221 protein-coding genes, 6 tRNA genes and 1 pseudogene (2 of these 228 only partly in view) are annotated in these 222,756 nt (G+C 65.6%); 106 read left to right on the top strand and 122 right to left on the bottom strand.

What is annotated here, in order from left to right; genetic code table 11:
* From IEY28_RS05480 to IEY28_RS05470, 3 genes are all read right to left on the bottom strand, one after another.
* Positions 1-732, bottom strand: partial view of a GNAT family N-acetyltransferase gene (locus IEY28_RS05480; RefSeq protein ID WP_188995272.1) — the 5' portion only. The gene continues 363 nt to the left of window position 1, outside the view; only the first 732 of its 1,095 coding nucleotides appear in the window; it begins with the start codon at positions 730-732; its stop codon lies beyond the left edge, outside the window.
* A 101-nt stretch (positions 733-833) separates the two neighbouring features.
* Positions 834-1,784 (bottom strand): zinc-dependent metalloprotease, encoded by a 951-nt coding sequence (locus tag IEY28_RS05475; protein ID WP_188995270.1) that lies wholly within the window; start codon positions 1,782-1,784, stop codon positions 834-836.
* 61 nt (positions 1,785-1,845) lie between these two features.
* Complete coding sequence (locus IEY28_RS05470; RefSeq protein WP_188995269.1) at positions 1,846-2,097, bottom strand: hypothetical protein; 252 nt, start codon at positions 2,095-2,097, stop codon at positions 1,846-1,848.
* Positions 2,098-2,174: 77 nt separating this feature from the next.
* Between IEY28_RS05470 and IEY28_RS05465 the strand changes: the two genes are divergently transcribed.
* The 5 genes from IEY28_RS05465 to purF all read left to right on the top strand — a co-directional run bounded on the left by IEY28_RS05465 (position 2,175) and on the right by purF (position 6,520).
* Positions 2,175-3,233 (top strand): zinc-binding metallopeptidase family protein, encoded by a 1,059-nt coding sequence (locus IEY28_RS05465; protein WP_188995267.1) that lies wholly within the window; start codon positions 2,175-2,177, stop codon positions 3,231-3,233.
* A gap of 229 nt (positions 3,234-3,462) precedes the next feature.
* Positions 3,463-4,614, top strand: coding sequence for an AI-2E family transporter (locus IEY28_RS05460; protein ID WP_188995251.1), 1,152 nt, complete (start codon positions 3,463-3,465; stop codon positions 4,612-4,614).
* A gap of 98 nt (positions 4,615-4,712) precedes the next feature.
* A complete protein-coding gene (locus tag IEY28_RS05455) occupies positions 4,713-4,895 on the top strand; it encodes an LSM domain-containing protein (RefSeq protein WP_166970488.1) in 183 nt (60 codons plus the stop codon).
* Positions 4,892-5,065: a 50S ribosomal protein L37e gene (locus IEY28_RS05450; RefSeq protein WP_004517916.1), complete on the top strand. Its 174-nt coding sequence runs from the start codon at positions 4,892-4,894 to the stop codon at positions 5,063-5,065. Before IEY28_RS05455 ends, IEY28_RS05450 begins: the two co-directional genes overlap by 4 nt.
* Positions 5,066-5,077: 12 nt before the next feature.
* A complete protein-coding gene (purF, locus tag IEY28_RS05445; RefSeq protein ID WP_188995249.1) occupies positions 5,078-6,520 on the top strand; it encodes an amidophosphoribosyltransferase in 1,443 nt (480 codons plus the stop codon).
* A gap of 114 nt (positions 6,521-6,634) precedes the next feature.
* On the opposite strand, the gene IEY28_RS05440 is transcribed toward purF, so the two are convergent.
* On the bottom strand, positions 6,635-7,192 hold the full coding sequence (locus IEY28_RS05440; RefSeq protein ID WP_188995247.1) for a DUF420 domain-containing protein: 558 nt from the start codon (positions 7,190-7,192) through the stop codon (positions 6,635-6,637).
* Positions 7,193-7,414: 222 nt separating this feature from the next.
* Here IEY28_RS05440 and IEY28_RS05435 point away from each other — a divergent pair, with 222 nt between their 5' ends.
* A complete protein-coding gene (locus IEY28_RS05435; RefSeq protein ID WP_188995245.1) occupies positions 7,415-8,335 on the top strand; it encodes an alkaline phosphatase family protein in 921 nt (306 codons plus the stop codon).
* Between the two features lies 1 nt (position 8,336).
* Here IEY28_RS05435 and coxB read toward each other — a convergent pair whose 3' ends face one another.
* Positions 8,337-9,110 (bottom strand): cytochrome c oxidase subunit II, encoded by a 774-nt coding sequence (coxB, locus tag IEY28_RS05430; RefSeq protein ID WP_188995243.1) that lies wholly within the window; start codon positions 9,108-9,110, stop codon positions 8,337-8,339.
* Between the two features lie 168 nt (positions 9,111-9,278).
* On the opposite strand from coxB, the gene IEY28_RS05425 reads away from it, so the two are divergent.
* Together IEY28_RS05425 and IEY28_RS05420 are read left to right on the top strand one after the other, a co-directional pair.
* Entirely contained in the window at positions 9,279-11,552 is a 2,274-nt protein-coding gene (locus IEY28_RS05425) for a DUF6789 family protein (RefSeq protein ID WP_188995241.1), read from the top strand.
* 3 nt (positions 11,553-11,555) lie between these two features.
* Positions 11,556-12,068, top strand: a complete 513-nt coding sequence (locus IEY28_RS05420) for a DUF7979 domain-containing protein (RefSeq protein WP_188995239.1) — start codon at positions 11,556-11,558, stop codon at positions 12,066-12,068.
* On the opposite strand, the gene IEY28_RS05415 is transcribed toward IEY28_RS05420, so the two are convergent.
* From IEY28_RS05415 to IEY28_RS05405, 3 genes are all read right to left on the bottom strand, one after another.
* Positions 12,065-12,898 (bottom strand): cytochrome c oxidase subunit 3, encoded by an 834-nt coding sequence (locus tag IEY28_RS05415; RefSeq protein WP_188995237.1) that lies wholly within the window; start codon positions 12,896-12,898, stop codon positions 12,065-12,067. The genes IEY28_RS05420 and IEY28_RS05415 overlap by 4 nt on opposite strands.
* A gap of 96 nt (positions 12,899-12,994) precedes the next feature.
* Entirely contained in the window at positions 12,995-15,262 is a 2,268-nt protein-coding gene (locus IEY28_RS05410) for a CDC48 family AAA ATPase (RefSeq protein ID WP_188995235.1), read from the bottom strand.
* Entirely contained in the window at positions 15,262-15,510 is a 249-nt protein-coding gene (locus tag IEY28_RS05405; RefSeq protein ID WP_188995233.1) for a DUF7127 family protein, read from the bottom strand. The genes IEY28_RS05410 and IEY28_RS05405 overlap by 1 nt, the downstream gene beginning before the upstream one ends.
* A 149-nt stretch (positions 15,511-15,659) precedes the next feature.
* On the opposite strand from IEY28_RS05405, the gene IEY28_RS05400 reads away from it, so the two are divergent.
* A complete protein-coding gene (locus tag IEY28_RS05400) occupies positions 15,660-16,466 on the top strand; it encodes an alpha/beta fold hydrolase (RefSeq protein ID WP_188995231.1) in 807 nt (268 codons plus the stop codon).
* Here IEY28_RS05400 and IEY28_RS05395 read toward each other — a convergent pair.
* Positions 16,451-17,137, bottom strand: coding sequence for a protein sorting system archaetidylserine synthase (locus IEY28_RS05395; RefSeq protein WP_188995229.1), 687 nt, complete (start codon positions 17,135-17,137; stop codon positions 16,451-16,453). The genes IEY28_RS05400 and IEY28_RS05395 overlap by 16 nt on opposite strands.
* A gap of 46 nt (positions 17,138-17,183) precedes the next feature.
* On the bottom strand, positions 17,184-17,858 hold the full coding sequence (locus IEY28_RS05390) for a hypothetical protein (protein WP_188995227.1): 675 nt from the start codon (positions 17,856-17,858) through the stop codon (positions 17,184-17,186).
* A 155-nt stretch (positions 17,859-18,013) separates the two neighbouring features.
* On the opposite strand from IEY28_RS05390, the gene IEY28_RS05385 reads away from it, so the two are divergent.
* Complete coding sequence (locus IEY28_RS05385) at positions 18,014-18,553, top strand: DUF7504 family protein (protein WP_188995225.1); 540 nt, start codon at positions 18,014-18,016, stop codon at positions 18,551-18,553.
* Between the two features lie 362 nt (positions 18,554-18,915).
* On the opposite strand, the gene IEY28_RS05380 is transcribed toward IEY28_RS05385, so the two are convergent.
* Positions 18,916-19,263, bottom strand: coding sequence for a thioredoxin family protein (locus tag IEY28_RS05380; protein WP_188995223.1), 348 nt, complete (start codon positions 19,261-19,263; stop codon positions 18,916-18,918).
* A 67-nt stretch (positions 19,264-19,330) separates the two neighbouring features.
* Positions 19,331-19,762, bottom strand: coding sequence for an SRPBCC domain-containing protein (locus IEY28_RS05375; protein ID WP_188995221.1), 432 nt, complete (start codon positions 19,760-19,762; stop codon positions 19,331-19,333).
* A gap of 215 nt (positions 19,763-19,977) precedes the next feature.
* On the opposite strand from IEY28_RS05375, the gene IEY28_RS05370 reads away from it, so the two are divergent.
* Positions 19,978-20,289: a PRC-barrel domain-containing protein gene (locus IEY28_RS05370; RefSeq protein WP_166970453.1), complete on the top strand. Its 312-nt coding sequence runs from the start codon at positions 19,978-19,980 to the stop codon at positions 20,287-20,289.
* Here the strand turns inward: IEY28_RS05370 and IEY28_RS05365 are convergent.
* Positions 20,286-21,746 (bottom strand): DHH family phosphoesterase, encoded by a 1,461-nt coding sequence (locus tag IEY28_RS05365; protein WP_188995219.1) that lies wholly within the window; start codon positions 21,744-21,746, stop codon positions 20,286-20,288. The two genes, IEY28_RS05370 and IEY28_RS05365, sit on opposite strands and share 4 nt — an antisense overlap.
* Before the next feature lie 164 nt (positions 21,747-21,910).
* On the opposite strand from IEY28_RS05365, the gene IEY28_RS05360 reads away from it, so the two are divergent.
* Positions 21,911-21,984 (top strand) — tRNA-Lys (locus tag IEY28_RS05360).
* A gap of 201 nt (positions 21,985-22,185) precedes the next feature.
* On the opposite strand, the gene IEY28_RS05355 is transcribed toward IEY28_RS05360, so the two are convergent.
* The gene (locus IEY28_RS05355; RefSeq protein ID WP_188995217.1) at positions 22,186-22,623 is read right to left on the bottom strand and encodes a GNAT family N-acetyltransferase; all 438 of its coding nucleotides are present in this window, start codon (positions 22,621-22,623) and stop codon (positions 22,186-22,188) included.
* Between the two features lie 99 nt (positions 22,624-22,722).
* On the opposite strand from IEY28_RS05355, the gene IEY28_RS05350 reads away from it, so the two are divergent.
* Entirely contained in the window at positions 22,723-22,947 is a 225-nt protein-coding gene (locus tag IEY28_RS05350; RefSeq protein ID WP_166970445.1) for a hypothetical protein, read from the top strand.
* 164 nt (positions 22,948-23,111) lie between these two features.
* Here the strand turns inward: IEY28_RS05350 and guaB are convergent, their stop codons facing one another.
* Positions 23,112-24,596, bottom strand: a complete 1,485-nt coding sequence (gene guaB, locus IEY28_RS05345; RefSeq protein WP_188995215.1) for an IMP dehydrogenase — start codon at positions 24,594-24,596, stop codon at positions 23,112-23,114.
* Positions 24,597-24,793: 197 nt separating this feature from the next.
* Here guaB and IEY28_RS05340 point away from each other — a divergent pair, with 197 nt between their 5' ends.
* From IEY28_RS05340 to dinB, 7 genes are all read left to right on the top strand, one after another.
* Entirely contained in the window at positions 24,794-24,961 is a 168-nt protein-coding gene (locus IEY28_RS05340) for a hypothetical protein (RefSeq protein ID WP_188995214.1), read from the top strand.
* A 6-nt stretch (positions 24,962-24,967) separates the two neighbouring features.
* Complete coding sequence (locus IEY28_RS05335) at positions 24,968-25,855, top strand: DUF5794 domain-containing protein (protein ID WP_188995212.1); 888 nt, start codon at positions 24,968-24,970, stop codon at positions 25,853-25,855.
* A 38-nt stretch (positions 25,856-25,893) separates the two neighbouring features.
* Positions 25,894-26,121, top strand: coding sequence for a DUF5795 family protein (locus IEY28_RS05330; RefSeq protein ID WP_166970437.1), 228 nt, complete (start codon positions 25,894-25,896; stop codon positions 26,119-26,121).
* 54 nt (positions 26,122-26,175) lie between these two features.
* Positions 26,176-26,356 (top strand) — tRNA-Trp (locus tag IEY28_RS05325).
* A 281-nt stretch (positions 26,357-26,637) separates the two neighbouring features.
* The gene (locus tag IEY28_RS05320) at positions 26,638-26,961 is read left to right on the top strand and encodes a DUF7964 domain-containing protein (RefSeq protein ID WP_188995210.1); all 324 of its coding nucleotides are present in this window, start codon (positions 26,638-26,640) and stop codon (positions 26,959-26,961) included.
* A gap of 217 nt (positions 26,962-27,178) precedes the next feature.
* The gene (locus IEY28_RS05315; RefSeq protein WP_188995208.1) at positions 27,179-27,700 is read left to right on the top strand and encodes a hypothetical protein; all 522 of its coding nucleotides are present in this window, start codon (positions 27,179-27,181) and stop codon (positions 27,698-27,700) included.
* Positions 27,701-27,754: 54 nt separating this feature from the next.
* A complete protein-coding gene (dinB, locus tag IEY28_RS05310; RefSeq protein WP_188995206.1) occupies positions 27,755-29,071 on the top strand; it encodes a DNA polymerase IV in 1,317 nt (438 codons plus the stop codon).
* A gap of 7 nt (positions 29,072-29,078) precedes the next feature.
* Here the strand turns inward: dinB and IEY28_RS05305 are convergent, their stop codons facing one another.
* The gene (locus IEY28_RS05305) at positions 29,079-29,426 is read right to left on the bottom strand and encodes a hypothetical protein (protein WP_166970312.1); all 348 of its coding nucleotides are present in this window, start codon (positions 29,424-29,426) and stop codon (positions 29,079-29,081) included.
* 145 nt (positions 29,427-29,571) lie between these two features.
* Here IEY28_RS05305 and IEY28_RS05300 point away from each other — a divergent pair, with 145 nt between their 5' ends.
* Complete coding sequence (locus IEY28_RS05300) at positions 29,572-31,350, top strand: ATP-binding protein (protein ID WP_188995204.1); 1,779 nt, start codon at positions 29,572-29,574, stop codon at positions 31,348-31,350.
* A 13-nt stretch (positions 31,351-31,363) separates the two neighbouring features.
* Here the strand turns inward: IEY28_RS05300 and tpiA are convergent, their stop codons facing one another.
* Positions 31,364-32,011, bottom strand: a complete 648-nt coding sequence (gene tpiA, locus IEY28_RS05295) for a triose-phosphate isomerase (RefSeq protein WP_188995202.1) — start codon at positions 32,009-32,011, stop codon at positions 31,364-31,366.
* Between the two features lie 64 nt (positions 32,012-32,075).
* Between tpiA and IEY28_RS05290 the strand changes: the two genes are divergently transcribed.
* Complete coding sequence (locus IEY28_RS05290; protein WP_188995200.1) at positions 32,076-32,681, top strand: response regulator transcription factor; 606 nt, start codon at positions 32,076-32,078, stop codon at positions 32,679-32,681.
* Here IEY28_RS05290 and IEY28_RS05285 read toward each other — a convergent pair.
* Genes IEY28_RS05285 through hisC form a run of 4 tightly spaced genes read right to left on the bottom strand, consistent with a single transcriptional unit; the run spans position 32,678 to position 35,439 of the window.
* The gene (locus IEY28_RS05285; protein WP_188995198.1) at positions 32,678-33,205 is read right to left on the bottom strand and encodes a multiprotein bridging factor aMBF1; all 528 of its coding nucleotides are present in this window, start codon (positions 33,203-33,205) and stop codon (positions 32,678-32,680) included. The two genes, IEY28_RS05290 and IEY28_RS05285, sit on opposite strands and share 4 nt — an antisense overlap.
* A 43-nt stretch (positions 33,206-33,248) precedes the next feature.
* Entirely contained in the window at positions 33,249-33,857 is a 609-nt protein-coding gene (locus IEY28_RS05280; protein ID WP_188995196.1) for a CDP-alcohol phosphatidyltransferase family protein, read from the bottom strand.
* On the bottom strand, positions 33,854-34,360 hold the full coding sequence (locus IEY28_RS05275) for an adenylate kinase family protein (RefSeq protein ID WP_188995194.1): 507 nt from the start codon (positions 34,358-34,360) through the stop codon (positions 33,854-33,856). Before IEY28_RS05275 ends, IEY28_RS05280 begins: the two co-directional genes overlap by 4 nt.
* Positions 34,357-35,439, bottom strand: a complete 1,083-nt coding sequence (hisC, locus tag IEY28_RS05270) for a histidinol-phosphate transaminase (protein WP_188995192.1) — start codon at positions 35,437-35,439, stop codon at positions 34,357-34,359. The genes IEY28_RS05275 and hisC overlap by 4 nt, the downstream gene beginning before the upstream one ends.
* A gap of 145 nt (positions 35,440-35,584) precedes the next feature.
* On the opposite strand from hisC, the gene IEY28_RS05265 reads away from it, so the two are divergent.
* Entirely contained in the window at positions 35,585-36,283 is a 699-nt protein-coding gene (locus IEY28_RS05265; RefSeq protein ID WP_188995190.1) for a chemotaxis protein CheC, read from the top strand.
* 57 nt (positions 36,284-36,340) lie between these two features.
* The gene (locus IEY28_RS05260) at positions 36,341-36,796 is read left to right on the top strand and encodes a transporter (RefSeq protein ID WP_188995188.1); all 456 of its coding nucleotides are present in this window, start codon (positions 36,341-36,343) and stop codon (positions 36,794-36,796) included.
* Here the strand turns inward: IEY28_RS05260 and IEY28_RS05255 are convergent.
* Positions 36,793-38,430 carry a GMC family oxidoreductase gene (locus IEY28_RS05255; protein ID WP_188995186.1) on the bottom strand — a complete coding sequence of 546 codons (1,638 nt, stop codon included), beginning with the start codon at positions 38,428-38,430 and terminating at the stop codon, positions 36,793-36,795. The two genes, IEY28_RS05260 and IEY28_RS05255, sit on opposite strands and share 4 nt — an antisense overlap.
* 75 nt (positions 38,431-38,505) lie before the next feature.
* On the bottom strand, positions 38,506-39,279 hold the full coding sequence (locus IEY28_RS05250; RefSeq protein ID WP_188995185.1) for a fumarylacetoacetate hydrolase family protein: 774 nt from the start codon (positions 39,277-39,279) through the stop codon (positions 38,506-38,508).
* Between the two features lie 162 nt (positions 39,280-39,441).
* Here IEY28_RS05250 and IEY28_RS05245 point away from each other — a divergent pair, with 162 nt between their 5' ends.
* From IEY28_RS05245 to IEY28_RS05220, 6 genes are all read left to right on the top strand, one after another.
* Positions 39,442-40,176: a prephenate dehydrogenase/arogenate dehydrogenase family protein gene (locus IEY28_RS05245; RefSeq protein ID WP_188995183.1), complete on the top strand. Its 735-nt coding sequence runs from the start codon at positions 39,442-39,444 to the stop codon at positions 40,174-40,176.
* A complete protein-coding gene (locus IEY28_RS05240; RefSeq protein WP_188995181.1) occupies positions 40,173-41,597 on the top strand; it encodes a small ribosomal subunit Rsm22 family protein in 1,425 nt (474 codons plus the stop codon). Before IEY28_RS05245 ends, IEY28_RS05240 begins: the two co-directional genes overlap by 4 nt.
* Before the next feature lie 82 nt (positions 41,598-41,679).
* Positions 41,680-42,477 carry a 5'/3'-nucleotidase SurE gene (gene surE / locus IEY28_RS05235; protein ID WP_188995179.1) on the top strand — a complete coding sequence of 266 codons (798 nt, stop codon included), beginning with the start codon at positions 41,680-41,682 and terminating at the stop codon, positions 42,475-42,477.
* Positions 42,478-42,509: 32 nt separating this feature from the next.
* Positions 42,510-43,559 carry a lysylphosphatidylglycerol synthase transmembrane domain-containing protein gene (locus tag IEY28_RS05230; RefSeq protein ID WP_188995177.1) on the top strand — a complete coding sequence of 350 codons (1,050 nt, stop codon included), beginning with the start codon at positions 42,510-42,512 and terminating at the stop codon, positions 43,557-43,559.
* A 119-nt stretch (positions 43,560-43,678) separates the two neighbouring features.
* A complete protein-coding gene (locus tag IEY28_RS05225; RefSeq protein ID WP_188995176.1) occupies positions 43,679-44,617 on the top strand; it encodes a DMT family transporter in 939 nt (312 codons plus the stop codon).
* A 53-nt stretch (positions 44,618-44,670) separates the two neighbouring features.
* Positions 44,671-44,856 (top strand): hypothetical protein, encoded by a 186-nt coding sequence (locus tag IEY28_RS05220; RefSeq protein WP_188995174.1) that lies wholly within the window; start codon positions 44,671-44,673, stop codon positions 44,854-44,856.
* Here IEY28_RS05220 and IEY28_RS05215 read toward each other — a convergent pair whose 3' ends face one another.
* Entirely contained in the window at positions 44,857-45,711 is an 855-nt protein-coding gene (locus tag IEY28_RS05215; RefSeq protein ID WP_188995172.1) for a sulfite exporter TauE/SafE family protein, read from the bottom strand. It abuts the gene before it with no gap.
* A 131-nt stretch (positions 45,712-45,842) separates the two neighbouring features.
* Between IEY28_RS05215 and IEY28_RS05210 the strand changes: the two genes are divergently transcribed.
* The 3 genes from IEY28_RS05210 (at position 45,843) to IEY28_RS05200 (ending at position 47,604) form a co-directional block, all read left to right on the top strand.
* Positions 45,843-46,523, top strand: coding sequence for a carbonic anhydrase (locus IEY28_RS05210; RefSeq protein WP_188995170.1), 681 nt, complete (start codon positions 45,843-45,845; stop codon positions 46,521-46,523).
* A 168-nt stretch (positions 46,524-46,691) separates the two neighbouring features.
* On the top strand, positions 46,692-46,907 hold the full coding sequence (locus IEY28_RS05205; RefSeq protein WP_188995168.1) for a hypothetical protein: 216 nt from the start codon (positions 46,692-46,694) through the stop codon (positions 46,905-46,907).
* A gap of 382 nt (positions 46,908-47,289) precedes the next feature.
* Positions 47,290-47,604 (top strand): nucleoside triphosphate pyrophosphohydrolase, encoded by a 315-nt coding sequence (locus tag IEY28_RS05200; RefSeq protein ID WP_188995166.1) that lies wholly within the window; start codon positions 47,290-47,292, stop codon positions 47,602-47,604.
* Between the two features lie 81 nt (positions 47,605-47,685).
* Here IEY28_RS05200 and IEY28_RS05195 read toward each other — a convergent pair whose 3' ends face one another.
* A complete protein-coding gene (locus IEY28_RS05195; protein WP_188995164.1) occupies positions 47,686-47,985 on the bottom strand; it encodes a chorismate mutase in 300 nt (99 codons plus the stop codon).
* Positions 47,982-48,854, bottom strand: a complete 873-nt coding sequence (locus tag IEY28_RS05190; protein WP_188995162.1) for a shikimate kinase — start codon at positions 48,852-48,854, stop codon at positions 47,982-47,984. Before IEY28_RS05190 ends, IEY28_RS05195 begins: the two co-directional genes overlap by 4 nt.
* 93 nt (positions 48,855-48,947) lie before the next feature.
* On the opposite strand from IEY28_RS05190, the gene IEY28_RS05185 reads away from it, so the two are divergent.
* A complete protein-coding gene (locus IEY28_RS05185) occupies positions 48,948-49,379 on the top strand; it encodes a DUF5796 family protein (RefSeq protein ID WP_188995160.1) in 432 nt (143 codons plus the stop codon).
* A gap of 86 nt (positions 49,380-49,465) precedes the next feature.
* Here IEY28_RS05185 and IEY28_RS20745 read toward each other — a convergent pair whose 3' ends face one another.
* Positions 49,466-49,600 (bottom strand): DUF7128 family protein, encoded by a 135-nt coding sequence (locus tag IEY28_RS20745; protein ID WP_255491942.1) that lies wholly within the window; start codon positions 49,598-49,600, stop codon positions 49,466-49,468.
* An 85-nt stretch (positions 49,601-49,685) separates the two neighbouring features.
* On the opposite strand from IEY28_RS20745, the gene IEY28_RS05180 reads away from it, so the two are divergent.
* A complete protein-coding gene (locus IEY28_RS05180; RefSeq protein ID WP_188995158.1) occupies positions 49,686-51,860 on the top strand; it encodes a CDC48 family AAA ATPase in 2,175 nt (724 codons plus the stop codon).
* Positions 51,861-52,100: 240 nt separating this feature from the next.
* Here the strand turns inward: IEY28_RS05180 and IEY28_RS05175 are convergent, their stop codons facing one another.
* The 5 genes from IEY28_RS05175 to IEY28_RS05155 form a co-directional block, all read right to left on the bottom strand.
* On the bottom strand, positions 52,101-53,123 hold the full coding sequence (locus tag IEY28_RS05175) for a DUF4349 domain-containing protein (RefSeq protein ID WP_188995156.1): 1,023 nt from the start codon (positions 53,121-53,123) through the stop codon (positions 52,101-52,103).
* Between the two features lie 79 nt (positions 53,124-53,202).
* A complete protein-coding gene (locus IEY28_RS05170; RefSeq protein ID WP_188995154.1) occupies positions 53,203-54,021 on the bottom strand; it encodes a nitrilase-related carbon-nitrogen hydrolase in 819 nt (272 codons plus the stop codon).
* Entirely contained in the window at positions 54,018-54,449 is a 432-nt protein-coding gene (locus IEY28_RS05165; protein ID WP_188995152.1) for an SRPBCC family protein, read from the bottom strand. Before IEY28_RS05165 ends, IEY28_RS05170 begins: the two co-directional genes overlap by 4 nt.
* A 38-nt stretch (positions 54,450-54,487) precedes the next feature.
* Positions 54,488-54,712: a DUF7123 family protein gene (locus IEY28_RS05160; RefSeq protein WP_166970245.1), complete on the bottom strand. Its 225-nt coding sequence runs from the start codon at positions 54,710-54,712 to the stop codon at positions 54,488-54,490.
* 57 nt (positions 54,713-54,769) lie between these two features.
* Entirely contained in the window at positions 54,770-54,997 is a 228-nt protein-coding gene (locus IEY28_RS05155; RefSeq protein ID WP_227015542.1) for a DUF7525 family protein, read from the bottom strand.
* 89 nt (positions 54,998-55,086) lie between these two features.
* Between IEY28_RS05155 and IEY28_RS05150 the strand changes: the two genes are divergently transcribed.
* Positions 55,087-56,319, top strand: coding sequence for an LEA/WHy family protein (locus IEY28_RS05150; protein WP_188995150.1), 1,233 nt, complete (start codon positions 55,087-55,089; stop codon positions 56,317-56,319).
* 14 nt (positions 56,320-56,333) lie between these two features.
* Here the strand turns inward: IEY28_RS05150 and IEY28_RS05145 are convergent.
* The 9 genes and pseudogenes from IEY28_RS05145 to IEY28_RS05105 all read right to left on the bottom strand — a co-directional run.
* A pseudogene (locus tag IEY28_RS05145) lies at positions 56,334-56,501 on the bottom strand (aldehyde dehydrogenase family protein); the annotation flags it as partial.
* A gap of 92 nt (positions 56,502-56,593) precedes the next feature.
* Positions 56,594-57,628, bottom strand: a complete 1,035-nt coding sequence (locus IEY28_RS05140) for a phosphate signaling complex PhoU family protein (RefSeq protein ID WP_166970241.1) — start codon at positions 57,626-57,628, stop codon at positions 56,594-56,596.
* A 104-nt stretch (positions 57,629-57,732) separates the two neighbouring features.
* Positions 57,733-58,806, bottom strand: coding sequence for an ATP-NAD kinase family protein (locus tag IEY28_RS05135; protein WP_188995148.1), 1,074 nt, complete (start codon positions 58,804-58,806; stop codon positions 57,733-57,735).
* 205 nt (positions 58,807-59,011) lie between these two features.
* Positions 59,012-59,707: a competence/damage-inducible protein A gene (locus tag IEY28_RS05130; protein ID WP_188995147.1), complete on the bottom strand. Its 696-nt coding sequence runs from the start codon at positions 59,705-59,707 to the stop codon at positions 59,012-59,014.
* A gap of 44 nt (positions 59,708-59,751) precedes the next feature.
* Positions 59,752-60,543: a DUF5803 family protein gene (locus IEY28_RS05125; RefSeq protein ID WP_188995145.1), complete on the bottom strand. Its 792-nt coding sequence runs from the start codon at positions 60,541-60,543 to the stop codon at positions 59,752-59,754.
* A gap of 3 nt (positions 60,544-60,546) precedes the next feature.
* Complete coding sequence (locus IEY28_RS05120; RefSeq protein WP_188995143.1) at positions 60,547-61,218, bottom strand: DUF2110 family protein; 672 nt, start codon at positions 61,216-61,218, stop codon at positions 60,547-60,549.
* The gene (gene tfe, locus IEY28_RS05115) at positions 61,218-61,748 is read right to left on the bottom strand and encodes a transcription factor E (protein WP_166970231.1); all 531 of its coding nucleotides are present in this window, start codon (positions 61,746-61,748) and stop codon (positions 61,218-61,220) included. Before tfe ends, IEY28_RS05120 begins: the two co-directional genes overlap by 1 nt.
* A gap of 107 nt (positions 61,749-61,855) precedes the next feature.
* Positions 61,856-62,410 (bottom strand): tRNA (cytidine(56)-2'-O)-methyltransferase, encoded by a 555-nt coding sequence (locus tag IEY28_RS05110; protein ID WP_188995141.1) that lies wholly within the window; start codon positions 62,408-62,410, stop codon positions 61,856-61,858.
* Positions 62,407-63,072, bottom strand: coding sequence for a DsbA family protein (locus tag IEY28_RS05105; RefSeq protein WP_188995139.1), 666 nt, complete (start codon positions 63,070-63,072; stop codon positions 62,407-62,409). The genes IEY28_RS05110 and IEY28_RS05105 overlap by 4 nt, the downstream gene beginning before the upstream one ends.
* 83 nt (positions 63,073-63,155) lie before the next feature.
* On the opposite strand from IEY28_RS05105, the gene IEY28_RS05100 reads away from it, so the two are divergent.
* Positions 63,156-64,094 (top strand): NAD-dependent epimerase/dehydratase family protein, encoded by a 939-nt coding sequence (locus tag IEY28_RS05100; protein WP_188995137.1) that lies wholly within the window; start codon positions 63,156-63,158, stop codon positions 64,092-64,094.
* Between the two features lie 54 nt (positions 64,095-64,148).
* Here the strand turns inward: IEY28_RS05100 and IEY28_RS05095 are convergent, their stop codons facing one another.
* Entirely contained in the window at positions 64,149-64,619 is a 471-nt protein-coding gene (locus IEY28_RS05095) for a YbhB/YbcL family Raf kinase inhibitor-like protein (protein WP_188995135.1), read from the bottom strand.
* A 75-nt stretch (positions 64,620-64,694) separates the two neighbouring features.
* Here IEY28_RS05095 and IEY28_RS05090 point away from each other — a divergent pair, with 75 nt between their 5' ends.
* From IEY28_RS05090 to IEY28_RS05075, 4 genes are all read left to right on the top strand, one after another.
* The gene (locus tag IEY28_RS05090; RefSeq protein WP_420842322.1) at positions 64,695-65,450 is read left to right on the top strand and encodes a DUF2797 domain-containing protein; all 756 of its coding nucleotides are present in this window, start codon (positions 64,695-64,697) and stop codon (positions 65,448-65,450) included.
* Positions 65,451-65,513: 63 nt separating this feature from the next.
* Positions 65,514-66,530 carry a DUF7490 domain-containing protein gene (locus IEY28_RS05085; RefSeq protein ID WP_188995131.1) on the top strand — a complete coding sequence of 339 codons (1,017 nt, stop codon included), beginning with the start codon at positions 65,514-65,516 and terminating at the stop codon, positions 66,528-66,530.
* Complete coding sequence (locus tag IEY28_RS05080) at positions 66,527-66,850, top strand: DUF8060 family membrane protein (protein WP_188995129.1); 324 nt, start codon at positions 66,527-66,529, stop codon at positions 66,848-66,850. Before IEY28_RS05085 ends, IEY28_RS05080 begins: the two co-directional genes overlap by 4 nt.
* A gap of 40 nt (positions 66,851-66,890) precedes the next feature.
* Positions 66,891-67,310: a hypothetical protein gene (locus tag IEY28_RS05075; RefSeq protein WP_188995127.1), complete on the top strand. Its 420-nt coding sequence runs from the start codon at positions 66,891-66,893 to the stop codon at positions 67,308-67,310.
* Positions 67,311-67,397: 87 nt separating this feature from the next.
* Here IEY28_RS05075 and IEY28_RS05070 read toward each other — a convergent pair whose 3' ends face one another.
* The 6 genes from IEY28_RS05070 to IEY28_RS05045 form a co-directional block, all read right to left on the bottom strand.
* The gene (locus IEY28_RS05070) at positions 67,398-67,748 is read right to left on the bottom strand and encodes a helix-turn-helix transcriptional regulator (RefSeq protein ID WP_188995125.1); all 351 of its coding nucleotides are present in this window, start codon (positions 67,746-67,748) and stop codon (positions 67,398-67,400) included.
* Positions 67,749-67,776: 28 nt separating this feature from the next.
* A complete protein-coding gene (locus IEY28_RS05065) occupies positions 67,777-68,514 on the bottom strand; it encodes an NRDE family protein (protein ID WP_188995123.1) in 738 nt (245 codons plus the stop codon).
* Positions 68,515-68,874: 360 nt separating this feature from the next.
* Positions 68,875-69,132: a hypothetical protein gene (locus tag IEY28_RS05060; protein ID WP_188995121.1), complete on the bottom strand. Its 258-nt coding sequence runs from the start codon at positions 69,130-69,132 to the stop codon at positions 68,875-68,877.
* Between the two features lie 50 nt (positions 69,133-69,182).
* Positions 69,183-70,664, bottom strand: coding sequence for a class I adenylate-forming enzyme family protein (locus IEY28_RS05055; RefSeq protein WP_188995119.1), 1,482 nt, complete (start codon positions 70,662-70,664; stop codon positions 69,183-69,185).
* Positions 70,657-71,703 (bottom strand): mandelate racemase/muconate lactonizing enzyme family protein, encoded by a 1,047-nt coding sequence (locus IEY28_RS05050; protein ID WP_188995117.1) that lies wholly within the window; start codon positions 71,701-71,703, stop codon positions 70,657-70,659. Before IEY28_RS05050 ends, IEY28_RS05055 begins: the two co-directional genes overlap by 8 nt.
* Positions 71,700-72,659 carry a 1,4-dihydroxy-2-naphthoate polyprenyltransferase gene (locus IEY28_RS05045; RefSeq protein WP_188995116.1) on the bottom strand — a complete coding sequence of 320 codons (960 nt, stop codon included), beginning with the start codon at positions 72,657-72,659 and terminating at the stop codon, positions 71,700-71,702. The genes IEY28_RS05050 and IEY28_RS05045 overlap by 4 nt, the downstream gene beginning before the upstream one ends.
* Before the next feature lie 299 nt (positions 72,660-72,958).
* Between IEY28_RS05045 and IEY28_RS05040 the strand changes: the two genes are divergently transcribed.
* Positions 72,959-74,740 (top strand): PAS domain S-box protein, encoded by a 1,782-nt coding sequence (locus IEY28_RS05040; protein ID WP_188995114.1) that lies wholly within the window; start codon positions 72,959-72,961, stop codon positions 74,738-74,740.
* A gap of 70 nt (positions 74,741-74,810) precedes the next feature.
* Positions 74,811-75,638 (top strand): sugar phosphate isomerase/epimerase family protein, encoded by an 828-nt coding sequence (locus IEY28_RS05035; protein WP_188995112.1) that lies wholly within the window; start codon positions 74,811-74,813, stop codon positions 75,636-75,638.
* A gap of 63 nt (positions 75,639-75,701) precedes the next feature.
* On the opposite strand, the gene IEY28_RS05030 is transcribed toward IEY28_RS05035, so the two are convergent.
* Positions 75,702-76,661: a 1,4-dihydroxy-2-naphthoyl-CoA synthase gene (locus IEY28_RS05030; RefSeq protein WP_188995110.1), complete on the bottom strand. Its 960-nt coding sequence runs from the start codon at positions 76,659-76,661 to the stop codon at positions 75,702-75,704.
* A gap of 81 nt (positions 76,662-76,742) precedes the next feature.
* Here IEY28_RS05030 and IEY28_RS05025 point away from each other — a divergent pair, with 81 nt between their 5' ends.
* The 3 genes from IEY28_RS05025 to IEY28_RS05015 are packed head-to-tail and all read left to right on the top strand — an operon-like array spanning position 76,743 to position 78,878.
* Positions 76,743-77,018: a DUF8066 domain-containing protein gene (locus tag IEY28_RS05025; protein WP_188995108.1), complete on the top strand. Its 276-nt coding sequence runs from the start codon at positions 76,743-76,745 to the stop codon at positions 77,016-77,018.
* 60 nt (positions 77,019-77,078) lie between these two features.
* A complete protein-coding gene (locus IEY28_RS05020) occupies positions 77,079-78,020 on the top strand; it encodes a J domain-containing protein (RefSeq protein ID WP_188995106.1) in 942 nt (313 codons plus the stop codon).
* Positions 78,021-78,056: 36 nt separating this feature from the next.
* Positions 78,057-78,878, top strand: a complete 822-nt coding sequence (locus IEY28_RS05015) for a S1C family serine protease (protein ID WP_188995104.1) — start codon at positions 78,057-78,059, stop codon at positions 78,876-78,878.
* Here the strand turns inward: IEY28_RS05015 and menD are convergent.
* Positions 78,862-80,640 carry a 2-succinyl-5-enolpyruvyl-6-hydroxy-3-cyclohexene-1-carboxylic-acid synthase gene (gene menD / locus IEY28_RS05010; RefSeq protein ID WP_188995704.1) on the bottom strand — a complete coding sequence of 593 codons (1,779 nt, stop codon included), beginning with the start codon at positions 80,638-80,640 and terminating at the stop codon, positions 78,862-78,864. The genes IEY28_RS05015 and menD overlap by 17 nt on opposite strands.
* Before the next feature lie 5 nt (positions 80,641-80,645).
* Complete coding sequence (locus IEY28_RS05005) at positions 80,646-81,983, bottom strand: isochorismate synthase (RefSeq protein ID WP_188995102.1); 1,338 nt, start codon at positions 81,981-81,983, stop codon at positions 80,646-80,648.
* Between the two features lie 214 nt (positions 81,984-82,197).
* Between IEY28_RS05005 and IEY28_RS05000 the strand changes: the two genes are divergently transcribed.
* Together IEY28_RS05000 and IEY28_RS04995 are read left to right on the top strand one after the other, a co-directional pair.
* A complete protein-coding gene (locus IEY28_RS05000; protein WP_166970188.1) occupies positions 82,198-82,413 on the top strand; it encodes a ribbon-helix-helix domain-containing protein in 216 nt (71 codons plus the stop codon).
* 71 nt (positions 82,414-82,484) lie between these two features.
* Complete coding sequence (locus tag IEY28_RS04995) at positions 82,485-82,766, top strand: UPF0058 family protein (RefSeq protein WP_166970186.1); 282 nt, start codon at positions 82,485-82,487, stop codon at positions 82,764-82,766.
* 37 nt (positions 82,767-82,803) lie between these two features.
* Here IEY28_RS04995 and IEY28_RS04990 read toward each other — a convergent pair whose 3' ends face one another.
* Both IEY28_RS04990 and IEY28_RS04985 read right to left on the bottom strand, forming a co-directional pair.
* Positions 82,804-83,322, bottom strand: a complete 519-nt coding sequence (locus IEY28_RS04990; protein WP_166970184.1) for an Lrp/AsnC family transcriptional regulator — start codon at positions 83,320-83,322, stop codon at positions 82,804-82,806.
* A gap of 171 nt (positions 83,323-83,493) precedes the next feature.
* Positions 83,494-84,288 (bottom strand): enoyl-CoA hydratase/isomerase family protein, encoded by a 795-nt coding sequence (locus IEY28_RS04985; RefSeq protein WP_188995101.1) that lies wholly within the window; start codon positions 84,286-84,288, stop codon positions 83,494-83,496.
* Between the two features lie 97 nt (positions 84,289-84,385).
* Between IEY28_RS04985 and IEY28_RS04980 the strand changes: the two genes are divergently transcribed.
* The 4 genes from IEY28_RS04980 to IEY28_RS04965 all read left to right on the top strand — a co-directional run bounded on the left by IEY28_RS04980 (position 84,386) and on the right by IEY28_RS04965 (position 87,874).
* Positions 84,386-85,789: a cryptochrome/photolyase family protein gene (locus tag IEY28_RS04980; protein ID WP_188995099.1), complete on the top strand. Its 1,404-nt coding sequence runs from the start codon at positions 84,386-84,388 to the stop codon at positions 85,787-85,789.
* Between the two features lie 293 nt (positions 85,790-86,082).
* Complete coding sequence (gene sod / locus IEY28_RS04975) at positions 86,083-86,694, top strand: superoxide dismutase (protein WP_188995097.1); 612 nt, start codon at positions 86,083-86,085, stop codon at positions 86,692-86,694.
* Between the two features lie 95 nt (positions 86,695-86,789).
* Positions 86,790-87,059 carry a DUF5827 family protein gene (locus tag IEY28_RS04970; RefSeq protein ID WP_188995095.1) on the top strand — a complete coding sequence of 90 codons (270 nt, stop codon included), beginning with the start codon at positions 86,790-86,792 and terminating at the stop codon, positions 87,057-87,059.
* Positions 87,056-87,874 (top strand): ATPase, encoded by an 819-nt coding sequence (locus IEY28_RS04965; RefSeq protein WP_188995093.1) that lies wholly within the window; start codon positions 87,056-87,058, stop codon positions 87,872-87,874. Before IEY28_RS04970 ends, IEY28_RS04965 begins: the two co-directional genes overlap by 4 nt.
* A gap of 9 nt (positions 87,875-87,883) precedes the next feature.
* On the opposite strand, the gene IEY28_RS04960 is transcribed toward IEY28_RS04965, so the two are convergent.
* Together IEY28_RS04960 and IEY28_RS04955 are read right to left on the bottom strand one after the other, a co-directional pair.
* Positions 87,884-88,336 carry a DUF302 domain-containing protein gene (locus IEY28_RS04960; protein WP_188995091.1) on the bottom strand — a complete coding sequence of 151 codons (453 nt, stop codon included), beginning with the start codon at positions 88,334-88,336 and terminating at the stop codon, positions 87,884-87,886.
* Positions 88,337-88,461: 125 nt separating this feature from the next.
* On the bottom strand, positions 88,462-89,037 hold the full coding sequence (locus IEY28_RS04955) for an MBL fold metallo-hydrolase (RefSeq protein ID WP_188995089.1): 576 nt from the start codon (positions 89,035-89,037) through the stop codon (positions 88,462-88,464).
* Between the two features lie 143 nt (positions 89,038-89,180).
* Between IEY28_RS04955 and IEY28_RS04950 the strand changes: the two genes are divergently transcribed.
* From IEY28_RS04950 to IEY28_RS04935, 4 genes are all read left to right on the top strand, one after another.
* Positions 89,181-89,765, top strand: coding sequence for a response regulator transcription factor (locus IEY28_RS04950; protein ID WP_188995087.1), 585 nt, complete (start codon positions 89,181-89,183; stop codon positions 89,763-89,765).
* Positions 89,749-90,438 (top strand): RAD55 family ATPase, encoded by a 690-nt coding sequence (locus IEY28_RS04945; protein WP_420842321.1) that lies wholly within the window; start codon positions 89,749-89,751, stop codon positions 90,436-90,438. Before IEY28_RS04950 ends, IEY28_RS04945 begins: the two co-directional genes overlap by 17 nt.
* Positions 90,439-90,526: 88 nt before the next feature.
* On the top strand, positions 90,527-91,270 hold the full coding sequence (gene thyX, locus IEY28_RS04940) for an FAD-dependent thymidylate synthase (RefSeq protein ID WP_188995085.1): 744 nt from the start codon (positions 90,527-90,529) through the stop codon (positions 91,268-91,270).
* A 110-nt stretch (positions 91,271-91,380) separates the two neighbouring features.
* The gene (locus tag IEY28_RS04935; RefSeq protein ID WP_188995083.1) at positions 91,381-92,751 is read left to right on the top strand and encodes an ABC transporter substrate-binding protein; all 1,371 of its coding nucleotides are present in this window, start codon (positions 91,381-91,383) and stop codon (positions 92,749-92,751) included.
* 20 nt (positions 92,752-92,771) lie between these two features.
* On the opposite strand, the gene IEY28_RS04930 is transcribed toward IEY28_RS04935, so the two are convergent.
* Genes IEY28_RS04930 through IEY28_RS04915 form a run of 4 tightly spaced genes read right to left on the bottom strand, consistent with a single transcriptional unit; the run spans position 92,772 to position 96,754 of the window.
* A complete protein-coding gene (locus IEY28_RS04930; protein ID WP_188995081.1) occupies positions 92,772-93,527 on the bottom strand; it encodes an ABC transporter ATP-binding protein in 756 nt (251 codons plus the stop codon).
* Positions 93,524-94,366 (bottom strand): ABC transporter ATP-binding protein, encoded by an 843-nt coding sequence (locus IEY28_RS04925; RefSeq protein ID WP_188995079.1) that lies wholly within the window; start codon positions 94,364-94,366, stop codon positions 93,524-93,526. Before IEY28_RS04925 ends, IEY28_RS04930 begins: the two co-directional genes overlap by 4 nt.
* On the bottom strand, positions 94,359-95,642 hold the full coding sequence (locus tag IEY28_RS04920) for a branched-chain amino acid ABC transporter permease (RefSeq protein ID WP_188995077.1): 1,284 nt from the start codon (positions 95,640-95,642) through the stop codon (positions 94,359-94,361). Before IEY28_RS04920 ends, IEY28_RS04925 begins: the two co-directional genes overlap by 8 nt.
* Positions 95,639-96,754: a branched-chain amino acid ABC transporter permease gene (locus IEY28_RS04915; RefSeq protein ID WP_188995075.1), complete on the bottom strand. Its 1,116-nt coding sequence runs from the start codon at positions 96,752-96,754 to the stop codon at positions 95,639-95,641. The genes IEY28_RS04920 and IEY28_RS04915 overlap by 4 nt, the downstream gene beginning before the upstream one ends.
* Positions 96,755-96,880: 126 nt before the next feature.
* Between IEY28_RS04915 and IEY28_RS04910 the strand changes: the two genes are divergently transcribed.
* From IEY28_RS04910 to IEY28_RS04895, 4 genes are all read left to right on the top strand, one after another.
* Positions 96,881-99,988, top strand: coding sequence for an FAD-binding and (Fe-S)-binding domain-containing protein (locus tag IEY28_RS04910; protein ID WP_188995073.1), 3,108 nt, complete (start codon positions 96,881-96,883; stop codon positions 99,986-99,988).
* 49 nt (positions 99,989-100,037) lie between these two features.
* A complete protein-coding gene (locus IEY28_RS04905; RefSeq protein WP_188995071.1) occupies positions 100,038-101,186 on the top strand; it encodes a helix-turn-helix transcriptional regulator in 1,149 nt (382 codons plus the stop codon).
* 67 nt (positions 101,187-101,253) lie between these two features.
* Positions 101,254-101,328, top strand: a tRNA-Glu gene (locus IEY28_RS04900).
* Between the two features lie 65 nt (positions 101,329-101,393).
* On the top strand, positions 101,394-101,930 hold the full coding sequence (locus IEY28_RS04895) for a DUF21 domain-containing protein (RefSeq protein WP_188995069.1): 537 nt from the start codon (positions 101,394-101,396) through the stop codon (positions 101,928-101,930).
* Here IEY28_RS04895 and IEY28_RS04890 read toward each other — a convergent pair.
* The 5 genes from IEY28_RS04890 to IEY28_RS04870 form a co-directional block, all read right to left on the bottom strand.
* Positions 101,914-103,470 carry an aryl-sulfate sulfotransferase gene (locus IEY28_RS04890; RefSeq protein WP_229783075.1) on the bottom strand — a complete coding sequence of 519 codons (1,557 nt, stop codon included), beginning with the start codon at positions 103,468-103,470 and terminating at the stop codon, positions 101,914-101,916. The two genes, IEY28_RS04895 and IEY28_RS04890, sit on opposite strands and share 17 nt — an antisense overlap.
* A 90-nt stretch (positions 103,471-103,560) precedes the next feature.
* Entirely contained in the window at positions 103,561-103,746 is a 186-nt protein-coding gene (locus IEY28_RS04885) for a DUF7576 family protein (protein ID WP_166970145.1), read from the bottom strand.
* Between the two features lie 64 nt (positions 103,747-103,810).
* A complete protein-coding gene (glmU, locus tag IEY28_RS04880) occupies positions 103,811-104,992 on the bottom strand; it encodes a bifunctional sugar-1-phosphate nucleotidylyltransferase/acetyltransferase (protein WP_188995066.1) in 1,182 nt (393 codons plus the stop codon).
* A gap of 227 nt (positions 104,993-105,219) precedes the next feature.
* Positions 105,220-105,294, bottom strand: a tRNA-Glu gene (locus tag IEY28_RS04875).
* A gap of 150 nt (positions 105,295-105,444) precedes the next feature.
* Positions 105,445-107,397, bottom strand: coding sequence for a 3-hydroxyacyl-CoA dehydrogenase/enoyl-CoA hydratase family protein (locus IEY28_RS04870; protein ID WP_188995064.1), 1,953 nt, complete (start codon positions 107,395-107,397; stop codon positions 105,445-105,447).
* A gap of 114 nt (positions 107,398-107,511) precedes the next feature.
* Here IEY28_RS04870 and IEY28_RS04865 point away from each other — a divergent pair, with 114 nt between their 5' ends.
* The 3 genes from IEY28_RS04865 to IEY28_RS04855 all read left to right on the top strand — a co-directional run bounded on the left by IEY28_RS04865 (position 107,512) and on the right by IEY28_RS04855 (position 109,913).
* A complete protein-coding gene (locus tag IEY28_RS04865) occupies positions 107,512-108,669 on the top strand; it encodes an acyl-CoA dehydrogenase family protein (RefSeq protein ID WP_188995062.1) in 1,158 nt (385 codons plus the stop codon).
* Positions 108,670-108,786: 117 nt separating this feature from the next.
* Positions 108,787-109,227, top strand: a complete 441-nt coding sequence (locus IEY28_RS04860; protein ID WP_188995060.1) for an Hsp20/alpha crystallin family protein — start codon at positions 108,787-108,789, stop codon at positions 109,225-109,227.
* 74 nt (positions 109,228-109,301) lie between these two features.
* Positions 109,302-109,913 (top strand): DNA-3-methyladenine glycosylase family protein, encoded by a 612-nt coding sequence (locus IEY28_RS04855; protein WP_188995058.1) that lies wholly within the window; start codon positions 109,302-109,304, stop codon positions 109,911-109,913.
* Between the two features lie 16 nt (positions 109,914-109,929).
* On the opposite strand, the gene IEY28_RS04850 is transcribed toward IEY28_RS04855, so the two are convergent.
* On the bottom strand, positions 109,930-111,282 hold the full coding sequence (locus IEY28_RS04850; protein WP_188995056.1) for a RimK family alpha-L-glutamate ligase: 1,353 nt from the start codon (positions 111,280-111,282) through the stop codon (positions 109,930-109,932).
* A gap of 127 nt (positions 111,283-111,409) precedes the next feature.
* On the opposite strand from IEY28_RS04850, the gene IEY28_RS04845 reads away from it, so the two are divergent.
* The 5 genes from IEY28_RS04845 (at position 111,410) to IEY28_RS04825 (ending at position 116,135) form a co-directional block, all read left to right on the top strand.
* Positions 111,410-112,432 (top strand): succinylglutamate desuccinylase/aspartoacylase family protein, encoded by a 1,023-nt coding sequence (locus tag IEY28_RS04845; protein ID WP_188995054.1) that lies wholly within the window; start codon positions 111,410-111,412, stop codon positions 112,430-112,432.
* 184 nt (positions 112,433-112,616) lie between these two features.
* Positions 112,617-113,012, top strand: a complete 396-nt coding sequence (sdhC, locus tag IEY28_RS04840) for a succinate dehydrogenase, cytochrome b556 subunit (RefSeq protein ID WP_188995052.1) — start codon at positions 112,617-112,619, stop codon at positions 113,010-113,012.
* Complete coding sequence (locus tag IEY28_RS04835; RefSeq protein ID WP_188995050.1) at positions 113,012-113,377, top strand: succinate dehydrogenase hydrophobic membrane anchor subunit; 366 nt, start codon at positions 113,012-113,014, stop codon at positions 113,375-113,377. Before sdhC ends, IEY28_RS04835 begins: the two co-directional genes overlap by 1 nt.
* Before the next feature lie 2 nt (positions 113,378-113,379).
* Positions 113,380-114,270: a succinate dehydrogenase/fumarate reductase iron-sulfur subunit gene (locus IEY28_RS04830; RefSeq protein ID WP_188995047.1), complete on the top strand. Its 891-nt coding sequence runs from the start codon at positions 113,380-113,382 to the stop codon at positions 114,268-114,270.
* A gap of 38 nt (positions 114,271-114,308) precedes the next feature.
* Positions 114,309-116,135 carry an FAD-binding protein gene (locus tag IEY28_RS04825; protein WP_188995045.1) on the top strand — a complete coding sequence of 609 codons (1,827 nt, stop codon included), beginning with the start codon at positions 114,309-114,311 and terminating at the stop codon, positions 116,133-116,135.
* Here IEY28_RS04825 and IEY28_RS04820 read toward each other — a convergent pair.
* Entirely contained in the window at positions 116,132-116,452 is a 321-nt protein-coding gene (locus IEY28_RS04820; RefSeq protein ID WP_188995042.1) for a cupin domain-containing protein, read from the bottom strand. The two genes, IEY28_RS04825 and IEY28_RS04820, sit on opposite strands and share 4 nt — an antisense overlap.
* Before the next feature lie 197 nt (positions 116,453-116,649).
* Between IEY28_RS04820 and IEY28_RS04815 the strand changes: the two genes are divergently transcribed.
* A tRNA-OTHER gene (locus IEY28_RS04815) sits at positions 116,650-116,752 on the top strand.
* Between the two features lie 484 nt (positions 116,753-117,236).
* Here IEY28_RS04815 and IEY28_RS04810 read toward each other — a convergent pair.
* Positions 117,237-117,321, bottom strand: a tRNA-Leu gene (locus IEY28_RS04810).
* 132 nt (positions 117,322-117,453) lie between these two features.
* Between IEY28_RS04810 and IEY28_RS04805 the strand changes: the two genes are divergently transcribed.
* From IEY28_RS04805 to IEY28_RS04795, 3 genes are read left to right on the top strand one after another with little or no spacing between them, the layout of a single operon-like run.
* The gene (locus IEY28_RS04805) at positions 117,454-117,960 is read left to right on the top strand and encodes a helix-turn-helix domain-containing protein (protein WP_188995040.1); all 507 of its coding nucleotides are present in this window, start codon (positions 117,454-117,456) and stop codon (positions 117,958-117,960) included.
* Between the two features lie 58 nt (positions 117,961-118,018).
* Positions 118,019-119,152 carry an acyl-CoA dehydrogenase family protein gene (locus IEY28_RS04800; RefSeq protein WP_188995038.1) on the top strand — a complete coding sequence of 378 codons (1,134 nt, stop codon included), beginning with the start codon at positions 118,019-118,021 and terminating at the stop codon, positions 119,150-119,152.
* A gap of 41 nt (positions 119,153-119,193) precedes the next feature.
* Complete coding sequence (locus IEY28_RS04795) at positions 119,194-119,736, top strand: HAD family hydrolase (protein ID WP_188995036.1); 543 nt, start codon at positions 119,194-119,196, stop codon at positions 119,734-119,736.
* On the opposite strand, the gene IEY28_RS04790 is transcribed toward IEY28_RS04795, so the two are convergent.
* Positions 119,715-119,942, bottom strand: coding sequence for a DUF5822 domain-containing protein (locus IEY28_RS04790; RefSeq protein WP_188995034.1), 228 nt, complete (start codon positions 119,940-119,942; stop codon positions 119,715-119,717). The genes IEY28_RS04795 and IEY28_RS04790 overlap by 22 nt on opposite strands.
* 89 nt (positions 119,943-120,031) lie before the next feature.
* On the opposite strand from IEY28_RS04790, the gene IEY28_RS04785 reads away from it, so the two are divergent.
* From IEY28_RS04785 to bioU, 5 genes are all read left to right on the top strand, one after another.
* Positions 120,032-120,244, top strand: coding sequence for a DUF8149 family protein (locus tag IEY28_RS04785; protein WP_188995032.1), 213 nt, complete (start codon positions 120,032-120,034; stop codon positions 120,242-120,244).
* Between the two features lie 183 nt (positions 120,245-120,427).
* On the top strand, positions 120,428-121,237 hold the full coding sequence (gene panB, locus IEY28_RS04780) for a 3-methyl-2-oxobutanoate hydroxymethyltransferase (RefSeq protein WP_188995030.1): 810 nt from the start codon (positions 120,428-120,430) through the stop codon (positions 121,235-121,237).
* Positions 121,238-121,399: 162 nt separating this feature from the next.
* Positions 121,400-122,233: a formate/nitrite transporter family protein gene (locus IEY28_RS04775; RefSeq protein ID WP_188995028.1), complete on the top strand. Its 834-nt coding sequence runs from the start codon at positions 121,400-121,402 to the stop codon at positions 122,231-122,233.
* Positions 122,234-122,302: 69 nt separating this feature from the next.
* Positions 122,303-123,418 (top strand): biotin synthase BioB, encoded by a 1,116-nt coding sequence (gene bioB, locus IEY28_RS04770; protein ID WP_188995026.1) that lies wholly within the window; start codon positions 122,303-122,305, stop codon positions 123,416-123,418.
* Positions 123,419-123,420: 2 nt separating this feature from the next.
* On the top strand, positions 123,421-124,536 hold the full coding sequence (gene bioU, locus IEY28_RS04765; RefSeq protein ID WP_188995024.1) for a (S)-8-amino-7-oxononanoate synthase BioU: 1,116 nt from the start codon (positions 123,421-123,423) through the stop codon (positions 124,534-124,536).
* Positions 124,537-124,562: 26 nt separating this feature from the next.
* Here bioU and IEY28_RS04760 read toward each other — a convergent pair whose 3' ends face one another.
* A complete protein-coding gene (locus IEY28_RS04760; protein ID WP_188995022.1) occupies positions 124,563-125,879 on the bottom strand; it encodes a class-III pyridoxal-phosphate-dependent aminotransferase in 1,317 nt (438 codons plus the stop codon).
* 137 nt (positions 125,880-126,016) lie between these two features.
* Here IEY28_RS04760 and IEY28_RS04755 point away from each other — a divergent pair, with 137 nt between their 5' ends.
* Both IEY28_RS04755 and bioD read left to right on the top strand, forming a co-directional pair.
* The gene (locus IEY28_RS04755) at positions 126,017-127,216 is read left to right on the top strand and encodes an aminotransferase class I/II-fold pyridoxal phosphate-dependent enzyme (protein WP_188995020.1); all 1,200 of its coding nucleotides are present in this window, start codon (positions 126,017-126,019) and stop codon (positions 127,214-127,216) included.
* Complete coding sequence (gene bioD / locus IEY28_RS04750) at positions 127,213-127,902, top strand: dethiobiotin synthase (RefSeq protein WP_188995018.1); 690 nt, start codon at positions 127,213-127,215, stop codon at positions 127,900-127,902. The genes IEY28_RS04755 and bioD overlap by 4 nt, the downstream gene beginning before the upstream one ends.
* 195 nt (positions 127,903-128,097) lie before the next feature.
* On the opposite strand, the gene IEY28_RS04745 is transcribed toward bioD, so the two are convergent.
* Together IEY28_RS04745 and acs are read right to left on the bottom strand one after the other, a co-directional pair.
* Positions 128,098-129,174 carry a phosphotransacetylase family protein gene (locus IEY28_RS04745; protein WP_188995016.1) on the bottom strand — a complete coding sequence of 359 codons (1,077 nt, stop codon included), beginning with the start codon at positions 129,172-129,174 and terminating at the stop codon, positions 128,098-128,100.
* Complete coding sequence (acs, locus tag IEY28_RS04740; RefSeq protein ID WP_188995014.1) at positions 129,171-131,276, bottom strand: acetate--CoA ligase alpha subunit; 2,106 nt, start codon at positions 131,274-131,276, stop codon at positions 129,171-129,173. The genes IEY28_RS04745 and acs overlap by 4 nt, the downstream gene beginning before the upstream one ends.
* Before the next feature lie 171 nt (positions 131,277-131,447).
* Here acs and IEY28_RS04735 point away from each other — a divergent pair, with 171 nt between their 5' ends.
* From IEY28_RS04735 to dpsA, 3 genes are all read left to right on the top strand, one after another.
* Positions 131,448-131,825, top strand: a complete 378-nt coding sequence (locus IEY28_RS04735) for a DUF8048 family protein (RefSeq protein WP_188995012.1) — start codon at positions 131,448-131,450, stop codon at positions 131,823-131,825.
* Positions 131,826-132,049: 224 nt separating this feature from the next.
* Positions 132,050-132,814: a spondin domain-containing protein gene (locus IEY28_RS04730; protein WP_188995010.1), complete on the top strand. Its 765-nt coding sequence runs from the start codon at positions 132,050-132,052 to the stop codon at positions 132,812-132,814.
* Between the two features lie 161 nt (positions 132,815-132,975).
* Positions 132,976-133,521 (top strand): DNA starvation/stationary phase protection protein DpsA, encoded by a 546-nt coding sequence (gene dpsA / locus IEY28_RS04725; protein ID WP_188995008.1) that lies wholly within the window; start codon positions 132,976-132,978, stop codon positions 133,519-133,521.
* Positions 133,522-133,607: 86 nt separating this feature from the next.
* Here dpsA and IEY28_RS04720 read toward each other — a convergent pair whose 3' ends face one another.
* Positions 133,608-133,766 carry a hypothetical protein gene (locus IEY28_RS04720; RefSeq protein ID WP_166970084.1) on the bottom strand — a complete coding sequence of 53 codons (159 nt, stop codon included), beginning with the start codon at positions 133,764-133,766 and terminating at the stop codon, positions 133,608-133,610.
* Positions 133,767-133,858: 92 nt separating this feature from the next.
* Between IEY28_RS04720 and IEY28_RS04715 the strand changes: the two genes are divergently transcribed.
* From IEY28_RS04715 to IEY28_RS04705, 3 genes are all read left to right on the top strand, one after another.
* Complete coding sequence (locus IEY28_RS04715; RefSeq protein WP_188995006.1) at positions 133,859-134,440, top strand: DUF7547 family protein; 582 nt, start codon at positions 133,859-133,861, stop codon at positions 134,438-134,440.
* A 69-nt stretch (positions 134,441-134,509) separates the two neighbouring features.
* Positions 134,510-134,992: an HTH domain-containing protein gene (locus IEY28_RS04710; RefSeq protein WP_188995004.1), complete on the top strand. Its 483-nt coding sequence runs from the start codon at positions 134,510-134,512 to the stop codon at positions 134,990-134,992.
* A gap of 72 nt (positions 134,993-135,064) precedes the next feature.
* Positions 135,065-135,517, top strand: a complete 453-nt coding sequence (locus IEY28_RS04705) for an HTH domain-containing protein (protein ID WP_188995002.1) — start codon at positions 135,065-135,067, stop codon at positions 135,515-135,517.
* On the opposite strand, the gene IEY28_RS04700 is transcribed toward IEY28_RS04705, so the two are convergent.
* From IEY28_RS04700 to IEY28_RS04675, 6 genes are all read right to left on the bottom strand, one after another.
* On the bottom strand, positions 135,496-135,864 hold the full coding sequence (locus tag IEY28_RS04700) for a Zn-ribbon domain-containing OB-fold protein (protein WP_188995000.1): 369 nt from the start codon (positions 135,862-135,864) through the stop codon (positions 135,496-135,498). The two genes, IEY28_RS04705 and IEY28_RS04700, sit on opposite strands and share 22 nt — an antisense overlap.
* Positions 135,861-137,012, bottom strand: a complete 1,152-nt coding sequence (locus tag IEY28_RS04695; protein ID WP_188994998.1) for a thiolase family protein — start codon at positions 137,010-137,012, stop codon at positions 135,861-135,863. The genes IEY28_RS04700 and IEY28_RS04695 overlap by 4 nt, the downstream gene beginning before the upstream one ends.
* Before the next feature lie 62 nt (positions 137,013-137,074).
* The gene (locus IEY28_RS04690; RefSeq protein WP_188994996.1) at positions 137,075-137,893 is read right to left on the bottom strand and encodes a DUF7551 domain-containing protein; all 819 of its coding nucleotides are present in this window, start codon (positions 137,891-137,893) and stop codon (positions 137,075-137,077) included.
* 1 nt (position 137,894) lies between these two features.
* The gene (locus tag IEY28_RS04685) at positions 137,895-138,734 is read right to left on the bottom strand and encodes an ABC transporter ATP-binding protein (protein ID WP_188994994.1); all 840 of its coding nucleotides are present in this window, start codon (positions 138,732-138,734) and stop codon (positions 137,895-137,897) included.
* On the bottom strand, positions 138,734-139,861 hold the full coding sequence (locus tag IEY28_RS04680) for a FecCD family ABC transporter permease (RefSeq protein ID WP_188994992.1): 1,128 nt from the start codon (positions 139,859-139,861) through the stop codon (positions 138,734-138,736). Before IEY28_RS04680 ends, IEY28_RS04685 begins: the two co-directional genes overlap by 1 nt.
* Positions 139,862-139,880: 19 nt before the next feature.
* Entirely contained in the window at positions 139,881-141,041 is a 1,161-nt protein-coding gene (locus tag IEY28_RS04675; RefSeq protein WP_188994990.1) for an ABC transporter substrate-binding protein, read from the bottom strand.
* A gap of 131 nt (positions 141,042-141,172) precedes the next feature.
* Here IEY28_RS04675 and IEY28_RS04670 point away from each other — a divergent pair, with 131 nt between their 5' ends.
* Complete coding sequence (locus IEY28_RS04670) at positions 141,173-141,352, top strand: DUF7836 family putative zinc-binding protein (protein WP_188994988.1); 180 nt, start codon at positions 141,173-141,175, stop codon at positions 141,350-141,352.
* Here the strand turns inward: IEY28_RS04670 and IEY28_RS04665 are convergent, their stop codons facing one another.
* Genes IEY28_RS04665 through fabG form a run of 3 tightly spaced genes read right to left on the bottom strand, consistent with a single transcriptional unit; the run spans position 141,353 to position 144,013 of the window.
* A complete protein-coding gene (locus IEY28_RS04665; RefSeq protein ID WP_188994986.1) occupies positions 141,353-141,682 on the bottom strand; it encodes a DUF8022 family protein in 330 nt (109 codons plus the stop codon).
* Positions 141,682-143,268 (bottom strand): acyl-CoA carboxylase subunit beta, encoded by a 1,587-nt coding sequence (locus IEY28_RS04660; RefSeq protein ID WP_188994984.1) that lies wholly within the window; start codon positions 143,266-143,268, stop codon positions 141,682-141,684. The genes IEY28_RS04665 and IEY28_RS04660 overlap by 1 nt, the downstream gene beginning before the upstream one ends.
* A 1-nt stretch (position 143,269) precedes the next feature.
* The gene (fabG, locus tag IEY28_RS04655; protein WP_188994982.1) at positions 143,270-144,013 is read right to left on the bottom strand and encodes a 3-oxoacyl-[acyl-carrier-protein] reductase; all 744 of its coding nucleotides are present in this window, start codon (positions 144,011-144,013) and stop codon (positions 143,270-143,272) included.
* 249 nt (positions 144,014-144,262) lie between these two features.
* Here fabG and IEY28_RS04650 point away from each other — a divergent pair, with 249 nt between their 5' ends.
* From IEY28_RS04650 to IEY28_RS04625, 6 genes are read left to right on the top strand one after another with little or no spacing between them, the layout of a single operon-like run.
* On the top strand, positions 144,263-145,426 hold the full coding sequence (locus IEY28_RS04650; protein ID WP_188994980.1) for an alpha-1 4-glucan-protein synthase: 1,164 nt from the start codon (positions 144,263-144,265) through the stop codon (positions 145,424-145,426).
* A gap of 42 nt (positions 145,427-145,468) precedes the next feature.
* Entirely contained in the window at positions 145,469-146,647 is a 1,179-nt protein-coding gene (locus IEY28_RS04645; RefSeq protein WP_188994978.1) for an extracellular solute-binding protein, read from the top strand.
* A gap of 1 nt (position 146,648) precedes the next feature.
* Positions 146,649-148,271 carry an ABC transporter permease gene (locus tag IEY28_RS04640; protein WP_188994976.1) on the top strand — a complete coding sequence of 541 codons (1,623 nt, stop codon included), beginning with the start codon at positions 146,649-146,651 and terminating at the stop codon, positions 148,269-148,271.
* A 1-nt stretch (position 148,272) separates the two neighbouring features.
* Positions 148,273-149,409: an ABC transporter ATP-binding protein gene (locus IEY28_RS04635; protein WP_188994974.1), complete on the top strand. Its 1,137-nt coding sequence runs from the start codon at positions 148,273-148,275 to the stop codon at positions 149,407-149,409.
* Positions 149,406-151,409 (top strand): ArnT family glycosyltransferase, encoded by a 2,004-nt coding sequence (locus IEY28_RS04630; RefSeq protein ID WP_188994972.1) that lies wholly within the window; start codon positions 149,406-149,408, stop codon positions 151,407-151,409. Before IEY28_RS04635 ends, IEY28_RS04630 begins: the two co-directional genes overlap by 4 nt.
* Positions 151,406-151,948: a gluconate 2-dehydrogenase subunit 3 family protein gene (locus IEY28_RS04625; protein WP_188994970.1), complete on the top strand. Its 543-nt coding sequence runs from the start codon at positions 151,406-151,408 to the stop codon at positions 151,946-151,948. Before IEY28_RS04630 ends, IEY28_RS04625 begins: the two co-directional genes overlap by 4 nt.
* A gap of 2 nt (positions 151,949-151,950) precedes the next feature.
* On the opposite strand, the gene IEY28_RS04620 is transcribed toward IEY28_RS04625, so the two are convergent.
* The 14 genes from IEY28_RS04620 to IEY28_RS04555 all read right to left on the bottom strand — a co-directional run bounded on the left by IEY28_RS04620 (position 151,951) and on the right by IEY28_RS04555 (position 167,428).
* Entirely contained in the window at positions 151,951-152,664 is a 714-nt protein-coding gene (locus tag IEY28_RS04620) for a dolichyl-phosphate hexose transferase (RefSeq protein WP_188994968.1), read from the bottom strand.
* A 50-nt stretch (positions 152,665-152,714) separates the two neighbouring features.
* Positions 152,715-153,491 carry a helix-turn-helix transcriptional regulator gene (locus IEY28_RS04615; RefSeq protein ID WP_188994966.1) on the bottom strand — a complete coding sequence of 259 codons (777 nt, stop codon included), beginning with the start codon at positions 153,489-153,491 and terminating at the stop codon, positions 152,715-152,717.
* 312 nt (positions 153,492-153,803) lie between these two features.
* Complete coding sequence (gene trmB / locus IEY28_RS04610; RefSeq protein ID WP_188994964.1) at positions 153,804-154,856, bottom strand: HTH-type sugar sensing transcriptional regulator TrmB; 1,053 nt, start codon at positions 154,854-154,856, stop codon at positions 153,804-153,806.
* Positions 154,857-154,904: 48 nt separating this feature from the next.
* On the bottom strand, positions 154,905-156,050 hold the full coding sequence (locus tag IEY28_RS04605; protein ID WP_188994962.1) for an ABC transporter ATP-binding protein: 1,146 nt from the start codon (positions 156,048-156,050) through the stop codon (positions 154,905-154,907).
* 148 nt (positions 156,051-156,198) lie between these two features.
* Positions 156,199-157,554, bottom strand: coding sequence for an ABC transporter substrate-binding protein (locus IEY28_RS04600; protein WP_188994960.1), 1,356 nt, complete (start codon positions 157,552-157,554; stop codon positions 156,199-156,201).
* Between the two features lie 275 nt (positions 157,555-157,829).
* The gene (locus IEY28_RS04595) at positions 157,830-158,894 is read right to left on the bottom strand and encodes a glucose 1-dehydrogenase (protein ID WP_188994958.1); all 1,065 of its coding nucleotides are present in this window, start codon (positions 158,892-158,894) and stop codon (positions 157,830-157,832) included.
* Between the two features lie 58 nt (positions 158,895-158,952).
* The gene (locus IEY28_RS04590; RefSeq protein ID WP_188994956.1) at positions 158,953-160,023 is read right to left on the bottom strand and encodes a Gfo/Idh/MocA family protein; all 1,071 of its coding nucleotides are present in this window, start codon (positions 160,021-160,023) and stop codon (positions 158,953-158,955) included.
* Positions 160,024-160,077: 54 nt separating this feature from the next.
* Positions 160,078-160,284 carry a DUF8005 family protein gene (locus tag IEY28_RS04585; protein ID WP_166970030.1) on the bottom strand — a complete coding sequence of 69 codons (207 nt, stop codon included), beginning with the start codon at positions 160,282-160,284 and terminating at the stop codon, positions 160,078-160,080.
* Positions 160,285-160,291: 7 nt separating this feature from the next.
* On the bottom strand, positions 160,292-161,488 hold the full coding sequence (locus IEY28_RS04580; protein WP_188994953.1) for an ABC transporter ATP-binding protein: 1,197 nt from the start codon (positions 161,486-161,488) through the stop codon (positions 160,292-160,294).
* 4 nt (positions 161,489-161,492) lie between these two features.
* Complete coding sequence (locus IEY28_RS04575) at positions 161,493-162,491, bottom strand: carbohydrate ABC transporter permease (RefSeq protein WP_188994951.1); 999 nt, start codon at positions 162,489-162,491, stop codon at positions 161,493-161,495.
* 1 nt (position 162,492) lies between these two features.
* Entirely contained in the window at positions 162,493-163,473 is a 981-nt protein-coding gene (locus tag IEY28_RS04570) for a carbohydrate ABC transporter permease (RefSeq protein ID WP_188994949.1), read from the bottom strand.
* Positions 163,474-163,552: 79 nt separating this feature from the next.
* Positions 163,553-165,076 (bottom strand): extracellular solute-binding protein, encoded by a 1,524-nt coding sequence (locus tag IEY28_RS04565; protein ID WP_188994947.1) that lies wholly within the window; start codon positions 165,074-165,076, stop codon positions 163,553-163,555.
* Positions 165,077-165,313: 237 nt separating this feature from the next.
* Positions 165,314-166,390, bottom strand: a complete 1,077-nt coding sequence (locus IEY28_RS04560; protein WP_188994945.1) for a TrmB family transcriptional regulator — start codon at positions 166,388-166,390, stop codon at positions 165,314-165,316.
* A gap of 48 nt (positions 166,391-166,438) precedes the next feature.
* Positions 166,439-167,428 carry an aldo/keto reductase gene (locus tag IEY28_RS04555; protein WP_188994943.1) on the bottom strand — a complete coding sequence of 330 codons (990 nt, stop codon included), beginning with the start codon at positions 167,426-167,428 and terminating at the stop codon, positions 166,439-166,441.
* Positions 167,429-167,531: 103 nt separating this feature from the next.
* Between IEY28_RS04555 and IEY28_RS04550 the strand changes: the two genes are divergently transcribed.
* Together IEY28_RS04550 and gfcR are read left to right on the top strand one after the other, a co-directional pair.
* The gene (locus IEY28_RS04550; RefSeq protein WP_188994941.1) at positions 167,532-168,332 is read left to right on the top strand and encodes a DUF8054 domain-containing protein; all 801 of its coding nucleotides are present in this window, start codon (positions 167,532-167,534) and stop codon (positions 168,330-168,332) included.
* 302 nt (positions 168,333-168,634) lie between these two features.
* Positions 168,635-169,282: a transcriptional regulator GfcR gene (gene gfcR, locus IEY28_RS04545; RefSeq protein WP_188994939.1), complete on the top strand. Its 648-nt coding sequence runs from the start codon at positions 168,635-168,637 to the stop codon at positions 169,280-169,282.
* A 4-nt stretch (positions 169,283-169,286) separates the two neighbouring features.
* On the opposite strand, the gene IEY28_RS04540 is transcribed toward gfcR, so the two are convergent.
* From IEY28_RS04540 to IEY28_RS04510, 7 genes are all read right to left on the bottom strand, one after another.
* Positions 169,287-171,002: a glycoside hydrolase family 13 protein gene (locus IEY28_RS04540; protein WP_188994937.1), complete on the bottom strand. Its 1,716-nt coding sequence runs from the start codon at positions 171,000-171,002 to the stop codon at positions 169,287-169,289.
* 76 nt (positions 171,003-171,078) lie between these two features.
* The gene (locus IEY28_RS04535; RefSeq protein WP_188994935.1) at positions 171,079-172,794 is read right to left on the bottom strand and encodes a glycoside hydrolase family 13 protein; all 1,716 of its coding nucleotides are present in this window, start codon (positions 172,792-172,794) and stop codon (positions 171,079-171,081) included.
* A gap of 3 nt (positions 172,795-172,797) precedes the next feature.
* Complete coding sequence (locus tag IEY28_RS04530) at positions 172,798-174,453, bottom strand: glycoside hydrolase family 13 protein (protein WP_188994933.1); 1,656 nt, start codon at positions 174,451-174,453, stop codon at positions 172,798-172,800.
* A gap of 133 nt (positions 174,454-174,586) precedes the next feature.
* Positions 174,587-175,666 (bottom strand): M24 family metallopeptidase, encoded by a 1,080-nt coding sequence (locus tag IEY28_RS04525; RefSeq protein WP_188994931.1) that lies wholly within the window; start codon positions 175,664-175,666, stop codon positions 174,587-174,589.
* Positions 175,667-175,760: 94 nt separating this feature from the next.
* Positions 175,761-176,870: a Gfo/Idh/MocA family protein gene (locus IEY28_RS04520; protein WP_188994928.1), complete on the bottom strand. Its 1,110-nt coding sequence runs from the start codon at positions 176,868-176,870 to the stop codon at positions 175,761-175,763.
* 9 nt (positions 176,871-176,879) lie between these two features.
* Positions 176,880-177,848 carry a sugar phosphate isomerase/epimerase family protein gene (locus tag IEY28_RS04515; protein ID WP_188994926.1) on the bottom strand — a complete coding sequence of 323 codons (969 nt, stop codon included), beginning with the start codon at positions 177,846-177,848 and terminating at the stop codon, positions 176,880-176,882.
* A 41-nt stretch (positions 177,849-177,889) separates the two neighbouring features.
* On the bottom strand, positions 177,890-179,374 hold the full coding sequence (locus IEY28_RS04510; RefSeq protein ID WP_188994925.1) for a methyl-accepting chemotaxis protein: 1,485 nt from the start codon (positions 179,372-179,374) through the stop codon (positions 177,890-177,892).
* A gap of 102 nt (positions 179,375-179,476) precedes the next feature.
* Here IEY28_RS04510 and IEY28_RS04505 point away from each other — a divergent pair, with 102 nt between their 5' ends.
* The 3 genes from IEY28_RS04505 (at position 179,477) to IEY28_RS04495 (ending at position 184,969) form a co-directional block, all read left to right on the top strand.
* Positions 179,477-180,673, top strand: coding sequence for an ABC transporter substrate-binding protein (locus IEY28_RS04505; RefSeq protein ID WP_188994923.1), 1,197 nt, complete (start codon positions 179,477-179,479; stop codon positions 180,671-180,673).
* A 50-nt stretch (positions 180,674-180,723) separates the two neighbouring features.
* Entirely contained in the window at positions 180,724-181,974 is a 1,251-nt protein-coding gene (locus IEY28_RS04500; RefSeq protein ID WP_166970000.1) for a mandelate racemase/muconate lactonizing enzyme family protein, read from the top strand.
* A 148-nt stretch (positions 181,975-182,122) separates the two neighbouring features.
* Positions 182,123-184,969: a PAS domain S-box protein gene (locus IEY28_RS04495; RefSeq protein WP_188994921.1), complete on the top strand. Its 2,847-nt coding sequence runs from the start codon at positions 182,123-182,125 to the stop codon at positions 184,967-184,969.
* 29 nt (positions 184,970-184,998) lie between these two features.
* On the opposite strand, the gene IEY28_RS04490 is transcribed toward IEY28_RS04495, so the two are convergent.
* The 10 genes from IEY28_RS04490 to IEY28_RS04445 form a co-directional block, all read right to left on the bottom strand.
* Positions 184,999-185,907 (bottom strand): NmrA/HSCARG family protein, encoded by a 909-nt coding sequence (locus IEY28_RS04490; RefSeq protein ID WP_188994919.1) that lies wholly within the window; start codon positions 185,905-185,907, stop codon positions 184,999-185,001.
* A gap of 89 nt (positions 185,908-185,996) precedes the next feature.
* A complete protein-coding gene (locus IEY28_RS04485) occupies positions 185,997-187,565 on the bottom strand; it encodes an AMP-binding protein (RefSeq protein ID WP_188994917.1) in 1,569 nt (522 codons plus the stop codon).
* Positions 187,558-188,358 (bottom strand): alpha/beta fold hydrolase, encoded by an 801-nt coding sequence (locus IEY28_RS04480; RefSeq protein ID WP_188994915.1) that lies wholly within the window; start codon positions 188,356-188,358, stop codon positions 187,558-187,560. Before IEY28_RS04480 ends, IEY28_RS04485 begins: the two co-directional genes overlap by 8 nt.
* A 55-nt stretch (positions 188,359-188,413) precedes the next feature.
* Positions 188,414-189,427, bottom strand: a complete 1,014-nt coding sequence (locus tag IEY28_RS04475; protein ID WP_188994913.1) for a 3-oxoacyl-ACP synthase — start codon at positions 189,425-189,427, stop codon at positions 188,414-188,416.
* A complete protein-coding gene (locus IEY28_RS04470; RefSeq protein ID WP_396275515.1) occupies positions 189,424-190,626 on the bottom strand; it encodes a branched-chain amino acid ABC transporter permease in 1,203 nt (400 codons plus the stop codon). Before IEY28_RS04470 ends, IEY28_RS04475 begins: the two co-directional genes overlap by 4 nt.
* Before the next feature lie 115 nt (positions 190,627-190,741).
* Positions 190,742-191,731, bottom strand: a complete 990-nt coding sequence (locus IEY28_RS04465; RefSeq protein WP_166969986.1) for a branched-chain amino acid ABC transporter permease — start codon at positions 191,729-191,731, stop codon at positions 190,742-190,744.
* On the bottom strand, positions 191,728-192,426 hold the full coding sequence (locus IEY28_RS04460) for an ABC transporter ATP-binding protein (protein WP_188994911.1): 699 nt from the start codon (positions 192,424-192,426) through the stop codon (positions 191,728-191,730). The genes IEY28_RS04465 and IEY28_RS04460 overlap by 4 nt, the downstream gene beginning before the upstream one ends.
* A complete protein-coding gene (locus IEY28_RS04455) occupies positions 192,423-193,223 on the bottom strand; it encodes an ABC transporter ATP-binding protein (RefSeq protein WP_188994909.1) in 801 nt (266 codons plus the stop codon). Before IEY28_RS04455 ends, IEY28_RS04460 begins: the two co-directional genes overlap by 4 nt.
* Position 193,224: 1 nt before the next feature.
* A complete protein-coding gene (locus tag IEY28_RS04450; protein WP_188994907.1) occupies positions 193,225-194,649 on the bottom strand; it encodes an ABC transporter substrate-binding protein in 1,425 nt (474 codons plus the stop codon).
* A 68-nt stretch (positions 194,650-194,717) separates the two neighbouring features.
* Positions 194,718-195,422: a helix-turn-helix domain-containing protein gene (locus IEY28_RS04445; RefSeq protein WP_188994905.1), complete on the bottom strand. Its 705-nt coding sequence runs from the start codon at positions 195,420-195,422 to the stop codon at positions 194,718-194,720.
* A gap of 240 nt (positions 195,423-195,662) precedes the next feature.
* On the opposite strand from IEY28_RS04445, the gene ppc reads away from it, so the two are divergent.
* Both ppc and IEY28_RS04435 read left to right on the top strand, forming a co-directional pair.
* Complete coding sequence (gene ppc, locus IEY28_RS04440) at positions 195,663-198,359, top strand: phosphoenolpyruvate carboxylase (RefSeq protein WP_188994903.1); 2,697 nt, start codon at positions 195,663-195,665, stop codon at positions 198,357-198,359.
* A 94-nt stretch (positions 198,360-198,453) separates the two neighbouring features.
* Complete coding sequence (locus IEY28_RS04435) at positions 198,454-198,903, top strand: universal stress protein (RefSeq protein ID WP_188994901.1); 450 nt, start codon at positions 198,454-198,456, stop codon at positions 198,901-198,903.
* Between the two features lie 130 nt (positions 198,904-199,033).
* Here IEY28_RS04435 and IEY28_RS04430 read toward each other — a convergent pair whose 3' ends face one another.
* From IEY28_RS04430 to glpA, 3 genes are read right to left on the bottom strand one after another with little or no spacing between them, the layout of a single operon-like run.
* A complete protein-coding gene (locus IEY28_RS04430; protein ID WP_188994899.1) occupies positions 199,034-200,401 on the bottom strand; it encodes an anaerobic glycerol-3-phosphate dehydrogenase subunit C in 1,368 nt (455 codons plus the stop codon).
* A complete protein-coding gene (gene glpB, locus IEY28_RS04425; RefSeq protein WP_188994897.1) occupies positions 200,398-201,669 on the bottom strand; it encodes a glycerol-3-phosphate dehydrogenase subunit GlpB in 1,272 nt (423 codons plus the stop codon). The genes IEY28_RS04430 and glpB overlap by 4 nt, the downstream gene beginning before the upstream one ends.
* The gene (gene glpA / locus IEY28_RS04420; RefSeq protein WP_188994895.1) at positions 201,659-203,389 is read right to left on the bottom strand and encodes an anaerobic glycerol-3-phosphate dehydrogenase subunit GlpA; all 1,731 of its coding nucleotides are present in this window, start codon (positions 203,387-203,389) and stop codon (positions 201,659-201,661) included. The genes glpB and glpA overlap by 11 nt, the downstream gene beginning before the upstream one ends.
* A 333-nt stretch (positions 203,390-203,722) precedes the next feature.
* On the opposite strand from glpA, the gene IEY28_RS04415 reads away from it, so the two are divergent.
* The 4 genes from IEY28_RS04415 (at position 203,723) to IEY28_RS04400 (ending at position 210,242) form a co-directional block, all read left to right on the top strand.
* Positions 203,723-206,263, top strand: a complete 2,541-nt coding sequence (locus IEY28_RS04415; protein WP_188994893.1) for a methyl-accepting chemotaxis protein — start codon at positions 203,723-203,725, stop codon at positions 206,261-206,263.
* 131 nt (positions 206,264-206,394) lie between these two features.
* Complete coding sequence (gene glpK / locus IEY28_RS04410) at positions 206,395-207,927, top strand: glycerol kinase GlpK (RefSeq protein ID WP_188994890.1); 1,533 nt, start codon at positions 206,395-206,397, stop codon at positions 207,925-207,927.
* Positions 207,928-207,930: 3 nt separating this feature from the next.
* Positions 207,931-209,007 (top strand): DUF7973 family transport facilitator, encoded by a 1,077-nt coding sequence (locus IEY28_RS04405; RefSeq protein ID WP_188994888.1) that lies wholly within the window; start codon positions 207,931-207,933, stop codon positions 209,005-209,007.
* Positions 209,008-209,066: 59 nt separating this feature from the next.
* On the top strand, positions 209,067-210,242 hold the full coding sequence (locus IEY28_RS04400) for a Cdc6/Cdc18 family protein (RefSeq protein WP_188994886.1): 1,176 nt from the start codon (positions 209,067-209,069) through the stop codon (positions 210,240-210,242).
* Positions 210,243-210,369: 127 nt separating this feature from the next.
* On the opposite strand, the gene IEY28_RS04395 is transcribed toward IEY28_RS04400, so the two are convergent.
* From IEY28_RS04395 to kdgK1, 3 genes are all read right to left on the bottom strand, one after another.
* Positions 210,370-211,341, bottom strand: coding sequence for an ROK family protein (locus IEY28_RS04395; protein WP_188994884.1), 972 nt, complete (start codon positions 211,339-211,341; stop codon positions 210,370-210,372).
* 57 nt (positions 211,342-211,398) lie between these two features.
* A complete protein-coding gene (gene pyk, locus IEY28_RS04390; protein WP_188994882.1) occupies positions 211,399-213,162 on the bottom strand; it encodes a pyruvate kinase in 1,764 nt (587 codons plus the stop codon).
* A gap of 119 nt (positions 213,163-213,281) precedes the next feature.
* Positions 213,282-214,241: a bifunctional 2-dehydro-3-deoxygluconokinase/2-dehydro-3-deoxygalactonokinase gene (kdgK1, locus tag IEY28_RS04385; protein ID WP_188994880.1), complete on the bottom strand. Its 960-nt coding sequence runs from the start codon at positions 214,239-214,241 to the stop codon at positions 213,282-213,284.
* A 163-nt stretch (positions 214,242-214,404) separates the two neighbouring features.
* On the opposite strand from kdgK1, the gene IEY28_RS04380 reads away from it, so the two are divergent.
* Positions 214,405-215,760, top strand: a complete 1,356-nt coding sequence (locus IEY28_RS04380) for an ABC transporter substrate-binding protein (protein ID WP_229783074.1) — start codon at positions 214,405-214,407, stop codon at positions 215,758-215,760.
* Between the two features lie 2 nt (positions 215,761-215,762).
* Positions 215,763-217,667: a HAMP domain-containing protein gene (locus tag IEY28_RS04375; RefSeq protein ID WP_188994878.1), complete on the top strand. Its 1,905-nt coding sequence runs from the start codon at positions 215,763-215,765 to the stop codon at positions 217,665-217,667.
* Between the two features lie 71 nt (positions 217,668-217,738).
* Here IEY28_RS04375 and IEY28_RS04370 read toward each other — a convergent pair whose 3' ends face one another.
* The gene (locus tag IEY28_RS04370; protein ID WP_188994876.1) at positions 217,739-218,473 is read right to left on the bottom strand and encodes a DUF7260 family protein; all 735 of its coding nucleotides are present in this window, start codon (positions 218,471-218,473) and stop codon (positions 217,739-217,741) included.
* Between the two features lie 241 nt (positions 218,474-218,714).
* On the opposite strand from IEY28_RS04370, the gene IEY28_RS04365 reads away from it, so the two are divergent.
* Positions 218,715-219,356 (top strand): DUF4864 domain-containing protein, encoded by a 642-nt coding sequence (locus tag IEY28_RS04365; protein ID WP_188994874.1) that lies wholly within the window; start codon positions 218,715-218,717, stop codon positions 219,354-219,356.
* A gap of 20 nt (positions 219,357-219,376) precedes the next feature.
* Here the strand turns inward: IEY28_RS04365 and IEY28_RS04360 are convergent, their stop codons facing one another.
* The 3 genes from IEY28_RS04360 to IEY28_RS04350 form a co-directional block, all read right to left on the bottom strand.
* A complete protein-coding gene (locus IEY28_RS04360) occupies positions 219,377-221,038 on the bottom strand; it encodes an AMP-binding protein (RefSeq protein ID WP_188994872.1) in 1,662 nt (553 codons plus the stop codon).
* A complete protein-coding gene (locus IEY28_RS04355; RefSeq protein WP_188994870.1) occupies positions 221,035-222,192 on the bottom strand; it encodes a glycoside hydrolase family 88 protein in 1,158 nt (385 codons plus the stop codon). Before IEY28_RS04355 ends, IEY28_RS04360 begins: the two co-directional genes overlap by 4 nt.
* Before the next feature lie 69 nt (positions 222,193-222,261).
* Positions 222,262-222,756: the 3' portion of a CaiB/BaiF CoA transferase family protein gene (locus IEY28_RS04350; protein ID WP_188994868.1), read on the bottom strand. Its footprint extends 702 nt past the window's final position; the window shows 495 of its 1,197 coding nt (coding positions 703-1,197); the start codon falls outside the window, past its right edge; its stop codon occupies positions 222,262-222,264.

Raw genomic sequence — 222,756 nt, 5'->3', positions numbered from 1 at the left:
GTCCAGCAACTCCTCGAAGAACCGGAACGGGAACGGGTCAGTGCCGATACGAGCCATCACCTGCTCGTAGGTCCGGTAGTATCGCTCGAGCGTGTCCCACGTCACCGGTTCTTCGACGATCTCCAGTCGGTCTGTTTCGCGTCCCCGTTCGATGCCCCGGCGTCGTGACCGACTCATCCCAGCGAGGACGTCGTCGTACCCCCGTGTGAGGTGCACCAAGAACCGACAGCGTCGCCGGTTTGGGACGTAGTCGTGGGCCTGCAACGCCGTGTTGTACCGGACGTAACTTGGGTCCAGCGCCCGTATCTCGTGGACGATGGTGCGGGGCGACAGCATGTCGGGTACCGCGTCGAGCAGTTCCGAGAGTACGGCGTCCGTATCCGTGGTCATCACCGGCCCGCCGAACCCGGGGTCGACGGAGGTCAGCCGCCGGAACGGGGCCCGGTCCGCCCCGTCGAGGGGCGCGACGAAGTTCGGAAAGAGGCCGACGAGGTTGTCGTCTTTCCTGACGACGAGGTGTCGGGGCGTGCGGTCGAGGCCGGCCTCGACGGCGTCGAGCCACTCGTAGCGGTGGAAGACGCTGCCGCGACTCGCGTGTTCGACGACGTGGTTCCACTCGTCGCGACACACTTCGCGAACCGACTCGACGATGTCGACCTCCAGCCGAGACTGACCGCTCGCCACCGGGGCGTCCCCAGCGATTCCGGACGCGAGACGACTGACGAGGTGCATCCGGGCCTCGCTTACTCGAAGTGGTGACTATGTAATGGTGGGATTTCGGGCGGTAAGCCGTGGTATCGCGGTGGGACTCTCGCTCGTCGGCCTGTGGACGCTTACGGGTCGACGCGCTCTATCCACAGCGACGGGGTCGCTATCTCGTCGTCGGTCGGGAGCGTCTCCGGGGAGTCCCACACCCGGCCGGTGGCCGCGACGCCTCGGGCGTCGGCCACGGCCTCGAAGAACGCCTTCCCGCGTTCGTACTGCTGGCGTTTCATCCCGAGGCCCAGCACCCGCCGGACGAGTTCGGCGACCGGGCCACGACCCTGTCGTCGCTCGTCGACCTTCCGCCGCAGGTCGTCGTACTCGTCGTCGAAGGCCCGGTCCATCAGCAACTCCGCGTACCCCTCGACGGCGGTCATCGTCGTGTCGAGTTCGCCCAGCGAATCGCGGTCCAGATTGCCGTCCGTGAGGCGGTCGATGGCCTCCTCCATCGTCTCCTCCATGTGGTCGGAGAGCCACGGCGCGGCCCCGAACTCGGCGGCGTGTGTCACCTCGTGGAACGCTATCCAGCGGCGGAACCGGTCGTGGTCCACGTCGAGTTGGTCGGCGACCTTCCGGATGTTCGGCCGGACGAAGTACAGGGCGTGGTCGTCGCCGTCGGCGAGCAAGAGGGGGTCGTACTGCCCGAGGACGTTGTTTCCGAGAAAGGAGAGCGCGAACGCCATCGACCCGGTGTTGACCACGCGGGCGACGCCGGGGATGAACTCCGCCTGCTGTTCGATAGGCGCCATCACTCGTTCGAAGGTGGCGACGTTGGCGTCTATCCAGTGGTGTCGGTGCTGAATCTCGACTGTTTCGGGGAGGTCGAAGTCGAGCTGCCCGACTTCCCGGACGCGATCCCGGGCGTCCCGGACGTCCGTCGCGTACCCCTGTCGCTCCGTGGCGGATACGTCGAGGTCGCCGGGATCCGTCGCCGACTTCGCGGCCTCGGCGACGGCGGTCCAGTCTATCGGACCGTCGCCAGAAGCGCCGGCGACGGCGCGAACGCTATGATATAATCCCATACCCGAAGGAGGGGACGGGGCGGCATAGTCCTTCTCCCCACCTGCGGGGGTGTCCTCGACCCTATTCGTCGTCCATATCGACGGACGGCAGGTCCTCGTCGTCGCTCCCGCCGAGCAGTTTCTTGCCGGCCACGGCCACGCCGACGAGGGCGAGGAGGACGACCAGTGCGAGTACCCCGCCCCGACCACCGGAGTCGCTCGCCTCGCTTTCGTCGGCGGCCGTCTCGGCAGTCTCGCCGTTTCCGACGCCGGGTGCGTTCGCAGTGAACTCGGCGCCGTCCAGATGCAGTTCGAGGAGGGTGAATTTCGCCATGCTGATACTTCGCCGGCCCGGCTCTTATCGGTTGTGGCGGCCCCGTAATTCTTCACAGATGGCGGCATAGGCCGGGTATGGACGACCGACGACGGACCTTCCTCGAATCGCTACTGACCACACCGGCCCCATCCGGCTACGAAGCCGACAGTCAGCGGGTGTGGGTAGAGTACGTGCGCGAGTTCGCCGACGAGGTACGCACCGACGACTACGGGAACGCCGTCGCCACCCTCTACGGCAACGACACGTCGGTCGCGCTGGCGGGTCACGGCGACGAGATCGGGTTCATCGTCCGCGACGTGACCGACGACGGGTTCCTCCGCATCGAGCGCATCGGCGGCTCCGACAAGACGGTCTCTCGCGGGCAACACGTCACGGTCCACACCGCCGACGGGCCACTGTCCGGCGTCGTGGGGCAGACGGCTATCCACCTCCGAGACCCCGACGACGAGAGCGTCCCCGAGGTGGCAGAGCAGCACGTCGACGTGGGTGCCGAGGACGGCGACGAACTCGAAGAACTGGTCGACCGCGGGGATCCGGTGACGTTTCAGCAGACCCTCAGCGAACTCGAAAACGGTCGGCTGGCCGCCCGCGGGATGGACAACCGAATCGGAATCTGGGCCGCCGCGGAGGGCCTGCGCCGGGCCGCGGAGCGCGGCGTCGACGCCACCGTGCACGCCGTCTCGACGGTACAGGAGGAGGTCGGGCTACAGGGCGCGAAGATGGTCGGCTTCGACCTCGACCCGGACGCCGTCCTCGCCGTCGACGTTACCCACGCGACGGACGCCCCGGACTCGCCCGGGAAGCGCTCGAACGGCATCGAACTCGGCGGCGGGCCGGTCGTCGCTCGCGGGAGCGCCAACCACCCCGTCGTCGTCGAGGCGCTTCGCGAGGCCGGTGCCGACGAGGAGGTAGCCGTCCAGTTGCAGGCCGCGGGCATCAGGACGGGCACGGACGCCGACGCGTTCTTCACCGCCCGGGGCGGTATCCCGGCGGCCAACGTCGGCCTGCCGAACCGATACATGCACACGCCCGTCGAAGTCATCGACCCCGAGGACTTAGACGGCGTCGCGGACCTGCTCGCCGGATTCGCGGTCCGCGCCGACGACCACGCACCGTTCAGCGTCGAGGTCTGATACTGCCGGCTGTACCAGTTCGAACGGATTCGCCACTCCGGGTGACGACCATCGTCACGAACGTACAGCCGACAGTATAACCGACCCTTACCCCGGTGACAGACCGGTACCCGGGCTATAACGAACCGCTGGCATCGGCGATATCGACGTATGACCGGCGCCGCTTCCTGTCGCCCCGTCCGTTCGCCAGCGACGCGTCTCCCGACGGCGAGGAGGTCCGAACCATAGCATGGACGTGCCGCTCTCGCGGAGCCGGGCGGCGTGGTGGGTCGCCGGGTTCGTCGCGGCCGCCGTCGTGGCGTGGGTGCTCGCAAGTTACGTCGGCACGTTCGTCCTCGGCGTGTTCCTCTACTACGTGGCACGGCCGGCCTACCGACGCTTGCAGCCACGACTCCGTTCCACGGTCGCCGCGGCGACGGCCCTCTGTGTGCTCGCCGTGCCAGTGGTTCTCCTCGTGGGCTACACGCTCGCCGTCGCCGCACAGGAACTTGGCCGTCTCGCACAGACGGTCGATCTGGGACCGCTAGCTGACCGTATCGACCCCTATCTTGACGTTTCGGCGGTCGTACAGGACCCGGAGATGTTGCTCCGGAACCCGGACGTGATCGACGCCGGACAGTTGCTCGCCGAGGGCGTACTGGCGTACCTCCCGCTGGTCGGGACGGCGCTCGTCAACCTGTTTCTGGCGCTCGCCGTCGCGTTCTACCTCCTCCGTGATGGGCCGCGGCTCGGCCGGTGGCTTCGGGGTACGTTCGGGAACGGCACAGGCACCTTCGACGCGTACGTCCGCGCCGTCGACGAAGACCTCGGGAGCGTCTACTTCGGCAACATCCTCAACGCGTTCGTCGTCGCCATCGTCGCCGTCGTCGTCTACACGGTGCTGAACGCCTTCGCCCCGGCGACCAGCATCCCGTACCCGGCGCTCGTAGGCGTCCTCGCCGGCGCTGCGAGTCTGATTCCGGTCGTCGGCATGAAACTCGTGTACGCCCCCGTCGCCGTCGGTCTGTTCGCGCGCGCCGTCGTCGCGGACGAACCGCTCTGGTTCCCGACGGCGTTCGTCGTCCTGACCGTCGTGTTCGTCGATATCGTCCCGGACCTCCTCCTCCGACCGTACGTCTCGGGCCGGAACCTCCACGTCGGACTCGTGATGATCGCTTACATCCTCGGCCCACTGCTCTTTGGATGGTACGGTCTCTTCCTCGGTCCGCTGGTGCTCGTCTTGGTCTTTCACTTCGCCCGTCTGGTGCTGCCGACACTCGTCGCCGGCGAGCGGACGGCGACGACGTCGGCGGTCCCGGGCGACCGACCCGACCACGAACCCGTCGAGGCGGACACGGCCGGGGAACCCCCGAACGACTCGCCGGAAAGTGACCTCGCGTAGACAGGTCTGTCCGCTATCGCGCGCTTCTGTCTAGCACGTGTCCCGTTTGAGGCCGCGCAAGCGGTACGTTTAAGCGGCAGTCACTATCCCAACCGAACATGAGTGGACGACCGCTTGACGTTCTCGAAGCCTCGCTCGGCGAGGAGGTCACTGTACAACTCAAGGGCGGCGAGATATTCGAGGGGACGCTGACTGGGTACGACCAGCACATGAACCTCGTCATCGAAGACGAAGACACAACGATTATACGCGGGGATAACGTCGTCTCGATTAACCCATGACTGGTGCAGGAACCCCGAGCCAGGGTAAGAAGAACACCACGACACACACGAAGTGTCGTCGGTGTGGCGAGAAGTCGTATCACACCAAGAAGAAGGTCTGTTCGTCGTGCGGATTCGGTAAATCCGCCAAGCGACGAGACTACGAGTGGCAGTCGAAAGCCGGCGAATAACCCTCAACTACAATGCACGAGAAGTGCGGCGTCGTCGGCATCTCTCTCGAGGACCGTGACGCCGCCCGCCCCCTCTACTACTCCCTGTACGCCCTCCAGCACCGCGGCCAGGAGTCGGCCGGCATCGTCACCCACGACGGCTTCCAGCAACACAGCCACGTCGAGATGGGACTCGTCGGCGACGCCTTCGGCCCCGGAGACCTCGAATCGCTCAACGGGTCGAACGGTATCGGTCACGTTCGCTACCCGACGGCAGGCAGCGTCAACACCTGCTGTGCCCAACCGTTCTCCGTCTCGTTCAAGTCCGGGTCGCTGGGCCTCTCTCACAACGGGAACCTCGTCAACGCCGACGAGATAGGCGACGAACTGGCCGACCTCGGCCACGCCTTCACGAGCGACGGCGACACCGAGGTCATCGCCCACGACCTCGCGCGCAACCTCTTAGAGGAGGACCTCGTCCGCGCGGTCAAGCGGACGATGGAGCGCATTCACGGGTCGTACTCGCTGACCATCATGCACGACGAGACGGTACTCGGCGTCCGTGACCCGCAGGGCAACCGACCGCTCTGTATCGGTGAACTGGACGATGGGTACGTCCTCACCTCGGAGTCGGCAGCTATCGACACGCTGGACGGGGAACTCATCCGGGACGTCGAGCCGGGCGAACTGGTCGTCCTCCACCCCGACGGCACCGGCTACGACACCTACCAACTCGTCGAACAGGCGAACACGGCCCACTGCTTCTTCGAACACGTCTACTTCGCGCGCCCGGACTCGACCATCGACGGCAGTCTGGTGTACGAAGTCCGGCGTGAACTGGGCCGCAAACTCTGGAAAGAGTCCGGCGTCGAATCCGACGTCGTCCTCCCGGTACCCGACTCCGGGCGTGCGTTCGCCTCCGGGTACGCCGAGGCCGCACAGGACGCCGGTTCGGACATCGAGTTCGCCGAGGGCCTGATGAAGAACCGCTACGTCGGCCGCACGTTCATCATGCCGACACAGGACGAGCGAGAGCGGGCCGTCCGCCTGAAACTCAACCCCATCAAGTCGACCATCGAGGGCAAGAAGGTCACCATCATCGACGACTCCATCGTCCGTGGGACCACCTCGACCCAGCTCATCCAGTTGCTGAAAGACGCCGGTGCCGAGGAGGTCAACGTCCGCATCGGCGCGCCGGCCATCGTCGCGCCGTGTTACATGGGCATCGACATGGCCTCCCGCGAGGAACTCATCGCCGGCGATCAGTCCGTCGAGGAGATCTGCGACGAAATCGAAGCCGACTCGCTGTCGTATCTCTCTATCGACGCTATCGCCGAGACCCTGCAGACGAGCAAAGCCGACCTCTGTCTGGGCTGTGTGACCGGCGAGTACCCCTACGACATCGAGGGCGAAGAGACCGACCGAGAGGTCACTCGTCCCGAAATCGGCGAAGAACCGACGGTCGCGGACGACTGACGAAGAAAGCGGCCGGCGCCCCGGTCTCCGGTTTTGCGAACGGTGAGTGCGATACTGCTCGGGCGGCGTCCCGAGCGGTAACGCGTCGTTCGCTAGCTATCGACGAGTGTTCACTCACCACACGAGATACAGCATCGCGTAGACGACGATACCGAGCGAGAAGGAGACGAGCCACAGTCCCGCGGCCAGTTTGCCGGCCCGCGGGTGGTTCGTCCGGCCGAGTTCCGACACCGGATAGCTCGCGGCCAGCAGGAGGACGTAGTAGACGGCCGGGATAGCGACGATGGCGAGCAGGATGTGGATAGCCAGCACCGGGAAGTAGACGTACGACTCGACGACGGCCGGGCCAGTGAAGTCCGTCGGTCCCTCCAGCGTAATCCGGTACAGATAGAGGACGAGGAACGTGACGAACAGCCCGAACGTCGAGAGCATCAGCCGGCGGTGTCGACGGACCCGTCCGTTCCGAATCGCACTGATACCCGCGAGGATGGTGACGATGGCCGTCGCACTCACGGCCGCGTTGACGTGGGGGATGGCTGCGAGGACCGCGTCGGGCGCGCGCGGGAGGACCGTCTGCGGAATCGCGCCGAGGACCGCACCGAACACGAGGGTCAGCGAGACGACGGTCAACAGCCCGGTCAATGCAGGGACACGCTCACGAACAGCTATCATGTGACGACGTAGGTGACTCGCGATAATGTGGGTTGTGACACGTCTCGGGGCTGGGTACGCGGGTGCCTTGCTGGCGGTCTTATAGGTACCTTACGACGCGAGAGCCCGGGGATGCCGTTCACCACGGCACGGAACTGCCTTCGAGAGAATGTACGTCGATAAGTTCGGCTTAGGTGATGTTTTCTGTGATTTACAATGCTCCGCCTGTGCGGAGTTCGCCGTGTGCCATCACCACTCAAATGGGCCTACTACCAGTACGTCGGGGCCGCCATGTCGGTCCTGTCCCGATATCCCGTCGGGACGAACGTCTACGAACGGGACTGGGACGCGCTCGTCATCCTCGATACGTGCCGGGTAGACGCGCTCCGTGAGGTGGCCCCGGAGTACGACTTCGTCGAGGACGTCGACGCCATCTGGTCGGTGGGGTCGGCCTCTGCGGAGTGGATCGCCCAGACGTTCACCGAGCGCTACCGTTCGGACGTCGAGCAGACGGCGCTCGTCTCGGCGAACGCGTTCACCGAACGCGTCCTGCGGAACCGGGAGTTCCCCGAGACCGGCCGTGGCATCTCGTTTACGAACTGGCAGACGCTACGTCCGGAGGACTTCGACTACGTCGACCAGCCCTGGAAGTACGCCGACCCGCCGCCGGTCGGACTGACGCTCCCCCGACCGGTGACGGAACGCGCCATCAGTGTCGGACGAGAGCGAGACCCTGAGCGCCTCGTCGTCCACTACGAACAGCCACACCACCCGTTCACCGCACGGGCCATCGCGGAGGGTCGCGAGACGCTCGAACCGTGGGAGGGCGAACCATTCGAGTACCTCAAGAACGGCGGCGACTACGAGAGGGTCTGGGACGCGTACCTCGACAACCTCCGCTGGGTGCTCGACGAGGTCGAACTGCTGCTAGAGAACCTAGACGCCAACCGGGTGGTGCTGAGCGCCGACCACGGCAACGCCTACGGCGAGTGGGGGATGTACATGCACCGCTATGCCGTGCCCGTCCCGGAAGTCAGGCGCGTGCCGTGGGCGGAGACGACGGCCGTAGACGAGCGGACGTTCGAACCGACGCTTGTACCGCCGGAACGCGAAGCCGAGACGGACACCGACGAACACCTCCGACAACTGGGCTATCTGCAGTGACTCAGGGGCGGGCGGCGACGCGTGCGGTCTGGGTATCCGTGCCGCTCACCGACGCCGTGGCGTTGCCAGAGCGACGGTCGGCCACCCACTCGTCGTACTCGGACTGGTTCAACACGAGGACGGTGGCGTGCATCCGGCTGTGACCGGAACCGCACAGTTCGGCGCAGTAGAGTCGGTAGGCTCCGGTCCGTGTCGCGTTCGTCCGCGCGACCGTCGCCTGTCCGGGGAAGACGTCCTGTTTGATGCCGAGGTCCGGGACGTAAAACGAGTGGATGACGTCGGCCGACCTGAGCGTGAACCGCACGTCCGTGTCTTTCGGGATGACGAGACGGGACTGCGTGGTGACGTTCGAGTCGGGGTAGTGAAACTCCCACCCCCACTGGTAGGCGAGTACTTCTACTTCCATGTCGTTCTGGAGTTCGCCGCCCGGTTCGGTCGGACCGGCGGCCGCGGGCGTGATGTAGGGGTTCGACAGCACGAAGAACGCGGAGAGACCGACGAAGACGAGAATCGCACCCGTCGCCGCCGTCCACGTTATCTCCAGTGCGGGGTCGTCGATGGTCGGCTTCGGGGTGTCGTTGTTCCGGAACCGGTAGATAGCGTACACGAGCGTCAGTTCGACGAACAGCGTCAGCGGTAACGCGACGTACAGCAGTTGCTCGTTCAAGTCGTCGATAGCCGCCCGGTTTAGCGACTGTGCGGCCGCGGGGGCCGTAAACAGGAGGGCGCCGGCGACGAGGACACAGAGCCACGTCGCCACGCGACTGAGACGCATTAGCAAGTCCTTCCGGCGGGCGTCACAAATAGCTTGGCCAGCGGGGTATCGGGTCCGTCGGCTACCCCGTCGTCGGGTAGTTTTATCAGCGTGGGACTGGCAGTGTGTGTCAATGTCGCGCTGGACTGTTCGCCCCCCGACTGCCGGCGGCTTCTCGGACGGACGAGGATGAACCGGGCCGTCGTCGAGGGGTCCGCCCTCGCGGTTCTCGCACTGGGGATACTGACACTCTGGTTCAAGGCTCGCCACAGCGCACGCCCAGAGAGCGACGGCGGGTACACCACGCGCGAGGAGATACAGTTCGAGATCGGCCGTCTCCGGTCACAGATGTATCGCTGGCTGACCACGACGAACCACCGAGACATCGGCCTCCTCTACATCGCCTTTGGCACCGTCGCGGGCCTGTGGGGCGGGGTCGACGCGATGATGCTGCGGACCGAACTGCTCACCCCGCCCGCGGACATCTGGTCGCCCGAGACGTACAACGCGCTGTTTACGACGCACGGTCTGACGATGCTGATATTCTTCGTCCTGCCGGTGTTCTTCGGGATCGGGAACTACGTCCTCCCGCTGCTCATCGGCGCCGACGACATGGCGTTCCCGCGCGTAAACGCCATCGGGTTCTGGCTGTTACCGCCGGCTCTCTTGCTGGTGCGGATGGGGCTACTCGTGCAGGTCGGCGGGCAGTTTCTCAGTCTGTTCCTCCCCGATGACGCTATCGCCTTCTTCCTTACGGTCCGCGAGGTGAGCGTCGGGTGGACGCTGTATGCCCCGCTGTCGGTCCAGCAACCGAACCCGCAGATAGACCTGCTGTTGCTCGGCCTCCACCTCTCGGGTATCGCGACGACGGTGGGCGCCATCAACTTCATCTCTACTATCGTCTACGAACGGGCCGACGACGTGACGTGGGCGAATCTGGACATCTTCTCGTGGAATATGCTCGTGACCAGCGGCCTCGCCCTGTTTGCGTTCCCACTCCTCGGGAGCGCGCTGGTGATGCTCCTGCTGGACCGGAACCTCGGGACGGCGTTCTTCGCGACGGAAGGCGGCGGCCCCATCCTCTGGCAACACCTGTTCTGGTTCTGGGGCCATCCAGAGGTGTACATCCTCTTTCTCCCGGCCTCTGGGTTGATGAGTACGCTCCTCCCGAAGTTCGTCGGCCGGAAACTGTTCGGCTACAAGTTCGTCGTCTACTCGACGCTGGGACTCGGGGTCCTCTCCTTTGGCGTCTGGGCACACCACATGTTCGTCTCGGGCGTCGACCCGCGACTCAAGGCGTCGTTCATGGCCATCTCCATCGCTATCGCCGTTCCCAGCGCCATCAAGGTGTTCAACTGGATCACCACGATGTGGGACGGTGAGATAGCACTGACGGCCCCGTTCATCCTCTGTGCGGGCGGCATCTCGACGTTCATCGTCGGCGGGGTCACCGGCGTCTTCCTCGCAGTCGTCCCCATCGACGTCCTGTATCACGGCACCTACTACGTCGTCGGCCACTTCCACCTCATCGTCGTCGGCATCATCCCCTTCCTGATGATCGCGGCGAGTTACTACTGGTACCCCCTCATCACCGGCCGGTGGTACGATACGCGTCTCGCGAAGTTCCAGGCGACACTCCTCGTCTTTGGCGCGTTCGTGACGTTCATGACGCTGCTGGTCATCGGCGGACTGGGCCTGCCCCGTCGGCAGGCGATCTATCCGCCGGAGTACCAACTCGCCCAGCAGATAGCGACCGTCGGTGCCTACGTCGTCGGCCTCAGCGCGCTCATGTGGCTCTACAACATGCTGGTGTCCTATTGGCAGGGGGACGTGGTCCAGACGACGGACCCGTGGGAACTGAAAGCCACCAACCAGTTCACGCGCGAGTGGCAGTGGTTCGAGGAGCGCATGGTCGAGAAGTACGACCTCGAACCGGCCCAGCCGACGACCACGCGGCGCTCGTACGCGCCGGAGATGGAACCGCTCGGCCTCCTCGGCGGGGTCGGGACCGTCGCCGAGAACGTCTACCGGAACGCGTCGATGGCGGCCGCCGGTGGCTTCGTCGGCACCGTGCTGATGACCGGCGGTATCGGCACCGCCATCGTCGTCGACGTCCTCGACCCCGTCTCCTTCGGTGAGATCGCCGAACTCGTCGGCCTGCCGGCGGACCCGGCGCTGGGGGCGGCGCTGTTCCTCGTCGGCGGCACCGTGACGTGGCCGCTGCTGTTTCTCGCGTTCCAGGAGTACCTCCCCGGGCGACTGCTGTTCGAGACGGGGTTGGTGTTCGCGACGCTCATCTCGACCGGGTTCGCCATCGCCTTCTATACGGGCCAGCGGGGACTGGCGCTCGTCGGCTATCTGGGCTTCGTCCTCGTCGCACACTGGGCCTACGGGCTGGGACTGACCGTGACTTTCCAGTACCTCCGCTCGCGGCGACGTAAGTCGCGGGAGATGGAGGGCTGACCGATGAGCGACCAACCCGAGTCGGTGCTGTTTACCTACCTCGCGCCGTTCGTCGGCGTCCTGCTGGTCGCCGTCGGCATCGGCGCCGCCGTGCCGGGTGGCTACGCGCTCATCCAAGACGAGATCAGCACCTGCGGCGAACCCACGATAGCCGTCGAGGGGCCCGAGGCGACGGAGCGACGGTTCAACGAGACGACGCCGCAGGTGGCCCGGTTCGAGTTCGAGGAGCTCTCGACGGCCGAGCAGACGGCCTTTACCGAAGCCCTTTCGGACCCGCGGGGTGAGGCGCACGTCTCGGGTGACTTCCCGAACGCCGTCCAGTTCCGCAACGGGTCGATAGTCCGCTACGAGGGCCAGCGTCACTACGTCACCGTCGTCTCGGAGAACCCCTGTTTCGACGCCGCGCCGCTACAGTTCCCGCTCGGCGTGTTCGCCATCGCGTTCGGCGTCGTCGGGATACTGACGCCGCCGCTGTACCGAAAACTGGTCGCACTCGAAGCGTCCGCCGACAGTTAGACCGTCGATCCGACGTAGAGGACGAGAACGAGCACGATCCAGACGGCGTCGACGAAGTGCCAGTACAGCGAGGTCGTCCGGATGGCCGTGTCTCGGTCCGGTGTGTAGTGGCCGCGGAGCGACCGCCCGAACGCGATACCGATGAGGAGGACACCGAGTGCCACGTGGAGGCCGTGGAGGCCCGTCAGACCGTAGAAGGCGCTCCCCAGAATCCCGCTGGAGAAGGTGAAGCTATCCTCGACGACGAGTTCGTAGTACTCGACGGTTTGCCCGACGAGGAAGACGACACCCAACAGCAGCGTCACGCCCAGCAACCCGAGGTAGCGCTGTCGGTTCCCTGCCTCGAGCGCCTCGTGTCCGTAGTGGAGCGTGACGCTACTGGCGACCAGCAACGCGGTGTTGACGAGGACGAGCGACCCCAGCAGCGGCGGGAGATGGTCGGGCGGCCACGCACCGACGCGGACGAACGCGTAGTAGACGAAGCCGGCCGAGAACGTCGCGACGTCGGAGGCGAGAAACAGCACCATCGTGGTGCTGTAGAGGGCCGACTCGCCGCCGCGCGACTGCCGATAGTCCGCGACGAACGCCTCGTTGGCCCACCCGGCGAGGCCGACCACGAGCCCCACGGCACCCACGGGGGCGAGTACCGTCGGGAGAACCGACGGTACGAGGTCCCCGCCGACGAAGAAGAGACCGGCACCGAGATACAACGTCGCTGCGCCGACGGCCGCGACCAGCGGCCAGCGACTCCGGTGCTCGTGTTCGTGACCGTCCTCGTCCTCGTACCCGTCGGGAGCGTGCTCGGACGCGACGTCTGTCGACCCGGCCATTGCCGGAAGTGCGGCCGCGGTCGTTAAAAAACTGGTCCGGTGGCGCCACTCATCGTGGCAGCAGGTACACGGAACGTGCGAAACCCGGGGGTCGGACTACTGGAACGTCCGGCCGACCTTTTCCTCTTCGAGGTCGGGTTCGGCGGTGTCGAAGCGCTTCTCGATTTCGGCGTAGCGCTCGCGCGTCTCGTCGGTGACGCTCGGACCCACCTCGTCGAGCGCGTGCTCGAAGTGGTCCATCGTCACGCGGACGTTCCCGACCGAGTCACCGATGTCCTCGGGGTCGACGCTGTTGATGAACTCCCGGGTCGCGGCCATCGACGCCTCGCGGCAGAGGGCCTCGATGTCGGCGCCCACGTAGCCCTCGGTCCGTCGGGCGAGACTGTCGAGGTCGACGCCGTCTGCGAGAGGTTTGTCGCGGGTGTGGACCGTGAAGATGGCCCGTCGGGCCTCTTCGTCGGGCACCGGCACGTGGACGTGTCGGTCCAGCCGACCGGGTCGCAACAGCGCGCTGTCGATGAGGTCCGGGCGGTTGGTCGTCGCGACGACCACGACGTCTTCCATGTCCTCGATACCGTCGAGTTCGGTCAGCAGTTGCGAGACGACCCGTTCCCCGACGCCGGAGTCGGTCTGTCCGCCACCGCGTTCGGTCGCGATGGAGTCGATTTCGTCGAAGAACACCACGGTCGGGGCGTTCTCACGGGCCTTGCTGAACACTTCGCGGACGCCCTTCTCGGACTCCCCGACGAACTTGTTCAGCAGTTCCGGGCCCTTCACCGAGATGAAGTTCGAGTCGGCCTCGTTGGCGACGGCCTTCGCCAGCAGCGTCTTCCCCGTGCCGGGCGGGCCGTAGAGCAGGACGCCCTTCGCGGCGTCTAAGTCCATCGACTCGAACACCTCGCCGTACTCCAGCGGCCACTGGATGGTCTCCCGGAGTCGTTCTTTGGTGTCTTCGAGGCCACCGACCGAGTCCCACGTGACTTCGGGCACCTCGACGAAGACTTCCCGTAGCGCCGAGGGCTCGATGCCCTTCATCGCGTCCTTGACGTCGTCGTCGCTGATCTCCAACTTCTCCAGGACCTCGGCGTCGATCTCCTCGGATTCGAGGTCGAGTTCCGGGCGGATGCGCCGGAGCGCGTTCATCGCGCTCTCTTTCGTCAGCGAGGCGAGGTCGGCGCCGACGAACCCGTGGGTGTTCTCGGCGTAGCTGTCGAGGTCGATCTCCTCGGAGAGGGGCATCCCGCGGGTGTGGACCTGCAGGATCTCCTTGCGGCCCTCCTTGTCCGGGACACCGATTTCGATCTCGCGGTCGAAGCGGCCGCCACGGCGCAGGGCGGGGTCGATGGCGTCGACGCGGTTGGTCGCGCCGATGACGATGACCTGCCCGCGCTCTTCGAGGCCGTCCATCAGCGAGAGGAGTTGTGCGACGACGCGCCGTTCGACGTCGCCCTGCGTCTCGCCACGTTTGGGGGCGATGGAGTCGATTTCGTCGATGAAGACGATGGCGGGGGAGTTCTCCTCGGCCTCCTCGAAGACCTCACGGAGTTGCTCCTCGCTCTCGCCGTAGTACTTCGACATGATCTCCGGCCCGGAGATGGTCGTGAAGTACGCGTCTATCTCGTTGGCGACGGCCTTCGCCATCAGCGTCTTCCCGGTGCCCGGCGGGCCGTGCAGGAGGACGCCCTTCGGGGGTTCGATGCCCAACTGCTGGAACAGTTCGGGGTGGCGCATCGGGAGCTCTATCATCTCCCGGACCTGTTCGAGTTCGCTGTCGAGGCCGCCGATGTCCTCGTAGGTCACGTCGGGCGAGCCACGGTCGGCCGCTCCCTCTTCACCGCGAATCTGTTCGGCCGGCTTCTCGCTGACTTGAATCTCCGTGGAGTCGGTGACGACGACGGTTCCCGTGGGGTCGGTGTCGGCTATCTTCAGCGGAATCTTCTGGCCGGACATCGACGAGAGCGGCCCGAGACCGAAGCTCACGGGTACCGTCTGGCCCTGCGTGACGGCCTGTCCGCTGAGGTTGTTCCGAATCATCGGGCCGACGTTGCCTCGGACCCGGAGGTTCTGGGGAAGTGCGACCGTGACGTTGGTAGCGGGCTTGACGTCGGCCTTTTCGACGGTGACGCCGTCGTCGATACCGACGCCGGCCTCCTGGCGCAACTGCCCGTCGATGCGGACGATGCCCTGTGCCTCGTCCTCGGGGTAGCCCGGCCAGACGCGCGCGACGGCGCGGTTGCCCTGCTTACCTTCGAGGACGATGTAATCGCCGTTCTCGAGGTCCATCTCGTCCATCGCGGCTCTGTCGATGGCGGCGAGGCCACGTCCGGCGTCCTTCTGTTTGAGGGGTTTGACAGTGAGTTTCATCAGTTAGAGTCCTCCTCGTCTGACAGTTCGATAGTGAGGACCCCGTTGTTGATAAACGCTCGTCCGTCGGCGGCCTCCGGGACCTCCTGTTCGTACTGCTCGTCACCCGCGACGACGATGATCGTGCCGTCGACGACGTCGACGCTGGCATCGTCTAAGGCACCCACGTCCGCCGCGAGCACGACGCTGTCGTCGTACTCGAATCGGCGGAGCGGCGTCTCGTCGAACAACTGTTGTTCTGAACTCATCCTAACTACGAGTAAGTGAGACAAGTATTTATACCTTTCGCCAAAATGCGCCATACGGCGGCTACATCGAGAAAGTTGACTGTTTGCGGTTCACACCGTTTCGGTCGTCGTCGGATGGCTTTATTCTCCCGCCGCTCGTCCGTGCACGCATGGAAACAGTCGCCCACCACGGGCGGACAACGGCGTACCGAGTGAGCAGCGGCGACGGCGACGGGCCGGTCGCACTGTACGTTCACGGGAGCGGGGCGACCCATCGCGCGTGGGCGAACCAGTACGCGCCGAGTGGTCCCACACGGCCTGCGGCGGCCCTCGACTTGAGCGGCCACGGGGAATCCGACGATATCGACTCCCCGCCGGGACCCGAGACGCTCGCGGCCTACGCGGCCGACGTCGTCGCCGTCGCCCGCGCCGTCGACGCAGACGTCCTCGTCGGGAACTCACTCGGTGGCGCCGTCGCCCAGTGGGTCACGCTGGAGACGGACTGGCGACCCGAGGCGCTCGTGCTGGTGGGGACTGGCCCGACGCTCCCGGTGTTCGACGGGCTGAGGGACTGGTTGGAGACGGACTTCGACCGCGCGGTCGCGTTCCTGCACGGCCGTGACCGTCTCTTTCACGACGCCGACGGGGAACTGGCGGCCCGGTCCCGCGAGGAGATGCGCGAGACGGGACAGGCCGTCACCCGGCGGGACTTTCTGACCAGTCACCAGTTCGACGTCGCCAGCCGCCTCGGAGACGTCGACGTGCCGACCCTCGCGGTGTGCGGGGAACACGACACGCTCACGCCCCGGTCCTACCACGAGCGACTGGCCAGCGAGATACCTGCCGGCGAGTTCGCCGTGATCCCCGACGCCGCACACCTCGCGATGCTCGAACAGCCTGCCGTCTTCAACGAGACGGTGCAGGACTTCCTCGCTGCTCGGCTGTCCGAGGGGGAGTCAGGTCAGTCGAGCCAGTAGTACCGCGGGCCCAGCGCGAAAAAGAGGAGCGCGATGGCGAGCATGAGTCTCGGCGCGGCCCGACCGAGGGCCGTCGGTGCGACGACGGAGCCAAACAGCACCACACCCATCGGTCCGACGGTCTTCACGCCCGGTTTAGGGTAATCGAACGGCGCGACCTGTGCGACGGCGAGGAGGGCCACGCCGGCGGCGACGACGACGGGGTCAGTGACGCCGGCCAGATACGCCGTCGCGAGGACGATTGCACCGAGCGAGTTGGGCATCCCCGGCCGCTCGTCGGGCGCGTCGAAGTACGTCGAGTAGAACGCGGTCCGGACCACCGAGAGGACGGCGTACAGCGACGCCACGAGGACGAGGCCGACGAAGACGAGGGGCGTTCCGGCCTCGATACCGCCGAAGGCGTCGGTCAGCAGGACGTAGACGAACAGACTCGGCGTGACACCGAAGGAGACCACGTCGGTTATCGAGTCGAGTAGCGGGCCGACCTCCGAACTGTCGCTACTGCGGGCGACGATGCCGTCTAAGGCGTCGACGATGACCGAGAGGAGGAGGAGGCGGGCGGCCAGATGGAGGTCGGCGAAGGCGACGGCCCCGGCGGCGAACCCGACGACGGCGTTGACGAGCGTGACGGCGTCGGCGACACTGAGTCGGCGATGCACCTCGAATCCCATGCCTGCCCGGTGGGCCACCGCCTACATGAAAGAGTCGAAACGGGCGTCACTCCTCGGGGAGGTCGTGCCCGAAGACGAAGCGGGCCGCGGTCGCGAGCGTCCCCGTGACGAGGAGGTACAGTTGCCAGCCACCGCGAGCGACCGGGAAGATCCGGTCGACGTTCTCCGGTTCGCGCTGACCCGGCGTCGGGTCGACGCCGGTGTCCATCTGGACGGTGCTCGTGTTACCGATGGACTGGAGTGACGGACCGCCGCCCCCGTCGTTGGCACCTCCACCGGTGTTCCAGTCGACGAACGTCTGGACGATGCCCCGCTGACTCGACAGTTCGAGTTTCCCCCTGAAGACGTAAAACTCGTCGTGGATGGGCCACAGAAGGTTGGCGCCGCCGGTGACGGCGTCGAACAGCACGTGTCCGACCGCGTAGACGACGACGCAGAACCACGCGACCCGCACGCCGTAGGCGCCCCATCGACTGCGGACGTACGACTCCTCGCGGACGTAGCTGTCGATAGCTAGCACGCCCGCCAGTATCGCCGGGATGACGAGGTTCGTCGTCGCGGTCCGGTGGCCGAACTGCGAGAACAGCGCGACGAACGCATCGACGTCGGGAATCGTGACGACGACGAGCGAGAGCAACAGCGAGCGTCTGTCGAAGGCCGCACCGAGTACGGTCGCCGCGAGTAGCCCTACAAACGCGTAGTGGACGACCAGGGATGGCATACGTTCACTCACGACACGATCGGGATGAGTGTTGCGGTGAGTCGTGCAGAACGTATTTATACGACCATGCAGATTTGAGTTGCAAGGTGGGGTTGAATGTGTTCGAGCGTGGTGCTGGGGGACGTGCCAGTACCAGATGAAAGCGGGAGACATCAGTGAGCAGCAACAGGGACACCACCGGTGTCCGCGAGTTACGACTCGACCCGGGGGCACAGGCGCTCCTGTCGCTCGATACGATGCAGTCCCCCTTCAGGGAACTGCCGCCGAGTGCCTACGCGAACCTCCTCGTGGTGTCTTCGACGGCACCGGACGACGTCGCCAGCGTCCTCGACGACGCCGGTGCGGACCTGAGTCGTGTCGGACAGATTCCGATAACGGGGTCGGAAGTGGACTACGACGGGCCGATGTTGACCAGTGCCCCGGTAGTCCCGGACGACTTGACGGGACTCAGTATGCGACTCTCGCGCGTGGTGAACTCACTCGGGGCCGGCCGCGGGTGGCTAGTGTTCGACAACCTGAACGTATTCCTGCTGTACGCGAGGGAGGACCGCGTGCTTCGATTCTTCGACCACGTGGCTACACTCGCGCGCAACCACGAGATTTACGGCGTCTATACGCTCGTCAGGGACGCTATCGACGACCAGACGTACGAACGGCTTCGCCGTTCGTTCGACGTCGAAGTCGACCGTCGGTGAACTCGCCGCCCGTCACGGGCGCTTCTGTCCCGGGCTGGACAGAGGCGCTGCGCTGTCCGACCAGTAGCGCGGCAGGAACCGATGCGAGACCTCCCGTGACGACCGGGGCCCGGTACGCGACGCCGGTGTCGAAGAGTAACCCGGCGACGAATTCGGACGCACCGAAATACCCGCGTACACTGGGCGTATCGGGGCGACGATGCCCCAGCACAACAGGTCTTCCACGACGGGAGCGACCGCGAGGTCAGTCGGTTACTCGATGTCCGCCGTCTCCGGCACGACAACCACGTCTCAGGTGGCCGTGGTTCCCGGAGTACCCCTCACGAGTCCGGAACTGAAACCGCGGTATGGGCGTGCTGACACTACCGGCGGTGTTCGTCGATGAGGGTTCTGAGCGTCGTCTCGTCTTCGAGACCGACCCGTCGCTCGACCGGATCACCGTCGGCAAGCAACAGCAGGGTCGGCACGCCGCGGACGCCGAACTCGCGAGCGAGCGCCGGTGCTTCGTCGACGTCGATTTTTGCGACGCCTGCCGACGTGTCCGCGGCGACGGTCTCTATCGCCGGTTCGAGTAGCCTGCAGGGACCACACCAGTCCGCGTAGAAGTCGACGAGGAGGACCGACGTGTCCGCCACCAGTTCGTCGAGGTGCGCCTCGCTCTCGACGTGTATCGGCGTGTCGGTGGACTCTGTCTCGCTCGCGTCCGCCATGCCGCGTGTTACGCAACCACGATGCTTAACCGCTCTGTCGGTGTGTCGGTGGCGTACACGACCGCACTCACCGCTCCGTGAGTTCGGTGGCACGTCGGCGCAACCCGACATTCATCTGCTCGAATCCGCGACGCATCCGGCGACCGAGGCGGTCGACGATGCGACCGGCGAACGGTCCGTCGATAGTCTCGTGTTGGACGAACCGGGTAGTCCCGTCGTTTTGCGGTACGAGCAGGAAACTGTGTTCGGCGTCGTACCCGAAGAGACGTGACCGCCAGCGTAGCTCACGTGCTGGCTCGATGACCGTAATCTCCGGGCTGAACGATACTGTCGGCAGTCCGGGCACCGAGAGTCGCGCCGCGACGGCCTCCCCGACGGCGAACTCGCCGTCGACCGACAGCAGCGTGTTCCACTGCGGGTAGGCGTCGACGTCGGTCAACACTCTCCAGACGACGCTCGGCGGCGCTGGGACGTCGATACTGGCGGATACCTCCGGCATCGTGGCTCCGTTAGGTTCGTCTCCTGAAAAGCGTCCCGAGTGTCTCCGCTTCGTCTGTCCGGCCGCTGTAGGACCGTCCCAGAACCGATCACCTCTGAGAGCGGATACGGCGGCGTTCGACGCGTCGGGGACGTCACGGCCCGCGCCACCTCGGTCGCAGACGAGCGTCTGACGCGCAATGAAAGTTTAAGACCCGTCCGGCCCAGCAGGTGAGTATGGACCACAAGAGCGCTCCACAGGAGATTACGACGCTCGTCGGCAGAGAGGTGTACTCGAAGAACGGTGTGTTCGTCGGCGAGGTCGAGGACATCCGTCTGGACCTCGACCACGAGGCGGTCACGGGTCTCGCCCTCCACCAACTCAACAACGAACTGTTCGGTGCCGACGCACGCTCGTCTCGCGGCGCCATCGTCCCGTATCGCTGGGTACAGGCCGTCGGCGACGTCGTCATCGTCAACGACATCGTAGAGCGTCTGCGACAACCGGACGCCGAGGGGGACGAAGACGAAGAAGAGGTTCCCGCCTAGTTCCCGTTCGAGCTTTCGCCGCTCGAACTATCGACGCCCATCGCTTCGAACAGTTTTCGCTTGACGGCTTCTTCGGTCAGTTCCAGCAGAGTATCGCGGTTGTCGTCGCTCGTGTCCAGTCCGGTGAAGATACCGAGCGGAATCTCGACGCTCGCGTCCGTCGAGTGCCCGGCTGTCTCGCCCATGTCGCCGAAGGCGTCCGAGAGCACTTTCCCGATGTTCATCCGGATGTCCTTCGACCGAGCGGCGAGGTAGATGGTGTCGTCGGCGATGGCGAACACCGCCGTCGTCGTGATCCCTTCGAGGTTGAGGAGGTGCTGTGCGGCCTGTGAGAGGGCGTCCCGGTCGCGGATGAACCCCGCGTTCGAGACGAGGTGGCTCCCCTGTACTTCGCGGTTCCGGATGGCCTCGGCCAGCACGTCGAGCGTCTCCGGACTCATCGACGGCGACTCGACCTGTTCGAGCGTGTCGTGGTCCGCGAACGGGTAGAGGTACGCCGCGGCCGTCAGGTCGGCCGGCGTGGTGTCCCGTTTGAAGTCCAGTGTCTCGGCGCGGATGCCGTAGAGCAACGCCGTCGCGACGGTCTGGTCGAGCGTGAGGTCCAGTTCCTGGATGTACTTCGTGAGGATGGTCGAGGTGGCCGAGACGTTCGGCCGGATGTCGGAGAACGCGGCGTCGTGCTCGTGGTCGTGTTCGTAGTGGTCGATGACGATGTCGACCGAATCGATGTCGGGTTCGCCGCCTTTCGCGACGTCGACCAGTGCGAACGTGTCGTAGTCCTCCAGCGAGACAGATCGTCTGGAATCGAGTTCGATGCCCAGCAGGTTCACGAACGCGCGGTTCTCCTGATGGCCGATCTCGCCTTCGTAGATGATGTCGGCCTCGACGTCACGGCTCGCGGCGATAGCGCGCAGTGCGGCCGCGGAGGCGATGGAGTCCGGGTCCGGCGAGCGGTGGATGAGAATCGCCATCCGGTCCTCGGTGGCGTCGATGACGTCGCTCAACTGCGAGGCTTTGTACTCCAACTCGCCCGTCTCAAGTGCCCGAAGCGCCGAGTCGGCGATGACCGCCGACGGGTTGATGACCACGTCGGCCCCGAGTTCGGTGAGTTCGTCCGCCGAGACGGGGTCGTCCGCCCGGGCGACGATGAACTGGTCGCCGTCCGCCGCTCGGATGTTCTTGACCGCCTCGGCGTTGGCGTTTACGTCCGGGGACATGATGAGAACGACGTCGCGCTCTCGGACCGTCTCGACGACGTGTTGCTCGGCGATGTCCGCCTGCTGGGCGTTGAGGTCCTGGTCTCGCAGAGCTTCGACGCGTCCCTCGTCGGCATCGAGGATGAGGACGTCTTTTCCCTCGTCGACGAGTTCCTCCGCCACGGCGTGGCCCACGCTTCCACACCCCAGAATGGCGTATGTAGACATTGAGGCCATCGTGATGCCGCTGGCTGCACTCATTGCGTGTGAGTGTGGACGGCACGTACTTATATCACACCGTCTCGGTGAGAGCGCTGGTCCGCGTCTCGGGTCTGGCGGCCGCGCCCTGCTTGCAGGCCGGTGACGTCCGCCGATTCGAAAGGAAACGTATTTACAAGGGCCTCCGCAACCAATGAGTGCAGACAGGGCCGGTAGCTCAGTCTGGCAGAGCGACGGCCTCTTAAGCCGTCGGTCGAGGGTTCAAATCCCTTCCGGCCCGCTTTCCTGTACCGAACCAAACGCGTGAGCGGCGGGTGTCTCGTCCCTGCCGACCCGACCCGTCCGGCTTCCCGGCACCCGAAAACATTTGTCGGTGTCCCGAGTGGAATCCCGTATGTCCCTCCCACTGTTGCAACTCCCCGGTGCGATAGAGTTGCTCGTCGTCTACCTCGTTGTCGGCCGCAAGTAGCACCGACCGTGCTCACTCCAGCGGCTTGCCCATCTCGACGTGAGGAATCCCTGCCTCTTCGAACGTCTCTCCCTCGGCCTCGTAGCCGAGTTTCTCGTAGAACCCCTCGACGCGCGACTGCCCGTGCAGGAACGCCGACGTCGCGCCCTGTTCCCGGGCCGTGGTCTCGGCGGCGTCCATCACGCGGACTCCCAGTCCCTCACCACGGTAGGATTCGAGAACGGCGACCCGTTCGATCCGAGCGGTCGTCTCGTCGACGAACCGGAAGCGGGCGGTCGCGACTGGGTCGTCGCCGTCGGTGACGACGACGTGGGTCGCTTCGTCGTCCTTGTCGTCCATCTCCTCGGCCTCGGAGACGCCTTGCTCCTCGATGAAGACGGCACGGCGGACTGCGCGTGCCTGGTCACCCAACGCCGCGTTCCCGCCGACGTAACACTCATAGGGGAGCATGGCCCCCAGTAACGAACCGACTGGGGAGTATGTTGCGTTCGATGTCGCCTCGGGTCTCGCCGCAAATATCTATGTCGTGGCCGGTGTATGGCACCGTGTATGTCCGAGGAGTATGCCAGCGACCACGAACACGAGGTGTCGGCCGAGTACCTCTATCCCGCCGACGCGGACGTACTCGACATCTACGAACGAGATGGCACACTGTACGTCGACGTCGCGACAGTGTGTCCAGAGTGTAGCGACACGCTGGCACTGTCCGCGTCGGTGGAGTCGGTACGCGGCGTCGACGTGGACCTACCGCTCGACGACGACTACTACGACTGATACTGGTGGCTGTAAGTTCGTACAGATATTCGCCACCCCGGGGTGGCGAATTACTCCAGTTTGTTACAGCCACCAGTATGAGCCGTCGACGCCGGACGCGTGCTCGTAACGGACCCCGCCGGCGAACAAACGGACCCGGTCTCGATCGGAGGCTGAGCGCCGAGTCAGTTGTCGGGACTGTAGTTCGGCGCTTCGTCCGTAATCATCACGTCGTGGGGGTGGCTCTCCTGCTGGCCGGCCGCAGAGACGCGGACGAACTCCGAGCGCTCTTTGAACTCCGGAATCGTCTCGGCACCGACGTAGCCCATCCCGGACTGCATCCCGCCGACGAGTTGGTGGAGTTCGGAGGCGAGCGACCCCTTGTACGGCGTCGCTGCCTCGACGCCCTCGGGGACGTACTCCTCGTTTTCGTCCTCTTCTTTGAGGTAGCGCTCGCCGCCGCCCTCGTTCATCGCGCCGACGCTGCCCATGCCCCGGTACTGCTTGTACTTCTTACCGTTCATCGTGATGACCCGGCCCGGTGCCTCGTCGGTGCCGGCGAAGTACGACCCGAGCATCACGGCGTCCGCACCGGCCGCGATAGCCTTGATCGCGTCACCGGAGTAGCGAATCCCGCCGTCGGCGATGACCGGGACGTCGTGCTGGCTGGCGACGTCTGCGACCTGTGCGACGGCCGTAATCTGGGGCATTCCAGAGCCAGTGACCACGCGCGTCGTACAGATAGAGCCGGGGCCGATACCGACCTTCACGCCGTCGGCGAAGTCGACGACGGCCTCGGCGGCCTCTCGGGTGCCGATGTTGCCGACGACGACGTCGGCACCGACCTCGGCCTTGATTTCGCGGGCGCTGTCGATGACGTTCGCGTTGTGCGCGTGAGCGCAGTCGATGAAGAGGATGTCCGCGCCAGCGTCGTCGGCGGTCTGTGCGCGGTCGACTTCGAACGGGCCGACGGCTGCCCCGACGCGCAGCTTGCCGTTCTCGTCGCGGGCGGCCTCGTCGTACTCGCGGCGCTGGAGGACGCCCTTCATCGTCACGAGGCCGACGAGGCGGTTCTCGTCGTCCACGATGGGGACGCGCTCTATCTTGTGGTCGTACATCAGTTCGAGCGCTTCCCGGGGGGTGACGTCCTCGGGGGCCGTGACGACTTCGTCGGTCATGGCCTCGGTGACGGCGTCGGACTCGCCGACTTCGAGGTACGGACGGATGTCGGTCCCGGAGATGATACCGAGTACTTCGCCGCTCTCGTCGTCGACGACGGGGGCGCCGGAGACGCCGCTCCGGTCCATCATCTCGTCGACTTCACTGACCGTCTGTTCGGGGCTCGCGGTGACGACGTCGCGGATGATGAGTTCGTCGGCGCGCTTGACACGTTCGATTTCGGCGGCCATCTGGTCGGCGTCCATGTTGCGGTGGAGGACGCCGAGACCACCCTGTCGAGCCATGGCGATCGCCATGTCGCTCTCCGTGACGGTGTCCATCGCGGCGGTCAGCACGGGGACGTTCACCTGGACGCTCTTCGAGACGCGTGTCGTCGTATCGGCCTCGTCGGGTTCGACGCGGGATTCTTTCGGTCGCAGCAGTACGTCGTCGAAGGTCAGCGCCTCCGGAACGCGGAGTTTCTCGGAGAAAGGATCGGAATCGTTCGCCATGTAAGCCGTCCACGACGGCCGGGCAAAAACGTTGCGAGACTGGCCGAGACTGGGTCGGGGTGCCACACTGGGGTGTCCGGTCTTCGGCGTCGTCGCGGGACGACTGTCCAGTTGTGTGGGGCTGATTCGCACGTTTCACGAGGTGTGGGGTCGAATCTCACACAACGCTTATACTCCGGTGAAAGATAGTTATAGACATGCGTCTCACCGAATCCACCCCCGAGGCCAGCGGCCTGCAATCGACGTACTCGACGGCGTCGAACACATTTTGGGTGGGTTTCGGGAAGTCGAAGGGGTGGCAATCGACCGTCGGTCGGGTCGGCGCCGTAGACACCCATCGGGAACAGGGGCATCCCCGTCCGTAACTCGCGATGAGTAGCTCCAGACATCCGGTCGCACTCGACATAGAGCGACGCGTCGGTCGTGGCGGTCGCCTGCTGGCGACGGTCATGGGACTCCCGCTCGTCGACGGCATCTTCCCCGTCCTCGTCCTCGCGGGCGCGCTTACGACGTGGACCGGGATGCTCGAAGTCGGCCTGCTCGTCTTCGGCGGGTCCGCGATGGTCGCCGTCGTCCTCGCAGAGATGGAGGGCGGCCCTCGCGAACAGGCCAAGACGGTCCTGCTGATCGGTGCGCTGTTGCTCCCCGTCGCCGTCCTCGAAGCGGCCATCGCACCGACTATCGCCGGAATCGTTCGTCTGGCCATCTTCGAGCGCTTTGCCGGCATCGTCATCATGGCCATCGCGGCCCAGACGGCGAGCGCCCGCATCGGCGAAGTGCTGCCCCGGCCCGCTATCATCGTGGGACTGGGTCTGCTTGCGAGCCTCGACCCCGCGGGCGCGTCGCTGGTCGTCGCGGCCGACGTGGCGACGATGGCCCGCGCCGCGGCGACGGCCGGCATCGGCGTCGGGTTCGCCCTCGTCGTCGCACTGGCGAGTCCGTGGCTCCGCAACGCCGTCGACATCGACCGGTTCCGCTTCGGGAGCGCCGTCGCATTGGGCGTCCTCGCACTCTCCGTGTTGGGACTGATGCCGACGACGGCACCGGTCGCACTCGCCGTCCTCGCCGTCACGGCGGTACTATCCTTCGACCCCGACAACGCCCGCGAGCGACACAGCGAGTACCGCCCCGACAGCATCGACCTCACGGCCGCGTTCGCCGACGGCGGGGCCTCTCAGGGCGTCGCGGCGGACGAGCGAACCGACGACGGCGCCGCCGTCGAGTACGATCCGGACCAAGAACGCGCGCCGTGGCTCTGAGGGGGAACGCTTAGGCGTCTCACGCTCTCCGTTCCGATATGGCCGACAATCGCGTGGTTCAGGGACGGATGCAGACCCCCGAGAGCCTCGCCGAACTCATCGAAGGCGAGAGCGTGATGGACGCAGAACCGATAGAAGACGCCGACCGCGACTGCCCGGACTGTGGCGAGAACGTGGTCTCCGTGGGCTATATGCCCTCGGCGCTGGAGTTCGTCACCGGCTACAAGTGCCAAGAGTGTGACTGGTCCGACACCGACCGGGACTGAACACCGGCGGGCAATCGAAATCCCTTTACGGTAACTCGGTAAACGACGGAGTGCGGGGTCGTGGCCTAGTCCGGGAAGGCGGCTGACTCCAGAGGCCACGTGCCTGGGACGAAACTCCAAGGGCTGATATACTGAGCGACCGACTGATCATCGGTTCGCGACGATGACCCTCTGGAGTTCCGAGGCACAGGACGGAGATATCAGCCGATCGGGGGTTCAAATCCCTCCGACCCCACTCCCTTACTCAAACACCTACAACCGCAAGACTGCGGTGTGTCTCTCGCTTCCCGATGTTATCAGTGTCGCGGTTTCGAGGGGGTGTATTCAGATACCGAAGCACGTCCTCAGCGTGGCAAGCCGAAGTACGCCGTCGCGCCGGCGGCGGGGACGGAAAACGCCTTCCAGCGGCGGTCCCGGGCCGCTGGCTACGAAGGAAAGACGGCCGAGTCGGTCCCAAAGCGAAGGGGTGTTCCAGTCCCGAAATCGCTTTGGGCGTCTCGTGGCGACAGTGAACCGATGACCACTATCAGGGACTCACTCCCGGCGCGACCGCTGTCGACGGCGGAGGTCAAGGCTCTCGAAGCCCAGCACGACGAGTACGGCGTCGCGCCGGTCGGATTCTTCCCGGACCTCGACATCGTGACGGCGTTCGTCGTCATCGTCGAGGGCGAACGCGGCTACAGTCTCGGGTTCGACAGACCCGGGGAACAGTGGGTACTCGTCGAACAGTTCGAAGACGGCGACGACTTCGCAGGCGTCACCGACCGTCTCCGTGAGTGGATGGGCGACGACTGGGACGACGTCGACGAAGGCACCGTCGAACTCGACGACGTCGTCTGATACGGCCCGTCACTTGTCACTCTGTCTGAGTAAGGTTGAAGTGGGATAGTGTGCAACGTTAGCATGGAGCCCCCGAGCTCCCAGCGGGAACGACCGCTGTAGCTTCCGGGATTGGCATCGGCGGCCAACTGTCGTCGGCGGGTTAGGCCACCCCGCCGACGTCGCTTCGTTTTACCGCGACGATAGGTTGAGGTGACAGTCGCGTGTCCTCGTACGCATGAGTGTACTGGCCGCGGTTCTCAGAGTCGGCGAGACGCCGCCGATAGGGGCCGGCATGGCCCCGCGCGTCGAGGCTCACCTGTACGACGGGGGCCTGCCCAGACTCGTCGCCTATCGAGTGAGGGAGGGCCCGGAACTGGAGCGCCACCCGGGCGCGTACGCACTGGACTTCGCGGCGGAGCCGGCCTACCCCGTGACCGACGTCCTGCTGGCACTCCCAGACACCCGTGGACTCTCGTCCATCGGCCAGCGACTCGACACGCTTTCTACGAAGGCCGAGGCGAACTACGGCCGCGATTTCGGCGCGATGGTGTTCAAGACCGACGTCGAGTGGGGGAGCGACGGCTACGGTCGTCTCTTCGAGGCCCGGAGCCAACTGGAGGCCCACCCGTTCGACGGGCAAGTTACGGTCACGCTGACGCCCGCAGTGACGGACGAACAGGCGGCGGCGCTTCGCGCGAACCTCGACCGGCTCGCCGGGCTGACGCGCGTGTACGTCTCTGACTCTGACACCGAGTGACCGCGACTCGTCGTCGGGCGGAGACGTTTTGGGCCCGCGTGTGTACCCTCAAACATGGACGCCGCGCGGCTTCCCGGGACCTCGGCGACCGACCAAGTGGTCGCACACGTCGACATGGACTGTTTCTACGCGGCCTGTGAACGCCGACGGGAACCCGCCCTCGAAGGCGAACCGCTCGTCGTCGGGATGGGCTACGAGAACGGGGAGGCCCACGGCGCCGTCGCGACGGCGAGTTACGAAGCACGGGAGTTCGGTGTGGAGTCGGCGATGGCTATCTCGGAGGCGCTCGAACGGCTCCCTCGGAAAGTCGAAGCCGCCGAAGACCCCGAGATGTCGGTCGAGGAGGCGGGATACTACCGTCCGGTGGACATGGACCATTACGAGGCCGTCGCGAGCGAGGTCAAGGACGTCCTCCACGACGTCGCCGAGATGGTACGCGAGGTCAGCATCGACGAGGCGTACCTAGACGTCACCGACGACGTGTCGTGGGACGAGGCCGAGTCGTGGGCCGACACGCTGAAGTCGACCATCGAGTCGGCGGTGGGCGTCGTCGCGAGCGTCGGCGTCGCGCCGACGATGAGCGCCGCGAAAGTCGCCAGCGACTACGACAAGCCGGACGGCCTCGTCGTCGTCGGGCCCGGCGAAGTCCGGGAGTTCTTCGCCGACCTCCCGGTCGAGGAAGTCCACGGCGTCGGCCCGGTGACGGCCCGTGAACTCGCGGCGCTGGACATAGAGACGGCGGGGGACCTCGCCGCGGCCGACCCGGAGACGGTCGCCGAGCGATTCGGCGAGCGAGGGCTGGAGATACGGCGCTACGCCCGTGGCGAGGACACGCGAACCGTCACGCCGAAGGGCGACCCGAAGAGTCTCTCGCGCGAGTCGGCGTTCACCGACGCCGTCGAAGACACCGACCAGAAGCGCCAGAAAATCGAAACGCTCGCGTCGGCCGTCGCCGACCGTGCCCATCGCAAAGAGGCCCGCTACCAGACTATCGGCATCAAGGTCGTCGAACCGCCGTTCGACGTGAACACCCGCGCGCGGTCGCTGCCCGGTCCGGTCGACGACGCGGACCTCGTCGAGTCGGTGGCGCTGGACCTGCTGACGGAGTTCGAGGACGCCGCGGTCCGGAAGGTCGGCGTCCGCGTCTCGAACTTAGACTTCTCGGTGGGCGAACAGGCACGTCTCAGCGGCTTCGACGGGGCGGACGCGTCGGCGGGCGACAGCGAGACGACGGCGGACGGAGCGGCACCCGAGAGCGACTGGGAGGGACAGGTCTCCCTCACCGAGTTCGGCGACACACCGACGGGGCGAGACGAGGACGCGTCGTCGGCGAACCGCGACGGACAGGTGTCGCTCGACGACTTCGACTGACCGGGTCTCAGGCGACGCCGTTCTCTAAGTTCTCCAGTAACTTGCCGACGAACAGTCCCGCGCGCGGCGATATCGTGTCTGCATCGGGTACTGTCGTCGGATGGGCCGCGAGCGTCTGGACGAACTGTTCGCTATGGGTCATCGCGTTGAGCATATCCACCACGTCGACGACCAGTCCCTCGTCGTCCGTCTCCATCTCGGGGTACCGATCTTTCTCGGCGTCGGTGTAGGTAATCGTCCACGCCGGGCCGCCGACGGCGGCAAGAACGTCCGAGAGCGGCGCCACCTCCAGTGGCCCGTCGCCCGTGCCGACGTAGACGATGCCGTCCTCGACGTGGGTGTCGTAGCGGGTCATGTGGTCGTTACTGCCACTCGGTGGCACGGAGGAGGGCCAGCACAATAGCCCTTGCTCACCTCTCACCGATACGACTGGTCGAATGGCTGACTGGCGTCTGACGGAGAGTTATGGGCAGTGAGATGCTCAGTCCCGACAAGAACGCATGGCAGAGACTGAACACATCACCGTCGCGGACACGAGCGCGGGTCCCGGTGGCACCGAAGACCCGGGTCAGTCCGTCGATATTCCGGTGGTCGAACTGCTGACCGGGCGGGGGTTCATCACCGGCAAGTCCGGGTCGGGGAAGTCAAACACGGCGAGCGTCGTCGCCGAGAAGTTGCTGGACAACGGCTTTGGCCTCCTCATCGTCGATATCGACGGCGAGTACTACGGCCTGAAAGAGGAGTACGAGATCCTCCACGTCGGCGGCGACGAGGAGTGTGACATACAGGTCACCGAGGAACACGCGGGCAAGATAGCGTCGTTGGCCCTCGAACAGAACGTCCCCATCATCCTCGACGTCTCGTCGTTTCTAGACGAGGAGGAGGCAGAGGCCCTGCTGACGGCCGTCGCCAGACAACTGTTCGCCAAGGCGAAGAAGCAAAAGCAGCCGTTTCTGATGCTCGTCGAGGAGTGCCACGAGTGGATTCCCGAGAAGGGCGGGATGGGCGAAGTCGGGAAGATGCTCATCAAAATCGGCAAGCGGGGTCGCAAACACGGCCTCGGTATCGTCGGCATCAGCCAGCGACCCGCCGACGTCAAGAAAGACTACATCACCCAGTGCGACTGGCTGGTGTGGCACAGACTCACGTGGAACAACGACACCAAAGTCGTTGGGCGCATCCTCGACAACAACTACGCCGACGCCGTCGAGGACTTAGACGACGGCGAAGCGTTCATGATGACCGACTGGGCCGAACAGGTCCGCCGGGTCCAGTTCCACCGCAAGCAGACGTTCGACGCGGGTGCCACGCCCGGCCTCGACGACTTCGAGCGGCCCGAACTGAAGTCCGTCAGCGACGACCTCGTCTCGGAACTGGAGACCATCAGCGAAGAGAAGCAGGCCACGGAGAACCGCATCAACGAACTCCGCGAGGAACTGGACAAGAAGAACTCACGCATCGCCGAACTGGAAACCGAACTGCAAGACGCCAGAGACCTTCAACGGATGGCCGAGCAGTTCACCGAGGCACTGGTGGGCCACGTCGAGGGCTACAACCCCGGTCGTACCGCACAGGAGGAGATGCGTCGGCAGCGAGAGCGGTTCTCAGAACCATCAGAGGACGGAACCGACGAGGTACAGGCCGACGAGGCACAGACAGACGAGGCACAGACAGACGCCACGTCGGGCGGCGGGTTCGGCGACGCGTTCAGCGCCTTCAGCGACGACGGCGTAGCGATGAACGGCGGGAGCGACGACGGCGTCGCCACGAACGGGTCCGCGCCGGCGGCGAACGGTGCGTCGGCGAACGGCGCGTCGACGAACGGCACAGCGACGAGCGGACACGCCGAGGACGACGGCGACGCCGACGCGGCCCTCGCGGCGGCGATGGCTGCAGTCGAGGACGAGGAGAGCGGGGACGACCCGGCAGACGGCGACGCGACCGACCGGCCCGCCGTCGTCGCCGACGTCGTCGCAGACCTCGCGGAGATGAGCGACAAGACGCTGCGGATGCTGGCCTACTACCGAGAACACGGGCCGGGCACGCCGCTGAACGCCCAGTTCTCCGCCGGCGGGGACGGGGACCGAACCGCCGCGTACGCCCGGAACCGGACCCTACGGCTCCGCGGCCTCGTCGAACACGTCGGTCGCGGGAAGTACGACTACCGACTCCGTGCGCTGGTCAGCGAGGAGAGCGACGAGACGCTCGACGAGTCGACGATAGAAGACTACGCCACGCGAATCGAACGCGACGTACTCGACGGTCACGGCGAGGCGTGACCGCGTTCGACGGTTAGTTCAGCGGTGCGACGAGGTCTTCGAGCGCGGCCCGCGGGTCGTCGGCCTTCGCGACGCCGCTCGCGAGGAGCACGCCGCTCGCGCCGAGGTCCGAGGCGGAGACGAGGTCTTCGCCCGTCGAGATACCGGCGCCACAGAGGACGTCGACGTCACCGTCGACGCGTGCCGCGGCGTCGACAGCGCCGGTGACGATGTCGGGGTCGGCCTTGCTGACCGGGGTGCCGGTACCGATGAGTTCCGGCGGTTCGACGGCGACGGCATCGGGGCCCAGCGCCGCGGCGGCGCCGATCTGGTCGGGGTTGTTCGCACAGACGATGGTTTCGAGGTCGGCGCGCTCGGCCGCGTCCAGCGAGGCGTCGATGTCGGCGAGTTTGAGACGGTTCTCGGAGTGGTTCAGCATGGTCCCGGCCGCGCCGGCGTCGGCGACGGCCTCGGCGAGCGTACTGCCGGTGTGGCTCCCGTGTTCGTTGGGGCTGACGTGCTGGGCCCACGTCTCGACGCCCGTCTCGGCCACCGTACTCAGGTGGGCGGCCTGCGGCGCGACGGCGATACGGACGCCGGAATCGTCGGCGACGTCGGCCGCGGCGGTCGCTACTTCGATTGGGTCGCACGGATACGCCTTCAGATTGACGAGGACGAACATACACCATCCACCGGGGCCCGCCGGCAAATAGGTTGCGAGAGCGTACGCACCACAGGAACGACGGATGAGTGGGGTTAAGATACTGGACTGTAAACACCCGCAGAGACAAGTCGTGACCTCCGAGGACGAGACGCCGACCGTACTCATCGTCGAAGACGAACAGCACCTCGCCGACCTCTATACGGACTACCTCTCGGACCAGTTCGACGTCGAGACGGCATACAGCGGTGAGGAGGGCATCGAGATGCTCTCACCCACCGTCGACGTCGTCTTGCTCGACCGTCGGATGCCGGTCGTCTCCGGCAACGAGGTGCTCGCCGAGATCGAGGAGCGGAGCCTCGACTGTCGGGTTGCCATGGTGACAGCGGTCAATCCCGACTTCGACATCATCGACATGGGCGTCGACGACTACCTCGTAAAGCCGGTCACACGCGAGGACCTGACCGACGTCGTCGACCGACTCGACAAAATCGCGACGTACAACGAAGAACTCCAGCGGCTCACGTCCCGGAAACTGAAGCGAAACGTCCTGCAGGTGGAGAAGACCCAGGCCGAACTCGACGGAAGCGAACAGTATCGACGACTCCAGTCGGAGATCGCCGACATCGAAAAACGGGTCGATACGCTGGCCGCCGAGTTAGACGTCGAAGAGAAGGATCTGCGTCTCTAGTCTTTCCGTTCGACGACGTCGCCGAGGGTGTACTCGCCGCTGCTTGAACCGCCGGACCACTCGGTTTCGTCGGTGCTGCCGCCCGCGCTCAGGTCGATGCCGAGCGCGCGTTCCAGTTTCGTACGCACGTCGTCGCTGGGGAGCGAGTTGCCCTGTTCGAGCTTTCGGATGAGGCTCGCCTTCTCGTTGAGTTGCTGGGCGAGGTCCTTCTGGCTCAGCCCCGCCGACTCGCGGGCCTGTCGAATCTGGTCGTCGAAGTCCTGGGCTATCTCGTCCATCTCGTCGAACATGTCCCGGCGTCGGCCGCCGCTCGACGAGGTAGACGACGAACTCGACGACGAGGACGACCCCCCGGAACTACTCGACGACGTCGAGTACTTCGTCGACGTAGACGACGAGGAGTCCTGCGTCTTCACCTCGGTCCCGAAGTCAGTACACTCGTCGCAGACGTCGAGTTCTGCCCCCTCGATTTTGACACGGTTGGGAGCGGAGACCTCCTTGCCGCACATCTCGCACTGTACCATAGCGCAGGGTTGGAGAGGGCGCGGTATAAATGGTGCGTTGCCCCTACTCCAGCGCCTGCATCGAGTAGTAAAACCGCTGGAGCGCGGTGACGTGTCCGACGACGGCGAAGACGACGAGCAGCCACCCGACGAGCGTGACGTTCAGTGCCGTCGGGTTCGCGAACGCGGCGATACCGGTGACGATTCCCACGAGGGCGAGTCGGTCCGCGCGGCCCAGTAGACCGCCGTAGACGCGGTCGAGGCCGACTGCTTGCGCCTGCGTGCCGAGGTACGAGGTCATCAGGACACCCGTGACGGCGGCGATACCCAGCGCCCACCGACCGAGGCCGGCCGCGAGGCCGACGATGATGACGATGTCCGCGTAGCGGTCCAGCACGTGATCGAGCAGGTCGCCCGCGTCGGAGGCGACGTTCATCTCGCGGGCCAGCGCCCCGTCGACGAGGTCCAGCCATCCGTTCAGGAACACGAAGACGGCCCCGGCGAGGTACAGCAGGGGGTCCTGCGAGGCGACGGCGTAGACGCCGCCGGCCGCCCCGGCGAGCAGGAACGCGAGGACGCTGACGCCGTTGGGCGAGAGACCGACGGTCTTTGCGGCCCCGACGAACGGCCCGAGCGCCCGGTCTGCGACCGAGCGGAACCTGTCCAACGTCATAGCCAGTCGACGTAGGAGACGGTGCCAGCGCTCGGTTCGACCTCGCCGGCGACGACGGCCGAGACGGCGTCGGCCACCGCGTCCGGGTCCCGGTCGGTCGTGTCTATCTCGTAGACGCTGTCGGTGCCGTGGTGGTGGACGGCCTCGGAGAGGACGACGTCGAGGGCTTCTGACTCCGCATTTTCGTACGCCTTCGAGTCCGAGTCGCCGCGCCCGCGCAGGCGGTCGACGACGGTGTCGGGATGGGCCCGCAGGACGGCCACGCGGTCGGCCTCGAAGTTGTGGGCCAGATGTGACTCGAAGAGGACGTCGTCGCGGCCGTCCAGCCACTCCGCGACGGCGTCCATGTCGGCGACCAGACTCCCGCGTTCCTCGTCGACGCCGGTCGAGAACCCCTCGGATTTGATGACGTCGTTGAGGTGGACGACGTCGAGGTCGGTGTCCAGTCGCGCTGTCGCGGTGGTCTTGCCCGTCCCGGGCGTCCCGGTGACTGCGACTCTCACGCCTCGACCACCTCGATGACGTCGTTCAGGACCGCGACGGCGTGTTCGGTGTCTTCCTCTGTGCCACAGGTGATGCGGATGCACTCGGGGAGGCCAAACGAAGAACAGTCGCGGACGATGACGCCCTGTTCCTGTGCGGCCTCGGCGACGGCGGCGGCGTCACCGACTTCGGCGAGCACGAAGTTGCCCGCGCTGTCCCACGTATCGGCCGCGAGTTCGTCGTGGATGTACTCGCGCGCCCACGCTGCTGTCTCGACGGAGCGGTCGACGTGGTCGTCGTCGGAGAGCGCCGCGAGGCCGGCCCGACAGGCCAGTTCGCTCGCCGAGAACGGGGTGTTGATGCGGGCGTAGGCGTCGGCCCACTCCTCGGGGACGAGGGCGTAGCCCAGACGGACTCCCGCGAGGCCGTAGGCCTTCGAGAACGTCCGCAGGAGCGCTACGTCCTCACGTTCGTCGAGGAGGGGCCGCTTGCTCGGCGAGTCGGCGAACTCGCCGTAGGCCTCGTCGACGAGGACCAGCGTCTCCTCGTCCGTCTCCTCGGCGATGGTCCGTACGGCTTCGGTGGTGAACTCCGCGCCGGTCGGGTTGTGCGGGCTGGTGAGATAGACGATACGCTCGCCGTCGTAGTCTTTCAGCACAGTCTCTGCGGTCTGTGCGAAGTCGTCGGCCTTCGAGAGCGTGTACTCGTTGACCTCGCCGTGGTGGTAGCGGGCGCTCATCGCGTAGTAGGCGAAGCCGGGTTTCGGCACGAGCACCTCGTCGCCGGGTTCCAGCATCGCGCGAGCGAGACAGTCGAGGGCCCCGTCGCCGCCGTTGCCCAACCACACCTGTTCGGGGTCGGCGTCCCACATCGACGCCAGTGCCTCGACGAGGTCGGCGTGGGAGGACTTCGGATAGGAGTGCATGCGCTCGGCCGAGTCCCGGATGGCCTCGACGGCCAGCGGACTCGGGCCGAACATGTTCTCGTTCGACGCGAGCTTTACCATCTCGTCCGGGTCGAGACCGAGTTCCCGGGCGACTTCCTCGATACCGCGACCCGCCCTATAGACAGTGTGAGCGGAGAGGTCCCGTGGTTGCATGGATGTGCCAAGCGGGTGGGGCGGCTTAAGCGTGCCCACCTACAGAGGCCGGGAAGGCGGTCAGTCGGGCGCACACCGCCGCTGGGATTCGGTTCACTACCACCGAAAAGTAATAATACGGTGTGCTATGACGTGTCGGTAGGCGATGCCACTTCTCATCGACATCCGCAAACTGACGGTCATCAACCGGCTCATCAAGGAGGGGTCGGAGAGCGTCGCGGACTCTCTCTCGACGCTGGCCGGGGTCGACGCGTCCGTCGAAATAAAGAGCCTCTCGTTCGTGCAACCGGGCGACATCCCCACCGAGATGGGTACTGGCGAGATATACAGCGCTCGCGTCAGACTCGCCGAACCACCCTACGGCGTCTTCATGATGACGTTCTCGACGGAGACGGCCGCCGAGATCGCCCAGTTGATGACCGGGATGGACGTCGAGTCCGAGTTCACGCAACTCCACGAGTCGGCCTTACAGGAGATGTGTAACATCCTCACCTCCGGGTTCATCGACGGCATCGCGAACACGCTTGAGACGACCATCGACATGGGGACGCCAACCATCGAGCAAGCCCAAGCGATGACCGTCGCCGACGACGCGCTCTCACACGTCCGCCGTGACTCGCTGACCATCGTCCTCGACTCGCTGGTCGACATCGCGGACAGCGACGTGGCCTTCTCGCTCCGTATCTTCCTCGTCCCAGACCCCGGGTCGTTCGTCCACCTCATCGACCAGTTAGACCGCGACGCCGAGACGGGGGAACCGACGAGCGTCGACTCACCGGACGCAAAGGAACTGGACACGTCCAGCGAGGTACAGGCGTTCGAGGACGCGTTCGACGGCTCCTGACGCACCGTCGCCTGCCTGTTTCGGGGCGTTCAAGAGGCCCGCGTCCAACCCACGGGCATGAGCACAGTCGATGCCGCGATTTTCGCGACACACCTTCTCTTCGCGGGCCTCTGGTCCGGCAGCGTCCTGTTCACCACCTACGCCGTCCTCCCGACGGCGATGGACGGCGACACCCGTCCCGGTCCGCTCTCGGCGATAACCGGGAAACTACAGACCGTCTCGCGGGCGAGCGCACTGCTCCTGTTCGTCACGGGCGGGCACCTCGCGGCGACGCGGTACACCACCGAGTCGCTGACCGGGACCGGCCGCGGCCACCTCGTCGTCACGATGGTCGTCCTCTGGTTCGCGCTGGCCGGCCTCGTCGAAGTCGGGGCCTCGAAACTCGCCGACGGGTTCGCCCAGAAGAAAGTCCGCGAACCCGCCCGTAACGCCCGACCGTTCCTGCTGGGCGCGTCGCTGGTCGCCGTCCTCCTGCTGGTCAACGCCGGCGCCATCCTCGGCCTCTACTACTAGAGCCGTTCGCCGACGTGGTCGGCACACTTCAGCGCCAGTGCGGCGATGGTCAGCGTCGGGTTCATCGACCCGGCGGTGACGAACACCGACGAGGACGCCACCGAGAGATTCTCGACGTCGTGGGCCCGTAACTGCGGGTTCACGACGCTCGTCTCTGGGTCGGTGCCCATTCGTGTCGTTCCCATGTGATGGTAGGCCGGGCCGGACCCCTCGCCGTCGGGGCCGGCGGTCCACGAGACGTCGACGCCCAACTCGCCGAGAATCGCGTGCTGGATGTCGTTGGCCCGCCGCATGGAGCGCTCGGCGCGTGGTCCCCACGACCACTGGATGTCGGGCACGGGGTTGCCGTGGTCGTCGGTGGTCGAGGTGTCGAGGGTCACCCGGTTCTCCTTTCGCGGTGGCTGGCCGACCAGTCCGCCCATCGCGATGCTGGTGCCGTAGGCGTCTCTGAGACCGTCCAGCAGGGCATCGCCCCACTCGTCGGCTGACAGGGCGAGTTCCACCGGTGACGGGCCGGCGTAGTTGAGGAACTCCAGTTTGATGGGCGACAGTGGCTCGTCGGTGGCCGGAACGACCGTCTCACCGTCGTCGACTCGCCGGACGGCCTGTCCCGGGTCGTCGTAGAACTGGTGACATTCGCTGGTGAGAAAGCCGACGTGATTCTGGCGCGTTCGCTCGTCCAGCGTGCCGCCCGCGCCGGCAAAGAGGTGATCCATGAAGTACCGCCCGACGAGACCCGAGGAGTTCGCGAGGCCGTCGGGATCGTCTTCCGAACGGGAGAGCAAGAGGAGGCGCGGGATCTCGACGCCGCCCGCCGCGAGGACGAACTCGCGCGCTTCCTGTCGGTGTTCGGTGCCGTCCGGCGTCGCGTAGACGGCCGCGCTCACACGGCCGTCGGCGTCGGTTTCGAGGCGCTGGACCGGCACGCGGTCGAGGACCGTCGCGCCCTCGGCCTCGGCGTCTTCGACGTGGACGCTCGCGTCGTACTTCGCGCCGGACGGACACACTGGCTGGCAGGTGCCGTAGCCGACACACGGACCCCGCCCGTCGTAGGACTCCGAGTTGCGAGCGTTGGGGACGCCGTGCATCGAGACGCCCAGCGACTCGCAGGCCTCGGCGAACAGCGAATCGCTGTACGAGGGCGGGAACCCGGGCAGCGGGTACGGGCCGTCCCGCGGCGGTGCGAACGGGTTGTCGGCGTCGCCGGCCACGCCCATCGCCCGTTCGGCGTCGGCGTAGTACGGTCGCAAGTCGTCGTAGTCGATGGGCCACGCCGGGTCGTCGTTGTCGTGGCCCCCGTCGAAGTCGCTGGGGTGGAGGCGCATCACCATCCCCTGCCAGTGAAGCGTCGACCCGCCGACGCCCTTCACGCGAGCGACGTTGAGCGGATAGTACTGCTCGCCGCTGGCCGAGAAAGCGTCGCGCTCGCCGCCCATATCCCAGACTGACCCGTCGTGGGCGGGCCGGATTGCCGCCTCCATCCGCCGCTCTCGCTCCGCGAAGTCGAACCGTGGACCGGCCTCTAGAACGACCACGTCGTGGCCGTCGCTGGCGAGTCTGCTCGCGACGAGCGCGCCCGCCGGCCCCGCGCCGACGACGCAAACGTCCGCCCGTGATGCCGGCGTCCGATCCATCTCGGCGTCGATTAGGCAACCCTAAACTTAGGCGTTACCATCGCCGTACGGCCGACAGAATCGGGGAATCGCGGGTCAGGGGATCTTCACGGAGTGTTTCAGCGTCCCGATGCCCTCTATCTCTATCTCCACCTCGTCGCCGTCTTCGAGCGGACCGACGCCCTCGGGGGTGCCGGTGGCGATGACGTCGCCGGGTTCTAGCGTCATGTACTCGGTGATCTCGGCGATGAGTTCCTCGACGGAGAAGATGAGGTGGTCCCGTGACGAGGACTGTTTGACCTCGCCGTTGACGCGACTTTCGATGGTGGCGTCCTCCGGGACGTGTTCCGGCGTCGCCACGAGGGGGCCGATGGGACAGGCGTTGTCGAATGCCTTCCCGCGGACCCAGTTCTGTTCGATCTCTTGATCGTCGCGGTTCGAGATGTCGTTGAGGCAGGTGTACCCCGCGACGACGTCCATCGCACCGGACTCGCTGACGTTCTTGCACTGTTCGCCGATGACGACGCCCAGTTCCGCCTCGAAGTCGATGCGTTCTTTCCCCGACGGCAGGGTGAGGTGGCTCCCGTGGGAGGCGACGGCGTTTGGCGCCTTCAGGAACAGCATCGGCCGGTCCGGCAGGTCGTTGCCCATCTCGTCGGCGTGGTCGGCGTAGTTGCGGCCGATGCAGACGATCTTGGTCGGCTCACACGGTGGAAGGATGTCCACCTCGTCGGGAGCGTACGTCTCGTCGCCGAAGGCGATTCGCCCGTACGGACCGGCGGCCGCCGTGACGACCGGTTCCCCGTCCTCGACGGTCCATCGGCCGCCACGGACGTTCCCCGCGGTGTCGCGGAATCGAACGCGCTTCATGCCTCGGACGACTCGGGGCCGACGGATAAGCGTTTAGGAGGGATGAGTCGCCTTCCGGGTAGCGATTCGACGGCCGTCTACGCCACCTTCGTCAGTCGTCATATACGTGCGTGCCGGCAGTGACCGAACGGCTTTTGAGAGGCGCCGGGCTACGCTCGTCGCATGAACTGTCTCGTCGTCGGCGCCGGGTCTATGGGCCGCTGGTTCGGCCGGACCCTCCGGGACCACGCCGACGCGACACTCGCGTTTACGGACCTCGATGCGGACGCGACACGCCGGGCGGCCGACGCCGTCGGCGGCCGCGCCGTCCCCAGTGATACGGCGGAGCGATTCGACGTGATCTGCGTCGCCGTGCCGATGCCCGTCGCCGAGGAGACCGTCGGCGAATACGCGCCGTTGGCGACCGACGCCGTCGTCGACGTGACCGGCAGCATGGCGGGGCCGCTCGCGGCGATGGAAGCTGTGGCCCCCGACCTCGGCCGGGCGAGCCTCCACCCCCTGTTCGCCCCGGAGAACGCTCCCGGTAACGTCGCCGTCGTCACGGACGCCGGCGGCGACGCCGTCGACGCGGTCCTCGGAGCCATCGCGGCGGCCGGCAACGACACCTTCGAGACGACGGCGGCCGAACACGACGAGGCGATGGAGACGGTACAGGCCGGCGCTCACGCGGCGGTCCTCGCCTACGCGATGGCCGCCGACGACGTGCCCGACCGGTTCCACACGCCGGTCTCTGGCGGACTCGCCGACCTCGTCGGACAGGTCACCGGCGGCGACGCCCACGTCTACGCCGACATACAGGCGACCTTCGAGGGCGCCGACGGCGTCGCCGAGGCCGCCCGAGAGATCGCGGACGCCGACGCCGAGACGTTCACCGCGCTGTACGAGGAGCTCTCATGAACCCCGAGACGCGCCAGCAGATACGCGAGAACGCCCAGTACCTCCGGAACGTCCGGCCGATAGACCCCGAGGAGATATTCGAGTACGTGGACGGCCAGCCACACCCGGCCGTCGTCCGACAGGTGCTCCGCGAGGAGACCGTCGACCTCGCGCTCGTCGAGCAAGACGACGGCACGTTCGTCCCGGCGCCGGAGGGAGCGCTCTCCCCAGCGGGCCCGTTCCACGGCGTCGAGCGCTTCCCCGAGGCATACGACCGGCGGGTCGAGAGTCTGCTCACCGACGCCTACGGCCCGGACTGGGAGCGCGGCGACAGCGGGGACCGCCTCCGCGAGCGCATCCGCGACGTGAAAGAGCGGTACCTCCGGCGCGACGACGTGGCCTACGACGACCTGACGGCCCACGGCTACGCCGTCTACCACCTGCCCGACTACTACGCGGTCACGCAGTACGTCCTCGCGGACCTGTTGGCCGAGGGCCTGCTCCCCACCAGACTCCGCGTTCTCGACGTCGGTGCCGGCGTCGGTGGGCCGGCGCTCGGGTTGCTCGACCTCCTGCCGGACGAGGCGCTCGTGGACTACCACGCTGTCGAACCGAGCGCCGCCGCCGACGTACTCGAGACGATGCTCGACGACCCCGGGCCGAACGTCGACGTCTCGATACATCGGGAGACAGCGGAGGCGTTCGACCTCGACGCCGCCGTCGAGGACGGCGGCCCGTTCGACCTCGTGCTGTTCGGCAACGTCCTCAACGAACTCGACGACCCGGTGGCCGTCGTGGAACGCTACCTCGACGCGCTTGCCGACGACGGGACGGTGGTGGCGCTGGAACCCGCCGACCGGAACACCGCGACGGGCCTGCGCGAGATAGAGCGCGCCGTCACCGACGACGGTCCGGCGAACGTGTACGCGCCCACAGTCCGCCTGTGGCCCCACCAGACGCCCGAGAGCGAGTCGTGGTCGTTCGACCGCAAGCCCGACCTCGAAATCCCGTCGATGCAGAAACGGCTGGACGACGCCGCAGGCGGCACCCGCGAGTTCGTCAACGTCGACGTCCAGTACGCCTACAGCGTCCTCCGGAAAGACGGCAAACGGGCCATCGAGATGGCGCCGGACCGCGGCACGCACGCACCGATGGCCGACGCCGAGAACTACGTCACCGACCGGGTGAACCTGCTTGCAATCAAACTCAGTCGCGACCTCTCCGAAGGGGACTCGAACCCGCTGTATCTGCTGGGTGACGGGAGCCAGCAGGTCGACCACTTCGCCGTCGTCACCGACCCCTCGCTGTTGAACGACGACCTGCGGGACGCCGACTACGGCGACCTACTCTCGCTACAGAACGCGCTGGTCCTCTGGAACGACGACGAGGGCGCGTACAACGTCGTCGTCGACGGCGAGACGACCGTCGACCGGGCGCGATAGCGAGGCGTCCGCGAATCGCGAGCAATCGGCAGGCGGGCCGCCCGGGCAGTGGGTTTTTCTCGCCGACGGCCCCAGACGGCGTATGGACGAGCCGACCATCCTGCTGACGAACGACGACGGCATCGAGAGCGTCGGGTTGCGAGCGGTGTACGACGGACTCTCCGAGGTCGGCGACGTGACCGCGGTGGCGCCCGCAGAGGACCAGAGCGCCGTCGGCCGCGCTATCTCTCACGAAGTCGAGGTTCGAGACCACGAGATGGGCTACGTCGTCGACGGGACGCCGGCCGACTGCGTCGTCGCCGGACTGGAGGCGCTCGTCCCCGAGACGGACCTCGTCGTCGCCGGCTGTAACCGCGGTGCGAACCTCGGCGCGTACGTGCTCGGTCGGTCGGGCACGGTGAGCGCCGCCGTCGAGGCGACGTTCTTCGACGTGCCGGCCATCGCCGTCTCGATGTACATCCCGGTCCGCGAAGACGCCGCGTTCTCGGACATCGAGGCCAACGGCGAGAGCTACGGCGAGGCGGTCAGGGCCACCTCGTATCTCGCGGATCACGCACTCGGTGCCGGCGTCTTCGAGCAGTGTGACTACCTCAACGTGAACGCGCCCGTCGCCGAGTGGGGGCCGGCCCCGCTCGAAGTCACGCGCCCCTCGCGACTGTACGAGATGGACGCCGTCCGCGAGGACGACGCCGTCACGCTCCACGACCGCATCTGGGAGCACATGGCCGACGGCGACATCCCCGATCCCGAGGGGACCGACCGCCGCGCCGTCGTCGACGGCAAGGTGAGCGTCTCGCCGCTTACCGCACCCCACACGACCGAGCACCACGAGGCGCTGGACGCGCTGGCAGAGACCTACGAGAGCGAAGAGCGCCCGTAGATTGATACGGATCGGCGGCCCAACACAACGCGATGGCGACTGCCAGAGCCGAACGAGCGGGGTACGAACGGTTGGCGCTGGGCGCCGGTGTCGCACTCGCGTTGTTTGGCCTGCTGTTCCTGTCGCTCGACGTCTCCGCTACGGTCGCGGCCCTGGCCGGTGCCGACGTCCGGTTCGTCGCGCTCGCGGGCCTGATGGCACTGCTCGCACAGCTCTGCTGGAGCCTGACCACCGTGGCCGTCATAGACGGCATCGACGGGTCGCTCCCGCGACGACGCGTCCAGTTGGGCTATCTCACGGGGACGTTCGGGAAGCAGGTGCTCCCGCTGGGCAACGTCGGCGGGTCGGCGATTCTGGCGTACGTCCTCGCCGAAGACCTCGATCGGCGGTTTCGAGAGGTGTTCGCGGCCGTCACGGCGAGTGAACTGCTCGTGTTCGCGGGGTCGCTCGGCGTCGCGACGCTTGGACTGGTGGCGCTGCTCGTCAGTCCGCTCCCCGGCCTCGATGGCCCCGTCGTCCTCGCGATGTTGGCGCTCGTCGTCTTCGCCCTCGTCGTCGGTGGGGCCGTTCTCGCGTACAGGCGTCACGTGGTCGCGACGCTCGTCGAACGGACGGCGGCACTCGTCAGGGCAACCGTCGGCCGCATCTCGATGCGCGTGCACCGCTCGTTGGCGCCCCGCCGCGTCACCAACGGCGTCGATTCCTTTCTCGTGTCCTTCGGTACCGCGACGGGTGACACGCGACGACTCGTCCTCGCGTCGGCGCTCGCCGTCGGGGGGTGGCTGGCGTTCTCGTCTGCGCTCTTCCTCGGTTGTAGCGCCGTCGGCGTCGCGCTCCCGATCGGTCTCGCCCTGTTCCTGTCGCCGGCCAGCGGTCTCGCGACGCTTCTCCCGACGCCGGGTGGGCTGGGCGGAACCGAAATCGGACTCACCGCGGTGCTTTCCGTCCTGACCGGTGCGCCGCCGGAACTGGCCGCCGCTGGCGTCGTCGTCTACCGACTCGCGACGTACTGGCTGGTCGTCTCGGTGGGCGCCCTCTCCTCGCTGTACCTCTCGGCGACGGTGTGGCACGCACTCGACTGATACTGGTGGCACTGAAGTACTTCGCCACCCCGGGGTGGCGAATATCGTTACGAACTTACAGCCACCAGTATGAGGAGGGTGATGACCAGCGTTATGCTCTCGCCGTCGTACTCCCCGATATGAGCGAGCGACGGTCGGCAGTGCTGTTCGTCCTCCTCGCCGCGGTGTGGGGCACGTCGTTCATGGCTATCAAGGCCGGACTGGAAGCGTTCCCGCCGGTGCTGTTTGCCGCCCTTCGATACGACCTCGCCGCCGTACTGATGGTCGGCTACGCCGCGGTCACCTGCGACTACTGGCTCCCGCGGACCCGCGCGGACTGGCTGACGCTGGTGGTCGAGGGGGTCCTCATCATCGCGTTGTACAACGCGTTCCTCTTCGTCGGCGAGACGGGTGTCACCAGCGGCGTCGCGGCCATCCTCGTCGGGATGAGCCCCATCCTCTCGACGGTGTTCTCCCGGCTGTTCCTCCCGGACCAGCGACTGACCGTCGTCGGCACTATCGGCCTGTTACTCGGGTTCGTCGGCGTCGCGATGGTCGCCCGTCCGACGTCGTCGAACCCGCTGGGAAGCGAGGCGGTCTGGCCGGGGCTGGTCCTGCTCGCGGCGGCTTCGGTCGCGCTTGGGAGCGTCCTCGTCCAGCGTCTCGACGGCGACATCTCGCCCGAGGGGATGGTGGCGTGGTCGAACGTCATCGGGGCCGCCCTGCTCCACACCATCAGTCTCGGCCTGCCGTCCGAGTCGTTCGCGGACGCACAGTTCTCTCTCGCTGGCGTCGCCGCCCTCGTCTATCTGGCAGTGTTCGCGAGCGCCATCGGCTACGTCGTCTACTTCGACCTGCTGGCTCGCCTCGGCGCTATCGAGATAAACCTCGTCTCCTACGCCGCACCGATATTCGCGGCCGTCTCGGGGTGGCTGGCGCTGGACGAGACGCTCGAACTACTGGACGTGGCCGGCTTCGTGGTCATCTTCACCGGGTTCGTCCTGCTGAAACGGCACGCACTCGCGACGGAGTTGTCGCCGGTCCTCGACCGGGTCGAGGGACTGCTCCCCGGCCGTTGAGTCGATCCCGCTTCCCGGCAAGCTATTTGTCCGCGTCCAGTGAACGAATAGCCGTGAACGCCGACATCCTCCGCGTCGTCCGACTCACCGTCCTGTTTCTCGTCGCCGGGACACTGCTGGGGGCCGGCATCTGGACCTACTGGCGGCTGGGGCTGGTCGTGGGACTGGCTTCCGTCCTCGCGAGCGTCCTTCTCGTCTCCTACGCCGGCTACGACACCTACCGGTTCGCGACGGCGTAGTCAGAACAGCCCCGTCACGAACCCGAGTCCCATGACACAGAGGACGACGGCCGAGAACACCGGGAGGTACCCCGTGTACTGCTCGACCGTCTCCTCGAAGTGCTGGTAGCCGGCGAGCAAGAGCACGGTCAGGCCGACGATGCCGACGACGACGGTCACCGCGTACGCCGTCATCAGTTCGAGACAGTGTGCCGACCCGTAGCAGAGTGCGATTATCTCGAACTCCTCCTCGTGGGCGAACCCCAGCAGGAAGGCGAACCACGCGATACCGAGGAGGCCGCGGTCGGTCGCGTCCTCGAAGTCGTCGCGGTCGTGGCTGTGGCCGCCGCGGAACGGGAGTCTGGCGGTCAGTCTCCCGAGCAGACCGCCGCCGCCGTGGGCGTGCCCGCCTGCGTGACTGTGGTCCTCGTCGACGTGCGCGTGCCCGTCGTCGAATTTCGAGAGCGCACCGGCACTGTCGTGCGTGTGGCCCTCGTGGTCGTGGCCGTCCCCTCCGTGGCCGCGTGGGCGGCCGTGTCGGTACTCACGGACTCCCATGAGTAGCAGGAGGACGCCGGCGACGATGCTCACCGGACCGCCTATCTCGACGCCCGGTGCCACCACCACGGGTTCGTTGACCTGCGTCAGTCGGAAGTACGACTTCGCGTAGAAGAACACGGCCACCATCGCGATACTGCTGACGAGGTGGCCGACGCCGATGATGACGCTCGCCGCGAGGCCGTAGAGCCACTTGTTCGACTGGTCGAGGGCGTAGGAGGCGGCGACTGGCCACCCGTGTCCCGGTTCGATACCGTGGACGGCGCCGAGCGCGACCGCGCCGAGGAACAACCCGAGGGCATCGCCGTGTAATGGCATCGTCTGTGGTTGGACGATGTGGCGCTTAGTGGTTGTTAATACTCGACCGGGCGCTCGCTCATACTGACACCACCGGTCAGACGGTTGCACGAGAGGGAACTACTATACAGACGGCCGTTGCGATATCTTGTATGAACGACACGCTTCTCGGTTTGCTGGAGGGGAACGCGGACCACGCCGCGAGGTTCGACGACCGTTTCGACGACGTACAGGACGCACAGCACCCCGAGGCAGTCACGGTCTGCTGTTCTGACTCCCGGGTGCTGCAGGACGCTATCTTCGGGAACGACGACCCCGGTCATCTCTTTACGTGTGGTAACATCGGCAACCGCGTCGTCCAACGGACCGACGCGGGCGAAGTCGTCTCCGGCGACGTCCTCTATCCCCTCGCACACACCGGCACCGAGACGGCCGTCGTCGTCGGCCACACCGGGTGTGGGGCCGTCACCGCGACGTACGACGAACTGACCGACGGCCTCTCGGAACCGCCGGGCATCGAACACTGCATCGGCCTCCTGAAGCCACACCTCGAAGGCGGCGTCGAGTCGCTGCCAGCGGACGTGGACCGCGAGGGCGCTATCAACCGCCTCGTCGAGTACAACGTCGACCGACAGGTGGAGTTCCTCGTCGAGAGCGACGACGTGGACGACGACGTGGACGTCGTCGGCGTCGTCTACGACTTCCAGGACGTCTACGGCGGCCAGCGTGGGGAAGTCCACGTCGTCAACGTCGGCGGCGAGACGAGCGTCGAGACCCTGCAGGCGGAGTACCCCGACATCGCGGACCGAGTGCATCGCCTCTGGGAGTACTGAACGCGGTCCGCAACTCCCCTTGCAATCGCTAGACGCGTGTCTTCGAGAAGGACGGAGACCGAATACCCGGAAAACGGGGCGTACTGGTCCGCCGAAGCGGTCGCTGCCGAACTACACCCCGATGCGCGTGCCCCTCGAGTTTGTACAGCTTCACTGTCACGACGGAGTGTGTTACGACGTGATGTCCTCCGAGCGGGCGCGACTGCCGGTGTAGTCGCCGGCGCTGGCTGTCTCGGCGGCGATAACGGGCCGGTCTTCTGGGAGGGATTCGAAGACGGCCTCGGCGGATTGGTCTTCGGGCTGGTCGCCACGACGGTCACGGCGGCAGCGTCAGAACAGCGACTGGCAGACCCGACGGAGGTCTCCCGGTCGGGTGGAGCGTGACTGTACTGCTCGCTACGCTCGCGGGCGTCACCGTCCTAGCCGGACGACGGGTTGGTCGGTCGAGAGTCGGGATTCTCACGCTCGAGCTATGGAGTGATTTTCCTGCGAGCAACTGATTCGCTGCTAATCGTACCGCGACGGATTTCGTGGACCGGTTCACCCGTATCCGGTCGCCAGAAGAGGCGAAACAGTAAGCCGCGGATAGATGGACTGCGGGAGCCGTTTCCGGCTACCGATTCTCGCGCTGCTCGACCTTGTTCAGGTCTCAAACTGGTGTTACAGATTCCGACAAAATCGCCGTTTTCTTCTCTCGTTGGGTGTTGCTCGCCAACGGGTCTCTTACTATCGACGAAACTAATGTCGCCGTTATTGAGATGAAAATATGGCCCGTCAGTACGACAAACTGGTTCGAGATAGAATCCCCGAAATCATAGAGAAGAATGGCGAAGAACCAATAACCCATACGATTGAGAGGGACGAGTACGCTACTCGACTCCTTGAGAAATTAGACGAAGAGGTCGATGAGTATCGGGAAGGCTGTGACATAGAGGAACTGGCAGATATATTAGAAGTTGTCCACGCTATCCGAAAAGAACGCGGGGTAACCGTTGAAGAGTTACAGGAGATACGAGAACAAAAAGCCGAACAGCGTGGCCGATTCGAGGACAGAATTATCCTCGACAGTGTTGAGGAGTAGAGGATTCACGAGGAAAAGTACGTCCATCACCACCAATTCGACCGTCAAGAGAAAACGGGATGGTCGATACCGTGATGTTTGTTACCGACTCTCTCGCTGCTCGACCTTGTTCAACTCGATGAGGAGCCGGAACATCGCCTTCACGAGGTTGGCGTCGACGTCGAACTGCTCGGCGTTCTGGCCGGCGCGGTCCATCACGGCCTGTTCTTGCTCCTCGTCGGTGGTCGGCAGGTCCTTCTCGGCTTTGACCTCCGCGATAGTGTCGGCCACGTAGGTCCGCTGGGCTATCTTCTCGACTATCTCGCGGTCGATAGTGCGAATCTCGTCGCGCAGTTCATCTAGCGACATATCCTCCGGGCTCGTATTCGAGTTCGAACTCATACTGTGTGGGTTCCCTCCGTCTGTGTGGTGGTCAACAGCGTCGTGCCGGGTCGTTCCGCCCAGTATTCGCGTACCTGTTCGAGCGCGTCGCGGTCGCCGACGGCGGTGAACGAGGGGCCAGTCCCAGACAGCGAGACGCCCTCGACGTGTCGCAGCCCCTCGACGAGCGGTTCGGTGTCGAACTGCAGCGCCGCACAGAACGCGAGGCCGTTGACCGTCATCGCCCGCTCGTATGCCCCGTCCAGCGCGAGGTCCTCGACGAGGCGGGCCATGGGCGCTATCTGGCGACAGCGCTCCACGTCGGCGTCCGCCGAGAACGACTGTTCCGGCGGCGTCCAGACCAGCACGTCCCAGTCCACCTCGTCGCGGGCCAACAGGTCGTCGGCGTCGTTGTCGGTGACGGTGACGCCGCCGAGCATCGACGCCGAGGCGTCGTCGAACGCGCCGGTGATAGTCACGCCCGCGTCCCGGGCGGCCATCACGCCGAGCCGCGCCATGTCTTCCCGTGTCATCCGGTCGGTGGCGCCGAGAGCGTCGAGCGTCGCCATCACGGTGGCGTTGGCCGCCGCGCTCGAACTCTTGAGCCCGGAGGCCATCGGCACCTCGCTCTCCGTGCGGACGTGGCCGCCGACGGCCGGCGGGGTCCCGACTGCGCCGCCGTGGGCGTCGAGGACGTACTCGACGCAGCGTTCCACGAGGCGCGTATCGGCGTCCGGGGCACCGGCTACCTCGCCGGTCACGCTCTCGTCGTCCGTCGACACTTCGACGGTCGCCGTCGTGTACTCGTCGATGGCGAACGCCGACCCGCGGCCGGTCGCCAGCGCGTTGAGCACCGTCCCAGCGGCCGGTGCTGCTGCCGTGCCTTCCATCGCTCAGTTCTCCTGTCCGGGGCTATTTACCATCTGCGGAACCGGCCACGACGACAACGAGCCGTTTTTCCACCGGCGAGGGCAAGGGGGCGTATGAGCAACCGTTCCGACGTGCCGCCGGACACCCTCTCTGTCGAACTGAGCGAAGACGGCATCGCTGTCGAGTACCTCGACGGACGGACCGCCTTCTACCACGGCGTTCCCGCGAAAGCCGAGGAGCGCGTCCGGACGTCCCCGGGCAAAGACACGCACGTCCTCATCACCGACTCGACGGAGACGTCGGGCATCCTCGTCTACGTCAACGACCTGCGGACCCACGACGACATCATCGAGGAGAGCGGCGTCGGTCGGGTCATCTTGACGGACGGCGAAGAAGACGAACTGTTCCCCGGTGTGACGGTGCGGGACCACCAGATGCGCGTCGAGGTCGACGTCGACTTCTCGGTGGCCGACGGCCGCGTGTTCGTCTTCGAAGAGGACGAGATGGGCGAGCGGAGCTACGAAATCGTTCCGGAGGGCTCGTAACGCGGACGAACGCAGCGTCTCCGGACACCGCTACTCGAACCGAAACGGCCCGTCGGGGCCTGCCCGCTGCAAAACCGACTCGGTCGCTACTGGATGTACGACGGGTCCTCGTCGTCGCAGTTGGCTTCGTGTTGTCGCGCGTCGTCTTGGTCGTCGAACATTAGCCCGCACGTCTCGCATTTGTACCATGTCATCTCGTCGCGCTCGGTAGTGACAACCATGTGAGTCTGTCCGACGGCCGAGCGTAAATTGTTTTCCCGCGACACAACGGGAACCCTCAAGAGGACCGGATGGCTAGCCGACGGCATGAGCGGGTCCAGCGACGGCGGTATCGAACTCACTGTCGAGGGAGCGCACAAACGCGACGCCGGCCGCGGCATCGCGCGCCTCCCCGAGTCCGTGCGGAGCGAACTCGGCGTGCTGAGCGGGTCGCCGGTCATCATCGAGGGCGAGCGGATGACCGTCGTCAAGGTGTGGCCCGGCGACGACGACGGGTCGACGGTCCGCATCGACTCCGATACGCGGGCCAACGCCGGGGTCAATATCGGCGACACGGTGACGGTTCGAGCCGGCTCTGTCACCGAGGCGAACACCATCAGTATCCAGCCGATGGAACCCCTGCCGGGTACCGACGAGTACGAACACATGGTGCGGACGCGACTGGTCGACCAGATGGTGCAGGCCGACGAGCGGACCCACATCGACGGCCTCGGGACGTTCCGCGTCCTCTCGACCGACCCGGACGGGCCGGTCCGCGTCACCGACCGGACTGACGTCTCCCTTCTCCCACGTACCGAGGACTCCGGCGGTGACACGAGCGACCACCAGACGGGCGCTACGGAGCCACAAAACGCCGGACCGGCGGCGACGGAGACCGGCGTGAGCTACGAGGACATCGGTGGCTTAGACGAGGAACTCGACCGCATCCGGGAGATGATAGAGATGCCCCTCTCGGAACCCGACGAGTTCCGACGGCTGGGCATCGACCCGCCCAGCGGCGTCCTCCTGCACGGCCCGCCGGGCACCGGGAAGACGCTCATCGCCCGCGCCGTCGCCAACGAGGTGGACGCGTACTTCGATACTATCTCCGGCCCGGAAATCGTCTCGAAGTACAAGGGCGAGAGCGAGGAGCGACTGCGCGAGGCGTTCGACCGCGCCGAGGAGAACTCCCCCGCGATTCTGTTCGTCGACGAAATCGACTCCATCGCTGGCTCCCGGGACGACGACGCCGACATGGAGAACCGCGTCGTCGCCCAACTCCTGACGTTGATGGACGGCCTCGAAGACCGGGGCCGGGTGGTCGTCATCGGCGCGACCAACCGCGTCGACGCTGTCGACCCCGCCCTGCGCCGCGGCGGCCGCTTCGACCGCGAGATCGAAATCGGCGTCCCCGACGAGGGCGGCCGGCGGGAGATTCTCGACGTCCACACGCGGGATATGCCTATCGACGACGGCGTCGATCTAGACCGCATCGCCGCCCAGACCCATGGCTTCGTCGGGGCCGACCTCGCGTCGTTGACGACGGAGGCCGCGATGTCGGCGCTGCGGGCCAAACGCGAGCGCGAACCGCGTGAGCGCTCGGACCGGGAGGGCGATGACACCGAGCGCAGCGAGGACGCCAAGGTGACACAGAGCGACTTCGACGCGGCGTTGGCGACGGTCGAACCCAGCGCGATGCGGGAGTACGTCGCCGAGTCGCCGGCGGTGTCGTTCGACGACGTGGGCGGACTCGGCGAGGTCAAACAGACGCTTACCGAGGCCATCGAGTGGCCCCTCGAGTACGGCGACCTGTTCTCCGTGACGAAGACGGACCCGCCGAGCGGCATCCTGCTCTATGGCCCGCCGGGAACCGGGAAGACCCTGCTCGCGCGCGCCGTCGCGGGCGAAAGCGACGTGAACTTCATCCACGTCGCCGGGCCGGAGATAATGGACCGCTACGTCGGCGAGAGCGAGGAAGCGGTGCGAGAACTGTTCGAGCGCGCCCGTCAGACCGCACCGAGCATCATCTTCTTAGACGAAATCGACGCCATCGCCAGCCACCGCGGACAGGGCAACGAGGTGACCGAACGGGTCGTCTCCCAGTTGCTCGCAGAACTGGACGGCATCACCGAGAACCCGAACCTCGTCGTCCTCGCGGCGACGAACCGGCGGGACATGATAGACGACGCCCTCCTTCGGCCGGGCCGTCTCGAACAGCACGTCGAAGTGCCGAACCCCGACCACGACGCCCGCGAGGCGATTCTCGACGTGCACACGGACGGCAAGCCGCTCGCCGACGGCATCTCCCTGTCTGCCCTCGCGGCCGAGACGGAGGGGTTCTCCGGGGCGGAACTGGAAGCGGTGGTCCGCGAAGCGTCGATGCTCGCCATCCGCGAGGCCGCCGAAGAGATGGGGCCCGAGGAAGCCAGCGAACGTGCCGACGACGTGACCATCACTGCCGAGCACTTCCAGCGAGCGCTAGCGCACAAAGCGGAGCGTTGAAACACGGGACGTCTGTTGGACTCGTCGCTACTGTATCGAACACCCAGAGAGTGGAACGGTGGATTGGGCGCCGCCGACGAGGAGTGACGTGAAAGGCTGTCCGGACAGCCTTTGGCGGACGAGCGACGCCATGTGGCCGAGCAGCGAGACGGACTGTTGTACCGGCATCGACGTGAAAAGCGCCTTGCCGGCGAACACACGTAGCGGAGCCACCGATAAAAAAGGCCCGGTGTCCGGCCCTTATCGCTCGTCGTCGGCCGCCGACTCCGTCTCGTCGTCCGACGCAGTGGCCGCTGTGCGTACGTCCTTCTCGTCGCTCCCGCTATCGCCGTCGCCGCTGCTCTCGTGTTCGCTACTGTTCTCGCTCCCGCCGACGAACGGGAGTCGACGCCCACGGAGGACTCGACGCAGGCCGAACGCCGGAACGGCCAGCACGCCCAGCCACGGCGCCGCCGCGGCCAGCGTCACCAGGGTCGCCCGCCCGAAGACGTAGACGTCGTTCACTGACCGGAGGAAGACGGCCGCCAGCGACTGCTCGTGGTACTGGGTCCGAATCTGGCTGATGCCCGGTTCCGGTTCCTGCAGTTCCACACGGATAGTGGAGTACGCCACGCGCTGTTCGAGCGAGCGCTGTTTGGCTTCGAGTTGTTCTATCTGGCCCTGCACCTCGGAGAGTTGTTCTTCGATGCGGAGCAGTTCCTCCGTGTCGTTGGCCTCGTCGTAGAACGTCCGGAGGCGGTCCCGGCGCTGTCGCAGGTTCTCCAGTCGCGCCTCTAAGTCGACCAACTGGTCGGTCACGTCGTCCGTCTGGGTCTCCTCGCTCAGGACCGTTCCTTCCGCGGCGATGTCGTCTTGCATCGCCCGGTACTGCTCGTTGGGCACTCTGACGACGACGTAGCCGGAGATCCACGTCTCGTTGCCCGAGCGGTGAAGGCGCTGGTTCGACCCGCTCACGTACCCGCCGTACTGTCGGGCCTGTGAGGCGATGGCTGTACGACTCTGCGAGAAGTTCTCCACCTCGACGACCATCCGCCCGGTCTTGATTATCGCCCGTTGCTGGACCGCCGCGTCGACCTGTGCGCTCCCCCCGCCGCTCGTATCGGCGCTCTGTTGGTTTGCACCCTCTGCGGCAGGCGCGGACCCGTCACCGCCGTCGGCAGACAGTTCGGCACCGTCGCCGCCGGCCGGGTTCCCGCCCATGCCCGCACACCCGGCGAGCAGGAGGGTCAGGGCCAGCGCGACGACGAGTGAGTTCCTCGACATGACGACTACGTATCGTCGTCGCCAGCGTATAGTGTCGCCGGACGCTCAAAGCGCGCTTTGTGTGAAAGAGCGACTGAACCTATCGGAACTCTGTCCGTCGGTCGTCGAGCGCCGGGAACGCCTCTCGGACGGCCGTGACTCGCTCCGGGTCGACGGTCGCACTCACGAGCGCCGGGTCGTCGGCGGAACTGGCCAGCGCCGTCCCCCACGGGTCGTACACCGTGGACCGGCCCAGCAGTTCCGCGTCCTCGAACGACCCGACGCCGTTGGCCGCCGCGACGTATAGCTGATTCTCGACGGCGCGGGCCTTCGGAAACAGCTTCCAGTGCTCGACGCGGGGGTAGGGCCACGCGCTCGGGACGAGCGTCAGCGTCACGCCGTCGTCGACGAGTCTCCGGTACAGTTCCGGGAACCGGAGGTCGTAACACGTCGTCACGCCGACGGTGAACCCGGCGAAGTCGACGGTCGGGAGGTGTTGGCCCGGTTCGAGGAGGTCCGTCTCGGCGGACCCGTAGCCGAAGAGGTGGTGTTTCCGGTAGATGGCGCGACGCGTCCCGTCCCTGTCGAAGAACACCGCGGTGTTGGCGAGTCCGTCCTCGACGGGCACGTCGATGCCGGCGGCGGCGCTCGCGGCGAGGTCCTCGACGACACTCCCGGCGAGAATCGCCACGCCGTGTTCGGCGGCCGCCTCGCGCACGGCGGTCAGCGTCTCACCCTCGACGCCCTCCGCGTGCCGTGCGTAGCTATCGAACGCGAAGTACCCGACGTTGAACAACTCCGGCAGGACCACGAGGTCGGCCCCGTTCGCGGCCGCGCGGTCGATGGCGTCGATGGCCCGTCCGACGTTCGCGCTCACGGCCGCGGGTTCGACCGCAATCTGGGCGAGTGTGAGCCTCATACTTCGACTTCGAGATAGTCACGCAGTGCCTGTTCGAGGTTCTCCATCTCGCCGTCGAGATTCCGCTTGAAGAACCGTTCGACGCCGGGGAGTTTGCCGTCGACGACGAACCGATTGGTCAGTTTCGTCCCGCCGCTCTCGGTCGGTTCGAGTTCGTGTTCGCCCTGTACCTGCATCACTCTCGACCGACCGACGAAACGGACGTACTCGGGTTCACGCCGCTCTACGTCCCGCGTCTCGATGCGGATCGTTCGATCGATGATCGGAATCGGCAACGAGATGTGCCACGTCGCTTCCTCGTCGTTCGTGACCTCCCAGTCCTTGACGACGCTAATCGGGCGTGCCCGCTGGTCCGGGTCGGCGATGAACGCCCAGACTCGCTCGGGAGGTGCCGACACAGTCATCGACCGCTCGACCCGGACAGTCATGCACGTAGCTCAGGTTTCCGCCGGAATGAATCCACCGACTAGCTCGTCGTCACGCGCCACGTCGTCGAGCGGGCGCGGCCCCATTTCTCGATGTCTACCTCGTCTGCCTCCTCTGCCAGACGGGGTAACCGAGCGCCGACCTGTTTCGAGGACAGGCCGAGCTGTGAGGCGATGTTCTTGGCGCGGAAGTAACTCTCACCCCGCGAGACGCTCTCCCGGAGGTACTCCAGAATGCGTCTGTCCTCCTCGCTGAAATCGACCATAGAAGAGGTACGTTCTGAACGGTTTTAATCGTTCCTTTCGGCACCCACCCGCGATCTTCAGGCGTCGTAGACGTGTATCGCGACGAGCGCCAGGCTCGCTGCGAGCATGGCCACGCCGAAGCCGACGCCGCTGTTCAACAACAGCCCGCTCGTATCGAGTTCCTGTGCGTGCCGGATGGCGTAGTTGTAGCTGTTGACGGCCGTCAACACTGCGGCGCCGACGGCGACCACCCCGAACAGGACGCCGAGCCCGATACCCATATCAGTCTGCGATTCCGTCGCCATGCGAGTGAGTTTCCGTGTTGCCCACTTAGTTCATTCGGGCCAGTCACCAGCCACAGGACATATAGCGACAGACGAGAGAGCGCCGTGTAATGTTTAGACTCGGGCGCTTGAAACTGCTCGTCGTCGTCGTGCTCGCTCTCGGCACCGCTGGCGGTGCCGCGTTCGCCCTCGGCGCCGTCGGTGCACCGACCGTCGAATCCGTCGACAACCACTTTGCGGGCGTCTCGAACGAGACGACGGCGGTCCACACGAACCTCACGGTGAACAACCCCAACCCCGTCGGGGTGCAACTCGGCGGGACGGCTGTCGACTACACTGTCGCGATGAACGGCGTCCCGATCGCCAGCGGTGACAAGAGCGGGCTGGCGCTGGCGAAGGGGAACTCGACGCTCGCGTTCGCCACCCAGATGCAGAACGGACAGATTCCGCCGTGGTGGCACACCCACATCGAGAACGGCGAGACCACCGAAGTGACCATCGACGCCGACGTCTCCTCGTCGATGCTCGGCGGTCGCTCGCTCTCGGTTGCGCAGGACAAGACCATCGAGACGGACATCATCGGCCAGTTCAACTCCACCGAGACGCGGCCAGTGAACGCGAACCAGCCACTCGTCTCGGACCCGGTGCTGTACATCAACGAGACTCGCGGGTCGTGGGACCGGGCGAACCTCACGGAGTCCGAGACGCCGATGGACCTCGCCTTTACCGTCTACAATCCGAAACCCTACCCCTACACGGTCTCGAAAATCGGCTACGAGATATCGATGAACGACGTTACCGTCGGGGAGGGTGAGACAGAGCGCGGCTACACCATCGGGCCGGGCCAGACGGAGACTATCGAAGCGGACACCGCCATCCAGAACGGGAACCTCGACCGGTGGTGGGTCACCCACCTCGAACGCAATCAGGTGACGGACCTCTCTATCGACTTCTACCTCGTCCTCGAAGGGGGCGGCGAGCAGTTCCGCATCGACCTAGACGCCATCGACTACGAGACGACCATCGAGACGGATATCTTCGGCAACAAGGCACAGTACCCGACCGGCGAGAACGCGACGACGGCGTCCGACTCGGCGAACGAGTCCGAGTCTGCGACCGAGACGCCGACCCCAACCGAAACTGACGACGGGATTCTGGGCGGTGGCAGCACCGAAACGACGACGGCGACTACCGAGACGGCGACGGACGACGGCGTCCTCGGTGGGAGCGACAGCACCGACACTGCGACGGCCACCGAGGCGGAGACGACGACTGCCACTCCGACGGCGACCAGTACCGAGACGGCGACGGACGACGGCGGCATCCTCGCGCTCGCTCGCTGAGCGCCGCGGTCCCGCTATTCGACCCAGACGGTCTTCCTGTCGACGAACTCCCGGATACCGGGACCCGAGAGTTCGCGGCCGTAGCCGGATTGTTTGATGCCGCCGAAGGGAACCCGTGGGTCCGACTTGACGAGTTGGTTGACGTAGACACAGCCAGCGTCGACGCGGCCAAACACCTCCTCGGTGTCCGCGGGACACCCCGCTGGACGGGTCGCTCTCCGGCGGCATAAGCGCCCGCGCCGTCGCGGCGAAAATCGGCTGATTCCGACGACCGTTACTGGATGGTCGTGTGTTCGGACTCCTCGTCCAGCGCGAGGTTGGTCGCTATCTCCGCGTTCCTGACGGCGTACTCGGCGGTCTGCTGGAGGCTGACGAGCACTTCGCGGACCTGCAGCAGTTTCTGGTTGTCCATCTCCGGCAGGTCGTTGAGGATATCGTGTTCCTTATCGCCGATGTCGGAGTACGCCTCACTGACCTCGATGGCGGTGTCGTAGTTCCGGTTGACGGCGGCCTGTACGGCCATCGCGGTTATCTCGTTGACCTCGTCGGTGAAGTCACGGATGCGCCGCATCGTCGAACTGTCGACGTCGAGGGCGTGGTCGGGCGCTTCCAGCGCGATCTCCGCGATGTCCTCGGCGTTGTCGGCGGTCAGTTCGAGGTTCTTCGCGATAGAGCGGTACCCGATGAGCGGGAAGCCGTCTTCGAGCCCCACCGCCCGCGCGAGATTGGGGTTCTGATAGGAGGTGAAGATGAGGCGAAGCAACAGGACGAAAATCTTGTTGGCCTGCCGTTCCCGGTTCAGCGCCCGCTGGGCGAGGTCGGGGTTGCCGTGGGCGAGCGCCTTGACCGCCTCGTTACGCATGGTCGACCCGGTCGACTCCAGTCGTTCCAGTAGGTTGTCGAGCGTGAAGTCCTCGGGGTCGACCGAACAGCGGATGGTGATGCGCTGGGGGGTCTCCTCGATGACACCCAGCCCCATCAACTGCGTCTCTGCGTTGTAGACGGCGTTGATGTGGGCCGAATCGAGCGTCTGCCCCTCGGGGGCTTCGACGTGGATGATGCGCCGACCGAGGACGTACTGGGCGACGATGGCCCGTTCGACGGCGTCGGCATCGAGGTTCTGGGCGTGGATTATCGCCTCTGACTCCTCGGTCTGGACGGACTCGGGCATCACAGTCAGTGTGCCTTTCCCGCCCATCCGGAGTGACACTTCGTCGCCTTTTTCCACGTCGTGTGCGCTCGCCCACTCCGCCGGTAACGTCATAGCGAGGGTGGAGGGACCGAGGCGCTGGACTTTCCGCGTTTCCATATGGCCTTTCTTATACGCCACCGACCTTAATCTTCACTATACACCAATTAATGCCGACAGTCGAATACAATCACTTGATGTGACCGGCTGTCGACCCACGTCTGTCAGGCGACGACTTCGACGAGACGCCGTTCGTACCGTCCGACGCGGACTTTGAGCCACCCCTCTAGTTCGGCGTCTAACGCCGAGTCGCCGGTGTCGACACGGAGCGTCCCGATGTCGTCGAGTTTCCGACGGGACGCGACGACTTCGACGTCGCAGTGACGGATGACTGCCGGCGAGAGCTGCTGGTTGCCCCGTCCGAAGACGAACCCTTGCCCGCCGATGGGCGAGACGACGATGACGTTCTCCTCGCCGAGTGCGTCCAGAATGTCCGATTCGGCGGCGTCCGCGACGAGCAGGTCCCCGTCCCGCCAGACGTCGACGCCCAGCGTCGTTCCGTCGAACCCCAGTTTCGCTTTGATTGCCCCGACGGTACTCCCGGGTCCAAGCACGTACGTGACGCCCGGGCGAACGCCTTCGGCGACCCCCTCGGCGAGCGTCTCGACGGTGCCGCCGCCCAACTGCTTGGCCGATTGGCGCTGGTCGGCGACCGGGACGGTGGCGACGGCCCGCAGTTCGGTCACCACCTCGCCCCCTCTGAACGCGTCCTCGTCGATGTCGTTGACCTCGGCAGGTTCCGTCTCCGAGAAGGAACCGAGGATGCGTCCGGCCGCGCGGGGCGAGACGCCGAACACCGACGAGTACACCTTGACGCCCGCCGGAACGCCGAGAATCGGCGTCTCGTCGTCCAGTTCGTCGAGCGTCTCTGCCACGTCGACGGCGGTGCCGTCCCCGCCCACGAACCCGATGCCGTCGACGCCGTGGTCGACGAAGGCCCGGACCGCTGCTCTGGTGTCTGCACTCGAAGTCACGTCCGGGTTCTCGGGGTGGCCGACGACCACCGGGTCGAACCCCGCCTCGCGGGCGAGCGAGGCACCCATCGGGTCGCCGTAGGTGAAGAGTTCGACGTCCGCACCCGTGGCTGCAAGTGCTTCGAGTGCGTCGTGTGCCCGGTCCGGGGCGCGCTGTTCGGCCCCGCGCTCGCGTGCTTCGGCGACCTTGCCGTCGGTTCCCTTCAGTCCCACGCGGCCACCCATGCCCGCGATGGGGTTGACCACGACACCGATTCGTCGCATAGCAGTCGGTTGGATACCCGGCGGCAAAAGGCACCCGGGAGCGTGTCTTTCAAGCCACCCGCCACTGAAGTGCCGGTATGCTCGAACTACTGCAGGCGAACGTCCAGACCGGCGTCATCAGTGCCGCCGGGGCGGTCATCACGCTCGGCGGGCTCTTGCTTACAGCACTCTGGCTCCAGTACCTCTACCGCTGAGTCTCGGGGACTCACTCGGTCTCGGGTGCGTCGACTCGCTCGTGTAGCCACGCCGCCGCTTCTTCGACGACGGCCTCGTCAGGCCCCTCGAACCGCACTGTGACGGTCTCGCCGGGATAGCTCCCGACCTTGACGGGGAACCGCTCTTGTACCGCCGCGAGTCTGTCGAGGAGCGCGCTCTCGGGTTCGGCGGCGTCGACGGTCCGGACGTACTGTTTCTGGCCGCTGAACTCCCCGGCCACTTCCTCGAACATCCGCTTCATCTCGTCGGGAACGCCGGGAAGCACGTAACACTGTTCGACTACACATCCGGGAGCGACTCCCTCGTGATTCGGGAGGACGCGACTCCCCTCCGGCACCTCGCCCGTGCCGTCGGTGAGGTCCTCACGGGTGTAGCCGCCGTGTTCTTCGAGCCACGCCAGGGCCGCCTCGCTCTCGACCACGTCACGACCGAACGCGGCCGCGACACCGTCTATCGTCACGTCGTCGTGGGTCGGACCGAGGCCGCCGGTCACGATGACCGCGTCGTACTCGGCGTGATACTCGTTGACGACCCGTGCGATGTCGGCGATCCGGTCCGGGACGACGGTCGTTCGCTCGACGGTGACGCCGCGGTCGGCTAGCTGTCGGCCCAGCCACGCCGCGTTCGTGTTGACCGTCTCTCCGGCGAGCAGTTCGTCTCCGACCGTGACCACCGCGACGCGCATACACCGGGGTACGGTGTGGCGATACAAATACTGTTTGTCGTCCGTCAGCGCATTCCCGGCGGCGGACCGCGGTCCCGCGGGTCGTCGTCCTCTTGCTCCTCTTCGAGGTCGATGCCAGCCTCCTTGCGCTTTCGTTTGACCGCCTGCAACTGTCGGTAGTAGTACAGCGTGCCGCCGCCACCGATCAGGATAGCCACGAGGGCGAGGCCACCGAAGATGAGCAGGTCGCGTTCGAGATAGTACCTGACACTCACCTGTCGGGCTTCGACCGGTTGGGACCACCGCACGGTCATTCGGTTGGTCTCCCCGTCGACGCCGGTCTCGTAGCCGCCGGGACTGACCTGCGAGAGCATCGGGATACCGACCCGAGCCCCCGGTGGCAGTGTCACCTGATAGGTCGCACCATCGAGGTGGGTCGGTGTCGCGTAGGACTTCCCGCTGCGCGGGGCGCTGTAGGCGACCTGTCCGGTGACGTTGCCCGGGAGCCGGATGGTCGTTTGACTCCCGCCACGGGTGGCGTTGAGCGACGAGTTGGCCTCCGTGATGACGGTGCCGTTCGCGTAGCGGAACTTCAGCGCCCGAATCGGGACGGCCTGTTCGCGCCCGAGGCCGTCGCGGTCGTACACCTCGAAGGTGTCGTTGTTTCGGACGTCGTAGACCGCTCTGTACGACGATCGGTCGAGGACGACAGACGCGTTTGACTGCGTGTCCCAGTCGTAGGTGGCGTTCTGGTTGAGTTGGTTCGGGTCGATGTTCTGTTGCCCGAATATACCACTACAGCCAGAGAGCGCGACCAGCGCGACGATACCGAGGAGAGCGAGGTGGCGACGTTGCATAGCTCAGGGAACGACGGCGAGGAGTTCCGATTGCATGAACCGGCCGATGTCGGACAGGATGCCCGGCGCGTCGGTGTCGGGGTTACAGACGATACTCTGTTCGAGGAGGCCGATGCGCTCGACGGTCACGATGTCCTGTGCGTGGCCGGCCCGATTGACCGTCGCACGGGCGTTCGACCGGGTGACGCTGTTGGCGTTGACCCGACCGTTCCCGCGCGACCAGTCGTAGAGGCGGTCGACTTCCTCGTCGGCGAGTCGCGGGTCGTCGCCGGCGACGAAGCGAAGCGGCATGTGCTGGACGACGCCGAACCGCTTGCGAATCTGGGCGGGCGACCCCTGTCCGAGGTTCAGGTTGTCCGCGGGGATGCGGACCTCCTGCCCGAACCCGACGTCTAAGACGAACCCGTCGTCGTCCCACGAGTCGAGGGTTCCGACGTACGTCTCGCCGTCCTCGTGGGAGGTGACCATCTCGCCGAACTCCTCACGCAGGAGGTTCCGGGCGACGGTGGCGTCGGGGCCGTCGACGGTGACCGTCGGGAAGTCGTCCTCCCGGTGGCCGATGTCGAACGTCACGTCCAGGTCGCCGAGTTCGTTGGCGACCAGCGACCGCAGGCCGTCGAGCGCACGGTCACGAGTATCGCCCGTGACGTACACTTTGGTTCCGAGGACGACCATCAGGCCTCAGCTTCCGTCTCGACGTTCAGTTCGTCGCGCAGTTCGTCGATGCGCTCCTCCATGGCGGTCACGAGGCGGGTGTTCTCCATGGCGTCGATCTGGTTGCCACACTCGGGGCACTCGAAGCCGAACTCCATCGCTTCCCCGAACTCGAAGCGGATGCCGCAGTGCTCACAGAGATAGAACTCGTTGTCGCGCTCGTACTGACGGCGCTCTTCGAGGCCGTCGAGCAGGCGGTACATCTCCTCCTCTAGTTGTTCGGGTATCTTGTCGTACTCGAACGTCCAGAGGTAGGTGAGCCACCCCGAGTCCTCGTCGCGGAGGCGTCGATACGACGCCAGATCGTTCTCGTAGAGGATGAACAGCGCTCGGCGAACGTCGTTGAGTTCGAGTCCGAGCTCCTCGGCCAGTTCCTCGTCGGTCACTTCGCCGTCCGGCGGCGCGGCGGCGACCGGCATCCCTTTCGGTCCGACTAGCTCGTGGAGGTACTTCTGTATAACCGGGTCCTCCAGGAGATCCTCAAAAGCCATTATCCGTGTCTCGGTGGGTCACGTGGTTAAAACCTCCGGCTTGCTCGCTGGCGATCACGCCCCGGGATTCGTAAACGCGGTGCGTTTGCGCACCGTCGGGTCGCTCGCTACTCGTCGGCTTCGGCCTCGTCGGGGTCGACCACGCGCTTGCCCGTCTCCATCGGGACGACGACCCGGTCCGGGTCGTCCCACTCCCGGTCGAGTTCCCGCCCCTCGAACAGGCGGTCTAAGAACACCGCGAGCGAGGCCACTTCCGAGTGGGGCTGGTTCGTCACGCCGACGTTGTAGTCCGCGTTCTCGTACACCTCGAAGGGGACCTTCTCGGCGCCGACGACCAGCAAGAGCGGCCCCTCGGCGTGTGCCTCGCGGACGTCGTCTTCCACGTCCTGGACCGGTTCGCCGTACATCGTGAGGTGGACGACGGTGCCCTCGAAGTCGCGGATGAGCCGTTTGGGTTCCTGCGTGACGTCTACCTCGAAGGGGCCGCCGAACCGCTCGGTGATGTCGACGATGGTGTCGGTTCGATCGCGGGCCGACCCCGCCATCACCACGCGGTCGGCGCCCAGCGCACGGGCGGTGAGGCCGACGTGGGTTGTCATGCGCTCGTCACGGCCGGGACGGTGGCCCAGTCGCAGCACCGTGACTTCGTGGTCGTCGCTCATCCGTTCAGCGCCGACTGGATGGCGTCCCGGACGGGTGCGTAGGCTATCTCTTGCCACTCGACCGGTTGGTCGTTCACGAGGACCGTCGGGGTGCCGCGCAGCCCCTTCTCGACGGCCCTGTCGCGGTCGGCCTGTACCGTCGGGTCGTAGGTCCGATCCGTGGCGGCCTTGCGAACGGCGTCGCCGCCGACGTCGAGGCCGTCGGTGAGTTCGGCGTACACGTCCGGACCGAGACGGCTCTGGTTCTCGAACAGTCGCTTCGAGTAGGTGAAGTAGGCGGCGTCGCCCGCCGCGTCCTGCACCTTGCGGGCGGCGTTTGCCGCCTGCCACGAGACGGTCTCGTCGACCGGAATCGGGAAGTCGTGGAACTCGTAGCGAACCGTCCCGTCGGCGAGGAAGTTCTCTTGAACCTTCGGGAAGACCGTCTGAGAGTACGTCTTGCAGTGGGGACAGGCGTAGTCCTCGTAGGCGGCGACGGTCACGTCGGCGTCGGGGTTGCCGGCGACGGGTGCCGAGAGGGGCTGTCCGCTCGCAGTGGGGACCGAACGGTCGTCGGACCCGTCGTCTCCGGACTCCCCGGACCCTCCGGAGAGACAGCCAGCAGTTGCGCCGGTGAGGGCGACGCTTCCGGCGAGGAATCCGCGGCGGCTGAGTCGCGTCATATCCCCTACTCGCCCCGGCAGCTATAAAACGGCGTTCATCGCGGTACCGGAACGCTATTTGACTACCCGCGTCGACCCCGAGTATGCACCTCGAAGGCCAGCACATCGTCGTCACGGGCGGTGCGGGCTTCATCGGCTCTCACCTCGTCGAACGCCTCGTCACGGACAACGACGTCCTCGTCGTCGACGACGGCTCGAACGGCCGGCGCGAGTGGGTCCACGACGACGCGACGTTCGTCGAGGGGGACCTGACCGACCCCGCCGTCGTCGCGGACACAGTCACGGCTGACACCGACCTCGTGGTCCACCTCGCCGCCTCGAAACTCGTCGACACCGACACGCCGCGCCGTCAGTTCACGGACAACAGCGAGATCACGTACAACCTCCTCGAACGGATGGACGAGGTAGGCGTCGAACGCCTCGTGTTTACGTCGTCTTCGACTGTGTACGGCGAGGCGCCGCGGCCGACGCCGGAGGACTACGCGCCGCTGGAACCCATCAGCGTCTACGGCGCGACGAAACTCGCAGAGGAGTCGCTCGTCTCGACGTACGCCCACAGTCACGACCTGCAGTCGTGGGTGTTCCGCTTTGCCAACATCGTCGGCCCGCGCCTGCGCGGTGCGGTCGTCCCGGACTTCGTCGAGAAGTTGCGAGAGAACCCCGAATCGCTGACCATCCTCGGCGACGGCCGCCAGCAGAAGTCCTACATGCACGTCTCGGAGTGTATCGAGGCCATGGTCTACGCCGTCGAACACGCCGACGCCGACCACAACGTGTTCAACCTCGGCACGCGCACGACGACCTCCGTCGACCGCATCGCCGACATCGTCGCCGACGAGATGGGCGTCGACCCCGAGTACGAGTACACCGGCGGTGACCGTGGCTGGACCGGCGACGTCCCCCGGATGCGCCTCTCCATCGACAAACTCGCCGCGCTGGGCTGGGAGCCGTCCCAGTCGAGCGACGACGCGGTGCGGCAGTGCGCCCGCGAACTCCTCGACGAACTCTATAGTAACAATTGAAACGATTCACACACCGACCGCACCGCCATCGTGCGGTCGGGTGTGCATTGATTTTCAATGGCTACTATAGTTCGCGGGATAGGTCCCGGTCAGTTCGGCTTTCCCGACCATGTGGCCGCTGGCGGCGTCGTAGACGTCGTCCTTGCTCGCGCCGCGTTTGAGGTCGAGCGTCGTATCGAGTGCGTACAGGAGGAACCGGTAGGTGTGTTCGCGGTCCGGCGGGTTCGGCCCACCCCACCCGACTTCGCCGAAGTCGTTCTGCCCCTCTAGTGCGCCGCCGGGCGTCGTGCCCTCGGGGACTTCGCCGACGTCGGGTGGGATGTTCCACACGACCCAGTGGTCCCACACTTTCCCGGCCGGTTCCTTCGCGTCGGGGTCGTCGACGACGAGGACCAGCGACTCGGCCCCGTCGGGGACGTTGTGTATCTCCAGTGGCGGACTCGTGTTCGCCGACGCGTAGCCGTACTCCTCGGGGATGCGCTCGCCGTCGTCGAACGCCGGACTGGTGAGTTCGAGGTCTGCCATACTCGAGAGTTCTCACCCGAACGACAAAAACGTCATCCCGGTAGCCCTTTGCCGGTCGCTCGCCAACGCCCGGCCGTGCAGGTCGTCGGGTACCACTCTCGCGTCGAAGACCACGCCGCACTGCTCCTCGCCGACGAGGGGGCGGTCACCGTCGAGCGACTGGACCCGGGGACCGAACTCACGTACGCACTGGGCGAGCGCCACTGTGCCGGTGCCGTCGACGGCGAGCGACACTACGCTTGCGACGGGGCGGACGCGCCGTACTGCCCGGAACACACGAGCAGGTGGCCCTGCGCCCGGTGTACCGGCGACTGCAACAAACCTATCGAGGCCTGCGACGAGGAACACGCCGTCTATCTGGCGGTGTTCGCGCCGGACACGGTCAAAGTGGGCGTCACGCGGTCGTGGCGCCTCGAAACCCGGTTGCGAGAGCAGGGGGCCGACCGAGCGGCCCACCTTCGGACCGTCGCCGACGGCCGCATCGCCCGCCAGATAGAGGCCGACGTCGCCACCGACCTCGGTGACCGGGTCCGCGTCCCGACGAAGGTCGCCGGCCTCCACGAGTCCGTCGACGAACAGTTCTGGTCGACCCTCTTAGACGAGTACGAGACGCTTGCGACCTACGACTTCGACTACGGTCTCGCCCTCACCGAGCGACCGATGGCGGAGACGCTCGCCACGGGGACGGTCCGCGGGACGAAAGGCCGCGTCGCCGTCCTCGACAACAACGGGAGCACGTACGCCGTCGACTTGCGTGCCCTCGTCGGCTACGAGGTGACTGACGGCGGCACCGACCGGGACCTCCAGTCGAGTCTCGGCGCGTTCGGGTGAGTTCAATCCGCGCCCGTAGAGTCATACACAAAACATATGCCGGGCGGTGTCGCGCTTACACTCGTGCGACGCGAAGTACTACTCGCTGGGGCCATCGCCCTCCTCACGCTGACGATGGTCGCCAGTGCGACAGCGGTCCCCGGCATCCTCTCGGAACCCACCGAGGACGTCCGTCCGAGTCACCTCGACCTCCGAGAGTCCTACGTCGATGCCCCCGACGTCTCCGGCGAGACGGTGACGCTCTCGCTCACGTCCAGCCTCGAACACCGAGGTGGGGCGGCCGAGAACGTCACCGTCGTGACGCGGGCTATCGACGCCGACACCGGACTGGTAGCGACGACGGAACGACAGTCACTCGGTAACGTCAGCGGCGACCGAGACGTCTCCTTCACACGGAACCTCACCGTCGAACGAGACGGCGACTACCGTATCGAGACGACAGTGTACGAGGACGGCCGCCGCGTATCCGTCCAGCGGCGGATGGTCAGGAACGTCGACGCCCTGACGCCGGCGTACGCTCGCTCGACGGTCTCGTTCCATCGGTTCGAGAACACCAACACGCCGCTCCGGGCCATCTCGTACCGTATCGCCGACGTCGAGAACAACGAGACGACGCTGAACGTGACGGCGTATCTCACCAACAGCGGCGACGATTCGGCCGGCGGCCTCTCGCTCCGGATGCGCGCCCGGCAGGCGGAGTCGAACGTCGTCGCCGACGCGTCGGCGCTCGAAGTGGGGCAGATTCGCCCCGGCCGGACTCGGACGGTCAGTACGGAGTTGACCGTCCCCGACGGCTACAACTACTGGTTGGACGGCATCCTCCAGTCGGACGGCGTCATCGTCGCCACGGAGAGCGCACCCGCGAACCTCGACCCGCAGGAGACGCTGACCGAAAACGAGACGCGCCGCGACGTCGGGTTCGACTCCGGCGACTTCGAAGAGGCCGCGACAGAGGAACCGCGAATGGAAGAAACACACGAGCAGACGACTGTCGGCGGGGGCGGTCCCGGATTCACCGCACTCGCCGCGCTGGTTGCACTCGTCGTCGCGACGCTCGGACTCGCACGGAGACACGCATGACCGAGGAACCCACCACCGAATCGACCGCACCGACCGACCAGAAACGGGGCGGCCCCTCTGCACCCCCTGGGTCGCCCGAGAACCGAAATCCGTCGGACGACGAGAGTCGCTCCGCCGTCGAGTATCTCGAGTGGGCGGCGCTGACCGTCCTCGTCGTCGTCGCCCTCATCGCCACGTTGCGGTTCTACTTTTCGGTGTCGGCGGCCGTCGATACGTTCGTCACCCACCGGTACCGACCGCTGTTCATGGCGGGATTCAACCTCGTCGTCCTGCTGGGCTGTGGTATCGGCCTCTCGGCGCTCGTGCGCCGGCTGGCCTGACACGACAACCCTTTTCAGCGGCCCAGCCGAACCCGGAGGCATGGCAGACGACGAACCCGAGAACGCCGACGAGGCGGCCGAATCGAGCGAGAACGGCGACGAAGAGAAGTCCTTCCGCGAGCGCGTCGAGGAGATACGTCAGAAGCGCGCCGAGGAGCGCGAAGAAGGCGAAGAGGGCGAGATGAGCCGCGAAGAGCGCATGGAAGAGATGATGGGCGGTGGCGGCGGCCCCGGCGGCATGGGCGGCGGGGGCAACCCCTTCGCACAGATGATGGGCGGCATGATGGGCGGCGGCCCAGGCGGCCCCGGCGGCATGGGCGGCGGGCCGCCCGGACGCGGCCGCGAGGAAGAGAGCGGGAGCGACAACGAGGAACTCACCCGCGAAATCCGGAAGCTCCGCGACGAGGTCCACGACGTTCGGCGCTCGCTGGACCGCATCGCCGACGCACTCGAAGAGTAGTCGCGGCGGCGTTTCTCTCTTTCACCGTTCGGATAGCCGCTGCTCGGCCTGTGGTCTCGTGTACCGAGGAAAACGGGAACCGGCCGGTCAGTTCTGGTACGCGAGGTTCATGACCCACTGGGAGAAGGCGTCGTCGTGTGGGTCGACCTCCTCGTCGCCGATGAACGGCGACAACTGGTCGCCGGCCATCAGCAGCGAGAAGTCGAGGTCGCGGGCCGCGGGCGTGAGATGGTACGTGTTGTGGCCCTCGTAGACCGTCTCCTCGCGCTGGATGAGCCCCTTCTCGAAGAGGGATTCGACGATACGACTACCCTTCCGGGAGGAGACGTCTAACTCCTTCCAGAAGTCGCTCTGATGGATACCGCCGGACTCGCGGATGAGTTCTAACCCGGCTCGCTCGTCCTCAGAGAGGTCCGCCTCCGACGCTGCCGAACTCATTATGTTACCAACACCGACGGTCGGGCGCTTAAATCTGGCCTTCGACCGGGTGGTACTCGGTGGTGCAGGGCGGCCCCGCCGCGAACTCGTAGCGGCGGTGCTCCCCTAGCGCGATGAGCGACGACGAGCGGGTACCGAAGCCGTCGCCGTGGACGCAGACGCCGTAGTCGTGGTCCGCGATGGTCTCGCTCGTGCGGTCCAGCCAGTCGTCGAGGCCCTCGCCGGGGTCGACCTGTATCGCCTCACGGAGGCGGTCGGCGTTGACGGCCTGCTGTTCGCCCACGTCGGGACGGTGGCCCGGGATACGGTAGTCGCCGTCGGCGCCGACGTTGACGACCACGTGGACGCCGGGCTGGAAGTTCCGCACCGCGAGTTGCCCGTCCCACTCCAGCAAGAGGGCGGCGTTCTCGTCGGCCAGCAGGAGGTTGAAGCCGTCGTACTCCGCCTCGCGGGTGGCCCGCTCGACGGCGCGGGCGGCGTCCTCGGCCGTCTCGTGGCCCAGACAGTCCCGGACCAGCAGGCCGCGGGAGCGCTCACCGGCGAGGTCGGCGTCGACCCAGCGGTTGGTGACGGCCGCCAAGAGGCCGTGTTCGTTGTAGCCTTCCCACGTACCGTTGGCTTCTGAGTCGGCTGGCGCGACGACGCGGGCCCCCCAGTGTCGGACTGCCGGCGGTTCCGAGGGGCGGTCGACGCGTTCGTCACGGTTGGCCGCGAAGGCCACGGGCGTTCCCTCGAACACCTGCCACGCGAGGACTATCGTACACACGCTCAGGGATAGGCCATCGAAGGTCAAAACGGCTGTGCCGGCTGCGGCGCATATCTCCACACATCACCACCCTTCGACCCGGAGAACCAGGCTGAAGTGCGCAACGCAGTTGAGGCGTCCTTCGAGTTCGAAAGAATCACAACAAGGACCTCGACGTGGTCCACTTTAGTTCAGCCGGACAATTCGACGGGTGTGTCACAGACCTGGGGTGTATGTCGAGTGAGACTGTCGGGTGCGAGATCGACGCCTACGCGGACCAGACCTACGATCGATACCTTTGGTAACGGATTGAACTGGGCGGACGATTTTTTTCAATCCAGTGGGCTGATTATCTCAGAATCGGTTGCGGAAAGACCGACGCTATCCAGAACGGGAGTGGAGGGTGTGAAGGTTTTTCGCCGCCATGACGAGGAGTCCGACGGCGACGAGCGTCGCCAGCGCGAAGAGGCCCCAGTCTGGTGAGTGGCTCACGCTACCGACGCCGAGTCTGTCCGGCGACGCGGGGGCTGTCCCGCCGGATCCGCCGGTGACTGCCAGGATATTGCCGCCCACGACGAACGCTCCCACCAGTATCACGACGACGTTGAGCAGCGTGTATATTGCATCTCGTATGTCCATATTTCATACACTACTCGTGAAATGATAACTCTTCTCGCTACCGTTCGCATTCAGTCCCCGAGCGACGCCCGGACCGCGTCCCGGTCCACAGTCCCTGAGGCCGTCCGTGGGAGCGCGTCGACCACGTCCACCGTCTTCGGCACCTCGTAGGGTGCAAGTTCGTCTCGGCAGTAGTCGCTGACGCGCTCGGCCGTCACGTCGCCGACCACCAGCGCCGCGACGCGTTGGCCCCACTCCTCGTCGGCCAGGCCGACGACGGCGGCGTCCTCGACGCCCGGACAGTCCCTGATAGCGTCGGCGACGACGCTGGCGTCGACGTTTTCGCCGCCCGTGACGATGCGGTCGTCCACGCGGCCGAGGACCCACAGCCGTCCGTCCTCGTCGCGGTAGCCGATGTCCCCCGTGTGGAAGCCGTATTCGCCGAATGCCGCCTCGGTCCGGTCCGCGTCGAGGTAGCCCGGCGTGACCGTCGGTCCGTCGACGACGAGTTCGCCCCGCTCGCCGGGGCCGACCGGGTCGCCGTCGTCGACGACGGTCACGTCGGTACAGACGAGTGGCTGGCCGACGGTGTCCCGATGATCGAACGCCGTCTCGGGGAGCGCAGTAGCTATCTGGGAGGCGGTTTCGGTCATGCCGTAGGTCGGACAGACCGGGACGCCGCGCTCGCGGCAGCGGTCTATCAACGCTGGACTCGCCGGACCGCCACCGAGCAACACGAACCGGAGTTCGGAAGCGGGCGTCCACCCGGAGTCGACTAACCGTCGGAGCATCGTCGGCACGAGCGAGACGCCGGTCACGTCGCACTCGGACAGCACGCGGGCCGTCTCGCTCGGGTCGAACTCGCGCTGGACGACCACCGTCGACCCGTAGAGCGCGGTCCGGACGAACGGTGCCAGCCCGCCCATGTGGTAGGTCGGCAGGCAGACGAGCCACCGGTCCGACGGCGTCACGCCGAGGCGGAACGCCGAGGCCGTGGCGCTGGCGACGAGGTTGCCGACGGTCAGTCGCACGCCCTTCGGGTCGCTCGTCGTCCCCGAGGTGAAGAGGACGAGTTGCGTCGTATCGCGGTCGACTTCGACCGGGTCGACTCCGCTAGTGTCCGACTGCATGGCGTTCACGCCGGTCCGTTCCGGGTCGTCGACGGAGACCACGGGACAGTCTGCGACCCGAGCGGCCAGTGCTTCCGTCTCGCGTTCACAGACGAGGAGGTCGGCATCGAGTGTCGTCAGTTGTGCAGAGAGGCTGCTCGGGTCGAGGTCGACGTTCAGCGGCGCGAGGGTGGCACCGACCCGCATCGCGCCGAACAGCAACGGCCCGACTGCGGGCCGGGTGTCCACGAGCGTCGCCACTGTACCGCCGGGAGTGGCACAGAGTTCGGCGACCGTCACGGCCGCGTCGCCCGCCCGGGCGTCCAGTTCGCGGTAGGTCGTCGCCTCGCCCGTATCGGCGTCGACCGTCGCGATGCGCTCCGGCGTCGTCCGGACTCTGTGGGTCAGCAAGTCGCGAGTCGGCCACTCGACCGGGTCACGCATCGGGACCCACCTCCGCGGGGTCGACGCCGAGTCCGGCCGATTGTGGGACCGACATCCGGCCGTCGGACACCGTCGCGGGGTCGGGCGCGAGGTCCGTCGCCAACCGGTCGCCGGTGGCGAGGCCGCACGCGCTCACGTCGGGTATCGCGGCGGCGACGTGGAGCGCTGCGAGGCGGGCGACGACGCCGTCGATGGTCGTCGTGACGACGGGGTCGACGCCCCGCTCGCGGGCCCGCATCGCCAGCGTGTGGGCGTTTCCGGGGCCGCCCAGTACCATCGGTTTGAGAACCAACACGTCGGCGGCGTCCGCATCGAGTATCGCGTGGACGCGCCGGTCGACCAGCGACTCGTCCAGCGCGACGCCGACCGACCCGCCGCGAAGGCTCGCGTGCCCTTCGATGTCGTCGGCAGCGAGTGGCTGTTCGACGTACTCGACGCCGAACGACGCTAACTCCTCGAAGGCCGTCTCGGCCTCGTCCCGGGACCACGCGCCGTTCGCGTCGGCCCGGAGCGTCACGTCGTCGCCGACGCAGTCCCTGACCGCCCGTATTCGCTCGACGTCGTCAGCGACCGGTCTGGCACCGACTTTCACCTTACAGCAATCAAAGCCGGCGTCGACGGCGTCGGCGACGGCGTCGGCCGTCTCCTGTGGTCGGCCGTCCCCGACGGTGGCGTTGACTGGAACGGACTGGCAGCGCCTGTCGGGGTCGAACCACCGATACAGCGGCACTCCGTCGGCGCGGGCGTCGGCGTCAAGCAGTGCCGTGGCGAACCCGTGACGAGCAGCGGGCACCGCCGCCGCGTCGAGGGCCAGCATCGCGGCGGTGTGGCCGCCGTCCGCTTCGGCCGCGGCGGCGTCCGCCAATCCCGAGCGACACGCGTCGAGCGACTCCGTCCACCCCGGGAGCGGCGTCGATTCCCCGACGCCCGTCTCCCCGCGGTGGTCGTAGCGGACGACGACACCCTCGCGTTCGGCGATGGTTCCGTCGGCGGTGGCAAGCGGCCGCTTCAACCGGAGCGAGAACGGGGTCGTCCTCATAGTAGCGTCGGGAGTGCGAGGCCGGCCGCAAAGAGGAGCGAGTGGAGAAACAGCGTCTGTCCGATTCGCTCTAGGGCCGGGTTGAGTGCGGTTCCGTCGGTGTTTGTCAGGACCGTCTTCCCCGTCTTCGCGGCCAGTGGCAACGAGAACAGCGGTGCCAGTGCCGGCAGTCCGTAGGTCGGGTCGAGGGCGAAGACCACCGGGACGACGTAAGCCATGCCGACGAGAGCGAGGAACTCGACGCGGCTCCACCGATAGCCCATGTAGACGGCCAGGGTCTTCTTGCCGGCGGCCATGTCCGTCTCCCGGTCGCGGACGTTGTTGACCACGAGAATGGCCGTCGAAAGGCCGGCGGCGGGCAGACTTGCGACGACTGCGGCCACCGTGAGACTCCCGTCGGGAAGGGTCATCGGGAACGTGCCGACCTCCGGTATACGCGACACCGCCTGCACGTAATACGTCCCGGTGACGGCGACGAGGCCGAAGTAGAGGAAGACGAACAAGTCGCCCAGACCGCGGTAGCCGTAGGGGAACGGGCCGCCGGTGTAGAGGATGCCGGCGGCGATACCCGAGAGACCGACGACGACGATGGGGAGGCCACCGATGGCGACGAGGGAGACGCCGACGACGACGGCGAGGCCGTACGTCAGTATCATCGCCCGCTTGACCGCGTCGGGTTCGATGAGACCGCCCGCCGTCACCCGGGTGAACCCCTCTCGTTCGTCCGTGTCGGCGCCTTTGATGGCGTCGTAGTAGTCGTTCGCGAAGTTCGTCCCCACCTGTATGAGGAGGGCCCCGACGAGCGCCGCAAGCGCCGGGAACAGTGCGAAGACGTCGGCGTGGACCGCGAGTCCGGTCCCGACGACGACCGGGGCGGCCCCGGCGGGGAGCGTCTGTGGCCGGGCGGCCATCAGCCACGCCTTCCGCTTCGAGACGTCGGCCGTCGCTGTACTCATTGTCGCGAACTCGGGACGCTATCCTCAAAGCGACTGTGGTTCACACCGTCTCGTCCGACGCCTCGAATCGTGCTCCGGAGAAATTGACAACCAAATGCTACAAAATGGCTACACTTTTGCCGCCTGCCCCGGTATCGTAAGTGTGACCGACGCCGATACCGACTGCGTCTCGTCCGGCGTCCCCAGCCTCGGTGAGATACTGTCCCGCTGGCGATACGGTATCACGGTCGGTGAACGATCCGGCGACTGCCGCGGTAGCCTGACCGGGGCCCCGACCAATCGGATCGAGTAACAAACAGATGCCCCCCACCTACCACCCGCTCACAGCGACGTTCGACCGGGGGCCGGTGCGGGTGGCGTTGCTCGTCGAGAACGACGAGGACCGGGAGTTACTCGCGGACCGACTCGAAGACCACGAGGTGGTGACACCGGCGTCGCTGGCGGATCTCCCCCAGTTCGACGTCTGTCTGGTCGATACCGCGACGTATCCCCGAATCGAGGACCAACTCGCCCGTCGGAAGGCCGACGCGGACCCGAAGTTCGTCCCAGTGTTGCTGGTGGTCGGGGCCGCTGTCCCCGAACACGCGGTCCAGACGCTACCGGAGGCCGTCGACGAGGTGCTGGTGATGCCGACGTCGAAGGCGGTGTTCCGGGGCCGTCTCGGGTCGCTGCTGCGTATCAGGCGCCAGTCGGAAGATCTGGCGCTGTTCCGTCGAGCGATGGACGACGCGCTTACGGGCATCACTATCGCTTCGGCCCGAGACGACCAGCCATTGCGGTACGTCAACGACGCGTTCGTCGAGATGACTGGCTACGACCGCTCGGAGATACTCGGTCGGAACTGCCGGTTCTTGCAGGGGCCAGACACCGACCCGGACCCGGTCCGGGAGATGCGCGAGGCCATAGAGCGAGGAGAGGGCGTTACTGTCGAACTCCAAAACTACCGGAAGGACGGCACGCCGTTCTGGAACCACGTCGAGATAGCCCCGGTGTACGGTCGCTCGGGGCCGACACACTTCGTCGGCTTCCAGCAGGACATCACCGACCGAGTCGAGCGAGCCCGGAACCTCCGCCAGCACGAACAGATAGTCCGTGCGGCGAGCGACCCGATATACTCGCTCGACGCCGACCTCCGGTTTACGCTGTTGAACGAGGCGACCGCAGAACTCTGTGGCCGCGCTCCGGACGAACTGACCGGCGAACACGTCCGGTCGGTGCTGGGACGGACACACGCCGCTGCGCTCTCCCGCGCCATCCTCAACTTGGCCGCGGAAGACACACCACAGACGACCATCGAAACGACGATACGGAACACCGAGGGTCGAGACAGGCGGTTCCAGACGGCCGTCGCGATGCGTCCGGCGTCCGAGTTCGACGGCGTCGTCTGCGTGAGTCGTGACGTGACCAGCCACCGCGAACGGGGGTACCGCCTGTCGGTGTTGGACCGCGTCCTCCGGCACAACCTGCGCAACAAACTCCACGTGGTCCTCGCACAGGTGGAGTTTATCAGAGAGGCCAGCGACGACGAGGTGGTCCGGACGTCGGCGGCGGCGATCGAGCGAGTGGCCGCTGAACTGCTAGACCTCGGTGACACTGCCAGAGAGTTCCACGACACGCTCGACCCGAATTCGACCGACCACGTCGGGCCGATAGACGTCGTTCCGCACGTCGACCACGTCGTCGAAGAGGCGGGGCTGAGTCACGCCAACGGCACTATCCTCGCGAACACGCCCGAGGAAGCGTGGGCACGGGCCCACAGCTCGCTGGAACTCGCACTCGGCGAACTGGTGGAAAACGCCTTCGAGTACGGCCACCCGTGTGTCACCGTCGTGGTCGACGTGACCGTCGAATCCGACACCGTCGTCGTCACCGTCACCGACGACGGACCGGGGATGCCCGACGAGGAGCGAGAGGTCCTCGCCGCCGGGATGGAGTCAGACCTCAAGCACACGTCGGGGCTGGGTCTGTGGTTCGTCCGCTGGATGGCGATAAACAGCGAGGGCTCTTTCGACATCCGCGACAACGACCCGACCGGGACCGTCGTCGAACTCACGTTCCCGCGTACAGAGCCACCGGCGTGACTCGCCGCCGGAACCGGCAACTGTTACACGTTCCCTGACGCCTCTCACCCGACCGGTCGACAGACCCGGTGTGTCCCCGAACCGTACCGCCGCCTCCGACCTGACGCTGGACCTCGAACTCGGATTCACGCTCGGTCTCGGCCTCGACTTCGAGCGGGCAGTCGCCTGGGCCGCAGACGAGGGGTTCGACTTCGTCGAACTGTTACTGGACGGGCCGTACGCCCGCGAGCGAATCGTCGACCGGCGAGCGCAGATGGCCGGGACGCTCGCCGATCACGGCCTCGATGTCGTCGTTCACCTCCCGTTCGCCGTCGACCTCGGCTCCCCGTTTACTCCCGTCCGCGAGGGAGCCGTCACGGAACTGACCGCCGGCATGGACCTCGCTGCGGACCTCGGTGCCGAGCGGGTCGTCTTCCACCCGTCCTCGGACGCCTGGGACCTCGGCTGGACCGAGTCCGACTGTCGCGGGTTCGTCCACGAGAGCCTGAACGACCTCGTCCCTGCCGCCCAGAAGCGTGACCTGAACCCCTGTCTGGAGAACGTCGTGAACAGCTACTACGACGCCGCTTCCTTCCCGGAACTCCTCGAACGGTACCCCGACGCGTCGATGACGTTCGACACCAGCCACGCCATCCTGACCGGGATGGACGAATCCGAGATGGGTGAGTTCACAGAGCGATACGCCGACCGAATCGACCACCTCCACCTCGTCGACACGCGCGGTGGCAGCGACGAACACCTCCCGGTCGGGATGGGCAGACTCGACTTCACGAGAGCGCTGTCCGGGCTGGCCGACGCCGGGTGGTCTGGTACCGCCACGCTCGAAATCGGGACGGAGGACTACGGGGTTATCGCGCTCGGGAAATCCAACACCGAAGCGTTGCTGTCGACGCGATAGCCGCTTGCGGCCCGCGAACTGTCGCAGTCGGTGCTGCGGTCGCGACCGCTCGGGAACGGTGGGCTAGTAGTGCCAGGGCACGTCGTCGAAGTCCGGTTTCCGGCCCTCGTTGAACGCGTCCCGGCCCTCCTGAGCCTCGTCGGTCATGTAGGCCAGACGCGTCGCCTCGCCGGCGAACACCTGCTGCCCGACCATCCCATCGGAGTCGAGGTTGAAGGCGTACTTTAGCATCCGCATCGCCGTCGGCGACTTCTCGTTCATACGCCGGGCCCAGTCGAGGGCCTCGTCCGCCAGTTCCTCGTGGGGGACCACGTCGTTGACCATGCCCATGTCAGCGGCCTCCTCGGCGTCGTACGTCTTCCCGAGGAAGAACACCTCACGGGCCTTCTTCTGGCCGACCTGTCTGGCGAGGTACGCGGAGCCGAACCCGCCGTCGAAACTCCCCACGTCGGGGTCGGTCTGGAGGAACTTCGCGTGTTCTTCGCTGGCGAGCGTGAGGTCACAGACGACGTGTAGCGAGTGGCCACCGCCGACGGCCCACCCCGGAACGACGGCGACGACGGGTTTGGGAATGTGTCGAATCTGGCGCTGGACTTCGAGGATGTGGAGGCGGCCGACGTTCTCCGGTGCATCTTCGTCCCCGATGTCTCGTGGGTCGCGCTGCTCCCCGCTCGCCTGTTCCGAGTCGCGCGGCGACTCGCTGTCTGCATCGGCCTCGTACTCGTATCCGCTCTCGCCTCGGATGCGCTGGTCGCCGCCGGAACAGAACGCCCACCCGCCGTCTTTCGGCGACGGGCCGTTCCCGGTGAGGAGGACACAGCCGACGTCGGTGAGTCGTTTGGCGTGGTCTAACGCCTCGGAGAGTTCGTCGACCGTCTCCGGTCGGAAGGCGTTGCGGACCTCGGGGCGGTCGAACGCGATTCGGACCGCACCCGTCTCGGTAGAGCGGTGGTAGGTGATGTCGGTGAAGTCGAACCGCTCGATGGGTTCCCAGCGGTCCGGGTCGAATAGCTCTGAGACCATACCGGGCATGACGGTGGGCGGCGCAAAAAGATTCGTAGTGACGGCGAAACGCTTTCCTCACGGCCGTCCGTCACCGAACGTATGCCCTCCAGCATGAACGATCGGACCCTGAGAGCCGGCTTGGCCGTGTTCTCGGTGCTGGTCCTCGCCTACAGCCTCGTCATCGTACAGCAGATACTGCTCGGCTTGCTCGTCATTGCGGTGCTGTGGTCCGTCTACCTGTTTTATCACTTCATCCTCGTGCTGGCCCGTATCGCGTCGTCGCTGGAGCAGTTGGCCTACCAGCGCGCCGACGGCGGCCGACAGACCCAGTCGACGGACCGGAGCAGCGAGCGCGAACCCGAACGTGAATACTGAGAACTGGGCACGAGGAGTTATACGTCTCAGTAGCCGACTTACCGTTCGTCCAGCACCTGCATGACTGAGACGTTCTACGACGTCCTCGGCGTCCCGACGGACGCGACGACCGACGAGATCGAGGCCGCCTATCGGGAGCGTCTGAAAGAGACGCACCCGGACGTGAGCGACGCCGACGACGCCCGTGAGGTGACACAGGCACTCGTCGAGGCACGCGACGTTCTCGTCGACGAGGCCGCTCGCGAGCGCTACGACCGACTCGGTCACGAGGCGTACGTAAGGCACGAGTCCTCGGTGGCCGAGAGCGACGTCGCCGCGGCGGCGCGTCGGGCTGGCTACGCCGAGTCCGAGGGCGGCCAGACCGAGTCGTCGGACGCTTCGTCGACAGCGTCCGACGCCGGTGACCCGCGCCAGCGAGCGCGCGAACGCGCCGAACGGGAGCGGCGCGCCAGCGAACGGGTGCGAGCGGACCGCGAGGAGCGAACCGGGACGAAGCGCGGCGACGACGCGGCGGCCGACGACGGCCGGACGGCACGGGCCGACAGCGACCCGACTGGTGGCTGGAGCGCCGACACAGACGCGCCCGGCGGATACGCCGGTGCCGGCGAGACCAGCGCGTGGACCGCCACCAGCAGCTACGCGGTCAGAGAGACCGTCCAGCCCGGGCCGAGATACGAGCGGCCGGTGCCGACCGGCCGGAAACTCACGCTGTTCGGTCTCACCTTCGCGCTCTATCCCGTCTTGCTGTTCAGCGCGCTCGTTCCGGAGTTCCCGCTGTTCGTCAACCTCGTGCTCGGCGTCTGTCTGGTCCTCGTCGTCGGGTACCTCCAGTCGGTTCCCAACGTCGCGATACTGGTCTTTGGCATCTGGAGCCTCCTCACGCCGCTCGTGCTGCTGTGGGTGAACGTCAGTGTCTTCTCGCTCCTCGGGGTCGTCGCCCTGTGTGGGACGTGGCTCCCGTTCGGGTTCTCGATACTCACGTACTCGGTCCTGCGGCTGTAGATGCAGGTTTTTGTAGGGCGGACTAGTCCCAAGCGTATGGACCGTTCTCGCCGGTCGTTTCTCGCGTCGGTCGCCGCAACTGCCGGCCTGTCTGGGTGCGGTGGGGTCATCGACTCCGCGCCACCGTCGACGGACGGCTCGGCGGGGGCAGCGGCAAACCCGCAGTCGGCCACGGAGCGGGCGGACTCGTCCCGGCCCCGACTCACCAGAACCGACGGCGAGCCGGTCGAGACGGCGTTTACGCGGGCCACCCGAGAGCGCGCGTCCGAGGTCGGAACGTCGGTGCGGGAGTCGGTAGTCGTGCTTCGGGACGGGAACCGCGGCGGCACGGGGTGGTTCGTCGGCGAGGGCGAAATCGTGACGAACGCACACGTCGCCGACGGGTCCCGAACGCTGTCGGTCGAGACGTTCGACGGAGCGACTGGGACGGGCGAGCGGGTCGGCTACCACGAAGAGCTACAACCGGACCTCGCGCTGCTGGAGACGGACCTGTCTGTGCCACCGCTCTCACTGGGGAGTCTTGACGACCTCTCACGGGGGGATCCGCTCGTCACCGTTGGCCACCCCGGCCGACTCGGCCAGTGGATACTCAGCCTCGGTCGCTATCTGCGGGTTCTGGACGGTATCGACTGGCTCCTCTCGACGGTGCCCACCCAGCAGGGGAACAGCGGTGGCCCGCTGGTCACCCTCGATGGCGACGTCGTCGGCGTCGTCTCCGGGGCGACGACCGGGACCGCGGGCAATCGCCCGGACTACAGCAGAAACGAGACGGCTTACACGGAACTCCCGGAGATAGCAGAACAAACCACGTCCGTTCCGGTCGACACGCTGGAAGCGTCACTCAGCGACTGGCGATAGCGTCTCGCACGCGAGCGGTCAGGTCGTCTCTGACGGCGTGGCTCGCTTCGGCGTCGAAACACACTTCGACGACCTGCGTTCCGTCGCTCTCGACGGACTCCGTGAAGGCATCGACGAACGAGCCACGGCCGTCGACGCGGCGATACGCCAGTCCGTAGAGGTCGCCGGTCGGCCCGAAGTCTAGTCCGTGTGGCGTTTTGAACTGTTCCTCGAAGGTGTCGTGGTCCTCGATGGGGAGCGCGTGGAAGATGCCGCCGCCGTCGTTGTTCAGGAGGACGATTGTCGCGTCGACGCCACACCGGGAGAGTGCCAGCAGTCCGTTCATGTCGTGGTAGTACGCGAGGTCGCCGGTGACGAGGACGAGCGGGTCCGGTGTCGCGCTGCCCGCCCCCAGCGCCGTCGAGGTGATACCGTCGATACCGCTCGCCCCGCGGTTGCCGAGGACGGTGAGGTCGGCCGCACGCGGTTCCCCGAACCTGTCGAGGTCACGCACCGGCATACTGTTCGAGACGAACACCGTCGTCGGGTTCGGTGCGTGCGCTGTCACGTCCGCCAGTACGCCGCCCTCCCAGTAGCGGTCGGTGACGGCGTCGCTCACGGCGTCCCAGTGGACTCGCTCGGCAGTCTCGAAGCGGTCACGCCACGCCCGCGCCCCCGATTCGGTCACTCGCTCGGCGACTGCCCGGGCGACGGCGTCCTCGTCGGCGACGAGATGGTCCGTCGCGGTGAACTCCGCTTCGGACCACCTACCAGACGGGTCGACGAGGATCTGCCGGCAGTCGGCGTCCCTGAGGTAGTGTCGGAGCGGTTTCGAGGTCGGTGACGCGCCGACCCGGAGGACGATCTCCGGATCGACCCACGACTCCGTCGCCCCGCTCCCGAGATAGGCGTCGTAGCCGCCACACACCGGCGGGTCGATGCGGTCGACGTGGGGGCCGTACCGGAGGTCCGAGAGCGGGTCTGCGAGCACCGGGAAGCCAGTCGCGTTCGCGAGCGACGTCAACGCCTCGGCCCCGAGGCCGTCGTCCGCCGGACCGGCGACGACGAGGCCACGGTCGGCCGATTCGACGGCCCGAGCGATTCGCGCCACGTCGCCAGAGGGCGGTTCGCTGGTCCCCTGACTCGTCCGGACGAACGGCCCGTCACGGCCCTCCGCGGCGAGTCGGTCCCCGTCGGCCCAGTCGTCCGGGACGCCGTCGGGGCCGTCCTCGGGGGCCGGCGTCGGTTCGAGCGGTTTCTGAAACCGGCAGTTGAGGTGGACCGGTCCGGGGTCGCTGCCGGTCGCTTCTGTGAGCGCACGGGCCATCGTCGTCCGGAGCATCCGGACCGTCCGGGGTCTGGCCGCCGGTTCCGGCATGTCACGGTACCACCGGACCGCATCGCCGTACAGTTTCTCCTGGTCGACGGTCTGGTTCGCGCCGCTGTCTATGAGTTCCGGCGGGCGGTCGGCCGTCAGGAGGAGCATCGGGACGCCCGACTGGGCGGCTTCGATGACTGCGGGGTGGAAGTTCGCCGCGGCCGTCCCGGAGGTACAGACCAGCGGCGTCGGCTCACCGGTCCGCTTCGCGCGGCCGAGCGCGAAAAACGCCGACGACCGCTCGTCGAGGTGGGAGTATACGGTCACGTCGGGGTGCTCCGCGAACGCGACGGTCAGCGGCGTCGACCGACTGCCCGGCGAGACACAGACCGCGTCGACGCCGCCTGCGGCCAGTTCCGCCACGAGCGTCTCGGCCCACAGCGTGTTGACGTTGGGATGGCTCACGTCGGTCACTCCAGTTCGTCGAGCATCGGCCGGTACTTCAGTTGGACCTCGTCCCACTCCCTGTCGGGGTCGCTGTCGGCGACGATGCCCGCCCCGGCGAACAGCGTGGCGAGTCGCCCCTTCGCGACGGCCGAGCGGATGCCGACGGCGAACGTGCCGTTGCCGGCGGCGTCGACCCACCCGATAGGCGCGGCGTACCACCCGCGGTCGAACGCCTCCGTCTCGCGGATGGTCCGCAGTGCCTCGTCCGGCGGGAGGCCACCCACGGCGGGCGTCGGGTGCAGGGCCTCGACGAGCGAGAGGACGTGTTCGTCCCGCTGGAGTTCGGCCGTGATAGACGTCCGGAGGTGCTGGACCGTCGCCAGCCGTCTCACAGTCCGGTCGCCGATGCGTACCGAACTCGCGAACGGTTCTAGCTGGTCGCGGATGGCGTCGGCGACGAGTGCGTGTTCGTGCGTGTCCTTCTCGCTGTCCAGTAGTTCGGCGGCCAGCCATTCGTCCTCGGCCGGCGTGTCACCGCGACCGGTCGACCCCGCGAGCGCCTCGGTCCGTACCGTTCGCCCTCGCAGGGAGACCAGTCGCTCCGGTGTCGCGCCGAAGAAGGTCCCGCCGTCTTCCGGCGAGAGCAGGAATCGGTAACAGTCCGGATACGTCACTGCCAACCGGTCCAGTACGTCCGGGACAGAGAGGTCCTCGCGCAGACGCACGCGGAGTGCCTGTGCGAGGACCACCTTCTGTAAGTTCCCGTCGTCGACGCTCTCCAGTGCGGCCCCCACCTGGTCGCGCCACGTCGCCTGTGACGGCGTCCGCTCTCGGGATTCGACGCCCGGTGGTCCCCTCGGAGCGGACGCTGGCACGTCGGCAAGTCGGTCGGCCCACTCGTCGAGCCGCCGTTCGGCGTCGGCCGCCGCCGTCGGCCCGGTACCGGTCGTCGTGAGCCACGTCCCGCCGTCCGTCCGGGTCACCTGCACCTCGGGGAGGAAGAACGCGGCCCCCGGAAACCCGTCCCACGGCGAATCTGTGCTCTCGGTGTCGCCCTCGTGGAATGCAAAGCCACCGAACAGGCGGGGGCGCGCGACACTCGGGAGGTCTGTCGGGACGTCACAGCGGTCGAACAGCGCCGTCGCGGCCGCCTGTACGTCCGCGAATCGGGACGCACCGGACGCGGTCACGGTGGCGGCGGCGCCGCTCGCCGCGATGGACTCAGAGCCCGTCGCCCACGCGCATCGTGGTCGCGTCCCGGTGTCGAGGACGGTTCGGGGTGTGCCGCTCTCGACTCGACAGCCGCGTGTGACGACCGATGTCTCACCCACCGTCGACTCGTCGCCACGCAGTGGTTCCATCACCACCGTCTTAGGATTCCGACCCTTTGAGCCTGACTATACCCACGACCGCTGTCCCCGCGGTGGGCGTGCCCAGCCTGCCGCTTCCGATTTTCAAAAATTAATATCCGGTTTCGAGAAGTAGATACCGCGTACTATGCACTATCGGTTTGCGAAATACGCAACTACCCCCGTCAAATTTAAATGTGACTTACTCAAAGGGGCCAACGTTGCGATGCCAAAGGTAGAGATCAACATCCCGGAACACCTCGAAATGCAGATCGCCCAGCTCGTCGAGCAAGGCGAGTTCCTCAATCGCGAAGAAGCCATCGAAGACCTCCTCTCGACCGGTCTGAAGGCGTACAAGACTTCAGGTCCCCAAGACGAGGACGAAGAGCCAGGGTTCGAAGACGACGGCATGATGGGACACGACGACGAGTACGTCTTCTGACTCTCGAACAGTGAGTCTGGTACCTGTTCTCAGGCAATTCTTATAGGAGTCCCGTCACATAGCACACGACAATGCACAAAGACGAGCTGTTAGAGCTACACGAACAGATGGTGACTATCATGGAGTTCTTCCGTGACGAGATGGACAGCGTCGATCCGGGCCTGTTCGATCCGTATCAGGAACTGGACGTACGCCCCTCGGACGTTCACAAGTCAAAGAGCGAACACAAACACGCCGTCTTCGTCCTCGGGAACGCGCTGGCGACGGCCATGAGCGAAGACGAGTTCTCCGATGCGGGTCGGGTCGGAAAGCGCATGAAGGAACTGGCCGAGGACGCCGAGCGGAAACTGTAGCCGGGCGGTACTGCCGACACTCCCCTTTCTGTCTTCTCTATCTGTCGTCTGCGTGTAACTCTGTGAATATCTCGGGGTCCGTCTGGAACTTCAACACGTTGTGGACGACGGAGTTGCGGACGTTCTGGACGACCCTGCCGTGTTCCTTGTAGAACTCGTGAATCCACCGCGATTCGGCGGCGCGCGTCTGGAACATCATCACGGACTTCCACTGGTACTCCCCGTCCGAGAGGAAGTAAAACAGCGTGTGTTCGTCGTCCCGGATGGAGACCATCGCCTCGTACCACTCGTCGGCGAAGTGTTCGGGGTTGAACTTGAACTCGAACAGCGCGAAGTTGAACAGCGATTCGTTGGGGACGATGGCCTCACGAAACACTTCCTCCTCGCGCATCTTCCGAATCGACTCGCTGACAGTGACGTGCGAGACGTCGATGTCGTACTCGCTTTCGAGGATCCCGGCCAGTTGGCGGGAGGACCGCTGTGGCTCGTCGGCGAGTTCACGGAGAATGTGTACGTCTCGCTCTTTGAACTCCCAGTCCGGCGTCTCGTCTACCATATCGGTACTCATTTGCCTGCGGATTTGACAGTTACGCCTCTCGCAGTTATTTCTCCTGTACGAGAGTCGAATTCCCGTCCGAAAACGTGGCGTCGACGAGCGTCCGGTCTTCGTGACGGTGTCTACTGGTGCCACGGTGTCTACTGGTGGCGCTGTGACGCGTGCGCACGGTCAGCGCCCCTCGAACTCCGGGGAGCGGTGTTCCATGAACGCCGTCGCACCCTCCTCGTGGTCGGCCGTCGTGAACGCGAGGCCCTGTGCGGTCGCCTCGTCGTCGAGGGCTTGCTCGAACGTCGACTCGGTCCCCCGGTCCAACAATCGTTTGGCCTGTGTCAGCGCGACGGTCGGTCCCTCCGCGATCGTCGTGACGATGTTCTCGACGCCGTCTTCGAACTGATCGGCTTCGAACAGTCGGGTGAAGATGCCCAGTTCGCGGGCCGTATCGGCGTCCAGCAGTTCGCCGGTGAAGACGAGTTCCTTGGCCTTGTTCGGGCCCACGAGACGTGGCAGGAAGTACGAGACGCCCGAATCGATGGCGAGGCCGACCCGCCGGAACCCGAACCCTATCTTCGCGTCGGGACTGGCCAACTGCACGTCACAGGCCAGTGCGAGTCCGGCCCCGGCGCCGAACGTCGCCCCGTCTATCTTCGCCACGACCGGGAGGCGACAGTCGTGGACCGCCTCGATAGCGCCGTGGATGGCGGCGACGACGAGTTCGACGCGTTCGGCCGGTGGCTGGTCGCCCGCGACGCCCTCTACCATCGCCCCGACGTCGCCGCCGGCACAGAACGCCGGGCCGGCCCCTTCGAGGACGACACAGCGAGCGCCGCTGTCGGCGATAGTGTCGAAGCGCTCCGTCAGTCGCTCCGCCGTGTCCGCGGCGAGCGCGTTCCGCACGTCCGGTCGGTTCAGTGTCACCGTCGCCACGTCGTCCTCGATAGTCAGGAGAACGGCATCGTCTGACATACCCGCGACCACCGGGCCCGCCGAGATAACTCTGCCGCCGGTCGGAGCCAAACCCTGTTGGGTACGGCTTTTTGCCTGCGGCGAGCGACCATCGGATATGCGCCTTCACTGGCACCGTCGAGACCTGCGGGCGGCCGACAACGCGGGCCTCGCCCGAGCGAGCGCCGGGGACCCCGCGGTCCCGGTGTTCGTCTTCGACTCGGACGTGCTCACACACGCCGGCCCGCCGCGGGTGGCGTTCATGCTCGACGCACTCGACAGCCTCCGGTCGTGGTACCGAGAGAACGGGTCCGACCTCGTCGTCGCGCACGGTGACCCCCGAACGGTCCTCCCCGAACTCGCCGAGGAGTACGGTGCCGAGACGGTGACGTGGGGGAAAGACTACACCGGCCTCGCCCGCGAACGGGACGCCGCCGTCCGTCGCGCACTGGACGACGCAGGGGTCGCCCGTGAGGCCGTCCAGAACGCCGTCCTCCACGAACCCGGCGAGATTACGACCAACGACGGCGACCCCTACAGCGTGTTCACGTACTTCGGTCGGAAGTGGCACGACCGGGAGAAGGCCGACCCGTACGATACCCCCGCCGCGGACGCACTGGCCGACGTCGACGGCGACGACCTGCCGACGCTGTCGGCCCTCGGGTTCGATACCCCCGAGGCCGACGTGCCGCCCGCCGGGACCGACCACGCTCGCGAGTTGCTCGACGCGTTCCTCGACGAGAACGTCTACCGCTACGAGGAGCGGCGCGACTACCCCGCCGACGACTGCACCTCGCGGCTCTCGGCCCACCTCAAGTTCGGCACCGTCGGCATCCGGGAGGTGTACGCGGCCACTGCCGAGGCCCGCGACGCCGTCGAACCGGGCAGTGCCGACGCGGAGTCCGTCGAGGAGTTCCTGTCCCAACTCGCGTGGCGCGAGTTCTACACGCAGGTGCTGTTCGCGAACCCGAACGTCGTCACGGAGAACTACAAGACGTACGACCACGACATCGAGTGGAACTACGACGAGGACCACTTGCAGGCGTGGAAGGACGGCGAGACGGGCTACCCAATCGTCGACGCCGGGATGCGCCAACTCCGCGAGGCGGCGTTCATGCACAATCGCGTCCGGATGATCGTGGCCTCGTTCCTCACGAAGGACCTCCTCATCGACTGGCGACACGGCTACGAGTGGTTCCGGGAGAAACTGGTCGACCACGACACGGCCAACGACAACGGCGGCTGGCAGTGGGCCGCATCGACCGGCACGGACGCCCAACCGTACTTCCGGGTGTTCAATCCCATGACGCAGGGCGAGCGCTACGACCCCGACGCCGAGTACATCACGCGCTACGTCCCGGAACTCGAAGACGCCGCGCCCGAGATTATCCACGAGTGGCACGAGGCGTCGCTGACCCAGCGCCGGAACGCGGCCCCGGACTACCCGGACCCCATCGTGGACCACAGCGAGCGCCGGGAGGAAGCTATCGAGATGTTCGAGGTCGCGAGAGGCGACAGCTGAAACGCGACGCTGTCCCCTCTCGGCAGAGCGGGGAACGCGGTGACCGGCGAGTACCCGGCGTGCGAGGGTCGGCTCAGCGAGACACGGTGTGAACGATGGGTGACGACGGGTGACGGGACTCGTCCTCGAACACGACTGTTGACATCTCGCCGCGATATCATTGGATGCGTGTCATAAATACCCGACTCACGGCATATTACGCCGCCGCTGGCTGGTCCCTGCGGTGTGGTACCGTCCTGCTCCTAAACGTTTAACAGTCGCGCGCTCGACCGTTCATGTGGAGGCGATTTCATATGTCCGAACACTCCGAACCCGAACTGCCACCGCTTCCGTACGACTACGATGCCCTGGAGCCACACATCTCCGAACAGGTGCTCACGTGGCACCACGACACCCACCATCAGGGATACGTAAACGGGCTGGAGTCGGCGGAGGAAACGCTGGCCGAGAACCGCGAGTCGGGGGACTTCTCCTCGTCCGCCGGTGCGCTGGGTAACGTGACCCACAACGGCTGTGGCCACTATCTCCACACGCTGTTCTGGAACAACATGGACCCCAACGGCGGCGGCGAACCCGACGGCGACCTTCGTGCCCGCATCGAGGAGGACTTCGGGTCCTACGAGGGCTGGAAGGGCGAGTTCGAGGCCGCCGCGTCCGCTGCCGGTGGCTGGGCGCTACTGGTCTACGACCCCGTTGCGAAGCAACTGCGCAACGTCAAGGTCGACAAGCACGACCAGGGCGCGCTCTGGGGCGCACACCCCGTCCTGGCCCTCGACGTCTGGGAGCACTCGTACTACTACGACTACGGTCCGGCCCGCGGCGACTTCATCGACGCCTTCTTCGAGGTCGTCGACTGGAGCGAGGTCGCCGAGGAGTACCAGACCGCAGTCGGTCACTTCGAGTAACGCTCTCGAACCGCACATTTCTTCGAGCGCCTCCCCGTAGCGGCGGCTCTCTCCGGTCCGAGGGATTTACCCACTCCCTCGGCGTAGCCGCGGCTATGCCAGCCGACAAGGCCGAATTCGACGACGTTCGCTCCTTCGAGTTGCACGAACCGGCAGACATCCTCGACTCGGACCTGCTGTACACGATTCCGGAACTGGCCCGTCTCCTGCAAGGACTGCCCGTCGACGCCGAGTTGAGCGACTTCAACGAGTCGGTCTTCATCGACTGGGCCATCCCGTGGATGATCTACAATCAGGACAGTCTGGTGTTCGCCGAACCCGACGCCGAAGACGTGGTCGGCCTCTACGGTCTCGACGACAGATGAACCTCCTCGTGGCCGGTGCCGACCGCGTCGACGCCGGGAAGACGACGTTCTCCGTCGGGTTGCTGGCCCACACCGGCGCTCGCGGGTTCAAGCCGCGGGCCGGCAACAACTACTGGTTCGACCACGACGACTTCCGCTATGCGACCGAACAGGGCCGGTTGTTCGGCAAGGACGCCAGGCGACTGGCCGACGCCTCGCCGGGCGACGTGCGGCCCGAGGCGATAAACCCGATTCATCGGCTCTGGCACCCCTCGCCGGGCGCGGGAACTGGGATCCTCGGGAGCGACCGCCGGCAGTTCGTCGTGGACCGCGTCGGCGGCCGTGACGGCGCTGGCGAGTTCGTGGTCAACGGCACCGTCGACCTGCCGCAGTCGGTCACCGACTCGCTCCCCGTCGCCGACGCGCCGCGTGTCACCTCGCTGCCTGACTTCAACGACCTCATGAGCGTGATGCACGCCGAGGCGCTGGGAGCAATCGCCGAGGACATCGCCGACGCCGACCGCGCCGTCGTCGAGTCCTACGGCGACGTGGCCCGACCGTTAGACGGGTTCGAACCGGACGCCGTCGCCGTCGTCGAACCCGGCCGGGCCCGCTTCTACGACGGGCGTCGCTACGCGAAAGCCTGTGAGATCGCCACCGGGAGCCCCGGTGACGGACAGTTAGAGGAACGGGTCGGCAACGTGGTCGACCTCATCGACCGGACGGGCGCGGTCAGATTGCCGGCCCTCGACACCGAGACGCGGGCCGACCCCGAGGCCGTCGCCGACGCCTACGACCACGCCTACGACGCACTGCTGGCGACGGCGTTCGACTGAACCGCTGTCTCACTCGACGCTGTCGAGGTTGCCGACCGCCTCGTCGACGAGTTCGCCGGTGTCGGCGACGATGTCGGCCATCACCTCGTCGTCGGGGGCCATCCCGAGGAGTCGAGCGGCGCGCATGATGCTGATGTGGTACACAGTCTGGACGCCCGGTTCCTCCTGCCAGACGACGACGTTACAGGGAAAGAGCGCGCCGATGCGGTTCTCGGAGGCGTCGAGCGCCCGGTCGGCCATGTTCGGGTTACAGGCCCCGAGGACGTAGTACGGGTCCCGGTCGGCGTCGACCTTCTCGTTGAGCAACGCCGACGGGGAGAACTCGGTGGGGATGCCGAACCCTGCCTCGGTGAACACCTCGCGGACGTGTTCGATGGCTTCCTCGTGGTCCATCTCCAGCGTGGCTCGTTTCTCACCGATGTCCGCTGCGTCGAGCGCCGATGGGTCTATCGGAAGCGTCATGTGCGAATCGACGCGCCGTCCGGACAAAGAGGTTTGGTCGAGACTCATACTGGTGGCTGTAACAAACTGAAGTAATTCGCCACCCCGGGGTGGCGAATATCGTTACGAACTTACAGCCACCAGTATCAGAACCGCGCGGCCTGCCACGCCAGTTCGACGTCGTGATAGGGGGTGTCCGTGACGCTGGGGCCGTGGCCCGTGTGCATCTCACCGAGGTCCTCGTCGACGACGTCGAGGACGCGGTCGATGCTCTCGACGAGCAACGCTCGGTCCCCCTCTTCGAGGTCTGTCCGGCCGAAACTCCCGTTGGCGAAGACGAGGTCGCCCGCAAAGAGGACGCTGGCGGCCCGCGAGTAGAAGCAGAGGTGGTCGTTCTTGTGCCCCGGCGTGTGGAGCGCCCGGTAGTCGTGGTCGCCCAGCGTCACCGTCTCGCCGTCGGCGACGGCGCGGGTGACGCCCTCCTGATTCGTGTCGAACCCCCAGACGTCGACGTCGTAGGCCGAGACCACGTCGTCGAGGTTGCCGACGTGGTCGTAGTGGGTGTGGGTCAGGACGACGGCGTCGAGTTCGTCCGCGTGGTCGGTGACGTTCGAGACGACGTCGAACTCGTTGCCGACGTCCACGAGTACGGTCCGGTCTCCCGTAACGAGGAAGGTGTTGCTGGTAAACGACTGGGCGCCGCGAGCCAGGTTCCGTATCATGCCCCCTCGTTGTCGATGGCCGGCAATGTCGGTGTCGCTCTGTGGCGAAATAGACCGTCGATTGCCGGTACGACACGCCCGCTCGCGCCCGCACCCACAGGGCTATGTAGGTGGGTACTAAAGACGGGGATAGTAAGTAAAGTATGTCCGAATCGGACCCGCCTGTCGTACTCATCGTCGAAGACGAACCGGACGTCGCAGAGACGTACAAACTGTGGCTGGAAGGTGATTACGAGGTCCGGATGGCCCAAAACGGGGACGAGGGGCTCGAACTGTTGGACGATACAGTCGACGTCGTCCTCTTAGACCGGATGATGCCCGGGCTCTCCGGAGACGAAGTCCTCAGCCGAATCCGCGAGCGCGAGTTGGGATGTCGCGTAGCGATGGTGACGGCCGTCGAACCGGACTTCGACATCCTCGAGATGGGATTCGACGCGTACCTCTCGAAGCCGATTCGGAGCGAGCAGCTCCACGACACGGTATCGAACCTCTTAGAACGGTCCGAGTACGACTCGTTACTGCAGGACTACTACGCATTGGTCGAGAAACGGGCGACACTGGAAGCGACGAAGTCGAACGCGGAACTCGCCGACAGCGAGGAGTACGCCGACCTCAAAGAGCAGGTGGCAGAGATGCGGGAGGGACTCTCCGATACGCTCGGCGGCATCGAAGACGATGACGACTTCATCGCGACACTGCGTGGACTGAGCAATGGCGAAGAGAACTGAGGTGATGGAAGATATGTACGACCTCTCATCTGTACTCGATTTCGACGCTCTGTCCGAGGTCCGTCCCGGGTCCAGTATCCTCATCTCTGGCCCCGCGATGACCGGGAAACAACGGCTGGCCTACGATATCTTGGCCGACGGTGCTCGCGACGGGGACGGCACCGTCGTCGTGACGACGGGCGACGACGCGACAGACGTCGTCGCAGAGTTCCGCGAGAGAGTGCCGGAACTCGAAGAGTCCCAACTCGGCGTCGTCGACTGTCGCCGCGAAGGCGGGTCAGACAACAGCTCGGTCGACGGTGCCTACGTCCATCAGGTGTCCTCGCCGGGCGACCTGACGGGTATCGGTATCGGCATCACCAAGACGCTCGAAGGGCTGCACAACTCAGGCCGCGACCGCGGGCGTCTCGCGCTCGTCTCCCTGTCGACGATGCTCACGTACACCGACAAAAAGACCGTCTTCAAGTTCTGTCACGTCCTCTCGTCCCGTCTCGACGCGGCGGACTACATCGGCGTGTTCACCATCGACTCCGGGGCGCACGACCAGCAGACGATTCAGGTCATCAAGCAGGCGTTCGACGGACTCATCGAGGTCCGCGACGCGGACGGTGGCGGGCGCGAATCGCGCGTCCTCGGTTTCTCCGGCGAACCGACGGACTGGAAGCGAATCTGAGGACGCTCGCGAACCGACGCGGCGGGTCCCGGTTCGTGCGGTGGCGGTGGGGAGGAAGTATTTTCACGCTCCGGTGTTCCCACCCGGTATGGAAGTCACGCTGCTGGAAGCCACCGAGGACCCCGAGGACCTCGTCTGTAAAGCCGCTCGCAACGACTACAGCGGAGCGTTCGTCGGCGGGCAGTCCCTCGAAGCGACGATGGAGACAGTCGACGGCGACACGCTCGAAGCGAAAAAGGAGACCCTCATCGGCCACCTGCTGGACCACGGCCACTTCGGTCCGTTCGAACACCCACAGATTACGTTCGCCATCGAGGGCGTCTCCCGGTCCTGTATGGCCCAAATTACGCGCCATCGCCACGTCTCTTTCGACGTCCAGTCGATGCGGTACGTCTCTTTCGACGACGTGGACCCGGCCGACGTGCGCGAGGGCGAGATGGTGGTCATCCCGCCGTCGGCGACGGACCCCGAGTGGGTGGGTCGCAACCAGAAGCAAGGGGCGGTCGACGAGGCGGACGTCGAGAAGCGCGCGGAGATCTTCCGCGACACCATCGAGGACGCCGTCGAGTCGTATCAGGAACTGCTCGATCTCGGAATGCCGCCCGAAGACGCTCGGTTCGTCCTCCCGATCGGGACGAAGGTCAACATCGTGATGTCGATGAACGCCCGGATGTTGATGCACGTCGCCGACATGCGGGCCGCCGCCGACGCACAGTGGGAGATTCGCGAGATGACCGAGGAACTGCTCGACATCGCGGGCGAGTGGTGTCCGATTACCTTCGACCACTACGAACGTGAGATGAAAAACCGGAAGAACCGACTCGCGCCCTGATAGGTCTGGTACTCGATAGAACCGTCACACCGTTTCTCCGTGTCACGCCGTCGTACAGCGTCCCACCACGGACAACATATTTCTACTAGTAGGTTCAATGAACGATAGGTATGAGTCGTGATAGCAGTCGACGAACATTCCTCAAGCGCACCGGTGCGCTCAGTACCCTGAGTCTGGTCGGACTGGCAGGGTGTTCGACAGAACCGAGCGACGGTGGCGGTGACGGCGGTGATGGCGGCGACGGTGACGGTGGCGGCGACGGCGAGACCACCGGTGATGGCGGCGGCGGTGCGGACACGCCCGACGTCCTGATGGTCGTGGGGTACCCGCAGAGTGGCGTCCAGTTGTTCAAGGACTACTACTCGGACTACGGCGACGACACCGTCGACATCCTCGTAACAGACGGCCTACAAGACGGCAGCCTCCCGGGTGACGTTGGCAACGACATGTCAAACGTCCTCGGATCGGCACCGTCCGCCGCCGGTCCGGGCGTGGACACCTTCACGAACCTGTTCACCGAGGAGTTCGACTACGACGAGGCCGGCGTGTTCACCTCGCAGGCCTACGACGCGTCGGCGGTCCAGATTCTGGCGAACCTGCTGGCTGGCGAGAACGACGGGACCGCGATTCGAGACCACATGCGCGTCGTCGCCAACCCGGGCGGGACGACGTACACGCCGTCTGAACTACCCGAAGCGGCGGCCGCGGCGGCCGCCGGCGAGAACATTCAGTACGAGGGGGCCTCCAGCAACGTCAACTTCGACGACGCAGGGGACATCACTTCCGCGCAGTATCAGGTGTTCGGGTTTACCCAGAGCGGCGTCGAGACCCAGCAGACCATCGACTTCGGCGGGAACGCAGACCTCGCGCAACCGGAACCCGCCGGGAGCGGTAGCGGCGCCGACCGGACGGTCCGGCTCGGCGTCCTCCAGCCTGAGACAGGCGACCTCGGCCCGCTCGGCAAGCCGATTCGAGACGCCGCGCTCCTCCCGGCGATTCAGCTCCGAGACCAAATCGACCAGCGCATCGAGACGCAGGTCGGTGACACCCAGTCGACGGCACAGGCCGCGGTCAACGCGGCGAACTCGCTCGTCAGCGCCGGCTACCCCTCCATCACCGGCGCGGCCTCGTCCGAAGCGACGATTCAGGTAGCGAACAACGTCCTCGTGGACAATCAGGTCGTCGGGTGTTCGCCCGCGTCCACTTCCCCGGCCATCACCACACTCGAAGACGACGACTTCGTGTTCCGGACCCCGCCGAGCGACGCCCTGCAGGGGCAGGTGCTCGCGCAGTTGGCGACCGAGGAACTCGGCGCGTCGACGGCCTCGACGCTGTATCTGAACAACAGCTACGGGCAGGCGCTCCAGCAGGCCTTCGTCACCGCGTTCGAAGAGCAGGGCGGGAGCGTCGTCCAGCAGGTGGGTTTCGAGTCCCAGCAGTCGTCCTACACCTCCCAGATAAACAGCGCGCTGAACCAGTAGCCCCCCGATCGTTCGACGCTTTAGCCGCCGAGGAAGTCCTGTCGGACCTGCTGGTCCGCGAGCAGGACGTCGCCATCGTCCTGATAGCGGTTCTGGCCCTGTACGAGGACGTAGCCACGGTCACATCGTCGGAGGGCCTCTTTCGCGTTCTGTTCGACCATCAGGACGGCGGTGCCGTCGTCGTTGATGCCGTCGATGCGGTCGAACATCTCCGCGACGAGGTCCGGTGCCAGCCCCGCCGACGGTTCGTCCAGCAAGAGCAGGTCCGGGTCGAGCATCAGCGCCCGGCCCATCGCTAGCATCTGTTGCTGGCCGCCCGAGAGCGTCCCGGCCTTCTGTGTCGAGCGCTCCTCTAAGATGGGGAACCGGTCGTATATCGTCCGAATCTGGTCCTCGGGGACTTCGTCGAGGATGTACGCGCCCATCTCTAGGTTCTCGCGAACCGTGAGCGACCCGAACACGTTGTCGTTCTGCGGGACGTAGCCGATGCCTTCGTGGATAATCTCGTCGGGGCGGCGCTTGCTGATGTCCTCGCCGTCGAAGACGACGGTCCCACCCATGTACGTCGTCAGACCGAAGACGGACTTCATCACCGTCGACTTCCCCGCACCGTTCGGGCCGACGATGACGACGTACTCGCCGTCGGCGACGTCCATGTCGACGCCGTCTAGCACCTGCAGGTCGCCGTAGCCGGCGTCTAGATCGCGCACCGCGAGCAGGCTCTCGGCGGGGTCCGGCAGCGTTGCGTCGGCGGACCGCTGGGCCTGCTGGTTCATACGTCACCTCCCAGATACGCTTCGAGAACGCGCTCGTCCGACTGAATCGTGTCGGCGTCCCCCTCGGCCAGCACCCGTCCCTGATGCATGACGATGATGTGTTCGCAGTGGTTCATGATGACGTCCATGTCGTGTTCGACCAGCAGGAAGGTCAGCCCGTCCTGCCGCAGTTCGTCGATTCTGTCCAGCAGTTTCTCTTCTAGTGTCGGGTTGACGCCGGCCAGCGGTTCGTCCAACAGCACCATCTCTGGGTCGGTCATCAGGACACGCGCCATCTCCAGCAGTTTGCGCTGGCCGCCCGAGAGGTTGCCGGCGTTCTCGTGTGCGAGGTGGTCGATCTCGAAGAACTCCAGCGTCTCCCATGCCTCCTCGACCACGTCGGCCTCGTCTCGCTGGACCTGTTCGCGCAGGCCCGGCAGGACCGACCGAAGCGCCGACTCCCCCATCTGGGCGGGCGGGGCGAGCATCACGTTCTCTAGCACCGTCATCTCGGAGAGTTCGCGGGCTATCTGGAACGTCCGGACGAGGCCCCGCTTCGCGAGCGTGTAGGGCGCCAGCCCGGTCACGTCGTGGCCGTCGAACCTGACCGTCCCGCCGGTGGGTTCGTGGATGCCGGTGATGCAGTTGAACGTCGTCGACTTCCCCGCGCCGTTCGGACCGATGAGCCCGGTGAGCGCGCCCGTTCCGACTTTGAACGAGGTCCCGTCGACGGCCGTGACGCCGCCGAACTCCTTCCTGAGCCCCTGTACTTCCAGAAGCGGGGAGTCGATGGCGTCGCTCGTCGTCGGCACCTCGCTCTCGGGCGTCCGTTCCGTGCCGACGGGTTCGGCGTCACTCATCGGCCTCACCTCCGTCGGCGGCGTGCGGGCGTGTCAGGTCCACGCTCGTCGCCGGTTCGTTGCGGTGGCCCAGCAGTCCCGCCGGCTGATTCTGGATGATGTACACGAGGACCACTCCGATGAGGACGAACCGGAGCGTGCTGACGTTGCTAACCGTGTAGGCGACGAGCGGCGTCGGGTCCAGCGACCCGAGGGCGGCGACGGCCTCGAAGACGTTGCCCGGGGCGCTCTGTCCGAACGTCGGGACGTACTCGCCTAACCGCGCCGGGAGGTAAAACAGCAGGGCCGAGAACGTCGCGGCACCGAGGATACTCCCGGTGTTGGACCCGGAGCCACCGATGATGAGCGCCGCGAAGACGTAGAAGGTGATGACGGGCCGGAACTGCGCGGGACTGATGTACCCCGCGCTACCGCGGAACAGCGCGCCGGCCAGCCCCATCAGCGCACAGCCGATCATGAACGCCTTGATCTTGAACAGGCGGGTGTCCTTGCCGAGTGACTGCGTGACCGTCTCGTCCTCGCGGATGGCCTTCAGCACGCGGCCGAACGGGGAGTTGACGAGGCGACTGAGCACCCAGTAGCTCCCGGCGGCGATACCCAGCAGACTCAGGCCGTACGCCATGTTGACGACGTTCGGTCCGGAGATGCCGACGCTCTCGGCGGCCGTAACGAGCGGTTGGCCGGGACCGTTGACGAGCGTCGCGACGATTTCGTCGGGTGACTCGAACGAGATACCCGTCGCGCCGCCCGTGCCGAATCGCTTCCCGAACACCTGCACCTCGGCGACGCCGCCCCAGTTGACGAACAGGCGGATTATCTCCGAGAGCGCGACGGTGACGATGGCGAGGTAGTCCGCGCGAAGTCGCAGCGCGGGGAGGGCGGCGATGGCCCCAACGATTGCGGCCATCACCATCCCGCCCAGCAGGCCGACCCACAGCGGCAGCCCGAACCCCGGGACGCCGCCCGCCCCGGGGTCGACCGGCGCCGTGAGGATGGCCGTCGTGTACGCGCCGACGGCCATGAACCCCGCGATGCCGATGTTGAACAGCCCGGTGTACCCCCACTGGAGGTTCAGCGCGAGGGTGAGGATGGCATACGCCCCGACCAGCACCGTCACGCTACCGACGAACCCGGCGGCGAGGTTGGCCGACTGCGCGCCGCCGACGCTGAACGCGAGCGCGGTCAGTAGCAGCCAGATACCGACGAGGAAGGAAACGACGAGCGCGGCGTCCGGCAGTTCCTCCAGTCGGTCCCGTACGTCTTCGAAGCCCGTCATGCCGTACTTACCCCCCCGAAGATACCGGACGGGCGCAGGAGCAAGACGACGATGAGGACGGCGAAGGCGGCGGCCCGCGTCAGTCCCGACGGGAGCCAGATGAGCGCCAGACTGTCGACGAGGCCGATGAGAACGCCCCCAGCCATCGCCCCGTAGATAGAGCCGATGCCGCCGACGATGACGGCCGCGAAGATGAGCAAGAGGAGAATCCAGCCGAAGTTAAACGAGATGGTGCCACTCTCTAAGACGAGGAGGTAGCCGCTCGTCCCGGCCAGCGCACCGCCCAGCACCCACGTGAGACGGACGACGCGTTCGGTCGGGATACCGGTGACGCGAGCGAGGTCTTCGTTGTCGGCCATCGCCCGCATCGCCTTCCCGAGTTTCGTCCGCTGGAGCAGGAGGTGAACCCCGAGCATCAGGACGACGGAGACGACCAGCAGCGCGATCTCGTTGTCGGTGATAGCGACGCCCGCAAACAGTTGGAGGCGGGCGCCGCTGGTGGCGACGCCGCTGGTCTGGGTGCTGAAGACGAAGGCGATGAGATAGCGGAGTGCCAGTGCCACACCGATAGAGGCGATGAGCAGGGAGATGCTCCCCGAGTCACGCATGGGCCGATAGACGAGACGGTCGACGACGAGGACGACGGCGACGGTTCCGAGGGCGGCGACGACGAGGCCGAACAGGACGAGCGCCCACGACGCGGACGCACTCAGTTGCGCGCCGCCGTTGAACAGGAACAGGTCGGTCAGTGGTGCGCTGACGGCCAGATTCGCCGTGACGTACGCGGCGACCCAGCCGAGGAACGCGCCGACAGTGACCGTATCGCCGTGGGCGAAGTTGGCGAAGTCGAGGATGCTGTAGGTCATCGAAAGGCCGATACCGGCCAGTCCGACGGCGAGGCCAACGAGGAGGCCGTCTACCGCCATCGATGCCAGCGACCCGACGGTCAGCGACCCGCCCATGACCCTGAATCCGAGGGCGTACACCGTCGTTCCGAGCAGTTTCGTCGTGAGGTCTGCGACGAGGTAGAGGAGGACGGCGGCGACTGCGCCGGCGTCCGGCCGCTCTATCGCCAGTCGTCGGCCATCCGAGACGGTCTCAGCGATACCCATTGGTTAGCAATGGTTGGACACTGGAGCGTAAATAACGCTCCGGTGGTTTTCGCCGATGAATTGGGAAGACGCGCTCAGAATGCCTTCGTGCGTCAGGTTAACGTCGAACCGCTCGAACGTCCGACTATGGATGCTACAAAACAGGGACCGAGCGAGGACCCGGCCGCCGACGCGCGGGCGGACTACGACTACCGGACCGACACCGTGGATCGGCCCGGGCTAGTCGCCGACATCGTCGACCGGGTCGACGGCGACGTCCGGTTCGACGAGTACTCGCGGCAACTCTATGCGACGGACGCGAGCGCGTACGAAGTGACGCCGGTCGGCGTCGTCTACCCCGAGTCGACGGCAGACGTCGCCGCCGTGATGGACTACTGCGCACGGCGGGAGATACCCGTCCTGCCGCGGGGCGGCGGAACCAGTCTCGCCGGCCAGTCGGTCAACGAGGCCGTCGTCCTCGACTTCACTCGTCACATGGACGCACTACGCTCCGTCGACCCGGACGCTGCCCGCGCCACCGCGCAGGTCGGGACGACACTCGGTGACCTGAACGCCGAACTCGCGCCCCACGACCTGAAGTTCGCGCCCGACCCCGCGTGGGGCGAGAAGTCGGCGCTCGGCGGCGCCATCGGTAACAACTCGACCGGGGCCCACTCGCTGCAGTACGGCAAGACGGACCACTACGTCGAGGAGTGCGAAGTGGTCCTCGCCGACGGGACGGTGACGACGTTCGGCGACGTCGAGGTCGAGACGCTTCGCGAGAACGCCGACACGGACGGCGACCTCGAAGCCCGTATTCACGCCGCCGTCGTCCGCATACTCGACGAGGATCGGGACGACGTCGACGCCGCCTTCCCGGACCTAAAGCGGAACGTCTCCGGCTACAACTTAGACCGGTTGGTCGCCGAGGCCGAGGGTGAGTACGGCGAGGCCGGGACGGTCAACCTCGCTCGACTGCTCGCGGGGAGCGAAGGGACGCTCGGTATCGTGACCGAGGCGACCGTCTCGCTGGAACCCATCCCCGAGACCAAGTCGCTCGCGCTGCTGGCCTACGACGACCTCATCTCGGCGATGGAGGACGTCTCGCCCATCCTCGAACACGACCCGGCGGCACTCGAAGTCTTAGACGACGTGTTGCTAGACCTCGCCGCAGGGACCGAGGAGTTCGGTGACCTCGTCGACGAGATACTCCCCGAGGGGACGGCTGCCGTCCTCCTCGTGGAGTTCTACGCCGAGAACGACCCACAGGGCAAGCAGAAAGTGGCGGACCTCCTCACCGACCGCGTCGGTGACCTCTCGACAGAGGCCGTCCCGCAGGAGAACGCCGAGGAACTGACCGCCGAGCCGATTCGGGCCTTCCACGGCCGCGAGGCCCACGAGGAAGCCGAGCGGGCACGGTTCTGGAAACTCAGGAAGTCCGGCCTCCCCATCCTGCTGGGGCGGACCAGCGACGCGAAACACATCAGTTTCATCGAAGACACGGCCGTGCCCCCGGAGAACCTCCCGGAGTACGTCGCGGACTTTCAGGACCTTCTCGAACGGGAGGGGACGTTCGCTTCCTTCTACGCCCACGCTGGACCGGGATGTCTCCACATCCGACCGCTCGTCGACACGAAGACGCTGGAGGGCGTCGAGCAGATGGAAGCCATCGCCGACGGTGCGACGGACCTCATAACGGCGTACGGCGGGTCGGTTTCCGGCGAGCACGGCGACGGGCGAGCACGCACGCAGTGGAACCACAAGTTGTACGGCGACGACGTCTGGGCGGTCTTTCAGGACCTCAAGCGCTCGTTCGACCCGAACTGGTTGTTGAACCCGGGACAGGTCGTCGGCGTCGACGAGGCGGCCATAGAGGCGGGCGAAGCCCCGCCCCGGGCCCGCACCGTCGACATGACGGAGAACCTGCGGTTCTCGCCGGAGTACGAGTTCGAGTTCGACTTCGACCCCCAACTCTCGTGGGACAACGAGAACGGGATGCAGGGGATGGTCGAACTGTGTCACGGCTGTGGCGGCTGTCGCGGCCCGCAGGAGACCACCGGCGGCGTGATGTGTCCGACCTACCGGGCGGCCGACGAGGAGATAACCGCCACGCGTGGCCGTGCGAACATGCTCCGGCAGGCGATGAGCGGCGACCTGCCCGACGACCCCACGGACGACGAGTTCGTCTCCGAGGTGATGGACCTCTGTATCGGCTGTAAGGGGTGTGCCAAGGACTGTCCGAGCGAGGTGGATATGGCGAAACTCAAGACGGAGGTCGAACACGCCCACCACCAGAAACACGGCGCGAGTCTGCGCGAGAGGGTGTTCGCGAACATCGAGACGGTGAGCAAGGTCGGGAGCGCGCTCGCACCCGTCTCGAACTGGGCACAGAAGCTTCCGGGGAGCGACTATCTCGGGGAGAAACTGCTCGGCATTGCCCGCGAACGCGACTTACCGACGTTCGAACGGGAGTCCTTCGAGGACTGGTGGGCCGACCGCGGACCGCAGGTGCCCGAACGGGACGCCGAACGGACGGCACTGCTGTTTCCCGACACCTACAACAACTACAGCCACCCCGAAGTCCTGCAGGCCGCCGTCGAGGTGCTGGAAGCCGCCAACGTCCACGTACAGGTTCCAGAGGACGTTACCGACTCCGGACGGGCGCCCTACTCGAAGGGGTTCGTCGACGCCGCCAGCGACCGGGCAGCGACCAACGTCGAGGCCCTCGAACCGAAGGTAGCGGAGGGCTGGGACGTCGTCGCCGTGGAACCGTCTGACGCCGTGATGTTCCAGTCGGACTATCTGGATCTGCTGGGCCACGACCACGACGGGGCGAAGACGGTGGCGACCAACGCCTTCGGCGTCTGTGAGTACCTCGACCGGTTCGCGCTGGACGCGAACGTCGACTGGACAGACTCGTCGGCGTCGCTGACCTACCACGGTCACTGCCACCAGAAGGCGACGAAGAAAGACCACCACGCGGTCGGCGTCCTCCGGCGTGCCGGCTACGCCGTCGACCCGTTGGACTCTAGCTGTTGTGGCATGGCCGGCAGTTTCGGCTACGAGGCCGAACACTACTCGATGAGTAAGGCTATCGCTGGTATCCTCTACGACCAGATAGCCGACAGCGACGGGGAGGAAGTCGTCGCGCCCGGCGCGTCCTGTCGGACACAGATAGGTGAGCGGCCGGCCGGCGAGGAACCCCCACATCCAGTCGAAAAACTCGCAGACGCCGTCGGTCCGACGAAGCGATAGCACCGCTATTCATAGCGCTTTTATGCTGTCCTCGGGTCATACGACGTAGATGTCTCGCGCGGTCGCCGTCGTCGTCACTCTCCTGCTGACTACCAGCCTCGCCGCTGGCCCCGCACTCGGGTCGCAGCCGTCCACACTCGTCCAGACGCCCGACGGGTTCGAAGAGACCACGTTCCGGGTCACCGTCTACGAGAACGGCTCTGCGACGTGGGCCATCGAACACCAGACGCCGCTGACCAACGAGACGGAGGAACAGCGCTTCGAGGACTTCGCTCGGAACTTCGAGCGGAACGAGACGGCGTTGTACGTCAACTTCGTCGAGCAGGCCGGCCTGCTCACACAGTACGGGGCCAACGAGACTGGACGCCAGATGGACGCCCGGAACTTCCGCCGCTCGGCGGCGGCGAATCCGGTTCAGAGCACTGGCACCGTCCGCATGGCGTTCCTGTGGACGAACTTCGCCAACGTCTCCGATGGCCGCGTCGTCGTCGGCGACGTGTTCGAAGGCGGGTTCTACATCGCCCAGAGCCAGTCGCTCGTCTTCGAACGCGGGCCGTCGCTGGCGTTCGCACAGGTCCGTCCGACGCCGGATGCACGGAGTCAACCCGACTCGCTGGCCCGCAGCGAGAGCGTCAGTTGGGTGGGAGAGCGGTCTTTCGGTGACCGCCGTCCGTACGTCGAACTCGGACAGCGGTCCGCCGTCTTCGACGGCGACCCGACGGCCCAGACCGACGCGACGACGACCGTCGGACCCAGTTCCGAGAACGGGATGTGGCCACTGGTCGTCGTCGCGATAGTCGTCGCGCTCGGTGCCGTGGCCGCCGCTGCGTGGCGCTCCGGGGCCGCGACGGCCGCACTGGGCGACGACGACAGCGGGGGGACGGCTGCCGAATCGCCCGCCGACCCAGACCCCTCCACGGAGGAACGCGAGCAACCCGCTCCCGAACCCGCAGTCTCCGACGAGGAGTTGCTGAGCGACAGCGACCGCGTGATCAACCTCCTCGAAGAGAACGGGGGCCGGATGAAGCAAGTCGACATCGTCGATACGACCGACTGGTCGAAATCCAAGGTCAGTATGCTCCTCTCGGACATGGAGGAGGACGGCGACATCAGCAAACTCCGAGTCGGCCGCGAGAACATCATCAGCCTCTCCGGACAGGAGCCAGACGCCGCCGGTTCGCCGTTCGACGAGGAGTGAGAAACCCACACAGGGCGCTCCCGAAACGCAATCATTATACGTTCCACCACCCTCCGATTCAATGTACGCTCCGTTGGTGTAGTCCGGCCAATCATATCACCCTCTCACGGTGATGACTAGGGTTCAAATCCCTGACGGAGCATTCTTCGACTCTCGTCTCGGCCAGCAGTGCGCCGGTTCTTTGCCGTCGGGGGTGCGAGGACGCGTATGTCCACACATCTCCTCCCGACGCTCGGAATCGTCGTCGCGCTGCTCGGGTGTAGTGCCTTCTTCTCCAGTAGCGAGACCGCGCTGTTCTCGCTCTCGCGGGAGTGGGTCGCCGAAGCGGCGGCTACGGACCCGCGTGCGGCGGCCGTCGAAGACCTACTGGCCGACCCACACCGACTGCTCGTGACGATTCTCGTCGGAAACAACGTCGTCAACATCGCCCTCTCGAGTCTGCTGACGGCGCTGTTCGTCGACCGATTCCAGTCGGGGACCGCCGTGGTCGTCACGACAGTCGTCGCCACCAGCGTCGTCCTCGTCGCCGGCGAGATAGTCCCGAAGTCCTACGGGCTCGGCCACGCGCAGTCGTTCGCACTCCGGGTCGTGCGTCCGCTACGATACGTCGAACTCCTCCTGTACCCGGTGGTTACTGTCTTCGATGTCCTCACCCGAACGGTGGCGGCCGGCCTCGGTGGCCAGCAGGCCATCGAGCGGGCGTACGACGACGAGCCACCGACGGAGACTACCGACGACGGATAGCCGCGAAGGCACGGCGACCCACGGCTGTCGCTCGTCGTGCGAGTCCCGCCAGCGAGTACCGCGACCAGTAGAACTCCGAGGCGCTCCAGACGACGCCCGTAGAGAGGGCCGTGGTCGCGAACGCGAGGTCGCTGAACCGGACCCACGAGGGGGCGACGTACAGCGCACCGTTCGCGAGGAGACTCGGGACGAGCGTCTTGAGGCCGAGCCAGAACCGGTCGGCGAGCGACCGACGGGGTTCCGACCCCGAACCGACGCCAGACGCGTTCGTGACGTTCGCGACGACGCTGGCGGCGTCGCCGGGCCGGTCGCTCACGACGGCACGATACGGCGCGGCGGGGCCGCCCGAACTCTCGTCGCCGGTGCCCAGTCGCTCGACGTCGTAGGGCATCCCGACGTCGGCGCTCCAGACGACGGTGTCGTTTACGCCCACTTCGGCGACCCGGTCGCCGTGGGAGTCGACGACGAGCGTGTTCCCATCGGGGAGTCGGTCGGCGTCGCGGGGCCACTGGAGGCGGACGTCACGCCACTTCCAAGTCCGGTTCCACCCCTCGGCCGTGCGTTCGTACTCGACGATGCGGCCGTTCTCCGAGTCGGCGACGAGGACCGCCGGGCCGCCGCGGTCGGCAGGAATGTAATCGGGATTGTGCTGTTCGTAGAGGACATCGTGGTTCTCGTCCGTCCCGAGCGTCCGACTCTCGTTGACCGCCCACCCGTCGGGGCCGGGTTCGAGGAAGACGACTTCGTCCATGTTCCGGGGACTGACCACGACGCTCCCGTCCGCGAGGGCCTCCACGTCGTTGATGTGCGTCCAGTCGCCCTCGGAGCCACCTTGCTCCCTGTCGTAGTGGGCGGACGCGTTCCAGCGCCACGCGACGCTTCCGTCTCGCGTATCGACGGCGTAGACGCCGTCGTCGACGATGTCGGCCACGAGGAGGTGCGTCTCGTTGATGCGGTCGACGTCGTGCCAGCGGGCGGAGTAGACGCGCTCTGTCACCTCGCTGTAGACCTGCTCTTCCTCCCCGGTCGTGAGGTTGACCCGCGTGACGACGTTGCGGGTGCAGGGCTCGCCACCGACCGGGCCGCAGGCGTCGCCCGTCAGGTGCTCGGCGGCGACGTACTCGACGGTGTAGCGTTCCGCTTCGACCGGGTCGACGTCGAAGTAGACGCGGTAGCGGTCGTCGTAGTACACGACGGTTCCGTTGGCGAGGAACGCGGCCAGTTCGGCCCGTTCGTCACTGACGTAAAACCCCTGTGTCGCGACGACGGTGACGTTCCGGTCGAGCGTCGCGACGGCCTCGGTGACGCGCGGCGTCGACCAGTTCTCACCGCGCGTCGGTCGCTCGCTCGCCGACTCGAAACGCGACTCGACGTCGAGCGTCTGGCCGGTCGTCGATACTGTCGAGACGTGGGCGGGGCTGTTCGAGTCGGTCTGTGCGGTCTCCGTTGCGTCGGCGACACCCGTCGTAGTCACGTAGGAGTGTCCGACAGCGACCGTCGCGGAGAGGAGTATCGCCAGGAAGGCGACGCGGGCGACCACACTACCTCGTCGGCACATATGTCATCTGCTCGCCAGAACGAGCCACCGCACAAAAGGCCTTCTGTAGGCGCTAGTTGGGATCGAAGTTATCTACGCACCGTCCCACTGTTGTCGACACTCGTCGTCACAGAAGTGTGCGGTCTGGACGCTGTCGTCCTCTATCCATGTGATGACGCGATGGGTCACTTCGTTCGCAATCGCCGCGCCACATACCTCACAGTTCGGTGCATCCGCCTCGTCGATGTCCTCGTGGTGATCTGAAGTCGGGTCGACCATCTTACCTGAGGGTCGTTTTCACCCTACTTAATCCCACATAATCGGCGCGCGCTCTCGGTGTGCGTCAGCGGTCGCGCGTGACACTCTCACCCGGGGCCGTCGTCGCACCGGCCGAGAGGACGACGCCGGCGTTGAGGCTGGTATTGATGCCCGTGTGGACGCCGTCGCCGGCGACGATGCCGAACTTCCGCCGCCCGGTCGAGACGCGGTCGCCCTTGACGGTTATCTTCACGTCGCCGCCGTCGTGGCGGAGGTTCGCTACCTGCGTCCCCGCACCGAGGTTCACGTCGGTACCGAGGACGCTATCACCGAGGTAGGAGACGTGCGGGACCGCCGAATCGGCCATGACGACGCTGTTCTTGACTTCGACGCCGTGACCCACGTGCGTGTCCTCTCCCAGCACCGTCGCGCCGCGAACGTAGGCGTTCGGGCCGACCTCGGCGCCAGCGCGGACGAGAACCGGCCCCTCGATGGTGACGCCGGGTTCGACGACGGCGCCCTCTTCGACGACGACGGCCCCGCGCAAGTCGGCGTCGCCGCGAACCTCGCCGTCGACGCGGCGGGTCATCTGGCCGAGTTTCCACTCGTTGGCTTCGAGCAGTTCCCACGGGCGGCCCACGTCGAGCCACCGGTCCACCTCGACGGCCGTGACCGACCGCTCCTCGATGACCCGGGCCAGCACGTCGGTGATCTCGTGCTCGCCGCGGTCGCTGAGCGGGACGTCGAGCCAGTTGCGCGCTTCGGCGGGGAAGACGTACGCGCCGGCGTTGGCGAGTCGCGTCGGCGGGTCCGCGGGTTTCTCGACGATGCCGGTGACGCGGTCGCCGTCCGTCGAGAGGACGCCGTAGTTCGAGGGGTCGGGCACGCGGTACGCGGCGATGGAGGGGGCCGCATCGAACAGCGCCGTGAGACTCGCCTCGTCGTAGAGGTTGTCCCCGTTCAACACGGCGAACGGACCGTCTATGTACTCGCTCGCGGCGTCGACGGCGTGGGCCGTCCCGAGTTGCTCCTCTTGGACGGCAAACGAGACCGGGCGTCCGCGATAGGAGTCGCCGAAGTACTCTCTGACGGCGTCGGCCTCGTACCCGACGACGAATATCAGTTCGTCCGCGCCGGCCTCGATGGCGGTGTCCGCAGTGTGTGCGACGAGGGGTCGGTCGGCGACCGGGAGCATCGGCTTCGGCGTGTTCACGGTCAGCGGCCGCATCCGTGTCCCTTCGCCGGCCGCGAGTACGATTGCTTGCATGGTTTAGCGCTGGCGCCCGCCGGAAAAATAGCTACTGGCATCCTAACCCGGCCGTGTCACTGACCCTCTCGGGATATTATCCCACGTCTAAACTGGAGTCACGTGTGGCACCTTGACGAGCAAAAATGCCGGAATCGGTCGCGTATCCCTCCATTACGCCGGAATGAGAACCGTCTCCGACGCATCTCTCAGCGTCGCCACTTCCGAACTCGTTCGCGGCAGGAATGTGCTCGGTATGGGATTTGAACCCATGTCCTCGGCTCGAAAGGCCAAGATGATTGGCCGGACTACACCAACCGAGCGCATTCCTGCGTTTCGGGTGCTCCAATTTAACCCCATCGAAATACGGGCTATCTGTGGCGCGGTCACACGGTACGTCCGGACCGCATCGCTGGTCGGGCAGGAACCCAGCCCTGAATCGGAAGCAGAACGATCAGCGCGGTGGTCTGGGCTTACTTCCCTTCGAACTCGGGGTCGCCGTCACCCATGAACGCCGTGATACCCTCCATTACGTCCTCGGTGCCGATGAGGTGGCCGAAGGCCTGTGACTCGACTTCGAGGCCGGCGTCTTTGTCGTCGCGCCCGGCGTGCATCGCACGTTTCGTGAACTTCTGGGCGACCGGCGGCCCGGCCGCGAGGTCCCGGGCCAGTTCGAACGCCCGGTCGTCCAGTTCGTCGTTCTCGACGACTTCGTTGACGAAGCCGTAGTCGGCCATCTCCGCGGCGTCGTAGCGTTCTGCGGTGAAGATAATCTCCTTGGCACGCCCCTCGCCGACGATGTTGGCGAGGCGGACGGTACCGCCCCATCCGGGCAGCAGACCGAGGTTGTGTTCTGGTTGGCCGAGTTCCGAGCGTTCAGAGGCGACCCGGAGGTCGGCACACGTCGCCAGTTCCATCCCGCCGCCGAGCGCGTAGCCGTCGATGCCGGCGACGACGGGCATCGAGCACTGCTCCAGTTTGCCGAACGTCTCTTGGCCCTGCTTCGAGAGTTCGACGGCTTCCAGCGGCGTCGCGTTCGAAGCCATCGACTGGACGTCGGCCCCGGCGGAGAACGCCTTCTCGCCAGCCCCCGTGACGAGAATGGACCGCACCTCGTCGTCGTCCTCCAGCAGGTCGATGGCCTCGCTCAGTTCGTCCATCAGGTCGGGGCTGACCGTGTTCATCCGGTGTGGACGGTCCAGTACGATGTGCCCGACCATCTCGCCCGGATACTCGAGAGCGATGTTCTCGAACTCGGCGGCCGTCTCGTCGTCGCTCCCGTAGAACCCACCGGACTCGGCGGCCTCACGCAGGCCGTCAGAGACGGCGTAGCGGGCCTCGTGGACCTCCTCCAGCGTCTCGACGAGCGTGTCGAGACCGGCTTTGTCGGCCAGTTTCGCCGGGCCTTCGGGGAAGCCACCGCCGAGCATCACGGCCTCGTCGACGTCGGCGACGGGCGCGACGTCGTTCTCGACGAGTTTGCCGACCTCGTTGGCCATCACGGCCAGCAGACGGCGCTCGACGTCTTCGCGGCCGGCGTCGGTCGGGATGTCGACGCCGCCGTCCTCGTAGTCGTAGAAGCCCTCGCCGGTCTTCTTGCCCAACTGTTCGTTCTCGACTTTCTCTTCTAAGAGTGGACACGGGGCGTACGGTTCGCCCAGCACCTCGTGCATGTATTCGAGGACGTGCAGGCCGACGTCGTTGCCAACCTGATCGGAGAGTTCGAACGACCCCATCGGGAGGCCCATGTCGAACTTCGTCGTCGAGTCGACCTCGGCGATAGTGGCGACGTCGTCGTGGACCAGCCAACAGGCCTCGTTCATCAGGGGGACGAGGATGCGGTTGACGATGAATCCGGGCGAGTCCTTGCGGACGCGGACCGGGGTTTTATCGAAGTCCTCGGCGAGTTGCTCGATCGTTTCGAGGGTCGCTTCGCTCGTGTGTTCCCCGGAGATGACCTCCACGAGTTGCATCCGCACCGGCGGGTTGAAAAAGTGCATCCCGCAGAACTGCTCGGGACGCTCGGTGACTTCGGAGAGTTCCGTAATCGAGAGGCTGGAGGTGTTCGTCGCGAAGATGGCGTCTTCTGGGGCGTACTTCTCGACGTCGGTGTAGACGTCTTTCTTTATCTCCATCTTCTCGGGGACGGCCTCGATGACCACGTCGGCGTCGCCGACGGCCGCGTCGACGTCGACCAGTGCAGTGACGCGTTCGAGCGCTTCCTCGGCCGCCTCATCGGAGAGGTGGTCTTTCTCGGCGAGTTTGTTCAGCGACCACTCGATGTTGTCGTAGCCGTTCTGGACGAACTCCTCTTTGATGTCGCGCATCCGAACCTCGTAGCCCGCGAGAGCGGCCACCTCCGCGATACCGTGACCCATGTTGCCCGCGCCGAGCACTGCCACCGTCTCGATGTCCTCGAAATCCATGACATGTATCCCCACTGTCGGCCCACGTTTCAACGTTTCTCTCGGTGAACAACATCTCTACAGTTTATCTCGGATTACGAACCATTAATGCGTAGTCACGTCAACACGTCGCACATGGACTTCGAACTGTCCGACGAGCAACGCCAGATCCGAGACGAGGTCCAGCGCTTCGCCGAGAACGAGATCAGACCGGTTGCATCGGAGTACGACCGCGAGGAGACGTTCCCACACGAGGTGGTCGAAAACGCCGCCGAGATGGGGCTGACGGGGGCGAACATCCCGCTGGAGTACGGCGGCGTCGGCTACGACACGCTGACCAACGCCATCATCGCGGAGGAACTGTTCGCGGCCGACCCCGGCATCGGCCTCTCTATCCAGTCGGCGGCCTTCGGCGCCGACGCCATCGTCGGCTTTGGGACGGAGGCGCAGAAAGAGGAGTATCTGGAACCGGTGGCGGCGGGCGACGCCATCATGGGGACGGCCATCTCCGAACCGGACACCGGCTCGGACGTCTCCTCCGTATCCACACGGGCCCGCAAGGACGGCGACGAGTGGGTCATCGACGGCAACAAGATGTGGATCACCAACGGGACCGTCGGTGATTACTTCGTCGTCCTCTGTCAGACCGACCCCGACGCTGAGGGGCGATACAACGGGTTCTCACAGATTCTCGTCGAGGCCGACCGGGACGGCTTCGAAGCGGAAAAAATAACTGGCAAACTGGGTATCCGTGCCTCGGACACGGCCGAACTCGTCTTGCACGACGTGCGCGTGCCCGAGGAGAACCTCGTCGGGACGCGGGGCGCCGGGTTCCTCCAGATAATGCAGTTCTTCGACGAGACGCGGACCGGCGTCGCCGCACAGGGGGTCGGCATCGCCCGCGGCGCGGCCGAGCGAGCGCTCGAGTACGCACAGGAGCGCGAGCAGTTCGGCCAGTCCATCTCCGAGTTTCAGGCCATCCAGCACAAACTCGCGGAGATGTTCACCGAAATCGAGGCCGCCCGGCAGTTGACCTACAAATCGGCGTGGAGCGTCGACAACGCCGACGACCAACTCACCCAACTGGCGTCGATGGCCAAGGAGAAAGCCTCCCGCGTCGCCGTCGAGACGGCCGACGAGGCGGTCCAGATTCACGGCGGCGCGGGCTACGTCGACGACTTCGACGTCGAGCGGTTCTACCGCGACGCGAAGATTACCCAGATCTACGAGGGGACTACCGAGATTCAGAAGAACATCATCGCACGCGAACTGCTCGGTAAGGGGATGGTCTGAGCGCGCCGGACAAAGCCCGGCTTACCGACCGGAACGCCGACCCGAACCGCCGACACAGCGCCCCTTCTCGCCGTACTGGCTGGCTAACTAAGCGGCGGTCACGAGAGGCCCCTACGTATGGCGCGGAAGCTACCACTCGACAACATGGAATCGTGGTTCGACCAGATGAGCCGGCAGTTCGAGGAGGCCGCCGAGCGGTGGGGGGCGGGGTTCGAACCGTGGACGCCGGAGATGGGGTCCCCCCGCGTCGACGTCGTAGACGAGGACGACGCGTTCGTGGTGACTGCCGACCTCCCCGGGTTCGACAAGGACGATCTCGAGGTGTACATCACCGATCAGACGCTCGCCATCGAGGCCGACCACAGCCACGAGGCCGAGGAGACGGACGTCGACTACGTCCGTCGTGAACGGTCACACCGGTCGGTATCACGTCGGATTCGGCTCCCGGGAAGTGTCGACGAGGAGGACGTCTCGGCCTCGATGGACAACGGCGTCCTGACGGTCCGCATCGGGAGGGCCGACACCATCAGTGGCGGCCACCAGATCGACATCGAGTAGCGGTCCCGGTACTGGACTGCCCGTCCGAGGGCCGACAGACAGGTTCTTTCTCCGTCAGTCACTACCGTGGGCCGATGACGGACTCGCCACACGAGACGCTCCGCGAGGACCCGGACCTCGGACCGTTGGTCGATGCACACGGCGAACTCAGGCTGGATCCTGCGGGCGACCTCTTCGAACGCCTGGTCGTCTCTATCCTCCGGCAACAGGTGTCCATGGCCTCCGCGGCCGCGACGCGAGAGCGCCTGTTCGACGCCGTCGAAGTGACGCCCACCGGTATCCGCACGGCCGACGACGAAGTGTTGCGCGACGCCGGTCTCTCCCGACAGAAGACGCGGTACGTCAACGAGGTGGCGGCGGCGTTCGAGGAGGAGGGATACAGCATCGACTACTTCGAGGGGCTGACCGACGACGCCGTCCGCGAGGAACTGACGGCCATCACCGGAGTCGGCGACTGGACCGCGAATATGCAACTCCTGTTCTCGCTGGGCCGCGAGGACGTGTTCCCGGTCGGTGACCTCGGGGTCCGGAAGGGGTTTGGCAACGTCGTCGACGAGGGATACGACCGGTCGGAGATGGTCGAGTACGCGGAACGATGGGCGCCGTACCGGAGTTACGCCACGCTGTACCTCTGGCGGGCACAGGAGGACATCGCCGAGAGCGTCGCCGAAGTCACAGAAGAGTAGTCGGCCGACGGTGTACTTACTCCAGCGTCTGCTCCTCTTCCTCGGTGTCGGATTCGTACTCGTCGTCCGCCCGACGGTTGACGTTCACCTGATAGTGCTTGAGGATGTCCCGCCCGAGCAACAGCGGGTAGTCCATGTGCGAGCGGTCCTCGACGCTGGCCGTGACGGTGTGCTGGGTGCCGCCGATACCGACGACGAGGTCGACGACGGGTCGCGAACGGCCGGATTTGACGCTGCCGGACTTGATCTTCACGATGTCGAGGATGGGGCCGGTCCCGATTTCGGCGGCCAGTTCGGCGTCGATGCTCGTTCGGGTGGCGCCGGTGTCGGATTTCGCGAGGACGGTCTTGTGGCCGCGGGTTCCCGAGACGACGACTTCCTCGATGTAGCCGATGGTGACGTTCTCGGGCATCGTCGAGGTCGGTTTGCGCGGCATCGCGGTTGGTTGGGAGTCGTCCAGTCGGTCGGAGAGGCGCTCGACTTCCGCGTCGTCGACGCTGCCGCCGGCCTTCTCGATAGCACGCTGTGCGATGTACGGCGCGGGACTGATGCCACAGGCTTTGAACAGCCCTCGGAACCCTGCCGTCGGGTTCACTTCGAGGACGTAGTAGCCGTCTTCGCCCTGTACGATGTCGACGCCCGCGTAGTCGAGGCCGATAGCCTCGACGGAGTCCAGTGCCATCTGCCGGACCTCCTGCGGGAGGTCGCCGGTCATGTCTTCGACTTCGCCGCCGAGGGCGACGTTCGTGCGCCACTCGCCTTCGGGCGCATAACGGTTCATCGCGCCGACTATCTGGTCGCCGACGACGTAGACCCGCAGGTCGTGGTGGCGCTGGCCGTCGTGTTCGAGGAACTCCTGCAGGAAGGCGTGACGCTCGCCCACCTGTGCGTTGACCGGTTCGTCGAGTTCGACCATCCACGTCCCGCCGCCGTGGGTCCCGATAGCCGTCTTGTAGACGGCCCGGTCGCCGAACCGGCCGCGTTCCTTGTTGAGTTGCTGGGTCGACAGTGCGAGGACGGCGTCGGGGATGCTGATTCCGGCGTCCGCGAGGGCCGCAGCGGTGGCGAACTTGTGGAGTGCGGTCATCGCCGGCGTCGGTTCGTTCAACATCGGCGCCGCCTTGTTGAGCGTTAGCGCGAGCCCTGCACCCTCCATCGGATGCTCGTCACTGGAGAGCAAGAGTCGGTTCGCGATGACGTCGACGTCGGGGTAGAGATTCAGTTCGCCGTCTTCGGTCGTCACCGTGGTGTTCTCCTCTCGGAGCCACTCCGTGTCACAGCCCATCTCCTCGGCGGCGTTCAGAATCGCCTTCGTCTCCTTGCTCGAGTGGAGACTGAGAACACCGACCGTGATGTCTTCGGTACGCATACCGCCTCGTTCTAAGGGCGTCAGCAAAACCCTGATGGGTCGCTGGCCTGCGAGTGTGTCTCTCCCGATGCCGGCGTGACAATCGTTCGCCAGACACCCTTTTACCGGCCGTCGTGTTTGTACGCCCATGGACGAGGCCGAACCGTTCACCTACGACGGTGGACGGGTAGACCCCGGCGAGACACAGAACGTCCGGTACACGGTCAGCGAGACGTACATGGGCGACCCGGTTCGGATTCCGGTCACCATCGTGAACGGCGAGCGTCCGGGTCCGACGGGCTTCCTCTCGGCGGCGGCCCACGGCGACGAACTGAACGGCATCGAAGTCGTCAGAGAAGTCGCACACGAGTGGAACCACGAGCAGCTGGCGGGGACGCTGGTCTGTCTGCCAGTCCTCAACGTCCCGGCGTTTCTCGCACAGGAGCGGTACCTCCCCATCTACGACCGGGACCTCAACCGCTCGTTCCCGGGGAACCCCGACTCGACGAGCGCCAAGCGGATGGCCGACCGCATCTTCCGGAACTTCCTCGAACCCTGTGACTTCGGACTGGACTTTCATACGTCGACGCGTGGCCGAACCAACATGCTCCACGTTCGGGCCGACATGGACGACCCGGCGGTAGCGCGGGTGGCGAAGGCTTTCGCGTCGAACGTCATCATCTCCTCGGAGGGTCCGTCGGGGTCGCTCCGTCGGGAAGCCAGCGCCGTCGGTGCCTCCGCAATCACCATCGAGATGGGCGAAGCACACCGGTTCCAGCGACCGCTCATCGACACCGCGCTGGAGAGCGTCCGCTCCGTGCTGGCCGAGTTCGGGATGCTCGCCTCGGAAGTCGTCCAGTGGCCGGGGTGGCGCACCGTCATCGAGAACGGCGACGAGAAGACGTGGATACGCGCCGACGCCGGCGGACTGGTCGACATGCACCACCAGCGCGGCGACCTCGTGTACGAAGACGACATAATCTGCACCATCGCGAATCCGTTCAAGACCGAAGACACGACGGTCCGGGCGCCGTTTACCGGACTACTCGTCGGTATTCTGGAGAACCCACTCGTCTATCCCGGCAACCCGCTCTGTCACCTCGTCCACCTCGACGAGCGGACGCGACGGGCACTGGAGCGGACACGGGAGTTCCCGGACGAGAGCCTGTGACGGCGCCCGTCTCGACACCGGGCCCGTCGGTTCGAGCCAGCGGCGTACACGCCGAGGCCGCCCACGCCGAGACCGCCCGAGTCGGGCCGCGAAAACCGGTCAACGAGCGAAGATATTCGGCGATTCCGGCGATACACGCACGCGGTAGTAACTACTATTTGTCCCCGGACTAACCCCCCAGTGTATGAGTCAGTCTTACAATCGCGGCACCGTCGAGGACTTCGGACGGTGGCGGGAGTTCTCGGCCGGGATGTGGGCCTGGATATTCCACAAGTTCACCGGCTGGGTGCTCGTGGGCTATCTGTTCACCCACATCGCCGTCCTCAGTACCTCGCTCGGTGGCGCCGAACTCTATACGAACACACTGCAGGGGCTCGAAGCCCTGCTCGTCGTTCGCTTCCTCGAGGTCGGCCTGCTCGCCGTCGCCGTGTTCCACATCCTCAACGGCATCCGCCTGCTGATGGTCGACCTCGGTGTGGGCCTCGAAGCACAGGACAAGAGCTTCTACGCGTCGCTCGTCCTGACCGGCGCTATCGTCGTCGCAAGCATTCCGACGTTCCTCGGGGGGCCGCTCGCATAATGGCAGAACACTACTCCTCCTTCGAGCGGGGTGGCCGCCGCTGGCTCTTCCAGCGGTTGACGGCCGTGTTCCTCATCGGCGTGCTGGCGTTTCACTTCATGCTGTTGCACTTCGTCAACCACGCCGCCGACATCACCTTCGCCGGGACGCAGGCCCGTATGGGGCAGTGGAGCTACTTCGCCACGATGTGGCTCTTCCTCGTCACGGCGACGTTCCACGGCGTCAACGGCGTCTACAACGCCCTCATCAATCAGGGTATCAGCGGCTCACAGAAGACCGCAGTCAAGTACGTCCTCGTCGTCGCGGGGCTCCTCCTCGTCGCACAGGGCACGCGGGTCGCACTCGCGATGAACGGGCTGATCTAACCATGAGTACACAGATCGAACAACAGGAGACGGAGACGGAGGGCGAGGAAGAAGAGACCGAACCGGCGGTCGAATCGCCCGGCGACCAGCGTCGGGCGACCAAACGCCAGCGACAGGCCGAGCGAGACATCCAGCGGGAGACAGAGGAAGCGAGCCTCGACGACGAGGAGACGGTCTCGCTGAAGGTGTTCCGCTACGACCCCGAAGTCGAGGGCAAGCAGGAACCCCGCTTCGACGACTTCACCGTGCCGTACCACAAGGGGATGACCGTCCTCGACGCGCTCATCTACGCGCGGGACCGCTACGACTCCTCGCTGACCTTCCGGCACTCCTGCCGGCAGGCGGTGTGTGGCTCGGACGCACTGTTCGTCAACGGCCGGCAGCGACTCGGCTGTAAGACCCAGCTCTCGGAGCTCGACGACCCGGTTCGAATCGAACCGCTCCCCCACCAGGAGGTCGTCAAGGACCTCGTCGTGGACATGGAGCACTTCTACGACCAGATGGAGGCCGTCGAGCCGTACTTCGACGCCGACGAACTACCGGCAGACGACTTAGAAGAACAGCGCCAGAGCCGAGAGAACCGCGAGAAGGTCAAGATGTCGACGCGATGTATCTGGTGTGGCGCCTGCATGTCCTCGTGTAACATCGCCGCCGGGGACAACGAGTACCTCGGTCCCGCGGCCATCAACAAGGCCTACCGCTTTGCGATGGACGAACGCGAGGGGGAGAACCGCAAACAGGAACGCCTCCGCATCATCGAACAGGAACACGGCGTCTGGCGGTGCCAGACCCAGTTCTCCTGTACCGAGGTGTGCCCGAAGGACATCCCCCTGACCGAGCACATCCAGGAACTCAAGCGCGAAGCAGTGAAGAACAACCTCAAGTTCTGGTAGTCCTAAGCGAAGCCAGACAGACGTTACTACTTCCCACTATGTACGAACACGACGTTATCGTGGTCGGCGCGGGTGGCGCCGGCCTCCGAGCGGCTATCGCAGCGGACGAAGAGGGTGCAGACGTCGCCCTCGTCACGAAACTCCATCCTGTCCGCAGTCACACGGGCGCGGCAGAAGGGGGCATCAACGCCTCGCTCCGGGACGGCGACTCCTGGGACCTGCACGCCTACGATACGATGAAAGGCTCCGACTACCTCGGAGACGCGCCGGCTATCGACACGTTCGCCAAGACGGCGCCCGAAGAGGTCATCCAACTGGAACACTGGGGGATGCCGTTCTCCCGCGAGGACGACGGCCGCGTCTCCCAGCGACCGTTCGGCGGGATGTCGTTCCCCCGGACCACCTACGCCGGCGCCGAGACGGGTCACCACCTCCTGCACACGATGTACGAGCAGGCGGTCAAGCGCGGCATCGAGGTGTACGACGAGTGGTACGTCACCAACCTCGCGGTGACCGATCACGACGACCCCGAGGACCGGGAGTGTCACGGCTGTGTCGCCTACGACATCAAGTCCGGGAAGATAGAGGGGTTCCGCGCCACGGGCGGCGTCGTCCTCGCCACCGGCGGGCTGGGCCAGGCGTTCGACCACACGACCAACGCCGTCGCCAACACCGGCGACGGGTGTGCGATGGCCTACCGGGCCGGCGTCCCGATGGAGGACATGGAGATGATCCAGTTCCACCCGACGACGCTCCCGTCGACGGGCGTGCTCATCTCCGAAGGTGTCCGCGGCGAGGGCGGCATCCTCTACAACGACGAGGAGGAGCGGTTCATGTTCGAGTACGGCTACGCGAACAACGACGGCGAACTCGCCTCGCGTGACGTCGTCTCCCGGGCCGAACTCACGGAGGTCAACGAGGGCCGCGGCATCGAGGACGAGTACGTCGACCTCGACATGCGCCACCTCGGCGAGGAGCGCATCCTCGACCGCCTGGAGAACATCCTCCACCTCGCGGAGGACTTCGAGGGCGTCGACGGCCTCGACGAACCGATGCCAGTCAAGCCCGGCCAACACTACGCGATGGGCGGCGTCGAGTGCGACGAGAACGGCGAGACGTGTATCGATGGGCTGTACGCCGCCGGCGAGACGGCCTGTGTCTCGCTGCACGGCGCCAACCGCCTCGGCGGGAACGCCCTGCCCGAACTGCTCGTCTTCGGTGCCCGCGCCGGCTACCACGCCGCAGGCAGGGACATGAAGACCGCGGAGATTCAGACCGGCCTCTCCGCGAAGAGCGAAGCCGGGGACGTCGAACCGCCCGTCACTCCCGGGGCAATCGACAGCGGTAGCGAAGACGTCGCCGCCGACGGCGCCGCCGTCGAACCGACCGGCGTCATCGAGAACGCCGTCGAACGAGAGCGCGAACGCGTCGAGACGCTGCTCGAGGAAGACGGCATCAACCACGCCGAGGTCCGCGCCGACGTACAGGAGACGATGACCCAGAACGTCAACGTCTTCCGCAAGGAGGAGGGCCTGAAAACGGCACTCCGAGACCTCCGGGAGGCACGCGAGGCCTACGAGGACGTCGCCGTCTCGGACCCCTCTCGCACGTACAACACGGACCTCATCCACACCATCGAGACGCGCAACATCCTCGACGTGGCCGAAGCCATCACGCTCGGTGCGCTGGCCCGTGAGGAGTTCCGCGGCGCTCACTGGCGTGCGGAGCATCAAGAGCGGAAAGACGACGAGTGGATCAAACACACCATGCTCGCGTGGAACGACGGCACGCCGGAACTGTACTACAAGCCGGTCATCCTCGAGGGCGACGAAGAGACCTACGAACCGAAAGAGCGCAGCTACTAGGGCGCTCCGACGAGGACGAACTGACTCTCTCCGTCTCCGTTCTGTATCTGCCGCTCCGATTCGGGATCGATTCTGAGTGCGTCGCCGGCCGTCATCGACACGTCTTCACCGTCGACGGTCACAGTGGCCTCGCCCTCGACCAACACGTACACTTCTTCGTGGTCCCGGTCGGCGTGGTTGTGGGGTTTGCCCGTCCAGCCCGGACCACAGTCGACGACGGTGACGCCCAGTTGCTCACACTCCAGCGGGTCTCGCAGGAAGTGCATCGCGTCGGCGACCGGTTCGGTGTCGGTGTAGTCGACTTTGGTGTAGCTCACGGCGTCACATTCGCGCTGCTCGCTTGAGTAAGTACGGCCGGCACGACCGGAGCGGCGTCGGGACGACACGCGTTCGGTGGGTCAGTCGGCGGCGGTGAGCTCTGGGCCGATACAGTCGACCTCGCGAGGCGATTTTCGCCGAGTCAGTGCCACTGTCGTCACATATTTGGGGAGTGGGACCGTACCAAAGCCCGTCTGGAAGGGTGGCTCAGTGGTAGAGCGCTGCCAGCCAACGTGCCAGAACTCGGCCTGGCAGTTTCCCATGCAGGGCTCCGCGTGGTTCGAATCCCGCCCCTTCCACTCTGTCACGAACGGACGTGAGCGACGCGTGGCGAAAGCGGGAATTCGAACGCGGCAGGCGCATACGACGGACGTGCGTCTGACCGCGATTCGAACTCTGGATGACTAGTGTGGTGTGAACGAGGCGTCGAAAACGGTAGGAGAGTGGGGGGTGGGGGTGTGGATGGCACCGGAGCGGTGCCTACTCTCACTCTAGTTCGAACACACATAAATTCTTGTGCCCAAGTTATCAGTAGTGATACTTGGCGGCCGAAACAGCACCCGGTGTCAGGGTTCGACGTTATGGATTGTGCGAATACGGCTCGTGATATATCGCTCGACGACGAACGAATACGGCTCGTGATATATCGCTCGACGACGAAGCAGTGGCTCGTGAAGATTGCGTCGAAAGGATGTGCGTGGGTGCAGTCCCAAGGGAGTGCACCTGCATCGTCTTCGGCGGCATCGCCGCCTCGGTATCGGTGGACATCGTCCACCAGTGCGATGCGTGGGACCGGATTTGAACCGGCGGACCCCTACGGGACAGCGCCCTCAACGCTGCGCCGTTGGCCTGGCTTGGCTACCCACGCTCGCGCTGTCTTACTGCAATCAATCGTATCCCGCGGTCCAATAAAAGGGCTTTCGTTTGCGATGGCCCGCGGGACAGTGTGCCATTCGAGCGAACCGGACGTTTGAAATACGACGAAACCGCTACCGGGGGCATGGCCAAATACTCGACCGGCGGCGGGGGCGCCAGCGCCGGCGGGAGCTGCGAACTCTGCGGTGCCGACGGTGGCGACTTGCAGACCGCCGACGTCGCGGGCGCGACCCTTCAGGTCTGTTCTGACTGCGCGAAGAACCACGGCGAGAACGACCGGGCGACGTCGTCGAACGACGGCTCGCGCGACGAGACGGACAGACGCCGTCGGGCCGCACAGAACACGGCGAGGCTACAGGACTCACAGACGCCCGACGCCTCCCACTGGGAGGGGGGAGCCGACTACGACACCGACCAACTGCCCTACCTCATCAGCGACTACGGGAGCACCGTGACGGAAGCCCGACAGGAGAAGGGACTCCAAACGAGCGAACTCGCCGACGAACTCGACCTCGACGAGAGCGACGTGCTGGCCGTCGAACAGGGCCGTGCGACGCAGGCGGGCGTCGGCGGGTCCACTATCGCTGTCCTCGAAGAGTTCCTCGACGTCGACCTGGTCGACGAACGCTGATATCGTCGCCCGCTGTTGCCGTCAGCAGGCCTTTGGTAGTGCCATCCATACTGTCGGTATGGAGCGCTCGCCGGAACAGGAGGCCATCAGAGCGACCGTCAGGGAGTTCGCGACCGAACAGGTACGCCCGACCGCGCGCGAGGCCGACGAGACGGAGTCGTTCCCCGAGGACGTCTGGGACCGCCTCGCCGACATCGACCTCACTGGCCTGACGACGCCAGCCGAGTACGGCGGCTTCGACGCCGACCGTCGGACCTACGCCATCGTCAACGAGGAACTGGCCTACGGGTCGCTGGCCGTCGCGACGGCGCTTTCCGTCCACTGTCTCGCCACCGCCTGTATCGCGGCGTTCGGCGACGACCCCGTTCGTGACGAGTGGCTTCCCGAGATGGTCGACGGTCGGCCGGTCGGCGCGTTCGCCCTCTCTGAACCGCAGGCCGGGTCGAACCCGCGTGGGATGACGACCGTCGCGCGGAGAGACGGCGACGAGTACGTCGTCGACGGGGAGAAACAGTGGATAACGAACGGCGAGCGCTCGGGCGTCGTGGTCCTGTTTGCGAAGACGGCGCGTAACGACCCGGACTCCATCACACAGTTTCTCGTCCCGAAAGACAGCGATGGCCTCTCTGTCGGCGAGAAAGAGGACAAACTCGGTCTGCGCGCGAGCGACACCACGTCGCTGACCTTCGACGGGGTCAGGATTCCCGAACGGTACCGACTGACCGAAGAGGGGGCGGGACTGGCCGCCGCGCTGTCGATTCTGAACGGGGGGCGCGTCGCCATCGCCGCACAGGCCGTCGGACTCGCGCAGGCGGCGCTGGACGAGGCCATCGAGTACGCACAGGACCGCGACCAGTTCGACCAGCCGATATCGGCGTTCCAGACGATTCGCCACAAACTCGCGGACATGGCGACGACCGTGCAGGCGGGTCGTCTCCTCACGTGGGACGCGGCGAGTCGGATGGACCGCGGCGAGGACGCCCGACAGGCCGCGAGCATGGCGAAGTACTTCGCGAGCGAGGGTGCCGTCGACGTGACCAACGAGGCGGTCCAGATTCACGGCGGCTACGGCTACACCACGGACTTCCCGGTCGAGCGCCTCTATCGCGACGCGAAGGTGACGACCATCTACGAGGGGACCAGCGAGATCCAGAAGAACGTCGTCGCCCGGTCGCTGTTGGACGACCGCTGAGTGCCGATACACACTTTTGGCCCGCCGGCGTACGCTCTCGCGTGACGTACGACGCTGTGGTCTACGACCTCGACGGGACGCTCGTGCGGTTGGCTGTCGACTGGGGCGCGGTCGCTAGCGACGTCGCAGACGTCCTCAGAGCGCGTGGCGTGGACCCCGAGAGCGCCGGCCTCTGGGGGATGTTGGAACTGTCAGACGAGACCGGCCACCGCGACGCCGTCGAGGCGACGATAACCGACTACGAGCGCGAGGGCGCGCGGAACTCCGACCGCCTCACGCTCGCCGACGGGTTGCCCCACGACGTGCCCGTCGGCGTCTGCTCGCTGAACGCCGAGGTGGCCTGTCGCCTCGCACTGGAGACCCACGACCTCACGCGGTCGGTGGGGCCGGTCGTCGGCCGGGACTCGGTCGGGTCCGCCAAGCCCGACCCCGAAGGGTTGTTGGCGGTCGTCGACGAGATGGACGCGACTCCCTCCGAGACGGTGTTCGTCGGCGATTCGGAGCGAGACGCAGAGACCGCCCGCCGTGCCGGCACCGACTTCGCGTGGGCGAGTGAGTTCGATCAGCGCCGATATCGGGCATAGAGGTAGACGCCGATAGCGGTGAGAAACCAGACGACGGCGCCTACCCGGACCGCGAAGAGGGCGCGACTCGTCCACGTCGGCAGCGCCGTCCCGAACGACGCGAGGACGACGATGGGCGACCCGACGAGGATGGTCGTCACGAACGTGACCTGCATGACCCACCCGAAGTCGACGCCGTCGGGGTCGGTCTGTTCGACTGCTGGCACGGTCGGTGTTTCCCGGAGGACCGGCAAGCCGTTTCCGGTTTCGTCGGCGACCAGACGATATTTCCACCCCCGGTGCAAACCGGCTGTCGATGACAGAGGACGACGAACTGCCGGAGATTCCGGTCGTCTGTACGGCCTGTGACACCCGGACGCGCGTGCCGTTCGAAGACGTCGAGTCGGCCGTCGACCGCCACAACGAGCAACTCCACGACGGCGATCCCGTCGCGGAGGTCGACCCGGACGTCCTCGACCAACTCGTCGACCGGGTGGGCCGTGACCTCGGTCTGTTGGACGGGGACTGATACGGTCCTACGAGCCGAGTGACGCCGCGGACCGGTAGGTGTCTAAGCAGGCCGTCGACCCCGACCCGAGCGAGCGACGGTCTTCGACGACCGCTGGGGAGTCGAGTCGTGGAGCGAGATGGTGGCTCGTCCGCTGTAACCGGGACCCGAACACGTAATAGCACGGCGCGCCCGGCCACGGATATGACTACCGTCCGGGACCTGCAGGCGATGGCAGGGGACGAACAGATAACGATGCTGACGGCCTACGACGCCGTGACGGCCGGTATCGCCGAGGGCGCGGGCGTCGACGTCATCCTCGTCGGTGACAGCATGGGCAACGCCGTCCTCGGCTACGACGATACGCTCCCGGTCACCGTAGACGAGATGGCCTCTCGCGTCGCTGCCGTCGCCCGCGGGACGGACGAGACGCTGGTCGTCGCGGACATGCCGTTCCTCTCTTTCGGCGCGGACGAGGGCGAGAGCGTGCGGAACTGCGGCCGGATGCTCAAGGAAGCCGGCGCGAACGCCGTCAAACTCGAATCCGGCCCGCACACCCTCTCGTTGACGGAACGGCTCTCGGACCTCGGCATCCCGGTCATGGCCCACCTCGGCCTGACGCCACAGAGCGTCAACCAGACGGGCTACACCCAGCAAGCCAACGACCGCGAGGAGGCCGAACAGATTCTCGAACTCGCGCGGGCCCACGAGGACGCCGGTGCCTTCGCCCTCGTCGTCGAACACGTGCCGGCGAACCTCGCCGCGCAGGTCACCGAGGCCATCGACATCCCCACCATCGGTATCGGCGCCGGCGGCGATTGTGACGGGCAGGTGCTCGTCTTCACCGACGTCGTGGGACTGGCAGCGTCGAGTCCGCCCTTCGCCGAGCAGTTCGGCGACGTCCGAAGTGAGATGCACGGGGCTATCAGCGACTACGTCGACGCCGTGGAGTCCGGTGAGTTCCCCGGAGACGAACACGCGAGTACGAGCGAGGAACTGGACGACCTGTACTGACGGACGTCCACACACCGACCGCTGACACCGTCCGCGGCAGGATTCGCGCTCTTTGACAGGAACCCGTGGCACGGAGTATCCGAAGCTACCGCCGGATAATTCTCGATTATGTGCGGTTAGCGGGTGAACAATCATACGGCGATCCCGTGAACGACAGGCTATATGTCCGGGACGGGTACCGACACTGCTGACGAAGAGCAGATACCGAGCGAGGACATCCTCGACATCCAGATAGAGCGGGGGCTGAGTGAGCTTCGGCGCCCGGTCACGGGACTCTCGCTGTCGGCGCTGTCGGCCGGCCTCGACATCGGATTCGGACCGCTGTTGATGGCCGTCGTCCTGACCTCGGCCGGAGTCTCGGGGACCGGGGACCTCCCGAAAGAACTCCTGTTGGGGCTGGCGTACGGCGTCGGATTCATTCTGGTCGTCCTCGGCCGGTCGGAACTGTTCACCGAACACACGACGCTCGCGGTGCTCCCGGTGCTTGACGATCAGGCCGGCGTCGCTCGACTCGGACGTCTGTGGGGAACCGTCTACGCTAGCAACATCGTCGGGGCCGTCCTCTTCGCGTGGTTCGCCGTGGCTATCGGGCCGGCGGTGGGCGTCGTCGAACCGGCAACGTTCGTCGAACTGGCGAAGACGTACACCGAGCAGTCACCGGCAGTGCTGGTCGGCGCGGGCATCATGGCCGGATGGCTGATGGGGCTGCTCTCGTGGCTCGTCGCCGCGGCGGACAGTACCGTCTCGCGGATGCTGATCGTCTGGCTCATCGCAGCGTCTATTGGCTTTGCGCACCTGCCACACTGTATCGCCGGGTCTGTCGAAGTCGTCGCCGGCGTCATCGTGGCCCCGGAGATGACCGTCCTCGACTACGGTAGATTCCTCGTGTTCTCGACGGTCGGAAACACCATCGGCGGCGTCGTCTTCGTCGCGCTTCTGAAGTACGGACACGTGGTCCGTAGTGGCCCTTCTCACACCGAGGTTCACCGAAAGTAGTCGAGGACCGGACGACGTGACCTACCACTCACCCGAAGTTTTATTCACTCGTCAACTGTCGTTGGTCGTGTGGTTTACGAGACGGGCAACCGCACGGTAGACGACGCCGTCACACGCGTGCTGGACGGCGAGCGCTTAGACCGCCGGGACGGTCTGGCGCTCATCGCACAGCCAGTCGACGCCCTCGCGGCGGGGGCCGACTACGTCCGTACGCAACTCGGGGACGGTACCGTCGACGCGTGTTCCATCGTGAACGCCAAGGCCGGTAACTGCGCGGAGGACTGTGGGTTCTGTGCCCAGTCAGTGCACTTCGACACCGGCATCGACAACTACGGCTTCCTCGGTCCGGAGAAGATTCTGGAGGCCGCGAAACGCGCCGAGCGAGACGGCGCCCAGCGCTTTGGTATCGTCGTCGCGGAGAAGGGCGTCTCGAAGGAACAGCGGCCCGACGAGTGGGAGGAAGTACTGGAGGCCATCCGTCTGGTCCGTGACGAGACGGACGTGGAAGTGGACGCCAGCCTCGGTATCCTCACGGACGAGGAGGCGGCTATCCTCGCAGAGGAGGGGCTGAACCACTACAACCACAACATCGAGACGTCGCCCCGGTACTTCCCGGAAATCGTCCAGACGCACTCCTTCGAGGACCGCGTCGAGACGCTGGAAGTAGCGAAGGAGGCCGGCATGGACCTCTGTGCCGGCGTCATCCTCGGCATGGGCGAGACGCCCACCGACCGCGTCGACGCGGCGATGGCCCTGCAAGACATCGGCATCTCCTCGCTCCCGGTCAACATCTTGAATCCGGTCGAGGGGACGCCGATGGCCGAGCGCGGCCTCCCCGACATCACGACGGAGGAGGTCGTCAAGACCATCGCGGTGTACCGCCTGCTCCACCCAGAGGCTCGCGTGCGCCTGACCGGCGGGCGCGAGGTGAACCTCGACACGGACGGACAGGTGGCCGCGTTGGAGGCCGGCGCGGACGGCATCCTCACCGGCGACTACCTCACCACGGAGGGCCAGTCGGCGGCCGACGACCTCGAAATCATGGAAGCGGCGGGCCTCGAACCCAACACCGAGGCCAACGCTTTCGACCCCGACGAGGTCAAGACGCGCGCCGACGACGGTACCGACCCCGAGACGGCGGCAGGCACCGCACAGAGCAAATCGGAACTTCAATCAGACGACTGACTATGGACGACGTACGATTCGCAGTACTAGGTACGGGCGGTATCGGCCGACGAACACTCGAAGTCTCCCAGCACAAGGACGGTCTGACCGCCGTCGCGGCGTGTGACCGCAACGGCGTCGCCGTCAACCACGGCGGTCTGGACGTCGACGAGCTGTTGGAGGCGACGGAGGGCAACATCGCAAGCGGACCGCAAGGCGGCCCGGAACAGTCGAGCGGCGACGAGCCGCGAGACAGCGAGCCGCGAGACGACGTAGCGACCGACGGTGGCGCGGCAGCCGCGACAGAGGGCGTCAAGCAACACGGCGACCAAGCCGGCGTCGTCGCCAGCGAACAGGGCCGACCGACGGAGACGCCCATCGACGACGTCATCGCCGAGAGCGACGCCATCGACGCCGTCCTCATCGCGCTCCCGAACCTCGAACACGACTTCATCCCGCGGGTCGCAGAGCGCTTCGCCGAGGCCGACTACGAGGGCGTCCTCGTCGACGTGCTCAAGCGCTCGCGGGTCATCGGGATGCTCGACGACCGCGAGGAGCAACTGACGGAGTCGGGCATCACCTTCGTCTGTGGCGCCGGCGCGACGCCCGGGTTCCTGACCGGGGCGGCGGCGCTCGCCGCCCAATCGTTCGTCGAGGTCGAGGAAGTCGAGATATGGTGGGGCGTCGGCTTGAAAAGCGGCTACGAGGACAACCGCGGCACCGTCCGCGAGGACATCGCCCACCTCGACGGCTACGACATCGAGACGGCCCGCGAGATGAGCGAAGCGGAGATAGAGGAACTCATCGACGACCACGACGGCGTGCTGGAGTTCCACGACATGGAACACGCCGACGACGTCCTCCTCGAACGAGCGGGCATCTGTGACGCCGAGGACGTCCACGTCGGCGGCGTGCTGGACGTCCGCTCGGACGAGAAGCCGACCACGACGACAGTCTCGGTGACGGGGACGACCTTCGACGGCGAGACGGGCACCAACACCTTCCAGCTAGACGACGTGACGAGCATGGAAGCGAACGTCAACGGCCCGGCGCTGGGCTACCTGAAAGCCGGCGTCCGGAACAACCGCGCGGGCCACTACGGCGTCTTCGGCCCCGCGGACCTGATGCCCGGGTTCTGAGCCGCGAGGCGCCGATTCAGACGCGCTCAGCGACTCGCGGCCCGGCGGAACGCGTCGACGGCCTGCGTAATCTCGCGTTCCCGAACGTCCAGCGGCGGCAGTAGTCTGAGCGTCCGGTGTCCGCAGGCGAGCGTCAGCAATCCTTCCTGCAGACACGCCTCGACCATCTCGTCCCGCCGCTCTCGGGTCTCGAACTCGACGGCGACCAACAGCCCGAGGTTTCTGACGTCTATCGCGCCCTCGACGGAGGCCTCGGAGAGCCGTCGGTTCAACTGGTCACCTCGTTCGGCGGCGTGGTCGAGCAGTCCTCGCTCCTTGATGACGTCGAGCGTGAGCGCCCCGACCAGCGAGGAGAGCAAGTCGCCCGATCCCCACGTCGAGGAGAGGCGGCCCTCCTCGTCGGGGAACACCTCGTCTCGGCCCACCGTGGCACCCACCCGGAGTCCCTTCCCGACGGCGAGGACGTCCGGGTCGATGGCGTAGTGGTCGGCACCCCACCACTCACCGGTTCGGCCGACGCCGGACTGAATCTCGTCGGCGACGAGTGGGATGTCGTACTCCGCACAGACCGCCGCCACGTCGTCCATGAACGCCTCGCTCGGAATCCGATAGCCGCCCTCTCCCTGCACCGGTTCGAGGATGACGTAGGCCACCTCGTCGGGGTCGACGTTCCCGCCGTCCCCGAGTTTGCGCCGCAGTTGCGAGGTGTCGCCCGCCGGAAAGTAGCCACAGCGACAGGACGCCGGGTCGCAGGTCCGGTCGTCGCAGTACGGGAGCGAGGTGACTCCGGTCACCTCGGGAAAGTCCCGTCGGTGGACGGCCTTCGAGCGGTTGAGCGAGAGCGCTCCCAGCGTCCGGCCGTGGAACGCGCCCTCGAAGGTGAGGCCGTACTTCGCGCCGTCGCGGTGGTCGTAACAGATTTTGATGGCGTTCTCGACGGCCTCGGCCCCGGAGTTCGAGAGGAAGACGGTGTCCAGACCGTCGGGAGCGACGTCGACGAGGCGGTGCATCAGTTCGGTCGGGCCGGGGAGGTCCCCCGTACTCGCGTAGAAGTCCTGGCCGGCGAACTTCAGCGGGTCGACGAGGTCGAACTCGTCGAGACGGTCGAGCAGGGAGGGGTTGTTGTAGCCCAGCGGTGCGCTGGCGACGTGGGACGTAAAGTCCAACAGGACGTTCCCGTCGACGTCCCGGCAGTACGGCCCCCGGGCGTCGGCGGTCGCGTCCCAGACGAAGTCGTAGACGTGCGTGGCCGGCGCGGCCACTTCGTGGTGGTGGTCGACGCGTTCTCGGGCGCGCGTGCCGGGGAACTGGTCGACGCTCGGTTCGGCGCTGTCCCGGTCCATGCTGTCATTTCACACGGGAGCGTAGTAAAAGTAAGTGAGGTGACTGGTTTGGGGGCTGTCAGGGTCCCGCGTCCGTCACTATCGACCGCTCTGCCCATCACCAATCGCTAAGGGGCGCTGGCTCGACACCACGAACGATGACGCATGGGTTCGACCTCGGCGACCGCCTCCGCGAGCGTGAACGGCAGGACTTACGCCGCCACCTCGACGTGACCGAGCGAGTCGCGCGACGCACGCGCTTTGCCGACGACCCGAAAAGTGGTGCGGCCGACTTCGGCGAGGAGATGGTCGTCTTCGCGGCGAACAACTACCTCGGACTGGCCGACGACGGGCGCGTCCAGCGCGCGGCCGAACAGGGGGCGCGAACCGTCGGGACAGGTGCGGGGGCGTCTCGCCTCGTCACGGGCGATACGCGTCTCCACCGCGCGCTCGAACGCGACCTCGCGGACTGCAAGGGGACCGAGCGAGCGCTCGTCTTCTCCTCCGGGTACGCCGCCAACGTCGGTACCATCGACGCCCTCGCGCCGGACGCCGTCTTCTCGGACGAACTGAACCACGCCTCCATCATCGACGGTTGTCGGGTCGGCGCGGCAGAGACAGTGGTGTACGACCACTGTGAGGCCGACGACCTGCGGGCGAAGATGGCCGAGCGAGCGTCGACGGCCGGCGACGGCGAGCAGTGGTTGGTCGTCACCGACTCCGTCTTCTCGATGGACGGCGACGTCGCGCCGCTCGCGGCGCTCTGTGACGCCGCCGAGGAGTACGGCGCGTGGCTGATGGTCGACGAGGCCCACGCCACCGGCCTGTTCGGGAACGGCGGCGGCGTCGTCCAGCGCGAGGGACTCAGCGACCGCGTCGATATTCAACTCGGGACGCTCTCGAAGGCGCTGGCGAGTCAGGGCGGGTACGTCGCCGGCGACGAGGAACTGGTCGAGTACCTCCTGAACGCAGCGCGGTCGTTCGTCTTCTCGACGGGACTTGCGCCGCCCGCGGCCGGTGCGGCCCGCGAGGCGCTTCGAATCGCTCGGGAGACAGACCAGACAGACCGCCTCTGGGAGACCGTCGAGACCCTCAGAGAGGGGCTTGAAGCGATGGGCTACGAAGTGCTGGGCGAGACGCACATCCTCCCGGTGCTGGTCGGCGACCGGGTAGACGCCCTCGAACTCGACGAGCGACTCCGCGACCACGGCGTCGTCGCCCCGGCCATCCGCCCGCCGACGGTTCCGGAGGGAACGTCCCGAATCCGCGTCGCTCCGATGGCCACCCACACCGACGCCGATCTGACGCAGTGTCTCGACGCCTTCGAGGCGGCCGGGAAGGAGGTCGGTGTGCTGTGACCGACGCGAGTCCGGGTGGGTTGTTCGTCGTCGGGACGGGTACCGGCGTCGGCAAGACCGTCGTCACCGCCGGCCTGACCGGGTTGCTCCGTGACCGCGGCGTGGATGCCGTCGCAGTCAAACCCTGCCAGACCGGCTATCCGCCGGACGACGACGCGGCGTTCGTCGCCGAGGCCTGTGGGAACGAGACGGCGTCGACCTGCCTCCGCCGACTCGCGCCCGCGCTGGCCCCCGAGGTGGCCGCCGACGTGGCCGAGGCCGATCTCTCCTACGACGAGATCCTGTCCGGCGTTCGAACGGCGGTCAACGCCCACGAGGTCGGCGTCGTCGAGGGTATCGGTGGTCTCCGGGTCCCGCTGGCGGACGGCGCGGAGGTTCTGGACCTCGTCGCCGCCCTCGGCCTGCCGGCGGTCGTCGTCGCTCGGTCGGGCCTCGGCACGCTGAACCACACCGGGTTGACCGTCGATGCCCTGCGCGCACACGGCGTCTCGGTCCACGGCGTCGTCCTCAACGAGTACGAGGGCGCGACCGTCGCCGAACGGACGAACCCCGACGTGTTGGAAGGGATGACGGACGCCCCGGTGTGGACGCTACCGCCGCTCGACCTCCGGGAACCGTCCGAGGCAGTGAGCGGCGTCCGCGAGCACCTCCCGGCGGCGGCTCTCTCGGCAGTAACAGAGTTCTGACGCCGACGCTCGCACAAAGGGGTCGAATCGGGGAAAGGGGGTCCCCGAGCGTGTGACACTACGGAGCCTCTCGGCTCCACTTTCACTATGGCGTCAGACATCCAAAAATCCTGAGGTGCATTTCCACTGGAGATTTGTAAATAATACGGCCAGATGTTCGAGTATCTACGTTTAAAACCGCAGGCGAAAGGGACCTTACTCCTCTAGCTGGAGCAGTGAGGTGACGTCGACGCCGTCGTCCAGCAGCGTCTGCATCCGTTCGACGGTACCCTGGTCCCGCGTTCGGCCCGACCGAAGCACGTCTTCGACCCGGTCGATAGTCGTCCGCGTGTCGGACTGGACGAGCAGGATGGGGACGTTCTCGTCCTCGGCCCGGCCGAGTACGGCGCTCGCCGGGCGCAACCCGCCAGTCAGCAGGAGCGCTTTGATGCCCGAGGCTTCGAGCGCCGCCGTCTGGACCTCCGAGCGGTCGCCGCCGGTGACCATCACCGCGTCGCGGGTGCGCCGGAACTGGTCGAGGGCGCTGTTGCCGCCCATCGCCCCGACGGTGAACCGTTCGACGTGGACGTCCGTCGACGCCTCGTTGGTGAGTACGTCGGCGCCGAGACTGCGAGCGAGGTCTTCGACCGTGATGCCGGCGAGCTCCTGCACGCGCGGGAGCGACCCGAACACCGGGACGCCGCGGCCTTCGAGGAAGGGTAGCACGTCGTCGGTGAGTTCGTCCATCGCGGCGTCGGTGACGCCGTTGAACAGGACGCCGGCGAGGCGGTCACCGAGCGACCGGGCCGCGGCGAGCACCTCGTCGGCGTCGCCGACGGTCGCGTACCCACAGACGAGGAGGACGCGCGCGTCGAGCGCTTCGGCGATGTCGGCGTCGGTCAGGTCGACGATACTGCCCGTCTCGAGACGGTCGCTCCCTTCGACGACCATCAGGTCTTTGCCCTCGGAGATGGCCTGGAAGTTGTCGACGACGCGCCCGCGGAGTTCGTCTGCGTCCTCACGGCCGCGGATGGCCTCTTGTACGAACGTCGGCGAGTAGACGATTGGCTCCATCTCGTGGACCTCCGCGTCTAACCCGAGCAGTTCTCGGGCCAGCATCGGGTCCTCGTCCCGGGTTTTGCCGACCGCACTCTGGAGTCGGGTGCCTTTCGGCTTCATGTAGCCGACCTCCTTGCCGGCCTCCTGGGCCGCCTTTGCGAGTGCGAGGGTGATTGCCGTCTTGCCGATACCTTCCTCCGTAGACGTGACGAGTAGCGTGTTCGAGTCGGTCATAGTTCCTCCTGGTCGATGGTGAGTCGCAGGTCGACCGCCTGCACCCCGTCGGGGGTCGCGACGAGCGGGTTGATGTCCAGTTCGACGATGGCCGGGAAGTCCGTGACGAGCTGTGAGAGCCGCTGGACGGTCTCGACGAGGGCGTCCTCGTCCACGGGGTCACGGCCGCGGGCCCCGCGCAAGAGCGGCGCGGAGTCGATGTCGTCTAGCATCTCTCTGGCCTCGGGTTCGCTCACTGGAGCGACTCTGACAGTGTTGTCTTCGAGGACCTCCACGAAAATACCTCCGAGGCCGAACAGCAGGAGCGGGCCGAACTGCGGGTCCCGGTTCATCCCGAGGATGGTCTCGGTGCCCGAGTCGAGATCGACCATCTCCTGGACCTGCACGCCGAGGACGGTCGCGTCCTGCTGGTAGTTGCGCGCGCGGACGACGAGGTCCTCGTAGGTGTCTCGAACCTCGTCTGGCGGGACGCCGACCTCCACGCCGCCGATGTCGGACTTGTGGAGGATATCCGGGCTGACGATCTTCATGACCACCTCGTCGCCGATCTCCTCCGCGAGGTCCTGTGCCTCGCTGGGCGAGGAGACGACGCCGCCTCGTGGCGTCGGGATGCCGTAGGCGTCGAGCAGTTCCATCGCTTCGACCCCGAGGCGGTTCGTGTTCCGCCGGGCGGCGGACTCCAGAACCTCGCGAGCGCGCTCGCGGTCCACGTCGAAGGCGGTCGGCTCCTCGTACTCGCGGGCCTGTATCTCCCCGTAGTCGCGGAGGGCGTCCAGGCTATCGACCGCACGCGCGGGGTCGAAGTAGTTCGGGATGCCGGCCTCGCTCAGGATGTCCTGCCCTTCGCCGACGGACTTGCCGCCCATCAGCGTCGTCGCGATGGGCATCTCGGCCTCCTGTTGCTTCTCGGTGACGACTTCGGCGAGTTCCTCGAAGGAGAGGACCGCCGTCGGACAGGCGACCACGACGGCCATCGAGACGTTGTCGTCTTCGAGAACCGTCTCTAGGGCGATCTCGAAGCGCTTCGCCGGGGCGTCTCCGATGATGTCGACCGGGTTGTAGATGTTCGCCTCGTCGGGCATCGTCTCGCCCAGTCGGTCGAGCGTCTCGTCTTCGAATTCCGCAAGCGAAAGGTCCGAGTCGCCGACGGCGTCGGTCGTCATCACGCCGGGGCCGCCGGCGTTCGTGACGATGGCTATCTCCTCGCCGTCGGGGAGTGGCTGGCCCGAGAGAATCTGTGCGAAGTCGAACAGTTCCTGTACGGACTCGACCCGCAGCGTGCCGGCCTGTTCGAGGCCGGCCTCGTAGGCCCGTTCGGACCCGGCCATGGCCCCGGTGTGTGAGGCGGCGGCCGACGCCCCGGCGTCGGTGCGCCCGGACTTTACGAGGACGATAGGTGTGTCTTGTGTCACCTCGCGGGCGGTCTGGATGAACTTCTCGCCGTCGTCGATATCTTCCAGATAGCCGAGGATGACGTCCGTCTCGGCGTCGTCGCCCCACTCCGCGACGAAGTCCCCCTCGTCTAAGATGGCCTTGTTCCCCAGCGAGACGATGTCCTTGAACCCGACGTCGCGTTCGGCGGCCCAGTCCAGGACGGCGGTGACGAACGCCCCCGACTGACTCATGAACGAGATGTCCCCTTCGGTGGCCATCTCGTTGCCGAACGTGGCGTTCAGTCCCTTCGGCGTCGACATGACGCCGAGGCTGTTGGGGCCGACGAGGTTGAGGTCGTACTCCTCGGCGGCCGCACGGAGGTCACGCTCCCGGGCCGCACCCTCGCTTCCGGTCTCGCCGAACCCGGCAGTGATGACGACGACGTTCTCGATGCCGGCCGCACCGGCCTCCCGTATCGCCTCTACGGCGACGTTCGGCGGTACGACGACAACGGCGACGTCGATGGTCTCCGGCGCGTCGACGTCGGCTACCGCGTCGTAACACTGGAGACCCAACACCACCTCCTTGTACGGGTTGACTGCTACGACCTCCCCGTCGAACGATTCGAGCAGGTTCGACGTGATGGCGCGACCGACCGAACCCTCCGAGTCGGTCGCACCGATCACGGCGACCCGTTCCGGCGCAAACAGCGTCGATAGTCGTCCCATTCCTCTAGTCGCCGGTAACGGATACTCGGGGAAATAACTGCCGAGGTAATCCCGCAAAACGGGAATATGGGTGTTTAATCGGGTGATTATGGGGTTTTTGAGCTGACAGGAGAGGCGAGACAGGCGCGCCACAGCGGGGTATTTTTCCCCGTCGACTGCCAACTCCGGGCGATGACCGATCCGGTGTCGCTGACCGTGTTCGACGACGCGGTGATTCGGGCTATCGCAGACGAGAACGACGTGCCTGAAGCGGAACTGCGGGAGGCACTCGCGGACCACCAGCAGACGATGGCAACGAATCCCGGCGTCGAGGACCTCGTCTACGAGTGGCGAAAGCGGTTCGAGGACCCGGTACTCCACCGAGCGCCCGAGGTGTTCGTCCTCGGCGTCCCACCGACCGTCTGGGAGGAGTTCCGCGACCACTTGGGCTTCGAAGAACACGTCTTCACGGCCGTCACGGCCGTCCATCAGGAACAGACGCTCCGGACAGACGACGTCGCCGTCGAGGAGATCGCGCCGGACCACGTCGCCATCGTCGTGGCGCGGTAGCCCGCCGGCGCTAAGCCGCCGTTATCGGCCGACGGGGTGAGCGCGTGTCTGGAACTTTTGAGGACGATAAGGCGACCGTAGCACACGGCAGGCCCGCGGTATCGGTTCTCGACGTCTGGGGGCCGCCGATACCGACGTAATTACAAACAGGGTCTGCTCCCTCGGCGTAGACGGAGGACAGCAATGGTACCAGCAGACACACGGCCCGATCGAGGAACCGCGCTATGACCGACGGACCGACCCTGACCAGACGACGAGCGCTCGCCCTCGGTGGCGGGACGCTCGGAGCGCTCGCCCTCGGCAGTTCGACGGTGCTCGGACAGCGCGACGACGGACGTGACGGCAACCGGACGTACCGCGTCACGGTCGCTAACTTGACGCGCGGCCAACCGTTCACGCCGCCCGCCGTCGCCGCACACCGGTCGAGCGTCGAAGTGTTCGCGGTGGGCGAGGAGGCCAACAGACCGACCAGACAACTCGCGGAGAACGGGAATCTCGACCCGCTCGTGGACCTCATCGACGACACGAACGCCATCCGGGGCGCCGCGGTCGGTGAGTCACCGCTCGTGCCGGAAGCGGACCCCGGCGATACGGGCCTCCCGTACTACACCGAACTCGAACTGTCGGCCGATTCGAGCGCCGAGTACCTCACGTTCGTCAGCATGCTCGTGGCGACGAACGACGGAATCGTCGGACTGGACACCGTTCCGTTGCCCGACCGAGTCAACGAGTCCCGGACGTACTACGCCAACGGGTACGACGTCGGCACCGAGGAGAACACCGAACTGTTCGAGGACCTCGTCCCGCCCGCGAAGACGCTCATCATCGGAGGCGAATCGGAGGGCACCACGCGGAGCGACTCCGACATCTCCGAGGACGGCGTCATCCGGCCACACCCCGGTATCGACGGCGTCGGGAACCTCCCGCCGTCGGTGTACGACTGGCGCGAACCGGCCGGCTATCTGCAGGTCGAACGAGTAGAGTCCTGACCGGTCGGACGGGGCACGACTCCGATCCGGGTAGCGGATGTTCCCCGAAACACGAAAACGAATTCGAGTGTCTCATCAAAGAAATAGTTTTTTGGCAAACCGAAAATCTCTTTCTCGTGTGGGAAGTTTTAAGTATTGTCCGTGAGTATGTAGAGATGCCTATGGCCACTCAGGAACACGTCCGGAAGCAGTTCGGTGAGGTCGAAGAGAACAAACTCCGACTCGAGAAAGAGAAGTCAGAGCAGATTATCGACGCGCTGAACCAAGACCTCGCAGACGCGTACACGCTGTATCATCAGTTGAAGAAGCACCACTGGAACGTCGAAGGTGCGGAGTTCCGAGACCTGCACCTCTTCCTCGGCGAGGCCGCGGGCAACGTCGAGGCCGCCGCCGACGAGATCGCAGAACGGGCGCAGGCGCTCGGTGGCGCACCCATCGCCGGTGGGGCAGAGCAAGCCGAACACGCGAGCGTCGAGTACGAGGGACAGGACGTCTACGACATCCGCACCTCCCTGCACAACGACCTCGAGATGTACGGCGACGTCATCGAGTCGCTGCGCGACCACATCGAACTCGCCGAGAACCTCGGCGACCACGCGACGGCCCAGATCCTCCGCGAGATTCTGGTCGAGACGGAAGAGGACGCACACCACATCGAACACTACCTCGAAGACGACACGCTCGTCGTCGAGGGCGCGATGGACTGAGACGGAACGGTTCTATCACTCGGTGGCTGTTGTCAGCACCGAGACGTTCGCGTACGCGTCGAAAACTGACCCGTTTTCTGTGAGAACTACCGACGGAGGTCGACGGTGAGGTCGGTCGCGATCCACCCCTCTTGATTGCCGTCTTCGGTGAACACTGTCCTGTCTTTGACGCTCTCGTGGGTAGTGACGGTCGGGCGGTCCTCGTCGGCGTCCGCGACCTCGCCGTCGTCCGTCTGCGATGGCATTATCGGAGATTAGGCCCCCCTAAAGCAAAAAGGGTTTTGGTTGGCCTAATCGTCGCGGCGAACTTTTGTACCTCTCCCCGCAAGGTGGGAGTATGAGTGCCAGTTCCGGCGACGACATCACTGCCCTCCTCACAGACCTCGTCCGGACGCTTCGAGACCTAGAGACGGAGATGGAACCGACCACGGAGAGCGGTCGGCCCCGACCACCGACGCCGAAGGAGTTGCTCCGGTTTACGAGCGACGTGACGATACCGGCCGCTATCCTCGTGCTGAAGACGAACGTCGAGGCGTTGAAACTCCTCCGGCGCGCTCTCCGGATGGCCGAAGGACGCCCGACGTCGACCGGGTCCGGTGCGAGCGAGGTCCGTCGGCGCGCGACGACGTTGAGCAAAGCGACGCTCACGCGCCTGGACGACGCCCTCACCGACTTGCAGGACGCCGTGGAGGGGCGACCACAGGACGAGGATGCTCGGGAACTCCTCGAAGAGGCCCGTGAGTTACGCTCGGACCTCGCCGAGCAGTTGGCCGAGACGCAGGACGATGATACCCTCGAAGGTGGTATCGACGAAGTCCCCGTCGACGTCGACGCGGAACTCGAGTCTATCAAGGACGACCTCGAAGACGCCGAAAACGGACGCGACGACGACGGAGACGGCGGAAACGACGACGTGTGAATAGCGACACTAATGGTTGCATAATAAACATAATGTTTTATTATTGTACAGCTGTACCTACAGGTACCGATGCAGAACACAGAGTGTCCAAGGACGCGTCGGGCGGAACTGTTCGTCAGGACTGAGCTACCGGGGCCGTCCCGGAAGCGGCGGACGGCCGTCGAGACACGGTTACAGGAGCTACAGTGCAACGGCGTCATCGACGGGTTCGAGACGACGACGTGGGCAAAGCGCATCCCCATCAGCGGCGCCGGCGACTGTCTGGAGCGGACCCGATACAACGAGTTCGCCGACTGGGCCAGAGCGACGGGCGCCTGTCTCAGCCCGTTTTTCGGCGTCCGGACCTGTTACAGCACCGAGACGGGCGAGCGACGGAAGGAACTCGTCCTCCCAGCCATGTGTCTCGCTATCTACGAGGACGGCGAACTGATACAGGTCGCACCGTTCAGCGAGGACGGCACGCCGAGGTCTATCGACGACTGTCTCGGCGAACTCGGTAACGCCGAGAGTCCGGCACCTACCGGCCCGACGACTGCGTCCACGGCTGACTGACGATGAGGGATACGTACACCGATACGGCTATCTCTGCAACCGACCTAGGACACTCATCCGGTGTACGATACCATGACTCATACCCGTCGGATGACCGTCTACCTTCGGTCACCCGTTCCTGACGAAACCGAACGGCGGCAGGCGAGCGTCCTCGGGCGAACCGACTCGCTTCGCCAGCAGGGCCTTCTCGACGACGTCTCCGTGAAGTACTGGCACCGGCTATCGACGGGAACCGACCCGCGTGAGACCGAGGACATCGCCGCGATGGCGGCGTGGGCCGAGGCCACCGACTGCTCGCTCACGCCGACGTTCGACCGCCACGACCGACACAGCGCGTTCACTGGTGACGATTCGGTGGTGACGCTCCCGGTCATCTGTCTGTCCTACTGGGAAGACGGCGAACTCGTCGGCGTCTACCCCCACCGGGGGTCGTGTGGCCACTGTACCGTAGCCGACGGACTCGATAGAATCGAAGCGGCGTTACAGTCCGGTGAGGCGTTAGCTCACACCGGGTCCCAGCGGTAGCCGCCCCACTCCTGGCTCTCCGGGTTCTCGCGCTTGAGGCCGACGTCGGGGTCCCGCAACTCCTCGACGTAGACTGGCTCCACTTCCGCACCCGTCTCGATTTCCTCCGTGGTCACCTGTCCGAGCGCACGGACCACGTCGCCGTCGACGTCGAACTCGACGATGGCGAGCGTGTTCGGTTGGCGGACGCCCGGCGGCGTCGCCGTGGACTTCGTCCACGTGACGACTTCGCCGCGCTGGTCGGAGAAGTCGAACGTCTCCTCCTGCGGTTCGCCACACTCCGGACAGCGCGGGTGCGTGGGGTACGAGACGTGACCGTTCGGGCACTTCCCTGCTTCGAGAGTCATTCTGCGGCCTCCATGATAGTGGTGATGACACAGTTGCCAAAGCCACCGACGTTACACGCGAGTGCCGTCTCCGCATCGACCTGTCGCGGGCCGGCCTCGCCGACGAGTTGCTCGTAGATCTCGACGCCCTGTGCGACGCCGCTGGCACCCAGTGGGTGGCCCTTCGACTTCAGGCCGCCCGAGGTGTTGATCGGCAGATTGCCGTCTTTCGCCGTGGTGCCGTCCATCGCCAGCTCCCACGCAGTGCCTTGATCCGCGACGCCGATCCCCTCCAACTGGAGGAACTCGAGGATGGTGAACATGTCGTGAAGTTCGGCCACGTCGAGGTCCTCGGGGCCCAGACCGGCCATCTCGTAGGCCTGCTTACTCGACTCCACGACGCCGCCCATGACAGTAGGGTCGTCGCGTTCGTGGACCACGTGAGTGTCCGTCGCCCCGCCGATACCGGAGACGACGGCGTACTCGTCGGTGATCTCCTTCGCTCGCTCTTCCGTGGTGAACATCATCGCGGCGCTCCCGTCCGTGATGGGACAGAAGTCATAGAGCCGAAGCGGATCCGCGATGATTGGCGAATCGAGTGCCTGCTCGACGGTGATCTCCTTCTGGAACTGCGCGTTCGGGTTGTCGACGCCGTTCTTGTGGTTCTTCACCGCCACGCGCGCGAGCGACTCCCTCGGGGCCTCGAACCGTTCGAGGTAGTGACGGGCAGTCATCCCGGCGAACGACGGCAGGGTCACGCCGTGTTTGTACTCCGCTGGATGCGTGATGGAGGCGATGATGTCCGTCGCCTCACCCGTCGTCTTGTGGGTCATCTTCTCCCCACCGACGAGCAGCGTCATCTCGCTTGCACCGGAGGCGATCGATTGCCACGCCTCGTAGATGCCCGCACCGCCCGAGGAGGAGGTCTGGTCGACCCGTTCGCTGTACGCCGGCAAGACGCCGAGGTCGTGGGCCAGCGCGTTCATCACGCCCGTCTGGCCCTCGAACTCGCCGCTCGCCATGTTCGAGACGTACAGATGCTCTACGTCGGTCGGTGTGACACCGGCATCGTCGAGGCATTCTTCGCCCGCTTGGGCGAGGAGTTCCTGTATCCAGGCGTCACGCTGCCCGAACTTCGTCATCGACGCACCGATTACTGCGACTCCCATGTGTGAGCACACTCGGGGGGGTAGTGTATTCGTTACGGTCCCACCAATTGAATGAGACGACGCTACGCCGAGGGCGCGACCGCGAGGCCGCTCCCAGACACCGTCGAGACAGTCGACACGCGGAGTCGCCACCCGTCGCCGAAACGGCTGGCGGACACGATAGCTGGCGGAACGCCGGTCCGCCGGAGTAGTTCCACGGCCACGGGGAGGACTGGACACCGGTCACCGTCCAGCGACGGCCGATACCCAGCGAGTGTGATGCGGTACTGGCTTTCCCCGTGGTCTGGCGTCGGTTCGACGCTGAACGACCGCACGAGGTCACAGGACCGGAGCGTGGTGAGCGCGCTCCGAAGCGGCCGGTCGGCGGTCGACCGCCGCGGCAACCGACCGGCGGCCGCCGAGAGGACCGTCGCCTGCTCGTCCGGCGGTAACGCCTCGTCGATGGCCGTCGCGGTGCTCTCGAGCATCGAGAGACAGAGTCGGGTCCTGTTCTCGGTCGTCTCCGCGGCCTCGAGGTAGGTGTCCATGACCCGGCGCTCGATGCGTCCGTACCGGTTCGAGAGCGTCTCGAACAGTGCGCCGGCCACCCGGTGACAGTACGCCGGAAGGGACTGTGTCACCGTGGCTGTGGTCGACCCCGCAGTGGTCTGGGAGACGACGAGGCCGTGGACGGCGACGTACGGGTCGTACCGCCGGAGTGCGGTTCGGTAGGCGGTCGCGACGCTCGCGGCCTCCGCCGCCGTCTCTCTGTCCGGGAACTGCTTTCCGGTCACCGGTACCGGCGAGTCGCCGGTCCGAGCGCTACGGACGCGGTAGGGACCGACGGCGACGCTCAGTTCGTCGATTCGCGCTCGGATGTCCGCGAGTGTCCGTCCGACCATGTTACAGTGAGTGTTTCGGCACTATCTCGGGGTCAGGCGTGTACCTGACGGCCGCCTCGATGTCGAACACGTCCCGGAGGAGTGCCTCGGTCACCACGTCGGTCGGCGGCCCCCAGTCGTACACGCTGCCGTCGTCGAGCGCGATGAGGTAATCGGCGAACCGCGCGGCCTGCGCGATGTCGTGGAGGACGACGACCACGGTCACGTCTCGTTCCTCGTTCAGCCGCGTCACCGTCTCCATCACCCGTAGCTGGTGGTGTAGGTCGAGGAACGTCGTCGGTTCGTCGAGCAAGAGGACGTCGGTGTCTTGGGCCAGCACCATCGCGATGAAGACCAACTGCTTCTGGCCGCCCGAGAGGTTCCCGACGGGCTCTTCCCGGAGGTCCTCGACGCCAGCGAGGTCGATGGCGCGGGCGATGGCTTCGGCGTCGGATTCACCGAGCGATTCGAAGAAACCGCGATACGGGTAGCGACCGTGGGCGACGAGGTTCTCTACGGTGACCGTCTCGGGCGCGTCGTTCTCCTGTGAGAGATGCCCAAGCTCACGGGCGAGGGCCTTCTGGTCGTAGGTCTGGACGTCTTTGCCCTCCAGCAAGACCTCGCCCTCGTCGGGACCGAGTTGCCGAGCGAGCGTCTTCAGGAGGGTGCTCTTGCCACTGCCGTTCGGGCCGACCAGCGCCGTTATCTCGCCACGTGGTACGTCGATGCGGTCGACGGTGACGACGGGTTCGTCGGTACTCGCGTAACCGATTTCGAGGTCGGACCCGACCACGGCACTGTCGGCGGGCTGTGCCTCCGAATCCGAGTTCGTCAACGGGTCGTTCGTATCGGGTGTCTGCATCAGAGTTCACCGAGTTGTCGTTGTTTTTGCATCAGATAGAGGAAGTACGGGCCACCGAGCAATCCGGTGACGATACCGACCGGGAGCTGGATGGGCGAGAGCGCGAGGCGCGCGCCGACGTCGGCGGCGGTCACGAGCGCGGGGCCGGCGAAGACACAGCCGATGACGAGCCGGCGGTAGTCGGTCCCGACGATGTTGCGCACGAGGTGTGGCACGACGAGGCCGACGAAACCGACCAGCCCAGCCACGGCGACGGAGATGGCCGTCGCGGCGATAGCGAGCGCCGAGAGCCCAAACCGAACGCGCTCGACCCGCATCCCGAGCGAACTCGCGGCCTGTTCGCCGAGCAGGAGGACGTTCAGTTGGCGTGACCCCGCGACAGCCAGTGTGAGAGCGAGGACCGTCCACGGCAGTGCCAGCCGGACCTCGCTCCAACTCGTCCCCGTCAGCGACCCCGTTAGCCACGACAGCGCCGTCTGGACGACGCCGGTGTTGCCGGCAAAGAAGAACAGCCCGGTCTGTAACGACTGGCCGATGGTCGCGACGACGATGCCGGCGAGGATGAGGCGTACCGGGCTGGTCCCGTTCTGCCAGGCGATGGCGTACACGAGCAGGAACGCCGCCGTACCGCCCACCGCGGCGACGAACGGGAGGTACGACGAGAGGACGGGCACGAGGATGAGGACGACGAGCACCGCGAGGCCCGCACCTGCCGAGACGCCGAGGACGTAGGGGCTGGCGAGTTCGTTGCGCGTGATCGCCTGAAAGATGGCGCCGGCCACGGCGAGGTTCGCACCCACCATGACGCCCACGAGGATGCGCGGGAGCCGTATCTTCCAGAGGATGAGCGTACTGTTCGCCACGTCCGGGAACTCGCCGCCGAGGAGGAGTCCCGCCAGAACCCGCGGGTCCGCCACGATAGCGGGGTCGGTCAGCCCGGCGATCACCTCCGCCGGGGTCATCGGGTACGAGCCGTACCGTAGTTGAACGAACGACGCGACGACGAATACGACGGTGCTCCCGAGGGCGAGGAGCCCGAGTTGGCGGTCGAGCAGGACGCGCCAGCCGTCGGAGACGCCACTCACGTTGTCGCCGGGCCCGCTGTCGCCGTGGGACTCGTGGGTCATCTGGTGGTGCGCCTCGGTATCAGAAGTTCCCGGTTACGATTTCGGAGACGCGACCGCGGTCGAACAGCGTCTCGTCGCTCGTCACTTCGCCGAACGTCTCGGGGAACAGCTGTTGTGCCGCCCGTTCGGTGAGGAAGAGGTTCTGAATCGGCCCCTGATGGAGGAACCCGCCGCGGTAGACGCGCCCGTTCTGGACGCACGAGAGTTTGCTCGCGACGTCGTGGTCTCGCATGTAGGCGAGGACCGTGTTGCGGAACTCCTCGGCGGACTTGCGCTCGTGCCCTCTGACCAGTAGTACGTCGGGGTCGACGTTGAGCATCGATTCGTAGTCGATTTTGCCCCTGTCGGACGTACTCAGGCCGTCGATACCCGTGCCGGCGAGCGCGTCGCCGACGCCGAGGTCGTGCCACTGCTTCTTGCTGGTTCCCTTGTCCGTGATGCGATACGGCGAGAACTGCTCGGGTTGGTCCGCGCCGGCGTACGTCAACAGGACGTTCGGGCGCTCGCCGGCCGACGGGAGTTGCGTCTGTACCTTCGTGATGAACTCGTCGTGGAGCGAGGCGAACTGCTCGTAGCGCTCGGTCTCCTTGAACAGGTTCGCCAGTTTCCCGAACGCCTCGTACATCGTGTAGTAGCGGTAGTCGTGCCACTCGTCCTCGCGTCGGAAGTTGAGGTTCCCGAAGAACGGCGCGACGGCCTCGCGAATATCCTCGACGTCGCTCTCGGACCACCCGAACCAGTTGATGAGCATCTTCGGGTCCATCAGGTGGACGTCGTTCTCCAGCGCGTAGAACGGCTCTTTGGGGATGGTGTCGCCCAGTAGTTCGTTCTCGGTGAGCGTCGAGCGGTCGACGTTCACACCGTCCAGTTCGTCGTAGACGTAGGTGTAGTACCGGTCTGCGTACCCGATGCCGGTGATGCCGTCGGCCTGTCCGAGCGCGACGGCCATGTCGGCGTACGCGCCGTCGTAGGCGATCCACTTCTCGGGGACGGACTCGAACGTCACCTCGCCCATCGGGGCCATCGAAACCGAGTAGGAACTGCTTTCGGTGGTGGTCGTCGATCCCGTCGTTCCGTTCTCCGAGTTCGTTCCGTCCGTCTCGCTGCTACCCTGCGAACAGCCAGCGAAGAGTCCTGTGAGTGCGATACCACCAGTCTTCACGAAGTCGCGACGATCCATGCTTAGGTTTAGGCCACCCTAATTGTGATAAAGGTTCCTATCTTTAGGCAACCCTAAACAGTCGCGGAGTGCGTTGTCGGCTGGTGCCAATCCGCACAAAGTATATCACTGCGCCCTGTCCAGATTCTCCTATGCAGGAGGCATGGGTTCAACTGCAGTGTCCCGATTGCGAGGAGAACTGGGAAGCGAACGTCGCCGACCTCTCCAGCCCCGATACGACGTTCGCGTGCAAGGACTGCGGCCACGAACGGCGCCTCGCGGAGTTCATGAAGACGGCCCGTGACCTCGAAGTGTTAGAACAGTTCGAGTAATCAGTACCGCGCTCGCGCCGCTGCTTTCCACTCGTCGCCCCGTTCGACGTTCTCGGGGCGACGCCGTTTTCCGAAGCGCTCCAGTCGGCCGGCCAGTTTCCAGTCGTCGACGTACTCGACGGTCTGCCTACTGGCGGCCGCCGCGGCGGCCGCGCGCTGCCGGTCGGTGACGTGGGCGCCGACGGCGGCGGTGATGGCCGCCGCCTCCGAGGCCGTCGCGTCGTCGGGTATCGAGACGGCCAGTTCACCGTCCTCGACGGTAACGGTCACCCCCTGGGGGGCCTCGTCGACGGACTGCTCGGCCGTTTCGGGTTGTTCGAGCGACGACATCAGAGCGGGATGTTCCCGTGGTCTTTCGGTGGGGTGTCTTCGCGCTTGCGCTGGAGGAGGTCGAGGTCGTCGATGAGGCGCTTGCGCGTGTCCTTCGGTTCGATGACGTCGTCGAGGTAGCCGCGCTTGGCCGGGCCGTAGGGGTGGGCGAACTCCTCGCGGAAGTCGTCCATCAGCGCCTGCCGTTTGGCGTCGGGGTCGTCGGCGTTGGCGATCTCCTTGCGATAGAGGATGTTGACGGCCCCGCGCGGGCCGAGAACGGCCATCTCCGACCCCGGCCACGCGTAGTTGACGTCGCTGCCGAGGAACTTCGACGACATCACGATGTAGGCGCCACCGTAGGCTTTGCGGACCACTACCGAGAGGAGCGGGACCGTCGCTTCGGCGTAGGCGTAGATGAGTTTCGCCCCCCGTCGAATGATGCCGTTGTGCTCTTGGTCGGTGCCGGGCATGAACCCGGGGACGTCGACGAAGGTGAGGATAGGGATGTTGAACGAGTCACAGAACCGGACGAAGCGGGCGGCCTTCTCTGCGGCGTCTATGTCCAGCGTTCCGGCGCTCACTCGTGGCTGGTTCGCGACGACGCCGACCGACTGGCCGTCCATCCGAGCGAACCCGGTGATGACGTTGCGCGCCCAGTTGCCGTGGACCTCGAACAACGATTCCTCGTCGACGATGCGCCCGAGGACCTGACTCATGTCGTAGGGTTTGCGCGGCGCCGAGGGGACGATGTCCGTGACCTCCGGTACTTCGCGGTCCGGTTCGTCCCACGGCTTGACCCGCGGGGGGTCCTCCATGTTGTTCTGCGGGAGGTACGAGAGGAGTCGGCGGATGTTCTCCAGTGCCTCCTCCTCGGAGGGGTACGAGAAGTGGGCGACGCCGGACTTCGTCGAGTGGGAACTGGCGCCGCCGAGTTCCTCTTTGGACACCTGCTCTCCGGTGACCGTCTCGATGACGTCCGGCCCGGTGATGAACATGTGGCTGGTGTCCTGCACCATGAAGGTAAAGTCCGTCAGCGCCGGGGAGTACGTCGCACCGCCGGCACACGGCCCCATGATGGCCGAAATCTGTGGAATGAGGCCGCTCGCCTTCGTGTTGCGCTCGAAGATCTTCGCGAACCCGACCAGCGAGTCGACGCCCTCCTGAATGCGTGCGCCGCCGGAGTCGTTCAGGCCGATGACGGGGACGCCGTTCTCGATGGCCTTGTCCATCACCTTGCAGATCTTGTCGGCGACGACTTCGCCGACTGAGCCACCGAGGACGGTGAAGTCGTGGGCGAAGAGGAACACCTTCCGTCCGTCGACTTCGCCGTAGCCCGTGACGACGGCGTCGCCGGCGTAGCGTTTCTCCTCCATCCCGAAGTTCGTCGAGCGGTGTTCGACGAACGGGTCGACCTCGTTGAACGTCCCCTCGTCGACGAGGAAGTCGATACGCTCGCGGGCGGTCATCTTGCCCTTCTCGTGTTGGGCCTCGATGCGCGCCTCGCCGCCGCCGAGTTCGGCCTGCCGGCGCTTCTCGCGCAGTTCCTCGACTGGGTCGCTGGCCGATTCGCTCTCGTCTGCGTCCGGGTCTTCCTGTTTGCTCATGTTACCACTCCATCCCGCCGTTGACGCCGAGTACCTGTCCGGTCATGTAACTGGACTCCTCGCTGGCGACGAACCGCACGATGCCCGCGATGTCTTCGACAGTGGCAAAGCGGTCGAGCGGAATCTCGCGGAGTATCTTCTCCTGTACACGCTCTGGTACCTCCTCTAGCATGTCCGTCTCGACGAATCCCGGTGCGACGCAGTTGGCTGTCGCCCCGGTGTGTGCGAGTTCGAGAGCGAGCGTCCGCGTGAAACCGAACAGGCCCGATTTCGTCGTCGCGTAGTTGGCCTGCCCGATGTTCCCCTGCTGACCGACGACGCTAGAGATGTTGATGAGACGGCCGTGTTCGGCCTCCTTGATGTCGTCGTAGAACGCATCGGTACAGTTGAACACCCCGCCGAGGTTGACGTCGATGACCGTATCCCAGTCCTCGCGGGTCATGTTCTCGAACTTCTTATCGATGGTGATGCCCGCGTTGTTGACGAGGACGTCGGCCGGTCCGTACTCGTCGACCACCTTCTCTCGCATGGCCTGCACTTCGTCGGGTTTCGCGACATCGGCCTGTGCGGCGATGGCTTCGCCGCCCTCCTCTCGGATGCTCTCGACGACAGCCCGCGCTTCGGCCTCGGAAGACCGGTAGTTGACGACGACGTTGGCCCCGTTTCTGCCGAGGTCCTTCGCGATGCCGCGTCCGATGCCTCGTGATGACCCTGTAACCACGCAGGTCTGGTTGTCGAGGTTCATAGTTCTTCGATGTGACCCCCGTTGCTTGATGCACTCATCTCTCGACTAGGAGGGCAAAGCACAGCCAAATAATAGTTCGCCTTAGACGCCTTTAATCGTCGTCGCGTGAATATAATCACCTTGGGTGACACTACCATCGTGATTCTCGAGTTACAGACTCACGAAGGAACGAAACCGTGAAGCCGGTGGCCGCTCCGTCTGAACGATAACGACACGCTCTTTAGGGCGCCCTAAAGATGTTGGGGCACGATGAGCGAGGACATCTGTGTCGTGGTGCCGACGATACGGAACCACGAGTGCATGCGACAGTACTTCGAGAACGCCCGCACCCACGGGTTCGACCTGGACCGACTGTTCGTCGTTCTGGTCACAGAAGACTTCTGTGACACCGACGCCATGGCCGAGATGCTCTCCGATGCGGGCGTCTCCGGTGTCGTCTTCGACGGCGAGGCCCGCGCCGAGTGGTTCGACCAACAGGGCATAGCCGAGTACGACCACCTCATTCCCGAGGCCAGTCACGCACAGACGTCGTTCGGCCTCCTGTACCTCTGGGCCAACGACTTCGAGTACGGCGTGTTCATCGACGACGACACGCTCCCCCACGAGGACGTCGACTTCTTCGGCACCCACATGGCGAACCTCGCCTTCGAGGGCGAGATCGAGACCGTCAGCTCCGACGAGGACTGGGTGAACGTCCTCTACCAGAACGAGGACGACCACGGCCTGTACCCCCGCGGGTACCCCTACGCGGCGATGGACGAGACAGTCGAGACGGCGACCACGTACGTCGACGACGTTGTCGCCTCACAGGGCCTCTGGACGAACGTCCCCGACCTCGACGCCGTCCGCATCCTGATGGACGGCGACCTGCAGGGGCAGGCCCAGACCCGAACCGACGAGACGGACTTCGGCGAGGACTTCGTCGCCGCCGAAGGGAACTACCTCACGGTCTGTTCGATGAACCTCGCCTTCCGCCGGGAAGTCGTCCCGGCGTTCTACCAGTTGCCGATGGACGACAACGAGTGGGACGTCGGCCGTTTCGACGACATCTGGTCGGGCCTGTTCCTCAAACGGGCCTGTGACGTCCTCGGCAAGCAGATTTACAACGGCGACCCGCTCTGTGAGCACAACAAGGCCCCACGCTCGACGTTCTCGGACCTCACCAACGAGGTCCACGGCCTCGAACTCAACGAACACGTCTACGAGGAGACAGACGCCGTCGGCGACGACGCCGACTCCTACGCCGACGTGTTCGAGGCGATGGGCGAACGACTCACGGAGGGCGATTTCAGTGACTGGGAAAACGGTGCCTTCCTTAACTACTGCGGGGAGTTCATGCTCGACTGGCTGGACTGCCTCGACGAACTGGCGGCCAACGAGACGGACCGTGTCCCGGCGACGGCGGACGACTAGAAACGCAACTATTTAGGCAAACCTAAAACAATATTGACAACGATGACTGACTCTCACGACGACGCGTCCGGCCGGGCTGTCGCCCCCGCGTCTCGGCGGCGATTCCTCGCGCTCGGTGGCGCGTCGCTCGCCACTGCGCTCACTGGCTGTTCCGGTATTCTCAACAACGGCGGCGGAAGTTCGAGTGGTGCCGTCTCACTGGCCGACTTCCGCGGCTCCGGCCCGTTGGTCGAACAGCGCGAGTCGCCAAGTGGGACGTCTATCGAGGACCTTCCGGACCTGGAGGGCGAACTGACCCTGTACCTCGGCGGCGGCGAAGGCGGCCTCTATCTCGACCTCATCGAACTGCTGGAGCGAAAGTACGAGAACTTCTCGGCGAGCCATCGCCTCGAACCCTCCAGCGACCTCGCGAACACTATCATCGAGGAGTACGAGGCAGACGCGACGCAGGCCGACGTGTTCATGGCCGTCGACGCCGGGTCGCTCGGCGCGGTTGCGAACGCCGGTGCGACCGCACCCCTACCGGAGGAGGCGCTCTCTGCCGTCCCGGAGGACTTCCAGGACGGGCAGGGCCGCTGGGTCGGTATCGCCGGTCGCGCCCGCTCGATTCCGTACAACACGGACCAGTTCTCGGCGTCGGAGATTCCGTCGACGGTCCAGCAGTTCCCCGAGACGGCGGCGTTACAGGGGACGATGGGATGGGCACCGACCTACAGCGCGTTCCAGTCGTTCGTCACCGCGATGCGTCTCCTCCGCGACGACGACGAGACGAGGAGGTGGCTGCAGGCGATGCTCGACCACGGCATCACGGAGTACAACAACGAGTTCGTCGTCTCGAACACCGTGGCCGACGGCACCATCGGGGCCGGCTTTGCCAACCACTACTACGCGCTTCGCGTGCAGTCGGGCCGTCCCGACGCCCCCATCGCGCTGGCGTTCACCGAGGGCGACGCGGGCGCACTCGTCAACGTCTCCGGCCTCGAGATCGTACAGGGGACGGACAACAGCGAACTGGCCGCGAACTTCGTCAGGCACGTCCTCTCCGCGGAGGCACAGGAGTTCTTCGCCACCCGGACGTTCGCCTATCCGATGATACCCGGCGTCGCCCCGGTCGGCGACCTCCCGCGAATCGACGAGCTGAATCCGCCGGACATCGACCTCACGGAACTGGCCGACGTCTCGGGCACCGTCGACCTGATGCGGGACGCCGGCGTCCTCTAACATGAGCGCGAGTGACCGCTTCGAGCAACTACGGGAGCAGGCAAACGGGACGGCGAGCGACGCGTCGTCACAGGCCCCGCCGGTGCTCACGGTGGTCACTATCGCACTCTCGTTGCTGTTGGTGTCGCCGCTGGTCTGGCTCGCTATCCACGCAAGCGAGATGCCGACGCATCGCATCGTCGCGCTCGTCACCGGCGAGACGGCCATCGGCGTCACGATAAACACGCTCGTCCTCGTCACGGCGGTCACTGGCGTCTCGATACTCGTCGGCGTCCCGCTGGCGATTCTCACGGTGCAGACCGACCTCCCGTTCCGGCGGTTCTGGACAGTCACGTCGGCGCTCCCGCTGGTCGTCCCGAGTTACATCGGCGCGTTCGCCTTCGTCTCGGCGTTCGGCCCACGCGGGGAACTCGCCGACCTGCTCGCACCGTTCGGCGTCGAGCAGATTCCGCCGATATTCGGGCTCCACGGGACGGTGCTGGTACTGACGCTGTTTACGTACCCCTACGTGTTTCTCACGACGCGCGCGTCGTTGCTCTCGTTCGACGGCACCGTCGTCGAGGCAGCCCGGACGCTGAACCACACGCGCTGGGAGGCGTTCAAGCGTGTCACGTTCCCCCAGATTGCGCCGGGTATCGCGGCGGGGGCCCTGTTGGTGGCGCTGTACACGCTGTCTGACTTCGGGACGCCGGCCATCATGCAGTACGACGTGTTCACGCGGATGATATTCACGGAGCAACAGGCGCGGAACCTAGACTCCGCCGCCGTGCTCTCGATACTACTGCTCGTGATGGCGATGGGCATCCTCGGCGTCGAGTCGCGCATCAGCGCCGGCCGCGACGGCGCCTACGTCAGCAGCGGCGACCGCAGGCCCGGCACCATCCGGTTGGGCTACTGGAAACTGCCGGCGACGCTGTTCTGTGCGGCCATCGCCACGCTCTGTCTGGCGCTCCCGATCGGGATTCTCACGCAGTGGCTCCTCCGGTCCGAGTCGACGGCGCCGGGGCAGTTCACGTTCGGCCTGACGCCGATACTCAACTCCGTCGGGCTGGCGGCCGCGGCGGCGGCCATCTGTGTCGTGGTCGCGCTCCCTATCGCGTACCTCGCTGCTCGCGGTGACAGCGGCCTGTCCTCGCTCCCCGAACGCATATCCTACGTCGGCTATGCCGTTCCGGGCGTGGTCATCGGTCTCTCGCTCATCTACCTCGCGCTCCGGTTCGTCCCGTTTCTCTATCAGAGCGTCATCGTGCTGGTGTTCGCGTACGTCGTCCGGTTCCTCCCGCAGGCCGTCGGGACGACGGAGTCGTCGATCCTACAGGTCGACCCGAGCTACATCGAGGCCGCCCGGTCGCTGGGCTACGCGCCGCTCTCGGCGTTTCGCGAAGTGGTGTTGCCACTGGTCGCACCGGGTATCGCGGCCGGCGCGGCGCTGGTGTTCCTGACGACGATGAAGGAATTGCCGGCAACGCTGATGTTACGCCCCACGGGCTTCGAGACTATCGTCACGTACATCTGGCTCGTCCGGGGCGCGGCATACCAGGGACAGGCGGCGGTCCCCGCCCTGATTCTGGTCGGCGTGTCGGGACTCTCGATGCTCGTCATCCTCAGACAGGAGCGAAGGTAACATGGCAAAACAACAGACATCACAGCAACTCTCGGAGTTCGAAACGGTCGAAACGTCGGTATCTGACCCCGACCACACGGTCTTAGAGGTGAGCGGCGTCAGTAAAGACTACGCACAGGAGGAGGCCGTCTCGGACCTCTCGCTCGAAGTCAAGGAGGGCGAACTCCTGACGCTGCTTGGCCCCTCCGGCTGTGGGAAGACGACCACGCTCAGGATGATCGCGGGGCTCGAGGAACCGACGAGTGGCACCATCGCTATCGCCGACGAGAAGGTGGCCGGTGACCCCGACGGGACGTTCCGCAAGCCGGAGGAACGCGACGTCGGCATCGTCTTTCAGGACTACGCCCTCTTTCCGCACCTCTCGGTCGCCGAGAACATCGCCTTCGGCCTGACCGACATGGACGACGCCGACACCGACCAGCGGGTCGACGACCTCCTCGAACTCGTGGACCTCGAAGCCCACCACGACAAGATGCCGAGCCAGCTCTCGGGCGGCCAGCAACAGCGCGTCGCACTCGCGCGCTCGCTGGCCCCCGAACCGGACGTCCTCCTGCTGGACGAACCCTTCTCGAACCTCGACGTCCGCCTCCGGGTCGAGATGCGCGAAGAGGTTCGCAAGATTCTGAAGCGGGCGGGCGTCACCGCCATCTCTGTGACTCACGACCAGGAGGAGGCGCTGTCCATCAGCGACCGGGTGGCCATCATGAACGACGGCGACATCGCGCAGGTCGGCGACCCGGCGAAGGTGTTCGAGAACCCCGAGAGCCGCTTCGTCGCCAGTTTCCTCGGACAGGCGAGTTTCCTCTCTGCCCGCGTCACCGACGAGCAGTTGGAGACCGGACTGGGATCGTTCGACCTCGAACTGCTGAACGGCCCCATCGAGGCCTACGACGGCGCGATGATAGACGTCCTCGTCCGCCCGGACGACTTACAGGCGGTTCCGACCAGTGAACCGAAAGCCGACGGCTACGTCGTCCACCGACAGTACAACGGCCCCTCGTTCATCTACCGGGTCGAACTCCACAGTGGCGACGTCGTCCACTGTATGCACAACCACGTCGAGACGTTCGAGGCCGGCCAGCCAGTCGAAGTCGACCTCGCCGCCGACCACGAACTGGCCTGGTACCCCGCGGAATGAACCGTCTGCGGCGGCCACGGGTCCAGGCTGCCGTCGTCGCCCTGCTGGGTGGCGCCCTCGTCTTCGCCGTCTCGCACCTCGTCTTTCCGTACCACACGAGCAACCACGACGAAGCGGTGTACCTCCAGCAAGCCGCGATGCTGCTGGAGGGGCGGTTGTTCCTCCAGCCACCCGTCGACGGCGTCTTCCGCCCGTGGTTCTTCGTCGAGAGCGAGCGCGGCCTCTACTCGAAGTACACGCCGGTTCCGGCCGCGATGTTCGCCGCTGGCAAACTGCTCGGGGGATACCGAGTCGCGCTCGGACTCGTCGCCACGGGCGTCCTCGCGGGCACCTATCACACCGTCCGCGAAGCCTTCGACCAGCGGACTGGCGTCGTCGCTAGCGTCCTCATGCTCGCGTCGCCGCTGTTCCTCGTCGACGCCTCGGTGTTTCTCTCCTACGTCCCGACGACGTTCTGGAACCTCGGGTTCGCCGCGAGTTACCTCCACGCCGACCGGACCGGGAGTCGCCGGACCGGCGCGCTCGCCGGCGTCTGCGTCGGCATCGCGTTCTTCGCCCGACCGTTCACGGCAGTCCTGTTCGCGACGCCGTTCATCCTGCACGCGCTCTGGTCGCTCCGGTCGCTGGACCGCACGGTCGTCGAACGCGTCGGTCTCACCGCGGTGTTCGGCCTCGGGGGCGTCCTGTTAGCGCTGGGCTATAACACCCTCACCACCGGCGACCCGCTCGTCTTCCCGTATCAGGCGTTCGCCCCGAACGACGGCCTCGGGTTCGGTGAGCGGTCCATTCTGGGGTACTCCCGGGAGTTCACGCCCGCGCTCTCGATCACGGCCAACGTCGAACTGCTCTGGAAGTTCGCGACGCAGTGGGTCGTCGCTGGACCGCTCGGAACCCTCGCGGCCGCAATCGGCGTCGCTGTCGCACGTCGGCGGGGGTTCGACGCCCGGCAACTGGCGCTCGCCGGCGCGTTTCTGACAGTGCCGCTCGGGAACCTCTACTTCTGGGGGACGGTCAACATGCTCGGCGCCCTCTCGGACCCGACGGACGGTCTCGTTCGCTTCCTCGGCCCGTACTACCACGTCGACCTGCTCGTCCCGACGGTCGCGTTCGGTGCCGTCGGCGTCCTGTGGACCGCTGACCGCGTTCGAACGGCAGTCGAAGGGGGCGTCTCCGAAGACCGCGTCCGTCCGGCACTCGCGGCGCTCACGCTCGTCTGTGCGGCGGTCGGTGGCGGGGCGGCCGCCGTCGCACTCGGGGAACCCATACAGGACAACTACACCGTCACCCAGCAGTACGAGCAGGCCTACGACCCCTTCGAGGAGCGTGCTCTCTCGAACAGCGTCGTGTTCCTCCCGACGCCGTACGGCGACTGGCTGAACCACCCGTTTCAGCCCCTTCGTAACGACCCGGGATTCGACGGCGACACCGTCTACGCCATGCAAGACCGGCAGTTCGACGTCGTCGAGAGCTATCCGGACCGGCAGTACTACCGCTACGGCTATCGGGGCGAGTGGATACCGTACCTCGGCCAACCGGTCGAACCGACGCTCCAACGCGTCCGCCACGCCGAGGGCGAGTCGGTGACGACGAGGGTCGACGCCACGGTCCCGGACCAGGCACTTCTCACGTCGATTCGACTCACGAACGGCGAGCAGAACGCCTACACCACGATTAGCGGGACCGAACCGCTGGATCTCGGACTGGTGACCGACGGCAACAGCACGCGCCTTCGCGGCACGGGCGTAAACGGCACTGTCGCGGTCCCGACGCCCGAGCGCGGCACCGTGACGATGATCGCGTTCGTCGATTACGGCACCGGATCGGGGTTCAAGTATCGGGTGGTCCTCCCCGTCGACCAGCACAACGGTACGGTGCAGGCGCTCACGCCCCGACTCGAAGTGTGCTGGTCCGAACGACGGTGTGGCGGGCAGGCGGCCTACGTGCCCGGCAGTCACCGGTACGGCATCGAGATGAACGTGACGCTGGAGGCAACAGCATGACCGAGTACGAACTGACGAGGCGAGACGCGTTGAAAGCCCTCGGTGCGGCGGGTATCACCGTCGCGGGCGGTGTTACCGCACTGTCGTGGAGCGACCGGAGTACCGACGCGGAGAACGAGTTCGGGGACCACGAACGGCGGACGGTCTACGCCGTCGCCGCGACCGTCTACCCCAGCGAGTTAGCGGGCATCGAAGACTTCGTCGACGCCTACGTCGCGGGTCGGTTGAACGCCGATTCGACGCGCGCCGCGGCGATGGCCGACGCCGTCGCCGCCCTCGACGAGTACGCCAGCGAGTGGGAAGGCGACGAGTTCGTCGCGCTCGACCCGGCCACGCAGGACGAGACGCTCGGTGCGATGGGCGTCCGGATAGCGACGCCGGACCCCGACGGCGACCCGCGCCAGCGAGTTCGGTACTACCTCGTCAACGACCTCCTGTTCGCGCTGTACAGTTCGCCGACTGGCGGGCGACTCGTCGGCATCGAGAACCCGCAGGGCCACCCCGGCGGGACGCGAAGTTACCGCCGGCCGCCCGAGTAACGTTACCGGAACCGCTCTTCGAGCGCGACGCGGACGATTGACCCGGCGATTTCGAGGCCGCCGGAGAACGGGTCGAGTTTCGTCTCCCCCTTTCGCTCGTCGTACTCGATGGGTCGTTCCCGAACGTCGTAGCCGCGCATCAGCGGCCGCATCAGCAGTTCTGCCGAGAGGCCCGTGTTCTCCGTCCAGCGAATCTTCTGGACGACCTCGCGCCGGTAGGCACGCATCCCCGTCGTCGTGTCGTGGACGCGCTTGTTCATGAGGACGCTCGCGAGCAGTGCGAACAGTTCGTTGCCGAGTTTGTTGATGCCGGGCATCTCCTCGGCGCCGTAGTAGAGGCGGTCTCCGCTGACCACGTCGGCACCGTCGTTTATCTCCGCGAGGAAGTCCGGCAGGCGCTCCATCGGGTACGTGTCGTCACAGTCCGTCGTGACCACGACCGACCGGTCGGGTGCCAAGATGGCCTCTCGGACGGCGACGCCGTAGCCTTGCGGTTCCTGTTCGATGACGGTCGCTCCGTGGTCGCGCGCTATCTCTGGCGTCCGGTCGCTCGACCCGTCGACGCAGACGACTTCCGCCCGACCGTCGGTCACGTCGTCGATATCCGAGAGTACCGCCCCGATAGCTTCCGCCTCGTTGTACGTGCCCATCACGACCGCCAGGTCGTCGAACGTGTACTCGGACGCACTCGCCGTGACGCCCTGCTGTGTACTCATTACCGGGCACTCTCTGCTGGTCCCTCTTGAACTTTTAGGTTCGCCAAAATCTACTCGTCCGACAGGTACGCGGGTAACGGCGTCCCGTCCTTCCAGACAGCGTCGAACAGCGCCCGTCCCCACTGGACGGCCGAATCGTCCGTCGAGAACACCTTCGCGTCCGGCCAGTGTCCGTCGTGGTCCGGGAGCGTGAGGATGACCCACTCCTCGGAGACGCCCAGCGCGAACGGCACCGACGACACGCGGACGGGCGTCTCGTCGTACGTTCGCGGGAACGGACTATCGTCCATCTCTAATAGTACGTCGTCGACGACGTGTTGCCCGACGAGGAGTCGTGAGTCGGCGTTGTCGGGCATCACCTCCTGATACTCTCGGTGGTACATCGGCGAGATTATCTCACAGCTCTCGACAGCGTCGACTTTCGATACCACCCACGGGACGAGGCCTCTGAGATCGTGCTCCGCCCGTTCTATGACCTCGTAGGCACCGAGTTGGGGGAGGCGACACCGAAACGCCTGTGGCAGGACGCTGGTGTCGTGACGCTCCCAGTAGCACGGGTTCGCGGCGAGCAGTCTGTCCGTCGCTCGCTGTCGTTCCAACGTATCTCCGACGAGACGCCCGGACCCGGTCAACCGCCACCCGTCGGGCGTCTCGGTCACCAGCCCCCGGGATTCGAGGTTCGACAGTGCATCGTACACTGCTGACTCACTCGCGTCCAGCGTCGATAACAGCGCGTCCGTCGGCCGGGGCTGTTCGTGGAGCGAGTCGACGACGTCGGACCGAACCGAGGACGAACCGACGTAGCTAACGAGAGAGTCAGTGCCCATACTTCCTACGGGCCGTTAGTGAAATCGATCGCACATATCAGTTTCCATCACGCTCGGAGACTTCCGCGAGACGTGAGTTACTGACCACGCGGCGGAAACTTCCGCTCGGAGATACTCGCATCTTTTTGTTTCGGTGGCGAGGATAACACATGCTGTCTGTCCGGGTTGTGTCCCTGCTGACAGTGCCGTCGCGTACGGCATCACCACCGCCAATACCGGACAGTGTTGCCGGAAGGCGACTTTCGACGCCGTCTGCCCGACGCCGTCCCGTCGTGGGCGACCGCCCACGACACTCATTGTCCTTCGACCCAGTCAGGCAGTCGGTGGTTCGTCCCGGCCGATCTGTATCTCGTAGGCCTCGATGTCCTCGTAGGTGGCCACCTGTCCACCGACGTCGACCGGCCCGTCGGCGGTTTCGACGACCAGCGTCGCTATCTCGCGGTTGGGACCGAACGAGGCTTCCTTGACCTTGCCCTGGGCGACCCAGTGGTCACCGGTCTCCACGTCACGACCCTCGATAGTGGCGTAGAACTCGCCGTCGAGCGCCGTCAAGTCCGAGATACACCGCCGAATCGTCCCGTACCGGCGGGGGAACGGCAGTTCCATGCCGTCGGAGGCGATAACTTCCGCGGTGGTCCAGAGGACCGTGTTGAGGAACCCGGAGACGAGAAAGCCGAGTTCCGAGCGGTTGAAGATGACACCGTAGCGGTCGGTGTCACCGCGGATGGATTCGCGCGTGGCGTACATCGAGTAGTTCCCGTCGGCGACGGCGACTACCGGCGTCGTGATACCGCGGCGACCCTTCACCGTCGTCGCGACGGAGTTGTAGTCGAACTCGTCCGGGTTCGGTGCCGCCGAGGCAGGAGACAGGAGGATTTCGATGGCGATACCGGCGTCGCGTCGCTCGGCCAGTTGCGACTCGAACCGGTCTAACAGCGACGGTGTCAGCGAGAGGGTCAGTTCGTACTCCGCCGTCTCGATGATGTCGTCTAGGTACCGGAGGATAGTGGGACGGGACTTCACGAGAGAGACGGCTTCCGGTTCGCGGGCCGGTGCAGTGTACCGCGTCGAGAGGTCGTCGACCAAGTCGTCGAGCGAGTCCTGTATGTCGCCGAACGCTTCCCGGGGGTCGATGGCGAGGACCTTCATCGGCCGGGACTCCTTGAGTTCGACGAGGCCGACGTCGCTCAGACTCCTGACGGTGTCGTACACTCGTGGTTGCGGGATATCGGTATTCTCCGATATCTCAGAGGCAGTCAGTTCGCCGTGTTGGAGGACGGCCAGATACGCGGCAATCTCGTATTCGCCGAGATTGAAGCGTGTAATGACCTGCTCGAGTGACGCCTCCAGGTCGTCACTGGACATATCACGGCGTTCTCTAGACGACTACAAAGAAGTTCGGCTATCGCCGCGCTACCGTACAGGCGGCGACTCAGCCGCTTCCAGTTCGCGGTTGCGAAGCGCCTCGCCGGACTTCCGGTCGAAGAGGTGAATCGCCTCTTCGGGGAACTCTGCGACGAGGTTCTGCTTGGCGTCGACGCTTTTCATCCCGTCCAGCACTGCGGTAAAGAGGTCGTCCTCGCTGACCTCGTTCCCTTCGAAGACGAGGTGGACGACGTTCTCATCACCCATCGGTTCGACGACGTCGACCACGGTCCGATAGTCGTGGTTCGACTCGACAGCGGACTTGAGCGTGACGTCCTCCGGCCGGATACCGAACACGAGATCCGTCTCCCCACCGAGAGACGAGATGGTCTCCTCCGAGAGTTCGTACTCGAAATCGTCGGTGACCAACGTCGAACCCTGTCGTTCGGCGTCGAAGAAGTTCATCGACGGTTCGCCGATGAACCCGGCGACGAACAGGTTGTTCGGCTGATGGTAGCACTCCAGCGGCGTCGCACACTGCTGGAGGATGCCGTCGTTGAGGATCGCGACCCGGTCGGACATCGTCATCGCCTCCACCTGATTGTGCGTGACGTACACCGTGGTCACGCCGAGGTCCTCCTGCAGTTGCTGGAGTTCGGTGCGCATCTCCGCCCGGAGCTTGGCGTCTAAGTTCGCCAGTGGCTCGTCCATCAGGAACACTTCGGGGTCTCGGACGATAGCACGCCCGAGTGCCACGCGCTGTTGTTGCCCACCAGAGAGGTCACTCGGTGGCCGTTCTAGGAGTTCCGGGATACCGAGGAGCTCTGCGGCCTCCTCGACGCGCATGTCGATTTCGTCGTCGGGCATATCCGTCGACTCCTCGAGCCCGAAGGCCATGTTCTCCCGCACGGTCATGTGCGGATAGAGGGCGTAGGACTGGAACACCATCGCCACGTTCCGTTTGGTCGGTGGGATGTCGTTCATCACCGTCTCACCGAGACGGATTTCGCCCTCTGAAATCTCTTCGAGACCCGCGATCATCCGGAGCGTCGTGGACTTCCCACAGCCGGACGGGCCGACCAATACGAGAAACTCGCCGTCGTCGATGTCGATGGAGACATCGTCGACGGCGACTATCTCCTCACCGTCGTCGTCGAATATTTTCGTTACGTTGTCGAGTGTCAGACCTGCCATCGCTTACTTCCCCATTGAGTTACTGCCGTATGTAATCTTTCGATGCTATCTGGGTACTCCCAGACCTGTACCGTCTGAAGCTCCCACAGGATAGCGTATATACCCATCCTATCCAACCGCGCCGAAAGAATCGTAGTTCGAGACGGCCTTACAGGTTGCTGTAGGCGTCCTTGAGCTGGCTGATGACTTTGTCGTTTGCGGAGCCAGTGATGAACGAGCTGAACGCCGACGAGACACCGGTCTTGACCGAGGGCTTGACAGCCAGGCCGTGCTGCAGGGACGGCGGCTGCGCGTCGGAGTCGGTGAAGTCCTTGATCTGGTCCTGTGAGAACGCCGAGAACGGCTCGGTGCTCGCGTCGGTGCGCGGCGGGATGGACCCCTTCTTGGGGTTGAACCGCTCCTGTCCCTCGGTGGTACCACAGTACCGACACCACTTCGTCGTCGCTTCGGGCGACGGGTTGGCGGTCGGGTACGGGAACGAGTCCATGTTCAGCATGTAGTTACCGGACGTACCCGGGAACGGGACGTAGTCCCAGTCTTCCTTGTACTTGAAGCCGTCCGTGCCGACGTAGGTCCCTGCCGCCCAGTCACCCTGGTGGAGGAAGGCGGTCTCCCCGTTGATGACGCCGGAGTTCGCCTCGGTCCACGAGATGGAACCGGAGTCGCTCGGGTAGAACTCGCTGTATTCTCGGACGACGTCGAGCGCGGACGCGATAGCGTCGCGGTTGGCCTCGATGTTGCCCTCGACCCAGGTCGCGTTGTACGTCTCGGCGTCGGTCTGGCCGAGGAAGATGGTCGCGAACATCTGGACCGTCGACCACGCGGAGCCGGTCTGGTGCGCCATGCCCGTGTAGCCGGCGTCGGAGACGGCCTTGAGGGCGTCGGTCACGTCCGACGGCGTCTCGAGCGAGGTCGGGTCGACGCCCGCGTCCTCGACGACGCTGACGTTGTAGAACAGATTGTTGATGCGGTGGATGTTCAGCGGGACGGTAACGTAGTTACCGGCCGGCTGTGCCGCGTCCTTGACGCCCGGCAGGTAGGCGTCTTTCATGCCGTTCTTGCTCCAGACGGAGTCCTCGATGTCTTCGAGGAGGTCCGCGTCCGTAAACGGAATGAGGTTCTTGCCCGGCCACGCCTGCCACGTGCTGGGGTGGCTGCCGTTCTGGATCCGTGTTCGGATGTTCGTCCGGAGGTTGCTCCCCGCACCACCGGCGACGAGGTTGTCGTCGGTCGAGACGTTCGGGTACTTCTCCTTGAAGCCCTCGAAGAGGGCGTTGATGGCCGCGTTCCCGTCACCCTCGCCCCACCAGTGAGCGACTTCGAGAGTGCTGGTCGCGGTGGTCGTGTCGCCCCCACCGTCGCCGCTGCCGCTGCCGTCGCTGCCGTCGCTGCTGCCGTCGCCGCCATCGCCACCACAGCCAGCGAGCGATGCGGCACCTGCCGCACCAGCGATCCGAAGAGCGTTACGCCTTGTCAGCCGTTTGTCAGAGTTGTCGTCAGTCATGGTTGCACCAATACCTCACCATTTCTTATTGAGGATTCGCACTTAATACTTCTGTATGACAACAGCGCTCGTTTTACCCTCCGAAAGTGACGGAAAATCCGCCCGCAGTCTGGCGGTTATGACTTAATTCGGATGTGGATGAATAATTCAAGCGGCCGAATATGTAAAACTATTGTCCGCTAATTACCACGAACAGAGTCTGGAATTTGTCGATTTCTGCCCTGATATTCCACGTCGAAAATCGGCCGCGTCGGATTTCGAGAGCCAGTCCCGAACTACAGCGTGTCGAACTCGACGACAGCCTTTATCTGGTCGTCGTCGTCGACGAACGCCGGTGTGACGTTCTCCGGTTCGGCAACCGTCGTGATGAGGCCGTCCAGCAACCACTCGGGCATATCCTCCAGCGTATCGATGGCGTACTCGAAGTGCTTGACGTGGGAGTTGACGGTCCCGACGAGACACTTGTTGTGGAGGACGAGTTCGTTGTGCAGCGATCCGCCGTCGACTTCGAAGTCCCACGGTTCCGGGATGCCAAGCAGGGCGCCGACGCCGTTGGGGGCGAGTGCGTGAACCGTCTCGATGGCGTGGGGGGCAAAGCCCGTGGCCTCGTACATGTAGTCGATGGCCTCGTGGGCCTCGGGTATCTCGTCGACGGACGTCTGTCGGGAGTCGACGTAGGTCGCACCGAGTTCTTCGATGACGTCTATCGTCGGGTCCGGTCGGTCGCGACGGCCGACGCAGTAGGTCCGGTCGAACTGCTGTCCGAGCATCCACAGCGTCAGCAGACCGAGCGACCCGTTGCCCAGCACGCAGGCCGTCTCGGGACGCCACTCGAAGGGTTCCCGCGTCGCGAAGGCGTGTTCGTTCGCCTTCTCCGTAATGGAGATGGGTTCGACGAACAGGCCGTACTCCGCGAGGTCCTCGGAGATGGGGACGAGATAGTCAGCCGGCGAGGTGAAGTACTCGGCCATGTAGCCGTGAGCACCCACGATACCCCGCTCGAAGTACTCGCCGTCAGGTGCCATGTCCGGTTCGCCGCGGCGGAAGTACTCGTTCGTCTCACCGTCAGGTTTCCGTCGGACAGTCGGGACGACGACCTGACCTTCCTCTAGCCCCGTGCCGTTCGGGTCCGCGACGACACCCACCGCCTCGTGACCCAGAATCATGTAGTCCTCGCCTTCGGGGTACCCACCATGTGCCCCGGCGATAACTTCGTGATCGGTCCCATCGACGCCCACGCGGAGCGTTCTGACGAGCGCCTCTCCGTCGGCCGGTTCGGGTCGCTCTATCTCAAGTAACTCAGGTTCGTCACCGTCCCGTGTCACACCAATCGCTTTCATAACCTATCGGACTGTGAGAGTACTCGGGATTAAGTCTTTCTTCACCGTTATTCGACCACTAGTCTAGGGAGACAGCGCGCTCCTGCTCGCTCGACCGATAGATGGCGTCCATCACACGCTGGACGGTCAGGGCCTGTTCGACTGTGTTGGTCGCCGGGGGGTCTCCGGACGCGACTGCCTCGACGAACCGTTGCTGTTCGATGGCGTGTGGTTCCTCGTCGCGGGTCTCTATCTCGCTCGTTCGGTGGTGCATCACGCCCGTCGACGCCGTTTCGTACAGTTCGAGCGTCCCGTCGGCGAGATTCAGCCCCGCGCCGGCCTCGTCGCCGCGGACGTAGTACTGCTGGCTGTCCGGCCGGTTGGTCGCCCACGCCACTTCCAGATTGACCGTCGACCCGTCTGCACAGCGGATGAACGCGCTCGCGGAGTCGTCGACGCTGAACTCGTCGGCACCCTGATCTTCGCCCCACATCGTGACGTAGGCGTAGTCGTCTTCGGTCCCGAACTGGGCCCGCGTCTCGCCACACACCTCGACCACGTCTGGGTAGCCGAGGAGATACAGCGAGAGGTCGATGGCGTGTGCGCCGATGTCGATGAGCGATCCGCCGCCAGCGATTGGCTGACGGGTGAACCACGACCCTCTCCCCGGGACGCCGCGTCGGCGGATGTAGTCGGCCTCGACGTGCGATACGTCGCCGAGAGTCCCCGCCTCGCAGTAGCCGACGAGGGCCTGCACTGGGTTCGCAAACCGGTTGTGGAACCCGACCATACAGAACCCCGGCGCGTCGGCGGCGGCCGCGGCGATCCGTTCGGCACTTTCCAGTGAGTGTGCGAGCGGTTTCTCGACGAGCACGTCCAGTCCCGCTTCGAGCGCTCCGACGACGTACTCCTCGTGGAACTTGTTCGGCGTGGTCACGAGGACGGCGTCGACGCTCGCGTACAGTTCGTCTGTGTCCTCGTACACCGTCGCGTCGTATTCTTCGGCGAACGACTGTCGAGCGTCGGGGTCTACGTCCATGCCCGCGGCGACGACGTCGCCGAGACCCGCGTCTTGGAGTCGGTCACAGTGGAGTCGTGCGATGTTGCCGAGGCCAACGAATCCGAGTTGAACTGTCGAGATGTCGGTCATATCTCTGCTGTCACTGTTGCAGGACAGCGCGCGCGACGAGAAAAGGGTCCCGGGTTAGTACAACTGCTTCTCGCGTTCTTCCCGCTCTTCTTCGCGCTCCTGCTTGGCCTTCTCGGCGCGGCGGCCGCGCCGGTACTCGATGATACCGGGGAGTATCTTGTTCTTCAGGTCCAGAACGAACGACCCGATGCCGTACGCCCAGAAGAAGAACAGGACCAGCATGAGGCTGAACCAGACGAGGCCGGGTAGCTGGTCTAGCATCGCTGTATCAGTCGTCTGATTCGGCTTCTCTGCCGGTCACGCCGGTATCACTGCCGACCGGTTCGAGTTTGTGGACGAGCGCGTCACCCGTCGCCGAATCGAATATGTGGACGTTGCGTCGGTCGATGGCGACCTCGATGTCCTCTTCCTCCTGAATCTCCGAGTCCGGTTCGATGCTCATCAGGAGTTGGTTGTTCGTCGTCTGCTTCTGGTCCATCGACGTCTCGCCCTCGGCCAACAACATGTAGGCGAATATCTCATCGCCCATCGGTTCGAGGATGTCCACGCGGGCGGAGATGAGCGAGGACGGGTCCCTGATCTCGTTGCGGAACTCGCCGGGATAGATGTCCTCCGGGCGGATACCGATGGTGACCTCGTCGCCGACGCCGAGGCCCTCGACCGTCGCAGGGTCGAACGCCAGCGAGAAGTTCGGCGTCTCGATGGCGCTCTCGCCGACGGTCCCCGAGATGAAGTTCATCGACGGCGACCCGATGAAGCCGGCGACGAACAGGTTGTCGGGCTCGTTGTAGCAGGTAAGCGGCGGGTCTATCTGCTGGAGGCTCCCGCTGTTGAGGACGGCGATGCGGTCCGAGAGGGTCATCGCCTCCTCTTGGTCGTGCGTGACGTAGATGATGGTGGTGTCCAGTTCCTTGTGCAGGCGCTGGAGTTCCGTCCGCATGTGGACTTTCAGCTTCGCGTCTAAGTTCGCCAGCGGTTCGTCCATCAGGAACACGTCGGGTTCACGGACGATTGCGCGTGCGATGGCGACGCGCTGTCGCTGGCCGCCGGACATCTCGTCGGGCATCCGGTCGAGCATCCCCTCTAGCTGGACGATGTCGGCGGCACGCTCGACCCGGCGGTCTATCTCGTCCTGCGGGTAGTCCCGCAGACGGAGGCCGAACGAGATGTTGTCGTAGACGTCCATGTGGGGGAACAGCGCGATGTTCTGGAACACCATCGCGATGCCCCGGTCCTTCGGCGGGAGGTTCGTCACCTCGCGGTCACCGATGTGGACTTCGCCCTCCGTCGGGATGGTGAGTCCGGCGATAGTCTCCATCGTCGTCGACTTCCCACAGCCGGAGGGGCCGACAAAGCAGATGAATTCGCCGTGATCGATGTCTAAGTTCATGTCGTCGACCGCGGTGACAATCTCACCCTGGTCGTCGTAGCGTTTCGTGACGTGTTCGAGTCGTACTCGTGCCATTGTATTACTCCTTGAGTGCGCCTGAGGTCAGTCCGCTGACGATGCGTTCCTGTGCGACGATGACGAGGATGACGACGGGGAGGACCCCGACGATGCTCGCGGCCGCCATGAGGTTGTACTGCGTAGTGTACTGGGTCTGGTAGCTCAGAATCCCACCGACGATGGGCGACCACTTCGCCGCCTCGGGCGACGTCGCCATGATGGAACTGAAGAAGTACTCGTTGTACACTGCGATGAAGGTGAGTACCGACGCAGTCGCGACGCCGGGCGCCGACAGGGGCATGATGACCCGGAACAGCGCACCCAGTCGCGTGGTCCCTTCGACGCGTGCGGCGTCCTCCAACCCGTCGGGAATCTGGCCGTAGAACGTCGTCAGGATGAAGATGGACAGCGGCATGAACAGCGCGCTGAACGGTAGCACCATCGATCCCGGCGTGTTCAGCAGGCGCGGCGGCGTGAACAGCGGGATGTCCGTGAACGGCACGGTGATCGGCGCGTTCCCGGCGAACGCCTGAAACAGCGGGATGACGAACGCGGCCGGCGGGAAGTAACTAATCGCGAGGATACCCAGCATCAGCAGGGCGCGGCCGGGGAAGCGGAGTCGGCCGAACACGTAGCCGGCCAGACTCGCGACGAACAGCACGATGACGGTCGTCGTGACCGCCAGTGCGAAGCTGTTCAGCATGTAGAGGTGGAACGGCACCTGCTCGAACACCGTGACGAACGCAGCGGGATTGAATCCCTTCGGCACCGGGAGCGGGAACGTCCCGCTGACTCCGAACAGGTTGATGGTCGGGAGGAAGCTCCCGGCAAGCAGGTTCCCCTCTGGCGTCACCGCGAGGACGGCGAGCCAGTAGAACGGGAACAGCGTCGTCACGAGGAAGAACGCCATCGCTGCGTAGAACAGCGCACGGTACACTCGCTCTGGGTTCTGGATCGCTCGCTGGGTCCAGCGTGCGAGTGGCCCATCGCTATCGTCTGTGTCCTTCGTTGTCGTAGCCATGTTAGATCGCGTCCTCCCCCTGCCACAGGATGATGCCCATCACGACGATGCCGATGATGGCGGCGGTCACGAACGCGATGGCCGCCGACGTCCCCTCACGCGTGTTGAACGTCGCGACGACCATGCAAGACAGCGACGGCACGACGGCACAACTCGAGACGGTGTCGATGATACCGTACACGCGCATCGCCTGCACGGAGCGGAAAAGCACCGCGACGCCGATAGTCGGCAGGATGAGCGGGAGCGTGATGAGTTTGAACTGCTGCCACTTCGTGGCGCCGGCGACTTTCGCGACGTCGTAGAGGCCACGGTCGATGCTCTGGAGGCCCGCCAGTATCAGCAGGGCCATGAACGCCGACGTCTTCCAGATGTCCGCGACGATGATGATAAACGTCGCACTGGCCGTGTCGTTCAGCGTGTTGGTGGGTGCCAGCAGGCCGAGGTCGGCAAGCGGCGGCGTCGCGAATCCGACGTTCGAGTTGAACATCAGGAAGAAGATCATCCCCTGAATGACGATCGGCACCGCCCACGGGATGATGATGGCCGCACGAACCCACCGCCGACCGTAGAAGTCCTGGTCGAGGATGAGCGCCTGTCCGAGGCCGATGAGGGTCTCGAACAGGACGCTCACGACGGCGAAGATTATCGTGATGACCAGCGCGCTGTTGAGCAGGCTCGTGAACTCGAAACTGCTCGGCAGGAACGTGGTCCCACCCGGGAGGTACCGGTTTTTCTCCCCGGTAAACAGCCCGATGTAGTTGTCGATACCGACGAACTTGATGCTGGTCAGGTCAGTCGAGACGGCGAATAGTGACAGTTCGAACGTCCGTAACAGTGGATAGAGGGCGACGACACCCAGCAACACGAACACAGGTACCAACAACAGGTACGCGTACTGCGTATCGCTCAGGTTCTCCATCCACCGCATCAGGTTGACGAGTGCCCCCGAGCGTTGTGACTCCCTCCCTGTTTCTGTGCTCATTCGTGTACCTCCCTCCTGGTTGGGGTCCGCTCCATAGTCAATAATAGCTTAGGTTTATTGTAAAACTAGGCCGCAGACGTTACGAGGATTCGGTGGCCTGCAGGTCCTTCTCGAGAGTCTGCATCGCGCTCTTCGAGGACGCCTCCTGTCCGACGGCACGGTTCGCCTGTTGTGCGATCTTACTCGACTGGTCGCTCCAGACGGCGGTCACCGGGCGCGGCATCGTGTTGTTCCCTGCGACCTGCAGGGTGTCCATGTAGCGGCCGACGACGGGCACGTTCTGGGCCTCGTCGGAGTTGAACAGTTCGGGGCGCGGCGGCAGCCAGCCCTGGATGGACAGCAGCTTGAGCTGGAAGTCCGGCTGCATCGCGGCGCGGATGACCTCGGTCACGGCGTCATCCTTGCCGCTGTTCGGGTTGACCGTCATGTGCCAGCCACCGAGTGCGGCCGTCGTGCCGCCGGTGCCGGGCTGTGCGGCATCGCTCTCGGACACGGCGTACGGGATGGGCATCGCGCCGAGGTTCTCGCCGAGCGCGGGGTCGTCGGTCTCCTCCGGGTTCCGGCCGGTGAGCGCGAGCGAGTAGGGCCAGTTGCGGTGGAAGACCGCGTTGCCTTCGGCGAACGGCGCCCGGGAGGGTTCCTCGTTCCAGCCGAGGATGTTGGTCGGCGTGAAGCCGCCGCCGTAGCTGCTGAACTGCCCGCCGAAGTCCTCGTCGTGGACGAACTTCCGCATCATGTTCAGCGCGTCGACGACTTCGGGGCGGTTGACCGTGACCGGTCGATCGCCGACTGGTCCGAAGAGGTTGTCGCGGCCGCCGAAGTAGGCGCCGCCCCACGAGGACATGACCTCGTTGAACGTACAGCAGGAGGTCCCCTCGTAGATGTCCCACTGGGTCGTAAAGCCAAAGTCCGTATCGGAGTTGTCGTAGACGTCGGCGGCGATGTTCGACCACTTCTCCCACGTCATCGGTTCGGTGGCCCAGTTATCGGACTCGGGGTTGTAGCCGGCTTCCTCGACGAGGTCCTTGCGGTACTGCATCGTCGGGAAGTCCGGGAACACTGGGACCCCGTAGAGGTCCCCGCTGCTGGGGTCACGTGCGGTGTCGGTGAACGCGGTGAAGTAGTTCTCGGAGACGTCCGAGAGGAGGTCCTCCGGGAGCGACTCCGAGAGGCTCTGGAGCTGACCGCGCTGGATGAAGATGTTCGTCCACCCGTTGTCCATCAGGAACATGTCCGGTTCCGTCTCGCCGGCGCTCAGGAGCCGGTTGTAGTTCGCCCGGGCCTGTCCAGTGTCCTGGTTGCGCGGGACGAACTCGATCTCGATGTTCTCGGGGAGCCCGTTCTCGCGGAGGGCGTCCTTGATAGCCGGGCCGTTGTTCTGGACTGCGACCGGATCGAAGCCCCACTTGACCGTGGTGGTATCGCCGCCGCCACCGCCGTCGCTCCCGTCGCCGGTCGAGCCACCGTCGCCACCATCGCCACCGACGAAGTCTGCACACCCCGCGATACCTGCTGCGACACCCGTCGCACCTGCTGCCCGAACGAACCGTCGCCGGGAAACGCTTGATGAGCTGTCGCCGTCTCTCGTGCCATTGTCCGACATGTCTATTCTGTGGTTGCCGGCGCACCACTTAAAGGTTATCCATAATTAACCACAGGTGTAGTTAATCGCCTGTGAGATGGCCGTCAAACACAAACGATCCTGACAGTTTTGATGCGTAGTGAACGCCACCAATGTAAACGTTCGGTAATGCCAAACAATGATTTGTGATTCCAGCGAGATCAAACGCGTAAACTGAGGTACTATTTATTCGGTGCCGGTTCGACCGATAGGGAGCCACTACTCGAACTCGACGCTCTCGACGGTAATCTCGTCGATCTCGATTTGCTCGAGGACGGCACCCCACCCCCCGATATCGTACGTCTCGCCGTCGACGTCCAGCGTGGCGCTGATTCGTCCAGCGAGTTGGGCCAACGGGACTGGCTCCGTCTGTCCGAGGGAACTCCCGGTGTAGTCGACGTCGGTGATATAGCCGGTCAACTCCACCTCGGCTTTCGTGTCCGTTTCGTGTCCGCGTACTGTCGCTTTGATAGACGCCCCTTCCTGTAAGAGTGGGTCGATGTCTCGGACGGCGTGCCGGAGGTCGACGTAGGTCGTCGGCGTCTCGGGAGTCCGCTCGGTGTGGAGGGTGTCCCAGATCTCCCAGAGGCAGGTGAGGAAAAACCAGTGGAAGAGGTAGGTGTGGGACCGGTCGTTCACGAGGACGCCGTACTCGTTGACCGAGTGTCTGTGGGGTGCGAAACAGGTCCACGTGCGGTCGACGAGAACGAGGAACGGTGACGGGATGTCACGGTGTCGCGCCTCCGTACACGCACCCGCTATGTCGGCCACGTCTGGGATCTCGTCGTCGGGTTCGGTACAGATACTCAGTTTGATGTTGACGCCGCGCTCGTAGGCGTCTCGCAGTTCGGGTCGGAGTTCGTAGAACTGCGCCGGAGCCACGCCCAGTTGTATCTGGTTCTCCGCCGCCCCGATGAGTTCGCGGGCGCGGTTGAGGACCGTATCGAACCGCTTGACGATACTGACCTCGTGGTCGGATATTTCGGGTTGGTTCCAGCGGTCCTCTATGGTCTCCGCGGCGTCGAGGTACTTGTTCGACCGAGAGCGGAGGTCTTCGAGTACGCCGTCGGGGTTGCGGGCACGAGCGGAGAGGCTGTCCTGCTGGAACGTCTCGATGTAGTCTTTCGACTCGAGGTCACGGAGGACGTCGTAGATTCGGGGGTCCGGCACGTCACACGACTCCGCGACGTCCGTCGCCGAGGCCGTCCCGAGTTCGAGTAAGGTCACGTACGCCTCGGCCTGATAGGGGGAGAGCCCGGCGTCCTCCAGTATCGATGTCAGTTCTTCGTCGTCCATGGGTGTATAGCGCGTCTGTGTTCGGGTAGGGTGTCCATCGGAATGCTCTCAGTCCTTGCCTTCCACAGGCCATTGAGGGTACTTCGGCCCTTCGATACGAGCGAGTTCGTCCGCAGCGAGGTCGATATCGACCGCGGAGACGTTCTCCTCGAGGTGGTCCATTTTCCGAGGACCGATTATCGGGGCGTCGACGACGTCCTTGTGCAGAAGCCAAGCCAGACTGACCTGTGCGGGCGTCGCGTCCTTCTCGTCGGCGATAGCCCGTATCTCGTCTAACACCGCCCAGTTCTCCTCGGTGAACCGGTTGGCGGTGTACTCGTCCTCGCTCGCGCGCCCGGACGTCGGCGCGTTGTCGCGGTCGTACTTGTCCGCGAGGAACCCACCGGCAAGCGGCGACCACGGGACGACGCCGACGCCTTCCTCGGCACACACCGGCAGGAGATTCGCTTCCTCGTGTCTGTCGACGGCGTTGTACTCCGGTTGCATACAGACGAACCGCTCGTAGTCCTCGATGTCTGCCGTGTACAGCGCTTTCTGGAACTGCCAGTTGGCCATCGTGCTCGCGCCGATGTACCGGACGTACCCCTCGTCGACGAGATAACTGAGTGCGTCGAGTGTCTCTTCTATCGGGGTGTCGTCGTCCCAACGGTGTATCTGATAGAGGTCGATGTAGTCGACGCCCAGTCGGTCCATGCTCTCGTGACACTGGTCGATGACGTGCTTCTTCGAGAGGCCGCCGCCGTTCGGGCCGTCGAACATATCGAAGTACACCTTCGTCGCCAGAACGAGTTCCGACCGTCGGCGGGAGTCGACGACGCTCCCGACGATCTCCTCGCTCTCGCCCGCGGAGTAAGCGTTGGCCGTGTCGACGAAGTTGATACCGAGGTCGAGTGCCCGTTCGAGTATCGCTCGACTCCGGTCGACGTCGTCGAGCATCCACGGTTCACTGCTGCCGAAGTTCATCGTCCCGAGACAGAGTTCGGAGACCTCCAGTCCCGTCGAACCCAGCGTCGTGTACGACATCTCCGCGTCGCTCATGTGATCATCTAACAACACCTGTTGTTAAAAAGTTTAGTGGGTAGTACCAAGCCTATCCGCCTGAAGAGAAGGCTAATACAGTGGGGCCGATAGGGTTCTGGTGATGGCCGAACTGGACTCGCTCCGCGAACCTGACTACACCGGATCGAACAGATGCTGGCCGTGTACGCTCGTAAACGTGCTCCTCCTCGCGCTCTTCGTCCTCTGGTTGCGCGTCCGGAACCGGCGGCTGATGGGTCTCACCGTCGCGACGCTGGGTGTCGCGGGGATATACCTCCGCGGGTACGTCGTCCCGTACACGCCGCAGTTCGCCCCCCGACTCGTCGCCGCCTCGCCCCTCCCGAACGACCTGTTCTACGACGCCGGCGTCGACACACCCGAGGCGGAGCGACCGTCGCTGACCGAGACTGACCTCGACGGGGAGACGGTGCTGTCGGAACTCGCGACGGCCGGCGTCGTCGAGTCCGACGGCGAGATACTGCTGTTGACCGACGCCGTCGACGCGGCGTGGCACGAGGAGATGGATCGCCTGTCGGCCCTGTCGCTGTCGGCCCTCGCGGCGGAGACGCGCCGAACCCTTGCTACCGTCTCCGAGGCGGACACCTTCACCGACGGGGCCGAGTGGGTCGTCCTCGGCGGCGAACTGGTCGGTCGGCCCGTCGTCGTCGCCGAACTGGCCGCGTACCGCGTCCTCGACGAGTACGTCGACGACGAGTCCGTTCGACTGGCCGGGGCACAGTCGTTCCGGATGTTCCTCGACGAGTGTCCGATGTGTGAGACCGCGCTGGTAGAGTCCTCGGAAGTCTCCTGCTGTGGCGGCTACACGAAACCGAACCAATCGCCCGACGAGACGCTCGTCTGTCCGGAGTGCGAGCAACGGCTCTTTACGTTCCCGAGTGAGTGAGCGGTCGAAAATCGGCGGGAGCGTCCCGCCTGCGCGTCGACTGGTGACAACCATGCTTGCCGGTCTGACAACCGGGTTGGTGGGTGGTGGTCGGCCGGGCGTGCGACGGTGGTGGGAAGTGAGCGCGTCGTGGTGCGATGGCGACCACGGTCGCCCTCTGTGGTGCCGTCTGCGCCGTTCGGCCACGAACGACGGGTACGACCCAGCCACTACACTCTAACAACGACTGTTGTAAAAACATTTCGGCGGGCAAATCGGCCGAGAGCATTGCCTATTAAGTCGTGCCACTCGGAGTGTCCTGTATGAAGAACATCGACGACCTCGTCGACAGCGCCGCCGACCTTGCCGAGCGCGGCCTGTCGAAAGGCGAAATCGCCGACGAACTGAACGTCTCCCGGGAGACCGCCAGTTGGTTGGTCGAGCGTAGCGGGACCGGGACGACGCCAACGAGCACGACGGCGAGCGGTCCCCACGACATCCACGTCGACTGGTCGGCCGTCGGCCGCGACAGCAACCGACTCCACCACGTCGGGTGTGCGATGGCCGACCTGCTCTCGAAGCAGGGCGACGACGTGGATCTGACCATCGGCATCGAGAAGGCGGGCGCGCCGCTGGCGACGACGGTGGCCCGAGAACTCGACACCGACCTCGGCACGTACGCCCCGACCAAACACCAGTGGGACGACGACGACAGCGGCACCAGCGACGGGACGTTCTCCCGGAACTTCGCGCAGATCCGCGGTCGAGACTGCTACGTCGTCGACGACACGATAACGAGCGGCAACACGATGACCGAGACGGTCGACGCGATTCGCGAACAGGGCGGCAACCCCGTCGCCTGCGTCGTCCTCGCGGATAAGCGCGGTATCGAAGACATCCGCGGCGTTCCGGTCTACTCGCTCCTGCAGGTCATCCGCGTAGGCAGCGACGACGAGGCAGCAGAAGAGTAGCCGGTCAGCCGAGGTCGTAGATTCGCGCCTCGTAGGGCCGGAGCGTCGTCTCGTCTGCCGTCTGTCCGTCGTAGTTGCCAAACAGTACCGGGCTGTCGACGCCGTCGATACCCGCGACGTCCCGCTTTTCGGCCTGCCAGTTCAGTACCACCAGTACCGAGTCTTCGCCCAGCGTCCGCCGGTGGGCCCAGACGTTCGGGTACTCGTCGTCGGGCAGGACGTACGCCGTGTCGCCGTAGACGAGGACGTCCGACTCGGATCTGTGGTCGAGGAGTCGCCGGTAGTAGTGAAAGATGGAGTCCGGGTCGGCCATCGCTCGCTCGACGTTGACGCGGTCGTAGTCGTCGTTGACCTGAATCCACGGGTCGCCGTCGGTGAACCCGGCGTTCTCGGCGTCGTCCCACTGCATCGGGGTTCGGGCGTTGTCACGCGAGCGGTTCCGGACGAACGGTGCGATCGTCTCGTAGGGCACGTCGTATTCGTCGGTCAGGATGTCGACCTGCCCGCGGGCCTCGACGTCCCGGATGTCGTCTCTGTCCCAGTCGGTGTTGGTCATCCCGATCTCGTCACCCTGATAGAGAAACGGGGTCGCTCGCTGGGTCAGCAGGAAGGTGGCGACGAGCGTCGCCGACTCGCGGTGGTACTCGTGGTCGTCGCCGAACCGAGAGACGGCCCGGGTCTGGTCGTGACTACCCATGTAGAGGCAGTTCCACTCGTCGCCGACGCCCTCGTCCCAGTGGCGGATGGCCTCCTGTAGGTCCGCGAGGGCCATCGTGTTCAGCATCTCGTCGAGTTCCTCGTCGCTGGCGCTCGCGAGCGTCTCCACACCCACGTAGTCGGGGCTCCACTTCCCGCCCGGGCCGTAGGTGACGTCCATGTGGTCGAAGTAGACCACCACGTCGACGCCGTCCTCGTAGTACTGCTTTGCCTCCTCCGGGTCGGCACCGGGCGTCTCGCCGATGAGCATGACGTCGTAGTTCTCGTACGTCTCGGCGGCCATCTCCTGCATGAACTCGTGGATTCGCGGCCCGTTGAAGTACAGGTCCATGTCGAACCAGTCCGCGCCGGTGTCGGCGTCCGGCAGGCCGTGCGGTTTCGAGATGCAGGAGATGGCGTCCATCCGGAAGCCGTCGATGCCCTTCTCCAACCAGAAGGTCATCATGTCGTAGATAGCCTCGCGGACGTCGGGGTTCTCCCAGTTGAGGTCCGGTTGCTTCTCGTCGAAGAGGTGGAGATACCACGCCTCGCGTCGCTCGTCGTACGTCCACGCCGGGCCGCCGAACAGCGAAATCCAGTTGTTCGGCGGTTCGTCCGGGCCGCCGTCGCGCCAGATGTACCAGTCGTCCTTCCCGCCATCGGGGTCACGGGACTCGACGAACCACGCGTGCTCGTCGGAGGTGTGGTTGACGACGAGGTCCATCACGAGTTTCATGTCCCGGTCGTGGACGTCGTCGAGGAGGCCTTCCCAGTCGGCCATCGTCCCCATCTCGTCCATGATCGAGCGATAGTCACGGATGTCGTAGCCCATGTCGGCGTTCGGAGAGTCATAGACCGGACAGAGCCACACCACGTCGACGCCCAGTTCGTCGAAGTAGTCGGCGCGCTCTCGAATCCCCGGTATGTCACCGAGACCGTCGCCGTCGCTGTCGTTGAAGCTACGGGGGTAAACCTGATAGACGGACGCCTCTTTCCACCACGCGCGGTCGACGTCAGGACTCATCGCTGGAGTGGGTGTGATTGTGTATCATGTGCCGTGTCCGTACTGATAGTGGAGTGGCGCCCCGAAAAAACTGCGCTCAGTCGAGTCGATAGATCCGCGCCTCGTACGGCGCGAGCGAGACGGTGTCGGGGGCGTCGTCCGCACGGTCGTAGTTCGACAGGAGGAGCGTCGCCTCGTCGTACTCGACGGGCAGTTCGACGGTCGGTCGCTCGTCGAAGAAGTTGAGCACGACGAGGACCTGTTCGGTGTCGCCGTTCTCGGTCATCGTGCGCGTGTACGCGTAAACGGACTCGTGATCGGGCAGCAGGTCGTCGTACGCCCCGTAGACGAGGACGTCCTTGCGCTCGCGCAGGTCGACGAGGTCACGGTAGTAGTTCAACACGGAGTCGTCGTCGGCCTCTGCCGCTTCGACGTTCACCTCGTCGTGGTTCGGGTTGACCTGAATCCACGGGTCGCCGTCGGTGAACCCGGCGTTCTCGGCGTCGTCCCACTGCATCGGGGTGCGGGCGTTGTCACGCGAACGGTAGGCGACGACGTCTTGTACGTCCTCGTAGCTCTCGTGGCCCGCTGATTCGATGAGTTCCCGCGCGTGGTTGATCGCATCGACGTCGCGCATCTGGTCCATCGACTCCCACGGGGCGTTGGTCATGCCGAGTTCCTGCCCCTGATAGATGTAGGGCGTTCCACAGAGCGTGAGCATGAAGGTACCGAGCAGTTTCGCGGATTCACGGCGGTAGTTGACCGGGTCGCCGTAGCGGGAGACGACGCGTGGCTGGTCGTGGTTCTCCCAGTACAGGGCGTTCCACCCCTCGTCTTGCAGGCCGTTCTGCCAGCGGCCGATTATCTCCTTGAGTTCGGTCAGGTCCCACTCGCCGACGGCCCAGCGCTCGTCGCCGTCGTAGTCGAGTTTCGTGTGCTGGAAGTGAAATGCCATGTCGAGTGGCCCGTCGGCGTCGGCGTACTCTCTGGCCTCCTCGACGGTCAACTGGGGCATCTCGCCGACGGTCATGATGTCGTAGTTCGAGAGGACTTGCTCGTCCATCGCCGCCAGATACTCGGTCATCTCTGGGCCGTCGATGAAGTGCTCGGAGCCGACCCACTCGCTGTCGGGGTCGCCGTCCGGTAGTCCGTCGACCTTCGAGAGGAGGTTGATGACGTCCATCCGGAAGCCGTCGATGCCCTTCTCCAGCCACCACTCGATGGTGTCGAAGACGTCCTGTCGGACGTCCTCGTTCGACCAGTCGAGGTCTGGCTGGGAGGTGTCGTAGAGGTGGAGGTAGTACGCCTCGCGTTCCTCGTCGTACTCCCACGCAGACCCGCCGAAAAAGGACTCCCAGTTGTTCGGCAGGTCGTCTCCGTCACCCTCGCGCCAGATGTAGTACTCCTCGTACTCCGGGTTGCCCTGCCGGGACTCGACGAACCACTCGTGGTCTCTGGAAGTGTGGTTGACGACGAGGTCCATGATGAGCTTCATGTCCCGGTCGTGGACCTCCTCCAGCAACGTCTCCCAGTCCTCCATCGTCCCGAACTCCTCGTAGATGGCCTGATAGTCGCTGATGTCGTAGCCGTTGTCCTCCTGCGGAGAGTCGTAGACGGGGTTGAGCCAGATGACGTCGACGCCGAGCGACGCGACGTAGTCGAGTCGGTCGACCAAGCCCTGCAGGTCGCCGACGCCGTCGCCGTCGCTGTCGTTGAAGCTTCGCGGGTACACCTGGTAGACGACCGCTTCTTTCCACCAGGCTCGTTCGTCGTCCGATACGGTGTCGTCGGGTTGTGTCCGTTGGATAGCCATGATTCAGGTAAGGGAGTGAACGCGTGCCTCGTAGGGCCGCAACGTCAGGTTTGCGTCGGTCACGGTCGGGGCGTCGTCGTAGTTCGCGACGAGGAGGTCGCTGGTCCGGGCCGCATCGTCTATTGTTACGCTCGTCTCGGTGGCAGAGAAGTTCAGCGTGACGAGGACGGCCTCGCCGTCGAGTTCCATCCGGTAGGCCCAGACGGACTCGTGATCGGGGAGGTGGAGGGTGTACTCGCCGTAGACGAACACCTCGTTGTCCTCGCGAAGGTCGACGAGGTCGCGGTAGTAGTTGAGGATAGAGTCGTCGTCGGCCTCGGCGGCGGCGACGTTGATGGCCTCGTAGTTGGGGTTGACCGAGAGCCACGGGTCGCCGTCGGTGAACCCGGCGTTCTCGGAGTCGTCCCACTGCATCGGGGTGCGGGCGTTGTCACGCGAACGGTCCCGGACGATGTCTGCGACCTCCTCGAACTCGTCTATCTCGCCGGCCTCGATGGCCTCCTCGACCTTGCCGATGGACTGGAGGTCGTCGAGTTCGTCGAGACTGCGCCACGGGTAGTTGGTCATCCCTATCTCCTGGCCCTGATAGACGTAGGGCGTCCCGGAGAGGGTAAACAGCAACGTCCCGAGGAGTTTGCCGGACTCGCGGCGGTACTCGCCGTCGTCGGCGAACCGCGAGACGATGCGCGGTTGGTCGTGGTTGGTGAGGTACAGCGAGTTCCAGCCGTCCAGTTCGGTCTGCCAGTGGGACATGACGGCCTTGAGGTCGGTGAGGTCCCACTCCGCCGGCGAGAGCCACTTCTCGCCCATGTCGACGTGCATGTGTTCGAAGTGAAACACCATGTCCATCGGCCCCTCCTCGGAGACGTAGTCGCTGGCCGTCTCGACGTCGATGTCGACGCACTCGCCGACGGTCATCGTGTCGTAGTCGTCGTAGGTCGCTTCGGCCATCTCTTCGAGGTACTCCTGGGCGTTCGGCCCGTCGGCGAAGTGTTCGATGCCGACCCAGTCCTGCGAGGGGTCGCCGTCCGGTAGCCCCTCCGGCTTCGAGATGAGGTTGATGACGTCCATCCGGAAGCCGTCGATTCCCTTCTCCAGCCACCAGTTCATCATCTCGTAGACGTCCGCCCGGACGGCCTCGACGTCCCAGTCGAGGTCGGCCTGCGTCTCGTCGAACAGGTGGAGGTACTGCATCCCGACCTCCTCGTCGAACTCCCAGGCTGACCCGCCGAACCCGCTCTTCCAGTTGTTCGGCGGCGTCTCGCCCTCGCGCCAGAAGTAGTACTCGCGGTACCCGTCCTCGTCTCGCCGGGACTGCTCGAACCACTCGTGCTCCGTCGAGGTGTGGTTGACCACGAGGTCCATGATGAGCTTCATGTCCCGGTCGTGGACCTCCTCCAGCAACGTCTCCCAGTCGGCCATGGTGCCGTACTCTTCGTGGATGGCCCGGTAGTCACTGATGTCGTAGCCGTTGTCTGCCTGTGGGGATTCGTAGACGGGGTTGAGCCAGATGACGTCGACGCCGAGCGATGCGACGTGGTCTAACTTATCGATGATCCCTTGCAGGTCACCGACGCCGTCGCCGTCGCTATCGTTGAAACTCCGCGGATAGATCTGGTAGACGACCGCCTCTTTCCACCACGTGCGCCGCTCGTCCATAGTACCACAGGCTAGTCTAATCCGACACTTAAATCTATGCTTTGTACAACAACGGGTGTTGTAAACAGTTTCTCCGTCCGTGGCTTCTGGCCCGAATAGCCCCGCTACAGCGGACAGAGGGCCGCTCGTACGGTTACCGTTCGAGGACGCCGTGTCGCTCCAGTTCGAGGTCGTCGTCGACCGCCTCGACCGTGACCGACGGCCAGTCGCCGGTCGTCGAGAGCGTCTCCACGCCGGCACCGGTGACGAGGTGGGTATCTTCGCTCTTTGCCCCCTGTACCGTCGGGTTCCACGCGTAGGCCTGCGGCAGGACGACGGGCGCTTCGCTTTCCGGCGTCGCTATCCACTCCCGTCCGGCGAACCCCGCGGCACCGCCCTGATGGTGGTTCCGCCACTCGCCGTCCCACCCGACGGCGTCGTACGCCGTCTGGAGCGCCGCGAAGACGTCACCCGCCGTGCCGCCGGCGGACCCGACGGCCCGTGTCGCGGCCAGTGCCGTCGCCTCGACGCGCATCGCCGCTCGCGTCCGGTCTTCGAGCCACTCCGGCGGGTCGAACGCGACTGTCCGGGTACAACTCGTGTACAGGCCGTCGCGTTCTGCCGTCACCGAGAGCAGGGCGTAGGACCCCAGTTCCTCGTCTTTCGGCGTGTAGTGTCGGTACCGCTGGGCGCGCTCCCCACCGCCGACGAGGGCGACCGGCGAGTCGATGTTTCGAGCAGCGAGTTCGCCGCGCAACTCTGCGGCGACCGCTTGTTCCGTGTCCGTCGCGGTAATCTCGCGCGCGACAGATTCGACCGCTTCGGCGGTCTCTTCGCTCAGGTCCCGGTACAGGTCGGTCTGTGCGTCGGTCAGCGGTTGCCGCAGCGCTGTCGCGGCCACGCGTTCGAACCCCGGAACGTCGAAGTCGGCGGCTGCCGGCGTCGGACTCACGGACGCGACTGTGTCGGCGAGGCCACCGTCGTACCACTGGAACGTCTCCACGTCGACGTCGTCGTCGAGTTCCTCGTCGCTAAGCCGCGGCGCTTCGATGTTGTCTGTCACCACGGTCACGCCGTCGCCGTCGTACCCTGCGGCCGCGACGCCGACGTCGCCCGCTCTATCGACGACGTTGTCGCCGCCGGTGAGCCAGGCGAAACTGTTCGGTCGTGCGAACCACACGGCTTCGAGTCCTTCGTCGGCCAGGTACGCGTCGAGACGTGAGTGCTCGGACATACCGCTCCAACCGAAGGCGGAGAGTAAAAATGGATGGGGCCACCTGCGAGCGAAGCGTCAGGCCGACCGCCGTCCGTACCTCGTCGTGGCCGGGTCAGGCCACGTCGACCCACTCGCCGCTGGCGTCGCTCCGTTCGACGGCGTCCAGTACTCGCTGGACGGCCAGTCCGTCGGCGAAACTGGGCTCGTAGGCGACGTCCTCGGCGACCGCCGAGAGGAACTCGTAGTTCTCGTGGACGAACGTGTGTTCCCACCCGATGACGTGGCCCGGCGGCCACCAGTGTTCGATGTATGGGTCCTCGGCCTCGGTCATCAGGATGGTCTCGAAGCCACGGCCGTCCTCGCGCAACAGTTCCAGTTCGTTCAGCCGTTCGAGCGAGAAGCGGAGGCTGCCCTTCGTCCCCTCTATCTCTATGGTGTGGTCGTTCTTGTGGCCGTTGGCGAATCGCGAGGCTTCCAGCGTCCCCATCACGCCGTTCTCGAAGGCCACCTGTGCCGAGTACGCGTCGTCGACCGTGACCGGGCGCGTCTCGCTCCCGTCTTCGACGGGACGCTCCTCTACGAACGTCCGCAGGTGCCCGCTGACGCGCTCTACGTCGCCGACGAGGAACCGCGCTAAGTCCACCGTGTGCGCGCCCAAATCACCGAGCGCACCGCTGCCGGCCAACTCTTCGTCGTTGCGCCACGACCACGGCGCTTCCGGGTCGGTCAGCCAGTCCTGTAGGTACCGCCCGCGGAAGTGCCGAATCTCGCCTAACTCCCCTGCGTCGATGAGGTTCTTCGCGTACTGGATGGCCGGGATGAACCGGTAGTTGAACGCGACACCCGCCGGTACGTCCGCGCCCGCGGCGGCCGCTGCCATCGACTCCGCACCGTCTAACGTCGGCGCGAGCGGCTTCTCGCAGAAGACCGGCGTGCCGGCCTCCAGCGCCGCGATGGACGGTTCGGCGTGGACGTGATTCGGCCCCAGATTGTAGAACACGTCCACGTCGTCTATCACCTCGCGCCAGTCGGTCGCCGTCCGCGCGAACCCGAGGCTATCTGCGGCGTCTTCGAGCGCTTCTTGGTCGCGCCCGACCAACACGTCGCGGTTGAGTTCCGGCGCGTCCTCGAAGAACATGGGGAGGCGCGCGAACGCGTTCGCGTGCGCCTTGCCCATGAAGCGATACCCCAGTACGCCGATGTCGAGTGGTTCAGTTGTCATTGGTCGTAGTTATTCCGCCCAGTAGGCGTCGCCGGGTTGCGTTTCGAAGACCGCGCGGTCGAGTACGTCGACGGCTTTCTCTAGCCCTTCGCGGGCGCTGGTGAGCGAGTCCTCGTGTTCGATGGAGAGCGCGCCGTCGTAGCCGACCATCCGCAGGGTCGAGACGACGTCTTTCCAGTGTTGTTCGCCGTGACCGTAGCCGATGGAGCGAAACAGCCACGACCGGTCCGCTTCCTCGGTGTAGCCGGTCGTGTCGAGGACGCCCTTCTCGCGGGCGTTCTCTTCGTAGACTTTGGTGTCTTTGGCGTGGAAGTGGTGGATGGCGTCGTGGTCGCCGAGCAGTCGGATGGCGGCGGTGACGTCGATGCCCTGCCAGTAGAGGTGCGAGGGGTCGAAGTTCGCGCCGATGTACTCGTTGGTCGCCTCCCTGAGTTCGAGCATTCCGTGTGGCTCGTAGACGAGCATGTTGGGGTGCATCTCGATGGCGACGTCGACGTCGTGGGCGGCGGCGTGGTCGGCGAGGTCGGTCCAGTACTCGACGGCGACCTCCCACTGGTACTCGTGGGCGTCGGCGTGTTCGCCGGGCCACGGCGCGGTCACCCAGTTGGGCACTTCGTCGTTGGGTCCGCCGGCCGGGAGTCCGGAGAAGCAGGTGACCGCGTCGACGCCCAACTGGTCGGCCAGTTCGATGGCCTCCCGCAGTTCCGTGTCCGCCTCGGCCGCCCGCTCCTCGTCGGGGTGGAGCGGGTTGTTGTGGGTCGCCAACGCGCTCACGTCCATCCCGTGTTCGTCGAGCAGTTCGTGGAGGTCGGCCTGTGCGTCCTCGTCGCCGAGGTACTCCTCGCGCGGGAGATGGTCGTCACCAGGGAACCCGCCACAGCCGAGTTCCACCGCTCCGACGCCGATGTCGTCGAGATAGGACAGTGCATCCGAGAGCGGTCGGTCACCGAGTGGGACAGTCAAGACACCGATTTGCATACGGCGATTTACAACCGGTGTTGCGATAAAAATTCGGGGGCTCAGTCGGCCGTCTCGTACCGGTCGAACAGCGTGCTGAGTTGCTGTGCGCGCATGGTGAGCATCCGGACGTTGACGTACATCTCGCCGAGTGCGAGGTTCTGCTCTTCGGCGATGGCGGCGACGTGTTCGGCCTCCTCGACGTTCTTGCGGGAGGTCTTTGCCACGTCGTCGGCGATGGAGGCGACCTCCTCGGAGGTGGCCGCCTGATCGTCGGTGGCGTTGCTGATCTCCTTGACGCCGGAACTGGTCTCCTGAACGTGTTCCATGATCGATTCGAGGGCTTCCAGTCCCTCGTCGACGGCTTCCTGTCCGTCCTCGACGGAGTCCTGCATCTCGGTTATCTCGTCGACGGCGTCCTCGGTCTGCTCTTGGATGTCCTCGATACGGTTTTCTATCTGGTTCGTGGCGTCTTTGGTCTCCTCGGCGAGCGATTTCACCTCGTCGGCGACGACGCCGAAGCCGTTGTTCTCGGCCCCGGAGGAGGCGTGTGCGGCCTCGATCGAGGCGTTGAGCGCGAGGATGTTCGTCTGCTCGGCGATGTTGTCGATGAGGTCGACGATATTCCCGACCTCCTCCATCTGGTCGTCGAGCGTCTGGACCGTCTCGACGACGTCGTCGGTCTGGTCGACGGTCGTCGCCATGGTCTCGTGGGCCTCTCGGCCCGCCTCGATACCTTCGACGGTCCGCTTTTCGGTCTTCTTGGCCATCTCCGTGACCTCGTTCGAGGAGGCGGCTATCTCCTCGATGGTCGCGGACATGTCGGACATCTCCTGACTGATCGTCGAGATCTGCTGGTGCTGTTCGTGGAACACGTCCGCGATCTCCTGGACGGTCCCGGCGACGCTCTCGGAGGCCTCTTTGACCGCGTCGGTCGCGGCAGACACCTGCTCTGACGAGCCGGCGACGTCCTCGGAGAACTCACTCGCCGTGTCGATAGTCTGTTCGAAGGCGTCCGCAAGCTCGTTGAACTCCCGTGCGAGGTCGTTAAGCGAGGCCGAGGGTGTCTCGGCGTCCATCCGCTGTCGGAGGTCGCCTTCGCTTGCCGCATCGAGCGTCTGACAGCAGGCGTCGAGATAGCCGTTCAGGTCGTCGACCGTCACGCTCCCCGCGCCCGCGACGCCACCGTCAGCCAGCGGTGCTAGCTGCGTGCCCGCCGTCGGCGGGCCCTGCTCGCGGCGTTTGGCCCGCGCCGAGGCCAGATCGACGACGAGTTCGTCCCGGAGTATTCGCGTCCGCTCCAGTTCGTCTTCGAGACGGTCACGCTCGCGTTCCAGCGCGTCCCGGTCGGTCGCGATACGTTCGTGTTCGGCCTGCACGTATCGAACAGAGTAGACTGCCGTCGTGCCGCCGACGACGAACCCCGCTCCAGAGAGAACCGGTATCAGCTCGGTCGGTGCGAACCCGAACACGAGTACCTGAAATAACGCGTGGCCGAACTGTCCCACCACGGCCAGCGCCACGCCCCGTTGTTGCCAGTCAACCATACGACTCCTTTTGAGATGGGGGATATAAATCATCATGCCTGAAAAATCACGAATGAGAACGGGCGGGGAAATTTCTTAACGACTCGATAGCGACGGGATGGTATGTCACGTTCTACGTCCATCGGTGGGGGCGAAAGCGGTGAGTTGCTACACCGGTTGGTCGGTGGCGACGGCGGCGCGGCACTCGACGCGTTGTTCGAGGGGTTCAGCCAGCGACATCCGGACGTCTCGATGAACGACGTCGCGGACGAGAACCTGAGTCTGGAGGTCAAGAGTCGCATCCTCAAGGAGAGTCCGCCGGACGTCTGGATGGAGTGGCCGGGCAAGAACCTCAAACCGTACGAGGACGCTTCCGTTCTGGGGGACGTCACGGCCGTCTGGGAGGACAGCGACATGGAGCAGTACTACCTCGACGGCCCACGAGAGGCCGCGACGTTCGACGGCACGTACCGTGCGGTGCCGCTGAACATCCACCGCATCAACAACCTCTTTTACGACGTGCGGCAAGCGGAGGAACTGGGACTCGACCCCGCCACTATCGACAGTCCGCGCGCGTTCGCGGAGGAACTCCGGCGCATCGACGCCGAAACCGACCACACCGGGATGCTGTTCCCGATGAAGAACCCGTGGACGGTCCTCCAGATGTGGGAGACGGTGTTGCTGGGCGAACACGGCCACGAGACGTTCCGCGGCGTCACGGACGACGCCGCGGCGGCCCACCGTCGAGCGATCGTCGACGCCCTCGACATCGTCAGACAGTACGCCGAAGTGGCGACCGAGGACAAACTCTATCTGTCGCTAACGGACGCCAACGAGCGGTTCGTCGACGGCGAGTCCGTCTTCTTCCATCAGGGCGACTGGGCGGCCGGAGCGTACACCGAGTCCGCGCAGTTCGACTACGGAACCCACTGGGACCACGTGCCGTTCCCCGGGACCGACGGCCTGTACGCGATGAACATGGACGCGGTCATCGCCGCTAACGCGACCGACAACCCGGAGACTGTCTCGACGTTCCTCTCCTACGTTGGCTCTGCCGACGGTCAGAAGCGGTTCAATCAGAAGAAGGGATCCATCCCACCCCGTACCGACGTGGACACGTCCGCGTTCACGCCGTTCCTGCAGGAACAGCAGACCGCGTTCCAGCAGTCGACGGCGCAACCGCTGTCGATAACCCACGGACTGGGCGTCCGTCCGGATCAACTCATCGAACTCAAGACGGCCATGTCGTCGTTCGTCTCGTCGTGGGACCCCGAAGCCGTCGCCGACGAAGTCGTCGCCGCGCTGGACACGTCCGCGTAGTCGGAACCGATTCCTCTACACTTTTGTAACGGGCCTAGCAAGCCACCACCATGGGATTGGCGAACGACGTAGACTACGCTGACCTGCACGACCCCAACGCTGAGTATACGATGCGCGAACTCTCCTCGGAGACGATGGGCGTCACGGCGAAACGCGGCGGTGGCCGCGACGTCGAGATTACGGACGTCCAGACGACGATGGTCGACGGGAACTTCCCGTGGACGCTCGTGCGCATCTACACCGACGCCGGTATCGTGGGTACCGGCGAGGCCTACTGGGGAGCCGGTGTCCCGGAACTCATCGAGCGCATGAAGCCGTTCGTGGTGGGCGAGAACCCACTCGACATCGACCGCCTCTACGAACACCTCATCCAGAAGATGTCCGGCGAGGGTTCCGTCGAGGGCGTCACCGTCACCGCCATCGCGGGCATCGAGGTCGCACTCCACGACCTCGCCGGGAAGATTCTGGAGATTCCGGCCTACCAGCTCCTCGGTGGCAAGTACCGCGACGAGATGCGCGTCTACTGTGACTGTCACACCGAGGAGGAGGCCGACGCCGAGGCTTGCGCCGACGAGGCAGAGCGCGTCGTCGAGGAACTGGGCTACGACGCCCTCAAATTCGACCTCGACGTGCCCAGCGGGCTGGAGAAGGACCGAGCGAACCGTCACCTCCGCCCGGGCGAGATCCGCCACAAAGCCGAGATCGTCGAGAAGGTCACCGAACGCGTCAAGGACCGCGCCGACGTGGCCTTCGACTGTCACTGGACGTTCTCCGGTGGCTCCGGAAAGCGTCTGGCCGACGCCATCGAGGAGTACGACGTCTGGTGGCTCGAAGACCCCGTCCCGCCGGAGAACCTCGAAGTGCAGGAGGAGGTCACGAAGTCGACGACGACGCCCATCACCGTCGGTGAGAACCGCTACCGCGTGACCGAGGAGCGCCGCCTCATCGAGAATCAGGCGGTCGACATGATCGCGCCCGACATGCCGAAGGTCGGCGGGATGCGTGAGACCCGGAAAGTCGCAGACGTCGCCAACCAGTACTACATCCCGGTGGCGATGCACAACGTCTCCTCGCCCATCGCGACGATGGCGAGCGCTCACGTCGGCGCCGCCGTGCCGAACTCGCTGGCCGTCGAGTACCACTCCTACGAACTCGGCTGGTGGGAGGACCTCGTCGAGGAGGACGTCATCGAAGGTGGCTACATCGAGATTCCCGAAGAGCCGGGTCTCGGCCTCACCCTCGACATGGACGCCGTCGAGGAACACATGGTCGACGGCGACACCCTCTTCGACGAGGCGTAACGGCCGCTTCGACCCGTTTCTGCGTCGCTCTTTCGACCGCTGTGTACCCGGACGACTGCTGTGTCCCGGACCTGTTCGTCGTCACTCCCGAATATCACATAATAAAATGTGACGATAGCTACTTGTTCACTCAAATGTACTATGTGGCATGGCTGACGGGGTTCCCGTCCTCTACGTGAACGACGACGCCCAACTCGCGGAGTCGACGGCTGAACGTCTCGAACGGACCGATGAGCGGCTTTCCGTCCGAACGGCGACGACCGTATCCGGGGGGATGGCAGTACTCGATGCGGCCACTATCGACTGTGTCGTCTCGGCGTTCGAGATGGCAAATCGCGACGGATTGGAATTCCTCGATGCGGTTCGTACGACGTATCCCGATCTTCCGTTCGTCCTGTTCGCCGCCGACGGGTCCGAGGCGGTGGCGAGCGAGGCGATGACAATGGGTGCAACGGCCTATCTACGGAACCAGGGCGGCAGCGAACGCTACGAGGTGCTGTCAGATCGCATACGGACCGCCGTCGAGAAGCACCGGGCTGCTCGGCGAGCGGCGGAGCAAGAGCGTGTGAGCCGTGTGATGCGGGGGATCAATCGGGCGCTGGTCCGTACCGACTCACGAGAGGCGATAGAGCGCCGCGTCTGTGAGTTACTCAGCGACGCGGAGCCGTACCGGTTCGCGTGGGTGGGTCGGCACGACCCCGAGACTGAGACCATCGAACCGACGAACTGGGCGGGGGTCGATGCCTCGTATCTCGACGGCGTGACGATCACTGTCGACGAGACGCCGACCGGACAGGGTCCGGCAGGCAGAGCGTTCAGAACGGGGCAGATAGCCGTCTCGCAGGACATCCGTAGCGACCCCGCATTCGAACCGTGGCGAGAGGATGCACTGACCTACGGGTTCCGAGCCGTCGCCGCGATCCCGTTGTCGTACGAGGGGACCTGCTACGGCCTCCTCGCCGTCTACGCCGACCGGCCGAGCGCCTTCGACGATTCGGAACGGACGCTCCTGTCCGAACTCGGGGACGACATCGCACACGCGATACAGGCACAGCAGACACGGACGGAACTCGAACGGACGACCACGCGTCTGGAAAGCCTCTTCGACAACTCGCCGGACATGATCGCGGTTCACGACGCCGAGGGAACCATCGTCGATGCGAATCCCACGCTCTGCGAGGAGTTGGGGTACACCAAGTCGGAACTCGTCGGAATGTCCGTCTGGGACATCGACGTAAACGTCGAGGTAGACGAGGCCAACCGCATCTGGGAGCGCCTCGACGACGGCGACCGGTTCGAACTGGAGACGAAGTTCCGTCGTCGCGATGGCACTACGTTCCCCGCAGAAGTCCACATCCGCCGCGCACAGGTCGGTGGAGAGGTGCAGTTCGTAGTGAACAGCAGGGACATCTCCGACCACAAGGCCCGACAGCAACAACTCGAAGCGCGCTCTACGGCCCTCGCATCGACCACCGACGGTATGGCGATTTTAGACGCGAACGACGAGTACGTCTTCGTCAATCAGGCCCACGCAGAGGTGTACGGCTACGATGACCCGGCGGCGTTCCTCGGCGAGAGTTGGCGGATGTGCTACTCGGAGACAGAAATAGAGCGGCTCGGACGCGAGGTGCTCCCCGAATTCCGCGAGTCGGGCGAGTGGTTGGGCGAGGCCACCGGTGTTCGAGCGGACGGTGAGACGTTCCCACAGGAGGTGTCGTTGACGCGTCTCGACGACGGCGGACTCGTCTGTGTCGTCCGAGACGTGACCGAACGGAAAGAACAGGTAGAGAAACTCGAACTAATCCAGCGGCGGACGCGAGCGCTGATGGCGACCCAGACAGCCGAACGGAGCGCGCAGGTCGCCGTCCAGACGGCGCGGGAAGTCATCGGCGCCGAGATTACCGGCTACCACGCCCTCAGTGAGGACGGGCAGCGATTGACGCTCGTCACCGACGCGGACTGTGTTCGGGGGGGTATCGACGAAGCACCCGAATACGAGCGTGACAGCGACGACCCCGTCGCATCGGTCGTCTGGGAGGTGTTCGAGGGTTCGGACCCGCTCTACGTCGAGGATACCGACGACGACGACCGGTTGGCGGGAAACACGCCGGCGGGCAGTGGCATAATCTATCCCGTGACAGACTACGGTGTGTTCATCGTCTCTGCGGCAAGGACGGACGCCTTCAGTGAGACGGACAGGGCCATCCTCGACATCCTCGTGTCGACGCTCACGGTCGCGCTCCAGCGCGTCGAACGCGAGTCGCTCCTTCGTGAGCGAGAGTCGGAACTCACTCGACAGAACAAGCGATTGGAGGAGTTCGCGAGCGTCGTCAGCCACGACCTTCGGAATCCGCTCAGCGTCCTCGAAGGCTCGCTGGAACTGGCCGAGGCGACCGGTGACACAGAACACTTCGAACGAGGCAAGCGTGCGCTCGCGCGGATGGACCAACTGATCGAAGAGCTACTCTCGATGGCCCGGAGCGGCCAGAGCATCGACGAGACGGAACCGGTCGACGTCGACAGACTCGTCACCGCCTGCTGGCAGAACGTCGCGACCGGTGCGGCCACGCTCCACGCCGACGCGACCGGCCGTATCTACGCTTCCGAGAGTCGGTTCAAACAACTGCTGGAGAACCTCTTCGGCAACAGCGTGGAGCATGGCTCGACGGGCAGTCAGACGGCGTCCGACGACAGTGTGGAACGCGGTCGTTCGGCCGTCGAAGACGCCGACACCGTCGGTGAGTCGGTGACTGTCCGAGTCGGGCCGCTGGACGACGGGACGGGCTTCTACGTCGAGGACGACGGGCCGGGCATATCCCCGGACGAACGCCAGCGGGTGTTCGAGAGCGGCTACTCGAACAGTCCCGACGGTACCGGGTTCGGACTCGCCATCGTCGACCGCATCGCCGACGCCCACGGGTGGGACGTGACCCTCTCCGAGAGCGCCGAGGGCGGGGCGAGGTTCGAAATAGCTGGCGTCGAGCGCGTCGAGTGAGGTCGACGTCGAGACGGGGCCGAGGGTACCTACGATGCCTTGACCCACCCGGGCACTTGGTCCATCTCGGACTTGTCCTCCCACCCGTGGGCACGGAGGTAGGTTTCGAGGTCGGCGAACTCGAAGCCGAACGTCGCTTCGAGCGCCGCCACGTCGGCGTCGTAGCCGACCTCGTTGAACCACTCGCACATGACGGCGAACTCCTCGCCGAACTGAGCGGCGGCCTCGTCGATGGGGACGTGATACGCCTCGACGTCGAGGCCAGACACCTCGGAGACGAGTGCGGCGGTCTCGTCGAGCGTCTTCTCGTCGCCAGCCAGTTCGTAGCGCTCGCCGACGAACTCGTCCGGCCGTTCGAAGGCGACGGCCGCGGCGTGGCCGACGTCGGCCACGTCGACCATCTGCAACCCCACGCCCGCTTCGAGGGGGAACGCGAGCGTCCGGTCCTCGACGATGCTCTCGACGAACCCCTCCAGGTTCTGGTAGAAGAACGTCGGTTGGAGGACCGTCATCGGGAGTCCGCGGTCCCGCGCGTACTGCTCTATCTCCCACGCGGATTCGAAGTGCGGGATGCCGGTGTCACGCTCGTGGCCGCCCACGCCGCTGAAGACGAACTGCTCGACGCCCTCTTCGGCGGCCACGTCGGCGAGGTTCTGGCCCTGCTGGACCTGTCCGTCGTACCCCTCGGTCCAGAAGTTGGTGACGGCGAAGACGCCGTCGACGGCCGCGACGTGGTCGCGGAAGCTCTCGGGGCCGTAGAGGTCCCCCTCGACCATCGTCACGCCCCGGGCCGCGAGTGCGCGCGCGGCGTCACTGTCTGTGTCTCTGGTCAGTCCGTACACCTCGAAGTCGGTGTCGGCGGCGAGGAGGTGGTCAACGACCGCGCCGCCCTGATTCCCGGTCGCACCGACGACGAGGACGCTCGACACTGAAACCATAGTCAGCTAACACTTCGGCGCCGGTCGGTATGAGTGTACCCGATACTCGACGTAACTGGGTGGTGTCGCTGTCACCGGGTAACGGGACCTCACTCGCCGAACCGCTCGGTGACGGCCTGCCGGTCTATCTTGTCGGGGCCGCTCGTCGGCATCTCGTCGACGAACGCGAGGTGATGAGGATGTTTGAACCGCGCGAGGCGACCGTCGAGGAACGAGCGCAGGGCGTCTAGCGAGAACGCCGCCACGCCCGGCGTCAGTTCGACCACGGCTTTTCCGACCTGCCCCCACTGGTCGTCGGAGACGGGGACGACCACGCACTCGGCGACGGCGTCGTAGTCGGCGATGGCGTCTTCGACTTCCGCCGGATAGACGTTCTCGCCGCCGCTGACGAACAGATCTTTCTTTCGCCCCTCGATGTGGTAGTAGCCGTCCTCGTCGACACGAGCGAGGTCACCCGTCGCGACCCACCCGCTTCCGAACGTCGCCTCGGTCTCGTCGGGATTGTCGAGGTAGCCGGCGGCGGCGTGGGGCGAGCGCAGTTGGAGTTCCCCGATGGCGCCGGTCTCGACTGCCTCGCCGTCCTCGACGACTCGCGCGGCGACGTGCATCGCCGGTGTCCCGACGGCGTCGGCCTTCTCGCGGGGCCACCCCTCGGGCATCGCGAAGTTGTTCGGGCCGCACTCGGTGAGGCCATAGCCCTGCGAGAGGTCGATACCGCGGTCCCACCACGTTTCCATCACCGACTGACGACAGGGGCCGCCACCGGACTTAGCAACGCGGAGCGAAGAGAGATCGGTGTCCGCCCACCGCTCGTGGTCGGTCATCATCCGCAGGACTGCCGGCACCGCCACCAGCACCGACCCGCCTTCCTCGTCTATCACGCGGAGCAACTCGCCGGGGTCGAACTCCCGCGCGATGACGACGGTGCCACCCATGTGCCAGAGCGGGACCGTGATGACGTTCCATCCGCCCGTGTGAAACATCGGGAACACCATCGGCGTCACGTCGTCGTCGCGCAGCCCCCATGCCGTGATGGTGTTCAGCGAGTTCCAGACGACGCCGCGGTGGGTGATGACCGTCTCCTTCGGGGTCCCGGTCGACCCCCCGGTGTGGAGCAGCAGATGAGGGTCTTCGGGCGAGAGCGTGGCCGTCTCGACGGGTGAGTCGGGTGCCGGCAGGGACTCGGCGTAGGTCGGCGCGTCGACGTCGGCCCCGTCGCCTGCTCCGTCGCTCGCCTCGACAGCGAGCACGTCCGTATCGAGGCTGTCTGTCTCAGCCATCGCCCCGCGCACGTCGGCGAGGAACGGCGTCTCGACGACGAGCAGCGCGGGGTCGACGCGTTCGAGGAGTTCACCCAGTTCCGGCGGCGCGAGGCGATGTGAGAGCGGTGCGAGGACGCCGCCGGTCTTGCCCGTCGCAAAGAACAGGTCGACGACTTCGGGACGGTTGCGCGAGACGACGGCGACCCGACCGCCGTCTTCGACGCCGTGTTCCCGGAGGAGTCGCGCGGTCCGGTTCGCCCGGCGGTCGAGGTCGGCGTAGGTGAACCGAGCGCCCGTCGTCGCGTCTACGAGGCCGTCGCGGTCCGGCGTCAGGGCGGCCCGCTTCTCGCTCCACGCGCCCACCCACTCCTGCGGACCGCTGGCGAACTCAGACATCCTCTAAGAACTCCGTGAGGTAGTCGTTCACGTCCTCGGCACGTTCGACGAACAGGAGGTGGGGTGCGCCCTCTAGCCGATGGAACTCGGCGTCGGGTAGCCCCTCGGCTAGCAGTTCGCCGTTTTCGAGCGGCACGACGCGGTCGGCGGTGCCGTGGAGAACCAGCGCCGGAAGCCGAATCTCGTCGAGTCGGTCCGAGACGTCGAACTCGGCGACGGCCGCGCCCTGCAACTCTCTGGCCCGGTCGCTGGCGTCGCTGTCGAGTCGCCAGTCGACGATTCGCTCTATCAGGTCGGGGTTCTCGTCGGCGAACGCGTCCGTCAGGGCGGGGGCCATCTTGTGCCGGATAGCTTCCCGTTCGTCGTAGCCCTCGGGGACCTCGTACATCCGCGCCTGTGTCTCCTCGGGCACCGGAACGGCCTCGGGGCCACCCGGCGACGTACACATGAGCGTCAGCGACTCGGCGCGGTCGTCGTCTAACGCGAACTGCTGGGCTATCATCCCGCCCATGCTCGCGCCGACGACGTGTGCCGCGTCGACATCGGCGTCGTCCAGCACTGCCGAGAGGTCGCCCGCCATCTGCTCGACGGTGTACGGTCCCGCCGGTTCGCTAGACGCACCGGTGCCGCGGTTGTCCCAGAGAATCGTCTCGTAGTCGTCGACGGCGCGGCGGGTCCAGCGCCACATCCACCGACCGTAGCCCAGTCCCTCGACGAACACCACTGTCTCGGCGTCGACGGGTCCCGCCCGCTCGTAGGCGAGACGGACGCCGTCGTTGTACGCGTCTGGCATATCGTAGGATAGTCACGGAACCCCTTTCAAGGGAAACGTTACCATGTGAACGTCGTCAGGCACACCACTCCAGCACCGAGGCCGCCCACGTGTACCCGGTGCCGGCGGCGAGACAGAGGACGACGTCGCCGGCGGTGAGGTCGTCCCGCGCCTCGTCGAGCGCCAGCCCCTGGTCACAGCTCTGGACGTGGCCGTACTCGTCCAGATACAGGTGGTCGTCTGGCCCGAGGCCGAAGTTCTCACACAGCGTCTCGTGGAACGAGCGCTTCATGTGCGTGATGGCGGCGAAGTCGACGTCGGCTCGGTCGTAGCCCGAGCGGTCGAGCGCCTCGTCGGCCACCTGCCTGAAGTTCGGCAGACTCACCTCACCGAGGCGGCGTTTCATCCGCTCGTGGTCCGGGACGCGGAGCGCGTGGTCGCCGTTCGCGACCGAGTCCTCGCTCGGCGGTCGCCGCGTCCCGCCGGCTGGCATCACCACGTCCTCGCTGAAGCTACCGTCCGTCAGCGAGGCGCTCTCGCGGACGCGAGCGAGCGCGCGGTCGGGTGCGTCCGCCTCCAGTACTAGCGCCGTGGCACCGCTCCCGAAGTTGAACATGAACGAGGTGTCGGGGTCGTCGTAGTCGACGAGGTCCTCCTCGCGGCTGGCGGCGACGAGCAGGATTCGGTCCATCCCGGCGTCCGCATCGAGCAGTGCTCGGGCCTCCCGCAGAGCGACGGGCAGGCCGGCACACAGGGCGTAGCTCTCGGTGGCCGACGCGCCGTCCGCACCGAGGGTGTGGGCGACGGCCGCGGCGGCGTTCCAGACGACGTAGTCCTTGAACTCACTGCCGTGATAGCGCACCGCATCGAGTTCGTCGGGCCGGAGGGCCGCGTCAGCGAGGGCGTCCTCGGCGGCGGCGACGCACATCTCCGCGGGGTGGTCCTCGTCGGGCGGACAGACGTGTTTCTGCCTGACGCCCATCTTCTCGACGACTACCGCCTCGGGGATGTCGGTCCGAGCGGCGATGTCCGCGCCGGTGAGGACCACGTCCGGGAGGTACGTTCCGAGACCGGTGACGTGAACCGTCATTCCTCCTCCCCGGTCGCGTCGTCGGTGGTCGCGTTCGCGGTCGACCCGTCACCGAACCGCACAGCCGAGACGTGTGCGAGCTTTCCGCCGACGCGCTGTCGGACGGTTCCGAGCAGTCCGTCTGGGACGTAGAGGACGAACAGGACGAACACGATACCGATGTAGAGGCTCGCGTGGCCGTTGAGCAGGGTGTCGATGAGCGTCCCTAGGCTCGTGTTCCCCACGACGGGGGTCGACAGCGTCTCCTCGCCGAGACCGGCCCGGAGATAGGGGAGGAGGCCGCCGCCCTGCCCGGACTTCGAGAGGAACTCCCGGACAGTCTCGTCGAACAGACGGCCAAACAGCGGGCCGGCCAGCGTCCCGAACCCGCCGATGATGCTCGCCAGCAGGGCGTCACCGGTCGTCAGGAAGTAAAAGGAGTTCTCGGGGCTGGCAGAGCGGCGGAAGCCGGCGAACAGGCCGCCGGCGATGGCGGCGAAGAAGCCGCTGACCGCGAAGGCCGCCAGTTTGTAGCGATAGGTGTCGTAGCCGATGGCGACGGCGCGCTCCTCGTTCTCCCGGATGGCGATCATCACGCGACCGAACGGGGAGTGGATGATGCGCTGCATGGCGAAGTAACAGAGCAGGACCACCGCGCCGATGGCGTAGTAGGAGACGGCGGTGCCACCGAGCGTGTGGCCCAGCATCGTCACTTCGTCGCCGGTGAGGACGCCGATGGCGACGTTCAACTGGTCGACGCCGGGGACGCCTAGCTGGAACCCTTCGGAGTGGGTCGGCCCAACAGAGGGACCGTCCCGCGGGTTCCTCGCCACGTAGTCCCACCCGCGGATGAACACGTACAGCACCTGCGCGAAGCCGAGCGTAATCATGGCGAAGTAGACCCCCGAGAGGCGAAAGGAGACGAGGCCGACGACCAGCGCCAGCAGGACCGCCAGAAGACCGGCGACGAGCAGCGACACGACGAACGGCGTCCCCGGTCCGAGCAGCGGCACGGCCCCGTTCGCGACGAGGATGACCGTGTACGCGCCGGTGCCGTAGAACGCCGCGTGGCCGAAGGAGAGATAGCCGGTGTAGCCGCTGATGAAGTCGAACGACATCGCGAACAGACCGAAGTACAGGACGGCCGTCATCGTCTCCACGCCCGGCAGGAGAATCTCCGCCTCGTAGAGGCCCAGCGAGTTCGCGAGCAGGTGGTAGATGGAGGGGTACAGCGCCAGCAGCGACACTATCGCCAGATGTGGCACGTGCGCACGGAGGTAATCGGTCGGCCAGTCGAGCCCAGCCACGGCGGCGGACTGGGTGTCGGTGTCGGTGCTAATGGCCGCCCACCTCCTCGACGCCGAACAGTCCCTGTGGCCGCACGATGAGCGTGACGACCAGCACGAGGAACAACATCAGTTCGGGGAGGCCGGTGAACGTGACGTAGTTCTGGAACCACCACGTCATCGTCGAGTCGGTCATCCCGACGACGAGCGAGGCGACGACGGTGCCACGGAACGTACCGAGGCCGCCGACGATGACGACGATGAACGCCGGCAGCAGCGTCTCGGCGGCGAGGGGAACGCTTGCGCCCCACGCCACGTCCCACATCAGGAGCGTGCCGGCCGCGCCAGCGAGGCCGATACCCAGCGCGAAGACGACGGTGAACACCTGTCGCACGTCGATTCCGAGTGCCGACGCCATCTCCGTGTCCTCACTGCCGGCGCGGATGTAGAGGCCGTACCGGGTACGGGTGAGGAACGCCCAGATGGCGGCGACGGTGAGCACGCCGAGCAGAATCTCGAAGACGGAGAGCCACCGCACCTCGATGGGGCCGAGCGCCGCCGGTTCCCGGAGCAACTGTGGCTTGGTCGCAAGCGCCGCCTGCCAGTCCGAGAGCGGTTGCATCCCGTACAGACCGAGAACGATGCGGACCACTTCGTCGACGACGAGCGTCAGGCCGAAAGTGAGCAGAATCTGGTAGATCGGCGGGCGGTCGTACAGCGGTCTGATGATCGTCGTCTCGATGGCGCCGCCCAGCAGCGTCAGCGCACCGAAGACGAGGACGATGGCGACGAAAAAGAGGCCGAGGCGGCCGACCAGTCCCGTCGACTGGCTGACCGTGAGGACCATGACCAGCCCGCCGAGGTACGCGCCGACCATCGTCAGCGACCCGTGTGCGAAGTTCAACACGCCCATCAGGCCGAAGATGAGGGTCAGCCCGCTCGCGATCATCACGTACAGTGCGGACTTCGCGAGGCCCTCGACGAGCACGCTCCCGAGTTCGGAGACGGTGAGGAAGTCCGCGAGCGTTTCCAGAATCATGCCGAGAGGTACCTCCTGAACCGTTCGTCGTCGGCACTCACCGCGTCGGCGTCGCCAGTGTCTACGACGCGGCCGTTGTCGACGATGTAGAACCGGTCGGCGAGGTCGAGCGCCAGCGGGAGGTTCTGCTCGACGAGGAGCATCGTCGCGTCCTCGCTTGCCTCCGACAGCGCCTCAGCGACGTCGGCGACGATCTGCGGGGCGAGTCCCTCGCTCGGTTCGTCCACCAAGAGCAGGTCGTTCTCGCCGACGAGGCCGCGGGCGATGGCGAGCATCTGCTGTTGGCCGCCCGAGAGCGTCCCGGCCTCCTGTCGACGGCGCTCTTCGAGGATCGGGAACGAGTCGAAGGCGAGTGCCAGTCCGTCAGAGACGCCGTCGGATCCGGGAATCGCCGCGCGGAGGTTCTCCTCGACGGTCAACTGCGAGAAGATCCGGCGGTCCTCGGGAATCCACCCGACGCCCTGCTGGGCTACCTCGTGGGTCTCCAGTCCGACCAGCGACGCCTCCCGGAAGCGAATCTCGCCCTCGCGAGGCGGCGTCAACTGGAGAATCGAACGGAGCGTCGTCGTCTTGCCGACGCCGTTGCGGCCGACGAGGGCGACGACCTCGCCGTCCTCGACCGAGAGGTCGACCCCTTCGAGGATGTGGCTGTCGCCGTAGTAGGCGTGGACGCCGTCGAGTTCGAGGAGACTCACGAGAGCCCTCCTTCCGGGTCCCCGGACGCCGCGCCGTCGTCGAGGCTCCCCGGTTCGTAGCCGCCGAGATACGCAGACTGCACGTCCGGGTTCGACCGAACGTCCTCCGGCGGGCCGTCGGCGATGACGGCCCCCTGATGGAGGACGACGACGCGTTCGGAGACGTCCATCACGATGTCCATGTTGTGTTCGACCAGCAGGACGGCGTGGTCCTCGGCGACGTCCTCGATGAGGTCACGCACCTCGTCGACGCTCTCCGAGGAGACGCCGGCGTTCGGTTCGTCCAACAGGAGGACCGCCGGGTCGCCTGCCAGTGCGACCGCGACCTCCAGTTTCCGCTTGGCGCCGTGGCTCAGCGTACTCGCGGCCTCCTCGGCCCGGTGGGACAGCCCCACCCGGTCGAGTTTCGCGTAGGCGCGTTCGGCGTACGCCTCGAAGTGGTCGACGTTCCGCCAGAGCGCCGTCGAATCGTTGCCGGCGGCTTGCTCGGCGATGCGGACGTTCTCTAACACCGTAGAGTTCGGGAAGACGTTCGTCACCTGATACGAGCGGTGGATGCCCCGCTGGGCCGTCTCGTGTGGTGACGCGTCGGTGATGTCGTCCCACGCGTCGTCACGGCGGAGTTCGACGGTCCCCGCCGTCGGTTCGAGTACCCCCGTGAGGAGGTTGAAGAACGTGGTCTTGCCGGCGCCGTTGGGACCGATGAGCGAGCACAGTTCGGTCCCCAGTTCGAAGTCCACGTCGTCGACGGCGACGAGGCCGCCGAACGATTTGGTCAGTCCCCGCGTACGGAGCATGTTACAGCGAGCAACCCATCTGGTCGCTGTCTCTCGGAATCGTCGCCCCGCTCCCGTCGATGCGTGCGAGTGGCTGGCCGGGCATGATGGCCGCACCCCAGCTATCGGCCCACTCGTCGGTGGTCGGAATGGGGTTCGCGACGGTCATCGCCGAGCGGGCCTGGTTGTTGTACTCCTGGAAGGTGTAGCCGTTCTTGCCTTTCGGCGTGTCCGTGACGGTCATGCCTTTCAGGGCGCCCGCGATGTCGGCGCCGGCCGTCGACCCGCCCTCGGTGATAGCCTGATGGATGGCCGACGCGCCGGTGAACGTCCCCGAGGTGAAGAGGTCCGGGACGACGCCGTAGGTGCTGGTGTAACTGTCGACGAAGGCGTCGTTGACGTCGTTGTCGTACTGGTTCCAGTGGTACCGGGTCGTGAACGGCCCGAGTTGGGAGTTCCGAATCTTCTGCTTCGTGAGCGGTTCGCCCAGTACGCTCTGCATCGTCCCGCCGACGACGCTGTTGGTGATGCGCGTCGCGAACCCCCCGAAGACGCGGTAGGAGTACTCCCCCGAGAGGAAGGCGTTGAACATGCTCGGGAGCGTCGCGACGGTGAATCCGCCGACGACGCCCTCGGCGCCCGATTCCTCGGCGTTGTCGAGCAACCCTTCCCACTCGGCGTAGCCGCTCTCGACGAACCGCTTGCCGACGATGTCGACGCCCTCGTCCTGCAGGACGGCCTCGTAGTTGTTGACGACGGCCCGTCCAAAGGAGTAGTCAGCGCCGAAGAGGTACACCGTCGAGACGTCCGTCTCGTTGGCGACGTACTTCCCGCCAGAGCGAGCGTCCATGGCCGTGTTCTCGCTGGCGCGGTAGACGAGGTCGCTACAGGTCTCGCTGTTCGACGTGATGCCGGCCGAGGCCGCCGGGCCGACCATCATCGGGACGCTGGCCTGATTGACCACGTTGGTGACGACCCGACTGGCCGCCCCAGAGGAGGAACACCCGGCCAGCATGTCGACCTGCTGGTTCTCGACGAGGTTCGTCGCGGCCGTCTGTGCCGTGTCGGCGGCGAACTCCGAGTCCCGGACGTAGACGGTGTACTCGACGTCGCCGACGGTCATCGACAGTTGGCCGGTGCTAGTGTCGGTGGGTGGGTCCTCCCCAGCCTTGTACGCGAGGCCGGAGAGAAAGCCCCAGAGGGCCTGCTTGCCGTAGTACGATAGGTCCCCGGAGAGCGGCTGGAGCATTCCGATACTGACCGATTGCGTGCTGTCCGACCCGTCGCCCGTGGCAGTGCCGTCGCCTGTCATGCTGGAGTTGCCGTCGCCGCCGTCGGTTCCACCGTCGCCGCCGTCGCTTCCGTTCTCGTTTACGCACCCGCTGAGACCGGCGATGCCGACCCCGAGCGAACCGAGAACACGACGCCGTGTTACTTTGTCTCGCATACGGAGTTATCTACACGAACGATGACCATAGTGTTCGACGTTAACATGTTAACGCCGGCGGGCGTCGTTCAGGAGTCGATATCTTCGAGCGCTTCGACGGCCCGCTCTATCATCTTGCGCTCGCCGCGCCGGAGGTTCTTCGAGACGGCCGGCTTCGAGACGCCGAACTCGTCGGCCAGCGACCCCAACGTCGTGTCGCGAGGGCTCTCGAAGTAGCCCGACGAGACGGCTTCCTCCAGCGTCTCGCGTTCCGTCGCCGAGAGGTCACGACACCCTTCGACGAGCGTCATCGCCGCTCCGGCGTTCTGGACGACGTCCTGTAATCGGGGGAGGCTTTCGGCCGACCGTTCGATGACGTCGAACTCGTTGTCCCGGTCCAGTTCCGAGAGGGTGTCGTCGGCGTCCCGTCCCCTATCGAACCCGACGTGCCACACCTCGCTCCCGGCTTCGATGTGGAACGGGCCGGTGATGTACCCGCCGTTGTTCCGGATCGTCTCCATCGCCGCCGTCTCCTCGATGACTGTGCGGACGTGGGCCACCTCGCCCTGCCGACGGAGCAGTGCGACGTCGTTCATGTTGGTGTGGGTCCGCAGCGCATCGAGGCCGGTATCCAGCACGTCCCCGTCGTCCGCTTCGACGACCATCCGCGTCTCCAGTTCGCGGTTTGCGCTGTCGAACTCCCAGTGAACGGCAGCGAATGCCATTCCATGGTCTGCCGTCGTGTCGATGAACGGGCAGTCGTACTGTTCCATGTCCATGGCGATGTCAATCATTGACCAGGTACGTTATCTCATAACCCACTCGCCACACGTATAAATAATTCTTCCTTTGTGTGTGACTATTCGTTACGGGCACGAACTGTGAACTCTCTCCCGGGATTGTGTAACGGACTGTCAGCTTCACTCGGTCGACGGTCCGAATCCGGGATTCCATCACGAACGAACACGGACGACGAGGGAACTGTGCCACCCCGTTTCAATAGTGTTTTAGGCCTCCACTCGGGAGGGACTGGTATGACTTTGCACGCCAGAGAGATAAACCAGGACGTGCGGGAGTTGGGCGAACTCCTAGGTGACGTTCTCGAGGCTCAATCGTCGACCGAGGCGTTCGAGATTGTCGAACGAATCCGGACCGCTTCTATCGAGTACCGACGCGGGGATTCCGAGACGCGAGCGGACGTCGGACAGACCCTCGACCGTCTCAACCCCGAGATGCAGGACATCGTCGCTCGGGCGTTTACGACCTACTTCGAACTCATCAACCTCGCAGAAGAGCGCCAGCGCGTCCGCGAGATTCGAGAGGGGAGTCAGGAGGGCGTCCTCGAAGACAGCGTCCTCGACGCGGTGAAGAAACTCTCCGACCGAGGGGCAGACGCCGAGGAGGTCGCCGACGTACTCGACGACGTCCTCATCCAGCCGACCTTTACCGCTCACCCGACCGAGGCCCGTCGGAAGACGGTCAAGGCCAAACTCCGCTCGGTCGCGAACGACCTCGAAGCGCTCGACGAGATCCGACTGACCGACCGCGAGGAGGCGCGTATCGAGCGCGACCTCGACGCCGAAGTCACCAGCCTCTGGCAGACGCCACAGGTCCGTGACCGCCGCCCGGAGGTCACCGACGAGGCGCTCAACGTCCAGTGGTACCTCGAAAACGTCCTCTTCGACGTCATCGACGAGGTGTACGACGAACTCGAACGCGCCCTCGACGAGGAGTACGAGGGCGACGTCGAGGTTCCGCGGCTGTACGAGTTCCGCTCGTGGGCCGGGTCGGACCGCGACGGCAACCCCTTCGTCACGCCGGAAGTCACCGAGGAGACGCTGGAACGACAGCGAGATACGATTCTCCCGCTCTACCGCGACCGTCTGAAGTCACTCTCCGGCGTCCTCAGTCAGGACGCCTCGAACATCACGACCGACGCCACCTTCGACGAGCGACTCAGCGACCACAAGGAGCGCCTGCCCGGCGTCGCGAGCGAGGCCGAAGAACGGTACCCCGACGAGCCGTACCGCCAGAAGCTCAAACTGATGCGCGAGTCGGTACTGCGCGTCAGCGACGTACGACAGGGCGGCTACGACGGGCCCGAGGAACTGCTGAAGGACCTCCGGGCTATCGCCGAGAGCCTCCGCGACAACGACGCCGAGGTCATCGCCGAGTCCCACGTCGACCCGCTCGTCCGGAAGGTCGACACGTTCGGCTTCTCGCTTGCCAGTCTGGACCTGCGGGACCACCGCAAGATGCACACCGACGCCATCGCGGAGGCCGTCGACCGACAGGGCATCGACTACGCCGGGATGGACGAGGACGAACGCGTCGAGTTCCTCACCGAGGCCATCCTGCAGGACGGCACCGTCATCGACACGGAAGACACCGACGGACTCTCGGACGACTCGGCCCGCGTCCTCCGTCGCTTCCGCGAGACGGCCGACTGGCAAAACGAGTTCGGTGTCGACGCCATCGACACCTACGCGATTAGCTGGTGTGAGGAGTCCAGTCACGTGCTGGAAGTCCTCTTCCTCGCCGATCAGGTCGGCATCGTCGACCTGCCCGGCTACTGCGGCCTCGATATCGTCCCGCTGCTCGAATCGGAGTACGCGCTCTCCGGTGCCCGCCGCATCATGGGGACGCTGTTCGAGAACGAGGCCTACTCGCAGGCGCTTGAGGCCCGCAACGGCGTCCAGGAGATCATGCTCGGCTACTCCGACTCCAACAAGGAGAACGGGTTCCTCGCCGCCAACTGGTCGCTGTACAACAACCAGAAGCGACTGGCGAACATCACCGACGACTACGACGTCGAGATGCGCCTGTTCCACGGTCGCGGTGGCTCCATCTCCCGCGGCGGCGGCCCGATGAACGACGCGATGCTGGCCCTGCCCAACGAGACGGTGACCGGACAGATCAAGTTCACCGAGCAAGGCGAGGCCATCGCCGAGAAGTACGCCAACCACGACATCGCCGAGCGCAACCTCGAACAGATGCTCAACGCGCAGGTTCGGGCCCGGCACAACTCCATGCACGAACCCGTCGAGGAGATTCCCGACGAGTGGATGGAGGCCATGGAGACGGCCTCCGACGCCGCCCGCGACGAGTATCAGGATCTGCTGGAGACCGACGGCTTCGTCGATTACTTCGAGCAGGCGACGCCCATCACGGTCATCGAGAACCTCAACATGGGGTCGCGTCCGGCCTCCCGGAGCGAGGACCGTAGCGTCGACGACCTGCGGGCCATCCCGTGGGTGTTCTCGTGGACGCAGGCCCGCTGTATCATCCCCGGCTGGTACTCCATCGCGACGGGGCTGAACGCCTATCTGGAGGACGGCGGCGACGTCGAGACGCTCCAAGAGATGTACGAGGAGTGGCCGTTCTTCCGCACGAAGATAGACAACGCGTCGCTCGCGCTCGCCCGGACGGAGATGGACATCGCCGAGCAGTACGCCGACCTCGCCGACGACGACCTGCGAGAGCGCATCTTCCCGCGAATCAAGTCCGAGTACGAGGAGACGGTCGACCTCGTCCTCGACATCACGGGCCGCGACGGTCTCCTCGCCCGTGACTGGTTGGAACAGAACCTCGAACGCCGCAACCCCTACGTGGACCCGCTGAACCTCCTGCAGGTCCGCTTACTCGCCCAGTCGCACCTGACGGAGACCGAAAAGCGCACGCTCCGCCTGACGGTGCAAGGTATCGCGGCCGGGATGAAAAACACCGGATAACCCGCCCACGACCACGGTTCTCCGATTGTCAATCGCTAACAACACCAGTTGTATCCACCGAAGCATTTACTGTGGTCCCCTGTGGACACCCGCTATGGCACTTCAGAAGATTCTCCTCGCCGTCGGCCCGAACGACAAGGACCGTATCGACGAACTCGCAGCGACAGTCACCGACATCGCCGGCCCGACCGGGGCCGAGGTCGTCATTGCCCACGTCTTCACCGACGACGAGTACGAGAACGTCGTCGACCGACTGGAGTTCGAGTCCGCCGCCGAGGCCGACCCCGACGAGGTCGCCGACCGACACACCACCGTCCGGGAACTCGAAAAGCGACTCAACGACGCCGGTATCGAACTCAGCGTCCGCGGGGCCGTCGGTAACCACGGCCAACAGATCGTCGACCTCGCCGAGGAGGTCAGTGCGGACCTCGTCGTCGTCGGCGGTCGCAAGCGCTCCCCGACCGGAAAGGCCGTCTTCGGTTCGACCGCACAGGAGGTCATGCTCAACGCGCCGTGCCCGGTCACCTTCGTTCGCGGCGAGTAACCGCTCTCGAATCGTTCTACCACTGTTTCTGGACGTGACGACAGCGTAGCTACGGCACTGTCGAGACGGCACGGCCGTCGGCGGTGTGAAAACGAGGCCGGGACCGACGCCGATCCGGCGGTCGGTTCCGTTACTCGACCACCGCTGCTTCGACGAGTTCGAGGGGGTGTCGAATCTCGTAGCCGGTGCCGTGTTCCATCTGCATCGCACAGGTTGGACACTCGGTCATGCCCGTCTCGCCCTCGGCGTGTTCCATGTGCTCGAACATCTCGTCGCCGATCTCCATGGACTTCTCGTACTTCTCCTCCTTCCAGCCGTAAGTGCCGGAGATGCCCGAGCAGGAGTCGCCGACGTCCTCGACGCCGACGCCGTCTAGGTCGCGGAACAGTTCGACGGCCTGCCGTTCGAGGCCCTGATTGCGGGCGTGACACGGCGCGTGGTAGGCGAACTCCTCGGCCAGCTCGCCGGACACTTCGGCCGACTCTATCTCGCCTTTCACGTCCTCGTGGATGCGGAGGTACTCGATGGCCTCGTAGGTGTTCGACGCGACGTCCTCGATGCCGTCGATGTCGAACAGTTCGGGGTACTCCTGTCTGAGCGCCATCGAACAGGAGGTGCAGGACGCGATGGCGTCGTACCCCTCGTCGACGAGGTCCGACATCGACGAGACGTTGACCTCGGCGTGCCGGCGGGCGTCGTCAAGCATCCCGTTGGCGAACATCGGCGTCCCCGAGCACTTCTGTTCGGGGGCGACGACTTCGTAGCCGAAGTACTCGAAGACGTGGACCATGGCCTTGCCGACTTCCGGCGTGTTGTAGTTGGAGTAACAGCCGTGGAAGTACGCCACTTTCTTGTCGGCCTCGGCCGGTTCGCCGCGGCGTTCGCGGCTCTCTATCGCGTTCTCTCGGGAGGCGTCGGCACCCCCGCGGGCGGCCCACCACTGGCGGAACGTCTGCTGGGCGAACTCGGGGAAGTCTCGCTCGCTCGTGACGCCCATCGTCTTCTCCATGGCCCAGCGGGCCGGCCCGAAGTTCATCGCGAAGTTCGCCAGTCGGGGTACCTTGCTGGCGATGCTGGCCGACAGGCGGTAGTTCGAGAGGATGCGGTTGCGGACGTACTCGACGGACAGTTTGTCCATCTGCTCCTCGACGTACTCCCCGCGAGCGGTGTTGTGCATCTGGCTGAGGGGGACACCGGAGGGACAGGCCGAGTCACAGCGCATGCAGTTCGAACACGACATGACGGAGTCGTCTATCTCGTAGCCGTCGTCGGTCTGTTTCAGGCGCCACTGCTCGGGGCCCTGGAACTTCGGCCCGGGGAAGTCGTCGTCGACTTCCGCCACCGGACAGTTCGTATCACAGACCGAGCACTTATAGCAGGAGTCCGCTCCCGGTCGCAGGTCGAAGTCGTCGCTGTCGGGGAACACTTCGACCGGTTCGAAGTCCTCGCCCGTGTTCGGTTCCACTGGGTCGAAGTCTGTAGGTTGTGCGTCGCTCATCGTACCTCCGCTGCGGCGCTCGCGCCCGCCGCGTAGCCTGTCGCAATCGAGACGCCGCTCCCCGATTTCTCCGCCGCGAAGTCGTAGCCGCCGAGGACGCTGCCCGCGGCCCGAAGGTTGTCGAACTCCACGTCGCCGTCCGCGGACAGCGGTCGCAGGTCGTCGTCCGTCTCGACGCCGAACCCGGCGAACGGATGGTCGCCGAAGACGGCCGTGTCGAACCAGTCGTACCGGTCGTCGCTGTGGGGGACGTGACAGTCGAAGACGGGTTCGCTGACGCCCTCACGGTCGGACTCGACGCCCTTCCCGACGAGGCCGCCGGTCGCGAGGACGTACTGGTCGGCCGAGAGCGGGATTCGAGCGCCGTTCTTCTCCATGAAGACGCGCTCTACGTGCCCGTCACCATCGAAGTCGACGATGGGGTTGCCGGTCTCGAAACTCGCGCCGCTCTCGTCCAACGCCTCGAACAGTCTGTCTTCGAGTCGCAGGCCCGGCAGGGACGGCGGGCCCATCGGGACCTCGAACACGTCGACGCCCATCTGGTCGCCGAGGGCGTCGCGGATGGCACCGGGGTTGTCGTCGCCCAGAATCGCCGGGAAGCCGACGCGCTCCGCGTCCTCGACGAGCGGGTTCACGCGCTGTGCGAGGGCCTCGCGTGCCGGGACGTTCCGGCCGCGCACCGCCACCTCGCCGTTCGTGTCCAGCAGTTTCGCGTAGCGGGTGACCTTCGCGTCCGCTCGTAGGTCGCCCGGGAACCGGATGGTCTCGCCGCGCACGCCGAACGGGACGCCGACGGCGTCGAGGTGGTCGGCGACGTGTGGCGCGTCGAAGTCCGTCATCGCCTCGATGCCGACAAGCAGGGTGTCCCGGTCGTCGCTCGCCAGCCCTGCCGCCGCGCCGCGTGGGTAGCGGGCGGTGGGTTTGATACTCCCGCCGTGGGTGGGCAGGAGGGCGTTGGTGTCGGTGTGGCCACCCTCGTAATCGCTGACCTCGTCGAACATCGCCATCGCCTCCCTGACCGTCTCGACACCGACGGTCTGGTACGGGTGAGAGGCGGGCAGGTCGGCCATCGCGGCGTAGGGGTCGGTCAGTGGGCCCTCCCCGTCGGGCGTGTATCCGAGGAGGTCGACCAACCCGGACGCCTGCCGGAGCGTGCTCTGCTTGTAGGAGACGAGGCGGACGTCGGCACCGTCGCGGGCGGCCGCGAGGGCGCTTGAGAGACCGGCTAGCCCACCGCCGACGACGAGAATCTCTGACTCAATCGCCATCGGGCGTCCCCCCGTCGGCGGCGACGTCGGCCGGGCCGGAATCGCCGGTGTGGTCGACGCCGGTGTCGAACGCGGCGAAGTCGACCGGGTCCCCTCCGGCGGGGTCGTTGTCGCGGTTCTGGGTCGTCGCGTGCAGCGCGTAGTTCAGCGCCGCCTGTGAGAGTTGCTCGCCCCAGAGGGCGTGCCGTTGGCCCTTCCAGCGTTCCTGCAGTAGTTCGTCCCACGCGTCGCGGACGACGCTCTCGTCGTACTCGCCGTGAAGTTCGCTGGCCATCCGGTGGGTACAGATGCCGCCCTGACAGTTCCCCATCGAGGCGCGAGTGCGAATACGGACGGCGTTGAGGTCCGAGCCGGACTGCCCGATGGCGTCCTGAATCTCGGCGCGAGTGACGCCCTCACACTCACAGACAGTCGGGTTCGGGCCGTCCGTCTTCAGTACCTCGTCGGCCCGGGAGCCGAGTCGTTCGACGCTCCGGCGACCGATGGGCGACCGGAGGCCGAACTCGTCCATGTAGTCCCGGAGGACAGAGAAGTCCTCGCTGCCGGGCAGCGGAACGTCTGCGGTCCGACACGCGGCGTCGATGCCGAACTTCCCGCAGACGTGATCGGAAATCTGCTCGCCCATCATCCGGTAGGTGGTGAACTTCCCGCCGACGATGCTCGTCATGCCCGGCAGGTCGTCGCGTTCCTCGTGGTCCAGCAGGAAGAAGTCCCGCGTGATGTCGGTCGGGTCCTCGCTGCCGACGTCCGGGGGTTCGTACAGCGGTCGGACGCCCCAGAACGAGCGAATCGTCCGGGCCTCTTCGAGCATCGGAATCAGTTCCGACAGCGTCTCTATCATCAGGTCGACCTCCCACTGCTCCTCGGGGTAGTCCTCCGGGTCCTCGACTTCCTCGTCCGTCGTCCCGAGGATGGCCGTCGTCTCGTGGGGGACCACGATGTCGGCGTCGCCCTTCGGCCGGCAACGGTTGATGACCGTATCGACCTGTCGGACGTTCATGATGGTCATCACGCCCTTCGATGGGCGGACGGCGATGTCGAGGCCGGCCATGTCACCGATACGACCGGCCCACGCGCCCGTCGCGTTGACGACGTAGTCCGCACGGATCGCCTCGGTGCCGCCCTCGGTGCCGTGGACGCGCTTGCCCGGTCCGGAAGCGTGTTCGACTTCGAGGCCGACCACTTCGTCGTCCTCGACGAGGAGGTCCGTCACCTTCGAGTGCGTCTCGATGCGCGCGCCGTGTTCCTGTGCGCTGGCGGCGTTGGCGACGACGAGGCGGAACGGATCGATAGCCCCGTCGGGGACCGTAATGGCCTTCTCGACGTCTTTCGCGAGGTGTGGCTCCATCTGCCGGGCTTCCTCGCCGGAGACGACTTCCGCGGGGATACCGCACTCCTTGCACCCCTGTAACTTCTCCTGAAAGTACTCCTCGGAGTCTTCGGGGCGCTTGACGAACATCCCGCCGGTCATCTCGACGCAGTGACTGGCGATATCCCGGAGGACGCGGTTCTCTTCGATACACTCCGTGGCGCTGGCCTGGTCGGAGACAGCGTATCGCCCGCCGCTGTGAAGCAGGCCGTGCATCCGGCCGGTCGTCCCGTGTGTGAGGTTCCCCTGCTCGACGAGCGTCACGTCGAGCCCTCGCATCGCGAGGTCACGGGCGATGCCCACGCCGGTCGAACCGCCGCCGATGACGGCGATGTGTGGTGTCGATACCATCTGTTATACCTGCGTTTTGGAGCGCACCCACTTTATTTTACCGTTGAACCGGGGTTCGCCAGTAAATTTTATTGGTAATCATGATCGTCTCGGCTGTTGTGTGAGTTGTAGACACGCATAGTCCGTCTCACCCCGACGTCGACCCCCGACAGACTATTTCGCGCTCTAAGCGCCTAAAACGAGAGAATTCGCCCAGATGAGGGCGTGAGTACGGCAATCATACCATAATTACTATCGGCACGGCGTTACCAGTAACTATTATATACGATTATGTTTGATTACTGAGGCACGGATTAACATGGTAGGATTCGAGACACGGGAGGACAAACAGGTATGACTGACAGGTACCCGTTCCGGAGCGAGCCAGCCGTCGAAACCGACGGCGGGACGGCAGACCACCGCTCGGACCGTCGAGCCAACGACTCGGCGACGGACGCCGACGAATCGGGAACCGCGGCCGACGACTCGGTCGGCGAGACTACAACCGAGCCAAAATCGGCCGCGACACGAGAGATAGCGCGTCTCGAAGCCGAACTCGCAGCCGAACGTGCCAGACGGAACGACCTCGAAGCGGCCGTCGAGCGACTGGCGACCGTCGCCGAGGCGAACGCGGACGGTGACCTCACTGCGACGCCCGGGACGCCACCGACCGACCGCGCAGCGGGCCTCTACGACGCGTACGACGACCTCGTCTCGGAGTGGCGCGAGACGGTCGACCGGATGGCGTCGTTCAGCGAACAGGTCTCTTCGGCCACCGAACGGGTCGACGACCGACTCGATAGCGTGAAAGGCTCCAGCAGGGACGTCAGCGGTGCCGTCGACGAGATTTCGGCGGGGTCCCGAACCCAGAGCGAGCGCATTCAGGACATCTCCGACGAGATGCGGAGTCTCTCGGCCACTATCGAGGAAATCGCCGCGTCCGCCAACGAGGTAGCCGACACCTCGAAGGAGGCGAGCAGTCGGGGTTCGACGGCACAAGAAGCCGCCGGCGACGCGATGGCGGAACTCGACCAACTGACGAGGCACGCCGAGGAGACGGCCAAGAAGGTCGAACGACTGAACGAACTCATGACCGACATCGAGGACATCGTCGAGTTCATCACCGACGTCGCGGACCAGACCAACATACTGGCGCTCAACGCCAACATCGAGGCCGCACGCGCCGGGGCCGAGGGAGACGGGTTCACCGTCGTCGCCAACGAGGTGAAGAACCTCGCCAGCGAGACGAAGCGGGCGACCGACGAGATAGCGTCCTCCATCGACAGGGTACACGACCACGCCGAGGCGACGGTCGAGGAGATGCACCACACCCGGACCACCGTCGAGAGCACGCACGGGGCCGTCGACCGGGCGCTCGACGAACTCGACGCCGTCGTCCAGCGTGTGGACGACGTGGACGCGAGCGTCCAGGAGATAGACGACGCGACCGACACGCAGGCCCAGTCGACCCAGGAAGTCGTCTCGATGGTCGACGAAGTCGGCGAGATCAGCGACCGGACCGCCGAGGAGGCAGACACGGCGGCCGACGCCGCACAGGAACAGACGACGGAACTAGCCGAGGTCTCGACTCGGGTCTCGACGCTCACCGAACGGGCCGAGTCACTGGAGCGCACCCTCGACCGGTTCGAACTCGCCGGAGCGGAGTCGACGGCGGGCGCGGACGAGACCGTCGTCGAGTTCTGGCACGCGATGGGCGGTGAGAAGGCTCTGGTACTCGAATCGCTCGCGAACGAGTTCGAATCGGAGACCGAGAGCATCAGCATCTCGCTGACCTCGAAGGGGAGCTATCGCGGGACGCTCGAAGCGACGCTGGACGCCGCCGCTGCCGGGGCCGGCCCCACCATCGCACAGATTTTCGAGATCGGTAGTACGCGCGCACGCGAGAGTGAATATTTCGTGCCCGTCGAACAGTTGCTCCCGTCGGACCACATCGACTCGCTCCTCGACCCCGTCTCGAACTACTACCGCATGGACGGCCAGTTGCAGTCGCTCCCGTTCAACGCATCGAACCCCGTCCTCGCGTACAACCGGGACGGATTCCGCAAAGCGGGACTCGATCCAGACTCGCCGCCCCAGACGTTCGATGCGGTCCGCAGCGCCGCCGAGCAACTCGTCTCACAGACCGACGCGGACTACGGCATCACGTTCGCGAACTACTCGTGGTTCGTCGAGCAGTGGTTCGCGGAGGCAGACGAATTGCTGGTGGACAACGAGAACGGCCGTACCGGCGTGCCACGGTCGGCGAACCTCGACGGCGAGTTCGGCCAGTCGCTCGTCGAGTGGTGGGTCGGCATGGCGGACGACGGCCTCTATCTGGACCCCGGCATCGAGGCCCGGGGCAAGGCGAGGAACGCGTTCCACGACGGAAAAGCCGCGATGGTCGTCGGGTCCTCGTCGTCGTTACAGGCCATCGAGTCTGGGGCGGACTTCGACGTCGGGACCGGGAGGCTCCCGGTCGAGGACGAGCGGACCGGTGTCCTCGTCGGCGGGGCGTCGCTGTGGGTCAGCGACGACTTGCCCCGAGAGACGCAGAACGCGGTCAGTCGGTTCCTGACGTGGCTCACCCGACCGGAACAGCAGATGCGCTGGCACCGCGAGACGGGGTACTTCCCGGTCAGCGAGGCGGCGATTCCGAAGCTACGATCCGACGGGTGGTTCGAGGAGAACCCGCACTACGCCACCGCGTTCGACCAGTTGGTCGCCACGACGGACACGACGGCGACCCGCGGCGCCCAGATAGGTCCCTTCGACAGCGTGCGGACGATTATCGAAGAGGGTATCGACCACATTACGAACGTCGAGGAAGTGAGCGAGGAGTTGGCACGCGTCAACGAACGGGTAGAGAAACGACTCCGAACGTACGCGTCGAAGTGAAAGAAGAATCATTTCGTATTTTTTATCTCCGGCCCGGCATTGTGAGTAATCTTTATAATGATTCACTATATTGTTTACTCACAAGGTGGAGTCTTGGATAAACAAGACTCGCCCGAACGGAGAACACACCAATGGCAGACACATACGTCGGTTCGATCGACCAAGGTACGACCGGTACGCGCTTCATGGTATTCGACCACAGCGGTCAGGTGGTCGCCAACGCGTACGAGAAGCACGAACAGATCTACCCGGAGCCGGGCTGGGTAGAACACGACCCGCTCGAAATCTGGGAGAACACGCAGGAAGTCGTCAGGCGGGGCCTCGACGAGGGCGGCCTCGAAGCCAGCCAGCTAGAGGCGCTGGGCATCACGAACCAGCGTGAGACGACCGTCGTGTGGGACAGAGAGACCGGAAAGCCGGTCCACAACGCCCTCGTCTGGCAGGACCGCCGGACGACCGACCGCGTCGAAGAGATTCAGGAGGCCGGCAAAGTCGAGGAGATTCGCGAGAAGACCGGCCTCGAGTGTGACGCGTACTTCTCTGCGACGAAGACCGAGTGGATTCTCGAGAACGCCGAGCCGCTCAAGATGCAGAGCTCCCGTGGGGAGGACCTGCAGGACCGCGCCGAGGCCGGCGAGCTCATGATGGGGACTATCGACACGTGGCTCATCTACAACCTCACCGGGAACCACATCACGGACGTCACCAACGCGTCGCGGACGATGCTGTACAACATCCGGGACCTCGAGTGGGACGACGAACTCTTAGACGAGTTCGGCGTGCCCGAGTCCATGGTGCCGGAGGTCCGTCCGTCCTCCGACGAGGAGTACTACGGGACCACGGACCCCGACGGCTTCCTCGGCGAGGAGATTCCCGTCGCGGGCGCGCTGGGCGACCAGCAGGCCGCGTTGTTCGGCCAGACCTGTTTCGACGAGGGTGACGCGAAGAACACCTACGGAACCGGTTCGTTCTACCTGATGAACACCGGCACGGAGGCCGTCAAATCCGACCACGGGCTCCTGACGACCATCGGGTTCCAGATGTCCGGCGAACCCGTTCAGTACGCCCTGGAGGGCGCTATCTTCATCACCGGTGCCGCCATCGAGTGGCTCGAAGACGTCGACCTCATCAACAACGCCGCCCAGACGGCGGAACTGGCCCGCTCGGTCGACTCGACCGACGGCGTCTACATGGTGCCGGCCTTTACGGGCCTCGGCGCCCCGCACTGGGACGGCCGCGCCCGCGGGACCATCGTCGGCATGACGCGTGGGACCCGGAAGGAACACATCGTGCGTGCCACCCTCGAATCCATCGCGTACCAGACGCGTGACGTGGCCGAGGCCATGGAGGCCGACTCCGGCGTCGAGACGACGTCGCTGCGCGTCGACGGTGGTGCGGTCAAGAACAACTTCCTCTGTCAACTGCAGTCCGACATCATCCAGACGGACATCGCCCGTCCGGAAGTCGACGAAACCACCGCGCTCGGCTCTGCCTACGCCGCGGGTCTGGCCGTCGGCTACTGGGACACCGTGGACGAACTCCGCGATAACTGGCAGATCGACCGCGAGTTCAGCCCCGAGAAGAATGCCGACGAAGTCGACAAACTGTACAGCCGGTGGGACGACGCCGTCGACCGCTCGCTGGACTGGGCCAAGGAGGAGTAACGGATGGCGGCCGACCTGCTCCTTCAGATTCCGCTGTTCGGCGTCGAAGTGCCGCGCTTCATCGCGCTCCTGCTCGCCGCCTTCGCGGGCGGCGCGTTCGGGGCCGCTATCGGGGCGCTGCCGGCGTTCTGTTTCACCGGCTTCATGGTCATCGCTGGCGAGGCGGTGAACATCCTCGTCGCCGAACTCGGGACGGTCTCGGATATCCCCGCCGGCGAAATCGGCGTCGGCGTCACTGGCTCTATCGCCTTCGGTCCGGTCTTTGGCCCACACATCTCCTTTGCGGCCGGTGCGGCGGCGGCCGCCTACGCCGCGAAGAACGATGGGCTCCCGGAACCGGCCGACGGTGACTACCACCCCGCGAAGGACATCGCGTACGCGCTGGGCACCCGCCCGGACATCCTCGCAGTCGGTGGTCTCTTTGGCATCCTCGGTCTCGTCATCACTCGCGTCTCGGGTGCCATCGGCGCGCCGTGGGACCCCATCGCAATCGCCGTGGTCCTCTCGGCCGTTGCCCACCGACTCGTCTTTGGCTACCCCATCGTGGGTGCCGGCAACCGCAACGTCCTCGACATGTCGCCCTTCGAGAAGGGTGAAGAGCGCGTCGCCACCGACGGCGGCACGGTCAGCGCCACGCGTCTGGCCGTCGAACCGTGGCTCCCCCACCAGTACAAGTGGGCCAACGTCGCCACGATAGGCATCGTCGCCGGCCTGCTCGGCGGCTGGATCGCCATCGTCACCGGGAGCGCGTTCCTCGGGTTCGGCATCTCCGCGGCGTCGCTGACGTTCCTGAACCTCGGCGTCGAGAAGATTCCGGTCACCCACCACATGACCTTGCCCGCCAGCACGGCGGCGCTCGCCGTCGCACCCCTCGGTGGCGAACCGGTCCAGATAATCGCCGCAGCGGTGTTCGGACTCATCGGCGCACTCGCTGGCGAAGTCGTCCAGCGTATCTTCTATGCGCACTCTGACACCCACTTTGACCCACCCGCGGCAGCTATCGTCATCGCGACGTTCATCATCGGCGTGCTGGCCATCGTCGGCGTCTTCCCGACGTCCGTCTGGATCCCGCTGCCGTAAGTCACACGCCTTTTTGTTTCCCAGAACGAGCGGTACATACCGAACACCCGAACTAAAGCATGGATATCGAAGCGCGAATCAAGCGTCGGCAGCGCCGTGGCGACGAGCCGCGGCTGGTTCAAGACTACGAGTCGCTGTCTCCGGTGACCCACATCGAGGAACCGGCCGACCGTGGCCCCGTCCTCGAGCGACTGCTCGACCACCTCGACCCCGTTTTCGACGGCAAACTGCCGCCGAACGCATACGTCTACGGTCCGAAGGGGTCGGGGAAGTCCGCGGTCGTGACGGCGCTCTTTACACACCTCGAACGTCTCCCCACGGAGAACCGGGCGGTCATCCACACCAGCACCCGTGCCCAGTCCCCGACCTCCCCGGCGTTCGTCTACGTTGACGCACGCCAGACCACCAGCGAGTTCGCGTTCTACCACGCGGTACTCGATGCACTCGTCGACGAGTCGGTGCCCGAACACGGCGTCGGGACGGAGACGCTCCGGTCGCGCCTGCACGAGGTACTGGGCGGCACCCGGACCGGCGTCGTGGTCACCGTCGACCACGTCGGGGAGCCACGAAGCACCAGCGAGAGCGACCTCGTGGACCTCTTCGCCGGCCTGCCGAGCAACGTCAGTTGGATGGCAATCGGTCGGTTGAACCCGACCGAGACGGTGCTCACGGAGTACACCGCCGAATCGATTCACGTCGACCACTACCAGCGCCAGATGCTGGTCGACGTGTTGATGACGCGGTCGTCTGTCGGGCTGGCACAACAAGCGCTGGACCACGGGCTGGCCCGCGACATCGCCGAGTGGGCCGACGGCGATGCGCACGACGCACTCGCGGCGCTGTTTATCGCCACCGACCGGGCGACCGAAGCCGGACGGACGCAGTTGACGCCGGCCGACGTCGAAGCGGCGTTCGAGGAGATACCGAACCCCTGTGTCTCGCTGGGCGTCGTGCTCTCACTGCCGCCGAACCGACAGGCTGTCCTGCGCGAACTGGTCGACCTCGGTCCGGAGGAGCGCTCCTCGGTCACCGCGACGACGGAGGCCATCGGTGGGTCGCCCGCCGTGGACCTCTCGGCCGGGACGGTCAAGCGATTCCTCTACGAGATGGCCGAGGCCGGCGTCGTCGAACGCGTCCAGTCCGAGGCACAGAGCGGGCAGGGACGACCGCCGAGCAGAGTCGACCCGCGGTTCCCGCCGACGGTGTTCCGTCGGCTCTACGACCTGCAGCAGTAGCGAGGCGCGCTACGCGCGCCCTTCGAAGCGACGCGGTGAGCGAAGCGAACCGCAGAGCAGTAGCGAGGGGCGCTCGGTTTTCTCAGTCCGAAGCGGTTACAGCGGTATCGACCGGAAAAACGCGACCTCAGACGCCTCTGGCCGGGTCGCCGGTCCCTTCTGTCAGCGCCGACGCGAGGGCACCGCGGACGACCACGTCGTCGCCGAGCGTCGTCAACTGGATGTCGGGGATGTTCGACATGACCATCTGGTCGAGTCGGTCCCGAATCGGGTCGAGAATCTGCTCGGGGTTGTTGATAGCGACGGCGCCACCGACGTAGATGACCAGCGGTGCGTAGGAGTGGACGATGTTGGCGACGCCGATAGCGTTCCAGTGACAGATCTGGTCTAACACGTGTGAGGCGAAGTCGTCCTCGCCGGCGTACTCGAAGACGTCGGCCGCGTCGAATCCCTCGGTGTCGATGGGAAGTGCCGTCTCGACGGGGTCCTCGCGGTGGAGTTGGGTGGCATAGCGCGGGATGTTCTCGCCCGAGCAGTACGCTTCCCAGTGGCCGTCGTGGCCACAGCCACAGGTCATGAACCCGTGGGGATCGATGGTCAGGTGCCCGACCTCGCCCGCGTTGCCGTCCCACCCGCTGAGGATGTTGCCGTCGACGGCGACGCCCGCACCGATACCCGAGGAGATGGTCAGATACACCATGTCGTCCGGGTTCCGGTCCGAGTTGTAGCGCTCGCCGATGACGCCCGCGTTGGCGTCGTTGTGGAGGTACACCTGTGACGTGCCGAGCAGGTTCTCGACGGGACCAGTCAGCGGGATGCGGTCGATGGTGTCGGGGAGGTTCGCGGGGTTTTCGACGACGCCCTCGGCGAGGTCGAGTGGGCCGAACGAACCGATGCCGGCCGCTTTCACGTCGGTCGGTTCCACGTCGGCGGCGGCACACGCCTCGCGTAGCGCATCGAGTACTGCTTCGGTGACTGCGATGCCGTTCGGACCGCGCGGCGTTTCGCGCTTGAACGACGCTATCGACGTTCCGGACGCGTCACCGATGACCGCACGGATGTGTGTCGCACCGAGGTCGACCCCTGCGTATACGCCCATGTTGGTGGGAAGGTCGCCCTTCCGCTACTTAATAACACAGATTCGAGTACGTCCGTGTTACCGTGCGTCGTCGTCGAGTCGTTCGCGGCCGACAGCCTCCTCGTAGACGACGCCGCGTTCGGCGTCGAGCGTCACGACAGCCCCGTCCTCCATGTCGCCGGGTAACTTCGCGTCCGAGACCATCGGGATAGAGAGTTCACGAGCGATGATAGCGGCGTAACTCGTGATGCCCTCGTGGGCGTCGATGATGCCGCCGAGGCGGGTGGTATCGCCGGTGAACTCGCCGTCGAACCCCTCGGAGACGGCGACGATGGCACCGTCGGGCACGTCGGTAATGTCGCCGTCCTCGACGTGGTACACCGGCCCAGTCACCAGTCCGTCCACGACGGGCCTGCCGTTCGCAACCGTTTCGGCGGCGACGTGAACTTTCAGCATGTTGGCCGTGTTCATGCCGTCGAGTTCCGTCATCATCCCAGAGAGGACGACGACGGTGTCACCGCCGTCGGCGGCCTCCGTATCGAGGGCGGACTGGACCGCGTTCTGGATGATGGCATCGGCCCCGTCGGTGGTGTACTGGGTCGTGATGGGGATGATGCCCCACGAGAGCGCGAGTCGGCGGCGGACCCGTTCGCTGGGCGTCGACGCCACGATCGGTATCGAGGGGCGGTACTTCGCGGCCTTCAGTGCGGTGTACCCGGACTCGGAGGCGGCGACGACGGCCGACGCGCCGATGTCCCGGGCGAGGTACCGGGCCGACCGCGCGAGCGCGTCCGTCCGGGTGCTGCCCGCGGCGGGGACACGCTGTTCGCGGGACTCTGCGTACTCCTCGCTGGACTCGACGTCTCGCACGATGCGGTCCATCGTCTCGACGACCCGAATGGGGTGATCGCCGATGGCCGTCTCGCCCGACAGCATCACGGCGTCGGTGCCGTCGAGGACGGCGTTTGCCACGTCCGAGGCTTCTGCGCGGGTCGGCCGGCGGGAGTGGACCATCGAGTCGAGCATCTCCGTCGCGGTGATGACCGGGACGCCCTCCTGGTGGCACTTCCGGATGATGCGCTTTTGGATGATCGGGACATCTTCGAGCGGACACTCGACGCCGAGGTCACCGCGGGCCACCATGATCCCGTAGGCGGCGTCGATGATGGACTCTAAGTTCTCGACAGCCCCCGCGCGCTCGATCTTCGCGATGATGGGGATGTCGACGCCGCGGTCTTCGAGCGCCTGGTTGATCTCGTAGATGGCCTCGCCGTCGCGGACGAACGAGGCGGCGACGAAGTCCGGTTCCATCTCCGCGGCGACGTCGAGTTCCTGCTTGTCGTTCTCGGTGATCGTGGGCAGGCCCAGCTCGACGCCGGGGACGTTGACGCCCTTGCGAGCGCCGAGTTCGCCGCCGTTCTCGACGTCCGCGTACACCACGTCGTCCTCGATTCGGTCCACCGTGGTCTCGATGCGGCCGTCGTCTAAGAGCACGCGGTCGCCCGGTTCGACGCTGGTGATGGACTGAGAGAGGCCGACCTCCTCGGGGGTCGCTTCTTCGCCCACCACGAAGCGGATGGTCGACCCCTCGACGAGGTCGATAGGCTCACGGATCGGCGCGGTCCGGACTTCCGGACCGGGCATGTCGAGCATGGAGGCGACCGGTGAGTCGACTATGTCGTCGACTTCCCGGATGCGTTCTATCATCGTACGCCGGTGTTCCGGCGACCCGTGACTGGCGTTGAGTCGGGCGACGGACATCCCCGCCTCCGCGAGCGACGCTATCTGGTCGACGGACTCGCTGGCCGGGCCGAGCGTACAGACGATTTTCGCGCTACGCATCGGTCGATACTCCCGACAGCTCTCGTGAACGCACCGTTCGATGAATCATATTCGTCCGTACCGAGCCAGGGGATAAGAAGCTTGCCGGACGACGCCAGTATCGCCGCCCTCACGCGACTTCAGCGCGTGATTGCCTCGGTGTCGCCGGCGATGACTTCGCGGACTTCGTGCGGGGAGACGACGGCGATGTCGCCGGGGACAGACCGCTTGAGAGCGGCGGTAGCCGCACCCCACGCCAGCCCGTCGGCGACGGACTCGCCGACGAGGTACCGCGAGAGGAAGCCGCCGACGAAGGAGTCGCCGGTCCCGACCGGGTGTGCACTGGAGGCCTCGTAGGTCGGTTGTTCGTACACCTCGCCGCCGGCGAGCGCGAGCGCACCCTCGGCCCCACGGGTGACGATAGTCACGTCGAACCCGTAGTCGTCTGTCAGGCCGCGGGCGACCGACTCGGCGCCACCGGTCCGGTCAAGCACCGTCTCCGCGTCGCGACGGGCGACGACGAGGACGTCGACGTCGGGGAACAGGTCCGTCAGCACCGCCTTCGCTTTGGCCGGCTCCCAGAGCTTCGAGCGGTAGTTGAGGTCGAAACTCGTCACGGTGTTGGCCTCCTGTGCCCGAGCGAGCAGGTCAGCCGTCGTCGTTTCGAGCGTCTCGGAGAGGGCCGGCGTGATACCGGTCGTGTGGAACCCGGTCGCGCTCTCGACGGTCTCGGTCGGGAGTTCGGCCGTCGACGCCGAGGTCACGCTCGCACCCGCGCGGTCGTAGATGACCTCGTTCCCGCGCGGTGGCTGGCCCTGTTCGAGGTAGTAGGTACCCTGTCTGGCGTCGTCGGCGTCGTCCCACACCACGTCGACGGTGACGTCGTGGGTCCGGAGTTCGCCGGCCACTCGTCGGCCCACGGAAGAGTCGGGGAGTTTCGAGGTCCAGACGGCGTCGAGTCCCAGACGCTGTGCGGCGACGGCGACGTTCGATTCGGCGCCGGCGGCCCGGACGTTGTACTGGTCTGCCGTCTCTAGGCGTTCCTCGTCCGGCGGTGACAACCGGAGCATCGTTTCTCCGAACGTGACCAGGTCAGTCATATGGCCCTCTCGTCGCCCGGTAGGTATAAATCCACGAGAGTTGTCCGCAGTCCATACGGGCCGGTCGACGGACCGTTCCGTTCGTGTGCAACTGCTCCCCAGTTGATATATATACATTGATAATCTCCAAAGATTTTTGTACCCATATTTTACACATCATGCTATGAATCGGAGGCAAGTGAGAAACGAGTCGTCGGTCTCTCGGCGCTCCTTCCTCGGAACAGTGGGAGTGTCGGGAATCACCGGCCTCGCCGGGTGTGGTGGGGGTTCCGGGGGTGGCACACCGACTGGAGAAAATGTAGGAAATTTTCCAATTTCGGGAGAGACGGTCACGTTCGGGTTCAACGTCGCACGGTCGGGTCCGTTCTCTACGACTGGCGAGGAGGAACTCCGCGGCCACCGCCTCGCCGTCAAACACATCAACGAAGGAGGCGGGTGGGTTTCGAACCGGTACTTCCCACGGCTCTCCGGGGACGGGTTACTGAACAAGACCGTCGAAGCGGCGGTAAGCGACACCGAAAGCGACCCTGAAGTGGCGCGTCGTTCGGCCAAAGCGATGATAGAAAACGATGGCGCCATCATGCTCTCCGGGGGGGCGACGAGCGATACGGGACTCGCACATCAGGCGGTGGCCGCCGAGACGGAGACCATCTATATGGCGACGATGACCCACGTCGACAGACTGACCGGTACGGACTGTAACCGCTGGACGTTTCGGGAGTTGTTCAACTCCTATATGACCGCGAAGGCGCTCCGACCGGTCCTCGTCGAAGAGTACGGCAAAGACGTCGAGTTCTTTCAGGTGTACTCCGACGACGACTGGGGGAAAGCCCAGATCCAACTGATGGAGCGGTTCCTCAGCGACGCCGGGTGGCAACCGGTCGGCAGTCTGAGTGCGCAACTCGGGACGCGTGATTTCGGTCAGTACATCGACGACATCGACAGCGCCAGCGAGGACGTCCTGATACTCAACCTCCGAGGGCTGGACGCGGCCAACGCCGTACGGACGGTTCGGGAGTCGTTCCCCGACGAGAACGTCGTCATCCCGCTGTATACCCGCGCGGTGGCACAGACGGCCGGGGGCGCTATAGAGGACGTCATCGGGACTATCGCCTGGGACCCGTCGATCGAGACGCCGCTGTCGAAGCAGTTCCGGTCGGCGTTCAGCAACGAGTACGAAGGGGGAACCGGGTCGGCGTCGTCGTCGATACCGTCGGGTCCGGCCCACGTCGCGTACACGCAAACGCTCCAGTACGCCCACGCGGTGGCCCGGGCGGAAACGTTCGATCCCGAGGCGGTCATCCCGGCTCTCGAAGGGTGGGAGTACGGGGCCGGAATCGGCGCACAGACGATGCGGGCGTGTGACCACCAGTCGATGCGTCCGGTCCCCATCGTCAGAGGACGGCCAGGGGACCAACAGGACTTCGGGCGGTACTACGATCTGATAAACACCACGCGGGAGGCGGCCTACCCGTGTTCTACAGGACCAGCGGCGAACTGCTCGCTGGGCGGTAACTGACAATGAGTGGACAAGACACAGATTCGGCAGGGGTATCGGGTACAGACGACACGAGCGGCGGTCTCCTCGCGACGATCGTACCGGACGTGATTCGGCGCAACTTCGCGCTGAAGTTCGGTATCGTGCTGGTCGTGATGGCGCTGTCCGTCGGTGCGATTGGACTGTTGGCTACCGACCAGGTCCGGACCTACACCGAAAATCAGGTGACCGGCGAGTACCGCGGTGTCGCCGCACAGGAGGGCGACATCATCGAGCAGTGGTTCGAGCGGAACCGACTCTCCGTCCAGTTCGTCTCTTCCAGCAGCGTCTGGACGTCCGACGACGCGGCGGACCTACGGGCGGAACTCCGGAACCGAAAGGCCGGCCTGTCCGCCGACGTGGCGAACGTCCATCTAGTCGAACGGCAGGTAGTCGAGTCCAACATCGTCGCGAGTACTTCGCTGTCCGCTGGAACGAACGTCTCGGCGGTCGACCGCGGCTGGACGACTGACACGGAGTTCAACCGGGCGGGTGAAGTCGTCCACTCCAGCGTCTACCAGACACAGGCCGGCCCCGTCGTCGGCTTCATGAGCCCCGTCGACGCGAGCCAGAACCGATACATCGTCATCGAGTACTCGATTGCAGGTATCACCGAGTCTCTGCAGGGCTCCGAGCGGTCCGCAGGCGGGTTCACGCAGGTGGTCAACGCTTCGAACGTCGTGATGTTCGACGAGGGGCCGGACGGCGGCGTTGGCGACGCGCTCCTCCAACCGTACGCGTCCGGTAGCGAGGCGACGAAACCCATCAGTGACGCAAACGACCTCCGGAGTCGGAACCGGGAGGCGGGCGTCGTCGCGACCATGCCCGCAAACAGCGTCTTAGACGAGAAGTACACCGTCGGCTACTCCCCCATCGAGGGGACCGACTGGGTCGTGCTGGTCCACGCACCCTACTCGGCCGTATTCGGGTTCGTCGAGAACGTCCAACTGTACGGGCTCGCCGGGACCGCGCTGATGGTCCTGCTCATCGGTGGCGTCGGCGCGGCACTGGGGTACAACACGGCGACATCCATCGACCGACTCACCCGCAAGACCGATCAGATGCGACAGGGGAACTTAGACGTCGACATATCGACGAGTCGCATCGACAACATCGGCCGACTCTACGACGGGTTCGGCGACATGCGCGACGCGCTCAAACAGCAGATCGACGAGGCCGAACGCGCCCAGAAGGAGGCGGAGGTCTCTCGCGCCGAGGCGATGGAGGTCAACAACTACCTCCAGGAGAAAGCAGCGGAGTTCTCCGACGTGATGGAGGCGGCCGCCGCCGGAAACCTGACCGAGCGGATGGAGACCGACGGCGAGAACGAGTCCATGGACCGCATCGCCAGCGAGTTCAACGGCATGATAAACGAACTCGAGAAGACCGTCGGCCAGTTGAAGAGTTTCGCCGACGACGTGGCCGACTCCGGTGACGTCGTGCTCACGAGCGCCGAGTCTGTGCGCGACGCGTCCGAGCAGGTCGCCGAGTCCGTCCAGAAGATATCCGACGACGCCTACGACCAGAAGGATCGGCTACAGACGCTCTCCGAGGACCTCGACCACCTCGTCGAGACGCTCGAACAGTTAGAAGCCGAGAACCCCGAGGTCGACATGGGCGACTCGCTGTCGGAGTTCCGGACCACGGCGACGACGCTGCAGGAAGCCGCCGACACCAGCGAGGACATGATGTCCGAGTCAGAGACTGTCGCGGGCGCCGCCGAAGAGCAGGCGGCGGAACTCAACGAGGTCTCTTCCCGCGCGGAACGACTCAAGCGGTACGCCCAGCCACTGGGTGACATCCTGAATCGATTCGAGACGGAGGCCGAACACGAGTTCGTCTTCTCCGGCGGTCCCTCGCAGGGGCTGGCCGAGCACGACGACGAGTAGTCGCCGTCGGTTGGCGACACTCGACGGTCGTCGTTGTGCGCTTCTGAACGTAGCGCCGCGGGGACGGCGATTCAGCCGTCGGAGGTGCCGATGATGTCACGGACCCGCGTGGCCGCAGTCAGGACGGGGAACGTCCACGGTTCGTCGTCGTAGAGCAGCGAACAGAGGCTAGTCCGGTTCTCACCGGGGAGCGACTCCTGTCTGTCGAGGTGCGCCTGTCGGGTGGCGACGACGCCGTCGAGCGTCTCGGTGAACGTCGATTCGTACCACTGCGGAACCGACATCCCGTCGAGTTCGACGACGAGGTCCGACAGCGACTGCTTTGCGTCCGAAAGCGAGTCGGCTTCGTCCGCCAACGTATCGAAGAACCGCCGCCGCTCCGATGCGGTGTCGCGAGCGGTCCTGACGAGCGCCTGTTTGTACGGCGCCGTGAACCCCCCCTGTTTGGTCCGGAGACCCTCGGCCATCTCTTCGCCGAGTTCCAGCATCACGTTCTCTACGAGCGACTCGCCGTACACCTCGTCGTAGTGAGGCACGCTCATGACCGTCTCGCGGTACGCGTCACAGACGCGTTCGAGTTGCTTACACTCCTGTCGTGGCGTGTGAAACGACACTGGTTGCCACGCCTGCGGGCCCGCGGTGGGGATGTCCTCGACGGCGTCCGCGAAGGCGTCGAAGGCCTCGGCCTCGGCCTCGACCTCGGCCTCTTCGCGTTCGACCACCTCCAAGGCCGTCGTCACCGGAGAAAGAACGTATTGGCGGAAGGACTGGAGGTAATGAGTCGCGGGGACGTTTGTGTCAATCATTACCACGGCGTTCGTGTCCCGATAACTAAAATGTTTGTTTCACATACAAGGGTTGCACCGTGTCGACACAGATTCGAATTATCTGAACGCCTGATTGTTAATTATTGTAATACTGTCGCAACCGTGCTATCTGATATTTTAGCAAAATTGCGTATCGCAATCGTATTCGGTTGATTTCAGTGTTTAGCCGAATATACCGGGGGATAGCAAGGCCGAAGCCGCTGGCGTCCGTCGTAGGGCCATGTTCAGTGTTGACACGCCCGCGTTCCTCGTCGCCTGTGTCGCTCTCGTCGCACTGGCCGGGTGTGGCACGTTCTTCGGTGCCGGCGGCAGCGACTCCGGTGGCGGAGCAACCGTCACACCGGCCCCGGTTCCCGACGGCGCTATGCCGTCGCCGACGCCCGACCCGAACGGTCGGTCACTGGCCGACAGCACTGACCGACGCGACTACTGGGGTGGCATCACCGCGCCGGACAACCGCACCGCCTCAGCCCAGCCACGCTACCTCTCGCTTCGGCCGACCTGCGAGCGGCCGCCCGGACTCGTCGTCCACATACAGGTCAACGCCCTCCGCAACAACGACCCGGTGACCGACGAGGGTATCAACACGACGTGGCGGTTCGTCGCCCCGTCAAATCGGCGGGCTGTCGGGTCCTACGAGGCGTTCGTCGACGTACTCACGACCCAGTACCGGCCCCTGTTGAACGCGTCGACGGTGACGTACGGACCGCTCGAACGCGACGGCGGCTGGGCCCACCAGCGAGTGACGGTGTCCACCGGCGAGACGTCGGCGACGTACCTGTGGCACCTCAACCTCCAGACGGTGCAGACTACGGAGCCCTACGGCGGGTGCTGGATGACGACGGGCGTCACCGTCGAGTGAGAGAGCGAATCGGCGCCTCATCAGTCGCGGTCCCCGCCGCCGTGTCCGGACCGATCGGCCTTGTCGGTCCGCGTCGTCGGTAGCGACGAGACGAAGTCGATGTCGCGCGGGCGCTTGTGCGGGCCGAGGGACTCGGCGACAGATTCCTTGAGGACCGACGCGAGGTCGTCGTCCGGCGTCACGTCCGGCGACGGGACGACGGTGGCGACGACCCGCTGTCCTCGCTCGGGGTCCGGTTCGCCGCGTACCAACGCCGCCGAGACAGCGGGGTGGGCCTCCAACGCGGACTCCACTTCGAGGGGGCTGACGCGGTAGCCGGCGGTGAGGACGAGGTCGTCCGCCCGCCCGAGGTGGGTGAGCACGCCGTCGTCGAACCGACCGATGTCGCCCGTCCTGAGCAGGTCGTCGTCGAGGACGGCCGCCGTCGCCGCCGGGTCGTCGACGTACTCCTGCATGACCACGGGGTCCGGGCGGACGACGGCTATCTCTCCTCCCTCACCGGTCGGCACCGGGGCGCCGTCCTCGTCGACGACGACTATCTCGTGGCCGGGGTACGGGCGGCCGAGTCCGTCCGGTGCCGCGGGGTAGACGCCGTTCGATTCGCCCGCGAGCGCGTTCGCTTCGGTCTGTCCGTACGCCTCGTTGACGGTCACGGCGAGCCGGTCGGTCGCCCACGCCGCCAAGTCATCGGGGAGGTGTTCGCCGCCGCACAGCATCGTCTCCAGCGTGGGCACGTCGTCAGGGGCCGGGTCGGTCTCGCGGCGTATCGCCCGGAGCGCGGTCGGCGGGAGAAACGCGTGTGTGACTCCCTGTCCGGCGACGACGTCGAGTGCTCGCTCCGGGTCGAACCCCGCTCGGCGGAGCGAGGAGACGACGGTCCCGCCCAGCGCGAGCGTCGGGAACACCACGTCGAACAGCGCCCCCGCCCACGCCCACTCGGAGGGCGTCCAGACCCGCGCCCGTCGGGCCGCCGTCGGGTCAAAGAGGTCGAACCAGCAGTGATAGCCCGGCAACGACCCCAGCAGGTACTGGTGGCCCTGCACCACGCCCTTCGGGTCGCTCGTCGTCCCGGAGGTGTACAGCACCAGCGCGGGGTCGTCCGGACGTGTCTCGACAGCCGGCGGGCCCGTCGAGGAAGGGGCGTCTCCGACGAACTCGGTGAGACCGCCCAGCGGTGCCGTCCCGGACCCGACATCGACGGGCACCGTCTCGGTCGGCGCGGCAGTCCGCACGTCGCCCGCCGCGTTCCAACGCTCCGAATCCACGACGAGCGCCGACGCGTCGCTGTGGTCGAGAACGTACCCGAACGAGTGCTCGCCGAGGAGCATCGACACCGGAACGACGACACCGCCGAGGCGGTAGACCGCGAGGTGCGCGACGACGAGTTCGGGACACTGCGGGAGGCAGACGGCGACCCTGTCACCCGCGGCGATGCCTCCGTCCGCGAGGCGGGCCGCGAGGGCTCGCGTCGCGGCCGCCAATTCGCCGTACGTCATCGTCGTCCCGGTGTAGGGTTCGTCCTCGGCGGCAACGTGTCTGAGCGCGACAGCGTCTCCGTCACCCGACAGCGCGTGGTCGGCGATGTTGTAGCGGTCGGGAATCTGCCACTCGAACCCGTCGCGGAGGTCGCCGTAACCCGTCGGCGACGCCGGCAACTCGTAGCCGGTCCACGGTCCGGTCATCCGTCGCCCGCCACCTGTGCGAGCGTTGACGCCAGATAGTACTGCGTCCAGACGAGTTCCGTGTCGACGGCGTAGTCGCCGGGTCGGTTGAAACAGCCGTGCTGGACCCGCCCGTAGCGTGGGTCCGACGGGTCCGTCACGAGGTACGAGTCGACGAGCGACGAGAGGACGGCGTGTCCGAACGCACGCAGGTCGGCGACCGGAGGGTCGTCCGGCAACAGGGTGACCAATCCGTAGGCCACGAGCGCCGCCGCACTGGTGTCGCGTGGTTCACCGTCTGGGTCCGGTACCTCGAAGTCCCAGTGCGGGACGTGGTCTGGCGGCGTGTGGGTCCGGTAGTACTCGACGGCGTCGGCGAGCGCTCGACGGTAGCGCTCGGCACCGGTGGCCGCGTAAGCGGTCGCGAGACCGGCGACGTGCCAGCCCTGTCCGCGCGCCCAGCACGTCTCGTCGCTGTGAGCGAGTTCGTTGTACTGACGTTCGAGCGTGCCCGTCTCGTCGAAGACGGCGTGGTGCCACGTCCGGCCGTCCTCGCGGACGTACCAGTCCAGATGGCGGTCGGCGTGTGAGACGGCCACGTCGCGGAACTGCGGGTCCTTGGTCACCTCGTAGGCCCGCCAGAGCACCGAGACGGCCGTGTAGAGGTTGTCGACGGCGCCGATGCGGTCGCCGGGCGGGCCGTGGTTGGACTCCGGACCGCGGAACTGCTCCGGCCCACGGATAGCCAGCTTTCCGAGGGGTATCTGGCGGGCACCCTCGTGGAACGCTGCGACCATCGCGTCGGCCCCTTCGAGTCCGAGACCGAACAGCGACCGGTCGCCGCTGTGGTCGTAGCCGCGGAACCCGGCGTACAGGAAGTTCATCCCGCAGAACATCGAGTCCCGGGGCATGTACGCCCGCATCGTCTCGGTGTGGTCGCGGGCCGCCCGTTCGAACCGCTCGGCGGGGGTCGGGTCGTCGGCGTGTGCGGCCGCAAGCCAGAGCAGACCGATCCAGTGTCCGCCACACCAGTTCCCGTCGGCCGTCGTCTCCCATCCGTCCGCCTCCCGGTCGTAGACGTAGGGGAACCGGTCACCCGTCGCGTCGAGGGTCGTCTCCACCCGTGCGAGCACGGCTTCCACTCCTCGGCGGTACTGGTCGCTCTCGCCAGTCATACTGGCTGTTGCCGGCCGTAGGTATTCAAGCTAGTGTCGACGGTCGCCGTCACGGGTACCGGGACGGCCTCACTGGACGGTTCCGCCGACGACCCCCTCCTCCGCGAGTCGTTCACGTTCGGCGGCGTCGTACCCGATTTCGGCGAGAATCTCGCCCGTGTGCTGGCCGGGGAGCGGCGGTGGCGAGCGGATGTCACCCGGCGTCTCGGACATCTCCACCGGCACACCGACGGTGGTGAACGTCCCGTCCTCCGGGTGGGCCAGTTCGACGAGCGTCTCGTTGTGCTGGACCTGTGGGTCGGCGGCGACCGCCTGAAAGTCGTTGACCTCGGCCGCCCAGACGTCGGCGTCGAGCAGCGTCTCCAGCAGTTCGTCGGTGGGCTGTTCGCGGGTATAGGCCTCCAGCGTCCGCTTTATCTCGTCGCGGTGGTCGAAGGTCGCCTGCGGCGTGTCGTAGTCGGCGAGTTCGGGCAGCGAGAGCGTCTCCGCGAGCGCCGCCATCGGTGCCATCGCGATGGCGACGTGCCCGTCGGCCGTCTCGTAGATGCCGTAGGGCCCGCCGAG

Source organism: Haloarcula pellucida (assembly GCF_014647235.1).
GTDB classification, from domain to species: Archaea; Halobacteriota; Halobacteria; order Halobacteriales; family Haloarculaceae; genus Haloarcula; species Haloarcula pellucida.
Note: the sequence above shows the minus strand (reverse complement) of the source record. Positions and strands in the feature narration are given on the sequence as shown.

What these genes read in the sequence shown, in the direction of transcription:
- IEY28_RS05340 (WP_188995214.1), top strand. Translation starts at nt 24,794, where the DNA reads ATGCGTCTCACCGAATCCACCCCCGAGGCCAGCGGCCTGCAATCGACG.
- IEY28_RS05210 (WP_188995170.1), top strand. Translation starts at nt 45,843, where the DNA reads ATGAACGACACGCTTCTCGGTTTGCTGGAGGGGAACGCGGACCACGCC.
- tfe (WP_166970231.1), bottom strand. Translation starts at nt 61,748, where the DNA reads ATGGCTTTTGAGGATCTCCTGGAGGACCCGGTTATACAGAAGTACCTC.
- IEY28_RS04355 (WP_188994870.1), bottom strand. Translation starts at nt 222,192, where the DNA reads ATGACTGGCGAGAGCGACCAGTACCGCCGAGGAGTGGAAGCCGTGCTC.
- IEY28_RS04515 (WP_188994926.1), bottom strand. Translation starts at nt 177,848, where the DNA reads ATGCAAATCGGTGTCTTGACTGTCCCACTCGGTGACCGACCGCTCTCG.
- sod (WP_188995097.1), top strand. Translation starts at nt 86,083, where the DNA reads ATGTCCGAACACTCCGAACCCGAACTGCCACCGCTTCCGTACGACTAC.
- IEY28_RS05405 (WP_188995233.1), bottom strand. Translation starts at nt 15,510, where the DNA reads ATGAGTTCAGAACAACAGTTGTTCGACGAGACGCCGCTCCGCCGATTC.
- surE (WP_188995179.1), top strand. Translation starts at nt 41,680, where the DNA reads ATGGACGAGCCGACCATCCTGCTGACGAACGACGACGGCATCGAGAGC.
- IEY28_RS04720 (WP_166970084.1), bottom strand. Translation starts at nt 133,766, where the DNA reads ATGCCATCGCAGACGGACGACGGCGAGGTCGCGGACGCCGACGAGGAC.
- IEY28_RS05025 (WP_188995108.1), top strand. Translation starts at nt 76,743, where the DNA reads ATGCCCTCCAGCATGAACGATCGGACCCTGAGAGCCGGCTTGGCCGTG.
- IEY28_RS04985 (WP_188995101.1), bottom strand. Translation starts at nt 84,288, where the DNA reads ATGTCAGACGATGCCGTTCTCCTGACTATCGAGGACGACGTGGCGACG.
- dinB (WP_188995206.1), top strand. Translation starts at nt 27,755, where the DNA reads ATGGACGCCGCGCGGCTTCCCGGGACCTCGGCGACCGACCAAGTGGTC.
- IEY28_RS05335 (WP_188995212.1), top strand. Translation starts at nt 24,968, where the DNA reads ATGAGTAGCTCCAGACATCCGGTCGCACTCGACATAGAGCGACGCGTC.
- IEY28_RS05150 (WP_188995150.1), top strand. Translation starts at nt 55,087, where the DNA reads ATGTTTAGACTCGGGCGCTTGAAACTGCTCGTCGTCGTCGTGCTCGCT.
- IEY28_RS05000 (WP_166970188.1), top strand. Translation starts at nt 82,198, where the DNA reads ATGCCAAAGGTAGAGATCAACATCCCGGAACACCTCGAAATGCAGATC.
- IEY28_RS04445 (WP_188994905.1), bottom strand. Translation starts at nt 195,422, where the DNA reads ATGATTGACATCGCCATGGACATGGAACAGTACGACTGCCCGTTCATC.
- IEY28_RS04520 (WP_188994928.1), bottom strand. Translation starts at nt 176,870, where the DNA reads ATGACAACTGAACCACTCGACATCGGCGTACTGGGGTATCGCTTCATG.
- IEY28_RS05280 (WP_188995196.1), bottom strand. Translation starts at nt 33,857, where the DNA reads ATGACGTTGGACAGGTTCCGCTCGGTCGCAGACCGGGCGCTCGGGCCG.
- IEY28_RS04925 (WP_188995079.1), bottom strand. Translation starts at nt 94,366, where the DNA reads ATGAGTGACGCCGAACCCGTCGGCACGGAACGGACGCCCGAGAGCGAG.
- IEY28_RS05230 (WP_188995177.1), top strand. Translation starts at nt 42,510, where the DNA reads ATGGCGACTGCCAGAGCCGAACGAGCGGGGTACGAACGGTTGGCGCTG.
- IEY28_RS04980 (WP_188995099.1), top strand. Translation starts at nt 84,386, where the DNA reads ATGCGCCTTCACTGGCACCGTCGAGACCTGCGGGCGGCCGACAACGCG.
- IEY28_RS04605 (WP_188994962.1), bottom strand. Translation starts at nt 156,050, where the DNA reads ATGGCAGGTCTGACACTCGACAACGTAACGAAAATATTCGACGACGAC.
- IEY28_RS04435 (WP_188994901.1), top strand. Translation starts at nt 198,454, where the DNA reads ATGGCACTTCAGAAGATTCTCCTCGCCGTCGGCCCGAACGACAAGGAC.
- IEY28_RS05365 (WP_188995219.1), bottom strand. Translation starts at nt 21,746, where the DNA reads ATGAGTGCAGCCAGCGGCATCACGATGGCCTCAATGTCTACATACGCC.
- IEY28_RS05110 (WP_188995141.1), bottom strand. Translation starts at nt 62,410, where the DNA reads ATGAGCGACGACCACGAAGTCACGGTGCTGCGACTGGGCCACCGTCCC.
- IEY28_RS04550 (WP_188994941.1), top strand. Translation starts at nt 167,532, where the DNA reads ATGGCCGAACTGGACTCGCTCCGCGAACCTGACTACACCGGATCGAAC.
- IEY28_RS04480 (WP_188994915.1), bottom strand. Translation starts at nt 188,358, where the DNA reads ATGCCAGACGCGTACAACGACGGCGTCCGTCTCGCCTACGAGCGGGCG.
- purF (WP_188995249.1), top strand. Translation starts at nt 5,078, where the DNA reads ATGCACGAGAAGTGCGGCGTCGTCGGCATCTCTCTCGAGGACCGTGAC.
- IEY28_RS04690 (WP_188994996.1), bottom strand. Translation starts at nt 137,893, where the DNA reads ATGGTCGGACGGACACTCGCGGACATCCGAGCGCGAATCGACGAACTG.
- IEY28_RS05200 (WP_188995166.1), top strand. Translation starts at nt 47,290, where the DNA reads ATGGCCCGTCAGTACGACAAACTGGTTCGAGATAGAATCCCCGAAATC.
- glmU (WP_188995066.1), bottom strand. Translation starts at nt 104,992, where the DNA reads ATGCAAGCAATCGTACTCGCGGCCGGCGAAGGGACACGGATGCGGCCG.
- IEY28_RS04830 (WP_188995047.1), top strand. Translation starts at nt 113,380, where the DNA reads ATGAGTACACAGATCGAACAACAGGAGACGGAGACGGAGGGCGAGGAA.
- IEY28_RS05080 (WP_188995129.1), top strand. Translation starts at nt 66,527, where the DNA reads ATGACCGAGGAACCCACCACCGAATCGACCGCACCGACCGACCAGAAA.
- IEY28_RS04575 (WP_188994951.1), bottom strand. Translation starts at nt 162,491, where the DNA reads ATGGCTACGACAACGAAGGACACAGACGATAGCGATGGGCCACTCGCA.
- IEY28_RS05250 (WP_188995185.1), bottom strand. Translation starts at nt 39,279, where the DNA reads ATGAAGCGCGTTCGATTCCGCGACACCGCGGGGAACGTCCGTGGCGGC.
- IEY28_RS05455 (WP_166970488.1), top strand. Translation starts at nt 4,713, where the DNA reads ATGAGTGGACGACCGCTTGACGTTCTCGAAGCCTCGCTCGGCGAGGAG.
- IEY28_RS05180 (WP_188995158.1), top strand. Translation starts at nt 49,686, where the DNA reads ATGAGCGGGTCCAGCGACGGCGGTATCGAACTCACTGTCGAGGGAGCG.
- IEY28_RS04365 (WP_188994874.1), top strand. Translation starts at nt 218,715, where the DNA reads ATGTTCAGTGTTGACACGCCCGCGTTCCTCGTCGCCTGTGTCGCTCTC.
- IEY28_RS04500 (WP_166970000.1), top strand. Translation starts at nt 180,724, where the DNA reads ATGGGATTGGCGAACGACGTAGACTACGCTGACCTGCACGACCCCAAC.
- IEY28_RS04905 (WP_188995071.1), top strand. Translation starts at nt 100,038, where the DNA reads ATGTCTCGCGCGGTCGCCGTCGTCGTCACTCTCCTGCTGACTACCAGC.
- thyX (WP_188995085.1), top strand. Translation starts at nt 90,527, where the DNA reads ATGGAAGTCACGCTGCTGGAAGCCACCGAGGACCCCGAGGACCTCGTC.
- IEY28_RS04860 (WP_188995060.1), top strand. Translation starts at nt 108,787, where the DNA reads ATGGCGCGGAAGCTACCACTCGACAACATGGAATCGTGGTTCGACCAG.
- gfcR (WP_188994939.1), top strand. Translation starts at nt 168,635, where the DNA reads ATGAAGAACATCGACGACCTCGTCGACAGCGCCGCCGACCTTGCCGAG.
- IEY28_RS05005 (WP_188995102.1), bottom strand. Translation starts at nt 81,983, where the DNA reads ATGGAACCACTGCGTGGCGACGAGTCGACGGTGGGTGAGACATCGGTC.
- IEY28_RS04555 (WP_188994943.1), bottom strand. Translation starts at nt 167,428, where the DNA reads ATGAGCGACGCGGAGATGTCGTACACGACGCTGGGTTCGACGGGACTG.
- coxB (WP_188995243.1), bottom strand. Translation starts at nt 9,110, where the DNA reads ATGCGTCTCAGTCGCGTGGCGACGTGGCTCTGTGTCCTCGTCGCCGGC.
- IEY28_RS05415 (WP_188995237.1), bottom strand. Translation starts at nt 12,898, where the DNA reads ATGGCCGGGTCGACAGACGTCGCGTCCGAGCACGCTCCCGACGGGTAC.
- IEY28_RS04665 (WP_188994986.1), bottom strand. Translation starts at nt 141,682, where the DNA reads ATGTCGTCGCTCGAACAACCCGAAACGGCCGAGCAGTCCGTCGACGAG.
- IEY28_RS04375 (WP_188994878.1), top strand. Translation starts at nt 215,763, where the DNA reads ATGAGTGGACAAGACACAGATTCGGCAGGGGTATCGGGTACAGACGAC.
- IEY28_RS05095 (WP_188995135.1), bottom strand. Translation starts at nt 64,619, where the DNA reads ATGGCAGACCTCGAACTCACCAGTCCGGCGTTCGACGACGGCGAGCGC.
- IEY28_RS05160 (WP_166970245.1), bottom strand. Translation starts at nt 54,712, where the DNA reads ATGGTCGATTTCAGCGAGGAGGACAGACGCATTCTGGAGTACCTCCGG.
- glpB (WP_188994897.1), bottom strand. Translation starts at nt 201,669, where the DNA reads ATGGCGATTGAGTCAGAGATTCTCGTCGTCGGCGGTGGGCTAGCCGGT.
- IEY28_RS05030 (WP_188995110.1), bottom strand. Translation starts at nt 76,661, where the DNA reads ATGGTCTCAGAGCTATTCGACCCGGACCGCTGGGAACCCATCGAGCGG.
- IEY28_RS04585 (WP_166970030.1), bottom strand. Translation starts at nt 160,284, where the DNA reads ATGCTAGACCAGCTACCCGGCCTCGTCTGGTTCAGCCTCATGCTGGTC.
- IEY28_RS04635 (WP_188994974.1), top strand. Translation starts at nt 148,273, where the DNA reads ATGGCAAAACAACAGACATCACAGCAACTCTCGGAGTTCGAAACGGTC.
- ppc (WP_188994903.1), top strand. Translation starts at nt 195,663, where the DNA reads ATGACTTTGCACGCCAGAGAGATAAACCAGGACGTGCGGGAGTTGGGC.
- IEY28_RS05470 (WP_188995269.1), bottom strand. Translation starts at nt 2,097, where the DNA reads ATGGCGAAATTCACCCTCCTCGAACTGCATCTGGACGGCGCCGAGTTC.
- IEY28_RS05265 (WP_188995190.1), top strand. Translation starts at nt 35,585, where the DNA reads ATGCCACTTCTCATCGACATCCGCAAACTGACGGTCATCAACCGGCTC.
- IEY28_RS04845 (WP_188995054.1), top strand. Translation starts at nt 111,410, where the DNA reads ATGGACGAGGCCGAACCGTTCACCTACGACGGTGGACGGGTAGACCCC.
- IEY28_RS05215 (WP_188995172.1), bottom strand. Translation starts at nt 45,711, where the DNA reads ATGCCATTACACGGCGATGCCCTCGGGTTGTTCCTCGGCGCGGTCGCG.
- sdhC (WP_188995052.1), top strand. Translation starts at nt 112,617, where the DNA reads ATGAGTCAGTCTTACAATCGCGGCACCGTCGAGGACTTCGGACGGTGG.
- IEY28_RS05190 (WP_188995162.1), bottom strand. Translation starts at nt 48,854, where the DNA reads ATGGAAGGCACGGCAGCAGCACCGGCCGCTGGGACGGTGCTCAACGCG.
- IEY28_RS04640 (WP_188994976.1), top strand. Translation starts at nt 146,649, where the DNA reads ATGAGCGCGAGTGACCGCTTCGAGCAACTACGGGAGCAGGCAAACGGG.
- IEY28_RS04915 (WP_188995075.1), bottom strand. Translation starts at nt 96,754, where the DNA reads ATGGGTATCGCTGAGACCGTCTCGGATGGCCGACGACTGGCGATAGAG.
- IEY28_RS05140 (WP_166970241.1), bottom strand. Translation starts at nt 57,628, where the DNA reads ATGGAAACGCGGAAAGTCCAGCGCCTCGGTCCCTCCACCCTCGCTATG.
- IEY28_RS04850 (WP_188995056.1), bottom strand. Translation starts at nt 111,282, where the DNA reads ATGCGTACCGAAGACATCACGGTCGGTGTTCTCAGTCTCCACTCGAGC.
- IEY28_RS05075 (WP_188995127.1), top strand. Translation starts at nt 66,891, where the DNA reads ATGGCAGACGACGAACCCGAGAACGCCGACGAGGCGGCCGAATCGAGC.
- IEY28_RS04930 (WP_188995081.1), bottom strand. Translation starts at nt 93,527, where the DNA reads ATGAACCAGCAGGCCCAGCGGTCCGCCGACGCAACGCTGCCGGACCCC.
- IEY28_RS04485 (WP_188994917.1), bottom strand. Translation starts at nt 187,565, where the DNA reads ATGTCTGAGTTCGCCAGCGGTCCGCAGGAGTGGGTGGGCGCGTGGAGC.
- IEY28_RS04615 (WP_188994966.1), bottom strand. Translation starts at nt 153,491, where the DNA reads ATGGGCACTGACTCTCTCGTTAGCTACGTCGGTTCGTCCTCGGTTCGG.
- IEY28_RS04465 (WP_166969986.1), bottom strand. Translation starts at nt 191,731, where the DNA reads ATGATTCTGGAAACGCTCGCGGACTTCCTCACCGTCTCCGAACTCGGG.
- panB (WP_188995030.1), top strand. Translation starts at nt 120,428, where the DNA reads ATGACTACCGTCCGGGACCTGCAGGCGATGGCAGGGGACGAACAGATA.
- IEY28_RS04450 (WP_188994907.1), bottom strand. Translation starts at nt 194,649, where the DNA reads ATGCGAGACAAAGTAACACGGCGTCGTGTTCTCGGTTCGCTCGGGGTC.
- IEY28_RS05330 (WP_166970437.1), top strand. Translation starts at nt 25,894, where the DNA reads ATGGCCGACAATCGCGTGGTTCAGGGACGGATGCAGACCCCCGAGAGC.
- IEY28_RS04380 (WP_229783074.1), top strand. Translation starts at nt 214,405, where the DNA reads ATGAATCGGAGGCAAGTGAGAAACGAGTCGTCGGTCTCTCGGCGCTCC.
- IEY28_RS05040 (WP_188995114.1), top strand. Translation starts at nt 72,959, where the DNA reads ATGCCCCCCACCTACCACCCGCTCACAGCGACGTTCGACCGGGGGCCG.
- IEY28_RS04910 (WP_188995073.1), top strand. Translation starts at nt 96,881, where the DNA reads ATGGATGCTACAAAACAGGGACCGAGCGAGGACCCGGCCGCCGACGCG.
- IEY28_RS05195 (WP_188995164.1), bottom strand. Translation starts at nt 47,985, where the DNA reads ATGAGTTCGAACTCGAATACGAGCCCGGAGGATATGTCGCTAGATGAA.
- dpsA (WP_188995008.1), top strand. Translation starts at nt 132,976, where the DNA reads ATGGCCACTCAGGAACACGTCCGGAAGCAGTTCGGTGAGGTCGAAGAG.
- IEY28_RS05465 (WP_188995267.1), top strand. Translation starts at nt 2,175, where the DNA reads ATGGACGACCGACGACGGACCTTCCTCGAATCGCTACTGACCACACCG.
- IEY28_RS05285 (WP_188995198.1), bottom strand. Translation starts at nt 33,205, where the DNA reads ATGGTACAGTGCGAGATGTGCGGCAAGGAGGTCTCCGCTCCCAACCGT.
- IEY28_RS04920 (WP_188995077.1), bottom strand. Translation starts at nt 95,642, where the DNA reads ATGACGGGCTTCGAAGACGTACGGGACCGACTGGAGGAACTGCCGGAC.
- IEY28_RS04855 (WP_188995058.1), top strand. Translation starts at nt 109,302, where the DNA reads ATGACGGACTCGCCACACGAGACGCTCCGCGAGGACCCGGACCTCGGA.
- IEY28_RS05390 (WP_188995227.1), bottom strand. Translation starts at nt 17,858, where the DNA reads ATGCCATCCCTGGTCGTCCACTACGCGTTTGTAGGGCTACTCGCGGCG.
- pyk (WP_188994882.1), bottom strand. Translation starts at nt 213,162, where the DNA reads ATGCGTAGCGCGAAAATCGTCTGTACGCTCGGCCCGGCCAGCGAGTCC.
- IEY28_RS04960 (WP_188995091.1), bottom strand. Translation starts at nt 88,336, where the DNA reads ATGACGCTTCCGATAGACCCATCGGCGCTCGACGCAGCGGACATCGGT.
- kdgK1 (WP_188994880.1), bottom strand. Translation starts at nt 214,241, where the DNA reads ATGACTGACCTGGTCACGTTCGGAGAAACGATGCTCCGGTTGTCACCG.
- IEY28_RS04630 (WP_188994972.1), top strand. Translation starts at nt 149,406, where the DNA reads ATGAACCGTCTGCGGCGGCCACGGGTCCAGGCTGCCGTCGTCGCCCTG.
- IEY28_RS04670 (WP_188994988.1), top strand. Translation starts at nt 141,173, where the DNA reads ATGCAGGAGGCATGGGTTCAACTGCAGTGTCCCGATTGCGAGGAGAAC.
- IEY28_RS04695 (WP_188994998.1), bottom strand. Translation starts at nt 137,012, where the DNA reads ATGGGAGTCGCAGTAATCGGTGCGTCGATGACGAAGTTCGGGCAGCGT.
- IEY28_RS05425 (WP_188995241.1), top strand. Translation starts at nt 9,279, where the DNA reads ATGAACCGGGCCGTCGTCGAGGGGTCCGCCCTCGCGGTTCTCGCACTG.
- IEY28_RS05355 (WP_188995217.1), bottom strand. Translation starts at nt 22,623, where the DNA reads ATGCTCCCCTATGAGTGTTACGTCGGCGGGAACGCGGCGTTGGGTGAC.
- IEY28_RS04430 (WP_188994899.1), bottom strand. Translation starts at nt 200,401, where the DNA reads ATGAGCGACGCACAACCTACAGACTTCGACCCAGTGGAACCGAACACG.
- IEY28_RS05260 (WP_188995188.1), top strand. Translation starts at nt 36,341, where the DNA reads ATGAGCACAGTCGATGCCGCGATTTTCGCGACACACCTTCTCTTCGCG.
- IEY28_RS04775 (WP_188995028.1), top strand. Translation starts at nt 121,400, where the DNA reads ATGTCCGGGACGGGTACCGACACTGCTGACGAAGAGCAGATACCGAGC.
- IEY28_RS04865 (WP_188995062.1), top strand. Translation starts at nt 107,512, where the DNA reads ATGGACTTCGAACTGTCCGACGAGCAACGCCAGATCCGAGACGAGGTC.
- IEY28_RS05395 (WP_188995229.1), bottom strand. Translation starts at nt 17,137, where the DNA reads ATGGGATTCGAGGTGCATCGCCGACTCAGTGTCGCCGACGCCGTCACG.
- IEY28_RS04495 (WP_188994921.1), top strand. Translation starts at nt 182,123, where the DNA reads ATGGCTGACGGGGTTCCCGTCCTCTACGTGAACGACGACGCCCAACTC.
- IEY28_RS05020 (WP_188995106.1), top strand. Translation starts at nt 77,079, where the DNA reads ATGACTGAGACGTTCTACGACGTCCTCGGCGTCCCGACGGACGCGACG.
- IEY28_RS05420 (WP_188995239.1), top strand. Translation starts at nt 11,556, where the DNA reads ATGAGCGACCAACCCGAGTCGGTGCTGTTTACCTACCTCGCGCCGTTC.
- IEY28_RS04805 (WP_188995040.1), top strand. Translation starts at nt 117,454, where the DNA reads ATGGCCAAATACTCGACCGGCGGCGGGGGCGCCAGCGCCGGCGGGAGC.
- IEY28_RS04565 (WP_188994947.1), bottom strand. Translation starts at nt 165,076, where the DNA reads ATGTCGGACAATGGCACGAGAGACGGCGACAGCTCATCAAGCGTTTCC.
- IEY28_RS04415 (WP_188994893.1), top strand. Translation starts at nt 203,723, where the DNA reads ATGACTGACAGGTACCCGTTCCGGAGCGAGCCAGCCGTCGAAACCGAC.
- IEY28_RS05350 (WP_166970445.1), top strand. Translation starts at nt 22,723, where the DNA reads ATGTCCGAGGAGTATGCCAGCGACCACGAACACGAGGTGTCGGCCGAG.
- IEY28_RS04370 (WP_188994876.1), bottom strand. Translation starts at nt 218,473, where the DNA reads ATGATTGACACAAACGTCCCCGCGACTCATTACCTCCAGTCCTTCCGC.
- IEY28_RS04785 (WP_188995032.1), top strand. Translation starts at nt 120,032, where the DNA reads ATGACAGAGGACGACGAACTGCCGGAGATTCCGGTCGTCTGTACGGCC.
- IEY28_RS05015 (WP_188995104.1), top strand. Translation starts at nt 78,057, where the DNA reads ATGGACCGTTCTCGCCGGTCGTTTCTCGCGTCGGTCGCCGCAACTGCC.
- IEY28_RS05475 (WP_188995270.1), bottom strand. Translation starts at nt 1,784, where the DNA reads ATGGGATTATATCATAGCGTTCGCGCCGTCGCCGGCGCTTCTGGCGAC.
- IEY28_RS04835 (WP_188995050.1), top strand. Translation starts at nt 113,012, where the DNA reads ATGGCAGAACACTACTCCTCCTTCGAGCGGGGTGGCCGCCGCTGGCTC.
- fabG (WP_188994982.1), bottom strand. Translation starts at nt 144,013, where the DNA reads ATGAACCTCGACAACCAGACCTGCGTGGTTACAGGGTCATCACGAGGC.
- IEY28_RS05100 (WP_188995137.1), top strand. Translation starts at nt 63,156, where the DNA reads ATGCACCTCGAAGGCCAGCACATCGTCGTCACGGGCGGTGCGGGCTTC.
- IEY28_RS05105 (WP_188995139.1), bottom strand. Translation starts at nt 63,072, where the DNA reads ATGACGCGACTCAGCCGCCGCGGATTCCTCGCCGGAAGCGTCGCCCTC.
- IEY28_RS04660 (WP_188994984.1), bottom strand. Translation starts at nt 143,268, where the DNA reads ATGAGCAAACAGGAAGACCCGGACGCAGACGAGAGCGAATCGGCCAGC.
- IEY28_RS04645 (WP_188994978.1), top strand. Translation starts at nt 145,469, where the DNA reads ATGACTGACTCTCACGACGACGCGTCCGGCCGGGCTGTCGCCCCCGCG.
- IEY28_RS04580 (WP_188994953.1), bottom strand. Translation starts at nt 161,488, where the DNA reads ATGGCACGAGTACGACTCGAACACGTCACGAAACGCTACGACGACCAG.
- trmB (WP_188994964.1), bottom strand. Translation starts at nt 154,856, where the DNA reads ATGTCCAGTGACGACCTGGAGGCGTCACTCGAGCAGGTCATTACACGC.
- IEY28_RS05450 (WP_004517916.1), top strand. Translation starts at nt 4,892, where the DNA reads ATGACTGGTGCAGGAACCCCGAGCCAGGGTAAGAAGAACACCACGACA.
- IEY28_RS05315 (WP_188995208.1), top strand. Translation starts at nt 27,179, where the DNA reads ATGAGTGTACTGGCCGCGGTTCTCAGAGTCGGCGAGACGCCGCCGATA.
- IEY28_RS05375 (WP_188995221.1), bottom strand. Translation starts at nt 19,762, where the DNA reads ATGCCGGAGGTATCCGCCAGTATCGACGTCCCAGCGCCGCCGAGCGTC.
- IEY28_RS05155 (WP_227015542.1), bottom strand. Translation starts at nt 54,997, where the DNA reads ATGGCGACGGAATCGCAGACTGATATGGGTATCGGGCTCGGCGTCCTG.
- IEY28_RS04945 (WP_420842321.1), top strand. Translation starts at nt 89,749, where the DNA reads ATGGCGAAGAGAACTGAGGTGATGGAAGATATGTACGACCTCTCATCT.
- IEY28_RS05370 (WP_166970453.1), top strand. Translation starts at nt 19,978, where the DNA reads ATGGACCACAAGAGCGCTCCACAGGAGATTACGACGCTCGTCGGCAGA.
- IEY28_RS04730 (WP_188995010.1), top strand. Translation starts at nt 132,050, where the DNA reads ATGACCGACGGACCGACCCTGACCAGACGACGAGCGCTCGCCCTCGGT.
- IEY28_RS04800 (WP_188995038.1), top strand. Translation starts at nt 118,019, where the DNA reads ATGGAGCGCTCGCCGGAACAGGAGGCCATCAGAGCGACCGTCAGGGAG.
- IEY28_RS04825 (WP_188995045.1), top strand. Translation starts at nt 114,309, where the DNA reads ATGTACGAACACGACGTTATCGTGGTCGGCGCGGGTGGCGCCGGCCTC.
- IEY28_RS04625 (WP_188994970.1), top strand. Translation starts at nt 151,406, where the DNA reads ATGACCGAGTACGAACTGACGAGGCGAGACGCGTTGAAAGCCCTCGGT.
- bioU (WP_188995024.1), top strand. Translation starts at nt 123,421, where the DNA reads ATGGACGACGTACGATTCGCAGTACTAGGTACGGGCGGTATCGGCCGA.
- IEY28_RS04885 (WP_166970145.1), bottom strand. Translation starts at nt 103,746, where the DNA reads ATGGTCGACCCGACTTCAGATCACCACGAGGACATCGACGAGGCGGAT.
- IEY28_RS05060 (WP_188995121.1), bottom strand. Translation starts at nt 69,132, where the DNA reads ATGGACATACGAGATGCAATATACACGCTGCTCAACGTCGTCGTGATA.
- IEY28_RS04530 (WP_188994933.1), bottom strand. Translation starts at nt 174,453, where the DNA reads ATGGACGAGCGGCGCACGTGGTGGAAAGAGGCGGTCGTCTACCAGATC.
- IEY28_RS04395 (WP_188994884.1), bottom strand. Translation starts at nt 211,341, where the DNA reads ATGGGCGTATACGCAGGGGTCGACCTCGGTGCGACACACATCCGTGCG.
- IEY28_RS05245 (WP_188995183.1), top strand. Translation starts at nt 39,442, where the DNA reads ATGAACTGTCTCGTCGTCGGCGCCGGGTCTATGGGCCGCTGGTTCGGC.
- IEY28_RS04510 (WP_188994925.1), bottom strand. Translation starts at nt 179,374, where the DNA reads ATGGTTGACTGGCAACAACGGGGCGTGGCGCTGGCCGTGGTGGGACAG.
- IEY28_RS05410 (WP_188995235.1), bottom strand. Translation starts at nt 15,262, where the DNA reads ATGAAACTCACTGTCAAACCCCTCAAACAGAAGGACGCCGGACGTGGC.
- IEY28_RS04965 (WP_188995093.1), top strand. Translation starts at nt 87,056, where the DNA reads ATGAACCTCCTCGTGGCCGGTGCCGACCGCGTCGACGCCGGGAAGACG.
- IEY28_RS05170 (WP_188995154.1), bottom strand. Translation starts at nt 54,021, where the DNA reads ATGAGGCTCACACTCGCCCAGATTGCGGTCGAACCCGCGGCCGTGAGC.
- IEY28_RS04760 (WP_188995022.1), bottom strand. Translation starts at nt 125,879, where the DNA reads ATGGACCGGGACAGCGCCGAACCGAGCGTCGACCAGTTCCCCGGCACG.
- IEY28_RS05135 (WP_188995148.1), bottom strand. Translation starts at nt 58,806, where the DNA reads ATGCGACGAATCGGTGTCGTGGTCAACCCCATCGCGGGCATGGGTGGC.
- IEY28_RS05300 (WP_188995204.1), top strand. Translation starts at nt 29,572, where the DNA reads ATGGCAGAGACTGAACACATCACCGTCGCGGACACGAGCGCGGGTCCC.
- IEY28_RS05440 (WP_188995247.1), bottom strand. Translation starts at nt 7,192, where the DNA reads ATGATAGCTGTTCGTGAGCGTGTCCCTGCATTGACCGGGCTGTTGACC.
- IEY28_RS04360 (WP_188994872.1), bottom strand. Translation starts at nt 221,038, where the DNA reads ATGACCGGACCGTGGACCGGCTACGAGTTGCCGGCGTCGCCGACGGGT.
- IEY28_RS04405 (WP_188994888.1), top strand. Translation starts at nt 207,931, where the DNA reads ATGGCGGCCGACCTGCTCCTTCAGATTCCGCTGTTCGGCGTCGAAGTG.
- IEY28_RS04525 (WP_188994931.1), bottom strand. Translation starts at nt 175,666, where the DNA reads ATGTCCGAGCACTCACGTCTCGACGCGTACCTGGCCGACGAAGGACTC.
- IEY28_RS04870 (WP_188995064.1), bottom strand. Translation starts at nt 107,397, where the DNA reads ATGGATTTCGAGGACATCGAGACGGTGGCAGTGCTCGGCGCGGGCAAC.
- IEY28_RS04755 (WP_188995020.1), top strand. Translation starts at nt 126,017, where the DNA reads ATGACGCATGGGTTCGACCTCGGCGACCGCCTCCGCGAGCGTGAACGG.
- IEY28_RS04685 (WP_188994994.1), bottom strand. Translation starts at nt 138,734, where the DNA reads ATGCAGACACCCGATACGAACGACCCGTTGACGAACTCGGATTCGGAG.
- IEY28_RS04680 (WP_188994992.1), bottom strand. Translation starts at nt 139,861, where the DNA reads ATGACCCACGAGTCCCACGGCGACAGCGGGCCCGGCGACAACGTGAGT.
- IEY28_RS05050 (WP_188995117.1), bottom strand. Translation starts at nt 71,703, where the DNA reads ATGAGGACGACCCCGTTCTCGCTCCGGTTGAAGCGGCCGCTTGCCACC.
- IEY28_RS04710 (WP_188995004.1), top strand. Translation starts at nt 134,510, where the DNA reads ATGCAGAACACAGAGTGTCCAAGGACGCGTCGGGCGGAACTGTTCGTC.
- IEY28_RS04735 (WP_188995012.1), top strand. Translation starts at nt 131,448, where the DNA reads ATGACCGATCCGGTGTCGCTGACCGTGTTCGACGACGCGGTGATTCGG.
- IEY28_RS05045 (WP_188995116.1), bottom strand. Translation starts at nt 72,659, where the DNA reads ATGAGTACAGCGACGGCCGACGTCTCGAAGCGGAAGGCGTGGCTGATG.
- IEY28_RS05175 (WP_188995156.1), bottom strand. Translation starts at nt 53,123, where the DNA reads ATGTCGAGGAACTCACTCGTCGTCGCGCTGGCCCTGACCCTCCTGCTC.
- IEY28_RS04600 (WP_188994960.1), bottom strand. Translation starts at nt 157,554, where the DNA reads ATGACTGACGACAACTCTGACAAACGGCTGACAAGGCGTAACGCTCTT.
- IEY28_RS05290 (WP_188995200.1), top strand. Translation starts at nt 32,076, where the DNA reads ATGAGTGGGGTTAAGATACTGGACTGTAAACACCCGCAGAGACAAGTC.
- IEY28_RS05125 (WP_188995145.1), bottom strand. Translation starts at nt 60,543, where the DNA reads ATGCAACGTCGCCACCTCGCTCTCCTCGGTATCGTCGCGCTGGTCGCG.
- IEY28_RS05240 (WP_188995181.1), top strand. Translation starts at nt 40,173, where the DNA reads ATGAACCCCGAGACGCGCCAGCAGATACGCGAGAACGCCCAGTACCTC.
- IEY28_RS04400 (WP_188994886.1), top strand. Translation starts at nt 209,067, where the DNA reads ATGGATATCGAAGCGCGAATCAAGCGTCGGCAGCGCCGTGGCGACGAG.
- IEY28_RS04955 (WP_188995089.1), bottom strand. Translation starts at nt 89,037, where the DNA reads ATGATACGGAACCTGGCTCGCGGCGCCCAGTCGTTTACCAGCAACACC.
- IEY28_RS04490 (WP_188994919.1), bottom strand. Translation starts at nt 185,907, where the DNA reads ATGGTTTCAGTGTCGAGCGTCCTCGTCGTCGGTGCGACCGGGAATCAG.
- IEY28_RS20745 (WP_255491942.1), bottom strand. Translation starts at nt 49,600, where the DNA reads ATGGTTGTCACTACCGAGCGCGACGAGATGACATGGTACAAATGCGAG.
- IEY28_RS04455 (WP_188994909.1), bottom strand. Translation starts at nt 193,223, where the DNA reads ATGCTCCGTACGCGGGGACTGACCAAATCGTTCGGCGGCCTCGTCGCC.
- IEY28_RS04745 (WP_188995016.1), bottom strand. Translation starts at nt 129,174, where the DNA reads ATGACCGACTCGAACACGCTACTCGTCACGTCTACGGAGGAAGGTATC.
- IEY28_RS05255 (WP_188995186.1), bottom strand. Translation starts at nt 38,430, where the DNA reads ATGGATCGGACGCCGGCATCACGGGCGGACGTTTGCGTCGTCGGCGCG.
- IEY28_RS05130 (WP_188995147.1), bottom strand. Translation starts at nt 59,707, where the DNA reads ATGCGCGTCGCGGTGGTCACGGTCGGAGACGAACTGCTCGCCGGAGAG.
- glpA (WP_188994895.1), bottom strand. Translation starts at nt 203,389, where the DNA reads ATGGTATCGACACCACACATCGCCGTCATCGGCGGCGGTTCGACCGGC.
- IEY28_RS05055 (WP_188995119.1), bottom strand. Translation starts at nt 70,664, where the DNA reads ATGCGTGACCCGGTCGAGTGGCCGACTCGCGACTTGCTGACCCACAGA.
- IEY28_RS04950 (WP_188995087.1), top strand. Translation starts at nt 89,181, where the DNA reads ATGTCCGAATCGGACCCGCCTGTCGTACTCATCGTCGAAGACGAACCG.
- IEY28_RS04970 (WP_188995095.1), top strand. Translation starts at nt 86,790, where the DNA reads ATGCCAGCCGACAAGGCCGAATTCGACGACGTTCGCTCCTTCGAGTTG.
- IEY28_RS04475 (WP_188994913.1), bottom strand. Translation starts at nt 189,427, where the DNA reads ATGACGGTTCACGTCACCGGTCTCGGAACGTACCTCCCGGACGTGGTC.
- IEY28_RS05320 (WP_188995210.1), top strand. Translation starts at nt 26,638, where the DNA reads ATGACCACTATCAGGGACTCACTCCCGGCGCGACCGCTGTCGACGGCG.
- IEY28_RS04505 (WP_188994923.1), top strand. Translation starts at nt 179,477, where the DNA reads ATGTCACGTTCTACGTCCATCGGTGGGGGCGAAAGCGGTGAGTTGCTA.
- IEY28_RS04650 (WP_188994980.1), top strand. Translation starts at nt 144,263, where the DNA reads ATGAGCGAGGACATCTGTGTCGTGGTGCCGACGATACGGAACCACGAG.
- IEY28_RS05120 (WP_188995143.1), bottom strand. Translation starts at nt 61,218, where the DNA reads ATGGTCGTCCTCGGAACCAAAGTGTACGTCACGGGCGATACTCGTGAC.
- IEY28_RS04540 (WP_188994937.1), bottom strand. Translation starts at nt 171,002, where the DNA reads ATGAGTCCTGACGTCGACCGCGCGTGGTGGAAAGAGGCGTCCGTCTAT.
- hisC (WP_188995192.1), bottom strand. Translation starts at nt 35,439, where the DNA reads ATGCAACCACGGGACCTCTCCGCTCACACTGTCTATAGGGCGGGTCGC.
- guaB (WP_188995215.1), bottom strand. Translation starts at nt 24,596, where the DNA reads ATGGCGAACGATTCCGATCCTTTCTCCGAGAAACTCCGCGTTCCGGAG.
- IEY28_RS04990 (WP_166970184.1), bottom strand. Translation starts at nt 83,322, where the DNA reads ATGGTAGACGAGACGCCGGACTGGGAGTTCAAAGAGCGAGACGTACAC.
- IEY28_RS04595 (WP_188994958.1), bottom strand. Translation starts at nt 158,894, where the DNA reads ATGAAAGCGATTGGTGTGACACGGGACGGTGACGAACCTGAGTTACTT.
- IEY28_RS05400 (WP_188995231.1), top strand. Translation starts at nt 15,660, where the DNA reads ATGGAAACAGTCGCCCACCACGGGCGGACAACGGCGTACCGAGTGAGC.
- IEY28_RS05380 (WP_188995223.1), bottom strand. Translation starts at nt 19,263, where the DNA reads ATGGCGGACGCGAGCGAGACAGAGTCCACCGACACGCCGATACACGTC.
- IEY28_RS05225 (WP_188995176.1), top strand. Translation starts at nt 43,679, where the DNA reads ATGAGCGAGCGACGGTCGGCAGTGCTGTTCGTCCTCCTCGCCGCGGTG.
- IEY28_RS04560 (WP_188994945.1), bottom strand. Translation starts at nt 166,390, where the DNA reads ATGGACGACGAAGAACTGACATCGATACTGGAGGACGCCGGGCTCTCC.
- IEY28_RS04700 (WP_188995000.1), bottom strand. Translation starts at nt 135,864, where the DNA reads ATGACTCTCGAAGCAGGGAAGTGCCCGAACGGTCACGTCTCGTACCCC.
- IEY28_RS05165 (WP_188995152.1), bottom strand. Translation starts at nt 54,449, where the DNA reads ATGACTGTCCGGGTCGAGCGGTCGATGACTGTGTCGGCACCTCCCGAG.
- IEY28_RS04715 (WP_188995006.1), top strand. Translation starts at nt 133,859, where the DNA reads ATGAGTGCCAGTTCCGGCGACGACATCACTGCCCTCCTCACAGACCTC.
- IEY28_RS04935 (WP_188995083.1), top strand. Translation starts at nt 91,381, where the DNA reads ATGAGTCGTGATAGCAGTCGACGAACATTCCTCAAGCGCACCGGTGCG.
- IEY28_RS05070 (WP_188995125.1), bottom strand. Translation starts at nt 67,748, where the DNA reads ATGAGTTCGGCAGCGTCGGAGGCGGACCTCTCTGAGGACGAGCGAGCC.
- acs (WP_188995014.1), bottom strand. Translation starts at nt 131,276, where the DNA reads ATGGGACGACTATCGACGCTGTTTGCGCCGGAACGGGTCGCCGTGATC.
- IEY28_RS04570 (WP_188994949.1), bottom strand. Translation starts at nt 163,473, where the DNA reads ATGAGCACAGAAACAGGGAGGGAGTCACAACGCTCGGGGGCACTCGTC.
- IEY28_RS05460 (WP_188995251.1), top strand. Translation starts at nt 3,463, where the DNA reads ATGGACGTGCCGCTCTCGCGGAGCCGGGCGGCGTGGTGGGTCGCCGGG.
- IEY28_RS04995 (WP_166970186.1), top strand. Translation starts at nt 82,485, where the DNA reads ATGCACAAAGACGAGCTGTTAGAGCTACACGAACAGATGGTGACTATC.
- glpK (WP_188994890.1), top strand. Translation starts at nt 206,395, where the DNA reads ATGGCAGACACATACGTCGGTTCGATCGACCAAGGTACGACCGGTACG.
- IEY28_RS05185 (WP_188995160.1), top strand. Translation starts at nt 48,948, where the DNA reads ATGAGCAACCGTTCCGACGTGCCGCCGGACACCCTCTCTGTCGAACTG.
- IEY28_RS05305 (WP_166970312.1), bottom strand. Translation starts at nt 29,426, where the DNA reads ATGACCCGCTACGACACCCACGTCGAGGACGGCATCGTCTACGTCGGC.
- IEY28_RS04675 (WP_188994990.1), bottom strand. Translation starts at nt 141,041, where the DNA reads ATGGATCGTCGCGACTTCGTGAAGACTGGTGGTATCGCACTCACAGGA.
- IEY28_RS04895 (WP_188995069.1), top strand. Translation starts at nt 101,394, where the DNA reads ATGTCCACACATCTCCTCCCGACGCTCGGAATCGTCGTCGCGCTGCTC.
- IEY28_RS04705 (WP_188995002.1), top strand. Translation starts at nt 135,065, where the DNA reads ATGACTCATACCCGTCGGATGACCGTCTACCTTCGGTCACCCGTTCCT.
- tpiA (WP_188995202.1), bottom strand. Translation starts at nt 32,011, where the DNA reads ATGTTCGTCCTCGTCAATCTGAAGGCGTATCCGTGCGACCCAATCGAA.
- IEY28_RS04590 (WP_188994956.1), bottom strand. Translation starts at nt 160,023, where the DNA reads ATGACCGACATCTCGACAGTTCAACTCGGATTCGTTGGCCTCGGCAAC.
- IEY28_RS04535 (WP_188994935.1), bottom strand. Translation starts at nt 172,794, where the DNA reads ATGGCTATCCAACGGACACAACCCGACGACACCGTATCGGACGACGAA.
- IEY28_RS04620 (WP_188994968.1), bottom strand. Translation starts at nt 152,664, where the DNA reads ATGAGTACACAGCAGGGCGTCACGGCGAGTGCGTCCGAGTACACGTTC.